This is a genomic window from Streptomyces clavuligerus, assembly GCF_005519465.1.
GTDB classification, from domain to species: domain Bacteria; phylum Actinomycetota; class Actinomycetes; order Streptomycetales; family Streptomycetaceae; genus Streptomyces; species Streptomyces clavuligerus.
The window spans coordinates 1,148,585-1,379,270 of sequence record NZ_CP027859.1; the positions used below are offsets into that span (position 1 = coordinate 1,148,585).

Sequence of the window (230,686 nt, forward strand, 5' to 3'; positions counted from 1 at the left end):
CGAGCATCGCGTCCGCCGCGGCGGTGACCGCGGCGCGCGGCGGCTGGCCCGGCGGGGTGCCGATGGCGATGTCCAGCGCGCCGGACGCGCGCGCCCGCGCGGCGAGCCCGGCGAGCGCCAGCGGGCCCAGCAGGCCCGCCCTCGTGCCGACCGTGTTCCGTGCCGTGCCCAATGTCATCAACTCCGTCGTCCGCCGTGGATTGCGGCACCGCGGTCCCCCGCGGCCTGCCGTCCGTCAGCGTCGTGCCGTCTTCTTGCACCCGGCTTGGCGCCGGGCCGTACGCCTTGGCGCCGGGCCGCGTTCCGCCTGAACGCTCCGTCCAACGCGCTCCAAGCGCGACGGCGCACCATCGGATCGCCGAACGGCAGCCGCCGCGCACCTCCCGGCACCACGCGACCTCCGGGCGCGCCACGCCCCCGGGTGCCACGCGGGCCGTTTCCCCGGAGCCGCCGGTCCCTGGAGCCGCCGGTTCCTGAAGGGGCCGGTCCCTGAAGCGGCCGGTCCACAAGAAGAGATACAGAGAAAGAGAACGAGGAAGGAACCTCATGACGACGACGGTGTACGAGACCAAGTCGGCCCCCCAGCCGGTCGGACCCTATTCCCAGGCGGTCCGGCGCGGGAACATTCTGTCGCTGTCCGGTCAGGTGGCGCTCGACCCGGCCACGGGAAAGGTGGTCGAGGGAGGTATCGCCGAGCAGACCCGGCAGGTGATGAACAACCTGCGGAACGTTCTGGAGAGTGCCGGTGCTTCGTTCTCCGACGTCGTCACCGTGCGGATCTATCTGACCGAGGCCGCGGATTTCCCCGGGATGAACTCCGTGTACGCGGAATTCCTGGCGGAGCCCTTCCCCTGCCGTACGACGGTCTTCGTGGGGCTGCCCCCGGGAATGCTGATCGAGATCGATGTCCTGGCGGTCGTCGAATAAGCCGAACAGACGGCTGAGCCGAACAGATCGCTGAGCCGAACGGGCCGCGAGGAACGGGCCCGTTGTCAACGGCCCGTCCCATGAGAAAACGAGCGAGGGAATCCCGTCCGGTACGGGATTCCCTCGCTCGTCATGTCCGGGCGTCATGTCCGGGCGTCATGTCCGGGCGTCATGTCCGGGCGTCATGTCCGGGCGTGTGCCCGGGCCGCCGCGTCAGACGAACGCCACGCCCGGGAAGGCCCGGGCGAGTTCCACGACCTCCTTCGCCACGGTCTCCGCGTCGTCGCCCCGCAGCAGCAGCCGTTCCAGCAGATCGGCCACCGGCGCCATGTCCGTCTCCGTCATCCCCCAGCGCGTCAGCTCCTGCGTCCCGAGCCGCAGCCCGGGCGCCGCGCTGCTCGGCAGGACGACGCTGGTCGAGCGGATGTTCGCGCGGGTGAGCAGCCGCCCCCACTCGTGCGGCGTGTTCCCCTCGGGGAAGTGCACCCAGACCTGGTGGGTGTCCGTATGGCCGAACGCCCCGCCCGCGACGTCGAAACCGCGCTCGGCGAGCAGCCCGGCCAGCGCCCGGGCGTTCGCGATGACCTGGTGCGCGTACGCCGTCCGGTGCGGCAGCAGCTCCTCCAGCGAGATCGCCAGCGAACCCACGCTCGCCGAGTGCGAACTCGACGCCGTGAACGGCATCCGTGCCGCGACCTTCTCCGCGACGACATCGCTGTCGGTGACGAGCAGCCCCTTCTGCGGGCCGGGGAACGTCTTGTGCGTACTGCCGGAGATGCTGTCGAAGCCGCCGTCGAGCACCAGGGTCTGCGGCGCCACCGGCAGCAGACCGAGGATGTGCGACGCGTCCAGGCAGATCAGCGCGTCAGGAGCGGCCAGCCGCAGCGCCCGCGCGTCGATGAAGCGCAGGATGCTGGACGCGTCCAGATAGATCACGTCGGCCGGCCGCCGGGAGAGGCGCGCAGCCAGGACCGCGTAGTCGATCTCCAGTGTCCGGCGGTCGAAGGGTAAGAACTCGACCTCGTAGCCGAAGCCCCGGCAGATCGTCACCGTGGCGTAGTGGCCGCCGTCCTCCGGCGCGAGGACCAGGACGCGCCCGCCGGGCGGGGTCAGGGCGGTCAGCACGGTGTGCATGGTGTGCAGACCGGACAGGAACTGCACACCGGCGTGGCGCGCCCCGAAGAAGCGCTTGGCCAGGTCCTCGCAGTACGCGTACACCTCGGCCAGCCCCGTGACATCGCCGTAGACGGCCACCGGGGTCTCGGAGTACGGATAGCGGTTGACGGCGTCGGTGGCCAGCGCGGCACTGGCGCGCGGCGACAGCCGGTTCTCGATGGGGAAAAGATTCAGGCTGGGCTTGCGCTCCAACGCGGCCAGGACATCCATGGATTCTCCTCGGATCGGTGGACGGAAGGGGACGGAATCGGATGGAGACCGTCGGCGCCGGACGGATTTCACGAAAAGCGCCACGAGGACGATGGACGCCATGCCTTGAACGCGCCTTGCCCATTCTGTCCAAGCCGGGCGTCCGACCGCCGCCAAGAGGCGATCCGCACAGTGGCAACGCCACCACCCACGGTGTGCGCCACCCGGTGCGCACCGCCCGGTGCCGCGTTTTCCGGGGCGCCATCCCGGCGCCCGTCCGATGCGAAGGAGATCTCCATGGCCACCACGACCGCGAAAGCCATGCTGGAACGTCTTCACCAGTACGGTGTCGACCATGTATTCGGCGTCGTCGGCCGGGAGGCGTCCGCCATTCTCTTCGACGAGGTCGAAGGACTCGACTTCGTCCTGACCCGGCACGAGTTCACCGCCGGGGTGATGGCGGACGTCCTCGCCCGGATCACCAACCGCCCCCAGGCGTGCTTCGCGACCCTGGGCCCCGGCATGACCAACCTGGCCACCGGCGTCGCCACCTCCGCCCTGGACCGCAGCTCGGTCATCGCGCTGGCCGCGCAGTCCGAGTCGTACGACTGCTACCCCAACGTCACCCACCAGTGCCTGGACAGCACCGCCGTGATGGGCCCGCTGACCAAGTTCAGCGTCCAGCTCGAACGCGGCGAGGACATCGTCAACCTCGTCGACAGCGCCGTCCTCAACAGCCGGATCGAGCCCGTGGGTCCCAGCTTCATCAGCCTGCCGGTCGACCTCCTCGGCGCCGAGCTGAACGGCACCCCCACCGACGCCCCCCTGGTCCGGGCCACCGCCACCCACGCCCTGGACGCCGACTGGCGCGCCCGCCTCGACGAGGCCGCTGAGCTGGTGCGCGAGGCCGAGAACCCCCTCCTCGTCGTCGGTAGCGCCGTCATCCGCGCCGGGGCCGTCGACGCCCTGCGCGCCCTCGCCGAGCGGCTGAACATCCCCGTCGTCACCACCTACACCGCCAAGGGCGTCCTGCCGCACGACCACCCGCTCAACTACGGCGCCATCAGCGGCTACATGGACGGCATTCTCGGCCACCCGGCCCTCGACGAGATCTTCGGCCCCGCCGACCTCCTCCTGGCGATCGGCTACGACTACGCCGAGGACCTGCGCCCCTCCATGTGGACGCGGGGCCGGGCCAAGACCACGGTCCGGGTCGCCCCCGAGGTCAACCCGATCCCGGAGCTGTTCCGCGCCGACATCGACATCGTCACCAACGTCGCCGAATTCGTCACCGCGCTCGACGACGCGACCTCGGGCCTCGCCCCCAAGACCCGGCACGACCTCAGCGCCCTGCGCGCCCGCGTCGCCGAATTCCTCGCCGACCCCACCGAGTACGAGGACGGCATGCGGGTCCACCAGGTGATCGACTGCATGAACTCCGTCCTCGACAACGGCACCTTCGTCAGCGACATCGGCTTCTTCCGCCACTACGGCGTGCTCTTCGCCAAGTCCGACCAGCCGTACGGATTCCTCACCTCCGCGGGCTGCTCCAGCTTCGGCTACGGACTGCCCGCCGCCATGGCCGCCCAGATCGCCCGGCCCGGCGAGCCCGTCTTCCTCATCGCGGGCGACGGCGGCTTCCACTCCAACAGCGCCGACATCGAGACGGCCGTGCGCCTGGGCCTGCCGATCGTCATGGTCGTCGTCAACAACGACCGCAACGGCCTGATCGAGCTGTACCAGAACCTCGGACACCAGCGCTCCCACGCCCCCGCCGTCGGCTTCGGAAGCGTCGACTTCGTCCAGCTCGCCGAGGCCAACGGCTGCGAGGCCGTCCGCGCCACCGACCGCACCTCGCTGCTCGCCGCCCTCACCAAGGGCGCCGGACTCGGCCGCCCGTTCCTGATCGAGGTACCGGTGGCCTACGACTTCCAGTCCGGCGGTTTCGCCGCCCTGGCCATCTGACCACCGTGGAGGACGAGTTCACCATGCCCGGCCCCGACCTCGTGTACGGATTCCGGGTGCGCATCGGCACCGAGGGCCGCCCCGGCGGCGGCCCCGGCGGTCACTCCGAACCCGGCAGCGCACCCCGCTTCGCCGTCCGCGGGACCCATGTCCCCGTGCACGACGGCACCGCGTACCCGCTCTGGAGCGGAACGGCCGTGACCCTGGGCCGTCCGCCCGTCCTGGTCGCCGACGGCCAGGTCCGGCTGCTCCTGGCGGGCGAGCTGTACAACCGCGCCGAGCTGACCGGAGCGCTCGGCGGCTCCTCTGCCGCCCTCGGCGACGCCGAACTGCTGCTGGCCGCCTGGCGGCGCTGGGGCCCCGGGGCCTTCCGGCTCCTGAACGGACGGTTCGCCGCACTGCTCACCGACGCCTCCACCGGCGCGACCGTCGCGGCCACCGACCACGCCGGTTCGGTACCGCTGTGGCTGCGCGCCGACGTGACGGGGCTGAGCGCCGCCACCGAGGCGAAGACCCTGGCGCACGAGCCGGGCCGGCCGCTGGGCCTGTCCGGCACCCACACCGCGCCGGGGGCGGCGGGCGTCTGCCGGGTCCCCGCCGGGACCGCCCTCCTGCTGCACGGAGTCGGCGGCTCCGACATCACCGCCAGGGCGGTCCGCACCTGGACACCCCCGCTCTCCCGGGCGCTGCCCGGCGAACGGGAGGCGGTGGACCTGGTCGGCGAACGCCTCGCCACGGCGGTCCGCACCCGGCTGCGCGGCGGGGAGGCGGCCCCCACCGTCGTCCTGTCCGGCGGCATCGACTCCGGGGGAGTCGCCGCCCACACGGCGGCCCTGGCACCCGGGACACGGTCCGTGTCGATGGGCACCGAGGTGTCCGACGAGTTCGACGCGGCCCGCTCGGTCGCCGTCCACCTGGGCACCGCGCACAGCGAGATCCGGCTCCACTCGGCCGAACTCGTCAGGGAACTGCCCTGGGCGGTCGCCGCCGCGGAGATCACCGACCCCACGGTCCTGGAGTACCTGCTGCCGCTCGTCGCCCTCTACCGGCGGCTCGACACCGGGCCGCTCCGCATCCTCACCGGGTACGGCGCCGACATCCCGCTCGGCGGTATGCACCGGCGCACGGCCTCGCTCTGGTCCCTCGACGACGAGATCGCGGGCGACATGGCGGGCTTCGACGGCCTCAACGAGATGTCCCCCGTCCTCGCGGGCATCGCCGGGAAGTGGACCACCCACCCGTACTGGGACCGCGCGGTCCTGGACGCGCTGGTCTCCCTCGAACCCGGGCTCAAACGCCGGCGGGGCACCGACAAGTGGGTGTTGCGGCAGGCCCTCTCCGGCCTGCTGCCCGCCGAGACCGTGGCCCGCCCCAAGCTGGGCATCCACGAGGGGTCCGGCACCACCAGCGCGTGGACCGGACTGCTCCTCGCCGAAGGGATCCGGCGCGACGAGGTGACGGCCGTCAAGGGCGCCATGGCACGGCGCCTGTACGACGCGGTGGTCATCGACACGGTGCCGCCGGAGGACGTGGACTTCGGCGAGACGGTGCGGCGCTCCGTCGACGCGGTGCGCAGGCTCAGGCTCCAGGGCCGGGTGGTCGTATGAGCGGCCAGAACGGCACCGGTGGCCAGAACGGCACCGGCGGCGGCAACGGCACCGGCGGCGGCGCGGACGGTGCAGCGGGCGTGGGCGCGGGCACCGGCCCGCAGAGCGGCAACGGCCGCAGGAACGGCAGGAGCGGTCTCGGAGGGAGGGGCAGCCGCGGCCCGGACGGCGCCGCGGGCGCGGGAACGGGATTCCACGCGGGAACGGGAGCCCGTTCGGGAACGGGGGTCGGCACGGGAACGGGAGCCCGCACGGGGTGGCCGGGCGTCGGTACGGGAACGGGAGCAGGGCCGGGTGCGCGGGGAACGGCCAGGGTGTCCACCGCCGTCTCCCCGCGCTACGCCCAACCGGCGACCTTCATGCGGCTGCGCCACCGGCCCGACCCGATCGGCCATGACGTGGTGGTCGTCGGCGCCCCGTACGACGGAGGCACCAGCTACCGGCCCGGCGCGCGGTTCGCGCCGCGCGCCATCCGGCACGAGTCCAGCCTGATCCACGGCGTCGGCATCGACCGGGGCCCAGGGGTCTTCGACCGGATCGACGTGGTCGACGGGGGCGACATCGACCTCAGCCCCTTCTCGATGGACCTGGCGATGGACACCGCGACGGTCGCCCTGACCCGGCTCCTGGAACGCAACGACGCGTTCCTGATGCTGGGCGGGGACCACTCGCTCTCCCTGGCCGCCCTGCGCGCCGTGCACGCCCGCCACGGCCGGGTCGCCGTCCTGCACCTGGACGCGCACAGCGACACCAACCCACCCGTCTACGGCGGCACCTACCACCACGGCACCCCCTTCCGCTGGGCCATCGAAGAGGGCCTGGTGGACCCGGAGCGCCTGGTCCAGGTCGGCATCCGCGGCCACAATCCGCGGCCCGACTCCCTGGACTACGCGCGCGGGCACGGCGTCAGCATCGTCACCGCCGCCGACTTCACCCGGCGCTCACCGCGCGGCATCGCCGAGCAGATCCGGCGCACCGTCGGCGGCCTGCCGCTGTACGTCTCCGTCGACATCGACGTCGTCGACCCGGCGTACGCCCCGGGCACCGGCACACCGGCCCCCGGCGGGCTGTCCTCGCGCGAGGTGCTGACCCTGCTCGACGTGGTCGGGCAGCTCAGGCCCGTCGGCTTCGACGTGGTCGAGGTGTCCCCGGCGTACGACCCGTCGGGGATCACCTCCCTGCTGGCGGCGGAGATCGGGGCCGAACTGCTCTACCAGTACGCCCGCGCCACCACGTCGCCCGCGTCGGCACCGGTGGACTCTCCCCTGCCACCGGGGGCGGCGGCGGACGACGCCGAGAACGCCGAGAACGCGGTGGACGCGGTGGACGCCGAGAGCGCCGTGGACTTCGCCGGGCAGCGGTGGGGGTAGGGCGGCCGGGGACAGCGGACGGAACGACGGGAGCGGGCCCGGTGGCCGATCGACCACCGGGCCCGCTCCCGTGTTCCCTGCGCTCCCGCGCCCTCGCGGTCGCCGTCCGCCCGGGAGCGCCCGTTCAGACGGCCCGGCCGGCGCCGAGGCGCGGGTACCCCGCCAGGAGGTCGCAGCCGTGGACCGTGAACGCGCCGGGCGCCCGGCCCGGGACACCGAGGTCGATATGGACGGTCACCTCGCCGCCGTGCGGATACGCGGTGACGGCGTCCGGGCGGGCCCGGTCGCGGGGGGCGGGGAAGACCTCCCGGCCGCCGACCCGGATCGTGATCCGCCCGGGAGACCGGCCGGGGCCTTCGTCCCCGTGTCCACCCGCCACGGCGGCGACCGGCGCCCAGTCGGGTGCCGGGCCGTGCACCGCGGCCCTCAGCGACGGCGCGTCGACCACCGCCCGGCCCACGCGCCCGGCCTGCTCGGTGTCGTGGGCCCCGGTGACCCGCACCGTGACCAGGGCGCCGCCGCAGCCGCTGTCCCGGACGACGTCCCTGACCAGGTCCAGCGCCAGCGCGCCCAGGACCTGTTCGAACGCGACGAGGTCCACCCGGCCCGCGAGCCCGTTGGCGAGAACGGCCGCCGTGTCGCCGGTGGAGGCGTCGGCGCCGAAGCCCAGCCCGTGGAAGGCGCGGTCCGCGACCCGGCGGAAGATGTCGTCGAGGACGACGGGGCTCACCTGGGCGTCCGTGCAGAAGAACGCCAGCGTCGACCGGTCGTCCTGCTCCGCCGGGCCCGTACCCGGGCCCTTGGCGACACCGATCAGCGTCGCGTCGCCGCACCGCGCCCGCCGGATCGTGGGACGGGCGCCCGCGGTGCCCAGCACGGCCGCCGCCGCGCCGTCGAAGTCGGCACCCGGTAAGGGCCCGCGCACCGCCCGCAGATGGGCCCGGACACGGGACATCGGATACCGCTCGCCGACGGGTCCCGTGGAGGCGATCAGCACATCCCTCTCGTCGCAGTCGACGATCCCGGCCACCAGATGGCGCACCTCCGCGGCGTCCTCGTACCCCCGCGGGCCCGTCCCGGCGTTGGCGTTGCCGGACAGCACCACCACGCCCCGGGCGATCCCGTCGGCGACCGCGTCCCGGCTGAGCAGCACACTCGGCGCGGCGAACCGCGAACGGGTGAACACCGCGCCGACCGCCGCGGGAACGTCGGAGGCGATGACGGCGAGGTCCGCGTGGGACCCCCTGATCCCGGCGTGACCGTGGTGCACGCGGAACCCTCTGGGCGAAGAGGCACGCATCGGACGGGACTTCCCTTCGGCTTGCCGGGCTCCGCGCGCCCCGTCGGGCGGCGGTCTCCCACCGTGGCACGGGGCGCTTGGCGGCGGCTCGACAGCGCGCTGGAACGGGAACGGCGCCACAGCGGAGGGAGGAGCGCCCGAGCAGGGGCAGGGGCAGGGGCCACGGGAACGGCGCCGGGGCACGGAAAAGGCGCCGGGAAACGGGGAAGGCGCCGGGTCGGCCGCTGTGCCGACCCGGCGCCCCCCGCGGGTGGCGGCCCGCGGTCTCGTCACCCCCGCCGGGGGGCCGCGCCGATCCGCCCGTCGGGTGCCAGCCGCCGCAGCACCGAGTCCAGCCCGTCCGCCACCTCGTCCGCCGTGGCCCGGTCCATCACGAGCGCCGGATTGAGGACCAGGGAGCGCGGCGTGGCCCGGACGATGACGCCCGCGTCCTCGCGCAGCGCGTCCACGACCCCGAGGGTGCCGCCCGGCAGCGGGGTGCGGGCCGTCTTGTCCGACACCAGCTCGACGGCGAGCATCATGCCCAGTTGCCGGACGTCCCCCACGGCGGGCAGCCCGCGCAGGGCCGCCAGCCGCCCGGCGAGGTGGTCGCCCACCTTCACCGCGTTCTCCAGCAGCCCTTCCCGTTCGATGATGTCGAGATTGGCGAGCGCGACGGCGCACGCCGTGGGGTGACCGGTATAGGTGAAGCCGATCGGGAACCCCGTCTCCCCGTTCACGGCGTCCGCGACCTCCTCGGTCAGGAGCACCGCCCCGTGCGGGACATACCCGGAGGTGATGCCCTTCGCGGTCACCAGCAGATCGGGGGTCACCCCGAAGTGCTCGGCCGCGAACCAGGTCCCCGTGCGGCCGAACGCGGTGACGACCTCGTCCAGGATCAGCAGGATGCCGTGGGAGCGCAGCAGCGCGGCGACGCGCGGCCAGTAGTCCGGCGGCGGGACGACGGCGCCGCCCGCGCCCATGACCGGCTCCCCGATCATCGCGGCGATCCGCCCGGGGCCGATCTCGTCGATGGTGCGGGCGAGTTCGCGCAGGCAGTACTCCGTGACGTCCTCGCCGTCGTACAGCTCGGCGTGGTACGGGTCGGGCGGCGTGAGGTGGTGCACATGGGGCAGCACCGGGCCGAACCCGTCCTGGTAGGCGGGCGAGCCCGACACCGTACCGCTGCCGTAGCCGATGCCGTGGTAGGCGGTGCGGCGCGACAAGATCCAGGTGCGCTCCGGGCTGCCGGTGCGGTGGTGGAAGTAACGGGCCATGCGCAGGGCGATCTCGACGCCCTCGCCGCCGCCGCTGGTGAAGTAGACGCGCTGGAGACCCTGGGGCGCCAGGTCGGTGAGGCGCGCGGCCAGTCGGATGGCCTTGTCGTTGCTGATGGTGCCCCAGGTGTGGAAGTGACCGAGTGTCCGCATCTGCTCGGCGGCGGCCTGCGCGATCTCCTCACGTCCATGGCCGATCTGGGTCAGTCCGAGCACCGACGAGGCGTCGAGATAGGTGCGCCCTTCGGTGTCCCGTACGGTGCAGCCGCGGCCGGAGACCAGAACGGTGCGGTCCTCGCGGCCCCGGGGCAGGACCGGGTGGAACATATGGGCGCGGTCCGCCGCGAGCAGCCACGCGGCCTCGGCGCCCGGGTCCGGGCGCGGCTCGGAACGGGTGCCGGGACGGGTCCCGGGACGCGCGTGGGGAGGTGCGTCGGGACGCGGCTCGGGGTGGGTGCCGGACCGCGGGTACGTATCCGCTGCGTACGTGTCCAATGGGGGCTCCTCGGTGGGCCGTGGGGGGCGGCGACCGGCCACGGCCGCCGCCCGCCCAGTGTCGGCACCGCCCCTTGCACCCGGCTGCGCGTCCGGCTGCCCCGGGGGATCAAGCCCGGCGTCGGGGAGCGCGCAAGCGCCGCCCGCCGCCGAGGACCCCGGGGCCCGGGACTCAGACCGTGGCCAGCGCCCCGAGCGCGGAGGAACGGGACACGGGCCGACGGGTGTTCTCCAGGTCGTCCCAGACGGCCTCCCGGACCAGCGGATGCACGAACCTCAGCCGCCCGGGGTCGTCGGGGTCTTCCTCCAGCAGACCGCCGCGGACCGCCGTACGGACGTTCTCCAGCGGGATTCCCTCATGGCGCAGCACGGTCTCGATCACACGCCGTTCGCAACTGCGCTCCACGACCGCGCAGATGTCGAGCACCCGGCGCACGGCGGGCGGCACGCTCGACAGCCGTTGCAGCACGACCCCGGCCAGCTCGTCCGGGATCTCCGTCTCCCAGGCGGCGGCGAGCCCCTGCCGGAGCGAGCGGAGGAGCTGGACGAGGAAGTACGGGTTCCCGGCGGAGCGCTCGTGCAGGGCCCGTACGAGGAGGGTGTCCGGGGCCTTGCCCAGCATCCCTCCGGCGAGTTCCCCGGTGGCCCGTGCGTCCAGGGCGTTCAGCAGGACCCGGCGCGCGCCGGTCGACTGGAGGATCACGGCGGCGGCCCGTCGCAGCTCGGCGTCGTGCGCGAGCCGGAAGGTGCGCGTGGTGACCACGAGCAGCAGGGGGACGGTGCGCAGTTGCTCCACCAGGAGGCGCAGCAGGGCGAGCGAGGGGGCGTCGGCCCGCTCCATGTCCTCCAGCATGATCACCACGGGTTCGCGGACCGTGCGCAGAAGCGCCTGGCACACGGCGTCGTGCAGGGTGAAACGAGCCTCTCTGGAGCGCGGGGGCGCGAGAGCGGGCGCGAGCGTGAGGGTGTGCGCCGGGGTGCTGTCCCCGTCGCCCGCACCGTCCCCGTTGCCGCTGTTCTCCTCGCCCCCGTCGGGGGAGTGCGGCCCCTGTGGCTCCGGGCCCACCTCGGGAAGCAGTTCCGCGAGTGCGCGCCGCAGCCAACCGGGGAATCCGTGCATACGTTCCGGCCACATCGCGTACAGATGCCGCAGCACGGTCGTCCACGGCCAGTAGTCGGGCCGGTCCTCACTCTCCGAACAGGACGCCCAGACGGTGCGCACACTGTCCGGAACCGAGCGCTCCAACTCGGAGAGGAGCCGGGTCTTGCCGCTGCCCGCCTCGCCGACGACGAACGCCACCCGCCCCGAGGTGTGGAACGCGGACGTCGCGGACTCCAGCAGACCGCGCAGCTCGTCGCCGCGCCCGACGAACGGCGGCAGCGTGGGGAACACCTGCCCGGTGCGCATCCCCTGCGCGCCCCCGTGGACCGGCTCGCCCCGGAGGGTCTGCGGCCGGTGGAGCGCCACGGACCCGAAAGCGGACCCGGGCCCGGAGACATGGCCGGAAACGGGCGCGGCTACGGACGCGGCAACGGACGCCGAGCCAGAAACGGAGCCGGGAAAGAAGGTGGGAACCGACGCAGGAGCGGAGCCGGAGCCGGAGCCGGAGCCGGAAACGGACGCGGAAACGGAGCCGGAGGCGGACGCGGGGGCCGCCCCCGCGCCCGCCGCCACCGTCATCGCCCCCGGGACCCGCGCCCGCCCCGCCACCGGCCGCGTCAACGGCCTCGACCGCTGTGCCGGGACCGACACCGTCACGGCCCCCCGCCCGACCCCCGCCGACGGCGGCGCGGACGCCGGGACGACGCGGTCCAGACCGTTGTCCTGACGCAGGATCGCCGCGTGCAGCGCCGCCAGCTCCTTGCCCGGATCGGTCCCCAGCTCCTCGGCCAGGGCCCGCCGCGTCGCCTCGTACGTCCTGAGCGCGTCCGCCTGGCACCCCAGCCGGTACTGCGCCTGCATGAGCTGCCCGATCAGCCGCTCCCGCAGCGGATTGCGCTGCACCTCCGGCTTGAGCTGGTCCATCACCTCCTCGTCCCGCCCCAGCCGCAGACAGCAGTGCGCCCATGTCTCCACGGCGCCCAGCCGGAGCTGCTCCAGCCGATTGGCCTCCTGGACGGCGAAGTCGTACGCGCTCAGCTCCTCGTACGGTGTCCCGCCCCAGCTCAGCAGGGCCTGGCAGAGCACGGCCCGCGCCTCCTGGTGCTGCTCCTCGCGCGAGAGCCGGCGCCCTGTCCTGATGGCCTGCTCAAAACGGTTCGCGTCGATGTGCTCGGTGCCGAGCGCGAGGGTGTAGCCCGGCGGCTGGTGCAGCAGTTCGGGTGTCGAACCGTCCGGGAGCACACACTCGGCCAGGAGTTTCCGCAGCCGGGACACATAGGACTGGAGCGTCGCGGTGACCGCGCCCGGTGGTGAGTTGCCCCAGATACGGAAGACGATCGAGTCGACCGGCACCACACTGCCCGCGTTGATGAGCAGCAGGGCGAAAACGGCCCGCTGACGCGGAGGGCCCAGCTCCAGTTTCCGGCCGTCGGCGCGTACGCCCAGACAGCCCAGGACGGTGATGGACGGTGACGGACCCGGCAGGCCGGGGACGTCGTGACGAACCTCATCGCTGCACTCGTACACTGCGTATCCGATCTTCTCTGCGTGGCTGACGGCGCCGACGGCGCTGATGACAGAGCGCGGTGGGGACGTTGCCGCGCGGGTCCGGACACCGGGCGAACTCTTCTCGGATGCGAAGACGTCCGACACGGCAGCTCCTTCGCCGGTTCGCGGATCTCTCCCCCGTGGAGAACCCGCAGCGTCGTCGCGGCCCACTCGGGGAAGCGGACCGACTCTCCGCGACGCACTTCCCAGAAGTACTGGGAACGATCGGCTTCCGCATCGCCGCCAGCGGCCAACATCCCTTCCCACCAACCCGAACCGCTGATTCCAGCTAGCTGCAAACTCCCGAGGTCAGGGCGGATTCCGCCGCGGCGCAGTGCCCCGCGCCGGACGGAGGAAGACGGTCCCGCCGTTCCGGGGGCTGATTCCGGACGCGTGTTCCCGACTCCGGCGGGCCACGTTGACGGGCGTTCACGGCGGACGTCATGCTGATGTGCCGTGATACCCGGTATGCGGGCGTCATCGGGCGGGTAGGGGGGCCTGGCAGCGGTCGTGTCGTGCGAACAGATCGTCGAGGAGCGGGCGGCACTCCGACGGGTGGCGACCCTGGTGGCCAGGGCCACCCCACCGGAACAGATGTTCGCGACGGTCGCCGCCGAAGTCGGAGAACTGCTCGGCAACGATGTGACCGGAATCATCAGGCTCGATCCGGACGGCATGGCGAGCGCCGTCGGCGGCTGGTCCAGAAGTCTGCACGGCCCGCTCTTCCCCATCGGCACCCGGGTGGACCCCGACGGCCGGAACGTGGTGACGCTGGTGTCCGAGACGGGGCGGCCGGCCCGGATCGACGACGCCGCCGAGTCGTCCGGGGCACCCGCCGACTTCGCCAGGGCGCGCGGCTTCGGTTCGGTCGTCGGCGTGCCGATCAACGTCGAGGGACGGCTGTGGGGCGTGATGATGGCGATCTCGCTGACCGCGGAACCGCTGCCGCCCGACACCGAGGACCGGCTGGCCGGTTTCACCGACCTCGTGGCCACCGCCATCGCGAACACCCAGGCACGTGTGGAGCTGCGGGGGGCCGCCGAGGAGCAGGCGGCGCTGCGGCGCGTGGCGACCCTGGTCGCGCGGGCGGCACCGCCGAAGGAGGTGTTCGCCGCGGTCGCCGCCGAGGCCGGACAGCTCCTCTCGGCCGACTTCGCGGTCCTCGGCCGTTACGAGCCCAACGGAACCGCCCTGTATGTCGCCGCCTGGACCAGGACCGGCCGTGATTTTCCCGCCGGTATCCAGGTACCGCCCGGCGGCCGGAATGTGCACACCCTGGTGTTCGAGTCGGGCTGCCCGGCGCGGATCGACGACTACGCGGCCGTGTCCTCGGGCCCGGCCTCCGTCGTCGGCAAGGAGTGGGGATTCCGCGCCACGGTGTGCATGCCGATCAACGTCGACGGACAACTGTGGGGCGCGCTCAGCGTGGCGTCGATGAACGACAAGCCGATGCCGTCGGACACCGAGGACCGGCTGGCCGGCTTCACCGAACTGGTGGCCACCGCCATCGCCAACGCGGAGACGCAGGCGGCCCTCACCGCGTCACGGGCCCGGATCGTCGCCGCCGCCGACACCGCCCGCCGCCGTATCGAACGCGACCTGCACGACGGCCCCCAACAGCGCCTGGTCTCCCTGGCGCTGCGGGTGCGCACCGTGCAACTGTCGGTGCCGCTCGACGCCGACGAGCTGATCCGGCAGCTCGACGAGGTGACCGACGGGCTGGCCGCCGCCGTCGACGAACTCCGGGAGGTCGCCCGGGGCATCCACCCGGCGGTACTCGCCGAGGGCGGACTCCGCCCGGCGCTCAAGGCCCTGGCCCGGCGCTCCGCCATCCCGGTCCGGCTCGACATCCAGACCGGGGAACGCCACCCCGAACCGGTCGAGACCGCCGCGTACTACGCCGTCTCCGAGGCCCTGACCAACGCCGCCAAGCACTCCGGTGCCACCGTCGTCGACGTCCATGTGGCCACCCGGGACGGACGGCTCCACGTCGGCATCCGCGACGACGGCCGCGGTGGCGCCGCCCCCTGCCGGGGCTCGGGCCTCGTCGGCCTCACCGACCGGGTGGAGGCACTCGGCGGCCAACTGCGGCTGCACAGCCCGCCCGGCGCGGGAACCACCATCCGCCTGACACTGCCCCTCACCCAGCAGGCACCGTCGGAGCACACCGACTAGATCCGGCCGCCGCACCCGGGACCGCCCCGGCGGTCGGCACCCGGCAGGGGGACTACCAGCTAGCGGCATGGCGGCCGGGGAGGCGCACTGCGATGCTGCTCCCATGGTGCGTTGCCTGATCGTCGACGACAGTCCGGTCTTCCTGGCCGCCGCCAGCGGGTTACTGCGGCATCAGGGCATCGTCGTCGTCTGTGTCGCGGCCAATGGCGCGGAGGCGCTGCGGGGGGCCGAGCGGGAGCGGCCGGACGTGGCGCTGGTGGACCTCGACCTCGGGGGCGAGAGCGGGCTGGATCTGGCCGAGCGGCTGTACCGCCGATCCGTCCCGACGATTCTGATGTCCACCCATGCCGAGCAGGACTACCGGGACCTGATCACCGCCAGTCCTGCCATCGGTTTCCTGCCCAAGATGTCGCTGTCGGGGTGTGTCATCGTCCGCCTGCTCGACGGCGCCGCTACTGGGCCTCCAGAAAGGTGATCACGGCGAGTACCCGCCGGTGGTCGTCCGCCGCCTCCGGCAGACCCAGCTTGGCCAGGAGGCTGCGGACGTGTTTCTCCACGGTGCCCTCGGTGATCCGCAGTCTGCGGGCGATCCCGGCGTTGGAACGGCCCTCGGCCATCAGTGCCAGCACCTCCCGCTCCCGTACGCTCAGCGCCTCCAGCGGGTCCTGACGGCGCCGCACCGACACCAGTTCCTGCACTAACGCCGGGTCGACCACCGAGCCGCCCCGGGCCACCCGCTCCAGGGTGTCGAGGAACTCCGCCACGTCGGCCACCCGGCTCTTCAGCAGGTATCCGATGCCCTGCCCGCTGGCCAGCAGTTCCATCGCGTGCTCCACCTCGGCGTGGGCCGAGAGCACCAGGATGCCGATCCCGGGCAGCTCCTGCCGGATCACCCGGGCCGCCGCCAGCCCCTCCGTGGTGTGCGTCGGCGGCATCCGGATGTCCACGATCACCAGGTCGGGCCGGTGCCGCCGCACCAGGGGCAGCAGCCCCGTCGCGTCCCCGGCCTGTCCCACCACCCTATGTCCGCACCGTTCAAGCAGGCTGGCCAACCCCTCGCGCAGCAGAACGTCGTCCTCGGCCAGTACTACCCTCACTCCTGCCATGACGACATTATCGACTACGCAACGGACTTGTTCGGCTACGGTTTGCGCGTCTCCTTGTCCTGGACACACATCTCCGTACGAAGACCTCATCCCGGTGCGGCGTCCGCCCCGTGGCTGCGTGATGACCATCTGTTCGAACCGTGATCGGTAGCATGCGGACTTGATCACTTCGGTCAACTCGCGTGTCACAGCGCGTACTTGGCGCACCATCGACGACAGGGGTGCAGTATGGAACGTTTCCGCGGCAGGACCGTCCTCATCACCGGCGGCACCAGCGGCATCGGTCTGGCGACCGGGCACCGCCTGGTCGCCGAGGGTGCTCAGGTCATCGTCACGGGCCGTACCGGTGAACGCGTCGACGCCGCCGTCGGGGAACTCGGCCCCCAGGCCGGAGGTGTTGTCGCGGACACCGGTGACCTCGGTGCCGTCGAGGCGCTGATGGAGACCGTCCGTGAGCGGCACGGCCGTCTGGACAGCCTCTTCGTGAACGCGGGCACGGGCACGATCGTCCCGTTCGAGGACATCACGGAGGTGGATTTCGACCATGCCGTGAACGTCAACCTCAAGGGCGTCTTCTTCACCGTCCAAAGAGCCCTGCCGCTGCTGACGAACGGCGGCTCGATCGTCATCAACGCGTCCTGGACGATCCACCGGGGCAACAGCGCCCTGACGCTCTACTCGGCGACCAAGGCCGCCGCGCACAATCTGGCCCGTACCCTGGCGGCGTCCCTGGCCCCCCGGGGCATCCGGGTGAACTCCGTCAGCCCCGGGTACATCGACACCCCGATGTACCCGGAGGCCGCTCTGACCCCGGCGGAGGCCGAGACCCTCACCGGCCGTGTCGTCGCGGGCCGCTTCGGCCGTCCGGAGGAGATCGCGGCGGCCGTCGCCTTCCTCGCCTCGTCCGACGCGTCCTACGTCAACGGCCAGGACCTGGTGGTCGACGGCGGTCTGATCGGCGCGATCCCCGGCTGACCCGGCCCCGGGCGAACGGCCGTGTGCCGGCTCCGGCTCCGCGTGCGGTAGAGTGATCATGTGCTCGCGACCGGGACAGCCGGTACGGGAGGCGCGCGTTGGTGGTCCAAGGAAAGACACCCCACTTCCCGTGGGGGGATGCAGGTGCAAGGCCTGCCCAGCGCTCCAGACGAAGGCCCTGATCTCCGGACGACGGAGATCAGGGCCTTCCTCGTGCCGCTCACACCCGCGGGGCCGGTCCGCCGGAGCGACCGGAGCCGCTGGCTGTCAGGCGAGGTCGCTGGCGTACCAGTTCCAGCTCAGGGCCCCGGCGCTGTCCCAGGACCTGACCGGCGCGTTGAAGCCCGTCCCGGTCCCGGCGAACTTCCACAGGCCGGTGCGGTTGCTGCCGTCGTCCTGGCGGCCGTAGTTGTAGAGGACGCCGATGTCGGCCTTGCCGTCGCCGTCGAAGTCCCCGGCGGTCAGCTTGCTCGCGTCGGCGTTCCAGCTTCCGTCGCCGGAGTCCCACTTCCTGGACGGGTTGGTGAAGTCCGTGCCCGTGCTGGTGAAGGTCCACAGCGCGGACTTGTTGCGTCCGTCGGCGGTCTGGCCGTTGTCGTAGAGGACACCGACGTCCGTCTTGCCGTCCCCGGAGAAGTCGGCGGCGACGACCTTGGAGCGGTCCCAGTTCCAGGAGCCGGTGCCGGTCGAGACGTTGTCCCACTTCTTGACCGGGTTGCCGAAGTCGGTGCCGGTGCTGGTGCTGGTGAGCGTCCACAGGGCGGTGACGTTGACGTTGTCGGCGTTCTGGCCGTTGTTGTAGAGGATGCCGACATCGGCGTTGCCGTCGCCGTTGAAGTCACCGGATACCGGCTTGGAGCGGTCCCAGTTCCAGGAGCCGGAGTTGGTGGAGACGTTGTCCCACTTCCTGACCGGCTGGGCGAAGGCGGTGCCGTTGCTGGTGAACGTCCACAGCGCGGTCTTGTTGGTGCCGTCGGAGGCTTGGCCGTTGTTGTACAGGACGCCGACGTCGTCCCGGCCGTCGCCGTTGTAGTCGCCCGTGGTGACCTTGGAGCGGTCCCAGGTCCAGGAGTCGGCCGAGGTGGTGCTGTACCACTTCTTGGACGGTTCGGCGAAGTCCGAGCCCGTGCTGAGGAAGGTCCACAGCGCCGCCGCCGGGGTGCCCATCTGCGAGGTGCCCTCGTCGTAGAGGACGCCGATGTCGTCCTTGCCGTCGCCGTTGAAGTCGCCCGTGGCGACCTTCGAACGATCCCAGCTCCAGGAGTTGACGGGCGCCGAGACGCTGTCCCACTTCTTGACCGGCGGGCCGAAGCCCGAGGCGGTGGAGGTGAACGTCCACAGCGCGGTCCGGTGGGTGCCGTCGGCGTTTCTGCCGTTGTCGTACAGGACGGCGACATCGTCCCGGTTGTCGCCGTTGAAGTCACCCGTGGTGCGGGAGGTGTTGGCGCGGTTGGCGGTGAGGAAAGAGACCGCGTCGGACATCGGTCCCGTCTGCCCGGAGTCGTTCACGGCCCGGACGGTGACCGTGTGCGCGCCGTCGCTGAGCGTCGTCGTGTCGAGCGATATGGAGTAGTGGGGGCCCGCGCCGGTGTCCGTGCCGACGGCGGCACCGTCGACATAGAAGGTCGCCTTGGTGGGCTTGCCGACGGGGTTGGTCACCTGCGCGCCGAGGGTGATGGTGCCCGTCGCGACGGTGCCCGATGCCAGGCCGGTGACCTTCGAGACCGGCGGTACGGGGTCGGGGTACGGGTCGGCGTTGTCCGCGCCCAGGTTCGCGGCGGGGCCGCAGTGCGGCCAGGCGCCCTGGCCCTGGACCGCCAGGACCTTCTCGGCGGTGAGGATCTGCTCCCTCTTGGTGGCGAGGTCGGCGCGGGGCGCGTAGTCCAGACCGCCGAAGCCCGCCCAGGTCGGCTGGGAGAACTGGAGGCCGCCGTAGTAGCCGTTGCCGGTGTTGATGGACCAGTTGCCGCCGGACTCGCACTGGGCGACCTTGTCCCAGGTCGCGACGGAGGCGGCTGCGGCGGGCGGGGCGGTGAGCAGACCGGTGGCCAGGCCGGCCGAGACGGCGAGGGCGGTGGCGACGGTGAGCGCGCGGGGGCTGCGGGAGGGTGCGGTGACTCTCATCGTGGTGACTCCAGGGGACAGCGGGGCGGGGGCGGGGCGGGACGCCCGGCCGGTGGACCGGAGCGGGTCCGGTCGGCCGGCCGGGCGTCTGCGCGGGGGCGCGTGGTGCGTGCGTGCGGGGGCTGTGCCGCGTGCGTGCCGGGGCGGTGTCAGCCGAGCTTGCTGGCGTACCAGTTCCAGCTCAGGGCCCCGGCGCTGTCCCAGGACTTGACCGGCGCGTTGAAGCCCGTCCCGTTGCTGGAGAACTTCCACACGGCGGTGCGGTTGGTGCCGTCGTCCTGGCGGCCGTAGCCGTAGAGGACGCCGATGTCGGTCCTGCCGTCGCCGTTGAAGTCCCCGGCGGTCAGCTTGCTGGTGTCCGAGTTCCAGCTGTCGTCGCCGGAGTCCCACTTCTTGGAGGGGTTGGTGAAGTCGGTGCCGGTGCTGGTGAGCGTCCACAGCGCGGACTTGTTCCGGCTGTCCTCGGTCTGGCCGTTGTTGTAGAGGATGCCGACGTCCGTCTTGCCGTCGCCGTTGAAGTCACCGGCGGTGAGCTTGGAGCGGTCCCAGGTCCACGAGCCGAAGTTCGTCGACGCGTTGTCCCACTTCTTGGACGGGTTGGTGAAGTCGCTGCCGGTGCTGGCGAAGGTCCACAGCGCGGTCGTGGAGGTGCCGTCGGCGGACCGGCCGTTGTCGTACAGGACACCCACGTCCGTCTTGCCGTCGCCGGTGAAGTCGCCGGAGGCCATCTTGGAGCGGTCCCAGTTCCAGGAGCCGGAGTTGGTCGAGACGTTGTCCCACTTCTTGGAGGGGTTGGTGAAGTCGCTGCCGGTGCTGGTGAGCGTCCACAGCGCGGTGACGTTGACGTTGTCGGCGTTCTGGCCGTTGTTGTAGAGGACGCCGACGTCGTCCTTGCCGTCGGCGTTGAAGTCGCCGGAGGTGAGCTTCGACCGGTTCCAGTTCCAGGAGCCGGAGTTGGTGGAGACGTTGTCCCACTTCTTGACCGGCGCGTTGAAGCCGGTCCCGTTGCTGGTGAAGGTCCACAGGGCGGTGACGTTGACGTTGTCGGCGTTCTGGCCGTTGTTGTAGAGGACGCCGACGTCGTCCTTCTCGTCCCCGTTGAAGTCACCTGTGGTGATCTTGGAGCGGTCCCAGTTCCAGGAGCCGAAGCCGGACGAGACGTTGTCCCAGACCTTCACGGGCTGGTTGAAACCGGTGCCGTTGCTCAGATACGTCCACAGACCGGTGCGGTAGCTGCTGTCGGCCTCCTGCCCGTAGTCGTACAGGACACCGATGTCGGCCTTGCCGTCCCCGTTGAAGTCCGCGTGGAAGGTAGAGGTGGCCTCGCCGTTGGAGGTGATGATCTGGGCCCGGGAGGCGCCCGTGTTCCCGTGGATGTCCGTCACCTCCGCCGAGACGGTGTGCTTGCCGTCGGGGAAGCGGCTGGTGTCGAGGGCGAAGGTGTACGGGGACCGGGTCAGCTTGCCGCTGACCGGCTCGCCGTCGACGTAGTACTGCACGGACGCCACGTCGTAGGTACCGGCCGTGACGGACGCGGTCAGGTTCGCGACACCGGAGACCGTCCCGGAGGCACCGCCGACCGAGACGCGCGGCGGTGTGGCCCGCTGGAGCTTGGGCGCGATGTAGCCGCTGATGCGCTGGCCCCAGGGGGAGTCGCCCACCCGGTAGGAGGTCGTCGAGTGGGTGGAGACCATGCCCTCGCGGTTGACCGAGTGGCTCTGGTTGCCGCCGGTGATGGTGACGACCCCGTTGCTGACGCCGGTCACGATGGCGACGTGCTGGGCCCAGCCGTTGGCGTAGCCGTACACGACGGCGTCACCGACGTCCGGGGTGCTGTCGAGGGTGCCGTACCGCTGTCCGTAGTGGTAGAAGCTGGACGCGGCGTCGGTCAGCATGCTCTGGCCCTGCACATTGAAGCGCGACCAGACCCAGCCCACGAAGTCGGCGCACCAGGCGTGGGCCTGGCCGCCGTGGCCGTCGCAGCTGTTGTTCTGGTTGAGGCCGTTGTCGTACCCGCCGCCCGCGCAGGGGCCGTTGCCGTTCTGGCTCTTGGCGAGGGCCGCCATGTCCGTGAACTCGTCCGCGTGGGCCGGGGCGGTGGTGAGGCCGGTGAGCGCGGCGGCGACGACGAGAGAGGCGAGGCCGGTTCTGAGGGAGCGGTGCAGGGCGGGACGGGACATGGAGGTACTCCTGGTGAGAGACATGGAGGTGCCCTGAGGAGAGGACGCCGAGGAGGTGCGGCAGGGCGTGGAGCCCAAGGCTGGTGCGCGGCGGCGGTCGCGGTGTTGTCCGCCGCCGCCCTCGTGCCATCAGCTTGCGTCCGCTCGATGGCCTGCGGGAAGGAGTACCGGGTGTCTCGAAGGTGCCTGACAGCTTCGTGCCAGGGAGCCGGCGGGCACAACGCGCCGCACCCCGGCGGCGCCCTGCGATGTCGTCCCGGGGAGGGACGGCAGGGCACCGCCGGGGTGCGGGCGGCGGAGCGGTGGTGGGTCGGTGGCGGACCGGGCGGGGCCGGTCCGTCCCGGGTCAGGACTGGAGGGGCGAGCCATTCAGCTCCCAGGTGACGGGGCCCTGGGTGTCGCCTTCGAGGTCGTAGACGACCGTCGCGTCGGTGGACCACCACAGGATGGTGTCCACCGGGTTGTCCACCGGGATGGCGTGGCAGTTCAGGGTGGTGGCGTGACCCCAGTGCGCGTTGAGGTTGGCGGTGAAGTCGCAGGTCCTGGAGGACCGCACGGTGTCCGCGCCGGTCTGGCCGGGACGGCTCTCCAGCCGGGTGGTGACCTTGAAGGAGGTGAAGCGCTTGCTCCGGTCGATGACCTGGTCCACCAGGATCATCCAGTTGATCCCGGTCCGGCCGGAGACCCAGGCCGGTCCCGTCGCCGGGGCGTGCAGCTGCCCGCAGTTCTCGATGTACACGTGCGTGTCGGGCTTGTCCCCGGGCAGGTCCAGATCGCGGCCGTTGGCGCCACTCGACGTGCTGCACTTCTCCGGGCCCGCCGCGGCCACGGCGGGCGTACCGGTGGTGGTCGCGGAGGCCGGGGCGGCGAACGCGGTCCCACTGGTCAGAAGGGCCAGCGTGGCGGCGGCCGTGGAGAGCTTGAGGGACGTGGTGCGGGAACGGCGCATGGAATCTCCTGAGAAATGTGGTGCGTTTGTCGGATGTTTTCCGGTGAGCGACCGGTATTCCGGAAGGACCCCACCGGCGGTGAGCCGGGCGGCCGGGGAGGTACGGGCGCTGTCGTGGGGTGTGCCGCGGTTTCCGTGGGGTGCGCCGCGCTTTCCGCGGCGTTCGGTCCGCCCCGGGTCAGACCTGCTGCGGCGAGCCTTCCAGCTCCCAGGTGATGGGCCCCTGGGTGTCGCCTTCGAGGTCGTAGACGATCGTCGCGTCGGTGGACCACCAGAGGATGGTGTCCACCGGGTTGTCCACCGGCAGGGCGTAGCAGTACAGGTTCATGCCGCTGAAGTCGGCGTTGAGGTTGGCGGTGAAGTCGCAGGTCCTGGAGGACTGCACGGTGTCCGTGCCGGTCTGGCTGGGGCGGCTCTCCAGCCGGGTGGTGACCTTGAAGGAGGTGAAGCGCTTGCTCCGGTCGGTGATCGGCTCCTCCATCGTGTCCCAGTCGATGGCAGTCCGGCCCGAGACCCAGGCCGGGGCCTGCGGCTGGTGCAACTGCACGCAGTTCTTGCCGGTTATCCATGTGGTGGGTCTGGTCCCGGGCAGGTCCACCTGCCGGCTGTTGACGCCGTCCGACTTGCACTGCTCCGGCCATGCCCTGGCAGGGGCGGGCGTAGCGGTGGCGGTGGTCGCGGAGGCCGGGGCCGCGAATGCGATTCCACTGGTCAGAAGGGCCAGCGTGGCGGCGGCCGTGGAGAGCTTGAGGGACGTGGTGCGGGAACGGCGCATGGAATCTCCTGAGAAATGTGGTGCGGTGTCCGATGTTTCTCTTCCGGTGAGCGACCGGATTCCCGGGACAGTCCCGTCCGCTCCTTCAGCGATCATGAGTAGACACTCAGGGCTGCCCCCGTATCAAGCGCGCGACCAGGGGATATACGTGATTGCCGGGTCTGTCGGGGCGGCCGTCCGATGGAGCGATCACTACGCGATAACGTGCCCGTAATCCGCATGAGTGGTCATTCGAGGGGATCGTTGCCACCCATTTGGGGTGCGTTCTCCCTTTCCCTCCTGGCCCATCCGGTCAAGGTTCAGAAAAGTACGCGGTATTTCTCGCCGGAAAGGTTTGGAAATCCTGGGCGCGCCGCGCCTGACCGCCGTGCCCGAGGATGGGGCCGGTGGTGCGGACGGGAAGGAGTGGCACCGCCGCTTTCCGGCCGGTTGAGGGCGGAGGTCCGATGTCTGTGCCCTGTGCCGCTTCCGATGCGAGCGGATCGGCTGCACCATGCGGGGTGGCACAGCAGGAACGTTCCTCACCGACCGTAAGGAGCGACCGATGCACAGCCGTACCGCACTCTCCCTGCTCCTGGGGGCCGCGCTGCTCATCGTCGGCTGCCCCTCGGCGCAGGCCGACCCCGCGCCCCCGCCTCCGCCGCCCCCGGTGTCCGCGTCCGCGCCGGGGTCGGGGCAGGGCACCAACTACGCGGTGGACGACCCGTTCACCTCCGCGCGCACCGCCTGGTGGCGGCAGGACCGCTTCGGGATGTTCATCCACTTCGGCGCGTACTCGCAGCTTGAGGGCGAGTACACCCGGCCCGACGGCACCGTCTGCCGGGACGCCGAGTGGATCAAGCGCAGTTGCGCCGTCCCGATGCCCGAGTACGAGAGGATCGCCCGGGACTTCAATCCGTCCGCCTTCGATGCCGAGGCCGTCGTCAAAGCCGCCAAGGACGCCGGGCAGCGCTATATCGTCATCACCTCCAAGCACCACGACGGCTACGCGATGTGGCCCACCCGGCAGAACACGTGGAACCTGCGCGACCACTCCTCCTTCGACTCCCGCCGCGACATCCTCGCCGAGCTGAAGCGGGCCGCCGACGCCGCGGGCGTCAAACTCGGCTTCTACTACTCGATCTGGGACTGGCACGACCCCGACTTCCCCGACCCCGCCACCTTCCCCCGCTATAAGCAGCGGATGTACGCGCAGCTCAAGGAGTTGATCGACAACTACGACCCGGCGCTCCTGTGGTTCGACGGCCAGTGGGACGCCGTCAACCCGGTCAACCGCTGGTCCCCGCAGGACGGCGCCGAACTCCAGAAGTATCTGCGCGGACTCGACCCCGGCCTGATCATCAACAACAGGGTCGGCAAGAAGCGCGTGGTCGACGGCGACTACGGCACCCCGGAGCAGACGATTCCCGCCGCGCCCGTCGAGGGCCAGCCGTGGGAGAGCTGTATGACCCTCAACGGCCACTGGGGATACGCCAAGTACGACACCGCCTGGAAGCCGACCGGCACCCTGGTGCGCAACCTCCTCGACATCGCCGGTCGCGGCGGCGACTATCTGCTGAACGTGGGACCGGACCGGCTCGGCCGGATACCCGGGCCGTCCGTGGACCGGCTGCGCGAGATGGGCGACTGGCTCTCGGGCCACGGCCGGGGCCGGGCCGTGCACGGAGCCGGTCACACCGGGCTCGTCGCCGACCCGGACTGGGGCGCGGTCTCGCGGCGCGGGAACAGCCTGTACGCCTCCGTCACCTCCTGGCCGTCCACCGGCACCCCGCTGCACCTGCGGGTCCTGGCCCCCTTCCAGGTGAAATCGGCGACAGTGCTGGGCAGTACGCAGTCCGTCGCGGTGCGCCGGGCGGGCGACGGCCTGGATCTGACGCCCTCCGGCGGACCCGTCGGCACGGTGGCGACCGTCATCAAGCTGGACATCGCACCGCCCGCGCCCGCGCCCGTGGTCGGCACCGGCCGCGGGCTGAAGGCCGAGATCTGGGCGAACGAGAACTTCGCGGGGCCGCCCGTGCTGGCGCGCGTCGACCCCACCGTCAACGAGTCCTACCGCTTCGACGGCTCACCCGCGCCGCAGATCCCCGCCGACAACTTCGCCACCCGCTGGACCGGCTATCTCCAGCCCCGGCACAGCGGGCCCCACACCCTCACCACGGTCTCCGACGACTCCGTACGGGTGTGGATCGACGGACAGCTCCTGATCGACGACTCTGTCCCACACGATCCGAGGACCGGCCGGGCGACCGTCACCCTGACGGCGGGGCACCGGCACGCCATCACCGTCGAGCACACCGAACGCACCGGTGAGGCCCATATGAAGCTCCTGTGGTCGAGCCCCTACGAGTCCCAGCGGGTCATTCCCGCCACTCAGCTCCACACGCCGTGAACCGTCGGCGGCCGGTCTGAACGGGGCGGTGCCCGCCCTGCGCGCCACCCGGTGCGCGGGGTGGGCAACCGCCCCGTGCCCGTACCGGTGCCCCGGTCCTGTCCGAGGCCGGTGCTATGGATGGAGGCACACGGCAGAAGTGATCGGAACTGATCGGAACAAGTCATGAGTGAGCTGGTTGAGCGGGTGGACGAACAGGATCGGGTCCTGGGCGTCGTGGACCGGGCCGAGGCCATCCGCAGGAAGTGGCCGCACCGTGTGGCCACTGTGCTGTGCCGCGACCCCCGGGGCCGGGTCCTGGTGCACCGGCGGCCGGAGAACGCCGCGCGCTTTCCCGGCCAGTACCACTGGCTGCTCGGCGGGGCCGTCGGCGTCGGCGAGTCCTACGCGGCCGCCGCCGGGCGGGAACTGGAGGAGGAACTCGGCGTCCGCGCGCCCGTGCGGTTCCTCCTCACGTTCCTCTGCGACGGAGTGATCAGCCCCTACTGGCTCGGGCTGTACGAGACCGTGATCGACCCGGACGTGACACCGGACCCGGCGGAGGTCGCCTGGCACGCGTGGATACCCGAATCCGGGCTGGGGGAGGCCCTGGAGCGCTGGTGCGCCGTCCCCGACGGCCTGGAGGTCTACCGCCGGTACAGCGCCCTGCCCGCGCGGTGACATACCGCCGCCCCCGGGGCCGGAGCCCACAGGGTGAGCCAACCGTAAACGGGCCGCCGGGCCGCCGGGCCGCACGGCGGCCTCGGCCGGGTGCCCGGCTGCCCCGTGGGCCGAACTCGCCGCCACCACGGCCGCGTTCCTCCGCGTGAGACCGCCGCCTTCCGCCGTGCATGCCGTCCGCTTTCCGGAACGCGCCAACAGCCTCCCGTCCGCCCTGGTCACACCGCCGCTCATGCCGTTGGCGGAACCGTTGGCGGAACGTTGGGGCCCCGTTGGCGGTGTGCCGCACTGTCGTTCCACGGGGTCGCACGAACACACCGGAACACCGGGCCCCACCGGACCGACGGGAGCGGAACCATGGCGTACGCCACGGACGAGACCATCAGGGAGCTGTACCGTCTGCACAGCGGTTATCTGCTGCGCACACTGCTCAAGGTCACCAAGGGGGACCGGGGCCGCGCCGAGGACATCCTCCAGGAGACGATGACCCGCGCCTGGCGGCACCCGGAGAGTTTCGCGGCGAGCGGCGTGGCGAGATGCCGCCCCTGGCTCTGCACGGTGGCCCGGCGCATCGCCATCGACAAGCACCGTTGGACCACCGCCCGCCCGCGCGAGGTCCCCCAGGAGGAGCGGTCCCGCGAACCGGCCGCACCGGGGAACGCCTTCGACGACACCGTCTGCTTCATCGACACCGAACGCCTCCTCACCCGGCTCGCGCCGCACCACCGTGAGGTGCTGGTCCAGCTCCATCTGTACGGCCGCTCCATGGCGCAGACCGCCGAAGCCCTCGGCATCCCCGTCGGCACGGTCAAGTCCCGCAGCTTCACCGCCGTACGGGCCCTGCGCCCCATCCTGGCGGCCGAGCGTCGTCAGCCGACCGTCACATCGAACTGAGCGCACAGCCGCCGGTATGTCTCCCGCGGCGCGCCGATCGCGTCCAGACCCAGCAGCGCCGAGCCCAGCACCGGCGGCGCCGCCACCACGACGGGCCGCGCCAGCGGGGCCCGTTCCGCGAGCAGTTCGGTCACCCGGTCGTTCAGCAGGAGCTGCCGGGCGGCCAGCACCCCGCCGCCGAGGATCACCGGCACCGGCTCCTGGAGCAGCCCCAGCCGGGAGAGTGCCACCACGGCCAGCGAGACGATCTTTTCCGCCTGCCGGTGCACCAGACCCCGTGCGATCCGGTCACCACTCCCGGCCACCGCGAACAGCACCGGCACCAGCTCATGGCGGCGCGTGTCCGGGATGCCGCCCCGGTGCAACTCGGTGATCAGCTCGTACATCGTGTCCAGGGCGAAGTGGCGCGGCAGCGCCCGCGCGAGCGCCGTCGGGTCGCCCCGGCCGTCCGCCGCCCGGGCCGCGTACCAGATCGCCTCGTCCGCGAGCTGGCCGCCACCGCCCCAGTCGCCCGACAGGGTGCCGACGGCGGGCAGCCGGGCCGTGCGGCCGTCCCCCGAGATGCCGACGCAGTTGATGCCCGCCCCGCACACCACGGCCACGCCCCGGGGACTGTCCGCGGGCAGCCCGGCCCGCAGCAGCGCGAACGTGTCGTTGTGGACCTCGACAGTACGGCCCCAGCCGCGCTCCGCGACGGCGAGGGTCAGCTCCTCCTCCTCGACGGGGAGATCCACGTTCGAGAGACAGGCCGACACATGGCGTACGGGCGGCGCACCGGGGCGCCGCCCGTACATGGTGGCGGCGGTTCTGGCCGCTGCCTCCAGGACCTCGTCCACGAGCCGCCCGAGCATGTCGACGGCGGCGGTGACCCCGCTCGCCGGGGCGTTGAAGCCGCCACCGCGGCTGGTGGACAGAATCCGGCCGGAGGTGTCGACGAGTGCGACATCGGTCTTGCTGTTCCCCGCGTCCACGGCGATCAAGAGCATCAGGTTCGGCTCGCCTTCGCGTTGTCGGTGCCGTCGGTCAGGGGCAGCCGCCGCCCGGGAGCTTGTACGTGTGCCCGCGGTCACGGGGGTTCACCCGAGTGACCGGGCCGCGCACCGGTGTGCGGCGCGCCGTGCCTGCTGACGGGCCGGGGAGGGGCGGCGGACAGCCCACCATGGACAGGGGAACGGCCCCCGTCACCGATGCGGTTCAGGCCGATGAACGACGGACACCGGCCGCCGAACGACCCCGGGGACACCCCCTGAACGACCTCTGAACGTCCGCTGACGGGCCACTGGGTGTCGGCTGAACGACTACTGAACGACTGTGACTGCTGAACGACTGTGGACGGGCCGTCGGCGGACCGCCGCCCGTCCGCTGACCGCCCACCGATCGGCCGCCGACGGATACCGGGCCTTTGCCGACCGGCCGACGGCGGATACCGTGCCGGCGGTGCGCGCGGGGGCGGATGTCACCGGTCCGGCGCGCCGCCCGTCCGCCCGGACGCGGCCATCCGTTCGCGCAGCGCCGTCGCGAGACAGCGGTACTCCTCCGCGGCACCGCGACCGTCCCCTGCCCCGTTCGCAACAGCCGCTCCGCCAGCAGTTCCAGCGCGCACAGCCGGGTCTGCTCCAACCGGGCCCCCGCGCCCGTGCGCAGCGCCTCCGAGCGGCAGTCCTCCAGCGCCGGGCCGCGCCACAGCGCCAGCGCGGATTCGAGGAGTCGGATGCTCCTGTGGTCGGTCGCGTCGCGCGAGGCGGCCACGAGGCCGCGCATCCGGTGCACGTCGACCGCGTGCTGATCCGCGAGCAGCGCGTACCCGGGCGGCCGGGTCACAAGCTGCAACGAGCCGTCGAACCGGTTCCGCAGACTGGCCACATGGCCTTGGAGCGCCGCTTTCGCGCTCGGCGGCGGGGCCTCGTCCCACACCAGGTCGAGCAGTCGCTCCACCGGCACCACACGGTTGAGGCTGAGCGCCAGCGCCGCGAGCACGGCCTTGCGCCGTGCCCCGCCGAGGGAGACGGCGGCGCCGTCGTCGCCACGCAGCTCGGAGGGGCCCAGGAGCAGCAGTCTCATGCCCGGCCCCCGGCCGGACGCCGGGGGTGTGCCGGGGCCGGGCGGGCGCCGCCCGAGGGGCACGGGGAGCCCGTGCGCGGAGGGTGTGCCCGTTCGGGTATCCGCTCGTGCGTCCGTTCGCGGGGTCGGGGGCAGGACCCCGGCGCCGCTGTCGGCCGGTGGTCCGGTGCGGATCGGCGCGAGGTGCCGCCGCACAGACGGGACGCGCGAGACATGGGCACACTCTCCCTCACGCGGGGAGCGCCTCACCCGTTCGAAGGCTTTCGGTCAACCACCGGCGGACGATGAGTCCTTGCGGTCGTCGTCGGTGGTCTCCGCCGCTCCGTCCTCCCCGCCCCGGCGGTCTGCCGACGCTGGGGCGACCAGGGCTGACGCTCTGTCATATCACCATGCGATACGGCAAATAGCGCGACAGACAACTTTTCTCTTTGTATTGTTGTTCCTTGCAAGTAAGTTGTCCTTGACGCAAGGTGGTCCTTTGAAGCTCATCCGTGTCTCCACCGCCGTCGCCTCGGCCGTCATCGCGCCGACGCTGGCCCTCACCGCGCTCTCCGCCCCGGCCTCGGCCGCGCCTGCGGCGACCCCCGTTTCCACCTCGGCGGTCAGCTCCGCCCCGGACCCCGTCGACGAGGAGAACCGGATCGCCATTCTGCGTATCCTGGCCGACCCGGCGTCCGGCCCCGGGGTGCGGCGGGAGGCGAACAAGGCCCTCGACGGCACCCCCGAGGACCGCCGTCACTTCCTCGACGTCGGCCACCAGAAGGCGCAGTTCGAGGACGACCGGGTGCGGGTCTTCCGTATCCTCGGCGACCCGGCGTCCGGGCCCGGCGTCAAGCGGGAGGCGACGAAGGCCCTCGACGCCGGGACCCACGCGGCCCTCGTCGAGTTCCTCAAGGTCGGGCACCAGAAGGCCCAGTTCGAGGACGACCGGGTCCGGGTCTTCCGGATCATGCACCTCGGAGGTCCGCAGGTGAAGGCGGCAGCCGCCGCCGCCCTTGACGCCGGGACCCATGCCGCGCTGATCCACTTCCTTGAGGTCGGCCAGCACGAGGCCCGCGCCAAGGACGAGGCCGCCAAGCCGAAGCCGCAGGCCAAGCCCCCGATCAAGGTTCAGTCCAAGGCCCCTGCCAAGCCGCAGGCCAAGCCTCCGGTCAAGGCCCCGGCCAAGCGCGGCTGACCGTCCCCGCGCCGCCCCGCTCCGCGAACGCGCCACCGCGACCGCTGTCACCGCCGCCCGCGCCGAAGACCAGCGCGGCGAAGCGTTCCCCGATGAGCCGGTGGGTGGCCGCGTCCGGGTGCAGCCCGTCGGGCAGGGGCAGCGCGGCGGTGTCGGCCTCGCCGTACAGCTCGCGGCCGTCGAGGTGGTGCAGATACGGGTCGTCGGCCGCGCGCTGCGCCACGATCCGGGAGAGGGTGTCCCGGACCGTGCGGAGGGTCAGCTTCCCGCTCGCGACCTCGTCCGGGCTGCCCGCCGCCCGGAAGTTCAGCCGCCCCTCGGCCAGGGCGCCGGGATCGAAGGCGCTCGGGCCGGGGGTGTCCTCGTGCATCGGGCACAGGACGGGCGAGACCACCAGCAGGGGAGTGGTGGGATGGCCTTCGCGGACGGTGTCCAGGAAGCCGTGCACGGCGGGCCCGAAGGCACGCAGCCGCATCAGATCGGTGCCGACCACATTGATCCCGATCTTCACGCTGATGAGATCGGCGGGGGTGTCCCGCAGGGCCCGGGCGGTGAACGGGTCGAGCAGCGCGCCCCCGCCGAACCCCAGATTGACGAGTTCGACCCCGCCGTGCGCGGCGGCGAGGGCGGGCCAGGTGGTGGTGGGGCTCGCGGCGTCCGACCCCTGGCTGATCGAACTGCCGTGGTGCAGCCACACCCTGCGCCCCGACGCGGCGGCGGGCTCGACGGGCGCGTCGGTGCGCAGGGCCACGAGTTCGGTGATCTCGTTGTGGGGGAGCCAGATCTCCACGTCCTTGACGCCGTCGCGCAGACCCTCGAAACGGAGGGTGCCCACGGGGCCCTCCCGGTGCTCGGCCGCCCAGGTGGCCAGGTCGATGGTGACGGTGTTGCCGCCGGACACACTGCCCTGCCCGGCCGGGCGGCCGTCGACCCGCAGATCGTAGACCCCGTCGGGGCGCGGCGGAGCCCCCGTGTAGACGCGCTTGGTGGGCACCGTGTCCAGCTCGATCGCGGTGGCCCGGGTACGGAACACCAGCCGCACCCCGGAGGGCTGGGCCTCCGACATCGTCAGCGTGCCGTCGTCGCACTGGGCCCGCGCCCGGGCGGGCAGCCGGTGCGGCAGCACCCCGCGGGCGGTCCGCTCCAGATCGAGGGCGCCCCGCAACAAACCGGCCGTGATGGGCGTGGTGATCCACTCGTACACGCTGTGCATGGTTCGCAAACCTGTCGCTCGAAGGGGCCTCGGGCCCGGGACCGGCACGGTACCGGATCGGCTGGTCAGGAGGTCAGGATTATCAGCCGCTGGGTCGCCCGGGTCATCGCGACATAGCGGTCCACCGCCCCCGTGATCCCCTCGCCGAACCGCTCCGGGTCGACGAGGACCACCAGGTCGAACTCCAGCCCCTTCGTCAGCTCCGGGGCCAGCGACCTGACCCGGGGGCGCTCCCGGAACGCGGGCGCGCCGATGACGCACGCGATCCCCTCGTCGTGCGCGGCGAGCCAGGTGTCGAGGACCGTCTCCAACTCGGCGACGGACGCCCGGGTGACGGGCACACCGCCGGCGCGGACGGACACGGGCACCCCGGCGTCGGGGAGCGCGGCCCGGATGGCCGGTGCGGCTTCCGCCATGACCTCGCTCGGTGTCCGGTAGTTGATGCTCAGGGACGCCACCTCGATCCGGTCGAGCCCGATCCGTTCGAGCCGTTCCTCCCATGATTCCGTGAACCCGTCCCGGGCCTGGGCGCGGTCCCCGACGACGGTGAAACTCCGCGACGGGCAGCGCGGCAGCAGCATCTGCCACTCGGCGTCGGTCAGCTCCTGGGCCTCGTCCACGACGATGTGCGCGAACGGACCCGCGAACGGACCCGCGAACGGGCCCGCGAGCGGTGCCGACTCCGTGCCGGGCAGCGCCGCCTCGTCGACCAGGCTGTCCCGGAGGTCCCGTCCGAGCAGCATCGTCACCGCGCCCTCACCGTCGGCGTCGGCGGCGACCAGGTTGTCGATGACACCGGCCATGCGCTCGCGTTCGGCGGCGACGGCGGCCTCCTGCCGACGCCTGCGCCGTGACGCCTCCGGGTCGCCGAGCCGCTGCCGGGCCGCGTCCAGGAAGGGCAGATCGGACACCGTCCACGCCTGCGCGTCCGCCCGCCGGAGGGCGCGGACCTCCGCCGGGCTCAGCCAGGGGGCGCACATCCGCAGATACGCGGGGACCGACCACAGATCCCCGACGAGGTCGGCCGCTTCCAGCAGCGGCCATGCCCGGTCCAGAGCGGTGACCAGCTCCCCGTCCCGCAGCAGCGCCCTCCGGAACAGCTCCTCCGGCACCTCCTCGTCGCCTGCGTCCCGGCACTTGTCCAGCAGGATCGCGACCAGTTCCGCCCAGATCGGATCGCGTGCCTCGTTGTGCGGAGTGCCCGGCCCCGGCGCCGCGAACGCCTCCGCCCAGTCCTCGGCGCTCAGCCGGAGGTCGGCCCAGTCGGTCGAGACCGTCATCTCCCCGGTGGGCGGCTCCTCGTAGAACCGGACGGCCTTCTCGACCGCCCGGACCAGCTCCGCGGACGACTTCAGCCGGGCCACGTCCGGGTCCTGCTCGGCCACCGCCGCGGCCCCCTCCGGTACGAGGTCCCGCAGGGTGCAGCTCCGTACGCCCTCCTCGCCGAGGCTGGGCAGCACATCGGCCACATAGGACAGATAGGGCTGGTGCGGACCCACGAACAGCACCCCGCCCCGGCGGTGCCCGAGCCGGGGGTCGGAGTGGAGGAGGTAGGCGGACCGGTGCAGGGCGACGACGGTCTTTCCCGTGCCCGGGCCGCCGTCGACGACGAGGGTGCCCCGCGACCCCGCGCGGATGACGGCGTCCTGATCGGCCTGGATGGTGGCGAGCACATCCCGCATCCGGGGCGAGCGAGTGCTGCCCAGGCTCGCGATGAAGGCGGACTGCTCGTCGAGCGCGGCGTGCCGCTCCAGCCCGTCGGCGGTGAACACCTCGTCCCAGTAGTCGCTGATCCGGCCGCCGCTCCAGCGGTAGCGGCGGCGGCTCGCGAGCCCCATCGGGTTGGCGTGGGTCGCCGCGAAGAACGGCTCGGCGGCGGGGGAGCGCCAGTCGACCAGCAGCCGCCGCCCCTCGCTGTCGGTGAGGCCCAGCCGTCCGATGTGGACGGGTTCGGAGTTGTCCGCGACGACGACACGGCCGAGGCACAGATCGAGGCCGAAGCGGCGCAGCGTCCGCAGCCTGCTGCTCAGCCGGTGGATCCTCGTGTCCCGGTCCATCGCCTCCCGGCCGACGCCGCCGGGCGCCCTCCGTTCGGCGTCGAGCCGTTCCGACAGCTCGGCGATCGTCTGCTGAAGGCTCCGCCCGATGGCCGCGAAGTGCCGCTCGTCGGCGGCGATCAGCGCCGGGTCGGCCTTGGCCGAGAGCCGCCCGGACAGGGCGAACACGCCGACGGCACGGGGACCCGCCACCGACTCGACGGACCCGTCGGACCCATGTGACGCATGTGACGCGGGTGAGGACATCGGCAGACTCATGTCGTGGAGCTCCTGTTGACGCGGCTTCCTGGCTTCGGCCGGCGATTCTGCGCCACCCCGGGGGCCTTGCCGCAAGCCCCCCGGTGCGCTATACGTTGAGAGTGGCGAGAGGTGAGTGTGTTCCCTCGCCGTCGCCTCTCTCTCCCGCCGAGCCTCGCCGGTACCCCCTCGGAAGCCCTCTTCGAGCTCTGTGGGTCCGCTGCGGACTCACATGTTCCGGGAGATGCCGTTGTACTTCTCGCAGAGGTAGTACAGGCCCATACGCTGCCGGGCGTGCGTCTCGGCCTCCTCCCCCCACCCCTGGTAGCGGCGCAGCACCTGGAAGATCTCCTGATCGTTGTAGTCCAGGGCCATGGGGCGCATGACCGTCTCCCCGCCGGGCGGGTTGTTCCCGCCGGGCTTGCCCTCCGCGTCCCACAGATGGATCAGCGCCACGGTCCGCAGCGCGAAGGAGGGATCGCGCACCTGGTTCCACACGGCGTAGAGATCCGGGTCGTGGTCGGGGTCGCGGACCGTCCCGGACACATACCCCTTGCCGATGCAGTGGTTCCAGGCGCGCAGCCCCGCGTTGCCCGTGATCTGCGCGATACCGGTGGAGGAGTCCCGGATGCCGCCGGGCAGTCCGCTGTGGTACAGCACCACGCGGTCGTCCTGGAGCCGGTCCTCGATCCCGATGTGCCGCATCTCCCAGTAGGTGCTGGTCTGCACCAGTGCCTTGCGCATGTCGTAGCGGTTCGACACCTCCGTGATCACGGCGTCGCCGTCGACCATGACCTGCTGGAAGCACTCGGCATGACTGAAGAAACGGACGGGGCTGCTCTCGGAGAACCCGATCGACTGCATGTACTTGTTGACGTCGACCAGCATCGACGCGTGCAACGAGGCGTGCAGCGCCGTGTCGGGCCGTTGCGCGCGCGGCGGGTTGAAGGTGTTCTCCCCGAGGTCGCGGCCCGAGACGATGTTGTTGTCGATCTCGATCCGGCCGTCGCCGGAGCCGACCCAGCGGGTGACGAACTGGTCGTACGCCCAGTCCGGCGGCAGCGGATAGCCGTAGTTGCCGGAGAACCCGGAGGACATGTCCGACACGAAGCTCGCCGACGAGTGCCCTGCCGCGCCGACCCGGGTACAGACATTGCGCGGGCCGTACACACCGACCCGGTACGGGTTCCCGGCGTCCGCCATCGAGTCCTCGACGCCCTTGAAGTGGGGCAGGACGTTCGAGGTGACCTCGTGGTCGAGGGCGTCGAAGTCGACGGCGAAGAAGATCCGCGCCCCGTTCTGGAAGCCGTGGTCCATGGCCGCGTTCATCGCCGCGTACCCGGCGGCCCGGCCCAGCGCGTAGGAGTACTGAGCGGCGTTCCTGCCGACGGTCTGGTAGATCGGGAAGCAGCGCATCCCGCTGTCGGCGATCGTCCGCAGCTCCCCGGGCTGGATCACCTTCTCCGGGAGGGAGTTGCCCACGGCGGTGAGATAGCGGCCGACGATGGTGATGCCGTCCGCCTTCAGCGCGGCGGCGCGCGCCGGGGTGATCCGGGTGACGCCGTCGCACGCCTCGCCCTTGCGGGACTGGTCGCCGTAGGAGACCAGCAGGGAGGCCCAGGTCGAGAAGGAGCCGCCGCCGGTGACCGGCAGTTTCACAAACGACTGGAAGGCGCGCGCCTCGTCCGCGAGGGCGCCGTCGAAACTGCTGGTGAACGCCGCCTGGCGGTGGTTGAGGACCATGGCGCCGGAGAACAGGGAGACCCAGATGCCCTGGGAGCCCGGTCCGACGGGGTGCGAGCGCAGACCGGCCTGGGTGCCCGGGCCGAAGACCCCGTTCGCGGTGCCGTCGGCCATGCCCAGCTCGTACTGGATCGCGAACAGGAAGGACTTCGCCACATCCCGGGAGTTGTGCCCGTCGCACGGGATGACGAAGAAGTCCCGGCGGTGGAGGTAGCGGGAGTTGAGCCACTGCTGCACCCCGCGGATCGCGTCCGACCCGTTGTTCACGGTGACGTACGCGTCCATGGTGAGCAGGCCCTTGAAGACCTTCGGCGGCAGATCGCCGCCGGGGAGGACACCGTCCACGCCCATGTCCCGCTTGAGCCGGGACACCGCCGCCGCCACACGGGGGTTGTAGACGCCGTCGATCTCGCCCCCGTCGTAGCCCTTGCAGTACAGGGCGGACTGGATCAGCCGCGCGAAGTTGGCGTTGGGCACGGTGGTGGCGTTCAGCAGCGGGAACCGTGACTGGAGGGTGGACAGCGTCGTCGGTCCGAAGCTGTTCGACAGGGGCGTGATGCCCAGTTCGTACTGGAGGGCGCGGGTCAGGGCGTGCATCACCTCCCAGCGGGTCCGGCCGTCCTCCTCGACCTTCATTCCGATGAGGCGTTCACCATAGGCGGAGTTCACGAACCTCTGTGCGCGCAAAACCATTTCGTCTGCCACGGCAGTCCCCCGTATTGGTTCTGTTCTGTTCCGCTCTGTTCGCTTCAGGCGGCCGCGGACCCCTGAAGGTCCCGCGGACCCCTGGAGGCCCGGAGATCCTGAGGGCCGCCTATGACACGTCCTGGCGCCTACCCCGCGGGCTCACGGTCATGCGGATGTCGTCGGCGGCCCACAGCACGAACCGTTCGACGGGGACGACCTCGTGCCCGGGGACGAGCCGGAACCGGAAGCGTTTGAGCAGTACGGCCAGTATCAGTTCGGCCTCGACCACGGCCAGCCGGGCGCCCTCGCAGGAACGTGGACCGATTCCGAAGGGGACATGGGCCAGCCGGGGCCGCTTCGCCGTCTCCCGCGGAGTGAACCGCTCGGGGCGGAACCTCTCGGGCTCGGGCCAGTGGTCCGGGTTCATATGGATGGCCCAGAACGGGTAGAAGACCGTCGTCCCGGCCGGGATTCCGTAGCCGCCGACGACAAGCTCCGCGTCCGTCCTCCGCGCCCCGTAGGGTCCGGGCGGGCAGAGCCGCATCGCCTCCTTGAGCACCATCTCCAGATAGGTGAGCCGCCGCAGATCGGTGTACGCGGGTGCCGCGCGCTCGCCGAGCACGCGGTCCAGCTCCGCCGTGGCGCGTCCGGCGGCCCCGGGGTGCAGGGCCAGCAGATACAGGGCCCAGGAGACCGCGACCCCGGTGGTGTGGTGGGCCGCCAGCATCGTCATCATCACGGTGTCCCGGATGCGCGCGGGCGTCTCACCGGCCTCGACGAGCGCCCCGATGAGATCGCTCCGCTCCGCCCGGCCACCGCGGTGCGCCGCGATCACCTCGTCGACCGCCCCGCGCAGAAAGGCGAGCGCGGCATCGGCCCGTTCCGTCCGCTCGGCCTCCTCATCGGGCGGGCCCGGCCGGGGCGGCCGGTACAGCTTCCCGAGATGCGCGGTGAGGACCCTCTCGAACGCGGTGACGACGCCCTCCGGGTCCGTGACACCGCTGCCCAGGGCGTAGGCGCAGATCATCCGCAGCGACAGCGCGGTGAGGTCCTTCTGCAACTCGACGGGGCGGCCACCGCCGTCCCCGCCGTCCCCGTCGTCCCTGTCGTGCCCGGGGTGTTCGGCGTGTTCGGCCCAGCGGTCCGCGAGCGCCGTCGTGAGGGCGGTGAAGCGCGGAAGGTGCCGCTCGTGGGACGGGCGACCGGCCAGCACCGTCAGCAGCAGACGCCGCCAGGGGGTGTGCTCGGCGGCGGGCAGCACCTGGAGATTGCCCGCCTCGCACAGCGGGTCCAGGAACGAGAACAGCCCCTCGGGCCGCTCGTCGAGATGTGCCGTGGCCTCCAGCAGCACGGGGTCGGCGATCGACACCGCCGTGTCCGCCCCGGGGAGCTGGAAGCGGACGACGGGCCCGTACGCGGCGTGCAGCTCCAACTGATAGCGATGCAGCCCGCCCGCGTCGGCGACGGCTTTGACCCCGCCGTCGGCCCGGGGCTCGGGACCGGGAATGTCCATGACCACGCCTCCTCACCGAGGGCGGAACGCGCGGAACCACCACCGTCTCCCGCGCGCCCGAGGTGTCCGGCCACGGCCACCCTAGGCCCTCCCTCTGACAACGGCGGCTCCGACGCCACCGCCGTCCGGCGCGGCGCCCTGACGTCCGCGTGTTCGGGCGTTCACGCCGGGGGATGCATTGCGGGCCGCGCCGGGGTGAGCGGTTCGGGCAGTGGGCACAGCAACTGCGGACACGATCTCCGTGTCCTTGTCCCCACCGGTGTCTCTCCCGGCCGGTTCATGAGAAGGAGCAGTGGATGAGTCTGAGGAATTCGCGCCTGCGGCCCGTTCCCCGGATGGCCGCGGCCGTGGGCGCGATGGTCTGCGCCGCGTTCGTCGGCCTCCCCGGGTCCGCCCAGGCCGCACCGGCCGCCGCACCGGCGGTCGCGGCGGGACCCGTCTGGTACTGCGGCGAGTCGGGATGGCACTACCCGGATGCCGACACCGAGGTGCGCACCCTGCTGTGTCTGGGCGAGTCGGTCGGACAGCTCACGCCGTCGCTCACCAGCGAGTGCAAGTACAACGGCAACTTCGGCTGGGCTTCGACCAAGTGCGACGCCAAGGATCTGCGGTACCGGCTCACCGACCCGAACGGCACCGTCCACAACGGGAGCATGCCGGACGGCACGGGCTACTACTGGGACATCTACGGCACCCCTGACGTGCCCTGTGTCGTCGGCGAGTGGAAGTTCGAGCAGTCCTCCACGCACCGCAAGTGGGGTGACAGCTGGAGCGCGCCCGGCCCCTGGGGCAACACCTCCACCACCCGGACCGTCAAGGTCGACGCCTGTAGCTGACCGGCCCACCGGCCCCTCCCCGGCGCTCCCTCCGGGGTGACGCGGTGGGGCTGGGACCGGCCCCGTCCGGTCCCAGCCCCACCGGAAAAGAGCGGGCCGGGCCGGACCGGTGTGGGGCAGGATGACCCGATGGACGAGCACGACGAGCACGACGAGCACGACGAGCACGACGAGCACGACGAGCACGACGAGCACGACGAGCACGACGAGCACGACGAGCAGGACGGGCACGCCGGGTACGACGAGCGCACGGACGGCGTGGCCGAGGCGGTCGCGGGCGAGTTGCGGTTGCTGGACCCCCGGGTCAGAGCGTCGCGGGAACACGCCGGGAGGCTGCTGGACCCGGAGTTCACCGAGGTGGGCGCCTCCGGCCGCCGCTGGGACCGGCGGACGATGCTCGCCGAGCTGCCGGACCACCCGGGCGGCGGCGAGGACGGCCCCCGGTACGAGCCCTCCGGAATGCGGGGGACCGCCCTGGCGCCGGGCCTGGTGCATGTGACGTACGAGGCCACCCTGGGCGAGCGGCGCTCCCGGCACAGCTCGATCTGGCGGAAGCTCGACGACGGCACCGGCTGGCGGATGTACTACCACCAGGGCACGCTCGTCCCCGGCGGACGTCCCGAGGAGTCCTGACGGACGGAGCGGGGACGTCCGTTCCGGTCGGCGCGGTGCTTCCCACCCCGCTCGGTGCTTCCCACCCCGCTCGGCGTCGCCGCCCCGGTCGTCGCCCGCGCAGCCCGTCGGCGGGCCCACCCGCCGCTCACGCCCGGCACGTTCCGCGCGGGCGTCCCCGAGGGCGGCGAGGAGTCCGTCAGGGGGACTCGGGCGGACCCGCGGGCAGCACCGCGGCAGTGCTCGTCGGCATCGTCCCGCGGGGCCCCGCCCACGGCCGGGCGGGCCACCCCGGTGTCTGCGCCGTTGTCGCCCCGTTCCGCTCATGGGTCTTCGGCCGCACCGGAATCCCGTTCCGGCCCGCCCATGGTGCCGCCGCCCGTGGACGGCAGATGGATCAGCCCCGCCTCCGTCGGACGGAAGCCGCAGGCGCCGAAGTAGAAGTCCCGCAGCTCGGGCCGGAAATCGACGTGCAGCCAGGTGCAGCCCGCCGCCCGGGCCCGTGCCGCCGCCAGGACGACGACCGCCGTTCCGATGCCGCGCCGCTGGTGGGAGCCCCGGGTCTTGGGGTCGAGCAGAAAGGCGTGGTCCCCGCCGTCCCAGGCCACGTTCACAAAACCGAGCAGCAGCCCACTCGCGTCCCGGGCTCCCACCCAGCCGAGACTCTGCCCCTTGACCCTGTCCCACCAGCCCGCCACCGGGTCGCCGCCGTGGGACCGGACGAGGTCGCCCATCTCCTCGTCACCGATCGGATCGCGCCAGACGCAGCGGATCGACCCACCCGTCACCTCAGTGGTCCACGGGTCGGCGGGCACGAGTGCGGCCGACCGCTCCACAGCGGCGGCCACCTGGCGGGCGTAGGCCCGTACGGCGGGCAGCAGCCCGTCCCAGCGCTCCTCCGCGATACCGAGGTGGGCGTCCCGGGCGTGGCTGAGCGGCGGGCGGTGCTCCCGCGGCAGCCGGGGGAGCGCCCACTCCGCGGCGGCCTCCTTGGACCTGATCTCCCCGGTCTCCAGGGTGTTCCAGATCCGGGCCAGCGTCAGCACCGCGTTACGGGTGTCGGCGGCCGGCTCCGCCAGCAGCTCCGGCACCCCGGCGGCCAGCGCGCGCGCCAGGTCGGCGGCGGGTACCGGATCGAGCAGCGCACCGGGCGGCGGCCCCACCAGGGGCACGCCGTCGCGCAGCACCATGGTGATCAGCGGGGCGAGATCGGGGTCCGGCTCGGCCGCGGGCACCGCGCCGCGTTCGTACGCGTCCCGCAGCCACTCGCCGTACTGGAACGCGCGCACCGCCGGGAAGCGCCAGGGGCTGACCTCGGACCGTACGACCACGGTGAGTTCGACCGGCCGCGCGGTTCCCCGGCGCGGATACCGCCCGGAGACGTCCAGCAGCCCGGCGACCAGCGCCCGCCGCTGCTCCGCCGTGGGCGGGCTCCGGACCACGGCGAACAGGTCGAGATCGCTGGACGGCCGCAGACCGCCGAGCACCGCGGAGCCGTAGAGGTACACCCCGGCGACCTCGTCGCCGAGCACCTCCCGGAGCAGCCGGACGACGGCGCCGGTCTGGGACGCGGAGACGGACATGGATGCCCCCTGGGAACGAGTTCGCCGCCCGGGCGCGGGCCCCGGGCCTGTGCACGGCCCGCATGGTAGGGACCCGGGGTGCCCGGGGGCCAGCGGGTTTTCCCCGGCCCGGCCCGTGGTGCGACCGGCGGTGTGGCCCGTGGTGCGGCCCGCGGTGCGACCGGCGGTGCGGCCCGCGGTGTGGACGGGCGGGTGACCGGTGGTGTGGCCGGGTGGGTGACCTGCGCCGACGCGGGCCCGCTCCGGTCCGTCCCGGTCCGCCCCGGTGCCCTGTGCCGGGGGAGAATGGCTCTCGGTCATCGGTGTGAGCGAAGCGGTGTGGGTGAGGAGGTCGGGTGCCGGAGAGTGAGCCGGTTGTGTCCCGGGCGTTCAGGGTCGGGGTGTGGCGGTCGTACATGGAGATCCATCAGCGGGTGCTGGGGGAGATCGCGCGGGCCCTGGACGAGCGGCACCGGCTGTCGGTGAGCGAGTTCGACACGCTCGTGAACATTCCCCTGGACGGGGTCCGGCTGAAGGACCTCGGCAGCCGGACGGTGCTGACGCAGAGCGCGGTCAGCCGGATGTGCGACCGGCTGGCGCGGCGCGGTCTGGTGACCCGTACCCCCGTCCCGGAGGATCAGCGGGGTGCGCTGGTGCGCCTCACCGACGAGGGGCGGGAGCTGCTGCGGGCGGCGGTGCGGACCAACGCGGAGGTGGTCGAGAGGACCTTCGCCGCCCGGCTGGGCGACGCGGACCTGGTGGCGCTGCACACGATCCTCGGCCGGGTGGCCCCGGAGGGCGGCACCGGGGAGGAGTGCGACACCCCCCGCTGAGGAGGGGTGCGCCGAGGGGCGCGTGGACGGTGTGCTGTACATCACCCGCGATGTCTGATTCCGGCGGAATGGGAACCGCCCTTTCGGAGTTTGGATGAATGCGCACGCAACAAAAGGCGTCGCAAGGGGCCACCCGCCCCGGCCGCCCCGGCGGTCCATCCTTCTCACGGAACACAGGAACATGAGCGACAACAGCTACCTCACCGACCGGCTCACCCCCGAGAACACCGGAATCCTGCTGGTCGACCACCAGACCGGTCTGATCCTCGGCGTCCAGGACCACGACCAGAACCAGGTCCGCCGCAACGCCCGGGCGCTCGCCCGGACCGCCAAGGTCTTCGGCCTCCCCGTCGTGGCCACCACCTCCGCCCCGCAGGGCCCCAACGGCCCCCTGCTGCCAGAGCTGGTCGCCGAGCTGCCCGCCGGAGCACCGGTCATCCACCGCAGCGGCGAGGTCGACGCCTTCGACGACCCGGCCTTCGAGGCCGCCGTCCGCGCCATGGACCGCCCCAACCTGGTCATCGCGGGCGTCATCACCGACGTCTGCCTCATGTTCGCCTCGCTCTCCGCCCTCGGCCGCGGCTACAAGGTCCACTCCGTCCTCGACGCATCGGGCACCACCAACCAGCTCGCCCGTGAGACCTCCCTGCTGCGGCTCCAGAACGCGGGCGCCACCCTCAACAGCACCGTCGGGGTCATCTCCGAGCTGCTGCGCGACTGGAAGAACCCCGGCGGCCCCGGCACCGCCGACATCTTCAGCAACCTGGCGATGCCGTTCTACGGCGCCGTCAGCGCCAGCCACGCCGCCGCCGGTGGCAACAACGGCTGATCCCACCGGTAGGCCCCGTGCGGGGGCGGGCGGTCCGCCCGCCCCCGCACGGCGTCCGGCACTCACCCTCGTCCGGTGCGACCGTGTCCGGAGACCGGTACGACAGCGTCGGCCACCGAGGGCGACAGCCAGATCCTCGACACCGGCACCCCGCGGGGGCCATGGCCCCGGCGAAGGCGTGGGGGCGGGCTCCCGTCAGCACGGCGGACGGTAGGGGAGCCCCGGAAAGTACGCCTTCCACTCCCCGCGGGTGATCGTGGGATGGGCGAGGGCGCAGATCCGCGCGGCGACGGTGCGCACATCGGTCTCCCAGAGGAGCGCGGTGCCGTCCCTGCTGCTGGTCGCGACGGTGTGGCCGTCCGCCGCGAACGCCACCCGGTGCAGCCGGTCCGTGTGGCCCGTCAGCACGGCCCGCTCCCGGGCCCGTTCCGGACGGGTGACGTCCCACAGCCGCAGCGTCCGGTCGTCACCCGCCGTCGCCAGCGTCCGCCCGTCCGGAGCGAACGCGACGCCGTACACCGAACTGGTGTGACCGGAGAGCACCCCCAGCTCACGGGGGCGCCCCGGGCCGCCGACCGCCCACAGCCGGACCGTCTGGTCGCCGCTGCCGGTCGCCAGCACAGCACCGTCGGAACGGAACGCGACCGCGCTCACCCCGCCGCTGTGCCGGGTCAGCACGGCCCGCTCCCGGGGCCGCTCCGGAGCGGCCAGGTCCCACAGCCGTACGGTGTGGTCGTCGCCCGCCGTCACCATGGTCCGCCCGTCCGGGCTGAACACGACCGAACGGACATGGTCCCGGTGCGCGGTGAAGTACGCGAGGGCACGCGGTGCGCGGCGGTCGTCGACACGCCACAGCCGTACGGTGCGGTCGACGCTGGTGGTGGCCAGAATTCGTCCGTCCGGGCTGAAGGCCACTCCCTCGGGGTTGCGCCGGTGCCCGGTGAGCGTGGCGAGCCGCCCCGGCCGACGCGGGTCGGTGACGTCCCACAGCCGGACCGTTTGGTCCTCGCTGGTGGTGGCCAGCGTGCGCCCGTCCGGCGCGAACGCCGCCCCGTAGACGTTGTCCGTGTGCCCGGTGAGGACGGCCAGCGGGCCGCGGCGCCGGGGAGCGGTCGCGTCCCACAGCCGTACGGTCCGGTCCTGACTGACGGTGGCGAGGAGGCGGCCGTCGGGGGAGAACACGGTGCCGAAGACGAAATCGGTGTGCGCGGCGAGCGCGGGCAGCGGCAGGTCCCACAGCCGTACGGAGTGATCCTGGCTGGCGGCGGCCAGGGCCCGGCCGTCGGCACGGAACGACAGCGAGATCACCATCGTCGGATGGCCGGTGAGGCTGGCCTGTTCTCGGGGGTGTGGGGTGGTGAGGTCCCATAAACGTACGGTCTGGTCCTCGCCCGCCGTCGCGAGACTCCGCCCGTCGGGCGCGAACGCCACCGCGTACACGGTCCGCAGATGGCCGGTGAGGCCGGCTTGTTCTCGGGGGTGTGGGGTGGTGAGGTCCCACAAACGTACGGTCTGGTCCTCGCCCGCCGTCGCCAGGCTCCGCCCGTCGGGCGCGAACGCCACCGACCACACCGAACCGGTGTGGCCGCCGGGCCGTTCCCGTTCACCCGGACGCCCGCCGGACGGCCGTTCCCGTTCACGCAGCCGCCCGGCGGGGGTGATGTCCCACAGCCGTACGCTGCCGTCCCGGCCCACCGCGGCCAGCAGCCGCCCGCGCGGGCCGAACGCCACCGCGTGCACCCCCGGGGCACGGTCCGCGGACGCCAGCTCCCGGGGACGGCGCGGATCGGCCACGTCCCACAGCCGCACCGCACCCTCCTCGTCGGCTGTCGCCAGCAGCCGCCCACCCGGATCGAGGTCCGCCGCACAGGTCTCGCCCGAGTGCCGGGGGAGCACCGCGAGCGCCTGCGGACGGCGGGTATCGGCCACGTCCCACAGCCGCACCGTGCGGTCCCGGCCCGCCGTGGCCAGCAGCCGCCCACCGGGGCCGAACGCGATCCCGCACACCAGGGCCGTATGACCGGGGAGCGCCGCCCGCTCCCGGGGCCGGTACGGATCGCCCGTGTCCCACAGCCGCACCGTGCGGTCGCCCTCCGCCGTGGCGAGAACCCTTCCGTCCGGCGCGAACACGGCCGTCCGCCCGTACGGGTTCTTGGCGTCCAGGGCAGCGCGGACCGTCCGCCGGGTCAGCCGGGTGGCGTACGGGGTCGCGAAGGTGCTCAGCAGGGCGCTGTGCGCCCGCACCGTCGGGACCAGCCGGTACGCCGCGAGCGCGAGCTGCGCCGACAGCGCGGGATTCTGCACCCGCACCGCGTCCGCCTGCGCCGCCACCTCACGGGACAGCGAGGCGTTGCGTTGCTCGACGGCGGTGCGCCCGGTGCGGACCGCGTACACCGTGGCGCTGGTGGCGACCACCACCAGGACGGCGAGCAGGGTGACGAGCTGTCGCAGCCGCCGGGTGCGCCGCCGCGCCGCCGCCTGTTCCCTCTCCTCGGCGCCGACGGCGGCGTCGAGGAACGCGCGCTCCCGCACGGACAGCGCGCCGGGGCTGGAGCGTGCCCAGTCCCGGGCGAGGGAGAGCCGGGTGCCCCGGTAGAGCGCGCCGGGGTCGCGGCCCAGGGCCTCCCACGCGGCGGTGGCCTCGGTGAGCTGCCGGTGCACCCGCAGCCCGTCGCGGTGGGTACCGAGCCAGCCGTGCAGCCGGGGCCAGCTCCGGATGAGGGCCTCGTGCGCGATCTCGGCGCTGTCGTCCCCAAGGGTCAGCAGCCGGGTCCGTACCAGCAGTTCCAGCACGTCGGCGGTGTCGGGGTCGGCGTCGAGTTCGGTGCGCCGGACGCGGCGTTTGGTGTCCTCGGTCCCCTCGCCGGGGGCGACCATCCGCAGCAGAAGATTCCGGGTCAGCTCCTGCCGGGCCGGGGGCAGCGCGCTCCAGAAGGACTCCGCTGTCTGCGCGAGCGCGCCGTCGATGCCCCCGGCGGCGCGGAAGCCCTCCAGGGACAGGGTGGTGCCGTCCCGCCGCAGCCAGGTCTCGCGCAGCGCGTGCGACAGCAGCGGCAGCACGCCCGACTGGCCCGCGGTGTCGGCGACCAGGGCGGCCAGCAGGGCTTCGTCCACGGTGCAGCCCGTGCGGAGGGCCGGTTCGGTGATGGCCCGGCGCAACTCGTCGGCGGTCATCGGGCCCAGCATCACCTGGGATTCGCGCAGGGCCTCGACCAGCTCCGGGTGGCGGGTGCAGTGGGTGTAGAAGTCGGCGCGGACGCCGAGGACGACCCGGCAGCCCCCGTTCCCGCCCCCGCCCCCCTGGTCCGTCCCGTCCGCGCCGTCGTCGGCTGCCGCGGTCAGCAGGGCGGACAGGAACAGCTCGCGCTCGACCGGGTCGTGGCAGAGGGTGAAGACCTCCTCGAACTGGTCGACGATCAGCGTGGTCGGGCCGTTCGTCCGGCTGTTCGCCGGGCCCTCCGTCGGGCCGTCCCTCGCGCCGTCCGTTGGGCCGTTCATCCGCCGCAGGGCGCGGCGCAGTCCGTGCGGCCCGGCCGAGAGGTCGGTACGGAGCTGCTCCGGTGCGGCGCCGACGGCCGGGGCGAGCGCGGCGGCGGTCTCCTCCAGCGGGCGGGCCCCGGGCGTGAAGACGACCGTGTGCCCCAGGGCGGGGGCCAGACCGGCCCGCAGAACGGAGGACTTGCCCGCCCCCGAGGCGCCGAACAGGGCGACGAAGCGGTGCCGTTCCAGCCGGGACAGCACCTCCCGCACGGACCGGTCCCGGCCGAAGAAGCGGTCCGCGTCCGCCGCCTGGAACGCCGCGAGCCCCGGGTACGGGCACTCCGTCCCGTCCGTGCGCCCACCCAGGGGCCCCCGGACCAGGGCGGCGACCTCGTACCAGTACCGCTCCCACTCCTCGGTGTCCCCGCCGCAGGCCCCGGCGTACGCCAGCGTCACCGACAGACTCGGCAGCCGTTGTCCTGACGCGGCGGCGGCCAGTGTCGCGACCGAGTAGTGCGCCCTGCGGGCCAGGACCCGATAGGTGGGACTGCCCGCTTCCGACCGCAGCCGCCGCAGGTCGGCGGCGAACAGGAGGAGCGGGTCGTCGCCCGGCTCCAGGGGTTTCTCGGGGCGGGGCACGGGCCCACCTCCTCTTCGGCGGACCATTGTCCGGAGCCCGTCACCCCGCTGTACAGGGTGACACCGGACAATGGTCCGCCGGCGTCGGCGGCGCCGACCCGGTCTATCAGGCCGCTGTCCCGGTCCCGGTCCCGGTGCCGCTCTCGGCTCCGTTCCGGGTGCCGGTGCCGCTGTGGGCGTCGGAGGAACGCAGCCAGTCGGGGCCGACGTCGTCGACCCGGTGGCCCCGGGGGTAGGTGGCGATGCCGAGCCGGTGCGAACCGTCGGGGTCGTACCGGTGGGGGAGGCCCGACGGCTCCCCCTCCGCCGACCGGACGGACACCATCGCCATCACGGCGTCGGCGGCGGCGCCCGGATGCTCGTGGTTCTCGCCCGCGTCGAAGAAGGTGTCGTCGTAGAAGAAGGAGAAGAAGTAGAAGAAGCCGAACGTGAGCCGGCGGGAGAACAGGAGCAGCTCCTCCCGTTCCGCGTCCGGGCAGACCCGGGCGGCGAACGAGCCGAAACCGGAATGGATGTAACGTTTCGGCTGGGCCGGGCGCTCGGAGAGACGCGAGGTCTCCATCCAGCGGGCGACATCGGCCTCCAGCTCCGCGCGCAGGGGGCTGATTCTGGGCTGTATCGGGCAGAAGAGTTCGGGTAGGGCGTTGCGCTTTCCACTCGGCACGGATGTCCCCTCTCGTGGTCCGGAGGACCGGCCGTGTCCCGCCCGTGCCGAGCGGTCACCCGGCCCCCACCTCGCGGTGGTGCGGTCAGGGGAGGCCGGACACGGGGTGCGGCCGGCCGGTGGGCCCGGAGCGCGCCACGGTGATGACGTGCTCGACAGGGCCCATCGGGGTCCCGCCGGACAAGGGCGTAAACCGGGCGGGCGTGGCCGGAGCGTATCCAGGCGGCAGAGCGTGCCAGGGGTGGCGTCAGCGTCGATATGGCGCCCCTGATTCCGCTTCAAGGGTGGGTTTCTGGCCACTTCCCTGAGGTTTGCGGGGGGAGCGGCCGGAGGCGGGGCTACGGTGAGCGCTTCATCGAGTGGAGAAGGGATCGGCGACGTGGGGGACAGCCGACTGGGACTCGTGATGATCCACGGGTTCATGTCCGGGCCGAGGACCTGGGAGCCGTTGCGCGAGCTGATCGCCACGGACCGGAGCCTCGGGTTCGTGCAACCGCTGGCGTTCGAATACTCGACCGGGCTGCTGGCGGTCAATCCGCTGCGGGTCTTCCCGTCGATCGAGACGGCCGCCGACAGCCTCAAGGAATACCTGGTCACGGAAGCCGGAGCGTTCGACCAACTGCTCCTGGTCACCCACAGCCAGGGCGGGCTGGTCGCCCAGCGCTATCTGGCCGGCATGCTCCAGGACGGCAGAGGCCGCGAACTCGCCCGGATCAACCGGCTGGTCATGATCGCCTGCCCGAACAACGGCTCCGAACTGCTGCTCTCCTTGCGGCGGCGGGCGTTGGGCCTGCGCAATCCGCAGGAGAAGGATCTCCGCCCGCTGAACGACCGCGTCAGCGAGACCCTGCGCACGGTGATACGCGATGTCGTGAACGCCACCGAGGTCACCGACCGGACCTGTCCCATCCCGGTGTCGGTCTACGCGGGCGAGAGCGACGGCGTGGTGTCCCGCGCCTCGGCGCGGTCCGTCTTCCCGGACAGTTCCGCCCTGCCGGGCGACCACTCCAGCATCCTCAAGGCCGATTCGCACCAGCACCGGACGTTCACCGCGCTCCGCCGTCTCATGCTCGCCACACGCAGCGAGCCGTATGTGCCCGGGCCGGAACCGGAGACGGGGCCCGGGCCGGTGGCGGGGCCCTTCACCCGTGTCCCGGCCAAAGAAGAGCCCTCCGGGAAATGGTGGCGCCGGAAGGTCGCGATCGCCTCGGGTGTCGCTCTGGCGGCCGTCGCGTCGATCCTGCATTTCGCCCCGATGCCATGGAAGTCGACCGAAGAGAAGGCCGGCGGCGTCACCTCGCCCGAGAAGTCTCCGGCCCAGGAACAGAAAGGCGGCGACGCCACCCCGCCCGAGAGGGGTCCGGCCCAGGAACAGAAGGTCGGCAACGCGACACCGCCCGAGACGTTTCCGGCCCAGAACTCGTTCTGGTTGGTCGACATCAATCCGGATCAGGACAGGAAAGCCGATTACCTCACGGTCGGCAAGAACCAGAAATTCGATTTCTGGTGGAACGGCGGTGTCAAGGACGGGCGTCTGCATTACGGAGCGAAAGGGGAGAACGCGTACGTCCCCGCGGACGGCGCGGACGGCGCCGCGTTGCGCTTCGGCGACATCGACGGTGACGACTGGCCCGACTGCATGGTGGTGGACGCGACCGGCGGGGTGACCGTCCACACCTGGATCGCGGCGAATCCGCCAGGTGCCCGTATGTGTCAGGACACATACGAGGGCGACGCCGATGTTCCCCTGTCGGATACCGCCGACCGGGTACCGGACCTCAAGGAGATCCAGTTCGCCGATGTCGACGGAGACGGTCGCGTCGACTATCTGTGGATCGAGCCGAGCAGCAAGGTGACCATCTGGTTCAACCGGGGCTTCACGGATGAGGCCGGCCGGAAGCATCTGAAGTGGTCCACTCCCCTGAGGGCCGGGAAACACGCCTACAACCGTGACATCAGGTATGCCGACCTCGACGGAAACGAGCGGGCCGACCAGATCCTCATCACCCCCGAAGGCGGCGCGAACGCCTGGCTCAACCACAGCGGCGCGGAAGAGGGCATTGATTCCGACGACATCTGCCGGATCGTGCCGGACACCGGGGCCCCGCCGGAGGAGATTCACTTCGCCGACGTCGACGGAGACAAGAAGGCCGAGTTCCTGCATATCGACAGGACGGGCGCGGTCCGCCAGGTCCAGGACCCCGATCTGGACACGCGCTGCTGAGAGCCGGGACCGCGGCTCACCCCGGGGTCGCTTCCCGGCCACCCCATCCGCGTCGTCTGCGACGGCACCCCAGATTTCTGGTATAGGCCCGATCGGGCCGCTCTGGAAGTCTCCTCGGTGTCCCGGTCGGCACAAGCCGCAGAGGCCGACCGCAACGGAGGAGACACGTATGTCGACGACAGTGACACCGAAGAGGATAGGGACGGCCGCGGCCGTGGCGGCGATGGTGGTGGCGTCGCTCCTGGGCGCCACCTCGACCGCCCAGGCGACGCCCTCGGCCACCGCCGCGACCACGGCGGCAGCGCCGGAAACGACCATGGCCGCCTGGGAGAGATGGGGCACTTTCAGCCAGTCCACCTGTGTCTCCTGGGGGCAGACCCTCCTGAGAAACGGGCAGATCTACAGCTACCTCTGCTCCCCGATCGGCCTCGGCATGTACGAGCTGTGGGTCGTACGCCGCTGACCCGACCCGGGCACCGCTGACACACAGGGGTCCCGGCCCGTTCCTCGGGGGAGGGCCGGGGCCCCGTGATCAGAGAAGACCCGTACGACCTGTGACTCCGTCCGCCGTCGCCGTCTTCAGCAGGGCCGGTTCCGTGTGGCGGGTGAAGAGCGCCGCCACCAGGTCGCGGCGGCTGCGGACGCCGGTCTTGTCGAAGACCGACTTCAGATGTTCCTGGACGGTGTACGGGGAGAGATCCGCCAACCGGGAGATCTCGGCCGTGGAGTGGCCGCGCAGGACCAGACCGGTGATCTCGCCCTCGCGGGGGGTGAGCCCATGGGCGGCGGTGATCAGGGCGATGTGTTCGCCCGGGCCGGCCGGTTCCACCGCTATCGCGACCCGGGCGGGGCCGGGGAGCGCGAGGTGCCAGGCGTGGAGGCGGACCCGGCCGCGGGTGCGGGTCTGGGCCCAGGAGACCAGGAAACCCGGGGAGCCGGGGGCGCGGACGGCCGCCGCGACTCCGTACAGCGCGGGGGAGAGACCGCCGCGCGCGGGGCCGGTGTCCGGTGCGAAGGGGGTTCCGGGAGCGGGCAGTTCGTCCAGCCAGAGCGGGGCCGTGGGGCTGAACTGCACCGGCGTGTACTCCTCGTCCAGGAGCACCAGCGCCGGGGCCGGGGCGGCGCCGGGGGGCGGGGGCGTGGCCGGGTGCTCGCCCCAGGCGCGCCGGGACAGATGGAGCCGGCGCAGGATTCCCCCCAGCGGTTCGGTGAGCGACCGCGCCACCGCTCGCGCCTCCGGGCTGAACGGCGGTGTGTCGCGTCCGATGCCGAGGGTGAGGCCGCCCCAGGTGCCGTACCGGTCGCGCAGCACGAAACGGGCCTCGTCGGAGAGGCCCAGCGGAGCGATGATGTCCCGGTACCGGGGGCTGCGCTCCCGGGCCCCGCCGACCGCCTCGCTGAGCAGACGCACCGGCACGGGTTCCCGGGACAGTTCGGGCACCCCGTTGACGTCGCCCTCGCGGTACTCGATGTCCAGCATGCGGGGCATGTAGTGGAGCGGGACGGCGTAACGGTAGTAGCCGCCGGTGTTCAGCAGGGTGTCCGGGTCGACGGTGAACCCGGCCCAGACATCGGACCTGAGCACCGGGCGCACGGCCCGCATCACCGCCTCGAAGAACTCGTCCACCCCGGTCGCCGCGCCCGCCGCGCGCACTGCCGCGCCCCGGATCGCGTCAGCACGTTCCGTTCTCCCGTGGCCCACCATGGCCGAAAGGCTAGACCTGGGGGCATGCCACCACGGCATGGTTCGACGGCGCGTCGAACACCCGCTCGCAGCCGTCGGTTCTCAGCCGCCCGCCCTCAGCCCCGTCGCCGCCGGCCCTCAGCCTTGTCGCCCGCCGCCGGCCGTCGGTTCTCAGCCGTCGGCCCCGTCGCCCCGTACCGTGTCGGCGAGCCTCCCCGGGTCCCCCGGAAGCGCGTCGCCGCGCCACGCCACATGGCCGTCCGGCCGCACCAGCACGAAGGCCCGTTCGTAGCACGCGGCCACCTCCCCGGCGCCGCCACGGCACACCGTCAGCGGAACGCGCCGTTCGGCGAAGGCGCGCTCGACCCCCGCCACCCCCTCGTGCCCGGCGAAGCACAGCAGCACGAACCCGCGCCCGTACAGATCGAGCGTGGACGTGGCCCCGTCCCACCACGCGTGCGCGGCGCGGCTGCCGGGCTCGCTGCCGGGGCGCCAGTCGGCGTCCGGCTTTCCGCGGCGCACGGGGACGGTGGGGTCCTCGATGATCGCGGGGGAGCGGTAGCGCAGCCCGAAGTGGATCTCCGGGGCGTCGAACTCCCGCTGGACGCCGCTGTTCCGGAGCTGTTCCGCCATCTCCGCGCGCGCCCGCCCGCCCTCGGGCCCCTCGCGGTGGATGCCGGGCGGCACCGGCCGCCGCAGGGTGCGCTGCAAGTGGACATGCGCCTCCTCCAGACTCTCCACGGCGATCGGTCTGCGTTCGGTCTGATAGGTGTCGAGCAACTGCCTCCCGGCCCAGCCGTCCAGTGCGGCGGCGAGCTTCCAGCCCAGGTCGGCGGCGTCGCCGATACCGGTGTTGAGCCCGAAACCGCCGGACGGCGACAGCGTGTGCGCGGCGTCCCCGGCGAGGAAGACCCGTCCGGCCCGGTACCGGTCGGCGACCCGGTGGGTGAGCCGCCACAGGCCGTCGCCCAGCAACTCCACCGGTGTGTCGACGGCGAGCGCGTCGCCGATCAGCGCCAGCGCGTCACCCCGCCCCGCGGCGGTGCCGCCGCCCCGCCCGGCCGGAGTGTCCTCGTCCGCGCCCACGACCATGGTGTACAGATCGCCGCCGTCCAGCGAACGCAACGGGAAGCGCAGGGTCTGCGACCGTACGAGGAAGTGGACGAGGGCGGCGCGGTCGCCGAGCTGTTCCCTGAGGCCGGGGGCGCGGAAGAGGATGTTACGGAAGACCCGGGTGCGGTGCCGGGGCGGCGCGTCGATGCCGCAGCTCCGGCGGATCGGGGAGGCGGCGCCGTCGCAGGCGACCAGGAAGCGCGCGCGTATGCTGCCGCTCGTCCCGGTGGCCTGATCTATAAGGGTCGCCTCCACGTAATCGTCTCTCCGCAGCACACGGTCGACGGTCGTACGCAGTCGCAGCGGCCCGTCCGGATGGACCCCCACCGCCCGGGCCAGCACCGGATTCAGCCAGTGCGCCGGGCAGACCTGGTCGGGCTCCGGCGTATGGGCGAAGACCGGGCGGTTCCCGGCCGTCCCCCGGTGGTAGCGGTGCAGCTCATGGCCGCCCACCTGGGTCACCCACGCGATGTCCAGGGGGTGGTCCGGGGGCCATCCGGCGTCCCGTACGGCGTCCGCGACACCCCAGCGGCGGAACAGCTCCATCGAACGCGGGCCGATCGTGCTCACCTTGGGGTGCCGGACCGTTCCGTCACCGGCGTCCGCGACCACGCAGTCCACCCCCCGGTACGCCAGATCCAGCGCCAGCGCCATCCCGACCGGGCCACCGCCCACGATCAGGACATCGGTCCACTCGGCGGAGCCCATCGTCCCGTCCCCTCTCCCGTCCCTTCGTCCGTCCTCTCGTCCGGCCCTTCCCCCGGTACGTCCGCTTCCGGCCCCTCTCCCGGCACGTCCACCGCCGCCGCTCACGGGCGTTCCGCGGTCACCAGCAGACAGCCGAAGTCCTCGACACCCGCCAGGTCGGACGGGTGGAAACCGTCCTCGGGGAAGCGGAAATTGCCCTCGTCGAGCGCCGCGGGCCGCCCCTTCGGCTCCGATGCCGCGGCCGGGGCCGGAGCTGCTGCCATCCGCCGCGCCAGTTCGAGACCGGTGCGCAGCGTCGTCCCCTCGGTGACGTCGACGAGGGCGCGCAGCCGCAGCCCGCTGCGGTGGATCAGCCCGGCGTAGTCGTCGAGGTCCGCCATCGTCACCATGAGGCTGCGGCAGAAGCGGTCGATGCCCGGGTGCCGCACCGCCTTGCGCGGGGCGCGTTCGAACACATCGGTCAGCACCAGCCGTCCGCCGGGGATCAGCACCCGGCACACCTCGGTGAGCACCTGGTGCCGGTCCGGCATGTGGCACATCGACTCCAGGGCCAGCACGGCGTCGAACGACGCGTCCGCGAACGGCAGCCGCATCGCGTCGCCGTGCCGGAAGGCGGCCCGGTCGGCGAGCCCGGCCTCGGCCGCCAGTCGGCCCGCCGTCCTGATCTGCTCCTCGCTGACACTGACGCCGGTGACCCGGGCACCCGTACGGGACACGATCCGCAGCGCGGGGCCGCCCACCCCGCAGCCCAGGTCGAGCACATGGGACAGCGTGTCCACCCGCATCCGCTCGGCGCACACATCCGTGAACCGGTCCATCGCCTCCTCGATGGAGGCGTCGGAGTCCGGTGTGTCCCAGTAGCCGATATGGACATTGGGGTTGAAGGTGCCGTCCCGCATCGCGCTCAGCGTCAGCCGGTCGTACAGCTCGCCGACGGCTTCCGGTACGGGTGGGCTCGGGGCGGTCGTGTCGGTCATGGCAGCGGCCTTTCGGTTCGACGGCGGGCGGCATGAGATGCGTGAGAGGGCTGAGAGGGCTGGGAAGGGTGAGGGGGCGGTGGCGGCGCGGTGCGGGCGGACGCGGCGTCCCGTTCGATCTCCCGGCACCGCGCGTACTCCGGCAGCAGCCCTTGGCGCCGTGCCTCGGCGAGCGTGACCGCCGTGCGGTCCCGTTCGGAGAGGACCGGTTCGATGCCCCGCGGAACGGGCAGCCCGAGGGCGGGATCGAGGACGGACAGGGCGAGTTCGTTCTCCGGCACATAGCTCTCGGAGAGCAGATACGACATGACGGTGTCGTCCTCCAGCGCCACGAACGCGTGGCCCACCCCGACGGGGAGGTAGGCGGCCCGGTGGTCCCGCTGGTCCATCAGGACCGCGTCCCACCGGCCGAACGTGGGCGACCCGACCCTGATGTCGACGACGATGTCCAGGGCCGCCCCCCGCGCGCAGTGGACGTACTTCGCGGTGCCGGGCGGCGTCACGGTGAAGTGGAGGCCTCGCACCACACCGCGCCGGGACAGACTGTGGTTGCTCTGCGCGACGGGGAACAGCGGGCCGCCGTGGGCCTCGGTGAACGCCGCCTCCTGGAACGGCGAGAGGAACAGCCCCCGGTCGTCGGGGAAGACCCGGGGCGTGAAGACGAGGGCCCCCTCGACAGCGAGCGCGCGTGCGCGCATGTTCGTTCTCCTCCCATGGCCCGTTCGGCTCGTTCTGCGGATGACGGATGACGGATGACGGACGGCGGATGTCACAGCGTCGACAGCACCTCGCGCACGGCGTGGACGACCCGGTCCTGTCGTTCGGGGGAGAGCGAGGGATACATCGGCAACGAGAAGATCTCGGCGGCCAGCGCCTCGGTCACCGGGAGCGAGCCGGGGCGGTAACCGAGATGGGCGAACCCGCTCATGGTGTGCACGGGCCACGGATAGCTGATGTTCAGATGGATGTCGTGGGCCCGCAGCCGCTCGATGATCGTGTCCCGCCGGGGGTGGCGCACCACATACACGTAGTACACGTGCTCATTGCCCTCGGCGGTGCGCGGCAGCACCAGACCGGTGTCGGCGAGCCCGTCGGCGTAGCGGCGCGCGACGGCCCGCCGCCCATCGATGTACCGGTCGAGCCGCCGCAGCCTGCGCCGCAGGATCTCGGCCTGGACCTCGTCCAGACGGCTGTTGTGCGCGGGCGTCTCAAGCGTGTAGTAGCGGTCCTCCATGCCGTAGTACCGCAGCCGCCGCAGCCGCCGTGCCACGGACGCGTCCGAGGTGATCGTCGCGCCGCCGTCGCCGTACGCCCCGAGGACCTTCGTCGGGTAGAAGGAGAACGCGGCGGCGTCGCCGGTCGAGCCCGCGACCGTGCCGTGCCGCCGGGCCCCGTGCGCCTGGGCGCAGTCCTCCAGGATCGCCAGCCCGTGCCGCTCCGCGAGCCGCCGCAGCGGGGCCATGTCCACGCACTGCCCGTACAGATGCACCGGGAGGAGACAGCGGGTGCGGTCGGTGATCGCCGCCGCCACCTGCGCGGTGTCCATGAGGAAGTCGTCCGCGCGGACGTCGGTGAAGACGGGTGTGGCCCCCGTGGAGTCGATGGCGACCACCGTCGGCGCCGCCGTGTTCGACACCGTGATCACCTCGTCGCCCGGCCCGATGCCCAGCGCCTGGAGCCCCAGCCTGATGGCGTTGGTCCCGTTGTCGACCCCTACGCAGTGGTCGACCCCGTGATACGCGGCGAACTCGGTCTCAAACCCGCGCACACTCGCGCCGAGTACGAGCTGCCCCGAGGCGAAGACCGTCTCCACGGCGTCCAGGAGGTCCGGACGCTCGGCCGCGTACTCCGCCAGGTAGTCCCATACACGTATCGACACCGTCGGCCTTTCCGAAGGGTTCCAGAAGATTCCGGAGGGTTCCGGGACCTATGAGGGTGCTGGTCATCCGTCCTCGTCCCACCGCTGCCGCGGCAGGGCGGCGACCGTACGGCGCACCCCTTCGGCGAGCGGGACCCGGGGGCACCAGCCGGTGGCCGCCCGGAACGCGGACGCGTCGATCGTCACGCTCCCGAAGTCCGTGGCGGGCGCGTGCGCGGGCGGGGGCATCGGCACCACGGCGACCGGGGGCCGCCCCGTACGGACGGAGACGGCGGCGGCGACGAGCCGGAAGACGTCGCCGAGCGCCTCGCCCCGCCCGGAGCCGATCAGCCAGTGGCGGCCGATCAGGCGGTCCGGGCGGTCGAGCGCCGCCGTGAACGCCGCCGCGGCATCGTCGACATGGAGCAGATCGCGCCGCACCGTCCCGTCGTTCCACAGGGTGAGCGTCCGGCCCGCGAGCGCCTGCCGCGCCATCGCGGAGACCACCCCCCGGTCGACGGCGCCCGGCGCCGCGCCCTCGCCGAACACCGTGGGCAGCCGCAGACTGACGCCGCGCACCCGGCCCTCGGCCGTGGCCTGTTTGAGGATCTGCTCGGCGCTCAGCTTCTGCCGGTCGTAGGGGGTCTCGGGGCGGTCGGTCTCGCTGCCGTCGAGAGGTTCCCGCGGCACCAGGCCGACCTGCGAGGCGGCGCCCCCGTACAGCACGAGCGCAGGAGCGCCGTCCGCGGGGCGCGGACGCAGGACCTCGACAAGGTCCCGCATCACACCCACGTTCACGCGCTCGGCGCCCGGTTCGCTCCCCGCCGCCCGCCAGCCGCCGTCCCCCAGCAGCAGATGCACCACCGCGTCCGAGCCCGCGACCGCGTCGGCGAGCGCCGCCCGGTCGGTGAGATCGCAGCGGACGACGGTCGTCCGGGCCGGTCCGGGCGGGGGTGTGCACGGGCGGCGCGCCACGGCCCGCAGCCGGACCGGGCGGCGCGCCAGCGCGCGGACGACGGCCGAGCCGACGAACCCCGAGGCGCCGAGCACGGTGATCAGCGGTCCGGGTGCCCCCGGTGTGTCGCGCCGCATGTCACACACCCTCCCGGAGAACGGGGCGGGGTCCCGCCCCGACGGCGTTGAGGCAGGCCAGCAGGGTGCGGGCCTCCACGGTGAGGTAGTGCCCGTGCCGGGTGAGGGACCTGAGCTGGGCGGGTGTGACCCAGGCGAAGCCGGGCGGCGGGTCGAACGGGGCCGCCTCCGACTCCGCCCCCGCGCCTGCCCCGGCCTCCGACTCCGCCCCCGCGCCTGCCCCGGCCGCTGTGCCCGTGCCTGCCCCGGCCTCCGCCCCCGCGCCCGCGCCTGTGCCCGTGCCCGCTTCCGCTTCGACGAGGAGATAGCGGCAGCGGGCGTTCAGGAGCCGGCCGCCCTCCTCGGAGTGGACGGCCTGATAGCGGACGCGCGACGGCGGATCGCCCAGGAGCGCGCTGAGGACGGTCCCCAGGAACGGCGGACGTTCCGCTTCCGGTACCCGTTCGCACTCCTCGGGAACACACTGGACGGTCGGCCCCAGCTCGACCGTGTCCAGAAAACCGCCCTCCGCCCGCGCGTGCACCAGGACATGCGGCACCCCGTCGAACTCGTGGACGAGGAAGGCCGCGAGTCCGAGGCCGACGGGCTCGATCAGCGGCTGGTCCCAGCGGACCACCTCCCGGCTCCCGGCCCGCACGGAGACGGCGACGACCCGGAACCAGCGGCCGTCCTCGCGCTCGATCGCCTCCGGGCCGTGCCGCCAGCCGCGCACGGAGGCGAGCGGCACGCGCTGGGCACGCACGCCCAGGCGCGAGCGCTCCCCGGTGAACCACGACAGGAGCTGGGTGTCGGAGAGCAGCGCGCCGGGCGCCGGGTCCGGGTGGGGCACACAGGACAGCACGCTCCGGGCGTTCATGTTGACCAGGTCGTCCTCGTGCAGCAGCACGGCGATCTGACCGAGGGTCAGCCAGCGGAAGTCGTCCGCCGCCGGGATCTCGTCGGCGGTCTCGACGATCATGTTGCGGTTGGACTTCCGGTAGAACCACGTCCCCTGCTCGGAGTGGAGGACATCGACAAGGACCCGGTCGCGGCCGTGTCCGTGTCCGTGGTCGGGGAGGCGGGCGTGGGCGCGGCCGGGCCGCAGAAAGCGGTCGATCAGCCGGACGTCCCGGCCCCGGTGGGCCCCGGTGTAGTTGCTCCGGGTGGCCTGCACGGTCGGGGAGAGCTGGAGCAGACCCGCGTTCCCCGGCTCCATCTTCGCCTGCATCAGGAAGTGCAGCACGCCGTCGAACTCCTTGGCCAGAATGCCCAGGATGCCGACCTCGGGCTGGTGGATGACGGGCTGCTGCCACTCCCGGCGGGGGCCGCGGCGGGGCCCGTACCCCTGGGGGGCGCCGTGCTCCGCCGCCACCCGCAGACCCTCGACGGTGAAGAACCGCCCACTGCGGTGCACGAGGTTCCCGGTGCCGCGCTCGGACCGCCACTCGCCCAGCGCGGCGAACGGGACGCGCTCCACCTGGAACACCCCCGCCCGGCGGCGCTCGTCCAGCCAGGCGCGGACGTCCCGCGTCGCGAGCCGCGCCCCACGGCCGGTCGCCGCCGACAGGGCCATCCGGTCGGCCAGTGCGCGGTCCTCGCGCGGGCGCAGCACGGTGACGGGGGCGGTGGGGGCGTGCGCGCGCGGGGGAACGGCGGCGGGCGGGCCGGACCGGGACGGCATCGGGAACTCCCTGTCTGCGGAGAGAGAAAGGAAGGAACGGGAGAACGGAGGAGCCGGGGAGCGGAGGGAACGGGGGCGGCGGGGGGAGCGGGGGCGGCGGGCGCCCGGTCGTCAGGGCCGCTGCGCGGTGATCAGGACATAGCCGGTGTCCGGGTGCCTCCCGAACGCCTCCATCACCTCGGCCGCCCTGGACATCCCCTCCGCCGCGACACCCTCCAGCGAGCGGGCCAGCTCCCGGAAGGCCGCCGCGCCGTGCCCGTAACTGGCCCGGACCCGCTCCCCGATGTCCGTCAGCTCCAGCACCTCCCAGCCCGCCCCGGCCAGGAACGCGCGGTGCTCCCCGGGCGAGCCGATCCCGGCGAACTCGTACATGCTCAGCATCTCGTCCAGCACGGCCCGGCCCTCGCCGGTGAACGGCTGCCGCTGGCACAGGTCGGAGACGACCAGCCGGCCGCCGGGGCGGACGACCCGGCGGATCTCCGCGAGCGCGGCGGCGGGGTCGGCCAGATGCGCCAGGACCTCGATCGCGCAGGCGTCGTCGAAGGAACCGTCCGCGAAGGGGAGGGACATGGCGTCCGCGAACCGGAACGAGACCTGATCGCGGACCCCGGAGCGGTCCGCCCGCCGTGTCGCCTCCGCGACCTGCTGGGTGCTGACGGTGACGCCGGTCACCCGGACCCCGTGCGCCCCCGCGATCCGCAGCGCCGGGACGCCGATGCCGCAGCCCACGTCCAGCAGATGCCGCCCCGGCCGGAGGGCGAGACGTTCGGCGACGAGGTCGGTGAGGCGGTCGGTGGCCTCGGCGACCGGGACATCGGGGTGGTCCTCGTCCCAGTGGCCCACATGGAGGTTGCCGCCCAGGACGGTCGCGGCGCCCGCGTCGGCGAACCGGTCGTACGCCTGGCCGACGGACTCGGGGGTGATCTCGTTCTGCTGTGCCGTCATCGTCTTCCCTCTCCTGCTCTTCGTGCTCTTCCCGGGTGCCGGGCGGTCGTCCGGGGGTACCGCCATGGGGTGGTGCTGTCACGCGGTGCTGTCACGCGGCGCTGTCAGGGGGCACGGAGGCGGACGGGCGGAGCAGCAGTCGGCTCGGCCCGTGAAAAACCATGTCGTCGGCGTAATCCACCCGGTGGCCGCCGCGCCCGAGACCGGGAACGCCGTCCAGCAGCGCCCGCAGACCGATCTCGGCCTCGGCGCGGGCCAGGGTCGCGCCGAGGCAGTAGTGGATACCCAGACCGAAGCCGAGCTGCCGGTCGGGCGCACGGCGCACATCCAGGACATCGGGGTCGGCGAAGCGCGCGGGGTCCCGGTTCGCCGAGCCCAGCAGGGCGACGACACGGCTGCCGCGCGGTACCTCGTGGTCACCGAGGCGGATGTCCTCGTACGCCCAGCGCGTCACCGCCTGCACCGGCGGGTCGTGGCGCAGGAACTCCTCCACGGCCCCCGGTGTCAGCGCGGGAGCCGCACGCAGCTCGTCGAGGAGGTCCGGGTGCCTCCGCAGCGCCAGCACCGCCTTGGCCAGGAGCCCGGTGGTGGTCTCGTGCCCGGCGGTGAGCAGATGGACGCACGTGCCCACGATCGCGTCCGTGTCCAGCGGTGCGCCGCGGTCCCCGGCCCGGACCAGGAGGGTGAGCAGATCACGGCGCCCGGCCCAGGAGCCGCTGCCGGGGCCGCCGGTACCGGGCCGCCGTACCGTCTCCCCGCGCCGCCGCCGTATCTCCCGCCGGAAGTAGCGGGCGAACTCCCCGGCGGCTGCCTCGGCCCGCGCGGACCAGCCGCTCTCCCGGCCCCGGGACCGGGTGGTGCCCGCCTCCTGGAGCGCCAGCGCGTGGGCGCGGAGCCAGCGGTGGTGCTCCTGCGGAAGCCCCAGCAGTTCACAGACGACGAGGAGGGGGAAGGGGGCCGCGAAGCCCGCGACGAGGTCCGCGCCGCCGGGCGCCCCGATGTCCTGGACGAATCGTTCCAGCAGGCGGTCGGCGATCCGTGTGATACGGGGCCGGAGCGCCGCGACGACCGAGGGCGAGAACTCCGTACCGAGCAGGGAGCGCAGCTCGGTGTGGCGCGGCGGGTCGAGGAAGACCAGCCAGTTCCCGACGAGCGTCCGCAGGGCCCGGCACCCGGCGGGAAACGGAACGGGCGCCGCGGCGGTGCCCGTGTCCCTGCCCGTCTCCCCCACCTCCACCTCCGCCTCCGCCTCCGCGTCCGCCTTGACCTTCACCGGCTCCGTCTCCGTCTCCGTCTCCGGCTCCGGCTCAGCGGACGCGGTGCGCCGCGCGTCCCGGCCGAGGCTCCGGCTCGACAGCACCCGGACGACCTCGTCGTACGAGAAGACATAGAAGGTGTCCGGCTCGCCCGCCCCCGACACCCCCCGGTGGACCGGCGCGGCCTCCCGGTAGCGCCGGTACACGGGGTACGGGTGGGCGATGTCCTCGCTGTCCCAGCCTCTGAGGTCGAACCTCGGCAGCGTCGCGGGTGATGGCATGCGGTCTCCGTCGGTCGTCGGTCGGGTGCGGTCGTGGGCCGTGGGTCGGGTGCGGTCGTCGGTCGGGGTGTGCTCGTCGGTCGAGGCGCGGTTGCTCGGTCGGGTGCGGTCGGTTCGTCGTCGGGCGTCAGCCGTGGGCGGGCGGTCGGAAGTGGTCCGCCCAGAACGCGCTCATCCCGCCCACCCGGCCCGGCACCAGCGGGTGCTCGCGGCAGTCCGCGGCGAGGTCGTCGAGGCGGCGGGCGATGTCGGCCCTCGCCACGTCCGGCCGGGACACGGGCGCGGGCCGCCCGTCCAGCTCGAACGACGGCCCGGCGGTCGTGCCCGGCCACCCCGAGGGCAGTGTCACCAGCAGTTCGGCCAGCGGGCGCATCAGCCCCGTCATCATGTCGATCGCCGCGTTCATCAGATCGGAGCGGCGCAGACTCCCGTCCGGGCGCTCCCCGAAGTGCTGCGCCATGAGCTGGAGCGCCATGAAGTAGGCACGGTTGAACAGCCCCATGACCGACCGGGCGTCGGGGTCGGTGACCGTCACCATGGCCCCGTTCCCCCGGCGCAGGGTCGGGTTCCGTACGACGGGATGGGCCGGGTTCCACGGGCCGCCCCGCGCGCCGCCCGGGTGCGCCCCCGCCCCGCCGGGCGCGCCGCGCAGCAGCTCGCCGATCCGCAGGAACGAGGCGTAGTGCGAGGTGTCGGCCCCGCGCGGGGCGAGCACCCCGCCCTCCCCCTGCTCGGTGATGACGTCGATCGCGAACAGCGCGCTGGAGAGGTCGTCGACCTCCATCTGGTAGTCGGGGTGGCGCCGGTCGACGGACTCCCGCAGAAAGAGATGGTGCTCCCCGCCTCCCCTGCCCCGGTCCACGGGGAACAGGTCCGGGACGGATCGCAGCCCCTCCCGGATGTCCGCGTACAGCTCGCTCAGCGAGGCGTAGGGCCGCGCGCCGCCCCCGTTCGCGTACGTTCGCGTGCCGCCCCCGCCCCCGTACGTTCGCGTGCCGCCCCCGCCCGTCCGAGGCCCGCTCCCGCCCGTCGGCAGGCCGTCGCCCCCCTTCACCCCTTCCATCCCCTCCGTGCCGGTCATCCCGCTCGTCCGCACCTCGCCGACGAGGTCGTCGGGCCGTTCGATCAGCGCGAACCGCTCGACGCTGCCGGGCCCCAGCCGTTCCAGGGCGAGATCCAGCGGCAGGGGCAGCTCGTGGTTGACGGTGCCGAAGTCGACCAGGGGGACGGCGAAGGGCTCGCCGACGGCCGTGAGGATGTTGCCGACGAGCAGGAAGTGGACCATCTCCTCGCGGGCGACGGTCAGCAGCATGCCGCGGATGCCCTCGTCCAGGGTCTCGCCGCCGTCCCCGCAGGCGAGCCGGAGCTGCCCGGGTGTCCACAGACCCCGGCGTACGTACTCCCGCCCGGCGCCGTATACGGGGACCGAGTAGGCCGCGTACAGATACTGGAGCATGACGGCCAGCTCCAGCGTGGCGGCGTCGCGCAGCAGCCGGACGAGGCGGCCCCGTGAGTCGGCACCCCCGCCCCTGGCCCTGGCCCCGGCGCGCCCGCCGCCTTCCGCCGGGGCCGTCAGAACCAACCGTTCCGGCGACTGCCGGGCCCGTAGATAGGTCAGCAGCAGACGCGCCTTCGGCTCGGACAGATCCCGGGTCGGCGGCATGTAGAAGGTCTTCGCCTTGTTGCGCGGGTCGCACATCTGCCAGATCAGCTTCGCGTACGTCTCCACCTTGCACCGGTCCGCGAGGCTGAAGACCTCCTCCTTCATGAACGAGTACAGCTGCTCGTAGCACGCGAGGACCTCCCGGTGGACGAGGTCGAAGGTCGCCTCGTCGGGGGTGGTCCCGGACAGCCGCCAGTCGTCGGGGAGCACCCGCAGCGACAGATGACCTGCGCCGGGCCAGAAGCCGAGCGCGTCGTCGTGGTCGTAGCCGAGGGCCGCCGAGCCGGGCTGGTCCGGGTCGCAGGGCAGATCACCGGCGTCGGCGGAGAGCAGGACGCGGGCGGTACCGGCCGCCGCGCCCCGCAGGGTGAACCAGCCCTGGCCGGTGCGGTCCGTGTCCAGGACACAGGCGCTCGACCAGGCCCCGTCCCCGTTCCCGCTCCCGTCCCCGCTCCCGGTTCCGGTGCCGTCCCGCCGTCCCGCGCGCAGCCGGACGATGTCGAGGTCCGCGCACCGCGCCTTGGGGTTCCGCGCGGCCGGATGGCGCGGCAGGGCCCTGGGGTTGAAGAACTGCCGTACGCCGATCCCGCCGACGGCCGCCGGACGGCCCCGGACGAAGGACCGCACCAGCACCTCGACATCGTGGTCCGCGTCGTCCGGGCCCCGGGGATGCTCCAGGATCAGCGACGCGTCGTCGACCTGGACGTTGATCTCCTTCTCGCGCAGCAGTGTCCCGGGGGCGTATGGGCCGCTCCCGGTGCCCGTCAGACACAGCGCCTCCTCGGCCACGGCGCTCGCCGGGAGTTCGGCGGGGACCGTCACCACCCCGCTGGCCAGGGCGTACGCCGCCCCGGTATACGCCTGCCGGGGGACGCGGGCCACCAGCCGTCCGCTGTCCGCCGTCCGCAGTTCGAGATCGCCGAGGTCGACCGGCACCGGGAGGGCGGCCTCTGCCGCCGGTCCCGGGAGGGCGGCCTCTGCCGTGGTGCCGTCCGCCGCCCGGACGGTGGCGGGCACCGCGGTGATCATGTTGAGGGTGACGTGGTCGTCCGTGAGCCCGACGGTGAGAGGGCGCAGACCGGCCGTCCGGCCCGCCGCCGTCGCGTGTGCCGTGTGCGCTGTGTGCGGACGTTCCGGTACGAGCAGCCGCCCCGCCGGGTAGGTGCGCGGCTCGTCCGGGCGCCAGGGGGCGATCGTCCCGCGCAGCAGCCACCGTCCCGGTCGGCCGGGCGCCCGCGGGGCGGACGGATGGCCGAGCGCGAACTGCACCACCAGACCGCCGAACTCCCCGGCCGCCGCCGTGTCCCGCAGCCGCCGCGCGGCGGGGGACAGCGCCGTCTCGTCGAGCCAGGTCAGCCCCTCGTCCCCGCCGCCCACGACGAACTGGTGCAGCGCCGACCGCCGCCGCCCGTGCGCGGACGGGTGGTGCCACCGCGGCGGGTGGAAGCCGTGGACGTCCCCGGTGGCCATGTAGCCGACGTCGTGGGAGCGTCCCGCGCGGCCGAAGCAGAACCGGCCGACCATGAGCGTCGTGGTCCAGTCGGACGCCGGGTCGACGTCGAAGACCCGGGCCCGGTTGACCGTGGTGGCCAGGTACTCGTTGTAGTGCCCCCACAGGTCGACCCGCCGTCCCACCACCGGGTCGGCGGTGTCGAAGTCGCCCGCGGCGCTCTCGGCGCTGACGATCCGGGCGTCGACCGAGAAGTGGCCGTTGCCGGAGAAGTCCTCCCCCTTGCCGGAGAAGTCCTCGCCCTTGGCGGACAGGTCCTCGCCCCTGGTGGTGGAGCGGGTGGCGGCGGAACGGGTGGCGGGGGAGCGGGTGTCGGCGGAGTGGGGCCCGGCCGCCGCCGGACGGACCGCGCCGCCGGGCCCCGGGCCCAGCCGGTCGCGCGGGTCCAGCCGGTCCAGTCGGTCGAGGCTGTCGTGGTACTCGGCGGCCGGCCGATGCGCCGGGAAGGCCCGCCCGTCGCCGGTGAGCGCGGTGTTCGTGGCCAGGTCGACAAGGCCGCTGCGGGGCCCGGTGGGCAGCCGGACCACCGCCGTGCCGCGGAAGTGCAGCCGGGGCAGATCGAAAACGCTCATGCGGTGTCCTCCGAGCCGGGGGAGCCTGCCGGGCCGTCCGAGCCGATGGGGCCCCTGCGGGACGACCGTCCCGGGGCGACCCCGCAGGCGTTCACACCGGACCGTTCGAGCGGGCCGGACGGGTGGTCGCCAGAACGCGGCGCGCCGTGCGGGGCTCGTACCACTCGATGCCGTGCGCGACGTCGATCGCCGACTCGATCGCGCCCTCGATCCACGCGGGCTTCGACGAGCAGTGCTCACCGGCGAAGTGGAGCCCCCGCTGCGGCCGGGCCGCCTCCCGCCGCTCCGCCTCGCGGAGGACGGCCTCCTGGCCCCAGCGGACCGTGGCCGCGCCCCGGGACCACCGGTGGGTGCCCCAGTCCCGGCCCGCCACGCCCAGGACCATGCCCGGACGGCGCAGCTCGGGGTGGATCACGCTCAGCTCCCTGGTGACGACCGCGACCCGCTCCGCCTCGCTCAGCCGGCTCAGCGCGTCGGCGTCCGGGCCGATCGAATAGCTGGCGAGCAGCACCGCGCCGAGCGCCGGATCGCCCTCGGCGGGCGGGTAGTAGGTCTGCCGCACATGGCCCCCGGTGAAGGAGGCACCCCCGCTGATCCCGTCCTTCTCCCAGAACGGTTCCCGGCAGTGGAAGGCCAGCTTCGTCGCCCCCCAGTAGGCCGTCTGCCGGACGATGTCCAGCTTCTCCTGGTCGAACCCGGTCAGCCGCATTCTCCGCAGCACCGGGAACGGGATGGTGCACACCACGTAGTCGCAGTCCAACGAGGTGACCTTGGTGCCCTGACGGAGTCGCAGCAGGACCGATTCGTCCCGCACATGGATGCCCACGACCTCCTGACCGGTGGTGATCCTGCCCCGGATACGGGCGGCGAGCCGCCGGGGAAGCGCCTCCATCCCGCCGCGCAGCCGCACGATGGTGGAGCTGGTCTCGTCCAGCACATCATCGAGGAAACGTTCCAGCCTGGGCGGGCAGATGGACCGGGCCCGGGGGTGGTCGGCGAAGAAGGCGTGCAGGTCGATCCGGTTCTCGGCGCCGCCGCACCGGTAGGGCGTCACATCGACGCGGTCGACGAAGTCCAGCAGTTCCACACCGGTGTCGCCGGAGAGTCCCGCACAGAAGTGACGGGGGGCGATGGCCCTGATGCTGGCGTCCAGCCAGGCGCCGAACAGGAGGGTGTCGTCCCGGTAGTTCCGGTGCGGCAGCCGGGCGGCGAATTCGGCGACCAAGGTCCTGTGCGCCTCGCGTACCCGGAGATAACCGCCAGACGTGGCGAGATAGGCGGCGTCGTCCGAGAACAGCGTCCGGAATTCATGTACCTGGTTCTGGAGGCCGAGTTCGGCGATGTAATGCAGGGTGAGCCGGTGTGCCGAGGGAATCCGCATCGCGCCGAGTTCGGCGAAGGGACCGTTCCGGCCGCGCCCGGCGAAATGGTGGGTGTGAATCCGGCCGCCGACCTCCTGGCTTCCTTCGATGATCTGGACCTGGTGTCCCAGGCGTTCCAATTCATAGGCCGCCACCAGACCGGCGATACCGGCGCCGATGACCGTGACCTTCTTGGGTGCGGCGACCGCGCCGTCCGGCCCGTCGATCTCCCGCGGGGATACCGTCACAGGACTCCTCCGATGCCACGCCTTTCCCGGACCCGGAAAGAGCGATGCCGGGGATTGCTTGTCCGCCATTGTTCGGGCGGCGGCGCCCCGCCCGTATCCCCCGTCGAACGCCGGTACGGACGGGTTGAGCGTCGGCCCGTGACCGCGAACGGGGTGGCCCGGCGCCGTGACCCTGCGCGAACGCGCGGGGTTTTCGCCGCACCGCGACCGAGGGGCCGGGACGGGGCGATGCTGCGTACGCGGCTCGACGGGCCGGACCTGACCCGACGGGCCGGACACGGGCTCAGCCGACCGCGGCGGCTCCACAGCTGTAAACGGCTCCACGGCTCCACGGCTGTACACGGCTTCACGGCTGTACGCGGCCAGCGAGCAGTACGGGGCGGTGTGCGCGCGTTCGTCCCGTACCGGCAGCAGCGCCGCGGCACCGGCATGCACGGCCGCGGACCGAGAGCAACCAGGACCCCCAGCGCGAGATCCGGGCACGAGAACCCCGCACGAGAACCCCGACGGAGGCGACGTTGACACGCGTGCTGATCGCTACCACACCGGCTCCCGGACACGTCGTCGGCGTGTTCGCGGTCGCGCGGGAGCTGGTCCGGCGCGGACATGAGGTCCGCTGGTACACGGGCGAGGTCTTCCGCGCCCGGGTGGAACGGACCGGGGCACGCTTCGAACCCATGCGCGCCGGGCTCGACTTCGGCGGCAGGAGCCGCGAGGAGGCGTTCCCGGAACACGCCGGCCTCACCGGCCTCACCAGCTTCACCACCGGCATCCGGGACATCTTCTACCGGACCGCACCGGGCCAGTCGCACGACCTCCTCGCGGTGCTCGACCGGTTCCCGGCCGACTGCCTTCTCGCCGACGACATGTGCTACGGCGCCTGCTTCGCCGCCGAGCGCACCGGCACCCCGCTGGCCTGGGTGAACAACTCCGTCTACATCCTCGGCAGCAGGGACACCCCGCCGCTCGGCTGGGGACTGCTGCCGAACGCCTCACCGCTCGGCCGGGTACGTGACGCGCTGCTCCGCCGCCTCACCGACCGGATCGTGATGCGGGGCCTGCGCCGCGAGGCCGACCGCGCCCGCGCCCTCGTGGGACTGGACCGGCTGCGCACCGCCGCCCTGGAGAACATCGCCCGCCCGCCGGACCTCTATCTGATGGGCACCGTGCCGTCCTTCGAGTTCCCCCGCGCGGATCTGCTTCCGGGCACCCACTTCGTCGGCGGACTCCTCGGACCGCCCCCGGACGACCCGTTCGACCCGCCCGGCTGGTGGGAGGAGCTGCGTGGCGGCGACCGCCCCGTGGTGCTGATCACCCAGGGCACCACGGCGAACGACGTCGGCCGGCTGCTCGTCCCCGCCGTCCGCGCGCTGGCGGACCTGGACGCCCTCGTCGTGGTCACCACCGGAAGCACCCTCGACGTCGACCGGCTGCGGCCGTTGCCGGGAAACGTCCGGCTGGAACGGTTCGTCCCCTACCACCATCTGCTGCCGCACGTGGCGGTGATGGTGACCAACGGGGGCTACAACGGCGTCAACGCGGCCCTGGCGCAGGGGGTGCCCCTGGTCGTCGCGCCGGGCTCGGAGGAGAACCCCGACGTCGCCGCGCGGGTCGCCTGGACCGGCGCCGGTGCCGTCCTCGGCCGGCGGGCCGTGTCCGAGGCCCGGCTGCGCGCCGCGGTCACCGCCGTACTGCACGACGGGCGCTACCGACGGCGCGCCCGTGCCCTGGCCCGGGAGCACCGGGGCCGCGACGCCCCGCGCCGGGCCGCCGAGCTGATCGAGTCCCTGGCCGGAGCCCCGGGCCAGATCCCCATCGGAGGTGTCACACGATGAACGTCACCGGACGCGCCGCTGCCGAACGCTTCACCACCGGACCGGTCACCACCGGACCGGCCGTCACCGAACCGGCGGTCACTGAACCGGCCGTCGCGGGGCGGGCCGTCGCCGGGCGGACCCGTCTGGCACAGGCTCCCGCGACGAGCATGCCGACGGACCCGGGGCCGTTCGACTGCATGCCGGAGCTGCTGGCCGCCGCGCGGGTCGCGCCGGTCGTCCGCATCCCCTATCTGGACCGGCACGCCTGGGTCGTGTGCGATCCGGAGCTGGTCCGGGTCGCGCTCACCCACCCCGCGCTCGCCAAGGACGTGACCCTGGTCCCCGCCTGGATGCGCAAGCCGGGGCTGATGCTGGGCTCGCAGCCCGACCCCGAGTACGCCCGCACCATGATCATGAGCGATGGAGCCCACCACGCCCGGATCCGGCGGCTGCACGCGTCGGTGCTGAGCCCGCGCAACACCGAGACCTGGGGCGCGCGGGTCGGCGTCCAGGTGGACGGTTTCCTGGACGAGCTGGAACGTTCCCGCTCCTCCGGGCCCGGCGAGCCCGGCGGAACGGGCGGAACCAGCACGACGGGCGATTCCGGTGAGCCCGGTGAGGTCAACGTGGTCACGGCCTACACCCACCGCGTCCCGCTCGCGTTCATCTCCGAGATGCTGGGCCTGCCCCCCGGGGCGCGGGAACAGCTCCGTTCCATCACCGACGTCATCCTCTACTCCTCCGACTACCCGGACCGTGCCCGCGCGGTCGGGGCGCTGTACGGGGCGGTCGAGGGCTGGGTCCGCGACCCGGCCCCGCTGCGGGACGGGGTGATCACGGGCCTGCTGTCCGCCGCCACCGGTCCGGACGCGGCGGACGGTCCGGACGCGGCGGTCACCGAGGGCGAGGCCGTCGTCTGGACCCTGGCGATGATCATCACGGGGTACGAGACGACCGGGAGCCTGATCTCCACCGCGCTGTACGAGGCGCTGCGACGGCCCTGCGACGAGCGCCCGCGCACCGACGACGAGATCAGGGCCTGGGTCGAGGAGACGCTGCGGGTGCACCCCCCGTTTCCCCATCCGACCTGGCGTTTCGCCACCGAGGACATCGACATCGGCGGGTTTCTGATCCCCCGTGGAGCCCCGGTGCAGGTCAATATCGCGGCGGCGAACCGGCGACCGGACGAGGGAGCCGACAGCTTCACGCCGGAGCGCGCCGGGCAGGGCCACCTCTCCTTCGGCCTCGGCCCGCACTACTGCATCGGCGCCTCGCTGGCCCGGCTGGAGGCACAGATCGCGGTCCGCGGATTCCTGCGCCGGTTCCCGAGGGCGCGGCTGAGCACCCGTACCGCCGTCGCCTGGGAGTCGGAGTGGATGATCCGCAGGATGAGCGCCCTGCCCGCCGTGCTGCTCTGACGGCGCCGGACCTGCTCACGTTCACATGGATATGCGGATATATAGATATGGGGGAACGATGGCTCCGCGCTCCGAAGCTCCGCGCTCCGACGCTTCTCGCTGCGACGCTCCGCGAACCGACGCTCCGGACACCGACGCTCCGCGCACCGATCTGAAGGCGCTCGTGCTCGCGGGCGGCTCCGGCTCCCGGCTGTGGCCGATCACCCACACATCGGCCAAGCAACTCGTCCCGGTCGCGGGCAAACCCGTCCTGTTCTACACCCTGGAGGCCATCGCCGCCGCGGGCATCCGGGAGACCGGCGTCGTCGTCGGTGACACGGCCGCCGAGATAGAGTCCGCGGTCGGCGACGGCTCGCGGTTCGGTCTGGACGTGACCTACCTGCCGCAGCGGGCGCCCCTGGGCCTGGCCCACGCCGTGCGGATCGCCCGCGACTACCTCGGTGACGCCGACTTCCTGATGTACCTCGGCGACAACTTCCTCGTCGACGGTGTCAGCGCCGCCGTGCGGCGGTTCCGGACCCACCGTCCGGACGCCCAGATCATGCTGACCCGGGTGGCGGACCCGCGCGCGTTCGGCGTCGCCGAACTGGACCCCCTCGGCCGTGTCACCGGCCTGGAGGAGAAACCCGAGCGGCCGAGGAGCGATCTCGCACTGGTCGGCGTCTATCTCTTCACCCCCCGGGTGCACGACGCCGTGTGGGGGCTCAAGCCCTCGTGGCGCGGCGAACTGGAGATCACCGACGCGATCCAGCAGATGATCGACGAGGGCCGCCGGGTGGACGCCACCATCGTCTCCGGCTACTGGAAGGACACCGGCAATGTCGCCGATCTGCTGGAGGTCAACCGCCTGGTCCTGGACGGAATCGAGTCCGACCGCCCGGGCGAGGTCCACTCCAGCGAACTGATCGGCCGGGTGGTGGTCGAGAAGGGCGCGACCGTCACCGGCTCCCGGATCGTCGGCCCGGTGGTCGTCGCGGCGGGCTCCCTGGTCCGCGACTCCCGGATCGGCCCCTTCACCTCCATCGACCGGGACTGCGCGGTGGTCGACAGTGAGATCGAGGACTCCATCGTGCTGCGCGGGGCGACCATCACCGGGGTGCGGCGCGTCGAGTGCTCGCTGATCGGACGGGAGGCCGAGGTGCTGTCGCGACCCCGCGCCGACGGCGGACAGGGGGCCCACCGCCTCGTCCTCGGCGACCACAGCACGGTGCGGATCGCATCATGAGGATCCTGGTGACCGGCGGCGTCGGCTTCATCGGCTCGCACTTCGTCCGCGGCCGGGTCCACGAGGACACGGTGACCGTGCTCGACAGACTGACCTACGCCGGGAACCCCGCCAACCTGGAACCCGTCGCCGGGCGCTTCACCTTCGTCCACGGCGACATCTGTGACGCGGCCCTGCTCAAGGAGGTCGTCCCCGGCCATGACCTCGTCGTCAACTTCGCCGCCGAGTCCCACGTCGACCGGTCGATCGCCGGCGCGGGCGAGTTCGTCCGCACCAACGTCCTCGGGGTGCAGACCCTGCTCCAGGCATGCCTCGACGCGGGCATCCCGAGGGTCGTCCAGGTCTCCACCGACGAGGTGTACGGAAGCATCGACACCGGCTCCTGGGACGAGACCGCCCCGCTCAGCCCGAACTCGCCCTACGCCGCCTCCAAGGCGGCCGGCGACCTGATCGCGCTCGCCTACGCCCGGACCCACCGGCTGCCGGTCAGCATCACCCGCTGCGGCAACAACTACGGTCCGTACCAGTACCCGGAGAAGCTCGTCCCGCTCTTCGTCACCCATCTGCTCGACGGCCGGAACGTGCCGCTGTACGGAGACGGCGGCCATGTCCGCGACTGGATCCACGTCGACGACCACTGCCGCGCCATCCGGCTGGTCGCCGAACGCGGCGCGCCGGGCGAGGTCTACCACGTCGCCGGAACCGCCGAACTGACCAACATCGAACTGACCCTGCGGCTGCTCGACGCGCTCCACGCCCCCGGGCAGCGCGTCGAGCCGGTGCCCGACCGCAAGGCCCACGACCGCCGCTACTCCCTCACCGACGCCAAGCTGCGCGCACTCGGCTACGCCCCGCGGATCGCGTTCGAACGGGGCCTCGCCGAGACCGTCGCGTGGTACGCCGCCCACCGCCCCTGGTGGGAGCCGCTGAAGGAACACGTTCCCCTGGCGCGAACAGGGCTCACGCCGTGAAACGGATCAGCGCCGTACGGGACTGGATGCCCAGCTTCCGGTAGATCTGCCGCAGATGGAACCCCACCGTGTGCGGGGAGATGTACAGATGGCGCGCGGCCTGCCGGTTGGTGAGTCCCCCGGCCACCAGCTCCGCCACCTTCCGCTCCGTCGTGGTCAGACTCTCCCAGCCGGAGACCGGGCGTTTCGTGTGCGTCCAGTGCCGCCGCCGCACACCGAGTTCGCGCAGCCGGGCCCGTACCCGCGCGGCGTCCCACTCGCCGCCGAGCGCGCCGTAGGCGTTCATCGCCCGGTCCAGCTCGCCGATCGCGCGCTCGTGCTCGCCGCGGTCGAGCAGCAGACCGGCGTGGTCCTCGGCCACCGAGGCGCGGGCCCACGGATTGCGGTGCAGCAGGCCCGCGCGGTCCACACCCTCCGCGTCCTTCCCGGCGAGGGCGCGGGCGTGCGCCGCCGAGGCGAGCACCGCGGGGACGCAGGGGTTGTGCGCCTGGAGCTGGTCCACCGTGTCGACGACCGTCTTCACGAGGCCCGGCAGATCCGCCGCGAGCGCGCAGCGGACGCACCAGGCGGCGGCGGCCGGGTCCACGAGGACGAGTTCCCGGAGCCCGCCGGGGCGTTCACCGATCTCCGCGAGGACGTCCGCCGCCGCGCGGGCGTCCGTCCGGGCCTCGGCCAGTTGCGCGCTCAGCAGATCGCGCGCGGCCGACCAGGGGCTGGACGCGTGCTGCGGAAAGCCCTGGTCCAGGGTTCTGAGATGGTCCTCGGCCCGGGCGAGCGCCCCCCGGCGCAGCGCGGCGTGGGCCAGTACCAGCCACGCCTGCGGCGCGAGCAGCGGCACATGCGGGCCGCCGTCCGCGCCGACCCCGGTCCGCGCCGCCTCCTCGGCGTCGTCCAGGCGTCCCAGGGCGAGGTGCAGCGGCGCCCGGAGCAGGGCCGCGACGGCGGCGGCCGGTGTTCTGGCCCCGGTGGCCGCCGAGGACCCGGCGGCGCCGCCGCTCCGGGTCGAGCGCCGGACCACCGCCGCGGCCTCCTCGTACTCGTCGGTCCTGGTCAGCGCGAAGGCGAGAAACCAGCGCGGGTCGAGGAGCCGTGCGTCGTCGCCCCCGGGGTCGAGCGCGACGGCTTCCCGCAGGGTCTCCACGGCGGAGCCCACCTTCCCGTCGCGCCACTGGCCGAACGCATGGAAGATCATCGCGACCTGTACGGCCTGGGCATGGGGGTCGGGCGCACTGATGATCTTCTGCGCGCGTTCCGGAGCGGTGCTGTCGCCGGTCAGATAGGAGGCGGCGAGATGGGTGATCACAGCCTCGCGGCGCGGGCGGCCGCCCTGCTGCGCCGCCAGCGCGTCATCCGCCGCCCGGCGCGCCATCGGAGCGTTCCCGAGGAGCAGCAGCGCGGTCGACATGGACGCCTGGAGCGCGGCGATGTCCTCGGCGGCCCCGGTGGTCTCAGCGGTCCCGACGACCCGGGCGCCCCCGACGGCCCTGGTGCCCCCCGCGCTCCGGGCGTTCTCGGTGCCCCGGACGGTCCCGGTGGTCCCGGTGCCCCGGGTGGTCCGGGCGTCCTCGGCGGAGACCGGGGCGGCGAGCCCGGTGGCCTCGTCGATCGTCTCCCGGGCCAGGGTGATCGCCCGGTCCAGCTCGCCCGCCCGGGTGTACGCCTCGACCGCCGTCCGCGCCAGCCGCACCCGTTCGGGCTGCCCGGGGGAGAGCAGCTCCATACAGCGGATCGCCAGCCGTGCCGCGGTCGGCGGATCGGTGGCGAGCAGCTTCCGGGCCCCCTCGGCGATGACGCGCAGCTCCTCCGCGTTGCCGTGGTGGGCGACATGGACGAGCTGGAGCGCGGCGCGCTCCACACCGCCGGGGCGCGACAGCAGCATCTCGGCCGCCTGCCGCCGCAGCAGTACACAGACCGGGGGCGGCACCGAGTCGAGCAGAACCCGCCAGATCGGCTCGCTGCGGAACGCGAGGTCGTGCTCACCGCAGACCAGGAGCCCTTGGACGACGGCCTCGTCCACCGCCGTCAGCAGACCGGCCGGCGCCTGGCCGAGCAGCGTCGACAGATCCTCCGGCGCGAACGGGGAGCCGAGTACCGCCGCCAGCCGCAGGGCCCTCAGGGTGGATTCGGAGAGTGACCGCAGATCTCTCCGGACCCATGCGGAGAACCGTTTCGGCACCGGCGCCGGGAGACGGACACCGCCCCCGGCGGGAATACGGCCGGGGGCGGTGCCGTGCACGATCCGCGAGAGGCCGTCGACGACGTGGACATCACCGTCCTCCACCAGTCCGCGCATCAGCTCGATCACCGCACGGGGCGTGCCGCCGACGCACTCCGCCAGCGCGAGGAGCGCCGGGTCGGGGACGGCTCCGGTGCAGTCGGTGACCAGCCGCGTCAGCGCGTCGCCCGAGAGCGGGCCCAGCTCCCGCACGGCCTCCACCAGGATGCGGTCCCGGAGCCCGCCGACGCAGGCCCGCACCGGATCGTACGGAGCGGTGTCGCGCATCGCGCCCCCGTCCGGATCTCCGGCCGGGTCCCAGGCCGGGCCCCGGGCAGGGGGCCGGTCGGAGGTGAAGGCGAGCAGCCACACCACCGGGCGGGTCCGGAAGGTCACGATCAGATCGGACAGCGCCGTCAGCGCGGACGGACCGGCCCGGTGCAGATCGTCGAACACCACGAGGGTGCGGGTGGGCTCGGCGTCCCTGGCCAGCCGGGCCCGCGCCGCCTCGATCACGGCACGGGCACCGGCGGGCGCCCGGACGGCCCCGGGGGCGGCGCCGGACCCGGAGCCGTCCGGAGCACCGCCGTCACCGGTGTCGGCACCGGCACCACCGCCGGGACCGCTTCCGGCACCACGGCCGGGACCGCTTCCGGCGTCACCGCCAGCGCCGCCGCCGCGGCTCCCGACGACGGCGAAACTGTTCCGCTCGGCGGCACCGACGGCCTCCCCGAGCAGACGGGTCTTGCCCGCCCCGGGCGCGGCCTCCACCAGAAGAACCACCCCCCGGCGGGAATTTGCCACGGCGCGCAGATGCGCACAGATCTGCGCGAGCTGTCGTTCCCGGCCATGCATCTGCGGCAGTGTTCGTGCGTTGGGCATCCACGCGCTCCCTATCACGATGACGACGACGGGAAGGAACGAGTACATCGCCCTCGTCTCGGTGCACGCGTGGCGCACGGTGCGGGTTCGCGTCCTTTGGCCGGACGGTGCCGAAGCCGCCACCGGTACGACAGGGAAAGACCGGGTGGAACGGGTGCGGGAACCGGCCATGGGGGCGGACCGCACGGGTGGCCCGTCCGCCCGGACCGGCCACCGCCGGGCGGACAGGCCGGGAGAGACGGCCGGGGAGACCGGGAGAAACGACCGGAGAGGGTCAGACGGCCCGGGAGAACCGCCATACGTTGTCCACCCGCGTACCGGGAACGCCCTCGGGCGACGAGCACGGCCGCTCCACCGCCTCCAGGGTCTCCACCCGCCACCCCTCGGGCAGCGCCAGCCGCTCCAGCAGCCCGTCGAGGGTCGGGAACTCCGCGTGGAAGGGGTGTTCGTGCTGCCACGACGGCCAGGCGCCGTGCATCACCACGAGCAGCGTCCCGCCCGGCGCGACCGCCTCGGCCGCCAGGCTCAGCACCCGGTCCTGGTCCAACGCCACGGGCGACTGAAGGAACTGCGCGTTGACCAGGTCGTACCGACCCTCGGGGAAGGTCTTCCCCAGCTCGTGCCGCTCCCAGGAGAGACGCTCGGCGACCCCGGCCTCCCCGGCCTCCTCGGCATGGAGCGCCGCCCTCCGCAGCGCGGTCGCCGAGATGTCCACCCCGGTGACCCGCCAGCCCCGGGCGGCCAGCCAGACGGCGTCGGCGCCTTCCCCGCACCCGAGGTCGAGAGCCGTCCCCGGCTCCAGCCCCTCGACCTCGCGCACCAGCAGCGGATTGGGGCGACCACTCCATATCCGGTCGCTGACCTGGTAGCGCTCCTCCCAGAACACCGTCGGATCGGCGGAGTGGGCTGCGGCATCGTGATCGGCGGACGTGGCGGGTGTGGTGGACATGAGCACTCCTCGTCGCAACAGCGGAGACGGCGATGGCCCGGCCGGTCGGACGACCGGCGCGGCCACGGCCAGCATCACCCCGCCCCCGTGGAACACCAAGAATTGTTGCCGGAACGGCAACCCGTGGTCCCATCCGCGCGCGCTCCGCCCGGTTCCTGCCCCCGGATTCCCCGTCGGCGGTTCTCCTTGACGCTCCGAAGCGCACCGCCGCATCATCGGAACGAGGCGGCACCACCGCGACGAGGGCCGCACCATCAGAACGGGAACGGGAACGGGAACGGGAACGGGAACGGGAACGGGAACGGGAACGGGAACGAGTCGGGACGAGCGGGGAACGCACGGAGACACGCGGAAACGCGTCGACGCCCCGACCCGCCGACGGAGACGGACACGGCCGCGATCCGAGGAGTCCGCATGGCGCTGCACCGCCTGATCTCCGTCACCATGGGCGTCCCCGACGTGGCCAAAACCGCCGCCTACTACACCGACTTCGGCCTCGCGCCCGACGGGGACGGCTGGTTCGCCACCCGGGACGCCGGGCGGCAGCTCCGGATCGTCCGCGCGGCCACCCGCCGCCTGCTGGAGCTGCGGGTGGCCGCGGACACCCCCGACGACCTCGCCGCCGCCGCGTCCCGGCTCGACCGGCTCGGCGTCCGCAGCACACTCACCGGAACCGCCCTGACCGCCGTGGACCGCGCCGCGGAAGTCCGGGTGGTGATCGAGACCGCCCCCCGTACCGTCCAGGACACCGTCCCCGCGCCCGCCGTCAACGGCCCCGGCCGCGCCGAGCGCACCGGGGCCCGTGCCCCGGCGGTGCTGCGCGAAGGGCCCGTCCGCCCCCGCAGGCTCGGCCACGCCGTCCTCGGGACCACCGACCTCACCGGGTCGACCGCCTTCTTCCGCGACGGGCTCGGCTTCCGCGCCAGCGACTACCTCAAGGACCACGGCGCGTTCCTGCGCTGCTCGACCGACCATCACAACCTGCTGCTGCTCGCCGCCCCGCTCGCCTATCTCCACCACACCTCCTGGCAGGTGGACGACGTGGACGAGATCGGCCGGGGCGCGACGGCCATGCTGGAGGGCCACCCCGAGCGGCATGTCTGGGGACTCGGCCGCCACTACGCGGGCTCGAACTTCTTCTGGTATCTGAAGGACCCGGCGGGCAACTTCTCGGAGTACTACGCCGACATGGACTGCGTCGTCGACGACGCGCTGTGGACCCCGGAGGTCCTGGAGGGCGCGAAGAGCCTGTTCAGCTGGGGGCCGCCGCCCCCGCCGTCCTTCCTCGACCCGGAGGATCTGGCGGCGCTGATGACGTCGTCGCACACCCCCGGGAACGGCGCGCGCTGAAGCCCTGACGGGAACGACCGACCGGCCGCGCCGACACCGCCTCCCGGGCCTCTTCCCCCAAGAGCTGGGCAACACCCCTCCACCGGCCGGGAAATTCCGGCCTACCCTTCGGTAAACCGGGGCCGTCCGCCGTTGCCTCCGGTCCCGGTGGCCCGGAGCATCGGTGGCTGTCATGTACATGCATGGTCGCCCTGCCCCGCTCCTCGCCGACCGGGGCCGGGCGGACCATCCACGCGCCACCGACCGGACAGAGGCTCCGATCCGTATGAGACCACTCCGCCCGACCGCCCTCGCGACGGCCCTCGCCGCCGCCCTCACCACCGGCCTGCTCGGCGCCCCCACCGCCAGGGCCGACATGGGGCAGTGTCCCCCGTCCCACTTCTGCCTGTGGGAACACCTCGACTACACGGGCCGCCTCTACAGCTCCCCCGCGAGCGTCTCGTACATCGGCGCCGAGATGAACGACCACCCGTCGGCGTACTGGAACCGCACCCGGTGGTGGGTGACCCCGTTCTACGACGCCGACTACCAGGGCGGCTGCGTCATGAAGTCCCTGGGACCCGGCGCGTCCTTCCCGCGGCTCCCCGAGGACATGAACGACGTGATCTCGTCCTTCCTGGTGACCTCCAGCCGGATCTGCTGACCGGGGTCCATCGACGGCGTCGAGCGGCGGGCCCCGGGCCCGCCGCGCGGCTTCCGGGGCCCTCTATGCTGGGCCCGTGACAGGGACATCCGGGCCGGAACCGGCGCTGCGGGCGGACGCCGCGCGCAATCGTGCCCGGGTGCTGCGGGCCGCCCGTGAGCAGGTGGCCGCCGGGGCGGAAGCGCTCCAGCTCAACGCCGTCGCCCGGCTCGCGGGCGTCGGCGTCGGCACCGTCTACCGGCACTTCCCCACCCCGCACGCCCTGTGGGAGGCGCTGTCGGCGGAGCGCTTCCAGGAACTCGTCGACGAGGCACGGGCCGCCGCCGACGACGAGGACGCGCTCGCGGGTCTGCACCGCCTGCTGCGGTTCACCCTCGCCCGCGCGCTGGAGGACACCGGTTTCGCCGCCGTCCTCGCGTCCGCGGGTGACGCCGAGGCGCGGACCTCGGAGCTGAAGAACGAACTGGACGCCTCCGTCGCCCGGCTGCTCGACCGGGCCCGCCGGACCGGTGCCGTCCGGCGCGATGTCGGGGCGGACGATGTACGCCGACTGCTCTGCGGCATCGAGCACGCCGTGCGCTCCGGCGGCGGCGGCAGCGGCAGCGGTGGCGGCAGCGGTGTCGGTGGCGGTGGCGGCAGCGGTGGCCCGGCCCGTGCCGAGCTGTACCTCGGCGTTCTCCTTGAGGGCCTGCGCCCGCCGCGCTGACCCGGCCCGACTCCCGCGCCCGCCAGGGCGGTTGCTCCTCCCTCAAGTCAACCGGATGGCTATCCGGTTGTGTTAGCGTGCCTCCAGCGAAGTGGATAGCTATCCGTTTCGCTGGGAACGAAGTGGCGACGGCGACAGCGGTGGCGACGACGGAGGGCAGAGCCATGGATCGACGACGGGCAGTGGTGACAGCGGGAACCGGCGGAATCGGCCTGGAGACGGCGAAGGGGCTGGCGGCGCAGGGGTTCACCGTCACCGTGGTCGGCCGGGACGCCCAGCGGGGCGCCCGCGCGCTGGAGCGGATCGCGGCGGTCGCGACCGGCGGCGGCCCCGCGTTCCTGGCGGCCGACCTCTCCTCGCTCCGCGAGGTACGGGCCCTCGCCGCCCGGCTCGCCGCCGAGGGCCCGCTGCACATCCTCGTCAACAACGTCGGCGCGATGTTCCCCCAGCGGCAGCGGACCGTCGACGGCATCGAGGCGGGCTTCGCCGTCAACCACCTCTCGCCCTACCTGCTGACGGAACTGCTGCTCGACAGCCTCCGCGCGGGCGGGCCCAGCCGGATCGTGAACGTCAGCTCCGCCGCGATCCGGGTCGCGCGGCGCACCTTCGCCGCCGTCGAACCCCCGGGCGGCTACTACGGCTTCCACTGGTACGGCCGGGCCAAGCTCGCCAACCTCGTCTACACCCTGGACCTGGCGGAACGGCTGCGCGGCAGTGGCGTCACGGTCTTCGCGGCCGACCCCGGCGGCGCCGCGACCGACATGACCGACGGTACCCTGACCTCCCCGAAGGTGGTCTCCCCGCCGCTGAGGCTGCTGTGGCCGCTGGTCCGGCGCGCCTTCGAACGCTCCACCGCGGGCCCCGCCTCCCTGGCCGCCCGCTCCTCCGTCGCCGCCGCCACCGCGCCCGAGTTCGCGGGGCGGACCGGCCTGCTCATCGGCCCCCTGGCGGTCCCCGTCCCCGCCTTCCGGGGCAGCACCGACCCCCGCGCGGTCGCGGACGTCCTCCGGCTGAGCCGTGAGCTGGCACCCCTGCGCGCGGAGTGATCCACAGGGCTCTGTCCGGCCCGGCTCCGCACGGCTTCGGACCGATCCGCGCCCTGAGGGAGAAGCCGGGGCGCACGGGCGGCGGACGTGTGCTCCTCTGCGCCCGGAGGCGCCACCCCCAGCGCGGTACGGGGTCTCTCCCGGTGCGACCGCGCGCCCTAGCCTGGGTCCGCTCTTCCCGTCCGGCCGGTGTCCGTCGGCGCGTGGCCGCCCGGCCCGTCCGTCAGCCGTCCGTCAGCCGTTCTTCTCCAGGAGGGGTCCCATGTTCTCCTCGCGTGTCTCCGTCGCCGCCGCCGCGGCTGCCGCCCTGCTCGCCGTCGTGGGCGCCGGCACCGCCGCGACGGCGGCCCCGGCGCCGCTCGCGAGCCGTATCCACGACGGCAGCTTCGAAACCCCGAGAGCACCCGTCAACTTCTTCACCTCGTACTTCCCCGGGCAGTTCATGGGCTCGTGGTACGTGTCCGGCGGCGCCGTCGACCTGATCGGCGCGGGCACCTGGCAGGCGGCCGAGGGCGACCAGTCCATCGACCTCAACGCCCGGGGCGCCGTGAGCCAGACTTTCACGACGAACGTCGGCACCACCTACACGGTGACCTACTCGCTCGCGGGCAACCCCTACGACCTGCCCGCGCTGAAGACCGGCGAAGCCCTCATCGACGGCCAGAGGTTCCAGGAGTTCTCCTTCGACGTCACCGGCAAGACCTACGGCAACATGGGCTATGTGAGACGCCAGTTCACCTTTGTGGCCACCGGGACCACCACGACGCTCACCTTCGCCGGGACCATGAGCGCGACCGCCGCCAACGGCGCCGTCATCGACGATGTCTGCGTCGAAGCCCGGGGAACCTGGCCGAGCTGCGCCGGCGGATAAGCACACAGACCCCGTACCGCGCGAACGAGCCCGGCGGACCGTCCCCGACAGGGGCGGGCCGCCGGGCTCCCGCGCGTTCCGGGCCCCAAGGCTCGCTCCACCACCGTCCGGCGTGCGCGACGCCCCGGTGACTGCGCCGCGACGGTTGCGCCACACCCGCCCTGGCACGCTGCGACGGCGACAGCCCTCGGGCACCCCGGCTCGTCCCCGGCGCCGCTCCGGTGCCGGTACGGCGCCGACGCGGTGCCGATCGGCAAGGGGAAGTCCAGGGAGGCTCAGCCGATGACGCCGCCGAAGATCCGTCTGCCACGGCCCGAGGCCCTGGCGACGGCCACCGTCCCCAAGACCCGGCCGGGCGGGAGCGGAGCCACGCCGGACCGGGGGCGGACCGCGCCCCCGTCCAACGCGGCCGTCGCCGCCGCCCTCTCCGGCGGGCCCGGGCCCGTGGCGCACGGCCCGGGGCCCCGGGGAGCGCCCCCGGCGGGGCCGACCGGCGCAGGCAACGGCGCGGTCGCGGCGGCCCTCCAGACGCTTCCCGCGCCGGGCCCGGCCCCACAGGCCGCTCCGGCGACGGCCCCCGCCGCGCCCCGTTCGGCCGTATCGCCGGTGTCTTCCACGACAGCCCCGCCGCCCGGAGCCGGACCCGCGGCGCCGCAGCGGCCGGCACCCGCCGAACAGCCCGGCGGAGGGGAACGCTCCGGCGGCGGCGGAGGCCAGGCGGGAGGAGCCGGACGCCGCCCCGGGCCGCACGCGGACCCCAAGTTCGCCGCGCTCAAGGCCGATGTGAGCCGCAAGAAGCGGTCCGTGGCGACCTCGCACCCACCGGCCCGCACCGAGGCCGGGGCCGCGCAGGACGCCGCCCTGCCGCCCAAGGACGACGCCGTGGCCCAGGGCAAGGCCGCGAACGCCGAGAAGATGAACGCGGCGGAGCCCAAGTCCTTCGACAAGGAGGCGTTCATCCAGGCGGTCGAGAAGGCGATCGCCGCCAAGGCCCCCAAGAACCTCGACGAGGCGGACAAGTTCGCGGACTCCGGCAAGGCGGACGAGGTCCGCGCCGAGGTCAAGGGCTCCGTCGACGAGGGCAGGACCGAGTCCGCCGAGCAGATCGCCACCACCACGGCCGCCGCGCCGGACACCTCGGCCGCGCAGCAGAAGAAGGTCGTCCCCCTCACCGGCGACCGCCCCCCGGGCACCCCCGCACCCCCCGACGCGAGCAAGGCCGCGCCGGACCGGCTCCCCCCGTCGGCGACCGACATGTCCGAGGGCCCCGCCCGGGTGAACCGGGAGATGTCCGGCGCACAGGTCACCGAACGCCAGTTGAAACGGGCCAACGAACCGACGTTCACCAGGGCACTGGGCGACAAGAAGGCCGCCGAACGCCACTCCGCCACCGCCCCGCGCCAACTGCGCCGCCACGAGGCGGACGAACTGCGCACCACCACGGCCGACGCCCAGCGGAGCGGAGCCACCGCCATGGGCGCGATGGCCGCCCAGCGGGTGACCACCGGCCAGGGCGTCGGCTCCGGCAAGGGCAGGGCGAAGAGCCGGGACGAGGAGAAGCGGGCCCAGGTCACCGCGCTTCTCCAGGGCGTCTTCGACACGATGAAGAAAGACGTCGAATCCATTCTGGAGGGGCTGGAAAAACGCGTCGACGACCAGTTCACCCGGGGCGAGAAGGAGGCCAGGGACGCCTTCACCGCCGAACACCGGCGGAAGATGGAGGAGTACAAGGACCGCCGCTACTCCGGCGTCATCGGCAAGTTCCGCTGGATCAGGGACCTGTTCGTCGGACTCCCGGCGGAGGCGGACCGGATCTTCGACGACGCGCGCGCGGGCTATCTCCGCCGGATGCGCCAGGTGATCTCCGACGTCGCCACCACCATCGGCTCCGAACTCGACCGGGCCAAGCGGCGCATCGCCCAGGGCCGCACCGAACTCCAGGCCGCCGTCCGTAGGCTCCCCACCGATCTGCGGGCCATCGGCGCGGAGGCGGCCACCGAGTTCCAGGGCCGGTTCGACGACCTCGCCCAGTCCGTCGACGACAAGGCCACCCAACTCGTCGACACCCTCGCCGACAAGTACACCGAAGCCCTCAAGTCCGTCGACGCCGAGATCGCCAAGGAACGGGAGAAGAACCAGGGCCTCGTCCAGAAGGCCGTCAAGGCGATCATCTCCGTCATCGACACCATCCGGGAGCTGGGCCGACTGCTGGGAGCGGTCCTCGCCAAGGCGGCCGGCGCGGTCATGATGATCCTCCGGGACCCCATCGGCTTCCTGGGGAACCTGGTGCGGGGCGTGGGCGCGGGGCTGCGCCAGTTCCAGCAGAACATCGGCCGCCACCTCCAACAGGGCATCATGTCCTGGCTGCTGGGCCGCGCCACCGAGGCGGGGCTCCAGCTCCCCGAGAAGTTCGACGCCCGCGGCGTGTTCACCCTGCTGGCCGGGTTGCTCGGCCTGACCTGGGCGTCGATCCGGGCCAGGATCACCCGCCGGGTGCCGGAGGCGGCGGTCGCGGCGGCCGAGTCCGCCGTACCGCTGGTCGCCGCCGTCCGCAGACAGGGCATCGCCGGGCTGTGGGACGACATCCGGGCCCGCGTCGGCGATCTGCGCAAGACCCTCGTCGACAAGGTCATCGACTATGTGGTCCCCACCCTCGTGGTCGCGGGCATCGCCTGGATCCTCTCCCTCCTCAACCCCGCCTCCGCGTTCGTCCGGGCCGTCAAGCTGATCATCGATGTCATCACCTTCATCGTGACCCAGGCCCGCCAGGTCATCGCCTTCATGAACGCGGTCCTGGACGCGGTGATCGCCATCGCCAAGGGCGGAGCGGGCGGTGTCCCGGGCCTGGTGGAGCGGGCGCTCGCCGGTTCCATCCCGCTGCTGCTCGGCTTCCTCGCCGCGCTGCTGGGTATCGGCGGCATCGCCGCCCGGGTCCGGCAGATCGTCCAGGCCATGGCCCGGCCGGTCCAGATGGCCGTCGACTGGGTCGTGGACAGGATCGTCGGCCTGGTGCAACGGCTCTGGCGGAGCCTCAAGGCCAAGGGCACGTCCCTGGGCAGGGGCAAGGCAGCGGGCCAGGGACCGGGCGGGGGCTCCGGCAGGGGCAGGGGCAAGGACTCCGGAAGGGACTCCAGCAGCGGCAGGGACAAGGACAGGGGCAAGGGCAAGGACAAGGACAAGGGCAAGGACGCCGACGCTCAGCGGAAGCGCCTGACCAAGGCGATGGCGGCGGCCGTCTCGGCGGTCAACCGGTTCCGGGGCCGCGTGGTCGGCAAATTCGCGCTCAACGCCCTCTTCCCCCTGATCCGGCGGCGGTACGGGCTGACCTCGCTCACCGCCGTCGAGAAGGGCGGCTTCTGGGCGGTGCGCGGGGTGATCAACCCCGTGGCCACCGAGATGACCCAGGCCCAGGTGCTCGGTGAGATGAAGGCATATCAGAAACAGCACCAGGACAGCACCTTCACCGCCGCGGAGAAGGCGGAGCTGACCCAGTTGATGAAGGACCTGGAGGGAGGGAAGTTCACCAAGGAGGCGGCGCACAAGAAGTTCAAGGAACTGATCGAGAGGTCGCGGGCGCGCCGGGAGAAGTACGTCGCGGCGGAGATGTCGGAGGAGAAGCGGCACACGGTGCCGGAGAAGTCCGGCAAGGAGATGGACAAGATCGAGGCCGAACGGCAGCGGCTCAAGGGGCTGCGGGAGCCGGAGAACAAGGAGCGCACGCAACTCGCCAAGAAGATGGGGCACAACAACCCCGACAAGGTCGACCGCGCGGCTCTGGCCGAGCAGCGCAGGCTGGGGAACGCGAAAGACGTGGACGCGTTCGAGAAGGCGGACAAGAAGTACAAGGAGCTGGGCACGGAGCTGACCGGCGAGTCCGAGAAACTGGGTATGCACGCCGCCGAGGACTTCGCGCGCTCGAAGGGCGGAGTCGACTTCTACAAGGGGGCCCCGGGCAAAGCCGGTACGCTCGACCTCGTCAAACTGAAGCCCGGCAATCCACCGACCCTCATCATCTGCGAGGCCAAGGGGGGCAGCAGCACCCTGGGGACAAGGGCCATCGGGGGCCAGGACTATCAGCAGGGGCGACCCGAGTATCTCGAATGGATGCTGAAGAACGACAAGGACTTCCACAAGGCGGCGGAGGAGCATGGGCTGCTCCAGCGGATCAAGAACAGGGAGCTGCCGGTCGAATACTATTTGGTGACGGCCTCCGGCGGGCGGAACGTCACGGTGCGAGAGTTCAAGAAGTAGCCCGCGTTCCCGCGGCTGACAGGAGGAAGTATGCGGCGTCTCACCCCGGAACAGGGCGTCGAAGCGGCCCGGCGCCTGGACTCCCACGACTGGTCCTGGACCATCCAGGAGCTGGGCCCGGCGCTGGAGGCGTTCGGACTCGTCCCGCTCGACCCGCTGGACGGACCGTCGTTGCGTACGGACAATCCCGAACTCCCCGGCGTCCACGGCTTTGTGGTGAATCTCCAGGACGAGGGCCTGGTGCTGGAAGTGGCGGTGAACCTCACCGATGTCGACCCCGCCAAGAGCGAGGAGTCCCTGGCGTCCTTCGAGTCGGCTTTCATGGACTATCTGGTCGCTCTCACCGGGGCATTCGGGCCGCCGGACGGAGCCGAGTCCAGCAAGGTCGTGTTCTGGGACCGCGGCGATGAAGTGCTGATGCTGCGGAATCTGAACATCTGTGTCGACCTGGCACGGCTGAGCAAGAACAGCGTCAGAATCCGCGAAGGCGGCTGACCCGGCCGCGCGGCCCGGCCGGGTCAGCCCGCCCCGTCGGCTCAGATCGTCATCGACTCCTGGAGCCAGCGGCTGATCCGGTACGGAATCCACCAGGCCAGCGGCCCGACATCGAGGACGAGCTGTTCGTTCCGGAAGTCGTCGAGGACCGCGGCCGGTACCGAGTCCGCGGGCGCCCCGTACGCCAGCCGCTCGATCGTGGTCTCGTACAGCGGCTCGTCGGCGGTGAAGCGGCGCAGCTCACCCCAGCGGCGGTCCCGGATCTGGATGAATCCCGGACCCTTGCGCCATAGGCATTTGCACAGGTAGTGCCCCTGCCGCCAGGTGCGCAGGGTGTCCTCGCAGCCCTCGGGTCCGCTGAGCCGCCAGGGCGGCTGGAGGTGGTTGAGGACCGCCCACGCGTCCGGCGCCGCCGCCGGGTCGAGGCGCAGCTCCCACTCGACGAGGACGGCCCGCGCGGTCAGATCCCGTACGAGGCTCAGCCCGGCCACCGCGTCGGCGGCCCGTGCGGGGTCCATGACATCCGTGAGATCGACGGGCGCGGGCAGCCGGACCCGCCGGACGCCGAGCTGCCACAGCCGTTCGCCCTCGTCCTTCAGCGGTCCGGGGAGGGTGAGTTCCCCCAGGAACATGCCGGGCAGCTCGCAGGCGGCGGGGTCGTAGTCGCGCCACGCGAGGACGGCGGACGGACTCAGGGCGGTGCTCATGGGGCGTGCTCCTCCTGCCGGGACACGACGACGGGGGCGGGACCTGCGGGATGTACAGGGCGTGCGGGGCGTGCGAGACGCAGGGGACGCAGGGGATATGCGGGGTGCGCGGGACCGGCTCCGGGCGGCGGCGCGGTCATACGTGAACGGGTTCGGCCGGTGCCGGTGCCGGTGCCGGTGCGGGTGCCGGTACGGGTGCGGCGGGCACGGGCCCGTCCGCCGTCCTGGGCCCGTCCTGACCGGTCCTCGCCGCGTACACATGGCGCATGAAGTCCAGCCGCAGCAGATCCTCGTTCACGGCGGCAGGCGCGAGGTGGACGTACTGCCCGCCGTCGGTGAAGACGATCCCCAGCTCCACCCAGGAGTCGAGGAGCCGCTGCACACCGGCCTCGTCCCGGGCGGCCCCCGGCGCCTTGCGCCCGGCCTTGCGGGTGAGGGCGGCGACCGCGTGCGGCTGGTCGAGGAGGCGGAAGACGGCCAGTTCGAAGGGGTCGGCCAGCTCCGCCGTCTGCCAGTCGAACGCCCGCCGCCGGGACACCAGGACAATCCGTTCCCCCAGGTCGGTATGGGTCAGCCGGGCGTCGGTGTGATGCTTCTTCCAGGCGGTCAGCGCGTTGTTCAGCTCGGTCACCGTCGGCTCGGTGATCCCCCGTTCCGGCGCCTCGAAGACATACGCGAGGTCGTACAGCTCCTCTTCCGGCAGATCGTAGGTGAAGCGGTAGTGCTCCTCGGGCCGCAGCCCGGTGAAGCCCAGCTCGGGACGTTCGAAGTAGGGGCTGAAACGTTCGATCGCGATCCGGGCCGACATGTCGACCGGCGGATCGAGGTGCTCCAGCGCCGGTATCTGGGCGATCACCGGCTCGTAGTCCCGGGCGGTCTCACCGGGGAAGCCATGCAGATAGTTCCAGGCCACGGAGAGTCCGGTCTCCGCCCCGTCGCGCAGCATCCGTACGTTCTGGCAGCCGCTGACGCCCTTGTCCATCAGATCCAGGACCCGGTGGTTGAGCGATTCGATCCCCGGCTGGACGTAGATCATCCCCGCCTCGGCGAGCGTACGGAGCTGGGGGCGGCGCATATTGGCCTTGATCTCGATATGCAGCCGCAGATCGTACTCGCTCTCGATGATCCGGGGCAGGACGGTCGACAGATAGCCCATGTCGAGGATGTTGTCGACGACATACATGTCCAGGACCCGGTGGCGCCGGGCCAGATCCATGATCTCGTCGTAGAACGTGTCCGGGCTCTTCGAACGGAACTGCATGAACGAGCCGTTGAGCCCGCAGAACGTGCAGTGGTGCTTCTCGCCCCACCAGCAGCCCCGGGCGCCCTCGACGACCAGTTTGGGCTCGACCCAGTTACGGGCCACGGAGACCGCCAGCCGCTCGAAATACCCGCTGTAGTCCGGCGGCAGGATCGTGGCGGGCGGCAGCGGACGGGTCGCCATGGGGTTGGCGACGCTCTGCCCGTCCGGGCCCCGGTGGCACAGCCCGGGCACCTCGGCGAGATCGGAACCGTCGGTGGTGAGCGCGGTCAGGAGCTGTGGGAAGGCCGCCTCCCCCTCGCCCCGGACGACATGGTCGACAAAGGGGAAGTTGCGGTGCACGGCGGCACCCTGCTCCCCGTCGCAGTTGGCCCCGCCCATGACGGTGACGATGTCCGGCGCGAGCTGTTTGACCCGCCGGGCGGCGGCGAGCGCCGCGGCGTTCTGCTGGAAGGTGGAGGTGAATCCGACGACGTCGGGCCCGTACGCGACGATCTTCCGCGCGATCTCGTCGACGAACTCCGGCACCGTCTTGTGCAGCGCGAGCGTCATCTCCAGCCGGGACTTCTTGAGTTTCCCGCGCATCGCCTCGGTGAATTCCTTCTCGCGCCACTGCGGATCGTCGTACAGCGCGGAGGAGAACACCCAGTCGCCGCAGCCCATGAAGTACGAGGACAGGGCGTAGTACTCGTAGTCCTCCCCGGTGAACTCCCGCCGCGCGGTGATCCAGTCGGTGAATTCGAGATTGGCGTGCAGGACTTCGGCCGTGGCGCCGGGCACACGCTCGTCCACGCTCCGTTTGAGGATTCCCAGGGCGAGGGACGGAAGGTCGATGGGCGACCAGGGCATATTGACCAGCAGAACACGCATGTCGGCTCCTCGGGAATGGGGGACCGGGCCGGTCCGGCGGTGCACCACAGGACCGGCCCGGTCAGGGACTCAGTCCTCGTCCGCGTCCTCGGCGTTCCGGAACGGAACGGTGATGGTGATGCCGACGCTCGGCTTGCGGTTCTCCTCGTCACCCGCGAGCGGGTCGTTGTGAATGACGTCCTTCTGCATGAGACCTTCTCCTCTCCATGGATGGTTCGGTGGTGCGGTGCTCCCCGCTCCGGGCGGAACGGGGCGTCTGAGGGGCCGGGCGGGCCGGGGCGGGCGGCTTTCGGCCGGCGCGGCGCAGCTCCCGGTCGAGGAAGACCACGGCCCGGCGCAACACGGTGACGTGGTCGCCGCCGTCGTAGCCGTCGTGGCCGGAGTCGAGCCACAGGGATTCGTGCCGGACCCCGGCGGCGCGCAGCGCGTCGAGATAGCCGCGGACCTGGCCGGGCGGGCACTTGGCGTCATGGGTGGCGGCGGCCACCAGCAGCGGGGCGCGGACGGCGGCGGCGTAGTGGATCGGCGAGTTGCGCGCGTACCGCTCGGGCATCGCGTCGGGGGTGCCGCCGAAGAGCCGTTCGTCCAGGGCGCGCAGCGCGGGGGTGGTGGTGCGGTGGGCCGCCGCGCAGTCGGCGACCGGTTTGACCGCGACCCCCGCCTGCCACAGCCCGGGGCAGGTGCCGAGGGCGAGCAGCACGAGATAGCCGCCCCAGGAGGTGCCCCAGAGCCCCACGGCGTCGGCGCGGATCAGACCGCGGGCGGCCAGGTCGGCCCGGACCGACGCCAGGTCGTCGACCTGGGCGAGGCCGACGTCCCTGCCGAAGGCGCGCCGCCAGCGCGGCCCGTATCCGGTGGAGCCCCGGTAGTTGACGCGGGCGACGGCGAAACCGGAGGCGACCAGGGAGTGGACGATGCCGTCGTAGGCGTCGCGGTCGTGGTCGGCGGGGCCGCCGTGCACCAGGAACACCGCCGGGACGGGGCCGCGCGGTGCGTCGGGCAGGCTGAGCAGGGTGTGCACGGGGCCCTCCGGGCCGGGTGTCCAGATGTCCCGGTGGGTGCCGGGGACGCGTCCGGTGACGGTGGGCAGTCCGGGCAGCGCGGTCTGCCCGGTGGAGCACAGCCGGGGCGGATGGCCGGTCGCCGTCCAGAGGTAGTGGAGATCGCCCCCGGGCCTGGTCGCGGCGTCGAGGAGGGTGCCCGGCGGGGTGGGGACGGGGGTGAGCGTCCGCGCGTCGAGGTCGGCGCGGTGCAGCGTGGAGCGGCCGTGCCGGTCCTGGCGTACGAGGACACCGCGGCCGGGTGCGCCGCCGCTCCCGCCGCCGTCCCAGCGGGCGGTGATCTCGGTGTCGAAGGAGCACCAGTCGTGGGTGGTCAGCTCCCCGGTGGTCGGTTCTCCGGCGGTCGGTTCTCCGGTGGTGGGCTTCCCGGTGGTCGGCTCCCCGGAACCGGCGGGTCCGGCGGTGGGCCGCCAGGTCGCCAGGGTGTAGCGGTCGTCGCACTCGCGGATGAGGAGCAGCTCCTCGCGCTCCGGCGCGGGGGAGAAGCCCAGCGCCCACAGCCGTCCGGTGGCGCCGCCGGACAGCACGGCCCGTACGGCGCCCTCGGCGGTGAGGACGGTGACGGCGTCGGTCCGGGCGAGGGCGAGCAGCCCGCCGCCGGGCGTGATGCCGGTGAGCGTGGCATGGCCGTCGACCCGGGCCACCGTGCGGGCGGTGCCGCCGCGCGGGCCGACATGGACGGTGGTGGCACGGCCGTCGCCGAGTCCGACGGCGACGGTCGCGCGGTCGCTCATCGCCAGGCCGCGCGGGAACCCGGAAGGCACGTCCAGCAGTCCGGGCAGGTCGGGGCCCCCGGCGAAGGGCTGGAAGCGCCAGCGCCCCGAGCCCCGCGCGTCCTCGTCGAACCACCACACGTACGCGTCCCGGTCGATGGCGCCGTGCAGGGTGCCCCGGGGGCGGCGCGTGACCTGCCGGGCGGTGCGGGTGGCGGCGTCCCAGGTGAAGACCTCGCACCGGCCCTCGGCGTCGGCGGTGAAGACCATCTTCGCCGGGTCGGCGGCGCACACCTCCGGAAGGGCCGCGCGATAGACCTGATAGCTCATCCGGCGGCCCCCGCCGTCAGACAGCCGCGCACGGTGCGGCGGGAGGTGTGGAGCGCGAGCAGGGCCAGCGTCACCCCGCAGCCGACCGCGGGCGCGGCGGTGGAGACCCGGTCGGCGAGGAGCCCGGCGAGGACGGGGGCGAGGGCGGCGCCGCCCGTCGTCGCCGTGGCCAGCACCGCACCCGTACGGGCTTGCACCGCGGGGGCCGTCACCTGGACGGCCCGGGTCTGGAGCACCACGGCGGCGAGCGGCATCAGCAGACACACCAGGCTGAACAGCAGCCCGTACGCCCAGGCCCCGGTGACGGTGGCGAGCGCGGCGGCGAGCGGGACGAGCAGCCAGGTCACCCCGGTCACGACCCGGGGGGCGCCGAACCGCCGCGCCACCCGCGGCGCCGCGAGCGCCCCCACCAGACCGGCGGCACCCGAGCAGGCCAGCACCAGGCCGAGGACGGCACCGCCGTGCCCGCCGCGCTGGAGGGTGAAGACGGCGCTGTAGTAGAGCGCCACGACGACGACGTTGACGGCGGTGCACCATACGAGGACGAGTCGCAGCAGCGGGGACCGGCGCACCAGCCGCAGCCCGGCGGCGCTCTCCCGCAGCAGCCCCTCGTCCCTCGGCCGCCTGCTCCGCCGCTCGCGGCTCTGCCGCTGCTCGCCGGTGCGGCGCTTCTTGTCCGTCCGCCGCTCCTCGCAGGTCCGGTGCCTCTCGCCGGTCGGCTGCTCCTCGCCGGTCGGCTGCTCGGCCGGTGCGGCGAGATCCGCGCGCAGGGCGCGCAGACACAGGGCCGTGACGACGTAGGAGAGGGCGTCGGCGAGGAACGGCAGGGCGCGGCCCGCCTGGTAGAGCAGACCGCCGAGCGCCGGGCCGACGATCAGGGCGCCCTGGTCGGCGGCGGTGAGCCGGGCGATCGCCCGGGGCTGCTCGGGTGCCGGGCACACCAGCGCGACCGTTCCGCGCTGCGCCGCCTCGAAGCAGGAGGTCGCGACCCGTTCGACGAGGACCGCCGCGAGGATCAGCCCCAGCGGCGGGCCGCCGGTGACCAGGGCCAGGCTCACCCCGCCCATGGCGAGCGCGGAGACGGTGGCGGACCAGAACATCACGCGTTTGCGCGCCCCGCGGTCGGCGGGGACGGCGACGACGGGTCCGAGGACGAGTCCGACGGCGGTCGAGACCCCGGCGATCAGGCCGACGACCTGGGGCGAGGTGCCCAGCCCCAGCAGAAGCAGCGGAAGGACGGCGCCCGACGCCTGACTGCCGACGCCGTCGGCCGCGTTGGCCCACCACAGCAACCGGAAGTCATGCCGGAAGTCGTCGGTTCCGGTATCGGTTCCCGTATCGGGTTCCGTGGTGGGTTCCGTGTCGGGTCCCGCCCGGTCGCGGAACGGTCGTGCGGGTGACTCTGACCGTTCCACGGGAACACCTCGTCGATTTGGAGAAACCGTGCAGAAAGTGTGGTGGGGACGAAACGAGCGGGAGCCTAATGTGGCTTGAAGTGACGTCACAAGGGTGCGTCACGAATGGCTGGATTCCTCTGCCAGGAGGGCGCGTTGGAGTCGGGCGGTCGATGCGGGGGAATCGGTGGCGATCCTTCCGCTGTCCGGAGCGAGTGAAGGACCGTTTCTCCAGGGAGGCGTCGGTGACGGGCGCCGTCGGCCCCGGCGGGGGCACCCGGGGGAGGGGCCGGGCGAGCGGCGGCCCACCGGGGTGCGGGGCGGTGCTCCGACGGTTCTTTCGGCCGAGAACGTTCGCCGCGGAGATGACCGGAGACCGCCTCCGGTGCCGATACGGAAGGTGCCGGTGGTGTCGGGCCGACGTGGACGGTGTCCGCCCGGACGGGGGCGGTACGGAGGGTGTCCACCCGGATGGGGAGCGGTACGGACGGGAGCGATAGGGACGGTGGCGGTGGGAACGGTGGTGGTGAGGGTACGGACGGGAGAGGTACGGACGGGAGCGGTACGACGGGGCGAAGGCGGCCCGGCCCTGACGGTCGCCGTGGCGACGGCGCTGGTCAGGGCCCGTTGTCAGTGCCCCTGCCTAGAGTCCTTGTCCAGGAGAAGACCTCAGGCATCAGGGACATCCGAGGGGAGTTCTGCCATGGGCGGTACCAAGAGCGGCGGGAACGGCACGGGCAAGGGTTTCACGGCCGAGGAGCGGGCCGCGATGAAGGAACGCGCCGGCGAGCTGAGGGCGGCGGCGCGGCGCGCCTCGCGGGAGGAGAAGGAGGCGGAGGCGGCACGGGAGGTGCTCGCGAAGATCGCCGACATGCCGGAGCCGGACCGGAGCAGGGCCGAGCGCGTCCATGCCGTCGTCACGGCGAGCGCTCCGCAGCTCGCGCCGAGACTCTGGTACGGGATGCCCGCCTACGCGCTGAACGGCAAGGTCCTCTGCTTCTACCAGGGCGCGGAGAAGTTCTCCACGCGCTACGCGACCCTCGGCTTCAGCGACGAGGCGAAGCTGGACGACGGCCCGACGTGGGCGGTGGCCTTCGCGCTGACCGAGGTGAACGCCGAGGTGGAGGCGCGGATCGCCGCACTGGTGGAGCGGGCGGTGGCCCGGTGACCACCCCGTCCGGGTGGCTGCCGGTGTTCCGGCGGCGGTCCCGGCCGCCGCCGGAGGGCGGCCCTGCCGCCAGGGCCGCCCCGGGGGAGCGCGGGGCGGTGCCGGGACTCCCGGGCTCAGGGGGCCGTGGCATCCGGGGCCGGGGCGCCGGGCGGTGCCGTTTTCAGGGTCACGGCGGCGGTGGCTGTGGTGTTGGTGGCGTCATCCGGAACGGTCCAGGACGCATGGCCGTTGACCTGCTCCGCCGTCGCCTGGGCCAGGCTCTTGTACGCCTCGGAGATCTTCTCGGCCTGTCCGGCGGGCAGCGCCCCGCCGTGCTCCGCCGCACGCGCGATGATCGCCTCGGGGCCCAGCTCCCGGTTGGCCAGGACCACCGCGTTCACCGTCGGCCTCCGCAGCTCGTCGTAGCGGCGCAGCGCGGCCACGGGGTCGCTCTCCCCGGCAAGACACCAGGCCAGCACCCGGGCGTCGACGACCGACTGCGAACCGCCGTTCATGCCCATGGGGAACATCGGATGCGCCGCGTCCCCGAGCAGGGTGACCCGCCCGAAGCTCCAGCGGGGCAGGGGGTCGCGGTCGAGCATGGGGTACTCGAAGATCGCGGAGGAGCGCTCGGCCAGTGTCGCCAGGTCGATCCACGGCAGGCTCCACCCGGCGAGACCGGCGTGGGCCTCCGCCGCCGGGACCGGCCGGTTCGAACGGTCCAGGGGCGTGTCCGACCGTGGATGCCGCACCTCCAGCACCCAGTTCAGCAGGGCGTCACCGCCCTCGGCCACCGGGTCCTCGATCGGGTAGGCGACGAACTTCGCCCCGGGGGTGCCGCCCGCGACCACGATCGAACGGCCGTCGAGTATCCGCGGACCCCGCGCGACCCCGCGCCACATATGGACGCCGTTCCAGCGGGAAGGACCCTCGTCCGGGTGGAGCCGGGACCGGACCACGGAGTGGATGCCGTCGGCGCCGACCAGCACATCGGTGTCCTCGGCGACGGGCGCGCCGCTCGCCCGGTCCAGGAAGTGGGCCCGGACACCGTCCTGCGTCTGCTCGAACCGCTGGAACAGCAGACCGGTGCGGACGGCGTCCGGCCCCAGGCGCTCCCGCACCGCCGCCAGCAGCATCAGATGCAGCGTGCCCCGGTGCACGGAGTACTGCGGCCAGCGATAGCCCGCCGCGCGCCCGAGCGGTTCCTCCCACACCGGCCCGCCCGCCCGGTCGTAGTAGCACAGCCGCCGCGGGGGCAGCGCGATGGTGTCCAGCTCATCGGCCAGCCCCAGTTCGGCCAGCTCCCGCACCGCGTGCGGCAGCAGATTGATCCCCACCCCGACCGCTTCGATGCTCCGTGCCGCCTCGCGCACCCGTGGCTCGAAACCGGCGGAGTGCAGGCTCAATGCACAGGTCAGCCCGGCTATGCCCCCACCCACGACTGTGACTCTCATCGATCAGTTCCTGTCTCTCGCCCGCTGTGCGCCGGGCCCGCTCCGACGGCGTGCCCTCCCATACCCGGCAGGGCAGCCGATACGGGGCGTCCGGCGGCCCGCTGCCCCGACGCCGCCCGGCGCGACGACGAAGGTATCGGACGGCACCCCGTCGTCCGCCGTCGATATTCGGTCGCTCGTGTGTGCGCCACCGGTCCGGGACGACAGGTTCCGCTAATGTGCCCCCGCCACCGGCCGGGCTGCTGTGCCGGTGCGCCGAACAGCCGAAACACCGAAACACCGGAACAAGGGGCACATCATGACGTTCACACCCTGGGAAGGCCGGTCCGTCGTCGTGACCGGCGGGACCCGTGGCATCGGACGCGGCATCGCCGAGTTGTTCGCCCGCCAGGGCGCGGCCGTGCTGCTCACCGGCCGGGACGGGGAGACCGCGCGCGGGGTCGCGGGCGATCTCGCGCGCGCGACCGGCGGCACGGTCGCGGGGATGGGCGTGGACCTCCGGGAGCCCGAGGCGATCGAGGAGATGGCGGCCGAGGCCGTACGCCTCCACGGAGGCATCGATGTCCTGTGCGCCAACGCCGGTGTGTTCACGGGCAAGCCGCTGCGGGAGATGACCGCCGCCGACGTGGACGAGATGCTGGACGTCAACCTCCGGGGCAGTATCCTCGCCGCCCGCGCCTGCCTGCCCGCGATGGAGCGCGCCGGGCGCGGCCGGATCGTCCTCACCTCCTCGATCACGGGGCCCCGCACCGGGTTCGCGGGCTGGTCCCACTATGGAGCGAGCAAGGCGGGCCAGTTGGGCTTCGTCCGCAGCGCCGCCCTGGAGACGGCGCCGTACGGCATCACCGTCAACGCCGTCCTGCCCGGCAATGTACGGACCGAGGGCCTGGTCGAACTGGGGGAGGAGTACATGCGGGGCATGACAGCGTCGATCCCGCTCGGGCGGCTGGGCGAGACCTCCGACATCGCGCACGCGGTGCTCTTCCTCGCCTCCGACGAGGCCGCTTTCATCACCGGCCAGACCCTTGTCGTCGACGGGGGCCAGACCCTGCCGGAGTCCCTGGAGGCCCTTGCCCTGCCCCGGTCCTGACCTCGGATCAGGAGCGGGCGGAGGGTGACGCGTTCTCGGTCGCTTCCGTCGCTGTGGTCTCCGTCCCGGCGGCCCGGGCCTGATCGTCCCCGCGGTCGCGGTCGCCGCTCCCGTTGCGGGAACGCGAGACCGCGACCCCGGCCAGACAGAGCACGCCGCCGAGCAGCGTGAGCGGGCCCGGGACCTCGTCCAGGACCGCCCAGGACATCAGGACCACCAGCGCGGGGACGGCGTAGGTGGTCGCGCCCATCCGGCCCGCGGTCGTCCGGGCGAGGGCGTACGCCCAGGTCGTGTATGCGAGGGCGGTGGGGAACACCCCCAGGTAGACCATGTTGAGGGTGGCGGACAGCGGCGCCTGCCCCGCCTCGGCGACCAACTGCCCGGTGAACGGGAGGCAGAGCACCGCCCCGGTCAGACAGCCGAAGGCGGTCACCTGGAGCGCGCTGGCGTGCTTCAGCGCGGGTTTCTGCGCGACCGCGCCGCCCGCGTACCCCACCGCGGCGATCAGACAGAGGAACACCCCCAGCACGGAGGCGCTTCCGTCACCGGACATGGACAGCCCCACGGTGACGGCCCCCACGAAGGAGACGACCATTCCGGCGATGAGTCTGGGCGGCAGCGCCTCGCCCAGCAGCCGCGCACCGAGCAGGGCGATCAGGAGCGGCCCGATGTTCACGATCATCGCGGCGGTGCCCGCGTCGACCTCCTGCTCACCCCAGTTGAGCACCACCATGTAGACGCCGAACCAGAGCAGTCCGGAGACCCCGATCCCGGGCCAGGCGGCGCGCGGCGGCAGGCCCTCGCGCCGTATCAGCAGTACGCAGCCGAGGGCGAGCGCCCCGGCGAGGAGTCGGCCGAGGGCGAGCGCGCCGGGTGAGTACGACTCCCCGGCGCTGCGGATCGAGACGAAGGCGGAGGCCCAGAGAACGACGGTGACGCCCGCGGCGGCCAGGGCCGTCCAGCGTGCTCGATCGGCGGATATACGCAAGTGTGCCATGGTCATGACCGTATGCGCCGTACATTTCGGCGCCTGCCGCAGGGGTGTGGGACGCCCTGCGCGGTTGCGCTGCTGGTACGGCGGTCATGGGGCGGTGATGCCGAGGCCCAGCGGGCTCCGCCGGGGCGCATCCCCTGTGACGGCCCCGCCCAACACCGGCTCACCCGGCACGGGCGGCACAGGACCGTCCGGCCGTCGGCTCCTCGCCCCGGGACGGATATCGGCCTCTCCTACAGGTATGAGCCATTCCGTATATGACGGACAGACGGATATCTGGTGGAGGGGTTCCCCCGCGCTTAGCATGCCGTCCGTCCGTGTCCCCCGCGCCGCACCGCTGGTCCCGCGGTCCCTGCCGGAAGACGGCCCGGGGCCGGGCCGATACGGGCCCAGAGTGCCCGACATACACCGACACTCGCTGATATGCACTGATACATACCGACACGCACCGGTAGGTGTCCGGCTCTCCCCTGGAGCCGGAGAACCACGGGAGAGGGAGGGCGACGATGCAACATCCCCGAACGGCCTCGGTGGCGACGGCGCCGGGGGCCCTGCCGCTACTGGGCCATCTGCCGCGTTTCGTCCGGGCGCCGCTGGCGTTCGTCCGGACGCTGCCCGCCCACGGCGAACTGGTCGAGATCCGGCTCGGCACCCGGCGCATGGTGGTGGTCTGCGACCTGGAGCTGACCCGGACACTGCTGCGGCACGACCGGGTCTTCGACAAGGGCGGGCCGCTCTACCGGCGGCTGGAGGAGGTCGGCGGCGTCGGCCTCGCCACCTGCCCCGCGAGCGAGCACCGACGGCAGCGGCGGCTCGTTCAACCCGCCTTTCACCAGCGGTGCTTCCCCGGCTATGCGCAGATCATGACCGACCGGACGGACGCCGCGCTCACCTGCTGGCAGGAGGGCGGGACCGTCGACCTCACCCGGGAGACCCGGCGCATCACGGCCGATGTGCTGGTCGCGACCGTCTTCGGCGCCGATCTCGACCCGGCGGTCCACGCCCTCCTCGCGGCGGACCTCCATGAACTGCTGGCGGGCGTCTTCCGGCGCAGCCTGCTGCCGGAGCCGCTGTGCCGGCTCCCCACCCCCGGCAACCGGCGCCACGCACGGGCCTCGGCCCGGGCCCGGCGGCTGATGGGCGAACTGATCGCCGGACACCGCGCGGCGGGAGCCGCCTCCCACCGCACACCGGACGGACCCGCGGACCCCCGGTCAGGGCTGCTGTCACTGCTGCTGGCCGCGCGGGACCCGGAAGGCGGCCCCGCGTTCAGCGACGAGGAACTCATCGACCACGCCGTCACCCTCTATGTCTCGGGCACCGAGACAACGGCGGGGGCGGTGTGCTGGGCCCTCCACTTCAGCGCGCTGCACCCGCCGGTCCACCGGCGGCTGACGGAGGAGATCGCCACCGTACTCGGGGGCCGCACCGCCACCTGGGCGGATCTGCCCCGGCTCCGCTACACCCGGCAGACCCTGACCGAAGCGCTCCGGCTCTGCCCGCCCGGCTGGCTCCTCACCCGCCGGACCGAGGAGGACACGACCCTCGGCCCGTACGCCCTGCCCCGGGGCACCGTCCTCGCCTACAGCCCCTATCTGCTCCACCATCTGCCCGAGGAACACCCCGACCCGGACACCTTCGACCCAAACCGCTGGCAGCCGGGCCCGGACGGCTCCCCGCCGCCACCGCTCTTCCTGGCCTTCGGCGCCGGACCCCGCCGCTGCATCGGCGACGAGTTCGCCTACCTCCAAGGCACCCTGCTCCTCGCGAGCCTGCTCTCCCACTGGGACCTCCACCCCCACCCCAGCACCCGCCCCCTGCCCCGCCTCCCCCAACTCACCCTGAACCCGGGCCCACTCCCCACCCACCTGACCCGCCCGAAACACCACCACCCGAGCCCTGCCCGCCCCCGCCCCTGACCGTCCGCTGCTCCGCCCTGCCCGAACGGGAGCGGTGCCTCCAGACCGCAACCTCTTGACAACGCTCTGCAACCACCCTTTAACTCTGCGGAGGCTGTGTGAAAGCAGTGAACTTTTGAGACTGAAGTGGTGGATGAGAAACAAGTGAAACGTGTTCTCCGGCCAAGGCGCCGGAGCAGAAATCGGCTGACGGCCCGTGGGGTGGTGGGCGGCCTCGTCCTCGCGCTGACCGCCGGAATCGCCCCGGCCGTCGCTCAGCCCGCCGCCGGAGCCCCGGCGGCGGTGCCGCTTCAGATGTCGCCCCAGTCGCCGTCCGGTCCGCCCGCGGTCGGGCGGACGGCGGAGGGGGAGCCCTCCGTCGTCACCACTGATGCCGCGCTGGCCGAGGCGAAACGTTCCGGCAGATCTGTCGAGATCGCCTCGATGCGCAGCGAGACCAGCGAGGTTCTCGCCACGCCCGGCGGCGGACTGGAGTCCCGTATCCATCTGCGCCCGGTACGGGTGCGGACCGAGAACGGCTGGTCGCCGGTCGACACCGGGCTGACGCGCTCCCCGGAGGGCAAGGTCGTCCCCAAGGCCACGGTCGTCGGCCTGGAGTTCTCCAAGGGCGGCAGTGAGCCGCTGGTCCGGATGGAGAAGGCAGGGCGTGAAATGTCCCTGTCCTGGCCCGGCACACTGCCCGCGCCCGAACTGAACGGTCCTACCGCCACCTACCGCGAGGTGCTGCCTGGAGTCGATCTGCGGATGGAGGCACAGCAGGACGGCTTCACTCAGCTCCTGGTGGTCAAGTCCGCGGCGGCAGCCGCCGACAAGAGGTTGGCGGAGCTGCGTCTGGCGCTCGCCGCGGAAGGGCTGGAGGTCCGGCAGACGGCCGGCGGCGGTCTGGCGGCCGTGGACGCGAGTTCCGGGGGCACGGTGTTCGAGGCGCCCCGGCCGGTGATGTGGGACTCCAGCGCTCCTCCCTCCGGCGCCGGTCCGCCCGCGGCCCGGAAGCAGACCGCCCGCACCTCGGGCGGTGCCCCGGGGGCGCAGCCGGGCACGGAACCCGGAGCCGGTGAGTCCGGCAAGCTGGCACCTGTGGGGGTGGAACTCCCCGCCACCGGTGACGCGCTGATCCTGAAGCCCGACACCGGGGTGCTCTCCGGTCCTGACACGGTCTATCCGGTCTTCATCGACCCGCAGTGGAACTCGCCTCGGGCCTCGGCGTGGACAATGGTCTCGAAGTACTGGAACGGCCAGCCCCAGTGGAAGTTCAACGGGAAGTCCACCGAGGGGCTGGGCCTGTGCAACTGGCACTACTGCAACCCTCACGACACCAAGCGGCTGTTCTACCAGATCGACACCTCGGGTCTGGCCGGCAAGCGGATCGAGAGCGCGGAGTTCGTCGTCCGCAACACCTGGTCGGCCTCGTGCTCGGCACGTGGGGTCGAGCTGTGGCGGACCAAGTCCATCAACGACCGGACGACCTGGGACTCCCAGCAGGAGTCAGGCTTCTGGATCAAGGAACTCTCGTCCCGGTCCTTCGCCCACGGTTTTGAGGGCTGTGTGGCGAAGGACGCCGAGTTCGATGTGCGGACCGAGGTACAGGCGGCGGTCAACAGCAGAACATCTGCCATGACCTTCGGCCTGAGGGCGGCCAGCGAGACCGACGCGTACGCCTGGAAGCGTTTCTCGGACCAGGCCCATCTGCGGGTGAAGTACAACCGGCCCCCGCCGCAGATCAAGACATCGCAATTGGCGATGGAGTACGGCGGCACCTGCCCGGGCCCTGACTCACCCGCCCGGGTACGCACCCGGGGCAAGCTCTACGCCAGGGACATCACGGACCCGGATGGTGATCCGGTCGCCGTCAAGTTCCAGGCCACCTGGGACAGCGGTGACGGCAAGGGGGCGATCCCCCGCTGGCAACCGGGCTGGACGACCGCGAAGAACTCCGGCAGCGGTTTCGCGATCGAGTTGCCGACGTCCATACCGGTGGACCGGGAGGTCTCGTGGTACGTGAAGTCACGGGACGGCGAGGGCGCCGGAAGCGCGGAGTCGCCCTGGTCCAACGCAGGAGACCCGACCGGCTGCTACTTCCTCTACGACGGCGATGCTCCGAAGGCTCCGAAGGTCACCTCTCGTGAGTACCCCGCCTCCGACAGCGCGAATCCGCTGGACCCCTGGCGGGACGGTGTCGGCAACTACGGCACGTTCGAGATCAAGGCGGTCAACGGCGATGTCACCCGCTATCGCTATGGCATCAACAGCAATCCCTCGGCCGCGAACACCCTGACGACATCGGGCGGCGCAGCGCGAAGTATCCCGGTGCTGCCGTCCAGGACGGGCCTGAACTTCATCACCGCGCAGGCATTCGACGAGGTCGGCAACGACAGCGAGATCTACACCTACGAGTACCGGGTCAGGGCGGGCCAGCCCGAGCGCGCGACCTGGACGATGAACGAACCGGACCGGAAGACGGAGATCACGGGAACCGCTGGTGACCGGGTCGCCGAGCTGCGCGGCGGTGCCACGACCGGGGTGCCGGGGGCCGTCGGGACGGCTCTGTCTCTCGACGGCGTGGACGACCACGCGTTCACCGAACTCTCCTCGGTCGCCACCGAGGCCGCGTTCTCGGTATCCGCCTGGGTGAAGCTGTCGAAACTGCCGGACGGGGCGGCGGTCATCGCGGCCCAGCCCGGTAACCACCGTCCGGGGTTCGAGCTCTACTACTCCAAGAGCTATGACCGCTGGGTGTTCAACCAGTACACGTCCGACACGGCGGACGCGACTCCGGTACGGGCCATGGCCCCCGCCGCCGGCGGTGTCCGGGCGGGCGAGTGGACCCATCTGGTCGGCACCCACAGCCAGGGCTCGGGCGAGCTCAAGCTCTATGTCCAGGGCAAGCTGGTGGGCACGACGGCACACACCGGCTCCTGGGACGCGCGCCGCGGTCTCCAGATCGGCGCTGGGTCCTACAGCGGTCGGCTCGACTCCTTCTTCCCCGGCGCCATCGACGAACTGCGGATCTACGACAAGCCGCTCTCGCCGGACGACGTCACCCGGCTCCATGCCAAGCAGCCCATCGGAACCGGCCGCCCCGCGCGCGCTGTCCTCCCGCTCGACGAGCCGGCCGGAGCGACCGAGGTCATCGGCCGCGCCGATGTCGACGCCGCCGCTCTGAAGGGCGGGGCCTCCATGCCCGGTGAGCCCGGCATGGACGGCAACGCGCTCAGACTGGACGGAAAGGACGACTACGCGGTCACCACCGCACCGCACCTCAACAACGAGCGCAGCTTCGCCGTATCGGCGTGGGTGAGACTGGACGCCATCCCCGGGCAGGCTGCGATCGTGGCCACCCAGGCAGGTACCCATAAGTCGGGCTTCGAGCTGTACTACTCCAGCTCCCTGAACAAGTGGGTGTTCAACCAGTACGCCACGGACACTCCGGAATCGGGCGCCATCAGGGCCATCGCCGAGGGCAAAGAGGTCCACGCCGAGTCATGGACCCATCTGGTCGGCGTCCACGACACTGTCGCCAACCGGCTGACGCTCTATGTCAACGGAGCCGAGGCAGGCCGCGCGGAGGTCACCGACACCTGGTACGCGGGCGGTCCGGTACAGATCGGAGCGGGCTCCTACGACCGTCGGCCCGGCTCCTTCTTCCCCGGGCTCATCGACGACGTCAGGCTCTTCGACCGGCCGGTCTCCGGTCCCGAGGTGCAGATGCTGTTCAAACAGCGGGCCCTGGTCAAGGGCCGCTGGAACTTCGAGGAGACCACCGCCGGGACGCCCGCCACCACGCCCGACGGGCTCAAGACAGGTGGCACGGCCCTGACGCTGCAAGGGGCGGCTCAGCTCACCGACGCGTTCCAGGTCGATCAGCGGGCACTGAAGCTCAACGGCTCCGACGCCTACGCCATGACGTCCACGGTCCCCGTGGACACCAGTGGCAGTTTCACCGTCACCGCATGGGCACAGGCGACGGCGAAGCCCAAGCACAGCGTGGCCGTCGTCAGTGCCTCGGGCCTCCTCCGCAACGCCTTCGAGATCCGCTATCAGCCGGGCAACGCGGCGGACGCGCACGACCCCGGCTACTGGGAGGTGACCGTCACGGGCAAGGACAGCCTGGGCTCGGAGACCGATCTCCTGGTGAAGAGGGTCAGGCACACCGGGGCCTCCCGGGTCGACGAGTGGACCCATCTGGCCCTCGTCCACGACGGCTTCGACAAGGAACTCCGTCTCTATGTGAACGGGGTGCTCCAGGAAGAGGAGTGCCCCGACCTCGACGGGAACAACAAGCCCGATGAGCCCGGCTGCGCCGACCGCATCTCCTGGACGGAGAACGCCCCGGTCTTCAAGGCGATCCGGAATCTGTTCGTCGGGCGGGCGAGACTCGACAACGCCGGCACGTACTTCTCCGGACTGATCGACGACGTCTGGGTCTTCCAGGGAGCGCTGAGCGACACCCAGGTCGAGATGGTCAAGGCCAGGCTGTTCGACGCCCCCACCGAGGTCCCGACGGACCTCTGACACCGAGGACGGACGCGGTGTCCGGGCACCCGGCCCGGACACCGCCCCCGGCACACCCGCGTGCCGTTCACCGCTCAAGGTCCATGACCGCTCAAGGTCCACGCCGCTCCGCCGCAGGGCGCGCGGCGTCCGACAACGAGGAACACCACCCATGAAACCCCCTTCGATACGTCTGCGCAGAGCGCTGTTCAGACGTACGACACTGGCCCTCTCCACGGTGATGATCGCCACCGTGATCCAGGGCGTCACCCTTCCGGCGGAGGCGGAGAGCCGTACCCCGCCTCCATTGCCGGGAGTACCGTCGGCCGAGAAGCCGGTCGCCGGCAGCTTCGGCACCGCGTCCGTTCCCCGGGCCTCCTGGCGCGGACCTCAGGGACCGCAGCAGCAGCCGCGGGCCTCCTGGCCCGCCCCGGGCCGTACCACGGTCGCCGTGTCCGACCCCGGGGTCCCCGGCGCCGCACGGTCCGCCACTGCCCGGAGCGGTCCGATCCGGATCACCCCCGCAGCTCTCGATCCCGCACAGAAGCAGCGGAGCACGCGGACCGCGGGGCAGGCCGCACCCAGGACCGTCGAGACCCGGATACTCGACCGGAAGCAGACCGAACGCGCCGGAGTCAAGGGCGTCCTCTTCACCGTGGCCCCCGGCCCCGGCACCACAGCGGCGCGGACCGCTCCGGTCGGGGTCACCCTGGACTACGCGGACTTCGCCGGAGCGTTCGGCGGCTCCTACGCCTCCCGTCTGCGCCTGGTGCAACTCCCCGCCTGCGCGCTGACCACCCCCGCCAAGGACGCCTGCCGCACGGAGACCCCGCTGGCGGGCAAGAACGACACGGTCCGTCAGACCCTGACGGCGAAGTCCGTCGGCATGCGCCTCGGGGCGGCGACCGTCCTGGCCGCCGTGGCGGCACCCGAGGGCGACAAGGGCACCTACAAGGCCACCTCACTGGCCTCTTCCGCATCCTGGAGCACCAACCTCAACACCGGTGACTTCACCTGGTCCTACGGCATGCCCGTGCCCGGTGTGCCGGGTGAACTGGCACCGAAGGTCGGGCTCCACTACTCCTCGGGTTCCATCGACGGGCGCACCGGCAACTCGAACAATCAGGCGTCCTGGGTCGGTGACGGCTTCGAACTGTCACCGGGCTCCATCGAGCGCCGGTACAAGCCGTGCTCAGAGGACGGGGCCGAGAACGCCGACGGCAGCAAGCCCGGGGATCTGTGCTGGGCCTACGACAACGCGTTCCTCTCCTTCAACGGCAAGGGCGGCGAGCTCGTCCCGGTCGACCTGAAGGCCGGCACCTTCAAGATCAAGAACGACGACGGCACCAAGGTCCAGCGTCTCTACGACACCAACCGGGCCAACGGTGACAAGGACGGCGAGTACTGGCTCCTCACCACGCCGGACGGCACCGAGTACCACTTCGGGTACAACCGGCTCCCCGGCTGGACCACGGGCAAGGACACCACCAACTCGACCTGGACCGTTCCCGTCTTCGGCAACGACACGGGCGAGATGTGCAAGGGCACCGACTTCGCCTCCTCCTGGTGCCAGCAGGGCTGGCGGTGGAACCTCGACTATGTCCGTGACCCCCACGGCAATGTCATCACCTACCACTACGGCAAGGAGGAGAACTCCTACGGCCGTAATCTGAAAGAGGCGGACGACACCCCCTACACCCGGGGCGGCTACCTCAAGCGGATCGACTACGGTCTGAAGTCCGACCGGGTCTACACCGACAAGCCCCTCGCGCAGGTCGTCTTCGACAGCGACGAGCGGTGTCTGCCGGAGACAGGGGTCACCTGTCTCCCGGACACCATCAAGGACAAGTCGTTCTACTGGTACGACACGCCCTGGGACCTGAACTGCGCCGCGGGCACCACGTGCGACAAGGGGCGGCTCTCCCCGTCCTTCTGGACCCGGAAGAGGCTGACGCAGGTCACCACCCAGACTCTCAACGCGGGCGGCACCTACGACAAGCACGACAGCTGGAAGCTGGGACACCGCTGGGGCAAGCCGGACGTCGACTACCAGCTCATCCTCACCGACATCCAGCGCACAGGGCACACCGCGACCCCCGCCGTGACCCTGCCGAGGACCACCCTCGCCTACACCCAGCTGGAGAACCGTCTCGACAAGACCGGTGACGGCTACGCTCCGTTCGTCAAGGAGCGGCTGTCCACCGTCGACGACGAGACGGGTGGCAAGGTCAGCGCCAACTACTCGGCCGCCGCGTGCGACTGGAACGCCCTGCCGACCCCGCAGTCCAACACCACCCGCTGCTTCCCCCAGTATCTGGGCGGTGACAACGTCGCCGCGGCGGAGCTCCACTGGTTCAACAAATATGTCGTCACCTCCGCCACCACCACGGACAGGAGCGGCGGCGCGCCCGACGCGGTGACGCGCTACCAGTATCTGGGTGACGCGGCCTGGGCCTTCGACAAGGGCGACGGCCTGAGCAAGGAGAAGGAACGGACCTGGTCCCAGTGGCGCGGATACGGACACGTCCGCGTACAGACCGGAGGCCAGGGCGGCACCGCCGCCATGAAGTCGCAGCGCGACACTCACTATCTGAGGGGTATGGACGGTGACCGCGCGGGAGTGAAGGAGGAGGACGGCAAGAAGACGGTGACCGTCCAACTGGGCGAGGGCGAAGGAACCCCGATCACCGACCATGAGTCGCTCTCCGGGTTCAGCTACAAGACGGTCACCTTCGACAAGCCCGGGGGCAAGATCCTGGCGAAGACCGTCAGCAGGCCCTGGCACCACGAAACCGGCAAGAAGGACCGGACCTGGGGCACGGTGACCGCGAACCTCACCGGAAACGCGCAGGTCAAGGGCTGGGAGTCGATCGACGACGGGGCAGGTGCCAAGTGGCGCACCTACACCACCGACAACACCTACGACACGGTCGCGGGCCGACTGGTCAAGGTCGACGACTTCGGTGACGACACGACCGCCGAGGACGACCAGTGCGTCCGTACCACCTACCCCGCGGGCACACCCGCCATCCTGAGCCTGCCCTCCCGCGTGGAGACGGTCGCCAAGGCGTGCGCCGCGTCGACCGACCGCACCAAGGACGTCATCACCGATGTCCGCACCGCCTACGACGGCAAGGCGTATGACGCCGCCCCGGTGAAGGGCGATGTCACGGCCACAGCCGTTCTGAAGAAGCGGGACGCCGCCCAGGCGGTCTACCTGGAGACGGGTTCCACCTACGACGGGTACGGGCGTGTGCTCACCAGCACGGACCTGACCGCCGATGTCACCGTTCCCACCGGCAAGGCGCCCACGCGCACGGCACGCACCGACGGTCGCACCAGCACCACCGTCTACACCCCGGCGACCGGGCTGCCCACACAGGTCAAGACGACCACCCCGCCGGCGGACACCAAGGTCCCGGGCAGTGCGCAGACGTCGACCCAGGACTTCGGCGCACGTGGTCTGCCGGTGCGGAGCACCGACACCAACGGCAATGTGACCGAGCAGCACTATGACGCACTCGGCCGCAATTCCAAGGTCTGGCTCGCCGACCGGCGCACCACCGACCTGCCGAGCCATGAGTTCGCCTATCACATCCAGGACGGCAAGCCCTCGGTCGTCATCAGCAAGACCATCGACAACAACCAGGGACAGATCTCGTCACGGGTCCTGTACGACGGTTTTCTGCGGGAGCGCCAGTCCCAGTCGCCCGGTCCGGACGGCGGGACCATTCTGACCGACGTCTTCTACGACGAACGTGGCAACGCGGTGAAGTCCTTCGCGCCGTACTACACGACGCAGAAGGCGAAGCTCGAACTCTTCACCCCGGATGAGGCGCTGTCGGTCGAGACCCAGACCCACACGACCTACGACGGCCTCGGCCGCCAGACCCAGGTGCGCCAGATCGCCGGAAACGGTGATGGCGGCGCCGTTCTGTCCACCAGTACCACCACCTATGGGGGCGACCGCACCACCGTCGTTCCGCCGGACGGTGGAACCACCATCACCAACATCCTCGACGGACGAGGCCGTATCGCCGAGGTACGCCAGCACCACGAGCGCTCCGCGGACTCCGCGTACGACTCGACCCGCTACAAGTACACCCCGAGCGGCCAGCTCGCCACACTGACCAGCCCCTCCGGTGCCGTCTGGCGGTACGTCCACGACCAGCTCGGCCGCACCATCGAGTCCAGCGACCCGGACAAGGGCATCGTCAAGAGCAGCTACGACGACCGTGGGCAACTGCTCTCGACGACCGACGCACGACAGCAGTCCCTCCACCACATCTACGACAACCTCGGACGGAAGACCGAGGTGCGGGAGGGCAGCGCCACCGGGAAGGCCCGTGCCAAGTGGGTGTACGACACCGTCGCCCAGGCCAAGGGACAGCTCGCCGAGTCCATCCGCTACCACAAGGACCAGGCATACAGCTCCAAGGTCATCGCCTATGACCGGCTGTACCGTCCGGTCCGGAGCGCCGTCGTCATCCCCGAGGCCGAGGGGGTCCTCAAGGGCACCTACCAGAACGCCACGGCCTTCAAACCGTCCGGACTGCCGGCGTCCATCAGCTACTCCGCCGCCGGCGCACTGCCCGGCGGGGCGGTCGTCACCACGTACGACGACATTCTGCGGCCGGTGGGTGTCACGGGCGACGGGATGTCCGCGAGTGTCATCCACAGCCTGACCGGCAAGCCCCTCCAGTACACGATGAACCGGAGCGGCGGAAAGAAAGTCCAGGTCACCAATACCTTCGAGTGGGGAACCCAGCGGCTCGCCACCTCACGTGTCGACCGTGAGGAGCAGAACGGCGTCGACCGCCATGTCACCTATCGGTACGACGACGCGGGCAACGTCCGGTCGATGGCCGACGTCTCCCGCACCGGCACCGACAACCAGTGCTTCGCCTACGACCACCTCACCCGTCTGACGGAGGCGTGGACCCAGTCCGCCACCACCTGTGCCGCCGCTCCGGCGTCGGACAAGATCGGTGGTCCGGCCCCGTACTGGCACAGCTACCGCTACAACAAGGCCAGCAACCGCACCACGGAGACACTGCACGACACCACGGGTCAGCCGGCCAAGGACATCACCCGCAGCTACACCTACCCCGAGGCGGGGCAGCCCCGGCCGCACAGTGTCCTCTCGGTCACCAGCAGCGGTCCGGCTCCGACGACCCTGAACTACGGCTATGACGACGTCGGCAACACCCAGACCCGTCCCGGCCAGAAACTCGAATGGGACGTGGAGGGCCGACTCACCAAGGTCACCGAAGGCACCAAGACCACGGAGTACGTGTACGACGCCGACGGCAACCGGCTCATCGGGCGCACCCCGACCGAGACGACCCTCTACCTCGGCCACACCGAAATCACACTGCCCAAGGGCGCCACGGCGGCCAAGGCCACGCGCTACGTCCCCATCGGCGGTGGCCACACCGCGGTGCAGGACAACGACCGCAGCCACACATTCACCATCGCCGACCACCATGGCACCGGCCAACTGGCCGTCAAGGCCGCCGACCTGAGCGTGAGCCAGCGCCGCAGCCTTCCCTTCGGCGGTCCCCGGGGGGACGCCCCGGCGTCCTGGCCCGGCAGCAAGGGGTTCGTGGGCGGCACCGACGACACCAAGTCGACCGGCCTCACCCATCTCGGCGCCCGCGAGTACGACCCGTCCATCGGCCGGTTCATCAGCGCCGACCCACTGCTCCAGACCAGCATCCCGCACACCCTCAACGGCTACAGCTACGCCGCGCAGAACCCCATGACCAGCTCCGACCCCAGCGGCATGGGCGTACCCGAATGCCACAGCGGAGCCCTCTCCAAGTGCCAGAACGGCGCGCCCACCAAGGAATCGAAGTACCACCCGGAACGAGAGCCGAAGACCTGCACGTCCAACTGCTACAGCGGGCCGGAAGCGGGCAGCGGTGGCGGTGGCGGCGGACACAGAGCCGCGGCCAGCATGGGTGGCGGCGGCGGTGGCGGTGGCGGTGGCGGTTGGAGCATCTCCTCCGCGGCGAAGAGCGTCTGGAACAAGGGCGCGGCTCTTGTCGAGCAAGCCGTCGAGATCCCCGGGGAGGCCACCTACGGACTCGTCTCCAGCGCGGCCTACACCTCCGAACTCTTCGGCTGGACCTTCGACGGCGACTGCTGGAACGGTGGCGCCGGCGCGGCGGGCTGTGATTACGGGACCCAGTGGGACAACTGGATCGGGGAGCAGGGGGTCGACACCTCCAGCGTCACCTATCAGATAGCCGGGCTCGTGGGCTCGCTGGTGTCCCGCAGGCCGACGGGGGCCAAGCCCGGTCCCAAGCGCAACCCTGACTGCAAGGGGAGCTCCTTCGTCGCTGGCACCGAAGTGCTCATGGCCGATGGCACGGCCAAGAACATTGAAGACGTGCAGGTCGGCGACATGGTCATGGCCCTGGACCCGGAAACGGGCGAGTGGGCCGCGCGCCAGGTCACCCATCTCATCCGCAGCCAGGGCGACAAGCAGCTCGCTGAGCTGTCCATCGCGACGGATGACGGCATCGAGCCACTCACCGCGACGGACAACCACCCCTTCTGGTCCCCGTCCGAACGCCGCTGGATCGACGCCGCGGATCTGACCGCGGGCATGACGCTCCTCACGGACAGCGGTACGACCGTCCTGGTGACGGCCAACCGTGCCCGTACGGAGCGGATCAGGGTCTACAACCTGACGGTGGATGGCCTTCACACGTACTATGTGCTGGCGGGTGGCACTCCGGTTCTGGTCCACAACTGCGGTGGAGCTGTTCAAAGCCACCCTTCGAGATGTAATTGCGCCAATGGTGACGTACCGAAGGTGCGGAACGGTAAACTTGCTGGAAGCGTCCATCCAAATACGGGTGTTCCGTTCGACGCGCAGGGATTTCCCGACTTTTCGGCGTGGCGTCATCCACAGGTTCCAGATGTTCGAATCCAGCTCACCGGTAGTCGATCTAGAGACTTCAGGCTTGCCAACCAAGCGGCAGGGTTGCCTTCAACGCCAACAGGCTACACATGGCACCATCATCAGGATCGTGGTCTCATGCAGCTCATTGATAGGCAAGTGCATGCCGACACCGGACATACTGGGGGTTTCTGATGATGGATGTATTCGAAGAGGATGATTACTATACTGGACCTCCACTCGACATCGATATGGTTTATCGAGTCGAGGGGGATCTGGGGGTACGTCTGCCTTGCAGCTATATCGAGACGCTGCTTGTGCGAAACGGAGGAACTCCGCGGAATCGCTGCTACCCAACGGATTTTCCCACATCTTGGGCCGATGATCATTTTGAGATCAGCGGCATTCGAGGAATCGGTGGATCTTGGGGAATTGATTCTTCTTCGGGGAGGGGCAGTTCGTACTTGATTTCCGAATGGGGTTATCCGGAAATCGGCGTAGTGATTTGCGAGACTCCTTCGGCTGGGCATGATACCGTGATGCTCGACTATTCTGAGTGTGGCCTGCAAGGGGAGCCGGCTGTCGTGTATGTCGATGAGGATCGCGTCCCGCGGCGGATTGCTCAGTCCTTTGGTGAATTTCTTGCGCGGCTAGTGCCTTGCGGTTCCCTTGAGTGATTGAGGTGGCCTGACCGCAAGTTCCTGGTGGGCCGGTTTCCACCACTCATAGCTGGAGGGCTCCTCCGTAACACTGTTGCGGAGGAGTCCTCTATTTTTGGTTGGTCAAGGAAAATTCCGGCCATTCCTCTGCGGTGACTGCGAAGATTTCGTGTCCTGTTCGAGCGTGTCCAGTGAAGGTTTTGGCCTGAGAAGATCACGCATGGCGTTTACGTGATCATTCCATCTTTCTCAAGGAGAATCCGGATGCCCGACCGCCGAACCGCCCGTTCCTTCCGTTGGACGACCGCTCTCGCTGCTGTCGCCGCCCTCGCCGCGCCGGCCGTTGTCGTCGCCGGGCCCGCGCAGGCCGCCGCGCCCGCCGCCGCCGCGCCCGCCGCCGCCGCGCCCGCCGCCGTCGAGGCGGCGGCGCAGCAGGCAGCCAATGTCTGGCCGGTGTTGCGGGCCGGGCAGAAGGGGGCCAATGTCAGTGCGCTTCAGCATCTGCTCAACTTCCGGGGGCAGACCCTCACCGTGGACGGGGACTTCGGGCCGACCACCACGGCCAAGGTGAAGGCGTTCCAGCAGTCGCAGGCGCTCACCGATGACGGTGTGGTCGGGGCGGACACCTGGTCCGCGCTGGTCACCACGGTGCAGTCCGGGTCGAGCGGGTCCGCCGTCCGGGCCGCTCAGACGCTGTTGGCCGCGCGGGGGCAGGCGGTCAGCGTCGACGGGATCTTCGGGGCGGACACCGCCGCCAAGGTGCGGGCGTTCCAGCAGGGGGCCGGGCAGGCCGTGACCGGGGTGGTGGACACCACTACCTGGCTGGCCCTGTTGCAGGAGACGGCTCTCGACCGGGTCACGCTCGCCCGGCAGATCCGCGACTCCGCGGCCATCACCCTCGCCACCGCCCACGTCGGCGGCGTCCACGCGGCCTCCACGGCGCGGCAGAACATCGTCGACACCGCCAACGGCCTGGGCGCGGCCACCAGCCCCTGGAGCGATGTGCCCAACCAGCGGGTGTTCCTCAGCACCGCGATGCTGAACGGGCTGCTCAGGCTGACCACCACCTACGGCTACACCGTCTCCGTCTCCGAGCTGGTGGGCGGCGACCACTCCGCCAACTCCCGGCACTACGTCGGAGTCGCCCTCGACATCAACGTCATCAACGGCAGCCATGTCGGCAGCGGCGCCCCGCACGCGGCGGCCATGGCGGCCTGCCGGGCGCTGGGCGCCACCGAGGTGCTCGGCCCCGGTGACGCCGGGCACAGCACCCACATCCACTGCGCCTGGCCCCGCCCCTGACGGACACCGGTCCAGAAGGACACAGCAAGGACACGTAAGGACACAGCGGAGACGGCACCATCGCGCACAGCGGTGGTGCCGCTTCCACGAGCGCGCGGCGCCGGTGCGACGCCGAGGAGTTCGCCGTCGCGGCGTCTCCCGGCCACCCGTGACCGTGCCCACCGTGGCACAGTCGTTCCCATGGCTGACCACTTCCCCCACACACAGCTCGCACGCCCCGCCCGACGCGGGCACACCAGCGCCACCCCATCGGCCGTACTCCTCCTCGGCGCGGCCCTCCTCCTGACCGCCTGCGGTGAGGAACGCGCCGGGGACGACGCCCGCAGCGCCCCCGCGGCCTCCATAGACGACGCCCGCGGCGCCCCCGCCCCCGCCGCCTCCGCCTCCATCTCCCCGTCGAAGGCGCCCTCGGCCACCGCGTCGAGCCCCGCCCCCGGGGCCTCCCCTTATGTGGAACCCGGAGTTGTCGACGGCGCTCCCCACCACGGCGAGAACAACGCCTACCGCCGCGCCGGTGAGATGTCCGCCGTCAGCGAGAAGGACGCCCGGAAGGAGGCGGACCGTATCAGGCCCGTCCTCAAGCGGTTGTCCGCGGAGAAGAAGTGGAACCCCGAGGCCGTGCGCGCGGCACTGCTTCGCCTCGGATACGAGGAGGAGCGGACGGGGTCGGGCGGCGAGCGGCTGGGCGGGACGCTCACGGTGCGGGAGCAGGACACGGTCTACGAGAACAGCCGGTATGTCACCCCCGAGGGCTCCCTCATCGGGCTCCGGGTCCACGACGACGCCTGTGTCAGCGCGTTCATCGACAAGACCGACCACGGGGTTTCGGTCACCGGCCCCTACCCGGAGACCGGCTGTTTCCAGCCCCCGTACGGCCACTGAACCGGCTGGACGGACCCCCCGAACGACCCCCGAACGCCCCTCGCCCCGGCCGCCGTCGCCGTCCGCGTGCCGGGGCGGCGACGGCGTTGATCCGTCGTTCACCTTTTGTCGACACCCCGTGAGGACCCTGACGGGTCGGGGCCTCGGACCGAGTGCGCCCGTTCCGTCAGTGAATCCGTCAGCGAAGGAGACGACCCCACGGTGATCGACAGAGCGACAGGGAGACGACGGCGGCATCGCCTGCGGGGGACGCTGCTCGCCGGCGTCCTGGTGGCCGAGGTGGGCATCGTCGTCACCGGCGGCGCGGCCACCCCCGCGGCGGCGACCGCCCCGACAGCCACAGCCACAGCCACAGCCGACGGCGACCGGGCGCCCCGCAGGGCGGCGAGCGCGGCGGGCATCGCGGCCTCCGTACCCGTCAGCACCCCCCTGTACATCCAGAACGTCAACAACGGCGGCCATATCGGCGTCATGAGCGGCAACATCGACCCGGGCCTCCCGGACGTGGCGGTCCAGGCGCCGCAGGGGGACGACAAGCACCAGTCCTGGACGCTGGAGCCCGATGGCTCGGGCCATCGGCTGCGCAACACGGAGCTGCCGACGCAGTGCCTCGTCCACTACGGGGAGGCACCGGCGATCCTCGGTGACTGCACCGGCCTGGGAACCGTGTGGGACGTCCAGTCCCTGGGCGGCGACCGGTTCCGGATCAAGCAGCCCGGCACCGACCGCCATCTCTCCACCGCGGGCGAGATCAGCAAGAGCAGTAAGGAGACTCCCCTCGCGTACGCGAGCACCGACGGCAACAAGGAGTGGATCTTCACCGCGGTCTCCTGGCCCCGGCTGCCGATGCCGCCCGAGGACCGGCGGACGCTGGAGCACATGACGTTCCTCACCGCTCACAACTCGATGATCAACACTGAGGACGGCTACGACACCCTCGCGCCCAATCAGCCCCACTCGATGCGGCGCCAGCTCGCCGACGGGGTCCGGGCCCTGATGCCGGACGTGAACGCGGGGGTCGTCAACGGCACCATTCCGCTCTGCCACGGCGGCAAGTGCGGCGGCCAGATCGTGCCGTCCAACAACTTCGGCTCCATGCTCACGACCGTCAAGGAGTTCCTGGACACCAACAGGAAGGAGATCGTCACCCTCTTCATCGAGGACGTGTCCATGACCGACCTCACCAACGACGACTATCTCCGCCACGGCTTCGACCAGGCGCCCGGCGCCCGGGACCTGCTCTTCGTCCCGGACGACACCGTGGTCCCGGCGGAGCTGAAGCAGGGCTGGAACGTCCAGGACAACGGCTGGCCGCTGCTCAAGGACATGATCGCCAAGAACAAGCGGCTGCTGATCTTCTCCGGCCAGGAGAAGCGGCAGGAGATCGGCTTCATGGCGGACCAGCGCTGGCGGGTCGAGAACCACTGGCAGATGGGTCTCGGCCTCGGCGACGCCGACTGGTCCTGCTTCTCCCGGTGGGGAGGCCGGCCGCTCAGCACGGGAACCTCCGGCCAGACCGGCAGGTTCAAGCCGCTGTTCGTGATGAACCACTTCCGTCAGGTCCCCATGGCGCCGACCTACACCAACGACAACCGGAAGCTGAGGCAGCGCGCGGAGAGCGTGTGCACCACTGCGGCCCGCCGCAAACCGAACTTCGTCGCCGTCGACCAGTACCGGGACGGCGATCTGTTCCCGCAGATCCAGGCCATGAACGAGTACTGGTACCGGGGCGGCGAGGGCGCGGGGCAGGAGCCGGGCCCGGGGCCGGGGCCGCAGCCCGGACCCGGCTCGGCCGGTGACCCCGTCGACACCGGCACCGACCACCGCGGCCCCAAACCGGCGGTCTCCGGGCCGCACTCCGCCTGCCGCCCCGACGGCATGGCGGCCACCCCCGGCGTCACGGCCCGCTACTGCGATGTGTACGGCACCGACGGGCGCGAGTGGCTCGGCGGCAACGGGCAGGACAGAAGGGTCGTCGGCTACTTCCACTCCGGACGCCACGGCAAGGACGGAAAACCCCGCTACCTGGTCAAGAACATCCCCTGGACCAAGGTCACCCACATCAACTACGCCTTCGCCCGGATCGAGGGCGACAGGATCTCCGTCGGTGACGAGCAGAGCCCGGACAACCCCGCCACCGGCATGACCTGGCCGGGTGTGCGCGGCGCCGAGATGGACGAGTCGCTGCCCTACCGCGGCCACTTCAACCAGCTCGCCGTCTACAAGAGGAAGCACCCGCAGGTGAAGCCCCTGATCGCGGTCGGCGGCTGGAGCGACAGCAAGGGCTTCTACGCGATGACCACGAACGCCGACGGCACCGTCAACCAGGCGGGCATCAACACCTTCGCCGACTCGGTCACCGCCTTCCTCGGCCGTTACGGGGCCGCGTTCGACGGCGTCGACATCGACCACGAGTACCCGACGGCCCTGCCCGACAGCGGCAACCCGGACGACTGGGCGCTCGCCAACCCGCGCCGCAAGGGCCTCCAGGCCGGGTACAACGCGCTGATGAAGACCCTGCGGGAGAAGCTGGACCGGGCGGGCGCCGAGCGCGGCCGGTACTACCTGCTCACCTCCGCCGCCTCCGCGTCCGGGCATCTGGTGCGCGGCTACGACGGCGGACAGGCCCTCGCCCACCAGGACTTCGTCAATGTCATGGCGTATGACCTGCACGGCTCCTGGAACCAGTTCGTCGGCCCGCAGGCGCCGCTGTACGACGACGGCAAGGACGGCGAACTCGCCGCGGCCGGGGTCTACGACAGCGCCAAGAACCCCGAGTACGACCGCACCGGCTACTTCAACGTCGACTGGGCCTACCACTACTACCGGGGCGCGCTCCAGCCCGGCCGCATCAATCTCGGCCTCCCCCTCTACACCCGCGGCTGGCGCGATGTGCGGGGCGGGACCAACGGCCTGTGGGGCACCGCGCCCCTCACCGACCAGGGGCAGTGCCAGCCCGGCACCGGTACGAGGACGCCCTGCGGCAACGGTGCCGTCGGCATCGACAACGTCTGGCACGACACCAGCCGGGGCCGGGAGGTCGCGGCCGGAGTCAACCCGCTGTGGCACGCCCGGAACCTCCAGGACGGCATCACCCCCGGGTATCTGACGTCCTACGGACTCGATCCGGCCCGCCCCGAGAACCGGCTGACCGGCACCTATCAGCGCCACTACAGCGGTGAGCTGGAAGCCGCCTGGCTGTGGAACCCGGAGAAGAAGGTCTTCCTCACCACCGAGGACGAGCGGTCCGTCAACGCCAAGGTCCAGTACGTCAAGGACCGCGGCATCGGCGGCGTCATGATGTGGGAGCTGTCCGGCGACTACACGCGCGGCGCCGACGGCCAGTACGTCATGGGGTACGACACGACGACCCGCATCGCCGACGGGCTGCGCGGCGCGGGCGCGTACCGGGGCGAACGCGCCGGGGCGACCCCGCTGCCCGGCCAGGTGCTGGACGTCAGCGCCGAGTTCACCGGGTACCCGACCGCCGAGGCGGACCTGTGGCCGCAGCAGCCCAAGCTGCGGATCACCAACAACAGCACCCGTCCGCTGCCGTCCGGGACCGAGCTGTCCTTCGACATCCCGACCAGCGCGCCGCCGCTGCTCAAGGACGACGCGTGGCAGGACATGAAGGACGCCGTCCAGCCGGGCCGCAGCGGACCCAACACGGGCGGTCTGAAGGCCGACTTCCACCGGGTGACGATCAAACTGGGCCACTGCGAGTCCATCGCGCCCGGAAAGTCCCGGGAGATCGGCGTCAAGTACTTCCTGCCGCTCACCGGGCCCGCCAACTTCACGCTGAAAACCGGGGGCACGACCTACGGTCTGACGCAGGACCGCCGCAGGGGGACGACGACCGTCGAACCCCCGGCGACCGGCGGCGGGCCCGCCTGCCAGGCGGAGGCGTGGGACGCGGCGCGGACCTACAACCCCGCGTGGGCCCCGTTCGCGCTGTGGCGGACCCAGGGCGGCTGGAAGATCCAGGACCCCGGCAGCTCCCTGGTCGTCGACCACCCCGGCACCTGGGCCACCACCCATCTGATCGGCTCGCAGGACGGCAACGCGAACCAGGTGTGGAACATCGTCCCGGACGGGTCCACCGGCCGGTTCCGTATCATCACGGCCAGCGGCGGACGGCAGCAGTGCCTCGGTGCGGACGGGCGGCTCGCCGAGGCGTCGGTGCGGTCGTGCGACGGCGGTGCCGCGCAGTCCTGGAGCTTCACCGACGAGCGGGGCGCACCGGTCGCCGGAATCCCCGCCGACGGCAGGCCGCATGGGCTGCTCGCGGCGTCCGGGCATGTCCTGGAGCCGAGGAACAGCGGCGGAACGGTCCGTACCAAGCTGGTGGCGGGTGACCCCGAGGGGGCCACGCGCACCGTCGTCTCGTACGGCGGCTTCTACTGGAAGGCGAAGTTCTGGACGAAGGGGAACCGGCCCGACGCGGCCGACCCGAAGAACGCCTGGAGTCGGCTCGGACCGGTCGCCTGACCGGATCCGACCGTGCTCGGGTGAGCTGCTGAGCCGACGGGGCAGCCGGGTCCGGGTCCTCCCACCGGGGAGGGCCCGGACCCGTCGCCGTGCGGGGCGGCGCCCGTCACCGTGCCGGGCGCGGGCCGCGTCGTGCCGGGGCGCGGCCCTCGTCACCGTGCCCGGCCCTCGTCACCGCACCAGGCAGGGCCGTTTCGGGTCGAACGTCCAGCCGGGGACGAGGCAGCGCATCCCGGCGGCGTCGTCGCGCGCGCCCAGGGCCTTCGCGTGGTACAGCTCCTCGGCCGCCCGCAGCCGGTCCCGGTCGAGGGTGACGCCGAGGCCGGGCGCGGTGGGCAGGGCGATCTCGCCGTCGACGATGCGCGGTGGCCGGGTGGTGAGCCGTTCCAGGCCCTCCTGCCAGATCCAGTGCGTGTCCAGGGCGTTGTACGGGCCGGGTGCCGCCGCCCCGCAGTGCGTGATCATCGCCAGCGAGATGTCGAAGTGGTTGTTCGAGTGGCATCCCCAGGTCAGCCCCATCGCCTGGCAGAGCTGGGCCACCCGGACCGACCCCCGCATGGTCCAGAAGTGCGGATCGGCCAGCGGGATCGAGACGGACTGGAGCGCGAGGGCGTGGGTGAGTTGACGCCAGTCCGTGGCGATCATATTGGTGGCGGTGGGGAGCCCGGTCGCCCGCCGGAACTCGGCCAGGATCTCCCGTCCGGAGTAGCCGTCCTCGGCGCCGCACGGATCTTCGGCGTAGGCGAGCGTGCCGACGAGCGGGGCGCACAGTTCGACGGCCTCGCGCAGCGACCACGCCCCGTTCGGGTCCAGCGTGATCCGCGCCCCGGGGAAGCGCGCCTTGAGCGCCAGGACCGCCTCGACCTCCTCGGCGCCGCGCAGGACCCCGCCCTTGAGTTTGAAGTCGCGGAAGCCGTACAGCTCGTACGCTGCCTCGGCCTGGCGGACGATCGCCTCGGGCGTGAGCGCCTCCTCGTGCCGAATCCGGTACCAGCGCTCGGTGGCACCGGGCTCGCGCACATACTCCAGACCGGTGCGGTCGGGGTCGCCGACATAGAAGAGATACCCGAGGACGCGGACGGAGTCCCGCTGCACGCCGTCGCCGAGCAGCGCCGCGACGGGCAGGTCCAGGTGCTGTCCGAGGAGGTCGAGCAGGGCCGACTCGACGGCGGTGACGGCGTGCACGGTGGTCCGCAGATCGTAGGTCTGGGCGCCGCGCCCGCCGGTGTCGCGCGTGGCGAAACGCTCCTCGATCCGCCGCAGCACCCGTCCGTGGTCGCCCACGCGGGCACCGACGACGAAAGGTTCGGCGTCCCGGAGCGTTTGGGTGATCCGCTCGCCACCGGGGACCTCGCCCACCCCCGTGCGTCCCTCGGAGTCGGTGAGGACGACGACGTTCCGGGTGAAGTAGGGGCCGTGGGCGCCGGAGAGGTTCAGCTCCATGGAGTCGCGCCCGGCGACGGGGTGGACGGTGAGGGCGGTGACGGTGGGCTGCCTGCTCATGTGTCCCGGCTTCCTGTGGGTCGGCGGGGACCGAAGGAGCCGAGGCCGGTCAGCTTCGCCTTGGTCATCAGCGGAAAGCGGAAAGCGGAAAGCAGAAGCAGCACACTGATGCCGACCACGAGCAGGGGCATGGCACTTCCCTCGGTGCTGTGCCGTGGATCATTTGTGTATGTGAATGGAGTTCGTGTACAGGAATGGAGGCTAGGGGGATGAACGGAGTGGGTCAATGGGGCGTGCCAGAAGGAACGGGGCAGGGCGCAGGGCACAGGGCAACGCGGGTCGGGGGAGCCGGCGGGTCGGGGGCGGGTCGGGAGGAGGTCGTGGCGAGCCATCGCCGCATCACGCAGTGAAAGCGGCGGAGTCCGTCCGCGTGGACGGGGTCCGTCCGCCGGGGTGGCCGGACCGCCGATCCTCACATGTGTCCCGCCCGCCCCGGGGGCATCGCCCTGACGGTACTGTTTTCAGCCGATCGAGTCGTACACCGGACGCTCGCTCCGCACCGGTTCGGCCGGTGCGGGGTGTCCGGAGATCCTTGACACCGGCTGCGGGGGACTCTCGAACAGGGTGACACGCGGAACGCGTCGTTCCGGCACCGGTGGTGCCATGCGGGCCGACGGGGTCATCGACTCCCCGTGGCTCAGGCAGTGCGGACAGCCCAGGCAGCACAGCCCGCACGGGCCGCACTCCCCGGCCCGGGTGGCGGGGCAGCCGCACCCCGCCGATGCCGATGCCGACGGGCACGGGGGCGGGGACGGGGGAGGCGACCCCGCCCGCGACCCCGCCGGACCGGCCGCCTCCGCGCCGACCAGACCGTTGCGGACGAGCGCCCGGTGCACCGTCGACCGCGACGGGACGGGCTCCACCCCCAGCCGGGCGAGCGTGGCGCGCAACCGCTGCGCCCCCCACCCCGGGTGCTCCCGGCGCAGCGAACAGATCAGCGCCACCGTCGAATCGTCGAGCCGTCGCGGACTCCGATGGGGCCGCCGCGACCGGTCCTCCAGGCCCGCCTCCCCCTGCTCCAGATAGCGTTTGCGCCAGGTGTGCACGGTCTGCCGGGAGACCCCGTGCGACCGCGCCACCTCCACGACCGGGCGGCCTCCCAGTACCTCCAGGACCGCCCGTTGACGTCTGTGCCGACGCTCCCGTTCCCTCGTCAGCCGTCTCTCCTCCTGCGCGGCCCGTCGTTCCTCCTGGTGGAGCACGTGACCCTGCCTCCCTCCGTGCAGTCCCTCTGCGGTCCCTGTGCCGTCCGTCTGCCGTCTGTCTGCGGTCCCTGTGCAGTCCCTGTGCGGTCCCTGTGCTTCTCCCTCGACAGGTGTATGTCACAGCGGATGTTGCACCGCTGTCGCCATCACCCCTCCCGTCGGATGTCAGCCATGTCCGGAGCGCGATATGTCAACGGTGTCCTGAGACTCCGTCCCCACCGACCGCCGCCGACAGCCTTGCCGGTGCGAGAGAACCAGCCAGCCGACCGGTCACCCGGCATTTGCCAGGTCGTTGACACGGGCGGTTTATGTGAAGCAGCATTCTCGGCCCCGGGAGAAAACGTCAGTGACGAAACAAAGGTAAGGCAAAGCTGAGCAGGACAAGTGACAGGAGAAAGAGTTATGGACGACAAGAAGACCTCGCTCGAACCGGATGAGATCGAGGTGATTCCGCCGGTCTCGACCCCGGACTTCGTGATCGCCGACAACGACCCGTCGGACCCGCCGATCGCCATCGCGGACCCCGACCCGTTCGACCCGGTGATCTGATTCAATGGCCGTGACTCACGGCGGGCAGAAGGCCGTATCCCAGATACGGCCTTCGCTCCGCCTTCCCCGTCTCCTGCACCCTGTCGACCCTGTGGAATTCAAGCGCGACTACTGGGAGAAAAAGCCCCTGATAGTCCACCGCGAGGACCCCCACTACTACACGGACCCGCTGACCTTCCACGATGTCGACCAGATTCTCTCGACATCGAGTGTGCGCTCCTCCGAACTCAAGGTGGTCGTGAACGGGCGGGAGATACCGCTCCAGGAAATGACCGCATCGGGCCCCGGCGGCCCGGCCAATGGGCTGGAAGTCCTCTACGACCTCTACCGCAAGGGCTCGACGGTCGTCTTTAAATTCCTGCACGAGCGCTGGGAGCCGCTGGGCCGGCTCTGCCGCACGCTCGCCGCCGAGTTCAGCGCCGCGTTCCAGGCCAACGCCTATTTGACGCCCGCCGCCGCCCAGGGGCTGACCAGCCACTACGACACCCATGATGTGTTCGTCCTCCAGATCTGGGGCTCGAAACACTGGCGGCTGTACGATTCGCCCGCCGAACTCCCCCTCCAGTCGCAGCCCTTCCGGCGGACGAAGGAGGGACCGGGAAATCCGGTACGGGAATTCACCCTCAACGCGGGCGACATGATGTATCTGCCGCGCGGCACCGTGCACGACGCCACCGCCCAGGACCAGGCGTCCCTGCATGTCACCCTCGGGGTCCAGCCCGTGCTGTGGGCCACCGTCCTCAAGGACGCGCTGGATCGCGCCATCGAGAGCGACCCCCGGTACCGCTCCTCGCTGCCGCCCGGCTTCGCCCTCGACCCGGAGCTGCGCGCGGGCACCGTGGACCGGCTCGGCGAACTGCTGGCCTCGGTCGGCTCGGCCGTGCGCCCCGGGGATCTGATCGACCGGGCCGTGAGCCGCGCCAACGCACGGCGGCCCCCGGTGCTCGGCGGACACCTCCTCGATCTGGAGGGGCTGCGGACACTGGCCGCCGACACCCGGGTGCGCCGCCGGACCGAACTGCTGTGGGAGCTGTCCACCGACGCCCACGACACGGCGAAACCGCTGCTCACCCTGGAGTTCCACGGCAAGGTGCTCCGGCTGCCCGCACGGATCGCGCAGGAGCTGCGGTTCGTCCTCGACGCCGACGCCCCGTTCGCGGCCCGGGACATCCCCGGAGAACTGGGCATCGAGGGGAAGTTGGTGCTGGTGCGGCGGCTGATGCAGGAAGGGCTGCTGACGCTCGCCTGACCCGGTGCCTTGTCCGATCCGGTACCTTGTCCGATCCGGTGCCTTGTCCGATCCGGTGACCCGGTCGCCGCCACGGCCGGGCCGCCACTCCACGGTTCGTACCGGCCACCGTCCTACGGTTCGTACCGGCCACCGAGATGCGTGGCGAGAAATCGCTCGGCCGCCGCGTAGAAGGCCATCCGGTTCGCCGGACGGACGAAGCCATGCCCCTCGTCGGAAAAGAGCAGATACTCATGGGGGACCCCGGCCCTTCGCAGCGCGGCGACGATCTGTTCCGACTCCTCCCGCCGCACCCGGGGGTCGTTGGCACCCTGCCCGATCAGCAGCGGCACCCGGATGTCCCGGTACGCCGACAGCGGCGAGCGCGACCACAGGAACTCCCCGTCGACCGCCGGGTCACCGATCCGCCGCCGGAGCTGCGCCCCCAGCGTGGACCAGGTCGCGGGCACCGAGCCGATGAAGGTCCGCAGATCCGAGGGACCGGCGACGGCGACCGCGCACCGGAAGGCCCCCGGCGTGAACGCCGCTCCGGCCAGCGCCGCGTAGCCGCCGTACGAACCGCCGTACACCGCCACCCGGCCCGGATCGCTGTACCCGGCGGCGACCGTATGGGCCACGGCGTCATGCAGATCGTCCTGCATCCTGCCGCCCCACTCCCGGTCCCCGGCGGCCGAGAACCGCTTGCCGTACCCCGTCGAACCCCGGAAGTTGACCTGGACACAGAGATAGCCCCGGTCGGCGAGCCACTGCGGCTCCGCCCGGAACCCCCACACATCGCGGGTCCACGGACCGCCGTGCACACACAGCACGGTGGGCAGCCCGCGCCGCGCCGCGCCCCGAGGGAAGGTGAGATAGCCGTGCACCCGCAGCCCGTCCCGGGCGGTGAACGAGAACGGCTCCATCCGGGCGAGCCGGTGCCCCGCCAGCGCCGGGAGATGGCTGAAGAGGAAACGGGTGCCGCCGCCGTCCCGCTCCAGGATGCGATAGCCGGCCGGGCCGTCGTCGACCAGGTGCTGGACCAGCCAGCGCCGGTCCGACCGGTCCCGCCCCAGCACCCGCACATCGCCGCGCGCCGCCTCGCGCAGCGCCGCGAAGTCGGCGGCCACCGCCGCCGGGGCGAGGATCTCGGTCTCCGCGTGGGCCCGCTGGACGACGACGAACTCGGCGGCCCCGGTGACCGGGTGCAGCCCGACGCCGTCCACGTCGTACTCCCCGTCCTCGTACCGCACCTCGTACCGGCCGTTCGTGGTGTCCACGCTCAGCAGCCGGGCGGTGTCCGCGCCCCGCGAGGAGAGGAGGTGGAGCCGGGTGCCGTCCGAGGTGAACGCGACGGGGCGGAGCGCCACCGCGTCCTCGGGGCCGGTCTCGTGGAGCGGTCGCCACGGGGCGGACTCGTCCGCGCGGACCAGCAGGGTGCTGCCGCCGTCGGGGCGCGGCCGGACGGCGCCGCGCACCCGCAGCCCGCCGTCCGCCACCCAGCGGGAGAACCCCTCGTTCCGGGCGGCGAGTTCGAGCCGTCCGCTCGCGATGTCGAGCCGGTAGGCGTCATGCACGGAGCGCTCACGGAGGTTGAGACCGATCAGCAGCCCGCCGGGGGTGCGCGGATCGAGGGCGATGATCCGCGCCTGGACACCGGGGTACGGGGTCAGATCGCGCGCCGGAGCCGGAGCCGGTGTCGCGGCCGGAGGGGCGCCGGAACCGGCCGGGACCGCGTACAGCCGGGTGTTCTCGTCCCCGTCCCGGTCCTGGACGAAGAGCAGATGACGGCCGTCCCCGGCCCAGGCGAAGGCCCGGATGCCCCGCCCCCGGTCCGCGGTCACCGGCCGGTACTCGCCCGACCGCCACGGCCCGGCGTACACATTGAGCACCCCGTCGTACGGGGCGAGGAACGCCAGGTGCTCGCCGTCGGGGGAGAGCGCCGGGCTCATCCGGTCCGGGTTGCCGAAGAGCAACGCCCGCGGAATGAGCGCCGACGCGTCGCTCCCGCCCGGCGCCTCGCTTCCGCCCGGCGCCTCGTTTCTGCCTGGTGTCCCTTTCCCGTCCAGCGTCCCGTTCCCGCCCGGCGCTCCGCTTCCGCCCGACTCGCCCGTCCCACCGATTTCGCCCGCCACCCCAGTCTCTTCCGTCCTGTCACTTCTGTCCGCCCCGCCGGTTCCGTCTGCGCGGCCCGGCCCGTCCATCCCGCCGCTCCTGCCTGTCCTGCCGCTCCTGCCTGTCCCGACGGTCGCGCTTACCCTGCCCGTCCGGCCGGTGCTCCCGTTTGCCCCGGCGGTCTCGTCCGTCAGGCCCGCCCCATCCGCTCTGCCGGTCTCGCCCGCCCTGCTCGCCCCGCCGGTCCCATCTGCGTGGCCCGGCCCGTCCGTCCGGCCGGTCCCATCCGTGTTGCCCACCGTGTCCGTTCTGCCGGTCCGGCCCGCCCCGCCGGTCTCGTCGGTCCCATCTGCACGCCCCGCCCTGTCCATCCCGACTGCCCCGTCCGTCCCGATGGCCGCCCCACCCACCCCGTCCGCCCGACCGGTCCCACTCGCCGTGCCGGTCCCACCCACCCCGTTCGCCCCGCCGGTGCCGCTCGTCCCGGTCTTGTCGTCCGTCCCGTCTCTCACGGGACCGGCCCTGATCCGGCCTCCGGCCCCGCCCCTGGTTCCGGCCCCGACCCTCGTCCTCGTCCTGTGGAATTCCTCCCCGTACGACAGCGCGTACGGCAGACAGCGGAGCTGGAACACTGATGCAGCCGGTGCAGCAGGTCGTGTTCACCTCGCGGACCACCGCGTCCTCGGGCGGCAGCGGGCTGAGCGGCCCCCCGGACTTCCCGGAACCCGCGCCGCCGCGCCGCCCGCGGGGCGCCGGCGGCCGACTGCGGCAGACGGGCCGTTCGGCGGCGGCCACCGCGGTCGGCGCCGTCCGGGTCTTCCGGCTGGTGTGGGCGGCGAGCCCCTGGCTGACCACCGCGCTGGGGCTCGCGACCGTCCTCATCGGCCTGGTGCCCGCCGCGACGGCGATGACGGCGCGGCTGCTTGTCGACACGGTCGTCCAGGGCGCCGCCCTGCGCGCCGAGGACGGCCCCGACCGGATCGGGCTGACCCTGCCCCTGCCCGGCGGCTCGCTGGAACTCCCCGTCCTCACCGTCGTCGGAGCCCTGGTGGCGCTCGCGACGGCCCAGTTCGTGGTCTACGCGCTCGGCGCCCTCGCCACCGCCGTGCGCTCCATCGCCCAGCAGCTCCTCCAGGAACGGACCTCGCAGGACGTCCAGCTCCGGGTGATGGAGCACGCGGGGCGGCTGCCGCTGTCCTTCTTCGAGGACTCCCGCTCCTACGATCTGCTGCGCCAGGCCCAGCAGGAGGCGTCCACCCGCCCGGTGACGATGATCAGCGGGGTGTTCGGACTGCTCCAGACCGCGGTGACATTCGTCAGCATGGTGGGGCTGCTGATCGGCCTCGGCCCGCTGATCGCGCTGGCCGCGCTGATCGCGCCGGTACCCGCGTTCGTCGCGGACGCCCGGTACGGCATGCGCACCTTCGTCGTCGCCCTCTGGTCCTCGCCGATCCGCCGCCGGATGGAGTACCTCTCCCGGCTGGTGGCCACCGACTCCTACGCCAAGGAGGTCAAGGTCTTCGGCCTCGCCCCCTTCCTGACGGAACGGTTCCGGCTGCTCGGCGCCACCGCCTATCGGGGGCTGCGGAAGGTCGTCACCGCCCGCTATCTGGTGGGCGGCGCCTGGTCGGCACTGGCGACCCTGGTCGGCTCGCTGACCTACCTCTATGTGGCGCTCCAGGCGGTGAACGGCCGTCTCAGCCTGGGTGACCTGGTGCTCTACACCTCGGCCGCGACCACCGTGCAGACCTCCGTCCAGGGCATCTTCAGCGGACTCGCCGGGATGTACGAGAATAATCTCTACCTCGGGAAGCTGTACGAACTGCTCGCGGTGCCCGCCGAAAACGCCAAGGACGCCAAGGACGCCGAAAACGTCGAGGGCGCCGAAAACGCCAAGAGCGCCGAGGACGGCGGGCCCACACGCCCCGGCGGCGGCGCCTTCCGCCCGCTGCCGTCCCCCCTGCGCGGCCATGTCGTCCTGGAGAACGTGACCTTCCGCTACCCGGGCACGGAGCGGCCCGCGCTCCTCGGCGTCAGCCTGGAGATCCGGCCGGGCCAGTCGGTCGCCGTCGTCGGCCCCAACGGGGCGGGCAAGTCCACCCTGATCAAACTCCTCTGCCGACTGTACGAGCCCGACGAGGGCCGCATCCTGCTCGACGGAGTCGACATCCGCGAGCTGGACCCCGAGCTGCTGCGCCGCCGGATCGGCGCCATGTTCCAGGACCATGTCTCGTACCAGGCGACCATGGCCGAGAACATCGGTCTCGGCGACGTGGACCGGATCGAGGACCGCGCCCGTGTGGCGGAGGCGGCCCGCCGCGCCGGAGCCGACGGGCTGGCCGAGGGGCTGCCGCAGGGCTACGACACCGCGCTCGGGAAGTGGTTCGCCACGGGCGCCGAACTCTCCGGCGGCCAGTGGCAGAAAGTCGCCCTGGCCCGTGCCTTCATGCGGGACGCCACCCTCCTCGTCCTCGACGAGCCGACGTCCGCGCTCGACGCGGAGGCGGAGGCCGATCTCTTCGGCCGCCTCCGCGAGCTGGCGCACGGCCGGACCACGGTCTATATCTCGCACCGCTTCTCGACCGTCCGCCGCGCCGATCTCATTCTGCTGATCGAGGACGGCCGGGTCGCGGAGCAGGGCACGCATCGGGAGCTGATCGCCCTCGGCGGGCGCTACGCACGGCTGTTCGCGCTCCAGGCGTCGGCCTACACCGACACGTACACCGACACCGACACACACACCGAAACCCCCCGCCCGAACGCCCCGCACGCCCCGCACGGCTTCAACGGAGCCAGGACCGCCAAGGAGGCGGCGGCGATCGAGGCGGCCCTCGCGGCGAAGCGCGCCGGGCGTGCCGGGCGCGCCGGACGCACTGCGCGCGCCGGAGAGGCGTCCGGCGACGGGGGCACGGACGGCGGTGGCCCCTGACGACGGGGCCCGGGTCGCGCCCAGCGGTAGGTCGGCGCCGCTGCGGGGCGCGTCACCGCCGGGGTGGTCCGGGCACGGCGGAACCCCCGCCGTGCCCGGCCTCCCCCCACCGGGGGCGGCCACGCCCCTCACCCGGCCACCCCCGCCCCGGTCCGGGCCCGGTCGGCGGCCGAGGCCGGTGCCACCCGCACCTCAAGCCCGCCTTCGGCATTGGCCCGGACCGTGACCGTCCCCCCATGCGCCTGCGCGATCGACTGGACGATGGACAGCCCGAGACCGGCCCCGTCCTTCGGCCCGCCGCGCCGCACCAGCCTGCGGAACGGCTCCAGCAGCCCTTCCGCCTCGCCCTCCGGGACCAGCGGGCCGGTGTTCCGCACCGTCAGCCCGTACACCGACCGGGCCGGGGACGTGACGACGGAGATCGCCCCGCCCGGCACGTTGTACCGGACCGCGTTCTGCACCAGGTTCTCCACGAGCTGTCCCAGCAGCACCCGGTCGCCCGAGACCGGCACCGGCGCGAGCGAAAGATCCAGCCGCAGCCCCGCCTCCTCGATCCGGGGCCGCCACAGCTCCACCGTCTCCGCCGCGACCTCCGCGAGGTCGACCGGCTCGTACCGGTCGAGGCCGCGATCGCTGGTCGCCAGCAGCAGCAGGCCCTCGATCAGCCGCTCACTGCGCCGGTTGGTCTCCAGCAACTCCTCCTGGATACGCGGCAGATCCGCCTCGCGCGCCCCGCCCAGCCGGATCTGGATCGCGGCCCGCTGGATCGCCAGCGGGGTGCGCAGCTCGTGCGAGGCGTTGGCGACGAACCGCCGCTGGCTGCCGAAGGCCCGGTGCAGCCGGTCCAGCATGTCGTCGAAGGTGTCCGCGAGATGCTTCAGCTCGTCGTCCGGACCGTCCAGGGCGATCCGTTCATGGAGATTGACGCTCGACAGCCGCCGCGCGGTGGCGGTGATGGTGTGCAACGGGCTCAACACCCGTCCCGCCATCCACCAGCCGAGAACCACCGACACCACCACCATCACCAGCAACGCGAGCGCGGACATCGTCAGCAACTGCCGCTGCGCGTCGTCCCGCAGCCGTTCGGCGATCTCGGCGAGCTGCCCGGCCGAGAGTGAGGCCACCCCGCCGCTGGGCAGCTCACTCTTGGGGACCGTGGTGATGGTGGGGTTCTCCCGCACGGTGGTGGTCTGGTGGACGAGCAGATTGGTGAGGGCGAGCAGCACCAGACCGGTGACGAAGAACAACCCGCTGTACAGGGCGGTGAGCCGCAGCCGGATCGACGTCCTCAGGGGACGCGTTGTTCCCATCAGAGCCGGTAGCCGACGCCGGGCAGGGTAGCGATCGCGGGCGGTTCGCCCAGCTTCGCCCGTAACTTGCTCATGGTGGTGCGCACGGCGCTGGTGAACGGGTCGGCGTTCTCGTCCCAGGCCCGTTCCAGCAGTTCCTCGGCGCTCACCACGGCCCCGTCGGCGGCCATGAGCACTTCGAGGACGGCGAATTCCTTCGGGGAGAGCCGCAGATAGCGCCCGTCCCGGAACGCCTGGCGGCGGGGCGCGTCCAGCACGATCCCGGCCCGTTCCAGTACGGGCGGCAGGGCGCGGTTGGCCCGTCGGCCCAGGGCCTGCACCCGGGCCACCAGCTCCGGGTACTCGAAGGGCTTGGCGAGATAGTCGTCCGCGCCGAGCGCCAGTCCCTCCACCAGATCGCCGACCTGCCCCGCCGCCGTGAGCATCAGAATGCGCACCCGCGCGCCGGACGAGGCCAGCTCCCGGCAGACGTCGTCGCCGTGGGTGCCCGGCAGCCCCCGGTCCAGGACAAGGACGTCGTAGTCGTTGACGGCCAGCCGCTCCAGCGCCGTGTCGCCGTCGAGGGCGATGTCCACGGCCAGCCCATGCCGCCGCAGACCCTCGCCGACCAGCTCGGCGAGCATCTCCTCGTCCTCCGCCACCAGTACCCGCATCGTCTTCCCTCCCGCGCCGGCGCGGTCGCGGACACCGTCGTCCGCGCGCCGACCACTGATCAGTAGATATCCCGCCCGATGTTGCCGTGGTGTGGGCATGCGCGGTAACAGCCCGGCAACCCCGCTCCCGATAGACGTGTGACGACGGGCCGGGAACAGCTTGGCCTGTGGTGATCGACCCGGGAAAGGGGCCGGCGGATGGTGCGGACGACCGTACGGAACGACAGGAACGACAGGAACGGCAGCGGGACCGACAGGGGGAACGGCAGCGGGAGCGGACAGGGCTTGACCGGATGCGGGAACGGGGGCGGGTGCGGGAACGGGAGAGCGCTGCCCGGTCGCGGTCGGGCCGTACGGGGAGCGGCGGCGGCGCTGTTCCTCGCGCTGGCCGTGGCGGGCTGCGGGGGCGACGGTGAAGGTGACGGGAAGAAGGTCGCCCGTGTGCAGCAGGGGAACGGCTCCTCCGCCTCGGCCTCGCCGTCCGCCCCCGCCGACCGGGCCGATCAGCTCGTGGCGTTCACCCGTTGCATGCGGGAGAACGGTATCGACATGCCCGACCCCGCGCCGGGCGAGGAGAACATCCAGCTCCCGGCCGGTACGAAGGGAGACGCCGGGACGCAGAAGGCGCTCGCCACCTGTCAGCGCCACCTCGGATCGGGGACGGGCGCGAAGGACGTCACCGACGGGGCGGTGCACGACCGGGCGGTGGAGCTGGCGAAGTGCCTGCGGGAGAAGGGGGTGAACGTGGCCGACCCCAAGCCGGGGGAGCCGCTTCAGCTCACCGGCGGGGGCAACGATCCCAAGGTCCGTGCGGCGATCACGGAGTGCCGCGCCGCCAGGGGCGCGAACACGTCCCCGTCCGGGGAGTGAGCCCGATGCGCGAGCAGACGGCCGAACCGGCGCCGCGCGGCCCGGACAGCCCCGTCGACGCCGCTGACCCCGTCGCCGCTCCGGGTGACTCGGGAAGCGGCATCGGCGGACACCACTCCCTGGGACGCCGCCGGGTGCTGATCGCCGCCACGGCCGTCGTCGTCTGCGGCGGCGCGGCGGCGGGTTTCCTCCTCCTCGACCGCGACGACTCCCGCGCCACCCCGGACGGCGGAACGTCCCGGGTGTCCACCGCGCCTGTCGTCCGGACCGACCTGGTGACGACGCAGCGGGTCGACGGGACCCTCCGCTACGACGGCGCCTACACCGTCAAGGCCCGCCCGGGGTCCGGCGTACTGACCTGGCTCCCCGACGTCGGCGACACCCTCGCACGCGGGGAACGGGTCTACGCCGTCAACGGCCGCCCCGTGCCCCTGCTGTACGGGGACACCCCGCTCTACCGCACGCTCGAACCGGGCGTCGACGACGGCCCGGACGTCGAGATGCTGGAACGCAACCTCAAGGCCCTCGGCCACGGGCCCGCCCTCACGGTCGACGACCATTTCACCGAGGGCACGGCCGACGCCGTCCGCGCCTGGCAGGACAGCCTCGGCCGCACGGAGACGGGCACCGCAGCCCCCGGTGACGCGGTCGTCGAACCCGGCGCCGTCCGGGTCACCGAAACCCTCGGCATCATCGGCGCGGACGCCGCCGACACCCTGCTGACGCTCTCCGGCACCCGGCGGATCGTCACCGTCGACATGCCCGTGGCCCAGCAGCAACTGGCGCGCCTCGGCGCCACCGTCCGGATCGGGCTGCCCGGCGGCCGGACGACCACCGGCAAGGTCATGGACGTGGGCACGGTCGCGCGCGGGGAGGAGGGGACCGCCTCCCGGGGCGGCGGCGGGAGCACGAGCGGCGACAGCGGCGGCGGGGGCCGCACGGCGACCGAGAACGCGACCGTGGAGGTCCGGGTGCAGCTCACCCGCCCCGGGGAGGCGGGTGCCCTCGACGGCGCCCCGGTCTCCGTCGACTTCACCAGCGGCAGCAGACGGGACGTCCTCGCCGTGCCCGTCTCCGCGCTGCTCGCGCTCGCGGAGGGCGGATACGCCGTGGAGGCCGCCGAGGGCGGTGGCTCCGCCGCACCGGGCGGGGACGGCGCGAACCGGCTGATCCCCGTCCGGCTCGGAGTGTTCGCCCAGGGCAAGGTGGAGGTCGAGGGCGAGGGGCTGCGTGAGGGGCTGAGGGTGGAGGTGCCGTCGTCATGAACAACGTCAGCGGCATCGGCGACGTCAGCGGCATCGACGGCATCGACGACGTCAGCGGGACCGGCGACATCGGCGGGATCGGTGGGACTGGTGGGACCGGCAGGATCGGTGGGACCGGCGGGATCGGCGACGGTGGGGGAGCGGCCGGGAGGACGTCCGGGGGAACGGCGTCCACCGCACAGCCCCCGCCGGTCATCGAACTGCGTGGAGTGTCCAAGACCTACCCCGGCGGCGTCCGGGCCCTGCACGAGGTCTCCCTCACGGTCCGCGCCGGGGAACTCGTCGCCGTCATGGGCCGCTCGGGCTCCGGCAAATCCACGTTGCTGCACCTCATGGGCACCCTGGACCGGCCGACAACCGGCAGTGTGCTGCTCCGCGGCCATGACGTCGCCCGGCTCGGCGACCGACGGATCTCCGCCGTCCGCGCCCACTGGATCGGCTTCGTGTTCCAGCAGTTCTTCCTCACTCCGGGCCGCAGCGCCGTGGACAACGTCGCCGAGGGCCTGCTCTACCACGGCATCCCCGCCCGCCGACGGCGCGCGCTCGCGGTCGACGCGCTGCGCAGGGTGGGCCTGGGGCACCGGCTCGACCACCGTCCGCACGAGATGTCCGGCGGCGAACGGCAGCGGACGGCGATCGCCCGGGCCATCGCCGTCCGCCCCGCCGTCGTCCTGGCCGACGAGCCGACCGGCAACCTCGACTCGGCGGCGGGCGCGGGCATCCTGCGGCTGCTCCATGAACTCCACGACCAGGGAACGACCATTGTGGTGATCACGCACGACACGGCGCTCGGGGCGCGGCTGCCGCGCCGGGTGGAGATCCTGGACGGCCGCGTCCGCAGCGACGAACGGGACACCGACGGCGCCGGGGCCCGGCGGGACGCGGGGGCGGCCCGGTGACGCGATCCCGGACCGGCCCCGACCGGCGCCCCGCCCCGCAGGGCCATCCGCTGCCGCCCGCGCCCCGGCTCCGCCCGTCCGACATCGCCCGCGTCGGCCTCGTCGGCATGCGCAGCCGCCCCACCCGCGCCGTGCTCTCCGCGCTGGGCATCGCGATCGGTATCGCCGCGATGGTCGCGGTGCTCGGCATCAGCAACGCGGGCCAGGCCGACCTGCTCCACCGGATCGGCCGTCTCGGCACCAATCTGCTGACGGTGTCCCCCGGCCGGAACCTCTTCGGCGAGAACGCGAAACTGCCGCTGAACTCCGTCGAGATGGTGGGGCGGATCGGCCCCGTCGATTCGGTGACCGCGACCGCCGCGCTTCCCGAGGTCACGGTACGCCGCACCGACCGCATCGACCCGCTCGCGGGCGGCGGCATCGGGGTGAGCGCGGCCCGCACGGACCTGCTGCCGACGGTCGGCGGCTCCGTCCACCGGGGCGTCTATCTGAACGCGGCGACCTCCCGCTATCCGTCGGTGGTCCTCGGCTCCCTGGCCGCGGCCCGGCTGGGCGTCGACGAACCGGGCCGCCAGGTCTATCTGGGGGACCGCTGGTTCACGGTGATCGGGGTGCTGCGCCCGGTGGAACTCGCCCCGGAGCTCGACCGTTCGGCGCTCGTCGGCTGGGAGGCCGCGCGTTCGCTGCTCGGGTTCGACGGCCATCCGACGACGGTCTACGAACGCTCGGCGGAGGAGGCCGTCGAGGACGTACGCGGGGTCCTCGCGGCGACCGTCGACCCGGAGAACCCGCACAACGTCCGGGTGAGCCGCCCGTCGGACGCCCTGGAGGCCCAACTCGCCGCGAAGTCCGCGTTCACCTCGCTCTTTCTGGGCCTGGGGGCGGTCGCCCTGCTGGTGGGCGGGGTCGGCGTGGCCAACACCATGGTCATCTCGGTCCTGGAACGCCGCCCGGAGATCGGCCTCCGCCGCTCCCTGGGCGCGGGCCGGGGCCATATCCGCCTCCAGTTCCTGGCGGAGTCGGTGGCCCTCTCCGGCCTCGGCGGCACAGTCGGCGTCCTCCTGGGCGCGCTGATCACCGTCGGCTGGTCGACCTGGCAGGGCTGGCCCCCGGTCCTCCCACCCGAGGTCCTCCTCGGCGGCCTGGCGGCAGCGGCCTTCATCGGCACGGCGGCGGGGCTCTACCCCGCGTCCCAGGCGGCGAGACTGGCGCCGACGCGGGCGTTGAGCGCGGTCTGACCCGTGGGGCCCCGGTGCCGGGGCCCCACGGGGTTCGGTCAGAGCTGTTCGGCTGCGCCGGTGTCGAGGAGTCCGAGGGCGGACAGGCAGGTGAGGGTGATGAGGCAGGGCCAGGGCAGCCAGAGGAGGATGCGGAACGCTTTGCGCTTCACCGGTCCGCCCCGTCGTGGGGGACGTGGAGTTCGCACCACACCCGGGTCTGGTCGGTGGTGAGTCCCCATGCGTCGGCGCACGCGGCGACCAGGTCGAGCCCGCGCCCGCCCTCCGCGTACGTGCTTCTCGGACGCTCGCCGGGAAGCGTGACCACGGTCCCGTCGCCGACCTCGACCCGCACCACCGCCCCGGCCCGGGACAGCCGTAACCCCACACGTACCCCCCGCCCGTGCGCGAACGCGTTGGTCACCAGCTCCGACACCACCAGCTCCGCCCGCTCAACCACCCCCTCGGCCCGCCAGTGCCGCAACCGCGCCCGCACAATCCGCCGCGCCCGCCCCACCCACTGCCGATCGGCATCGGGCAACGGCTCACCCGGACGGCCGTGGCGGCTTATGGCCAGCTCGATGGGGGAGAAGATCGGTGTGGCCGAACGCGTGGGTTCGACAGGTACTCGGTTGTGAAGTGGTGTCTGGACCATCTGGGCCTTCCCCGGAACGGGTTTCCGACGATCTTCAGTGAACTCCTCTCCAATGGCGCCCAACAGGTCAGAAAGCAGAACACCCACATCGACTGCCGGACGTTTTTGCCAACCCTTGGGACGCTGATGTCTATCGTTCCGCGTGCAGTGGGCAGAACCGGATCGGGGGCACCTGTGACCAGAGCGCAGAACAGCCAACTCATCGCTGTGATCAGCGAGTTCGGCTTCACCCATGCGGATTTGGCGCAGAAGATCAGCGACGTCATCACTCGCTACTACGGTCCGCAGACTCCCCATACATGCGACGAGCGGACCATCAGACGGTGGGTTCGAGGGGATGTACGGTGGCCCACTCAACGCTACCTTTTCGCCTTGGAACAGATTTTCAGACGCCCGGTGCGAGACATGGGATTCATCCCCAGAGGGAAAAGTAGTTCGGTTCCGGTCCCACCTGCGGCAGCCACCCCTAAGGAGGTCCCCGTGCACCGCCGATCATTCATCTCCGGTTCAGCAGCCGTGACCGTCGCCACGACACTCGGCATGAGCGAAGTGCCCCAGCGCGGTCATATCTCCATGAACGACGTCGCCCGGGTGACGAGCCGGATCGACACACTCAACGCACGGTTCCTCGCCACCGGTGGCGGCTCCGTGGTCGACGTCGCGACCCACCACATCAACGGCCTCCGCCGCATGCTCAACGGCTGCACCTACAGCGACCGGGTCGGAAAGGCCCTGCACGGAGCCGTCAGCAGCCTCTACTCCCAAGCCGGCTGGGGAGCGATGGACAACAACGACAGCCGACGGGCCGGATCGCTGTACCGGTCCGCCCTGAACAGCGCTCTGCTCGCCGACGACCCCAACGCCATAGCGCGTTCCTGGGACTCCCTCGCGATGCACGCACGAAAAGAAGGCCGCCAGCGCGAGGCCCTTCAGATCGCACAGGCATCCCTCGACAATCGCCGCGCCCGGAACGATCCGTACGTCGACACCCTGCTGAACTCCCGGCTGGCCATCGCCCATGCCCTGACGGGCAACGAGAGGAAAGCCGTCACTTCGCTGACCGCTGCCGAGAGCGCCTATGAACGGGTGCACCGGACTTCTCCCCCGGCGTGGCTCGCGTTCCTCAACGAAGCCGAGATGTCAGGCATCGGCGCCCTGGTCCACCGCGCCCTCGGGGATTACCACCGGGCCGCGGACTCCGCAGCGCAGGCAATCACCCTGGCCCCGTCGTCCATGCCCCGCAGCAAGGCGTACTACACCGTGCTGCTCGCCGAAATCCAGGTGGCCCAGCAGGAGCACGAGAAAGCAGCCGCCACGATCACCACGATCGATTCCGGTCCGACCATCCACCGCATCGGCGCACGACTGTCCCGTGTGAAGCGCGCCCTGTCCGCGTGAACAGGCATAGAGTCCTGCGACATGTATCCGATCAGACGCGACGGCCTTCTCTTGGGCCTCCGTGAGTTGACCATGGACGACGCGGACGCCGTCCACGCGATCTACGGGAGCCCGGTGGCGACCGAGCACCTGTCGTTCGAGCCGCGTACGCGTGCCGATGTGCGGGAGATCGTCGAGCGGGCCGTCGCCGCCGCGGCGGTGACACCACGTCATGAGTACGCGATGGCGGTGGTCGAGCGTACGGGGGGCCGGATGGTCGGGTACGGGCGCATCGCGCTCGATCCGCACCAGCCGAGAGGGGCGACCTTCGGTTTCGCGCTCCGCCCGGAGAGCTGGGGGCGCGGGTACGGCACGGAGATGGTGCGGCTGCTGCTGGGTCTGGGCTTCGAGGAGTTGGGTCTGCACCGTCTCTGGGGTGCCCGTTCCCCTCTCAACACGGCTTCTGCCAGGACCATGGAGGCGGCCGGAATGACGGAGGAGGGCGTGATACGCCGCCATATCCAGAAAGGCGGCGTATGGCGGGACTCCGTGGTGCATGCCATGGTCGATGACGAATGGCACCTTGAACCGGGTAGCCGCAGCGACTGATCACAAAACGTCGAGGATCTTCTGCTCCGCGTCCGGGCGAGACCGTGCTCCGCCCCCACCTGCCCATCTCGGCCGCGAGCGTCCTTTTCCGGCCACCCGAACGACCCCCGCCGGGCCGTTCGGGTGGCCGACGGGGTTCGGTCAGAGCTGTTCGGCTGCGCCGGTGTCGAGGAGTCCGAGGGCGGACAGGCAGGTGACGGTCATGAGGCAGGACCAGGGCAGCCAGAGGAGGATGCGGAACGCTTTGCGCTTCACCGGTCCGCCCCGTCGTGGGGGACGTGGAGTTCGCACCACACCCGGGTCTGGTCGGTGGTGAGTCCCCATGCGTCGGCGCACGCGGCCACCAGGTCCAGCCCGCGCCCGCTCTCCGCGTAAGCGCTTCTCGGACGCTCGCCGGGAAGCGTGACCACGGTGCCGTCGCCGACCTCGATCCGCACGACGGCCCCGGCCCGGGAAAGCCGTAACCCCACACGAGCCCCCCGCCCGTGCGCGAACGCGTTGGTCACCAGCTCCGACACCACCAGCTCCCCCCGCTCGATCACCCCCTCGGCCCGCCAGTGCCGCAACCGCGCCCGCACAATCCGCCGCGCCCGCCCCACCCACTGCCGATCGGCATCGGGCAACGGCTCACCCGGACGGCCGTACCGCGTCATCGACACCTGACACGGACCGAAGATGTCCCCGTGGTGTCGACGAACGTGTACCTGTGGCCCTCGTGGAGGCGGTTCAGCGGGAGAAAGGGCAGGGGCGGGCCCTGAGAGGGCGGGTTGAAGCCTCATGACGGGCACCTCCTTCGACCGGATATCGCGTGCTCAGCGTCGGTGCCGAATACCTTGGCCGCACTGTGGGTAGCTCCGCCATGGCCCGGCGGGTGGCTTCTCCAGCTCTTCCGGGGGAATGGCAAAGCTCTTTTATGGCTTCGACATGGCTTCTCGCCGAAGGGTGTTGCCGTGTCACAGACGCTGCTCTTCACTTCCCTGAAGAAGACGTGAGCGGACAACGCATGGCAGAGATGCAGGGAGCGCAGCATGGAGCATCTGCCGAAGACGCTGCTGAAAGTTCTGGTGGGGCAGCGAAACTGGCGATACAGCGACTTTGAGCGAGCGTTCGATTCTGCGGCACGAAGGGTGCTTGAGAGCGGTAGCCCTCCGACGGTGGGGGAATCACAGTTCCGACGTTGGACGGGTGGAAAGCTCAAGGGACTGCCTGGCCCGGACACCTGCCACGTACTCGAAGTCCTGTTTGAGACCGACGCGGCGGCGCTCTTTGCTCCTCCCTCGGCTGCTGCCGCCACGACTGACGTATCCGTGCTCAATCTGGAAGATGAGATCATCATGACCGCACGTGAAGTACAGGACGAGGCCAGCGCGACCGCCGCAGCTTCGATCTCCGACATCGCGATCGACCAGCTACGTGATGAGACGACAGCACTCGCACGTACGTACCATGAGAAGCCTGCTTTTGATGTGTGGCGGCAAGCCATCGCCTTGCGTCGAAACGCAGAGGATCTGCGTGAGCGTACGCAGATTCCCGGACAGGAACAGGAACTCCTCATCCTTACGGGGCAGTCCGCAGCACTTCTGTCCGCTGCGGCGTTCGACCTGGGATCGCTCTCAGGTGCAAAGAGCCTTGCACGCACCGCTGCCCTCTACGGGGAGACGGCCCGCTTTGGGCCTCTGCGAGCATTCGCCGAAGGAAGCCTCGCTTACATCTCCTACTTCTCGTCCGAGCCTTCCCGCGCTCTCGCGTACGCGCAACACGCGCTCACCCGTCGTGGGCTCGGTGACGTGGCGACGTGTCGGCTCCGCTCCATCGAAGGACGCGCGCACGGACATCTGGGCAACACCGTCGCGGCACGCCGGGCGATCCTCCTCTCGGAGGAAGACGGATCAGGTCGGCGTGACGACCTGCATGACGGTGTGGGAGGCGAGTTCGGATTCACACCCGAGCGGCTGGCCATGTCGAACAGCTCGACAGCTCTGCTCATCGGTGACACGGCACAAGCCGAGGTCGCGGCGGAGCGCGCCCTCGCGCTGATCGACACGCGAGCGGAGGGAAGTCTGTCGGCGGCCGTACGAGGGGGCGCCTCGGCGGACCTCGCGCTTGCCCGGCTGCTGGGCAACGACGTGGACGGCGCCGCCGAAGCGCTCAAAAATGTCTGGACCGTGCGACCGGAGCAGCGTGGAACGGGGCTCCTCGCCCGCACGGCTCAGGTTCGCCGGCTGCTGGCCGTGCCGCATATGTACGGCACACCTCTCGCGATGGAGCTCTGCGATCGGATCGAAAACTTCATCCATACGTCCGCGTCACGACAGATAGGTGTCGGTGCGTCGGACGTCCTTGCTCTGGAGAGCTGATCATAGGGCGGTGAGGATTTTCTCCTCCTTGTCGGGGGAGATTCCGTGCTCTGCCCACCGGGGGTGTTCCACGGGCTTCCCCTGGTGGGCGAGCCAGGCCCAGGTGTCCCGGATCGTGTCGGTGACAGGGCGGCACCGCAGCCCGGCGGAGACCGCGCGGGCGGGGCTCACGGACCATACGCCCGCGTGCGTGCGCCACAGGGGCAGCTCGGTCCACTGCGTCACCCTGTGCTCCGCCAGAGTCTCGGGGTCCGTCCATACCGGCCTGCCGGAACCGCCCGTGACCTCCACGCAGGCGCGGACGAACTCCTCGAAACTGATCCCGTCGGGGTGGGTGACGTTGTAACCCCCGCCGTCGCCGTCACGGGACGCGGCCCGGTCGAGGGCGAAGGCGGCGACATCGCGGACATCGACCGGCTGGATATGGCGGGCCGCCGGACCCGGTGCGATGAAACGGCCGCCCCGCTCCGCCCGGCGCAGCCACCACGGCAGCCGGCCGACGTATTCGCCGGGCCCCAGAATCACCCCGGGGCGCAGGAACACGGCCGCGTCCCCGAACCACTGTGCCACGGCCCGTTCACCGCCCGCCTTCTGGAATCCGTACACCGTCGGACTGCCGTCCGCGCCGGTCCAGCCGTAGGAGGAGTCCGCGCCGGCCGGGCACTCCAGCAGCCCGGACTCCTCGGTCAGGGCATGGTGGGGCCAGTCCGCGTAGACCGAGACCGTCGAGACATGCACCCACCGCGCGACCCGCCCCCGCAGCGCGGTGGCCGCGAGCAGCACCTCACGGGGCGCCAGATCCGTACTCGACGTGTCGATCACCGCATCCCAGGGACCGTGCTCCGCGAGCCGCGCCAGATCCGCCGCGACGGTACGGTCCCCCCGCACCGCCCGGACGCCCAGGACATCCGCCCCCGACCGCCCCCGATTGAACGTCGTCACCCGCCACCCTTGCGCGAGCGCGCCTTCGACGACCGCCCTGCCCAGAAACCACGTACCACCCAGCACCAGCAGCCTCATGCACCAGATGGTGCCATGGAGCAGACGCCCGCCCGGAGCACCTGCGGCCGGGTAGTGCAGCCGCACCGCAATCCCGAACGAGTGTTCGTAGGACTAGGGGCGCGAGTGAAATCGCGCCGGAAAATGCAATTTCACTTCGCCGGACCGAGGCATTCGTTTAGCGTCACAACCCCGACACCGGACCCGCGGGGAGGCGACCTGCCCTGATGCCCACGACGACCGACCCCACCAGTACCCGCAACACCGGCGCGCACACCGTTCTCCACGACCCCAGTGGTCGCACCGCCGCCGGATACCCGCTCGACCGGGACGCCCACCAGGCCCTGCTCCATATGGTCCTCGCCTGGCCCGGCGACCCCGCACTGCCCGAGAACGGACTCCAACTGATCGCACACCGCCTCACCGGCGCCGCCCACGCCGTCGTCGACGATCTGCGGTACGCCGCGGGCCGTCTCCCCGACACCCACCCCGCCCGGGCCCTCACCGACGCCGTCCTCCACGACACCCGCCGCATCCTCCACCTCCCGGTCGAAGGAACGGTTCACTGCGCGCGGCACCGCGCCCATATGGTCCGCGCCCTCTACGGGTACCTCGACCGCCTCGACCCGACGGAGCGGCCCTGAGCCGCCCGCTCCGCCCGGTCGCTCAGACGACCAGATTCCACTTCTGGTTGGGGTTGCCCGAACAGGTCCAGAGCTGGGTGGGAGTGGCGTCCGCCGGATTCTGCCCCAGGACATCCAGGCACTTGTTCGCCGGAACGTTGACGAGATCACGGGCCGCCGAGTTGTACGCCCACCGCTGCGCCCCGGTCCCGTTGCAGGTGTAGAGCTGGACCCGGGTGCCGTCAGCGGTCTGGCCGCCCTGGGCGTCGAGGCACTTGCCCAGCGCCCGGACGGTGCCGTCGTCGCCGAGGGTCCAGCGCTGGGCCACCGTCCCGTTGCACGTGTAGAGCTGGACGGGGGTCCGGTCGGCCGGGTTGGCACCGGCGATATCCAGACACTTGCCCGCGAGGCCGGTCAGCACACCAGTACGGCCGGGGCCCGGGGTGCCCGGCGACGCGGTGACCCGGACATGGTCGATCACCAGCCGCTGCGGGAAGACGGTGGAACCGTCGGGGTCACCCGGCCAGTTCCCCCCGATCGCCAGATTGAGGAGCAGGAAGAACGGCTTGTTGAAGACCCAGGCGCGCCCGCCCAGATCGGCGGGGGTGCGCCGCTGGTAGACCTGTCCGTCCACGGACCAGGTGATCACATCGGGCGCCCAGTCGATGGCGAAGGTGTGGAAGGCGTCCGCGAACACCTGACCGGGCGGCAGATTGTAGGACCCGGTGATGCCCTCGCCGCCGGAGTAGCCGGGGCCGTGGAGGGTGCCGTGCACCCGGCCCAGCTCATGGCCGACGTTCTCCATGATGTCGATCTCACCGCTCGCGGGCCATCCGACCTGGCCGAAGTCCTGGCCGAGCATCCAGAACGCGGGCCACACGCCCTGGCCGCGCGACATCTTGACACGGGCTTCCACCCGCCCGTAGGCCGCGTTGAACTTCCCCGCCGTGTTCAGCCGGGCCGAGGTGTACTCGCACCGGCCGTACCAGCAGGAGTAGTTCCCCGGGTTCTCCCGGCGGGCCGTGATCACCAGATGGCCCTGCCCGTCGAGAGCGGCGTTCGCGTTGCCCGGCGTGTAGTACTGGCGTTCCCGGTTGTTGACGTTGTCCCCGACCTCCGTGTTCCACCTCCGCGCGTCCGGCGCCGCACCGGCCGGACCGTCGAAGGTCTCCTCGAAGACGGGCACGGCCGCCGCCGCGCCCGCGCCGGGTGGCGGTGGGGCCGTGGCGGTGGCCAACGGCTGGGGCGCGCAGAGGGAGAAGCCGAGGGCCAGGGCGGCGAGGAGCACGCCACGCCGGGCACGGCGGGAAGAGGAGAAGGAGCAGGAAGAGGGCGCGGGCATCGACATCGCCTCGTTCTCTGGGGCGGCGCGAGAGCGGGCCCGCCGCTTCGCGCGGGACGGGTGCGGGGAGATGGAACCTCTGGGACGGAGTGAACCGACCCTCTGACGAGGTGTCAATGCCGCGGGCGGGGAGCGCTCGGCGCCCCGGCAGGGGGTGGACGGCGCAGGGCGACCATGGGGCGGCCCGGACCCCGGCCCCCCGTGCCCGGGTCCGCCCGAGGTTCCGCCCGGTCCGCCCGGCGGTCCTGCCCGGATGGGGCGCGACAGGGCGCCCCGCCCGCCCGTTCAGGCACCCCGTTCAGGCACCCCGTTCAGGTCCCTCCGCTCCAGCACTCCCGTTCAAGCGTTCCCGTTCAGGAATCCACGCTCCGGCGCTCCCGCTCCGGTACCCCCGCCGACAGGCGAAGGACCCGGACGCACCGTCCGTACCGGGGGCACCGTCCGCACCGGCATCGGGGGCATCGGGGCGCTCGGCGACCACCCCCGGGCCGGGGCCCTGCGGGTGAGCGAGCCGGCGGCCTCCCACGCGTCGTGGGCGCAGCGGATGTAGGGGCCCGCCAGGTCCGGCGCCAGGATGGCGTGCAGCGCGAGCATGATGTGCCAGGCTTCCTGCCTGCCGTCGGTGGTGTCGAGCGGGCCGAGGTCCCTGCGCAGCTCCCGCGCGAAGTGCTCGGTGAACGAGCGGGGCACCGGGGGCGGCGGGGCCGGTCTTCGTCTGCTGTCGCGGTCGGCGCGCAGCGCCGCCTGGAGGAAGAGCGCGAAGTCGTCCTCGGAGAGGAGATCGGCCATCGCGTGGGTCAGGGAGACGGCTGCCGTGTACCGGGAGGCCCGGACGCGGTCCTTCTTCAGACCGAAGCGCTCGCGCAGGACGTCGGCCAGCTCGTCCCGGTACTCCATGAGGTTGCTGGAATGCACGGGGCCAGCAAAGCGGCTGCCGCTCCGGCCGGGGCCGCGACTCGCCGCCCGGCGTGCGCGGAGCCGCGAAAACGAGTGGAACGGCGCCGACGCCCGGCCTACTGTCGCCCCCATGGCTGACGAAATGTTCCGGGACCCGCGGCTCGCCCCGCTCTACGATCCGCTCGACCCCGACCGGAGCGACCTCGACGCGTACCTCCGGATCACGGAGGAGACCGGAGCGCGCCAGGTGCTGGACATCGGCTGCGGAACGGGGGTGTTCGCCCTGCTGCTCGCCGGACGCGGTATCGACGTCGTCGGCGTCGACCCCGCGCGGGCCTCCCTCGACGTGGCCCGGGGCAAGCCCGGCGCCGACCGGGTGCGCTGGATCGAGGGGGACGCGACGGCCCTGCCGCCGCTCCGCGCCGACCTCGCGACGATGACGGGGAACGTCGCCCAGGCGATCGACGACCCGGACCTCTGGCGGGGCACCCTGCGCGGGGCGTACGAGGCGCTGCGCCCCGGCGGACTGCTCGTCTTCGAGACCCGCGACCCGGCCCGGCGCGCCTGGGAGGAGTGGACCCGTGCCTCCACCTACGAGGTGACGGAGCTTCCGGGCGTCGGCACCGTCGAGTCCTGGGACGACCTGGTCGAGGTGAGACTGCCGCTGGTGACCTTCCGCGCGACCTACGTCCTCGGCCCGGACGGCCGGACGCTGACCTCGGAATCCACCCTCCGCTTCCGGGAACGGCGGGAGGTCGAGACCGACCTGACGGCGGCGGGCTTCATCGTCGAGGACGTCCGCGACGCCCCCGACCGCCCGGGCCTGGAGTTCGTCTTCCTCGCCCGCCGCCCGGCGCCGTAGCGAACGGCCCGTCCCGCGGCGAACGGCCCCGGGGAACGGTGGGGACCGCACCCCGGGGAGGCGTGGCCGAGGGCCGCTGCCGCGCGCTTCCTACAGCTCGGCGCAGCCCCGCTTCGGGCCCCGGCCGAGGCCGTCCGGGAGGTCGCTGCATCCGCCGCCGCCCCCGTGGTACTCGCTGCCCGGGGTGAAGTACCAGTTCTGCGCGGCCGTGCCGTTGCGCTCGTGCAGATAGGGGCGGCCACCGGTGTGCCAGATCCTGCCGGGGGCGTCGACGACGAGACCGGAGGTGTCGTTGACGAGCGTCGTCCAGCCGCCCGAGGGGTTGAACCGTTCGAAGCGGAATCGCTGGGCGTCGCTCTGGTTGCAGGTCCACACCTGGAGCTGGGCGCCGTTGTGGGCCCGGTTGTTCGGGATGTCCAGGCAGCGTCCGGACGCCTTGTTGACGAGCTGGACCTTGGTGTTCATGCCGCTGGTGTAGACACGCTCGTACCAGTACTGCGCGCCGGTGCCGTTGCAGGGGTAGAGCTGGACCGCGGCGCCGTCGTACGGGCCGCTGTTCTGGGCGTCGAGGCAGTAGCCGCCGATCTTGATCTCGCCGGGGGCTCCGGAGGCGTACGCGGGGGTGCCGGACAGGCCGAGCGTGATGCTCGCGGTCGCGATGACGGCGGCGGTCAGACGCGCGGGAGTGACACGGAATTTCACGGTGATCTGGTCTTTCCTCAAGAGCTGAACGATGAGCGGTCGAGCGGTGGGCGAGGGCTCGCGCCCCTGCCGAGAAGAAACCTAGGAAGACCGTGTTGACGTCAGCACAACGTTCGATAAACGGACGGACGATCGTTTCCGGCCCCGGGAGTGGCCCCGGGAGTGGCCCCGGGACGGACCCCGCACCCACGGATGCGGCCCGCCGGTCAGGGGCGGCGGTGCACCGACACGGCGTACTCCCCGCCGGTGAAGGGCTCGCGGGACCAGGTGGCGTACCGGGCTTCGAGGACGAGTCCCGCCGCACGGCAGTGGGCGTCGTAGTCGTCCACCGTGTATCCGCGGTCCAGCGAGAACCCGGCGACGAGGCGACCGCCCGGCCGGACATGCCCGGCCACCCCCGCCACCAGGGCCGCTTCCGTCCCCGGCGGAGTGAACAGGGGAACGTTGCCCGCCATCACCACGACGTCGAAGGAGCGTCCCAGATCGAGACCGGCCAGATCCTGCCGGTGCCAGGGGAGGTCCGGCGCCAGCCGCCGGGCAGTGGCGAGCATCGACGCGTCGATGTCCACGCCCGTCACATCGACGCCCCGGCGGGCCAGCTCGACGGCCACCCGCCCGGTGCCGCACCCCGCGTCGAGGACGGTGGCGGGCCCGAAGGAACACACCAGCTCCGCCTCGCCGTGGACATCCCCTCCCGCGGCGGCGATATCGTCGAACCGGGCCTGGTAGGCGTCACCGTTCCATGTCATGCCACCACCCTGGCACAGCCGCCCCGGCTCACCGCCGCTCGGGCGGCCCTGGCCGGGAACGCCGTGCGGGCCGGGCCGGGGTCGCTACCAGGGGGTGAACACGGTCCTGTCGGGGTGGAGGGCCATCGCCGTCCGGGCGGTCCCGGTCCAGGGGCAGCCGGTCCCGTGGTAGCGCCGTGAGGTCCGGGACCAGACGATGTTCCCGGGCAGTACCAGTTCGAGGGCGTCGAGATACTCCCGGACGCCGGGACGGGCGCCGAGGGGAGCGCCGAGGACGTCCGCGCGCAGTTCCAGGAACCGGGCCTCCGCCGCGTCGACGTGCTCGACCAGCAGGTCCACCGCCTCCTGGAGGGAACACGCGTACTCGTCGGCGAGGACACGAAGGGTGTTCGCACGGCCGTCCGGAGCGCGGCCGTCCGGAGCACGGCCCGCCTCCCCGAAGTGCTCCTTACGGTACGAGAACAGATCGTTGACCAGCACGCCGTGCACCCAGGCCGCCCGCTCCACCTCGCCCAGCTCAGGACCGGCGGCGATGGCGTCCGTGAGGTCGATGCCGAGGCCGTACTCGATGCTGGTGGCGATGAAGAACCCGCCCGCGGTGTCGATACGGCTGTCCAGCGTCTCCTCGAAGCCGGTCAGCCGCCCCGTCGCCATCATCGAACTCTCCTTGACGGCCCCGTGGAACCAGGACAGGACGGCCTCGCCGAACCGCCGGTACCAGGGGGCGGGCCCCGTCTCGCGCAGCGTCCGGAAGCAGCCGTCGGCCGCCCGCAGATAGGACGGCACCGGGCCGGTGGGCGGCAGCCCAGCGAGCGCCCTCTCCAGCGCGCGGGCCAGCGGCTCGACCCGCTCCCGGCGGGCCGCGCGACCGAAACCGGAACCGAAACCGGAACCGGAACCGGAACCGGGATTGGAAGCGGAACCGGAAGCGGGATCGAGATCGGAAGCGGTGTGGACGTCGGCGTCGGCGTCGGTGTCGTGCACGGATTCGAGCATGTCGTCCATGGCGAAGGCCAGTTCATGGATATTGCTCAGATCGGCGATGCGGTCGGCCCGCGCGGTGGGCAGACAGTAGACGCTCCAGTGGTGGACGTCCTGCCGGAGGAAGTCCTCCGGCGTCCCCCCGGGGAACTCGATGTCCGCGAGCGCGTCCCGCAGCCACGGAACCCGCTGCCCGACCACGGCGGGTGTGGCGGGGTGCAGCCGGGGCGGCCGTAACCGCCGTCCGAGTTCCGGGACCCGGAGGACCATGACGTCCTCCGGTCCACTGTCCTCGCTGTGCACGGCGGTCCCCCCGTACCGCGCCGCCACCGACGGCACCCGCTGTTCATGACTCACTCTCTGCCTCCTGTGTCGAACGTCAAAAGCCGAAGATTCCCGAAGAGCACTGAAGAACGCCGAAGAACGCTGAAGACCGCTGAAGAGCGACGAAAATCGGACGCTCCCGGGACCGGCTCCGCGCATGAGTCTCCTGCTCGTACCGGGACGGGGAGACGGTTCAGGCCAGAAAGAAGCGCGGCGGCGCTCCGGGCGCTGTGGGTGATCGTGCCGTGCGGCGCCGGTCGCCCCGGCCGACGGGCTCGTCTCCCGGCCTCGGCGGCGGCACCGTCTCCAGCGCCGGTCCGCACGCCGACGGCCGATCGGACGGCCTGGTCGGCCGGCTGGTCGGACGGTCGGGCGGTCGGGTGGGGGGACGTCGGGGGCCGGCTGTCGGTGGCCGACCGCCGACGTCCCTTTTCACCTCCGCCGGGGGGTGCACCCAACCACACGGGCCGGGGTGCGGGGCGGTTCACCCGTCGGCACCGCGCCGCTTGATAGGCAAGTCGATGCTTGCCTATAGTGGGGGTCGTGGTGGACGACGACCTTTTCAAGGCCCTGGCGGACCCGACCCGCCGCCGCATCCTCGACGAGCTGGCGGAACGGGACGGCCAGTCCCTGTTCGAGATCTGCGCACGGCTGACCACCCGGCACGGCCTGGGGCTCTCCCGGCAGGCGATCAGCCAGCACCTCGCCGCGCTGGAAGCCGCGGACCTGGTCCGGATACGCCGTGAGGGCCGCTACAAATTCCACGACCTGAACACCGAACCGCTTGAGCGCATCGTGACCCGGTGGCTCAGGCCCGACGCGCCGGAGAACACCCCATGAAGATCAACCTGGCCAGTGTCTTTGTCGACGACCAGGACAAGGCCCTGCGCTTCTACACCGAAGTGCTGGGCTTTGTGAAGAAGCACGAGGTTCCGCTCGGCGAACATCGCTGGCTGACCGTCGTCTCACCCGAGGAGCCCGAGGGCACCGAGCTGGTACTGGAGCCCGACGCGCACCCCGCCGTCAGGCCCTACAAGGAAGCGCTGGTCGGCGACGGCATCCCGGCGACCTCCTTCGCCGTCGACGATGTGCGCGCCGAGTTCCGGCGGCTGCGCGGGCTCGGGGTCCGCTTCACCCAGGACCCGGTGGATATGGGCCCGGTCACCACCGCGGTCCTGGACGACACCTGCGGCAACCTCATCCAGATCGCGCAGCAGCGATAGGGCCCGGCGCGGCCGGAGGCGTATGGGGCCGCCCCGCCGCGCCCCGGGTCCGCCCGAGAGGCGCACCGGGGTGCAGGGCGGCGCTCACCTCCGCGCACGCGCCGGAGTGGACGGCGCACACGGACGAGCAAGGCGGCTCCGGCTTATGACCCGTCCGTCCGCGCGGCGGGCCGTGCAACTCCGCGCGGGTTCCCTCACCCACCCGCCGGAAAAGATGTTCATGGCTGAGACATATGTTTCACCGTGCGGTCGCCCCGGCGACCGTCCCCGCGCAGACTCCGCCCGCGCCCCACACCGCCAGCGAGGGGATGACCTCGATGCAGCATGCCAGGACAGCCGGTGCGACGGGCCGGGAGCCGCCCCCGCCCCTGCTTCCGCCCCCACCCCTGCTTCCGCCCCCGCTTCCGGCGGGCACGACGCCCGCCCCCGACCGGGCCCCCGGTGGAGCACACCCGGGAAACCCCCGGCATGTCGGCGTCATCCTCGACGGCAACCGGCGCTGGGCCGAGGGCCACGGGACCACCCTGGAGGCCGCCTACGCACGCGGGGCGGCACGGGTGGCGGACCTGGTGTCCTGGTGCGAGACGGAAGGAATCGCCGTCGTCACCGTCTGGGCCCTGTCCCGGGACAACCTCCGGCGCGACGCCGCGGCCGTCGGCAGGATTCTCGACGCCACGGCCGTCGGACTCGCCGGTATCGCCGCGTCCGGCCGCTGGCACATCCGCCTCATCGGCGAGACGGACCTCCTTCCCGCGGCCCCGGCCCGGCGGCTGCGCTCCGTCGCGGACCGCACCGCCACCGGCTCCCCGGGGACGCTCAACGTCGCCGTCGCCTACGACGGACGCGCCGACATCGCCGGAGCCGTCCGCGGACTCCTGCGGTCAGGAGTCACGGGCGGTACGGCGGCGGCCGTCCGCGAGTCCGACGTCGAACGGTATCTGTCCACCGCCGGTCTCCCCGATGTCGACCTCGTCATCCGCACCTCGGGCGAACGGCGGCTGTCCGGCTTCCTGCCCTGGCAGACCGCCTACGCCGAACTGCACTTCACCGCCGCGCTCTGGCCCGCCTTCTCCTTCGACGACTTCACCGTGGCCCTGCGCTCCTACCGGGCGCGCCGCCGCCGCTTCGGCTTCTAGCCCCTCGACCGCCGACCAGGGGAGAACCCTGTGCACCCACTGGACCTGCCACCGCCCTTCCCGTATCGGATCAGCCCCGGCCTGGACCGCGCCCGGCGGCACCACACCGCGTGGCTGTGCGGAACGGGACTGCTCACACCCGGCCCCGGAACGGACGCCTATCTCCGGCACATGGTCCCCGAGGCGGTGGCCCTGGCCTACCCCCGGCTGGAGGGTCCGGGCCTGGACCTGGTGATGGACTCCGTCGGCCTGCTGGCCTTCTTCGACGACCTCATCGGTTCCCACCCGGGTCCGCGGGACTCGCTCGACGCACTGCACGCCCGGTACGCGGCGGTCATGGCCGCCGACGACGACGTACCGGGGCGGCGACAGGCACCGGAACAGGAGATACCGGAAGAGGAGATATCGGAACGGCGGACACCGGAACGGCGGACACCGGCGGAGCGGGCGCCGGAGCGGGACGACGGGCCGCTCGCCCGCGCCTGGCGGGACATCTGGGCACGCCAGACCCGGGGAAAAGCACCGTGGTGGGTGCGGCGCACCCGGGCCCGGTGGCTCGACTACCTGGCCGCCGCCGTGGCGGAGACCACCGCCCAGTGGGAAGGCCGCCCGCCCGATCCGGCCGCCTGCGCCGCGCTGCGCCGCCGCTCGGTCGCCATCCCCCTCTTCCTCGACCTGGCCGAAGCGGGCGGAGGCTTCGAGGTGGTACGCCCCGCCGTCGACAGCCCGCTGATCCGCCGGATGACGGAGCTGTGCACCGACATCGTCAGCCATGTCAACGACGTCGCCTCCCTGCACAAGGAGGAGGCGGCGGGCGAACTCCACAACATCGTCCTTCTCCTCGAACACGGGCAGGGGCTCACCCGAGATCAGGCGGTCGACGAGGTCGGCGCCCGCGTCCACGCCTTCCACGACGCCTTCCGCGCCGCGCGGGCCGAGGTCCCCGCGCTCTGTTCCGCCCTCCGTCTCGACGAGCGGCAGCGCACCGATCTGCTCCGCTACGCCGATGCGATGACCTCGCTGATCCGTGGCAATCACGACTGGTCGCGGATCACCCGTCGCTACAGCGCCGGGGCGGACGCCGCACGGCCCCTGGACACCGTTCCGGCGCGGGTCAGCGGGGAAGCGTGACCATCGGGGTGTCCTCCGGGGTGAGCGTGGCGCGGAAGCGGGGACGCCCGGCGGCCCGGCGGCCACCGGGGGCCGGACAGAGCCGCCAGCGGGGAACGATCGCGGACAGGGCGATGGTGACCTCGGCGAGTGCGAAGGTGTCGCCGATGCACCTGCGGCGGCCGGTGCCGAAGGGGATGAACGCCTGGCGTACGGCGGGGGTGGGCGGGGCGGCCCACCGGCCGGGGTCGAAGACGCCGGGCCGGGGGAAGACGGCCGGGTCGTGGTGGAGCTGGTAGGGGCTGAAGAGGAAGTCCTCCCCGGCGGCGAAGCGATGGCCGCCCAGTTCCACATCGGCGGTGGTCACCCGGGTCAGCATCCAGGCCACCGGGTACATCCGCAGGGTCTCCAGGACCACCGTGCGGGTCAGGGGCAGTCTCCGGAAGTCGTCCGGCGTCGCGAGCCGTCCCCCGAGCACGGTGTCCAACTCCTCGTACAGCCGCGCCTCGATCTCCGGGTGCCGGGCGAGCAGGAGGAAGGCCCAGACGAGGGTGGCGGCGGTGGTCTCGATCCCGGCGCCGAGCAGGGTGACGACCTGACCGCGGAGATCCTCGTCGGTGAAGGCGTCGCCGTCGAGGTCCGGGGCGAGCAGCGCGGCCATCAGCCGACTCTGCTCCGGCCGGGACCGGGAGGCGTCGACGGCGCGGTCGGCCGCGCCGTGGATCTCCCGCAGGGCGCGCTGGAACCGGCGGTTGCCGGGCAGCGGGAGCCGCTCGGCCCAGGGGAGCACGGTACGGGTGGTGATCCCGCTCACCAGGGTCTTGACCTGGGCGGCGAGCCAGGCGCCGTCCGGCAGGTCGTCCGCGTGCAGCAGGACCCGGACGAGGACACCGGCGAGGAGCGAGTGCATTTCGCTGAGGGCCCGAATCCGCTGTCGCGGTCCCCAGCGCGCGGTCAGGGCGGCGCACTCCTCCCGCATGGCCGCGGTGTACGCGGAGACATGGGCGGGGGAGAACGCGGGCTGCATCAGCGGGCGCTGGCGCCGGTGGTCGCGGTGCCGGGCCGTGATCAGGCCGTCGCCGGTGACCACCCGGACGCGGTCGAAGAGCGGGCCGCCCTTGTCGAAGCGGTCGACCTGGCCGACGAGGAGTTCGTGGACGAGTTCGGACGAGCACACCAGATGGGCCCGGCGCGTGCCCAGCCGGACCGTGACGATGCCGCCGGTGTCCCGGCAGGCCGCCAGCCAGCGCGCCGGATCGCGGACGAGGGCCGGGACATGGCCGACGAGGGGCAGGGCCCCGGGCGCCATCGGGGTCCCGGTGTGTGCGGAACGAGCTGCCACGGGCGTCACCACCAGAAGTCCGGAGTCCTCAGCCTGATGTGATCATGCCACCGTGGACAGGGGCCGCGCACCGGCGCGCGGAGCGCGGACGGGGCGGCCCGAGCGCTGTTCACCACCCCGGTACGGGGCGCTCCGCGGTGTCGGTCCGTCAGGGGCGTGGGTCAGTTCCGTTCGGCGGCGGCCGCGCGGTGCTCCAAGACGCGCAGGGCCCGTTCCCCCCAGCGCAGATTCTCCTCCTCGAAGGCGATGCCGCGCAGCAGGGTGAGGTAGGGGCCCACCCGGTCGCCGTCCCGCAGGAACTCCTCCTCGCCGAGGTCGCCGAGGAGATGGCGCCGTACGCGTTCATAGCGGGCCAGCTTGGAGCGTGACCACTCCATCCGCTCCGCGATGTGCGCCCGGACGGCGTCCGGGTCGCCCATGTCCACGGCCTGCACCTTGACCATGAGTTCGTCCCGGGCCGCGGTGGGCCGGGGCTGCCGCCCGGTGAACGCGGCCAGCTCCCGCCGCCCGGTGTCGGAGAGCGTGAACATCCGCTTGTTCGGCCGGCGTTCCTGGGGGACGACCCGTGTGTCCACCAGGCCCTCCGCCGCCAGGCGCTCCAGCTCGCGGTAGAGCTGCTGCGGGGTGGCCGCCCAGAAGTTCGACACCGACACGTCGAAGATCTTGGCCAGGTCGTAGCCGGAGGACTCGCCCTCCAGGAGGGCCGCCAGGACCGCGTACTTCAGCGACATATGGACAGCATATACAGAAGCGACTATTGTTGTCCGCGACTATTCAACAAGTTGAATAAGAGGTGTGAGGATGCATCCCTTCCGCAGGGCCGTGGAAGCGGGCGACCACCGGGCCGCCGAAGCACTCCTGGCCGACGACGTCGTGTTCACCACCCCGGTCCGCTTCCAGCCCTACACCGGCAAGCCCATGGCGGCGGCGATCCTGCGCGGTGTCCTCCGCGTCTTCGAGGACTTCCGCTACATCCGCGAGATCAGCGACGCCGACGGCCGCGACCACGCCCTCGTCTTCACCGCCCGTGTCGGCGACCGGCAGCTCACCGGCTGCGACTTCCTCCACCACGACGAGAACGGCCTCATCGACGACTTCATGGTGATGGTCCGCCCCCTCTCCGCCGCGCAGGCCCTCGCCGCCGCGATGGGCGAGCAGTTCGAGCAGATCGCCGAGGAGGCGCGGGCGGCGGCGACGGAGGGCTGAGCCCCGTTCCCCGGAGTACGTGAACGACAGCTCGCACCGGGCCCGTCGGCATGGAGCGGACAGGGCTTGTGTCCGGAGGAGATCCGCGTTCTCCTCCGGACTCCCGGTCCCGACGGGGCCGACGGCCCGCCCGCCGGCGGATACCGCGTTCATCCGGGGTGACCGCCGGTGATGAGTCCGCCGAGCGCGCCGCCGAGGCGGGTGAGGGCGGAGGCGATCCAGGGCAGGGTCTCCGGTGCGTCCGCGGCGAGTGCGGCATGGCGCTGTTCCGGGGTGGTGCCGTAGAGGAGGCTGGTGGCGATCCGGAGGGTCAGGGCGGTGTCGGGCTCGCCGAACGCGCTGCCGGGCAGGGTGGCGATGTCGTACCGGTCGAGCAGGGCGGTGGCCAGATCGGTGCCGGTGGCGATGGACCGGGTGCGCAGGGCCTCCCGGGCGGGGGTGAAGTCGGGGTAGAGGTAGAACCCCGCCCGGGGCGGTCGGCAGTGCGCGCCCGCCGCGAGCAGTCGGCCGTGGACCGCCGTGGCGACCCGGGCGTGCAGCCGGCGGGAGGCGGCGATACGGGCGGTGATCTCCGGCGGGTCGTTCAGCGCGTGGGCCGCCACGGCCTGCATGGGGGCGGCCAGGCTGGACCAGATCTCGCTGGCGATCCCGGTCAGTTCCCGGTGCAGCCGTCGCCCCCAGGGGCCCGCCGGGGTGCGGGCGAAGCCGATCCGCCAGCCGCCCAGGGCCAGGGACTTGCTCAGCCCGGTGGTCACGACGGTCCGTTCGGCGAGCTGTCGCACGGGGCTGGGGGCGCTGCCGCCGTGGGTCAGTTCGGCGTAGATCTCGTCGCTGACGACCGCGAGACCGTGGTGCTCGGCGATGGCGCACACCGCCTCGACCTGCTCGGCGGGCGCGACCGTACCCGTTGGATTGTCCGGAACGGTCAGGATCAGCACGCCCGGCCCGGCCCCTTCCGCGGACGCGCGCCGCAGGGCCCGTTCCAGGAGCCCGGGGTCGGGGATGCCCCCGGCCTCGGCCGGGACGGGCACGGGGACGACCCGGCGGCCGAGCAGGGCGGCCTGCGCCGCGTAGGACACCCACGAGGGGCAGGGCAGCACCACGGCGCCGCCGATCGCGGCCAGCAGGGCGAACAGCAGCGGTTTGCTGCCCGGGGCGAAGAGGATCTGCTCCGGGCCGGTGGGCAGACCGCGCCGGACGAACCAGCCCGCCGCGGCCTCCCGGGCCTCGGCCGAGCCCGCGACCGGCCCGTATCCGTTGCGTCGATGGGCGGCGGCGAGCACATCGGCCAGCCCCGGCGGTACCGGCAGCCCGGCCTCGCCGAACCCCAGGTGGAGTACGTCGTGCCCGGCCGCGCGGCGGGCCTGGACCCGCTCGTCGATGGCGAGCGTGGCGGAATGGGTCGTCATGGGGGACCGTCCTGTTCACAGCCGGGGGCGGGGGCGAAGCCGGATACGGAGACGAAGGCGGATACGGAGGCGGGTACGGATACGGAGGCGGGTGCCGGGGCCCTTCCAGAGTGCCCGGGGCCGCCGCGCCGGGACAGCGCGAGAATCCGCCGGGGCGGCACGGCCACCCTCCCCGCTCGCCCGTCGGGGTGAAGGTGAGTCAGGGGCGCGTTCCGCGGTATAGTGATCTTGTTGCTCGCGCCGGTGGAAGCCGGTCGGGACACAGGCGTTGGTGGTCCAAGGAAAGACACCCCACTTCCCGTGGGGGGATGCAGGTGCAAGGCCTGCCCAGCGCTCCGCTCACCGGGCCCCGGCCTCCCCCTCAGGGAGACCGGGGCCCGGTGCTTTCCCCCTACTCCCAGGTCGCCGTGGAGGGGTCGATGCCATGGGCGCGGGCGTCCGCGTCGACGACGCGGCGGAACCACGCGGCGAGGCCGGGACGGATGGCGTCGTAGTGGGCGGCGAACCCCGGGTCGGTCTCATAGGTGCGGCCGAGACAGACCTGCATCCGCCGGGTGAGCGGAAAGTACGCGCCGAAGACCTCACGGTGCCGCTCGGCGAGGAGGCCCGCCTCCGGGCCGCCGGGTGCGACACCGGCGTCCATCGCCTCCCCGAGGGCGCGTTCGAAATCAGCCACCGAGTCGGCCACGGCCTGCCACTCCCCGGGACCGCGCCCGGCCGAGCGCTCGGCGTACTGCTGCCACTGCGCCGTGTCCCCGTAGCGCTGACGGGCCTGGACGGGCCAGTCGGGGTTCCACGCGGGGCCGAAGATCTCGGTCTGCTGCTCGACGGTCAGCAGCACGCCGTGCTCGTGGGCGTCGATCATCCGGTCCAGTCCGGCGCCGAGCCGCTGGAGGCGGTCGATCCGTTCGGCGACCTGGGCGCGCTGCGCGCGCAGCGCCCCCGGCACATCCGCGGCCGGGCCGTCCAGGACGGCGCGAATCCTGTCCAGGCCGAGACCGGTCTCGCGGTAGACGGCGATGCGGTGGAGGCGTTCCAGATCACCGGCGGTGTAGAGCCGGTACCCGGCGGCCGTGCGCAGCGACGGCCGCGCCAGACCGATCTCGTCCCAGTGGTGCAGCGCGCGGACGGTCACGTCCAGACGCGCCGAGACCTGGCCGACGGTCAGACCATCGGGCAGGCCGTCGGTGGTGGCGGTGGCGTCAGACACGCTTTCCCTTGTCGTCGTGCCCCGGGCCCGGTGGGGTGATCCCGATCGCCGCGAGGTTGCGGGCCTCCTGACTCGCCGGGTCGAAGGGTTTCGCGGCGGTGAGGACGACACGTGTGTTCTCGGGGGTGGTCACCGTGATGTCGCGGGTGTTCCAGGGGGTGTCCGAAGGGCCGTCGACCGAGTCCGGGCGCACCGCGCGACAGGCGTCGACCAGGGAGTCGACCTGGCTGAGCACGCACGCGAAATTGAGGCTCAGGGCCGGTATCCGACCCGGTGTCCGTTCCGGAGCATCCACCGCGGGGACGAGGAGGACGTCCTGGAACGCCCAGCGGCGCAGATGCACCAGCCTGCCGGGGACGGTGAACAGTTCGAAGAACCCGAGCCCCCGGACCCAGAAGTCCACCGAAGCCGCCAGATCGTGGGTGGGGATCGTCGCGAACGCGGGCATTCCATAGATGCCGCGGAACGGCTCCGGCGGGACCGCGTCGGGGCCGGGGGCGGGTACGGGACTCACGTCGAACGCGTTGTGGTAGTCGTTCATGCGCCCCACTCTCCGGCCTCACGCGGCGTGAGGGTCAAGCCGGGCCCGCACGGCGTGAGGGCCAAAGCCGGGTCCGCGCCCCCGCCCCGCCGACGCGACCGGCGCGGTTCGCGGCGGCCGGTCATATCTCCTGGAAGGCGCCGGACTGCGGCTCCCAGACCGAGCAGTCGTGGGCGAAGAACACCCGCTGCGGATCGAACGCGGCTATCCGCTCCAGCCAGTCGGGACAGGCCGGCAGGGGCTGCTCCACCCCGTCCCGCGCGGCCCGGTGGGCGAGGTGGTCCGCGGCGAAATCGGACGCGACGTCGTGTGACTGACCGGCGAGGACCACCGTGCCGTCCGGCCGTCGCAGGACCAGCGACTGGTGCCCGGGGGTGTGCCCCGGCGTCGGAACGACCAGGACGCCCGGCCACACCTCGGCCTCACCGGTGAGTTCCTCGTACACCACGCCGGGGAAGTCGACGAGTCCGTCGAAGGTGTAGCCGCCCCGGCGGGCGGTGGCCAGCTCCGTCTTCTGCACGACGACGGGCCTGCCCGGCAGGAGGCGGTTGCCGCCGCAGTGGTCGAAGTGCAGATGGCAGTTGACGACGAGGGAGATGTCACGCGGCTCGGCCCCGGCGGCCGACAGGGCGTCCGGCAGCGACCGCCGCCGGGGACGGTAGTGGGCCTCCGTCTCCGGGTCGCCCCTGCCGATGCCGGTGTCGAAGAGGATCAGCCCCCGGGGGTGCCGCACCAGATACGCGAGGACGGGCTCGACCCGGGGGTGCAGGCCGCCCGTCTCCGCGACAGGGCGGACGAAATATCCCAGATCCAGTCGGCGCACGGCCATGTTCTCTCCCATACGGCCATCCTGCCGGACCGCGCGGAGCCCCGCGGGCTTACCTCGGAGGTCATCGCGGCCGGGGCGCGGCCCGCGCAGACTGTGATCACTGACGGGCGAACGGCCCCCGGACACCGGGTCCTTGGGGGTCCCTTCGCCCTTCACCCCCTCGACCAGGAGTTGGACATGTCTCGCCGCCGCATCCGTTCCGCGTTCGTCGTCGCCACCGCAGCCGCGCTGCTTCCGCTCGGGCCGCTGGACCCGTTCGAACCGCTCGGTTCCGGGGCCGCGGTCGCCGCCGGACCCGTCGCCGCCGCCTGCGCACCGGCCCCGGCGGTCGCCCCGGCGGCGCGCCCGCTCCCGGCGAACGTGGCCGCGTTCATGGAGGCGTACTGCGCCTGGGGCGCCCGGCCGGAGGTCGGGACGTATATGGCGCTGTTCACCGGGACGGGGACGCTCATGGACTCCGGGCTCCCCGCCCCGATCGGCAAGGACGCCATCCGGGCCCAGATGGAGAGCCTTCTCCTGCACATCCCGGACTACCGCTTCCGCCCGCGGACCGTGCACGCCTCGCCCGATGGCCGGGTCGCGTTCGTGACGGCGCTCAACACCGGGACGGTGAAGGTGGCAAAGGACCCGGAGGGGGAGCCGGTCGGCCGGGAGTTCTCGTACATCACCACGCACCGGCTCGTCCTCGACGGGGCGCGGGTCCGGGAGGGGCGCCGGTTCTGGGACCAGACGCAGTTGTTCCGCCCGCTGGCGCCGCACCTGCCCGACCTCTTCGCCGAGATCCCGGCCGTCCCACCGGCCGGGCCCCGCACCCATGACCGCCTCACCGCGTGGAACACCCGGGACTCCGCCGCGCTGGTCGCCGGGGTGACCGGCTTCACCCGGCTGACCGGCCCCGGGCTCACGGCACCCCGCACCGGCCGTGCGCAGGCACGGGCCTATCTGGAGAGGTTCTTCAGCGGGGCGCACGGGCTGAGCCTCCGGCCCGGGAGGACGGTGACGGACGGACGGGTCACCTACCGCGAGTGGGTCGGCGGGGCCAGGGTCGGACCGCCGGGGCACGAACGGCGCATGACCTACGGCATCTCGGAGCGCTTCACCCACGCCGACCGGGGCGGTGTCACCTGGGAGCTGTCCTTCGACACCCTCGACATGGTCGCCACCCCCGCCGAGATCGCCGAGCTGCGGAAGATTCTCTTCCCGCCCCGGACGGCCCCCTGACAGCTCTCCCGGACCGACACCTCACGGGGCGGCCGTCCGGAGCGTCCGCCTCCGATCGGGCACGGTACGGACTTCTCGTGGTGCTTGACGGGCATGTGGGGCTGGCCGGGAGGAACACCTCGGGTGTGGCGGGTGTGCGACGGTGGGTTCGCCCTGTCCCGCTGACGAGAGGGAGTTGACGAGCAATGACCAAGCCGTCCATCCGCAGGTGCTTCGGCGTCGCCGCCGCGACCATGGCCGCGCTGGCCGCCACGGTCGTTCCGGCGTCGGCCGCGTCCAGCGATGTGTCCATACTCATCAACCGCACGAACTGCAATCAGAACGACTACTTCGAGATACACAACAACAATGGCCGTGACACGCTCTGCTTCGCCAACGCCGGTTCGATGCCCGTCGCCATCTATGGCGTCAACTGGATCGAGTCGGGGAACAACGTGGTGACCTTCGAGTTCCAGCGGAACCTGAGCGAGCCCCGGCTGGAGACCGTCACCCTCGACAAGTGGCGTTCGTGGCAGCCCGGTCAGCCGTCCATTCACCGGGTCACTTGGATCAGAATCCACTGACGCGCGATCGATGTACGGGGGCGCCCTTCGGGGCGCCCCCCTTTTTTTCTGTTCTCCGCGGGCTCCTGCCCCTGCGCCGCCGGCCCGCAGGGGCACCGGCGTACACCGGGCCCGGGGCCGGGCACGGTCTTCGGCCACCCCACCCCACCCCGGGCCCCGATTCCCGGCCTCCGGACCTCCGACTCCGGACCTCCGTGTGTGAACCGGACAACCCTGGCGGGGCACCGGTGACTGATTAAAGGTGTCAGTCGGTCAGCCGGTGTGTGTTGTGCGCCACGGTCGCACCGTCCCGGCCACGGGCGATGGAAGCCGACAGTGCCCTCGCCCCGGCCGGCCGCGTCCCGCGCCCCCCGTCGACACCCGGCGGCGCTTGGATAACATGATCGGATTAACGGCGATCGCCCTGATCACTCGCCCCTCGCGGGGAACGTGCCACGTGGTACGAAAAATGACATTTCTCTACATATCAAACACATAGGCTAAATCAAATTGATACGTAAAAAATCGCAGCTTTCTTCGCGAATAGAAAGCGGAACTGCGGTCGCTGCGTGGCGCCAACCGCGGGTGATGATGTGGATCGCGGCGGGCGCGGTGGCCCTCGGGTTCCTTCTCGCGCTGGAGATCGCCGCACGCCGCTACGGGCTGCCGGGACCCATCGTCCACCAGGCGCGGGAGGCGATATTCGTCCCCGCGTCCGGGCCCCTCCTCTACGCCAGCATGGCGCTGATGATGGTGGTGCTCACCTGGCGGCAGCGGTTCATCGCCGCCGCCGCAGCGGTCGGCATCGACCTCGCCTTCGCCCTCGTACGGTGGGCCCTCGACGCCGAGCAGGGATACGGCAACGGCGCGCTGCTCGTCGTCCTGGGCTGCGCGGTCCTCGCCGTCACCCACCGCACCGGCCAGGAGCGGATGCTGCTGCTGAAGGGCGTCGGGCTGGGCCTGCTGCTGGTGGCGGGCCGCAAGACCGGTGACACCTGGCTGCTGATCACCTCGAAGACCCGCCCCGAGGTGCTCGACCAGTACGTACTCACCGCCGACCAGGCGCTGGGCAACCCGGCCTGGCTGGTCGGCCGGATGGTCGAGGCCACCGGGCCGGTCGGCGCCCACGTCCTCGACTGGGTCTATGTCAAGCTCGCCGTCGCCGCGGTCGTCTTCGCGGTGTACCAGCTCCGCCATGTGGCCACCGAGCGCCGCTTCCCGCGCCACCACCTGGTGCGCACCTTCCTCGTCATCGGTCTGCTCGGCCCCGGCATCTACATGATCTTCCCCGTCGTCGGTCCGGTCTTCGCCTTCGGACCCGACGGCGGACCGTGGGCGCTGGCCGATCTGTGGCCCGACACGGCCCCGCAGATCACCACCCCGCAGCACATGCCGTTCGACGGGATCACCCCCCGCAACTGCATGCCCAGCCTGCACACGGCCTGGGCCGTCGCGATCTTCATCCACTCCCGGAAGGCCCCGCGCCTGCTGCGCCTCGGCGGCACCTTCTGGCTGATCGCCACGCTCGCCGCGACGCTCGGATTCGGCTACCACTACGGGGTCGACCTCGTCGCCGGTGTGGTGTTCACGCTCACCATCGAGGCCGGGCTGCGCGCGTTCGACCGCGGCTGGGACCCCTCGGGCATCCGGATCGTCGCTTACGGTCTGACCGTCTTCACCGCGTTCCTGGTGTCGTACCGCTATCTGTCGATGGAGATGGCCGACCACCCGTGGGTGTTCGGGCCGCTGCTCATCCTCGCGATGCTCTCGGTGATCGTCCTCTATGTCCGGACCACCCGGCAGTGGGACGCGGAGGCCGAGTCGGCCCCGCAGCCGAAGTCGCAGCTCGAACCGGCGTGAGACGGGTCACACCCTCCCCGTTCGTCCGGTGACCGACTCACCGGACGAACGGGCCCGGGCCGCCGTCGGCCGCGCCCGGTTCAGCCCGACGACCGGGCGACGAGATTCTCCAGTCCGAGATCGCCGGGGTGATCGCGGGTGGTGTACCGCGAGGCGCCGCGACCCCAGTCGTGGTACCCGCGGCAGAACGCGGACAGCGCGTCGGCGTACCGGTCGAGCACGGCCCCCTCGACACCGAGGGCCCGGCCCAGCTCCGGCAGCCCGGACCGCAGTCGCAGGAAGGACTCGATCGAGCCCTGGACCAGGTCGCACACCCGGGTGACGGCCTCCGGCCCGGTGAGTCCGCCGTGGTGCACGAGGCTCAGGACGAGGTTGGCGTGGCCCTGCGCCCGGTCCTTCTCGAACGAGTGGAGCTCGTTCATGCCGATCACCGCATCGGACGTGGTGAACCGCATCCCGTCGAGCCGGCTGGAGTGCCAGGCCCGCCGCGGGACCTCGTACCCCCCGACCCGTTCCGCCAGGGCGAAGAGCGGGCGGCAGCAGATCGTCCGGTGCCGCGCGCGCAGATGCGCGGCCGGGTCCAGGACGGCGCCGTGCGCGCGGTCGGCGAGCTTGGTGGGCCAGCCCGCCAGATAGTCCACCCACTCATGGACCGTCCGCCGCCGCCACGCGTCCGACATGCCCGCCCGCATCCGCTCCCAGCAGTCGCTGAACGCCACCACGATCGGCGGCGAGGCCGCCGTGGCCGCCGTCCCCTTCCACAACAGGTCCGTCAGCTCCGCGCAGACCGCCAAAGCGTCCCGCTCCCGCCCGTCCCCGGCGTCGAATTGATCGTCGAAGAGGAAGGTCCACCCGAGGACGTCGACGCAGAGATCCAGGTCCGCACCGGTCGCGTGCGGATATCCATAGGCGCCGATGTCGGCCACACAGGAGAACTCGTAACGCCGCCTGGCCTCCTCGCCGCGCACCAGGTCCATGGCGTGGACCCAGTCGAGATGACGGGCCCTCGCGCGGGCGAGATCCGGACTGACACGGCTCGGCGCGGGCACCGCGAATTCGAATTCCTGCATCAATGACCCCAACTCTCGTGAACGCTGCGCACATTATGGGGACGCCGGTGGCGCGGTACGGCGGAAACCCGTCACCGTGATCGGCGCGGTGGCCGGGAGGGGCGTCGCGGTGCGATAGAGTGATCTTGTTGCTCGCGCCGGTGGAAGCCGGTCGGGGCACATGCGTTGGTGGTCCAAGGAAAGACACCCCACTTCCCGTGGGGGGATGCAGGTGCAAGGCCTGCCCAGCGCTCCGCACCACAGGCCCCGGCCTCCTCGATGGAGGCCGGGGCCTGTGTCATGTGCCCTGATGTGCGGCGCGGCGGCGGGTGAGCAGGGCGCCGCCCCCGGGCCCGGCGGGTGGTCAGGCGGGGCGGCGGTGCCAGTTGTCCAGGGCGGTCAGGGCGGTGTCCGCCAGTGTCGCGCACTGCTTGTAGCCGAGCGCCAGCGCCTCGGTGGCGACGGCCGTCAACTCGGCGCGGGCCTCGATCGGACGGCCCAGGCCGGTCAGGGCCTCGCCGCGGGCCAGACGGAGCAGCAGCCGCCGGGCCGGGGTCTTGGGCGAGGAACCCAGGGCGAGGCCCTCGTGCGCGTGGTGCAGGGCGGGAGCGTACTCGGCGCGGTCCAGCAGATGGCGGGCCAGATGCATATGGGCGAGGGCGGCGGTGGCCGGGTCCGGGACACCGCGGGCCAGGGCGATCGCCACGGTCAGCATCTCCCGGGCCTCGGCGGCCCCGCCCGCCTCGTCCAGGGCGAGGGCGAGATTGACCCGGGCGACGGCCTCGCTCGTCCCGCCCCCGGATCTCCGGGCCAGCTCGGAGGCGACCCGCAGATGGGTCAGGGCCTCCGTCAGCCGCCCCCCGATCTGGAGTATCCAGCCCAGCAGCGACCGGGTCCGGGACTGCGCGTCGACGTTCCCGTCCAGCTCCGCGGCGGCCAGGCCCTGTTCCAACAGGGCGGTCCAGCCCTCCCCGGCCCGCCAGACGATCAACGGCCACTGGACGAGCACCAGCCGCCACACCCGGTCGTGCATCCCGGCCGCCGCCCCCGCCGCGACCGCTCCGTACAGGCCCGCCCGTTCGGCCTCGAACCAGGCCAGCGCCGCCTGCCGGTCCTCGAAGGTACGGATCGCCACCGGCCGCCGATGGGCCGTCGGCAGGGTGAAGCAGGGGCCGCTGGACGGCTCGGCGGTCGCGCAGGCGACCAGCCCGGTGTGGACATAGTGGTCGAGGAGTCGGCCCAGCGCCTCGGGATCGGCGGGCCGGCACAGGCTGCGCGCGTAGAGCAGGACGAGGTCGTGCGCGGTGTAGGCGTCGTCGGACGGGCCGCTCCCGTCGAGCAGATGGGCGTCGGCGAGCCGTTCCAGCGCGGCACCCGCCTCACCCATCCCGCAGTCGGCCAGAGCGGCGGCGGCGTACACGTCGAACCGGGGCCCGGGGTGCGTCCCGAGGGCCCGGAACATCCGCCGCGCGTGCTCGGGCAGTTGGGCCAGGGTGAGCCCGAGGGCGGCGGCGATCCCGGTGTCCTCGATGTCCAGCAGCGAAAGACGCCGCTGCTCGTCCCCGAGCTGCCCGGCCAGCGCGGCCAGGCTGCGGTGTCTGCCGGTGAGGAAGCGGGCCGCCGTGATCCGCACGGCGAGCGGCAGCCCGTCGCAGAGCACGGCCAGCCGCTCGGTCGCCTCCGGTTCCGCCCGGACCGTCTCCGGGCCGAGCAGCGCCTCCAGCAGGTTCGCGCAGTCGGAACGGGGCAGCTCGTCGACCCGCACCGGCCGGGCGGCGTCGCTGGCGACCAGCCCGCCCAGCCGGTCCCGGCTGGTGACCAGGGTGGTGCAGGTCCCGCCGCCCGGCAGCAGGGGGCGGACCCGCTCCGAGGCCGCCGCGTTGTCCAGGACCACGAGGAACCGTCTGCCGGAGGTGAGGGCGCGGTAGAGCGTCCCCATCCCCGCGCCGGTGTCCGGCAGCCGCTGGGCCGGCACCCCCAGCGCCGACAGGAACTCCCGCAGCACCGCCGTCGTCTGCCGCGCCGGTGTGCCGCTGTAGCCGCACAGATCGGCGAAGAGGACCCCGTCGGGGAAGTCCGCCGCGTGCTCGTGCGCCCAGTGCACGGCCAGCGCCGTCTTGCCGACCCCGGCGCCCCCCGCGATCAGGGCGATCGGCCCCGGATCGCCCTCGACGAGCCGGGTGGCCCCGGTCAGGGCGGCCAGTTCCGGCTGCCGTCCGGTGAAGCCCCTGGGGCGGCGCGGCAGCATGTCCGGCACGGCGAGCGGGGCCGTGACCGGCGTCCGGGGCGCGGGCGGTACCGGGACGGCGGCGGTGTCGGGGGCGGCGCACGCGCGGAGCACCCGCGCGTGCGCGTCCAGCAGTTCGGGGCCGGGCGCGACACCCGCCTCGTCCATGAGCAGCCGCCGGGTCCGGTTGAACCAGTCGGCGGCGTCGCGCGGCCGTCCGGAGCGGGCCAGCGCCAGCATCAGGGCCGCCGAGAGCGACTGCCGCAGCGGATGGGCGACCGCCTCGGCGCGGAGGGTCGCGGCGGCCCTGGCGTGTTCCCCCAGCTCCCCGAGGGCCGAGGCCAGGGCCTCCACGGCCGCGAGCCGCCGCTGCCCCAGCTCCTCCCGGGCGGCCTCCAGCAGCGGCCCGGCGACCGTTCCCGCCAGGGCGGGCCCCTGCCACAGCGCCAGAGCGGCGCGGAGCAGCCGCACCCGGTCCTCCGGAGTCCGCCGGTCGTCGGCGAGGAGGAGCAGTTCGGTGAACCGGTGCGCGTCCACCAGCGGTTCGGGCACCCGTAACGCGTAGCCGGAGGGGACGGTGTCCAGGTCCACCCCGAACCGGTGGGCGTCGTGCGCGGCCAGCAGGGAGCGCAGTTGCGACACATGGCCCTGGAGCACGGTCCGCGCGTGGGTCGGCGGCTCGGCGTCCCACAGCGTTTCGGCCAGCAGGTCCCAGGTGACGGGACGGTTGGGCCGCAGCAGGAGCATCGAGAGCAGGGCCCGGCGCTTGGCCGGGCCTGGCGGCAGGTGCTCGCCGTCCGCGGTGATCACGCCGACGGTCCCGAGCACGCGGAACTCCATGAACGGCCTCCCTGTCGCTCGGGTGTGCGGCCCGGAAGCCTAGGGGCGGCGGAGCGGATTCCGCCGCCCCGCGCCGCCCCGCGGGACCGAAACCCATCGATCACCCGGTGGCCCGGGGAGGCCACCGGCGGGCCCTGCGGGCCACGGCCGTGCGCCGCGGTGCCGGGGACCCTCTCCCGTCCCCCGCGCCTCCCCTTCCCCCGACCCCGTCAGGGACGGGAAGCGGAACGCCCGAAGAACTCCATCTCCGCGATGGCGACCTGCCGGTCCGCCGCCGCTCCATAGGCCGACCGGATGACCAGGCGGACGGTCACCGCGTCCCGGACCCGGACGCGCACCTTCTGCGCGCCGCCGTCGTTGATGTGGTGCCGCGAGGTGCGCGTCCTGCCGCTGGAATCGGTGACGAGGAGGTCGAATTCCTGCGGACGGGCCTGTTCCGACCGTTGACCGGAACGTTTCGACGTACCGGGGGTGATGATCAGCGCCAGCAGATCGGTCGGCTGTCCGAACGACGCCTCCAGGTACTGGCCCGCCGAGTCGCCCGCGTAGCCGGTGCCGAACCAGGTGTTGGAGTAGCCGTCGAACGCGAGATGGACATCGTGCTCCCGGTCCGCGTGGGAGGCGTTCCAGGTGTCGGGCCGTACCGCGACCCGCTTGGCGAAGTGGTCCTGGACCGCGCGGACCGCCGGTGGCCCGGCGGCCACCGCGCCCACGACGGCGGCCGTCACCCCGAGGGCGATCAGCGTGCGCGTCACCCACCGCCTGCGGGCCCGGGGCAGCGGCGGACGCTGGCCCGCGTACGGCCCGGTGGGCCGCTCGGCCGTGCGCGGGTCGAGGGGGGCGGCGCAGCCCCGGCAGAAGTGCCGGTGCGGTCCGTTGGCGGTCCCGCAGTCGAAGCAGGCCCTGCCCTCCTCCGGCGCCGCCTCCACCTGGACGCTGCGGCGCGGGCGCGGGGCCTGCGGCCGGGCGGGCAGGACCTCGCCCGGCGCCCCGGGCGGGCGGACCGGGGCCGTCGCCTCCGGGACGGGCACCAGCAGGGCGCGGGCGGCGTCCGCGCCCCCGCGCGGCGGAACGCTCGGCGGAACGGGGGGCGGGGGCGGCGTGCGTCGGGCGGGGTCCGCGCCGGTGGCCGGTGCGGCTGCGGCCCGCCCTCCGTCGGCCGGGCCTTCGTCCGCCCGCTGCCTTTCGTCCACTCGCCTTCCGTCGGCCCGTTCCTCGTCGGCCCGTTCTCCGTCGGCCCGTTCTCCGTCGGTCTGTGCCGTGCCACGGGCCCGTTCCGTCGTGTGCTGCCGTGCCGCCCCGGGGCGCGGCCCGTCGTCCGTCGTCCCGGTCCACGAGGGGTCGGTGGGTGTGCCGGTGCCGGTGCCGCTGCCGGGCCGTTCCGTCCCGGCCGGTGCTCCGCCGTCCGCCTCCCAGGGCGCGCCGACCGGCGTCCCGGCCCGTTCCGTTCCACGGCCCCGCGGCTCTTCGGCCGCTGACCCGCTGTCGGGCTGCGGCCCCGCCGGCCGCGCTCCGCCGCCGTCCGCCGCCCCGGGCGCGCGGACCGGGTCCCCGGCCCGTGGCCCGGTGTCCGCCGTGCCGGGGGCGCCGCCCGTGGTCCCGCGCTCCGCCGTCCCGGCCCGGGGCCCGTCGCCGGTCCGCGCCGTCCCGGCCCCGGACCCGCCGCCCGTCGCCCCGGACGCGGTGTCCGCCGTCCCGGCCGAGGGGGTGCGCGCCCCCTCCCGTTCCGCCGGAACGGATCGCTCCCCGGCCCCACCGTCCCCCGGTCCGGCAGCGGGCTCCCGGCCCCCGGGCTCCTCGGCGGCCCCCGGGGCCCCGGCGGAGCCCCCGTCCGGGGCCCGGCCGCCGCCGTCGGCGGTGCCGTCCGGGCCCCACTTCAGGAACGCCCCGCACACATCGCAGAACGACTGGCCCGTCGGGCGGACCTGACTGCCGCAGTCATGGCAGGAAAGGGTGGCGGACATCGCTCAATGGCCTTCCGGGAGCGGGGACGGTGGGAGAGACGGTGGCGAAGAGTCAGTGGGGCGAGCAGGGCCAGCGGGGCCAGCAGGATCGGAAGGGAGGACCTCGACCGTGAACGGCAGATGCGCGGGGCGGGCGGCGGCCACCACGGCGTGGAGCCGGTACCGGTCGACGCGCTCCGGCTCCGGCACCGTCAGCCGCACCAGCAGCGAGGCCACCGGATGCCCGGGAAACGGGCCCAGCGGCCGGGCGGACCAGACCGCGCCCCCGCTCTCCACGATCTCCGGACGCGCCCCGAACGCCTGCCGGACGGTGCGCGCCAGCCCCTCGACCGTGCCCCGCAGCCGGTGCAGGGCCACCGCCGACGCGACCGCCCGGCGGCGCGCCTCCAGCGGTTCGGAGCCGTCCAGCTCCGGCCCCACCCAGTCGGCGAGCCAGTCGACGAAGTCCTCCGGCGCCAACGACGGCGTGAAATACGCCTCCAGACAGTCCAGGACGTTGAACAGCGGGGCCAGGACGACATCCAGACCGCTGACGAACCGCTGCGCCAGCTCGTCCTCCGCGTAGACGGCGGGCAGCCGCTCCCCGAGCGGATGCGCGGAGGCCAGCCCCGGCAGGGTGCCGCGCGCCGTACCCGCCGTATCTGTCGTGCCCGCCGTGCGCGCTGTCTCCACCCCCCTCACCGTGCCTCGACGACGCGGACCCGGTGGTCGAACGGGAAGAGCAGGGCCGACGGCACCAGGTCGATGCGGTCGGTCGCGTCCCCCCGCCGCCCCGTCAGCGGATCGGCCGGATGCAACTGCACCTCGTCCACCAGCTCCACCCCCGGCACGCGCTGGAGCGCGGCGAAGATCTCACCCGCCCGCAGCGGGCGCCCGAACGGCCAGCCCTCGCCGTGCGCGCCGCCCGTCAGCGGATCGAGATACGCGTACAGGGCGTCCAGGGCCGCGTCCCGCACCCAGTCGATCCGTACCGCGCGGAACGCGTGCAGGGTCGCCACCACCGTGACGCCCTGGTAGAACGGCGGACCCACGGCCAGCCGGGTGCCGATCGGCCGCCGCTCGTCGAGGAAGGACGTGACCCGCTCCAGCAGCTCGTCCCCGGGCACCAGTTGCTCGAACCGCAGCCGCCGCCCGACGTCGGGCACCGCCTGCGGCACCACCAGGACCCGGACCGCGTTGTCGCCCGCCTCGGCCCGGTCGGCCGCCAGACAGGCGATCCGCGCGGCCTCCGGCGCGGCCCGCCGCGCCAGCTCCTCGTAGTCGCGGGCGGTCACGGCCCGCTCCTGCGCGCGCAGCGCGATCGGCGCCCTGGTCTTGGCCTCCTCGACGGTCTCCCCGTCCACCCCGCCGCGCGCGCCCTCCCGGTTCTCCACCCGGGCGATGTACGGGATGGAGCTGCGCAGCACCCGCAGACTGCCGCGCGCCACGTTCCCGGCCCGGCCGCCGCCGGTGCGGTAGCGGGCCGCCCGGACCGTCGCCCCCTTGCGGGGCACCGCCCCGTACTGCCGCAGCGAGCCGTCCGCCGTCCGCACCCCGGGGCCGAAGCGGATCTCCCCGGTGGCCGCGTCGAGGACGGCGTGCCGGTCGGCGGGTCCGGAGGCCGCGAACTCGTCGACGACCTCCCAGCGGCGCCAGCCCTCGCCCTCCGACACCTCCAGGGTCAGCCCGCCCACGACCGGGGCGTGCGCGAGCCGCAGCCGCTGCCCGGGGACCCCCTCCGACTCCCCGAGGATCTCGTCCCTGACCCGTTCGGAGTGCGCGGCGTCGGTGGTGCCGCCGATGGTGAAGGCGCTCGCGGCCCGCACGGTGGGGGACTCGCTGTAGAACGGCTGCCCGGCCGCCGCCTCGACCACCCGGCAGCGCACCCAGCCCGCGTCCACCCGGGTCTGGCGGGACACCGCGTGCCCGGCGGGCAGATGGAGGATCACCTCGCCGGGCCGGTTGAGCCCGCCGGTGGAGTCCGTGTCGACCTCGCAGCCGCGCCAGCCGTCGGCCGTCCACGCCTCCCACACCAGCGGGGGCTGCCGCGGGTCGACGCCGACACCGTCGACCCGGCTGTCCAGCCGCAGCACCAGCACACACCGGGGCGCCGCTGCCGAGAGCCCGAACAGGACCTGGTCGCCGGGGCGCGGGGGGTCCCCGAACACGGCCGTGTCGGTGCCGCCGAGGACATCCTGCGAGCGGTCCTCGGCGGGGGCGCCCTCGGGCTGCCGCAGGATGTGCGTCAGCGCGCACGGCACGACCGTCAGATCCTCCGTGGTGGAGAAGACCACCGCCTCCTCGGCCTCGGTCCGCAGGGTCGCGACCTCGGTGCCCGTGGGCAGCACCACCGGCTCGGGCTGCGGCGCGGACAGCCAGAACGTGACCGGCGCGCGGGCCGCCGACGGCGGGAAGAGGGTGACGCCCAGCAGATCCAGGAAGGCGAGCCGGTTCTTCTCCGGCACCCGGTTGAGCCGGTAGACGATCTGGTCGGCCATGTGCGCGACCGCCTCGATCAGGGTGACCCCCGGGTCCGAGACGTTGTGGTCGCTCCACTCGGGGCACCGCTGCTGGATATAGCGCTTGGCGTCGTCGACGAACTGCTGGAAGCGGCGGTCGTCGAGATGGGGAGCGGGCAGGGCCATCAGAGTCGTTCGCTTTCGCCGCCGGCCGGATGTCCGCCCGGACCCTCGTACGGGGCCTCGGACGGGATGACATAGAAGGGGAAGACGAGACTGCGGGGGTTGTTGGTGCCCCGGACCGAGTACCGGACGTCGATATGGAGCACGGTCGGATCGTCGGGCGCGGGCGTCACCGTCACATCCCGGACCTCGATCCGCGGCTCCCAGCGGTCCAGCGAGGTCCGCACCTCGTGCTGGATGCGTCCCGCGGTGGCGTCGTTGACCGGCGCGAACACCAGATCGTGCACGGCGCAGCCGAACTCGGGCCGCATGGGCCGCTCCCCCGGCGCGGTCGCCAGGACCAGCCGCATCGACTCCTCGATCTCACGGTCCCGGCGCACCAGCGCGATACCGCCGCCCGGGTCGATCCGCAGCGGGAACGACCATCCCGCGCCGATGAACTGCTCGCTCATCCCCGGTCCCCTCGCACGCGCTCCTCCACCCCTCGATATCGCCGGTGCCGCACCAACGGACCCGGTCTCAGAACGGCACCCCGTTGCGGAGCGTCGCCCCGGTCAGGGTCACGGTCGTGGCCGTGACCGACGCGTTGACGGCGGCCTTCAGCGACACCGAGCCGATCGCGTCGAGCTGCACACTCGCCCCGGCCTTGACGGCGACCTGCCCGACCGCTTCGAGCGAGAGCGAACGCCCCGCCTTCAGCGTGAGATCACCGGCCGACTCCACCCGCACCGCGCGGGTGCCGCTGATGGTCACCGAGCCGTCGCTGCCGATGGTCAGGGCGGTGCTCGCCTCGTCCAGCTCGATCCGCAGCCCGTTCCCCCCGGTCTGGAGGAGAATGCCGCCGCCGCTCCCGGCCGCCGCTCCCGGCCCGCCCGACTCGATCAGCTCGACCGTGTGTCCGCTGCGGGCCGTCAGCGCACGCCAGTTGACCCGGCCGCTGGTCGGATCGACCGGGGGCCGTCCCTTGGGCTCCTCCGGCGGCCGGTCCACCCCGTTGTACAGACCGGCGAGGACATACGGATGGGCCAGCGAGCCCCGGTCGAACGCGCACAGCACCTCGTCGTCGACCTCGGGCAGCAGCAGCCCCCCGCCCCCGACCCCGCCGAACTGCGCCACCCGGGACCAGTCGCTCTCATAGGTGTCCGACAGCCACGGGAACCGCAGCCGCACCCGCCCCAGACCCAGCGGGTCCTTGGTGTTGGTGACGACCGCGAGCGCCACCCCCGGCATCGGCGGCGCGCTCGCCGTCGCGCCCGACGCCAGCCCGTACAGGGAACGGAACTGCCGCCCCGACACCGTCAGCCAGGTGGTGAACGGCTGCCCCGACGCGAACACGTGCCGCACCCCGGTCGCCGTGTACTTGCCCTCGAACGGGGTGCCCGCGCCGTTCACCGACACCGGGACCCCGGGCCGCAGCTCCGGATTGCCCGTGACGGCCACCTCCAACTCGGCGAACGAGCCGGTGATGTCGTCGGCGAGCGCCCGCGCGGCCTGGGTGACCTGCGCCTGGGTCGTGAACGGCGGCCGGGTCGCGGTGGCCTCCGCCTGCCCGAACAACGGGGTGACCTGGCCCGGCGTCAGCCCGGCCGTGATCCCCGGGTTCGCGGTCGCGGGCGCGGGCGCGACCAGGGTCCGCCGCGTCAGCATGTCCCAGCCGCGCACCGACACCCGGTCCACCTGGTCGGCGGCGGTCATCGCGACCCGGCTGTGCAGCGTGTTGGCGCCGAAGTCCAGGACATAGGGGCTCTGCGCGGCCGGGGTGGCGTCCGAGGGCGCGCCCGCCGCCGACGGCAGCGCCGTGAACTCCAGCCGCCCGTCCCCGTCGCACGCCAGCCGGACATCGTTCTCGGCCGCCAGCCCCGACAGGAAGTCCCAGTCGGTGGTCCCCGGCTGGGTGGCCAGCTCGTACACGGTCGTCGTCGCGTCCACCCGCCCCAGCGCGACCCCGCAGCGGGCCGCGACCCGCCGCACGATGTCGGACGCGGTCATCTGCGCGTACCCCACCACGGGACGGTTGCGCAGCAGCCGGTGCGCCGGGTCGTACCCGCGCACCACCAGATGCCGCCCGCTCGCCGGGTCGGCGTCCACCTCCAGGGCGGTCACCTCCCCCGTCAGCATCGGCGGCCCGGCCCGGCCGTCCGTGAACGGGTGGAGCACCACCGGCGCCCCGATCGTCAGCCGGGGGAACTCCGTCGTCAGCAGGCCGTCCTTGTCGCTGAACGTGAGCTGGAACGCGGAGGGCACATTCAGGCTCGCGTCCACCCAGCCCTCGATCAGCAGCAGCGCCAGCGGTTCGGGCAGCTCCGCGCCGCCCACCGACACCTGCAACAGGGTGGTGAAGGTCGTCTCGCTCACGCCCGCCCCCTCCGCTCCGTCGCCCGCCCTTGTGCCTGCCCCTCGTGCCCCTTCACCGTGCTCGCCCCTTCGCCTCGTCCGGGCCGTGCGCCGCCCGTCCGCCCATGCCTGCCGCCCGTCCGCCCGAGGTGGTCTCCCGTTCGCTCGCGGCGGGCAGCAGCAGCTCGGTCCCCGGCCGCAGCCGCATCGGGTCGTCGACGGAGTTCGCCTCGGCGATCAGCCGCCACCGCCCCGCGTCCCCGTACTCCCGCCACGCCAGCGAGGGCAGGGTGTCCCCGGCCACGGTGCGGTGGATCCGGTGTGCCGAGAGCGCCCCCGAGGTCGGGTTCTGCCTCTTGGTCGCGGTGGCGATCTCCGTCAGCGCCAGCGAACAGGTCGCCCGCAGCGGCATCCCGTTCGGACTGAACAGCGTGTACGTGGCGTCCACGCTCGTCACATACGCGGTGAACTGCACCGTCGAGAACGCGCCCCAGGAGAACCGCACCCACGGCGGCGACGGCGCCTTGGCCGCGATGGACTGCGGTGTCACCTCGCAGCACGAGAGCAGCAGGGCCACCTGGTCCTGAACGGTCGCCGCGCCCGGGGTCCCCGACGCGTCGAGGAACACCTCCAGCCGCAGATTGGCCGGGTGGGCGCCGGTGAACTTCGCCGGGGCGCCCCGGGTGTACGCGACGGCCGGCGGTGTGGTCCAGCTCGCCGAGCGGCCCAGCCGGAGCTGCGAGGGGTTGAACCGGAACCGCACCTCGCCGAGCGGGCCACCGGGGTCGCCCGCCAGATCCGTCGGCGGGCTGAGGATGGCGAGGACGGCGCGCGAGAGTCCGGCGGATGGATTGCCGACGGGGGTGGACACGGGTCACGCACCCCCCGCGTCGGTGAAGCCGTGATGGGCGATCTCCAGGGTCTCGGTCGCCACCGCCGGACTCTCCGGATTCAGCGTCGGCCCCGTCCAGCTCACCGGCAGCACCTCCATCAGGCCCCACTGGGCCACGATCGAGCCGTCGGCGCGCAGGGCGGCGATCTGCGCGGTGGGGCGGGTGATTCCGGTGGTGACCGAGGAGATCCAGGTGGCGACCCGTGCCGTGTCGGCGGTCAGCGGACGGGTCAGCCGGATGGTGGAGAAGTTCACCCGGGTGGGCAACTGCCAGACGAACCCGTTGTTCCCGCCCTCCTGGTGCCGCTCGATCTCCACGGTGGAGGACAGCCCCTCACAGCCGTTGAACAGGCCGAGGTTCTGCCCGTCGACGGTGAGGGTGAAGAAGACGGTGGAGCCGGGGTCAGGGGTGGCGGGCATGGTATCCGGGTTCTCCGCGGGTGGGTGGGGACGGATCGGGATCGGGAACGGGGCAGGGGGCGCGGGTCAGCCGTCCCGCAGCCGGCCCACCCGTTCCCGGTCCCCGCGCAACTCGGCCCTGAGCAGCCGGGACAGCGGGGCGACGAGTCGGCGCGCGAGCCGGTCGAGATCCTGGGGGGTGGGGTCGGCGGCGGTGTCGTCGGCGGGGGGCGGTGGTTGCGGCGGCTGGGGTTGCGGTGGCTGCGGTGGCTGCGGTGGGGGAGTGGCGCGTGGCTGGACCACGGGGACGGGTGGTGCGGGCGCCGGTGCCGATGCGGGCGCCGGTACCGCGGATCTCGCGATCGTGATCGGTGCCGGGGGAACGGGAAGGGCGGGGGCGGGTGCGGAGAGGGCGGCGGGCCGTGGCGCGGGGCCGGGGCCGAGAGGGACCGGTGCCGCGGTGGTGCTCCTCCGGTCACCCGGCTCGATCCGCCGCAGCGGTGCCGGACCGCCACCGCCAGGGGGAGGGGGCGCCGGTGCCGTCGGTGGTGTCGGACCGCTTCCGTGGGAGACCGTCAACGGGCGGGACGAGGCCAGCGGCCCGCCGGAGGGGGCGCGTTGAAGGGCGGGGAGGGGGACCTGCACACGGGGGAGGGGCACCGGGTCCGGTGCGGGGGGTGGGGCTGCCGGTGCCGGTGATGATGGCGGCGGCGGTGGTGGTGATGGTGGAGCGGTGGTCCGTTGCACGGGCGCGCCGGGCGACGGCGCCGGACCTGCGGAGAGGGGCGCGCCGATGGAGGACCGTCGCCGCGAACCGCCGGGCCCGGGGCCCTCGGGCGCCCGGTCCCGGGTGGTCCGCCTCACCACGGGCCGCCGCTGGACGAACGGTCCGCGTTCCTCGGGGGCAGGGCTCCCCGCGCCGGTGGGGGAGACCGGCGCGGGGAGGGCGGGCGATGCCTCCGGCGCCGGAGGCATCGCCAGGGGCTTCCCCACGGCGGCGATCCGCCGCGAGGGCACCACAGGCCGCGGAGACACCGTCAACGGCGCACCCCCCACCACCGCCCGCACCACCGGCGCCGGAGCGCCGCTTCCACCCCTGACGGCCGGACCGGACACCCCGGTGCCCTCGACGGCGGGTGCTCGCTGAACGGCCGGGGCCGGGGTCGGGGCCGAGGCCGGGGTCGGGGCTGCGGTGCGTCGGTTGTCGGCGGGGCGGGGCGCGGCTGTTGTGCCGTTCGCGGTCCGCTGCACGCCGGGGGAGCGTGGAGCGGGCTGCTGGTGCGGTGGTTCAGGTTCGGGGGTGTGCCTCGGGGAGGTGTCTCCGCCTCCGGCGGGGGCTCGTTGAACGGTGCGTTCGGCAGCGGTGGGCGGGGCCGTGGTGTCGTTGGCGGGCGTGGTCCGTGGGGCGGGTGGTGCGTGCTCGTCCCCGGCGGGGGCTCGTTGGATGCTGGGTGTGGGTGTGGGTGGGGGTGTGGTCCGGAGTGCGGGCTGCTGTTGTGGTCCGGCGCCGGGCGCGGGCGAGGCGTCCTCGCTCCTGGCGGGGGCTCCGGTGGTGGGCGCGGGTGGGGTGTGCCCGGCCGGAGCGGCGGCTCGTTGAACGGTGGTGTCGACGGCGGGCGTGCGTGGGGTGTCCTCGCCTCTGGCGGGGCGTTGGGCTGTGGTGGCGGGCTGCTGTTGCCGTGTTTCGGTGATGTGCGCGGGGGCGGCGCGTTCGTTCGGGGCGATGGCTCGTCGGACGGTGGTGTCGGCGGTGGGCCGGTCGTCGGCCGGGGCGTCGTTCGTGGCTGTGGCCTCGGTGGCGCGCTGCTGTCGTGGTCCGGCGCCGGGTGCCCGTGGGGTGTCTTCGCTCCTGGCGGGGGCCCGTTGAACGGTGCTGTCGGCCGTGGGCCGGTCGCCGGTCGGGGCGGGGCCGGGGGTGCTGGTGATGTCCCCCGGTGCCGGGCGCGGACCGGGAGCCGGGGTCCGGGCCCGTTGGACGGCGGGGGCATCGGCGGACGACGACTCGGTTCGCGGGGATGCGTTGACGGGCGCGGAAGCGGCAACGGGGTTCCGGGGCACAGGCTCCGCGCCCCGGACGCCCCGGACGCCCCGGCCTTGCCCGGTCGACGTACGGGCCCCCTCGGCCGGACGCCCTCCGGGGCCGTCGATCCGGCCGGGTCCGGGCACGGGGCCGCTACCGCCGGGCACGGAGCGCTGTACGTCCTGCCTCCTGCCGTCGCGCGGGTCCGGCACGGAACCGCCGTCCATGGGCGCGCCGGTGGCCGCCCGGCCTTCGGTACGGACCGCCCGGGTCCGCTGTGCGGGGGCCACGGGGCTACTGATGCCGGGGTCGGCGCCGATGCCTGTCGCCCCACCGCCTTCTGAGAGGGCACGGGGGAGGGCGGGGGCTGGGGCGCTGCTGGCAGGGGTTCGTTGTACGGCGGGTCGGGGTGCCTGTGGGGTGGTCGGGGTGGCCGACGGTGTGCTGGCACTGGGTGCGCGGCCGGGGGCGGAGTCGGTGACGGGGCTGTCGACGGTCGGTTCGCTGCCTGCACGGGTGAGGGTGGGGGCGTCGTCGTTCACGGCGGGGGCTCGCTGCACGGCGGGCCCGAGACTCTCCGGAGTGGTCGCGGGGACCGGAGCGGGTGACGGCGCGCCGATATGGGGTGTGCGGCTGGAGGCGGAGTCGGTGACGGGGCTGTCGACGGTCTGTGCCCCGCCGGTGTTGGCGGTGGCGGCTGTGTCGTTCATGGCGGGGGTTCGTTGTACGGCGGGCTGGGGTGTCTGTGGGGTGGCCGACGGTGTGCCGGCACTGGGTGTGCGGCTGGAGGCGGGATTGGTTCCGGGGCTGTCGACGGTCTGTTCCCGGCCGGTGGTGGTGGGGGCTGTGTCGTTCACGGTGGGGGTTCGTTGTACGGCGGGCTGGGGTGTTTCCGGGGTGGTTGGGGTGCCTGGAGCGGTTGACGGTGTGCTGGCACTGGGTGTGCGGCTGGAAGCGGAATCGGTACCCCGGTTGACGACGGTCTGTTCCCGGCCGGTGTTGGTGAGGGTGGCGGGGGTTCGTTGTACGGCGGGTCGGGGTGCCTGTGGGGTGGCCGGGGGGCCCGAGGCGGGTGACGGCGCGCCGCCACCGGGCGTATGGCCGGATGCGGAGTCGGTACCCGGGCCGACGACGGTCCGCCCTCCGCCCGAGGCGTCGGCGGCGTCGGCGGCGTTCACCGCTGTCGGCCGTGCACCCGCGTCCGCGTCCGTACCCGCGCCCGTACCCGTCCGATCCGATCCCGCTGGGGAGCCGGACCGGCCGGGACCGGCGGTCCGCCCGCCGCCGTCCGGGGTGGAACGCTGCACCGGCGTGGTGGCCTCGGCCCCCGGGGTGGGCACGGACGGGCGCGGGGCCGCCGGGACGCGTCCCCCGCCCTCTCGGCCTCCGCCGCCCCGCGCTTCCCGCGCTTCCCGTGGTGGTGCTGAGCCTCCGGAACGGGTCGACCGGCCCGGGTCGCCGACCGTGGCCCGCCGCCCCGTTGTGACGTCTTCCCCACCCGGCCCGGACGGCCTGTCCGCGGTGGACGCGGCGGACCGCCGCTGCACAGCGTCGACCGGCCCCGGCCCCGGCCCCGTTCCCGTCCCCACCGCCTCCGCCGCCCTCGTTCCCCGCACCGTTCCGGACTGCGGAGTCCCGGATTCCGGCGCCTCCGGCAGATCCGGGACGACACGCGGCAGATCCGGGCCACCAGCGGCCGGGCCACCAGGAACGGCACGCGGCGAATCCGGAGCACGCGGCGCATCCGGAGTGCGCGGCCCCTCCAGGCCCCCCGGCGCATCGGACCCGCCGCCTCCGCGCCGCGCCACGGGCAGCCGCTGAACGGGCAGGGACCCCCCGGGGGAGCCCCCCACCGGGGGCCCGGCGACCGGGGTGAGGACATCGCGGACGACACCGTGGGGCGCGTCGCCGTCGACGGCGTGGCCGACGCCCCCGCCGACGAAGGAGTGGTGCCGATGGGTGGCCAGCCGATCGGCGAAACCGAGGTCCGCGGTCAGCCGGGGTGCGCCCAGCGCGCGCTGGATGGGGGCGGTGACCGTCCAGCCCGCCTCAGGACCGCCCCCGACCGGAGCAGCGGGCTCCGGAGCGGCGGAGGCCACGTCGGAGGGCATGGCGGAGGTCACGGCGGAGGACTCCGGGGCGGCGGAAGCGTCCGGGGCGCCCCCGTCACCCGTCCCCTGCCCGCCGCCCCGCAGCCGAGCCAACCAGCCCATCCCTCGTCACCCCTGCCCTTCGTCCTGCCCCACCAGGGCGGCCACCCGCCGTACGTACGCCCGCCGGTCGGCGTGCTCCAGATCGAGGATCGAGTCCATCCCCCAGTGCAGGTGGAAGGCCAGGTACGCGGTTTCCTCCTCGATCCGGTCGGCCGCGTACGTCACGATTCCCCCAGGCGGCTCCCGGCCAGCTCCACCTCGAACGACTCCTCGCAGTGCGGGCACGCCACGGCCGCCCGGGTGTGGCCCTCGGCGTTGATCTGCCGATAGAAGTCCTGGAGGAAGGCGAGGTCGGAGGCGAACATCTGCTCCACCGTGCCGTCGTGGACGGCGGGCAGCGTGCCGAGCCGGGTGATGACCCGGCCGAGCAGGACCACCGACAGATACGCGGGGTTCTCGCGCACCCGTATGTCCCGCAGCGGCACCAGCTCGTCGCGGGCCGTGGCCAGACGCATGGCCCCGTGCCGGTGGACCGTGCCGCTCTCGTCGAGGTAGCCGCGCGGCAGCTCGAACGCGAACTCGGTCCGCAGGGGCGCGGACCGCCCGCCCGCCCCACCGCCACCGGTGGCCTCGTGGACACCGGTGACCCCACCGGTCCCGGGAAACCCCGGTGCCCCGGCGGACCCCGGTGCCCCGGGCGCTTCCCGTCGCATCAGCCGAGCGTCAGTTCTTCGAAGGTGATGGTGATCGTCTCGGTCAGGGCCGAGGTGTCACCCGCCTTCGCCGAGCTGACCTCCACCTTGCTGCACCACGCGTTGCTGAGGTTGTAGCGCTTGACCGGCCGCCGCTCGTAGTCCATGAAGATGATGCTGGCGTTCTTGCGGGCCGAGCCCATGTTCCCCTCGATGGACTCCCTGATCCACTGGGTGAACACCGCCGACTGGGTCGCGCCGCGGACCACCGTGCACTCCCCGGCCTTGCGGGCTCCGGGCAGCTTCTTCACCATCGGCTGCCCGTTCGCGGACACCTGCTTGTACTCGATGACGTCCTGATCCATCGTGAGGCTGCTGACCTCCTGGAGGAACTCGACCATGACACCGTCGATCTGGATGCCGAAATTATGTGCGACGAGGGCATCGCCGGGCTGAAGAGACATAGCGGATCACTCCTGTGCTGAACGGGACGAGGGGGACGGGAAGCGGACCGGCTGCGCGGACGGAAGCGCGGAGCGCGGAGGGGGGGGTCACTCCTCCAGTTCGGCGCCGCCCCCGGAGATCTGCGCCATCCGGAAGACCACGAACTCGGCGGGCTTGACCGGCGCGATACCGATCTCGCAGACCACCCGGCCCAGGTCCACGGACTCCGGGGGGTTGGTCTCCTCGTCGCACTTCACATAGAACGCGTCCTCGGGCCGCTGCCCGAACAGCGCGCCCGAACGCCACTCCGTGACCAGGAAGGCCGAGATATTGCGCCGGATGCGCGCCCACAGCGCCTGGTCGTTGGGCTCGAAGACCACCCACTGGGTGCCGACGAGGATCGACTCCTCCAGATAGTTGAAGTACCGGCGCACATTGAGGTACCGCCAGGCCGCGTCGGAGCTGAGGGTCCGCGCCCCCCACACCCGGACGCCCCGCCCCGGGAAGGCCCGGATGCAGTTGATCCCCGTCGGGTTGAGGAGGTCCTGCTCCCCCCGGGTGATCTGGAGGTCCAGGTCGACCGCGCCGCGCACCACCTCGTTGGCAGGTGCCTTGTGCACACCGCGCTCGAAGTCGTTCCGGGCCCACACACCGGCCATATGGCCCGACGGCGGCACACTGCGGGTCTGCCCGGTCGACGGATCGAAGATCTTGACCCAGGGGTAGTAGACGGCCGCGTACCGCGAGTCGTACCCCGCCGTCTCCATCCGCCAGGCGCGGACCTGCTGGGCGTTCAGACCCGGCGGCGTGTCCAGGACGGCCATCCGGTCGCCCATCAGCTCACAGTGCGCGATCAGACCGAGCTGGACGGCTTTGACCTGCTCCAGATCGATCAGGCCCCGCTGATGGGCGGACATCAGATCCGGCACGGCGACCATGCTCACCGCGTCGATCGCCTCCAGACCGCCGAAGCCGGTGCGGTCGGCGGAGTCCCCGATGAACCGGGTCGGCCCGAGCCCGCCTCCCGCCGCGTCCGGAACCACCGGAGCGGCCCCACCGGCGGTCCCCGGCGCGGGGGCCGGCGGCTCCAGGGCGACGGTCTGCGGCTCCGGCTTGGCGAGCTGGCCGCCCGTCCGCGCCTCCTCGATCACGATCGTCCGGGAACGCTGCCGGACCTGCGTGACCACGTAGTTCTTCGCGGACTTGCGATGGCTGACGTCGAAGGACTCCACGACGGTGTCGCCGTCCTTGACGACGAGGGTGAACCGGTCGGCGTTCCCCTCACCCTCCGGGTGCGCCACCTCGACGGTGAGACCGCCGCCGTCCGCACCGGCCGCGACGGCCGACACGGTGAACGGCCCCAGCGCCGCCGGCCGCCCCGGCGGCAACTGCGCGGGCGCGTCCGCCACGGCCCCCGCTCCCGGGGCGGCGGCCGGGTAGGTGCCGTCGGACGTGCCGCCGATCCGGATCACGTACGCGGCGCTGCCACCGTTGTTGAAGAAGCCGTAGACGGCCTGCGCCAGGTAGTACCCGTCCGTGAACTCGCCGAACTCGGCCACGTACTGGGACCAGTTGGTCACCAGCGTCGGCTCGTTCAGCACACCGGTGGGTGCCAGGCCGACGAAGGCAGCCACCGACGTCCCGATGCCCTCGATGGGCCGGGAGCCGCTGGCGACCTCTTCGACATAGACACCGGGGGACAGGTAGTTGGGCATGAGGCGCTCTCCCGGAACGAATGAGGGGGATGCATGACGGAACGCATGCATGAACGAGAGGAATGCGGGGGATGGCGAGAGGACGAGCAGACGACAAGCGGAGTGACAACGGGCCGCGCCGGACGCCTGGGTGCACAGGACGGACCGGCGACACGGGGTCCGGCCCCGACCCTGACCCATCGAGGGCGCCCGGGGCAGGGATGCGCGTACCTCCGTCGGGGCAACCACGGATGCCCGAAAGGACCTGCGGGGCCCGGCCGGACCCGTTCCGCCCCATCCCCGCCCGGGATCTCCCGGGCCGGGTCGGACCCGGCCGGACGCCCACCGATACCGTTTCCCCGCACACGCCGACGACCGACCGAAAGGGCAAGGTGACGGCCATGCCGGGCAGCGGCGAGGCCCCTGGCGGACTGCGGTTCCGCCTGCTCGGACCCCTCCAGGGCGAACAGAACGGCCGGCACCTGCCGCTCGGCCCGCCCCAGCAGCGCGCCTTCCTCGCCGTCCTGCTGCTGCGCGTGGACCGGCCCGTCTCCACCGCCGAACTCATCGACGCCCTCTGGGGCGAACGCCTCCCCGACCGCGCCGTCGGCACCCTCCGCACCTATGTCTCCCGGCTCCGCCGCCTCCTCGAACCGGAGCGGCCCGCCCGCTCGGCCGCCACCGTGCTCGTCTCCACCGACGACGGCTATCTGCTCCGCGTGCCCCCCGGGGCCGTCGACACCGTCGAGTTCGAACGCCGCACCTCCGCCGCCGGGCGGCTCCGGGCGGCCGGGGACACCGAAAGCGCCCACGGGGAACTCGACGCCGCCCTCGAGCTGTGGTCCGGCACACCCCTCACCGGGCTCCCCGGACCGCACGCCGCCCGCCAGCGCGACCGGCTCACCGAACTCTGGCTCACCGCTCGCGAGGACCACTTCCACTGCTCCCTCGCGCTGGAACGGCACACCGCGACCATCCCCCCGCTGCGGGCCTTCGCCGCCGAACACCCCCTGCGCGAACGGACGCAGGCCCTCCTGATGCAGGCCCTGCACCGGGACGGCCGACAGGCCGAGGCCCTCGGCGTGTACGAGGAGACCTGCCGCGCCCTCGCCGGGGAACTCGGGGTCGGACCCGGCCGCGAACTCTCCGCCCTGCACACCCGGCTGCGCACCGCCGCCCCCGGCGAACTCCCCGAGGCCCGCGCCACCGTGGTCCGCGTCCGGGTCCCCCGCTCCCCGGCGGCCCCGGGCGACACCCTCGAACGGGTCCTCGCCGAGACCCGGGCCGCGCTCGTCCGCTTCCGCCCCGACCTCGTCCTCACCGCGCCGCGCCCCGGCCCGCCCCCTCCGTCGGCCGCGCCCCCGCCCCTTCCCGAACTGTCCCTGCCAGGGCTGACCGAGGACTTCCAGCAGCGGATCGCCGACGCCGTCGCCGCGGCGCTCTCCGCCCTCACCGACACCGACGCCGACATCGGAACCGAGAACGGCACGGGCACCGGCACAGGGACCGGCACGGGCACCGGGACCGACAACGGCACGGGACGGACGGCGAACGGGCGGGTCCCGGCCGCCCTCGACGCCACCGGGGAGCTGCTGACGACCTGGTCCCGTCTCGTCCAGGGAACCGCCGACTGCCACCGGCCCATCGCCCCGGCCCACCGGCTCCTCGCCGCCGCCCGCCGCCACGGCGACCCCTCCGCCGCGGGCCGGGCCCTGCACATCCTCGCCACCGCGCCCCCCGTGGGCATCGACGACCTCGGCCGGAACATCGACCGGCTGCGCCGCGCCCTGCGGCACTCGACGAGCCCCGGCGACACCCCGGCCTCGGCCGAGGGCGCCCTCGACCTCGCCCTTCTCCTCGTCCTCGTCGGCCGCCCCCGGGAGGCCCTGCCCTGGAGCGAGCGCGCCCGGGACCGGTACGCCGACCTCGACGCCCCCCACCACCGGGCGCGCGCCCTCGCCCTGACCGCCCGCGCGCACGCCCTGCGCGGCGACGCCGAGGCCGCAGGGCGGGCGGGCGACCAGGCCCTCGACGAGGCCCGCGCCCTCGCCGACCCGCACACCCTGGGCTCCGTCCTGCACCATGTCGGCTGCGCCCGGCTCGCCCTCGGCGACCACGGCCGGGCCGTCGCCCATCTGCGCGAGGCCCGGTACCACCACCGGCGCACCGGCCAGCCGCGCTGGGAGGCCCACGCCTGGTCCCGGCTCGCGGAGGGCGCCCTCGCCCAGCGGCGCCCCGAGGAGGCGGCGGCCTGCGCCACCCAGGCGCTCGCCCTCGAACGGACCGTCAGGGACCCGATCTGCCGGGGCCTGGCCCTCGCCGCCCGCAGACAGGCCCTCCACATCCTCGACACCCACCCCCCGGGAACCCCCCTGGACCTCCCCGCCCCACCCCTGTGACCACGCCCCCGAAGGCCCCCGCCACCACCGTGCCCGCGCGCCCCGCCGCGCCTGCCCGCCGCGCGGACGGCACCCGGCGACGACATCCCGGCTGCTACCGTGCCATCCGGCCGAAAACCGTCCCCGAGCGGTCGTAGCCGGTGCGCGAAGCCGGTGCCGGCGGCCGAAGCGGCCGAACGCTCCGGCGCCGACCCGCTCCACTCCGTCCCGCCCCGGCACGGTCCGGTCCGGTCCGGTCCGGGACGACGCCCGCCGCCGTCGCCCGGGAGTGCCCCCGGGGACGCGGCCCCGGCCCCGAGGGCAGCCGGGGCGGGCCGAAAGGGCAGCCGGGCAGGGGGAAACGCGCGGTCGGGCAGAGGGGCCGACCGGACGGGCAAGGGCAACCGGCCCCGGAGGCAGTCGGCGCTGCCCCCGGCGCGGCCCTTCCGGGCTGGGGCCGGGCGCGCCCGCTTCCTACCGTTCCCGCATGACCCTCTGGACGTCTCTGGACCCCCCTGCCCGCACCGTCGAACCGGGCGGGCACGCCACCGCGCGGCTGCGGCTGCGCAACACCGGAGACACGGTCGAGGAGTACCGGATCTCCCTCGTCGGCGCCCCCGCCGGATGGGCCCGCGCGGAGCCCGACGTGCTCCGGCTGTACCCGGGGACGGAGGGCACGGCCGAGATCTCGTTCGCCCCGCCCCGTACCTCCGACGCACCCGCGGGGCCCGCCCCGTACGGCATCCGTGTCGAACCACGTGACCAGCCCGAACTGCGGACGGTGGTCGAAGGACAGGTCACCGTCACCCCGTTCGCGCAGATCAAGGCCGAACTGCTGCCGCCGAACCTGATCGGCCGGTTCCGGGGCCGGGCCCGGATCGCCGTCGACAACCTCGGCAACACCCCGCTGACGGCCTCGCTCACGGTCCGCGACGAGAGCAACGGCCTCACCTTCGACCTCCAGCCGGGCGCGGTCCAGATCGGGCCCGGCCGCGCCGCCTTCGCCGACCTCGTGGTCCGGCCCCAGGAGATCCGCTGGACCGGCACCGCGCAGGAACACCGGCTGACCCTCTCGGTCCGCCGCTCCGGCGACGAGCACGGCCAGGATCTGAACGGGGTCTTCGACCAGCGCCCCGTCCTGCCCCCGTGGCTGGTCGTCGTCGGCGGGCTGCTGGTCGCCGCCTGTGTGGCCTTCGTCGCCATCTGGCTGGCCTTCACCCCCACCTTCGGCAGCTCCGCGGGCGAGACCCGGGCCGCCGGCCGTCAGCCCCTCCCCCAGGGGGAGAAGAACGCTCTTCCGCCCGCGCCGGACGCCCCACCGGGGGAGCCGCTCAAGGAACGGCCCTCCGGCTCGGACGGCGGTTCCGACCCAGGCCCCGGTCCCGGCTCCGGCCCCGACCGCGGGGCCCCCGCCGGGGGAGGAGACCCCGGCGCCGGGTCGCCGGACCGGGGCGGCGCCCCCGCGGGACCGGACCGCCGTCCCGCCGCCGGAGGGGACAAGGGCCCCTCCACACCGGATCGGCGGCCCGCCCCGAGAACCACGAAGCCCCAACCCGCGAAGCCCAGACCCACACCGCCCAGGCCCGCGCCCGTCGGGCCGCCGTGGCGGAAGGGCTACCAGTCGGACGACATCGTGCTCTTCGCGCAGCACCGGCTGTCCACGCTCGGCAGCAGGAACCCCTGCAACCTCGCGAAGAACTTCACCCCCGGGGTGATCGACGACCGCACCGACCGCTCCCTGCGCTGCTATCAGCGGGCGGTGATGGAGCATCCCAAGCTCACCCGGCAGCTCACCCGCACGGACCCCTACGGAACCCTGGGCCGGGCCACGCTCGCGTCGATGTGGACCCAGTCCATCAAGCCGTCCGACGTCACCCTCGGGTCGGAGAACATCGAGGTGACGAAGCTCAACGCCGCCCTGTGGTGGGCCACCCAGGCCGAGATCTCCGACGGCGACCTCCACCGCGACCGCGCCTACGCCCGGCTGGGCATCGCCTACTTCTCCGGCAAGGGGAGAGCGGTCACCCCGTTCAACAAGAGCGTGGAACACATGGTCCGCGTCTATCAGCAGCGGGTCGGCCTGAAGGCCACCGGCCAGGTGAACTGGGACACCCTCTTCGCCCTCCTCGGGGGCTCGGTCCACCGCCCCGGCGTCCCGGGCCGCTGACCGGCCCACCGGCCCCGTGCCACCGGCCCCGGTCGCGGTCACCCGCGCCCGGGGCCGACACGTCCCCCGGCACCGGCACCGGTACCGCTACGGGCCCCACCCCGTCCCCGGCACCAGCCGCCCCGACTTCAGATACTCCCGCCGCGCCCCGGCCCGTACATCGTCCGAGGTCACCGCCCCGCCCCGGGCAGCCGCCAGATACGCGGCGGTGGCCGCGCCCGCCCGGATGGACCCGCCCGCCAGCTCGAACTCCTTGGCGAACGCCGCGAGGCCGTCGTCGAGCCCCGGCTCCCGGGGCGCCCCCGCCAGCGAGGACCGCCACAGCCGCAGCCGCGCCTCGGGGTCCGGGAAGGGGAAGTCGACCACCATGTCGAGCCGCCGGGTGAACGCCTCGTCGATGTTCGCCCGCAGATTGGTGGTGAGGATCGCGATCCCGTCGAAGGACTCCAGCCGCTGGAGCAGGAACGCGCTCTCCAGATTGGCGTACCGGTCGTGCGAACTCCGCACCTCGGACCGTTTGCCGAACACCGCGTCGGCCTCGTCGAAGAGCAGCACCACATCCGTCCGGTCGATCTCGGCGAAGATCCGCTCCAGGTTCTTCTCGGTCTCGCCCACATACTTGTCGACCACCGAGGACAGGTCGATCACATAGAGATCCAGGCCGAGTTCCCCGGCCACCACCTCGGCGGCGAGGGTCTTGCCGGTGCCCGAGTCCCCGGCGAACAGGGCCACCACACCCCGCCCCCGGCCCCCGCCGGTCCGCAGCCGCCACTCGCCGAGCACCCGGTCGCGGTGGCGGGCCCGCCCCACCAGCTCGCCCAGCATCCCCAGGGGCTCCCCGGGCAGCACGAGATCGGTGAAGCCGACGGCGGGCCGGACGCACCGCGCGAACCGGCCCAGCAGCGGGGCCGACAGCAGCCGGGCACTGCGCCGGACATGCCCGGGACCCACCGGCACCCCCTCGAAATCGGCCAGCGTCACCGCCGCCCGCGCCGCGCGCCGCACCCGCTCCCCGCCCGCCCGGTAGGCGCCGACCGCCGTCGCCAGGTCCCCCGCGTAGTCGGGCAGCTCCGCACGCCAGACGCTCAACGGGTCGGCCCCCGCCGACACGTCCTCCACCGGAATGACGACGGAACGGGGCGCCCAGCCCGGGTCGTACGCCACCGGCCCGGCCAGCACGACCGTCACGTCCTGCTGCTCGGTCAACGTCCGTACCAGGGGGCCGGGCTCCTTCGGCAGCGGCTCGACGACCAGGGCCGTCCCCGCGCCCCGCAGCCGTGCTTCGCGCACCAGCGCCCGGGCCACCCCCGCGTCCTTGTCGTCGCCGCGGGGCCGGAACCGCAGCACGGACCGGCCCGCCGCGCGCAGCGCCCCCGTCACCGCGTCGGCTCCGTCGCCGTCGCCCTTGTCCCGCAGATGGACGCGGACCGGACGCCTGTACGCGGCGATCCTGGCCGCGGTCTCGTGCCCCGTGTCCCGTTCCGTGTCCTGTCCCGTGTCCTGTCCTGTGTCCTGTTTCGCGTTCTGCCCATCGGTACCGGACGGGCTGCTCCCGGCCGTGGCGGGCAGCCACTCGACTCCGGCGTCCGACAGCAGCGCGTCCAGCCGCTCGTCCCCGAGCAGATGGGCGATCACCCGCTCCGGTACCCGTACGGCCCGCCCCGGAAGGGGGCGTTCCTCGTCCTCCAGGGTCAGCAGCCCCCCGGCGATCAGGGGCGCGTCCGGGTGGAACCGGGCCCGTGCCACCGGCTCCCAGGGGCCCGTGCCCAGCAGCTCCAGGGCGAGCGAGACGGTGGCCCGGCGGCGGCCCACATCGTCGTTGAGATACCCGTACAGAGCCTCGAACCGGCCGTCCACGTCCGGGGCGAGCCCGGCGAGCAGAATCCATCCGTCGAAGCCGGACAGGCCGAACCGGTCCACCAGCGATCCGAGCCGCGCCCCGAGCGGGGGGAGCCCGGGCACCGGCCCGGCACCCGAGCCGACGGGGACGGCGGCCAGTTCGACCGCGCTCTCGTGCGTCATGTACATCCCGCGCAGGGGGTCGTGCGCCGTCGGGTCCGCCGCCGAACGGGCCGCGACCCGCTCGGCCACCGCCCGGCGCAGCTCTTCCAGTACGGTCAGCAGCTCACCGGCGGCGCCGGTGGCCGGTCCGCCGGCCGCCGACGGCCCCCGCGGGGCGGCTGCGACGGTGTCCCTGTCCGGCCCGGTCATGACTCCGTCCCCCGCTCCGGCTTCCGCTTCGCCCCCGGGCCCGGCTCCGCGGCCCCTGTCTCCTCGGCTGTTCCGGCGGTTGCCGCCGCCCCCGCGCGTTCCGTTCCATTCCCCGGCCGGGTCCGTGCCTCGGCCCGGATCACGCGCGGACGGCCCCGGGCGGCGTCGGGGCCCTGCCGGTCCCGCACCGTGACCTCGATCTCCGTCACCGGCGGGCCGACCTCCCAGACGGGCGTGACCGGGAACGGAGTGGTGATCACCACGTCGAGCGAGGGCTTCAGCTCCCCGCCCAGCGCCGACCAGATATCCGCAAGGGAGCGCGACTCGGCAGGCGGCACGGCCACCGTCAACGGGATCGGAATCCGGTACTCCGACAGCGCCGCCGGGACCGATCCCGCGGGCAGGGTCTCGTGCGGCAGCAGCGTGGCGAGGACCCCCGACAGCAGCCGGTGCTCGTCCTCCGGCCGGGTGGTCCACGCCGTCACCAGGTACGACAGCCGGTACCACCGCATCGGCTGCCGCTGGCGCACCACCACGCCCCGCTCGTCCCGCTCGGCGCGGGCTCCCCGTTCGCGCCGGGCCACGTCCTCGCGGATGTCGTACAGATAGGCGTTGACCGTCGGGGCGTTCCGGCGCGCGGCCCAGTCCCGGGTCGGCGCGTCGAAGGCGACCTCCCCGGTCCCCTCGGGCAGGGCCCCGCCCCGCAACAGGCGCCGCAGCGCCTCGTCCATCTCGTGGATCATCGTCAGGAATACGTCCTTCACTCGGTGAGGGGACCGCCGGGGCGGCCGTCGGGCGCGGTGGCGCGGGCACGGAGGCGGCAAAGACAGCAAAGACGGGAGCGGCGGGAGCGGCGGGAGAGGCGGCGGGGATGGCGGAGGGCCGGTCAGATATAGCCCTCGCGCAGGGCGAAGGCCACGGCGTGCGCCCGGTTGGAGAGCTGGAGCCGGGTCATCACCCCGTGCAGGATGTTCTTGATGGTCCGCTCGGAGTAGGCGAGCTTCTGCGAGATCTGCCGGGTGTCGAGCCCGTCGGCGATCAGCCGCAGGACGTCGACCTCCCGCGGGGCCATCCCGAGCAGCGGTACCGAACCCGTGCCGCTCTCCTCACTGCCGCACCGCCTCAGCCGTCCCACCTGTGTCAGCAGTTGGTTGAGCAGATCGATGGGGAGATCGCTCTCGCCCCGGGCCGCGCGGTGCACGGCCTTCAACAGCCGGGCCTCGGTGGCCTCATGACGCCACAGGATCGCCCGTACCCCGCATTCGACGACGGTCAGCAGATCGTCCTCACGCAGCTCGCGGGCGACCAGGACGACCGGTCGCTCCAGACCGCGCGAGATCCGCCGCAGCTCGGCGGCGACCACCTCGTCGAGCCGGTCGACCACCATCACGACCACCCCCGCGCAGCCCTCGGCCCCGCTCTCCTCGACCACCTCGACGGAGCCCTGGTGGCGCAGCAGGCTTCTGACCCCGGCCCGCCCGATCGGATCGGCCGCCTGGACACCCACCCGTATCCGCTCCGAAGGCAACTGGCCCACGTATCCGTCCTCTCTCGCTCGGCAGGTTGTTCATCCGGCCGCCACCCGACCGGCGTCAGAGCTTCACCTGGGCGAATCAACAGCCAGTCAACACGCCTTAACACTGGCCGAATCCCATCGCCGCGTCCGTCGCTTCCGCCCCGTCCCCTGTCTCCCGAAGGCCCCGGGAGTACCCCGCGTACCGGGCACTCGGCGCGGCCGTGCGCTGCCCTTCCGGTCGGGGTGCTCTGCCCTCCGGTACCTCGCGGCGGGAAGCGCCCGTCCGTTACACAGGACGTGCCGGACGCACAGGGCGGTTCGGAGCACAGGACGTGCCGGAATCCCGTGTCGGAAGAGGTCCCGCGTGTACAGCCACGAGAACGCCAGGACCAGTGGTCCCACGGCGGCCGAAAGGCCCGAGCGGAAGGCGCAGCGAGGGCTTCTCGCCTGGCAGGGAACCGCGGGGAACGCCGCCGTCGTCCAGATGCTCCGCCGGGCGGGCCACCCCTGGGCGCAGGGCGGCGGGGACGGCGGCCACGCCCAGGGCGACCGGGCCCCGGACCAGGAACAGCACCGGCACGGCCCCGGCTGCGACCACCGGCGGACCGGCCCGGCGGCACCGCCCGTACAGCGCTCGACGGCGGAGCCCGTACAGCGTTCCGCCGTCCACGATGTGCTCCGCACCCCCGGACAGCCGCTGGACACCACCACCCGCACCGAGATGGAGGCCCGCCTCGGCGCGGACTTCTCCGATGTCCGCGTCCACCGGGACACCGCAGCGCAGGCGTCCGCGGCCGAGGTCAACGCCCGTGCCTACACCTCCGGCAGCCATGTGGTCCTGGGCGGCGGCGGTACCGACAAACACACCCTCGCCCATGAGCTGACCCATGTGATCCAGCAGCGGCAGGGCCCCGTCGCCGGAACGGAGAACGGGTCCGGGCTACGGGTGTCGGACCCCTCGGACCGCTTCGAGCGCGAGGCGGAGGCGAACGCGGCCCGGGTGATGCGCGGGCCCGTTCCCGAACGGGACGGCCAAGGGGCCGCACAGCCATGAGAAGATCCCCGTTCACCTCCCTGAACAGGGCGGGGAACGTGAGGGGGGAACCGGAACGTGGTCATGTTGGCCGAGAGTTGGTCGGACCCTTCCGTGGTGGTGTCCATCGCGGCACTGCTGGCGACGGTGGCGGTCGGCGTCGTGGCGGCGGTGGTGGCGCGGCGGGCCTCGTTCGCCAAGCGGCGGCTGACCCACGATCTGGCACCCCCGGCGAGACTTCTGCCCCCGGGGTCCGGCGACCGGCTCGTGGTGACCTGTGACGGCAGCGCCCTCCGCGATCCCCACATCGCGGAGGTGCACCTCGCCAACACGGGACGCCGGGACATCGCCAGTGGTCTCTTCGACGGTGCCCGGCCGATCAGGTTCGAGCTGAACGCCCCGGTCGTCGAGATCCTCGACACCCACTGGGAGGGCGCCACCCACGCCCGGCCGACCGTCACCGCCGACGGGTCGGCGCTCCTCCTCCAGCCGACGCTGCTGCCCCGGGGACTGGAGATGACCGTCCGGGCCCTGGTGGACGGGCGGCCGAGCCTGACCATCCACGCCGAGTTGCTCGATGTGGACGTGCGCCGCCGCCCGCGCGCGGCCACGTGGGAGAAGTCCACCCGGCGCGCGGTCCTCGCCTCCGCCGTGGCCCTCCTCTCCACCGTGGTCCAGGCGGTCCTCCTAGCCCTCCAGCCCTGAACGGTCCCTGCTGAACGGTCTGTTCGGGGCGGATCCCTGCCCTCGGGAACCCTTGCCGGGGATGATTTTTGGCCCTAGGGTCGGGCCGGTCATGTTGTCGATCATGCAGGGGGTTTTGATGATCAAGGCAAGGCTCAAGGCGTCCGTCGCGGCACTCGCGGCCACGGTGCTCTTCACCGGTCTGTCCGCCGGCGAGGCGATGGCGGTGCCCAACTCGACGAAGACGTTCTCCCTTTCGGGAACGTACCAGGGCCACACCGGATACACAGAGGGCTACCTCTACTTCTACAACCGGTCCGTGGGGATCACCGGCACGGTCAAGTCGAACACCACCGGCTGTGTCCAGGTCGTCATCGCGGTGCACGCGGGCGGCAGGGAGACGGACCACCAGACCCGGACGGCATGCGGCCGGGGCACCGGCACGTCCACGGGCTTCAACTACACCGCGTCGGCCGACATCCCGGGCGGTGCCGACGAAGTGGAGATCAATCTTGCCGGGCTGGACGGCAGGGGACAGATCGACGCCGTGATCACCGGTGGCCGCTATCGTCCGTAGCCGGCCGGCTCGGTAGAGTCCCGCCGGTGAAACGGCGCAGACAGAAGAGACTCACCCGCGGACTGATCGACGCGGCCCTGACCGGGGACCTCCACCGCACCCGCGCGCTGCTGCGGGCCGGGGCCGACCCGGCGGTGCCCGACCGGGACGGCGCCACCGCCCTGTACATCGCCGCCGTCCAGGGCGAAGCACCCGTCGCCCGGCTGCTGTTGGCGGCCGGTGCACCGCCGGACGCGGAGAGCGGCCCCGGGGGAGAGGGGCACGGAGGAGGCTGGGACGGGACGCCGCTGTGCGCCGCCGCGTGCTGGGGGCACGAGGACGCGGTGCGCGTTCTCCTGGAGCACGGGGCGGACCCCGGGCTCCGGGAGGACCGGGGGAGCGGGCGGACCCCGCTGGAGTGGGTCCGGGACACCCCGGGCGGGCCCCACCCCGTGGTCGAACGGCTGCTCCTGGAGGCCCTGGCCCGCCGCCCCGGCGCATAGGACCCGGGCCTGGCCCGGTCAGGCGGCGGTGTCGATGATGGCCCAGGTCTCCCGGCCGTCGGCCGTGGCGCGGCTGCCGCAGCCCCGGGGGCCGAGCCGGTGCAGCCGGGTGAGGACGGCGGGGTCCAGCGGCGCGGGATGCGGCCGGTGGCTGAGCGCGAGGACGAGCACCAGCCGGTTCTGCTCGGAGACATGGACGCTGATCCGCCGCCCGCCGTCGGCCACCGCCGTCCGTACGAGGAACTTGACCACGTCACCGGTGCCCTCGGGCGCCGGGAGCCGCCAGGCGGTGATCTGCTCCGTCACCGCGCGGGCGGCCCGGGACGCGACCCAGGGCGCGGACTCGAACGCCCAGGCGGCGCCGGGGCGGTTGGCCATGAGGGGACGCCGCCGGGGCTCCGCCGCGACGACCGGGGGGTTCGGCGGCGGATCGGGCGGCGGCGGTGGGTTCTTCGGCGGTTTCGGGGTGTTCGGGGGCCAGTCAGGGGGGCGCGGCTTGGTCGCTGACGGGCTGCTCGGGGGTTCCACGCTCACCTCCGCGGAGTGGACGCCGGGCGCTGTGGACGGAGTCTTCCCCCACGGTGACACGCCGACGCCCGAAAGCCCCATGCCTTGTCCAGCAGATGGGACGGGCGGTATCGCATCGAGGACGGGCGGCCCTCGGGGCGCCGGGAGGGGACGGCCGCCGCGCCGCGCCCCGCCACGCCCGCCACGCCCCGCCCGGTTCGGGGGAGCTCCGCGCCACCCGCGGCACGGTGGCCGCGCGGACGACACCCGCTGTACCGACACCGGCTGTACCGAAACCCGCCGTACCGAAACCCGCTGCGCCGACCCCGGCTGCGCCACCTCGGGCGGTCATCCTCAACAGGGCCACCCGCGGATGCCCGTCGTCCGCACCGGCGCGGAGCCCACCCGGTACTCCGTCACCACCCCGCGCACCGGCCTCGACCTCCTCGTCGTCGGTCGCGGCCACAGCGACGCCGGCGGCGACGGAACGGCCGGCGGGGTCCGGGGCACCCCGGCCACCGCCGACGCGGTGATCACCGCCCACCGGGTGTCGGCCCGTTCGCCGTACGGGGCGGCGCGGCGCCGCGTCTTCCGGTAAAGACGGATATCAGCGGATAAGGCGTAGCGACTATTTCCAGCCATGTTCATATCGTGGCTCCCGGTGCCCGACGGCCCGGCGTGTCCTAAAAGATCTTCACATCGGTGGCACATCCGCGGCGGAATCTGTGCCGCGATGATCCGCAAACCGTCACCCTCCGTGCTGCCGCCTTCTGCCGCACAACCTTCTGGCCTGCGAAGACATGTCCGTATGGCAGCCAACCAAAGGAACCCCCCTACTGCGTCTGCCACCCCCCGTGTAGTCATGTCGCGGCGGCTCGCAAACACTTCGGGGGGCCGCCTCAGCCATGTCTTTGGGAGTTCATTCCGCCATGTCCAGACTCACCCGCCGCCAGGTCATCGGAGTCGTCACCGGCGCCGCCGCGGGCTCGGCGCTCGCCGGTCTCGCCACCGCGACCGCCGACAGCCCGCCCCCGGCGAAGGCCACCGCCGCGCCCGCCGGTACCACCGGACCCGACTCCTTCGACGAGGTCTTCCAGGGCCGCCGCATCCAGGGCCTGCCCGCCGAGGGCGGGGCCGCCCACGCCCGCGGCGCCCACGCCCGCGGCGCCCACGGCCACGCCGGGCACGGCCCCGCCTACCGCGTCCTCATCGACGGCCGCGAACTCCATGTCATGCGCCACGGAAAGATGGGCTGGAGCAGCGCGATCAACCACTACGAGAGGTTCGCGACCCCGCTCGACGCCGCGCGCACCGCGGTCGTCTCCCTCAAGGGCGCCGCCGTCGTCCCCTTCGACCCCACCGTCTGAGCCGGGAGCCACCGCCATGACCGTACGCAAGAACCAGGCGAACCTCACGGCCGCCGAGAAGAAGGCGTTCGTCAACGCCGTCCTGGAGCTGAAGCGCAGGGGCGTCTACGACGAGTTCGTCGCCGCCCACCGCCTCCGCTTCAACGTCGACATGAACACCGGGATATACGTGGGCCACTTCGGCCCCTCGTTCCTCCCCTGGCACCGCAAGTACCTCATCGACTTCGAGCGGGAACTGAAGAAGATCGACGCGTCGGTGTCGATCCCGTACTGGGACTGGACCGCCGACAACACCGCCGCGTCCTCCCTCTGGGCCCCGGACTTCCTCGGCGGCACCGGACGCCCCCTGGACGACCAGGTCATGGACGGGCCCTTCGCCTACTCCGGCGGCAAGTGGACGATCACCGTCCAGGCCGACAGCCGGCCCTTCCTCGCCCGTAACCTCGGCTACCGGGTCCCCACCCTGCCCACCCGCGCCCAGGTCGACGCCGCCCTCGCCATGCCGACCTACGACTCCGCCCCCTTCCGGGACGGATCGGCGGGCTTCCGCTCCGAACTCGAAGGCTCCTCGGGGTATATGAGCATGCACAACCGGGTGCACACCTGGGTCTGGGGGCAGATGGAGTCCAGCGTCTCCCCGAACGACCCGGTGTTCTGGCTGCACCACGCGTTCGTCGACAAGCTCTGGGCCGAGTGGCACGCCCTCCACCCGGGCAGCGCCGAGTACCTCCCCGCCGCCGCCACCCCCGATGTGATCGACCTGAACGAGCCCATGCCTCCGTGGACCGCGACTCCGCAGAGCGTGCTGGACCACACCCAGTTCTACATCTACGTCTGACCGACCCCGGCCGGACGCCCCCACCCGCGGTACGGGGGCGTCCGGAACCCGGGCGGGCCGTGTCTCCCCACGCGGTCCGGACCTGCCGTTCCAGCGGTGTACGATGATCTTGTTGCTCGCGCCGGTGGAAGCCGGTCGGGACACAGGCGTTGGTGGTCCAAGGAAAGACACCCCACTTCCCGTGGGGGGATGCAGGTGCAAGGCCTGCCCAGCGCTCCGCTCACCGGGCCCCGGCCTCCCCCTCAGGGAGACCGGGGCCCTCGTGTGTGCCCGGGACCCGCCGCTGAGGTGTTCAGCGGGACGCGCCCCGGGTGTTCACGGTGCTGACGGGCCCGTGGCGGCGTGTGCCGGAAACCGGACTCGATCGCCGTACGGCCGTCGAACGTGTGTCCTGGTGTCGGACCGGAAGCGTTTACTTTCCGAAGAAAGTAATATGGGGCCATGGCCGCCGAGCAGTCGAAGATCCAGCCGCTGAACGCGGGCGAAGAGGCGCTGGTCCGCTCGATCCACCGCATCGTCCACGTCCTGCCCAAGGTCATGGACGCGACCATGCAGCGCGAGCAGCGGATCTCGTTGACCGAGTACCTGACGCTGTTCCGGCTCTCCGAGGCGCCGGAGCGGAAGATGCGGATGAGCGAGCTGGCCGAGGTCTCGTTCCTGTCGCTGAGCGGTATGACCCATGTGGTCACCCGGCTCCAGGCGGAGGACCTGGTGGAGCGGGCGCGTGACGCGGAGGACCGCCGCGGCTGGCACGCGGTGCTCACCGACCGGGGCATGGCCCGGCTGCACGAGGCGGGGCCAAGCAACCTGAGCGGGGTGCGCCGCTATCTCCTCGACCATCTCCAGGGCTTCGACCTGCACGCCCTCGCCCAGGCGTTCGACGCCGTCGGGGACTCTCCGGGGGAGCCCACCGGCGGCCGTTGAGGCAGCCCGCAGCCGCGGCGGTCCGCGGCCGGAATCAGGGAGTCGCGCTCGTATGACGACACACACCAGCAACCTGGCCGCGTTCCTCCGCTCGCACCGGGAGCGGCTCAAGCCCGAACAGGTCGGACTGGCCTCCCACGGCCGACGGCGCACACCGGGCCTGCGCCGCGGGGAACTCGCCACGCTCGCCGGACTGAGCGTCGAGTATCTGGAACGTCTCGAACAGGGCCGGGACACCAACCCCTCCGGCGCGGTGCTCACCGCGCTCGCCGACGCGCTGCGCCTGTCCCAGGACGAGAAACAGCACCTCGCGCTGCTGGCCATGCGACAGCACAGCGCCACGCTCCTGCCCGTTCCGCGTCCGGTCGGCGACGATCCACGCCCCGGTGTGCGCGAACTCCTGGGCCGCCTCGACCCCACCCCGGCCTGTCTGCTCGGACCGGTCTACAACGTGGTGACCTGGAACGCGGCCTGGGAGACGGCCGCCCGCCCACTGGGCGTCCTGGATCTGGACCCGCCCGACCTCGTCCGCTACCACTTCCTGAACCCCAAGGCCCGCCGGACCTTCGACGACCAGTCATGGGCGGAGACCGCGGACGAGGTGGTCGGCTGGCTGCGGGCCGCCGAACCGGACTGGGGCGACGACGACGCCTTCCGGGCGCTGATGAGCGATGTGCACACGGTCCCCGAGTTCGCCTCCCGGTGGGCCGCCCACACGATCGCCTCCCGGCGGCCCGCCAGCAAACGCGTCTGGCACCCCGGGGCCGGGCATCTGAACATCCGTCTCGAAGTCCTCTTCGTCGGAGAGGCGAACCACTGGCTCCAGCTCTGGCTGCCGAGCGACGAGGACACCGCGACGGCCCTCGCCTCCCTCACCCGCACCCGGACGGACCCCGTGCCCCACCCCCGCGAACCCCGTGAACCGGCGCGGGAGGCATAGCCCGCGCGCCTCCCGGCCCGGCCGCAGCGTCTCCCTCCCCCTACGGGTACGGCCGCGGCGTTCCTGCGCGGCCCCCCGGCGCGCACTGTGGGACCAGGGGCGTACGACAGAGCGAAAGGAACGGTCCGATGCAGCTCAGGCCGATGCGATCGTGGATTCACCACAGCCGGGGAAAGGTGCTGCGCCAGGCGGTGACCGGACGGAGGGAACTGGGTGGCCTGTACGAGGACATGCTCACCAGGCAGGGCTTCGAGGGACGCGACGCCTATCTGTACCGGCGCGCCGAGCCGACCGCCTGGAAGCACGCGGAGGAGGGCGCGGCCAACCGCACCTACGACGGGCAACTCGTGGAGCCCACCGACCGGACCCGCCCCGACGGCGGCCCGCTGCGCCTGTTCCACCACCCCGCGCTGGCCGTCTCCGTCAGCAGGCGCGGCGCGAACATGCCCTTCTCGGTCCGCAACGTCGACGGGGACGAGCTGTACTTCGTCCACGAGGGCACCGGCACCTTCTACACCGAGTTCGGTCCGATCCCGTACGAGCCCGGCGACTACATCCTGCTGCCGAAGGGCGTCACCTACCGGATTCGTCCGTCCGGACCGGTGAACTACTTCCTCGTCGTCGAGTCGGCCGAAGAGCTGGGCTTCGCCGACACCGGCGTCCTCGGCCGCCGGGCCCCTTTCGACCCCGGTCTGCTGTACATCCCCTCCCCGGAGCTGGACGAGCTGGGCGACGGCCGGGACGAGCGCGGCACCTGGCCGGTACGGCTCAAGATCCGCGACGGGTACGCCAGCCTCGTCTACGACGCCGACCCGATCGACGTCGAGGGCTGGTCGGGCGACCTCTTCCCGTTCAAGCTGAACATCCGCGACTACCGGCCGGTCATGAGCGACCGCATCCATGTCATGCCGTCCGCGTACGCGGTCTTCGCCACCTCGACCTTCATGGTGGGCAACTTTCTGCCCCGCCCCTTCGAGACGGCCCCGGACGCGGCGGTCTTCCCGCCCTACCACCGCAATGTGGACTACGACGAGTTCACCTTTTTCCACGGCGGAACGGTGCTCGGCATGCCCATCGCCCCCGCCACCATGGCCCTCGTCCCGCAGGGGCTGCACCACGGCCTGCCCGCCGAGGTCCAGGCGCAGGTGACCGGGCGGCTGAAGCCGGGCGACCGCATCGACACCGAGGTCGTCTTCGTGGACACGACGGTGCCGCTGACCCCCACCCCGGAGGCCGAGGCCGCGCAGCGCCACGCCGAGCAGGAGTCCGGGGCCCCGACGGCACCGGTGGGGGACTGGATGTGAGGACCGGCCGCTGACGGGCGGGCCGCCACGCGCCCGCGCGGCGGGAGGGGGCGCGCCGGGCCGGGCCGGGCCGGCCGCCCGACGGGGAGACCGGTGGACCGGTCTCCCCGGCCTCGGTGTAGACATGACCTGAAGCACCCTCGCCGATCAGGAGAGAACATGTCCACCGACGCAACGATCAGGACCCGCCTCACCCCCGTCCCCCGCCCGGCTCAGGAGGCCGCGCGGGCGCTCCTCCGCGACGGCCACCGGACCCAGGCGGTGGTACGGCTGCGCAAGGGCACGGACCTCGGACTGCGGCAGGCCGCTGCCGCCGCCGACCTCCTGGCCGAGGACGTCCGGCTGCCCGCCTCGCACCAGGAGGCCATCGACGTCCTCGAAGAACTCCTGCCCGACGTCCACCGCGAGGTCGCCGCCATGGCACGCGGCGGTGACGAGGTCCGGGCCACCCGGCTGCTGCGCCAGGAGACCGGAGTCGGTCTGGTCATCGGGTACCAGCTCGTCAGCGCGCTCAACGAGCGGGACCGGAGCGCGTAGGCCGGGCCGGTCGCGTTCCCGTCCCTCGCCATCGGGGTAGGTCGACCACGGCACGAACCATCCGTGAGCCGTCTGTGTCCACGGGCGCCGTGACGACCAAGGAGGACGCCATGTCCCGACCGGACTTACCCGGTGGTTCACCCGCCACGGGCGCCGACGCCCAGCCCGCACTGAAACGGGTGATGGGCCCGGGTCTGCTGTTGCTGTTCATCGTCGGCGACATCCTCGGCACCGGGATCTACGCGCTGACCGGGCAGGTGGCCGGGGAGGTCGGGGGAGCGGCCTGGCTGCCGTTCGTCATCGCCTTCTCCGTCGCGCTGGTCACCGCCTGCTCCTATCTGGAGCTGGTCACCAAGTACCCGCAGGCCGCGGGCGCCGCCCTCTATGTGCACAAGGCGTTCCGCACCCACTTCCTGACCTTCCTCGTGTGCTTCACCGTGATGTGTTCCGGCATCACCTCGGCGTCGGCGGCCTCCCGGGCCTTCGCGGCCAATATGGTCACCGGCTTCAAGACCGACGCGGGTGACGGTGTCGTCCTGCTGATCGCGCTGGGTTTCATGGGCCTGGTGCTGTTCGTCAATCTGCGGGGTGTCACCGAGAGCCTCAAGGTCAATGTCGTGCTGACGGCCGTGGAACTGGCGGGTCTGCTGCTGGTCGTCCTGATCAGCGCCTACTTCATCGCGGGCGGGAACGCGGACTTCTCCCGGGTCGTCGCCTTCGACACCGACTCCGACAAGAGCGCCTTCCTGGCGGTGAGTACGGCGACCTCGCTGGCCTTCTTCGCCATGGTCGGCTTCGAGGACTCCGTCAACATGGCGGAGGAGACCAGGGAACCCGCGCGGATCTTCCCCCGCATGATGTTCACCGGACTGGGCATCGCCGGGCTGATCTATGTGGTGGTGTCGATCTGCGCCGTCGCTGTCGTCCCGGTGGGGCGACTCGCCGCCAGTGAGACCCCGCTGGCCACGGTCGTCCAGACGGCAGCCCCCGACTTCCCCATCTCCGATCTGCTGCCGTTCATCTCCCTGTTCGCCGTGGCCAACTCCGCGCTGATCAACATGTTGATGGCCAGCCGGCTGCTGTACGGCATGAGCAGACAGGGCGTGCTTCCCCCCTTCCTCGCCAAGGTCCACCCCGTACGGCGCACCCCGCGGGCGGCGATCCTGTTCACCACGGCCGTCGCCGTCGGCCTCATCACCTTCGTCTCACTGAACCCGGACAGCTCGGTCGTCGCCCTGCTCGGCGGTACGACCACCCTGCTGCTGCTCACGGTCTTCGCGGGCGTCCATCTCTCGGTCCTCGTCCTGCGCCGGGACAAGGTCGCGGCCCCGCACTTCCGGGCGGGCCGTGCACTGCCCGTACTGGGCGCGCTGAGCTGCCTCTATCTGGTCCTGCCCTGGTCCTCCGGCCGCCCTGCCGAGCAGTACCGCATCGCGGGGGTGCTGCTGCTGATCGGCCTGGCCCTCTGGTCGGTCACCTGGCTCACCCGCCGCACCGCCCCTGGCTCGGCCCCCGCCGCCCCTGACACCGGCCGACCGGACGGGGCCCCGCGCTGACGGGCCGGGATCGCCCAACGGCAGGAGCACGCCCGTTTCCGGACGCCCGCCCGATGTCATGGTTGAACTGACTCAGGGCCTTGCATGAGGGTGGCCGCATGGATGACACCGGTGTCGATCGCTGCCCCGTCTGCTGGTCGCCGGTAGCGGACAGCGCGCAGTGGGTCCTGCTGTCCCGGCATCAGACCTCCGAAGGCGTGCTTGAGTACTGCCTGTCGGGTTGTGGATGCGTGGCCGTCCTGCTGGGCGGGGACCTGGTGAAGGCCGTTCCCCATGGATGCGCGCGGCTCATCGGCGTACGGCCGTGGGGTCCGGGGTCCCGGATCGCGTCGAGCCGATAGCCCGACGGCCGGGAGCCCGCTGCCCGCACCCCGCTCGGCGCCGAGTGCGCCCGGTCCGGTCCTCAGCGGAACCGGGCCGGCTTCTTCAGGCGGACCTCGTCCACGCCCAGCAGACCGAGCAGCGGCACCTTGGCGGTCCGCTGGTCCGGGTCGACCACCAGGCCGGATTCGCGGATCCGGGTCAGCAGGAGTTCGGCCAGGGGGAGGACCATATGGCGGCCCCAGCACCGCTCCGACGCGTGGCCGAACGGGAGATAGCCCGGGGTCCTGTCGGGGTCGAGCCCGTCCCAGCGGTCGGGGCGGAAGGCTTCCGGGTCGTCCCACAGCGCCGGGTCCCGATGGGACAGCAGCGGGAGCAGGAGGACATCGTCCTTCGAGCCGATCCTGCCGTCGACGGCCGGGTACTCGGGGGAGGCGTTGCGCAGGAGGTTCCAGGAGGGCGGCAGCAGCCGCAGGGTCTCGTGGACGATGTTCCGGTTCGGCGTGTCGTCGGCGAAGGGGAAGCCGAGCCAGAGCGCGTTGGCCACCAGCGTGGACACGGTGAAACAGACCGGGGCGGCGGACCTGCGGTACATGCCCATGGCGTACCGGCGCTCCTGGTAGCCCATGGCTCCGGCGGTCCGGTCGGCGAGGGCGGTGCGGCCGTCGCCCTGCCGGGGCAGGCGGGGCAGGGCCGCGCCGAGCGTGACCACGGACCAGGTGAGCACCGGGGTGAGTTCGAGTCTGCGGCTCATCAGCAGGCGCAGCCGGTAGGGGTCCCGGCCGAGAATGAGGTCGCGCAGGACGTAGTGCCCGGTCCAGGGCCAGGGCCCGGACAGGTCGACGTCCTTCGGCAGGGGGTGCCTGAGCGCCTCGCGGACATCGGCGCCGACGGTCCGCGTCACCGCCGACGCCTCGGCGCGCGGTATCGAGCGCCCGAGCAGCGGCTTGAAGGTGGGCCGTTCGGTCTCCGTGGCACGGCGCGCGGCAAGCACACGGTCCATGACCTCGGGTCCCGCGACGCCGATGGTGTCGGGTTCCAGCCGGAAGACGTCCTGCCCCGTGTGGTCGTCCATGAGGGCGGCCAGCCGTGGGCTGAACACGGTGGTGCGGAGGCGCTGCGGCGATGACGTGGGCATGATTCTCCGGAAGGCGTCGGGGCGCCGCCGTCCAGCCGGACCGTGGAGCCGTGGGGGAGCGGTCCGGCCGGACGGCGGGGTCACATCGGTGATGCGGCCGAGAACGGGGACATCACCACCAGATGTACCAGGCGTACCCCTTCAGGCTCTTTCCTTCCGAGACCTTGTGGCGTATGGCGAAGAGCAGCTTGGTCACGGCACTTCCTCTCAGCGTGGATCGGACGGCACGCGGCGGTCCCGGTCCGGGGCGGCGCCGGTGCGCACCGCGTGCCGATGGCGCAGTGAGGCTTCCCTGCCCCGGCCAATGGCTAATCCAAGGAAGCGCCTCTCCCTCGTGTGTGCGAGCGGTTCTGGACCGTGCGGAAGTGTGATTGGCCCGTTAAATGCGGCTGGTTTTGGGGGTTTGGCAGTGTTCAGCCGTGGTGTGCGCACCGGCAGGTTGGCCGGATATCGGTGCCGTGAACGCTCTTTCCCGGCGTGCCGTCCCCGATGTGCACGGCGGAGGCGGGTGTCAGTCGTCCCGTACGGTGAGGCCGATGTGCCGGGCGAGCACGGGCGCCAGGTCGAAGAGCTGCGTGGTGCTGACCGTGGCGCCCTTGAGCGCCTCCACCCCGGAGCCGATGCCCAGCGCGGTGGCCTCGCGCAGGTCCACCCGGGAGAGGACGGCCCGGTCGAGGCCGACGCGGTCCAGGGCCGTCCCCGGGAAGGTGACACCGGTCAGGGACGCACCGGCGAAGTCCACGTCCCGCAGCAGGCAGTCGACGAACGAGACCTCCCGCAGCACGGCCGCGCGCAGATTGACCGAGTCGAACTTGCACTGCTGGAAGACGACCCGCTGGAGCCGGGCCCCGTGGAGCTGGGTGCCCGCCAGCAGACTGGAGAGACACGCGGTGTCCAGCCAGCCGGTCTCCGCGAGATCGGTGCCGACGGTGCGGACGTTGTGCATCCAGACGGTGTCGAGACGGGCGCGCCGGAGCCGTCCGCCCGTGAACGTCACGGAGGTGAGGGCCGACTCGCTGAAACGGGCCATCCCGGCGTCGATGTCGTCGAGGGCGAGGCCGTCGAGATGGGCCCACTCGTAGTCGCCGTCCCGTTCCGGTTCCCCCGTGAAGGGTTCCAGGCGGTGTGCGTAGGGGAGTTCGCTCAGGTCCTGCGGGGTGCGCGTGGGCATGGTGTCCTTCCGGGGCGGTCGGGGAAGATCCGGCGGGGCCGAAGATAGCCCTCCGCGCTGACACCGGCCCGCTACCGCATCCACGCCACCGCGGCGACCGCCTGGCGCTGACCCGCCGGTGGTCCACCGCCGGGCGGCCGGGACGGCCGCAGGAGGCCGGCCTCCAGGAATTACCTCTCAAAATTGTCAAAAACAGGCACGTTGCGCTCCCAAACGAGCATCTGTGTACGGGACATGGAACGTTTCGAACGCTATTCCCGTCCTGCTGGGCGAAGCGTGTGGTCGGCCGACCGCACGTCAGGTCCCACAGGGGGAAACATGCCCACGTTCACCGAACGAGCCGCCGCCGTCCTCATGACCTCCGCGCTCGCCGTGACCGGCCTCGCCGCGACCGCCACCCCGGCCGCCGCCATCCACGGCGGGCAGAACACGACCGTCACGGACCACCCGTACGCGATGCTGCTGGTCACCCCCGACGGCCAGCAGGTCTGCGGCGGCACACTGGTGGAGCCCACCAAGGTGCTCACGGCCGCGCACTGCGTCGACGGCCTGGCCACGACCGATCTCCAGGTCATCGGCGGCCGTACGGAGGTGGCGGGCACCAAGGGAACCGTGCGGGCCATCCGCTCCATCGCCCTGCACCCCCGGTACAACGAGGGCGGCTTCCTGGCCAACGACGCCGCCGTGATCACGCTCACCGCGTCGATGCCGTACCGGACGCTGCCCGTCGCGGGCCCGAAGGACACCGCCCTCTACGCCGTCGGCAGCACCGCGAAGGCCGTGGGCTGGGGCCGGATCGCCCGTGACACCCCGGCCACCCGGCTGAAGTCGGCGCAGCTCACCCTCTCGCCGATCGCCGCGTGCGACCCGTTCACCGACACCGGCGACTCGCTCGCCCGCAAGGTCTGCGGCACCCCGCCCGCGGGCACCCAGAACAGCATCTGCCGGGGCGACTCGGGCGGCCCGCTCATCGCGGGCGGCAAGGTGATCGGCGTGGTCACCACCGGCAACAAGTACTGCGACACCGAGCACCTGAAGTCGGTCTTCACCCGCACCAGCGCCGTCGCGGCCGACCTCGGGCTGCGCACCGGCTGACACAGCGGCCCGGCGTCCGGCCCGGAGGGCCACCGGACCGGACGCCGGGGGCGGGCGGAGCGCCGCCGTCACCCGTCTGCCCGCCCGGGGAGGACGGCGGACGGCGGGCCGAAGAGGCTGAGACCCGACACCCGTACGGCGCTCCGCCGCCGAAGGACGAAGGTACCCGTATGCCGCACCGCACCGCCGCGGGCCCGGAGTACAGCCCGCCGGCCAGATGGGCGGGCGCGCTGCTGTGCCTCGCCGTGGCCGTCGTCCACGTCGTGGACCAGGGCGGCATCACGGTGACACGGGACCCCTACTACATCGGCGTCGCCTACCACGTCCTGGAGATCGCGGCCGTGCTCGCCGCCGTCCTCCTGCTGGCCCGCTTCGTCCGGCCGGGCTGGCCGCTGGCGGCGGGGGTCGCCGCCGGGCCGCTGCTCGGCTATGTCCTCTCCAGAGGACCGGGACTGCCGGGCTACCGGGACGACATCGGCAACTGGACGGAGCCGCTGGGCCTGGTCAGCCTGGCCGTCGAGGGCGTCCTGCTGCTGCTCTCGCTGTCACTCCTCGTCCGCGGCGGGCGCCGCCGGGTCCGCTGAGCCGGTGCCGGTGCCGGTGCCGGTGCCGGTGCCCGTGCCCGTGCTGGTGTCTGCGGCGTCGTCAGGGCCGGGCGGCGCGGCGGCGGTGTCGCCGGGCGCCGGTGCCGTTCCGGCCGGTTCGAGGAGCACCTCGCGGGCCTGTTCCGCGGAGCGGGTGATGCTCTCGCCGACGAAGTCGACGAAACGGGCGACGCCTTCGAGGCGGGCGGCGGCCGGAGTGCCGCGACCGAGGACGGTGACGCCCTGCCGCGCGGTCTCGGCGAGCAGGGCGTTGGCCCGGGCGCTGGCGAGCATCGCCTGGTACCACAGCTCGTTGTCGACGATGTAGCGCTCGCGGCGGCCCTCGCCGCGCTCCCGGCGGATGAGGTTCCGGCCTTCGAGGAAGGCGATCGCCTTGGAGACGGACGCCGGGCTGACCTGGAGCCGCCGGGCGAGTTCGGACGCGGTGAGGCTGCCCGCGTCGGTGGTGTAGAGGCAGGTCAGCACCCGGGACATCATCTTGGGCAGGCCCTGGCCCATGAGGATGGTGGTGAACGTCTCCTCGTACCCGCGTACCGCTTCGGCGTCCCGGCCATAGCTCTGCGCGGCCGTCCGGGCCTCCCGGGGCGCGGACGGCCGACGCCTGCGGGCGCGGTGTTCGGTGGCGCGGTGGGCCAGGTCGGAACGGTAGTCGGTGGGGCCGCCGTTGCGCATCACCTCACGGGTGACGGTCGAGGTGGGGCGGTCCAGCCCGCGGGCGATCTCCGCGTAGGCGAGGCCGTCGGCCAGGCCCAGCGCGATCCGCTGACGTTCCTGCTGGGTGAGTCTGCCTCCCGGCATCGTGGTCTCCTTCGTCTCCGCCATGGTCGCCGATACGTCCGACCTTAGCGTTCACCATCAGTCCATTGCAATGCTTCATCGATGGGATGTTGCGTTGAATTTAAGGACGTTGCAACGATTGCACTGCTCTGAGCTGGGAAAATGATGGTTGTTTGCAACGTGGATGTTGCTCAAGGCGTGAACGCGACGTAGCGTTTTCGATGTCAGAAACAACGAGCCAAGGAGTGCATGATGCAGAAGTTCGCCACCCCCGCCCCCGTGTCCGCCGTTCTCGACATCCCCGCGGGGCACATCCGTCTCATCGCCGCCGACCGGGCCGACACCACGGTCGACATTCTGCCCGCGGACGCCTCGAAGAGCCGCGATGTGAAGGCGGCGGAGCGGGCCGTGGTCCACTGCGCCGACGGCGTTCTGCGGATCGAGGTCCCGCAGCGGTCGAACCCGGTGCTCGGCGGCTCCGGCTCCATCGAGGTGACCGTGCAACTGCCCGCCGGTTCCCGGGTCGAGGCCAAGACGGCCAGCGCCGAATTCCGCGGTGTCGGACGCCTCGGCGACGTCACCTTCGAGGGCGCGCACGGCTCGGTCAAGCTGGACGAGACCGCGAGCGCCCGCCTCTCCCTCCTGGACGGCACCATCGAGGTGGGCCGGCTGGGCGACTCCGCGGAGATCAGCACCGCCAAGGGCGACATCCGGATCACCGAGGCCGTGCGCGGCACGGTCGCGCTGCGCACCGAGGCCGGAGAGGTGTCGGTCGGCGCCGCCCGCGGGGTCTCCGCCACCCTGGACGCCGGGACCGCCCACGGCCGCATCCACAACGCGCTCCGCAACAGCGAGGGTTCCGCCGCCGGTCTGACCATCCGTGTGACGACCTCCTACGGCGACATCACCGCCCGCAGCCTCTGAGGGGTGAGGGATTCGGGCAGGTGTACGTATCCCGCCGGAACCATCCCCGTTCGAACAAAGCGTGCTCGTTCGCCATTTCACCAGAAAGAGTTCAGAAAAAATAAACACAGAAATAGCGGTAACGAGGTGGAATTATCACTCATATTCTGAGGCCGCGCGCTGATCGCGCACGCTGACAACGGCGGACGGCCGTCCGGGCGTTCGCCCCCCAATCCGGCGTTCAGAACGGGACAGAACACCATGACCGACGTACACGCCGGCGCCCCTGCCGGCGTCCTCGGTGGCACAGCCGCCGAAGCACCGTCCGACACGGCCGCCGACGCGCCGCACACCCCGTTGACCACGACGCCGTCCGACGAGGACTACCGGCTGGGCACCGAGAGCTTCACCGACGAGCGGCGGACGGCGGTCCTCGCCCGGCTGGAGGAACATCTCGACCAGCACCGCGCCCGTATGCTCGGCTACCAGGTCAACCTCTCGCTCGACGGCCACACCTCCCTCGGCCGCTTCCTCCGCTACCACATCAACAACGTCGGGGACCCGTTCGTCGACAGCCACTTCAGCATGCACTCGCGGTGGCTGGAGCGCGCGGTGCTCGAACACTACGCCCGGCTCTGGCACGCCCCCCTGCCCGAGGACCCCACCCGCCCCCGGAACGAGGACGCCTGGGGCTATGTCCTCTCCATGGGCAGCACCGAGGGCAACCTCTACGCCCTGTGGAACGCCCGCGACTACCTCGACGGCAACGCCCTCGTCCGCGACGAGATCTCCGGGGACGCGAGCTGCCGCACCACCTACATCCGGGCCCAGCACCCCGAGGACAACCCCAACGCCTACGCCCCCGTGGCCTTCTTCTCCCAGGAGACCCACTACTCCCACATCAAGGCCATGCGGGTCCTGGACATCCCCACCTTCTACGACCTCGGCGGCAGCCTCTACCCGGACCAGTGCCCGATCGACGTGTCCGGCACCGGCACACGGACCTACAACGGCTGGCCCCTGGGCGGAGTTCCCACCACCGGCGGGGACGAGGGACCCGGCACGGTCGACATCGACGCCCTCGTCCCGCTCGTGGAGTTCTTCGCCGCGAAGGGCCACCCCGTCCTCGTCAACTTCAACGTCGGCAGCGTCTTCAAGGGCGCCTACGACGATGTCGCCACCGCCTGCGAGCGGCTCCGGCCCGTCTTCGAGCGGTACGGGCTCGTCGACCGCGCCGTACGGTTCGACCCCGACGACCCGGACCGGGTCAGCGTACGGAACGGGTACTGGGTGCATGTCGACGGCGCCCTCGGCGGCGCCTACGCCCCCTATCTGGAGAAGGCCCGCGACGCCGGACTGACCGGGAGCGCGCCGCCGGTCTTCGACTTCCGGATTCCCGAGGTCTCCTCGATCGTCACCAGCGGGCACAAATACCCCGGGGCGCCGGTGCCCACCGGCATCTTCCTGTCCCGCGCGGGGTCCAAGCTGCGCCCGCCGTCGGACCCGGCGGTCGTGTCCTCGCCGGACAGCACCTTCGCCGGGTCCCGCAGCGGGTTCGCCTCGCTGGCGATGTGGAACCACCTCGCGCAGCTCGGCGAGGAGGAGCAGATGCGGCAGGCCGTCGAGGCGCTGCGGGTCGCCGAGTACACGGCCGGGCGGCTCAGGGAGCTGAGCGCCGCCCTCGCGGAGCGCGGCGAGCCCTGGGCGGAGGACGGGATCGAGGTCGGGCACGGCGACCACGCGCTGAGCGTGTGGTTCCAGCAGCCCCGGGCCGAGATCACCGCCAAGTACACGCTGGCCTGTGTCCCGCTCGACCTCGGGGGAGTGCGCCATGACTACAGCCATGTCTATGTCATGCCGCATGTGACCCGGGAGCTCGTCGACGAACTCGTGGACGAGCTCTACCGGCCCGGGGCCTTCGACCGCTCCGCCGAGGAAGGGGCCGTCCGGCCGCCGCTCCCCGGACAGAGCTGACCCGGACAGAGCCGACCCGGCCCGCGCGCGCCGGGTCGCTCTGCTTCCCGCCCCCTGCCTCCTGGCCCCCGTCCTTCGCCCCTGGGCGAGCGGCGGGGGCCCGCGCCGTCCCGGACTACTCGAAGTCGCAGCCCGGGTTGGGGGCGTCCTGGGAGAAGGGCGCGCCGTGCGGCAGGGCATAGACGGCCCGCAGGACGAGGTCCGTGGCGCCGGGGTTGCGGCCCAGGTGCACATAGCCGGGTCCGGCCGCCTCCCGCAGCGGATCGCCCTCGGTGTAGACGCCGTCGGAGGCGCAGGTCGCGTCGTAGTGGTGCAGGGTGCCCCGGGCGACGTACCCGCGCACGGGGCCGTTGTGGTAGTGCCAGCCCGTGGTCTGACCCGGTGGGATGGTGACCTCCCGCAGGATGTAGTCGGTGTCGCCGAGGGTGGTCCGGGCGAGGACCTTTCCCGTGACGCCCGGACCCGCCGGGGTGGCGTGCGCCGCCCCGGCGGGCAGGGACAGGCCGACGAGAACCGCGCCGACGGCCGCGAGGGAGGGAAGACTGCGCATGACGGCACCTCTGAGGGAGGGGGACGGTGGACGGAGCGGGGAGCACTGTATCCCGCACCGTGCGCATGGCTGAAGGGAGTTGGGCGGCCTATGTGCCCTGCCGGGCGGGGCGGGAGTGTGACATCGTCTGGGCACAGCGTGGTATCCGCCCTCCGCGCGCGCCGCCGCGCGTTCGACCACTACGGCGAAGGACTGCTCATGCCCGCGATCCTGATCCACGGCGTCCCCGACACCCACCATGTGTGGGACGGCGTCCGCCGCCGGCTGACCCGTACCGATGTGGAGGCATGGGACCTGCCGGGGTTCGGCACCCCGCGCCCGGACGGCTTCGGCTCCACCAAGGAGGAGTACGTCGACTGGCTCGTCGAGCGACTTGAGCGGGTCGGGGAGCCGGTCGACCTGGTCGGTCACGACTGGGGCTGCATCCTCACCCTGCGCGTAGCCTGCCTCCGTCCCGACCTGGTCCGCACCTGGGCCGGGGGCGACGGGCCGCTCGACGCCGGGTACGAGTGGCATCCGCTGGCGAAGATCTGGCAGGACCCGGTGGAGGGCGACCGCTATATGGCGGAACTGGAGCCGGAGTCCTTCACCCACGGCCTGGTGGGGGGCTTCGACGTGCCCGCCGACCGCGCCGCCGAGATGATCGGCCGGGTGGACGGGACGATGAAGGACAGCATCCTCAGGCTCTACCGCTCCGCCCTGACCGTGGGCGCCGAGTGGGCGCCGGAGCTGTCCCGGGTGGCGGCGCCCTGTCTGGTGTTCTGGGGTGTGCGCGACCCCGCCTGCCCGGTCGGTTTCGCCGACGGGCTCGCCGCCGCCCTGCGCGCGCCCGACCCCGTGCGCATCGACTCCAACCACTGGCCCCTCCTGGAGCGGCCCGCCGAGGTCGCGGCGGCCCTCGAAGCGCACTGGGACACGGCCGCTGACCTGGGCGGCTGAGCCCGCGGCCCCAGCGGTCGGCGCCCGCGGGGGCGCGGGTACGCGGGCGCCCGCGGCCGGTCCGGCCGCGGGCGCTTCGCGCTGTCGGTGCCCGGAGGGTCAGGGGCGCCAGAGGATCAGGTCCCACCGGTCGGGTGCGACCTGCGGACAGAGGTAGTAGGACGCGCCGGCGTTCATGACCGCCCACTGGCCCGCGTGTGCGCAGGCGCCCAGGGACGAGTACCAACCCCAGGGAATCCAGGCCGTGGGCCCGACGGCCGGGGCCGGGGCCGCGGTCACGGTAGGCGCTGCCGCTGCCTGGGCCGCCGGGGCGGCCATCAGTCCGGCGCTTGCGACAGCGGCGGCCACGGCCGCTCCGGCGAACATCCTGCGTAGGGACATGACGTTGAGCCCTCCCGTTCCATCAGGTCCATCGAGGTCCGCGCCCCGATGGCTGAAGAAAGACTGATCCCTATCGATGGATCAATGCAATGGGAAGCCAATATTCCGTCATAGGTTGGCTAATACCGGACTGATCGGCTGATTTTATGTAGTTTCTGTGAAGAGGCAGTGGGTAGATCGTGGCGTTCAGGGCTTGCGATACGCCCTGCTGAAGATGAAGGTTGGTCAGATCTGGTCAGGTCTGGACCACTTGAGAGGCGAGCGGTGTCCCGCAGCGGTCCGCACCGCGCGGGCGGGCCGGGCTCATCGGCGCGCGGCGGGCTCGCGCGCGGGTGCGGGGGCCGGTGGCGCGGCCGCGGTGCCCGTCGTCTCCTTGCCGTAACGGGCGATCGCCGCCGTGGCGAGGGCCATGGGGACCGCGATGACGGCCGCCACCTGGCCGGTGGTGAACGAGGCCGTCAGCCAGCCCACCGCCGGGGGCCCGATGATGCCGCCGGACTTGCTGCACGCCGCGGAGAGTCCGCTGCCGAGGCCGCGGAAGGCCGTCGGGTACACCTGCGCGGTGTAGGGGCCGAGCACGGCGACCACCCCGCTGGTCCCGGTGAGCAGGCCGATCAGGACCGGGACGGCGATCTGGGGGTCGTCCAGCGGCAGCACGGTCAGCAGGGCCAGGGAGGCCGCCGTGACCGCGCCGTACAGGGTCATCGTCTTCCGTGAGGACCAGCGGCTGTAGAGCCAGGCGGCCAGCGCCGTCCCCGGGATGGACATCAGCGAGGCACCGAACAGGATCTGCGAGGGCGGCGTGCTGAGGCCCGCGTCGCCGAGCACGGTCGGCAGGAAGGTGACGAACCCCCAGTAGACCAGGCCCCAGGAGAGGGCGAAGCCGGAGATGACCAGGGTCTGACGGCGGTGGTCGGGGCCGAGGAGGGCCCGCATCCCGCGTCCGGTCCTGGGCTCGGCGGGGGTCTGCCCCAGGCCGAACAGCACGGTCATCCGGCGTGCCTCGGCATGCTTGCCCTGCGCCGCCAGGAAGCTCGGGGACTCCGGTATCCAGCGGTTGAACGCCAACAGGAGCAGGGCGAGGGGCAGTTGCAGGAACCACAGGACGCGCCAGCCGTACAGCGGCTCGAAGAGCGAGGACAGACCACTGGCGGCGAGATAGCCGGCGACCGTCGTCAGCCCGGCGGTCAGGACCACCACCCCGCTGCGGCCGGGCAGCACCTCGGACATCAGGGCGTACACGATGGGCAGCATGCCGCCCGCGGACATGCCCATCAGCACGCACATCAGCACACTGGCCTCGAAGCTCGGCATGGCCCCGCACACTGTGGTCGCGACGAAGAGCAGCGCCGCGAGCAGGACCGAGGCGCGCCGCCCGATGCGGTCGGCCAGATGCCCCCACAGCAGTGAGCCCAGGACCGTGCCCGTCAGCCCGCCCATCGGGATCAGGGCCACCTCGGCCGGGGTGAGACCGTACTCGGCCCGCGCGCCGGGCATGATGAAGGCGAGTGTCGCCGGTTTCATCTGGTCGACGATCAGGGCGAAGGACAGGACGGCGATCAGACGTCTGCGGAGCAGGGTCTGCCGCGCGGGGGAGACCGGCTCCGGGGCCGTGTCGGGCGGTGGCGGTGTCTCCTCCGGGCGGCGGTGGGGCGCGAGTCCGAAGCCCGCGAGGACCAGTCCTGCCACGACCGCCACCATCGCCGCCCACATGGCCGTGTCCATGGGCATATGGGACATGTGGAAGTCCATCTCGGCGGCGTGGACGAACATCCGGATGTGCTCGGCCACCCCCGCCGAGCAGATCGCCACACCTGACCAGAACAGCAGCGGACGCGGGATCAGGCCCCGGCTCCGGAATCGGTCCATGGAGAAGTTCCCTTCGACTGAGGTGCGGGCAGAGGGGACGGGCGCCCGACGGGAGCGGGAAGGGGCGGGCGCCTGGAAGGAGGAGCAGCCACGCGGAAGGCCGGGAAGGCCGGTGAAGGAAGGGGGAGGAGGGGGGAGGAGGGGAGAGGTCCCGCGGTCGCGCGGGACGGCTGCCGACGGACACACGCATGACTTGATCGTGTCGGGGCCGAGGTACATCTCAGCAGCCGTTCCGGTACGCGTCTTCTCCGCGTTTGCGCAGTACCGGTGCGCCACCGGGACGCTTCTCCGCTGGTAGCGGATTCGGTACTACCGGTTCCGGTCCGGCTGGGGAGGCGCCCGCGCTCCCGCTTCGCATACGCCGCTGAACTGGGCACACGCGGAGATGACGGTGTTGCGTGGCCGGTTCACGATGGTCCCTCGTGCCACATGTCGCGTGGCGCCCATCCGTGAGGAGGCCGCTCATGCCGACCGCTTCCGGTCCGCCGCGCAGACTCTTGACACCATCGGCTCCGGTGCCTGACCGTCTCCACACCACCAGCACGACGGCACCCGCCACCGCACATGCCGGTCACTGTACGGCGGGTCCTGTCGCTCACCGGAGCGTGGCGGGCCGGACGCGTTGACGCCCTCCCGGCACGCCACCGGCCGCCGACCCGGCGGGCCGGCACCGGGCAGCAGGGCACGGCGGTGGCTTCGGCCCCACGGCACAGCGGTGGCCTCGGCCCCACGGCACCAGGGATCAGCGGCGGCTTCGGTTCCACGGTGCAGCCGCGCACCACATCACCCCGGACGGACCGGGAATCGCGACGAGGGGCGGTAGAGCGCGATGTCGGCCAATCTACGTGCGTTGAGGCGTCGTATCCTCACACCGAAGGTCTCGGAGGTACGCCTCGGGAAACGGGGCTTCCACACCAAGGACCCGGCGGCCCGGCGGCTGCTGGAGTCCGTCGGCCTGAGCTTCCTCGACGGCTACGGCCATGCCGTCGAGGTACGCACCCCGGCGGAGCTGGAACACCGGCTGGACGGTGTGCCGAGGGAGCTGCGCGGGTTCGCCTACGAGGGCGCTGCCATGGGATGTTCCGTGCTGGACGCGCTCCCGGGCACCTCCGGGCGGCGGTTGGCAGGACTTCTCGCCGGTGAGGGCCGCCACCATGTCTACATGGCCTATGTCGGGATCGGCTGGGCCATGGCCAGGCTGCCGAGGGCCCTGTGGCCGGACCTGACGGGGACGGTCCCGCTGCTGCGCTGGCTCGTCCTCGACGGCTACGGCTTCCACCAGGCGTACTTCCATACCGCGAAGTATGTGCACGGGCAGTTCCAGGACGCCTCCCTGCCCTGGCGGGACGGCCCCGCGTCCTATGTGCCCCGCGCCGTCGACCAGGGCATCGGCAGGGCGCTGTGGTTCGTCGGCGGCAGCGACCCCGATGTGGTCGCGGACCTGGTCGAGAGGTTCCCCGAGGAGCGGCGGGCCGACCTCTACGGCGGCGCCGGGCTGGCCGCGACCTACGCGGGCGGCTCCGACGAGACGGAGCTGCGCAGGCTGGCGGAGCGGGCCGGGCGGTACCGGCCCTGCCTCCAGCAGGGCTCGGTCTTCGCGGCCGAGGCCCGGGAGAGGGCCGGTCTGACCGTGGCCCACACCCGTCTCGCCACCCGGGTGTTCTGCGGGATGGAGCCCGAAACGGCGGCCGGGCTCTGTCAGGAGCTGCGCCCCGCCCTGGACAGCGGGGGGTCCGCCTACGAGGAATGGCGCCGGGCCATAGCCGATGCGTGTGTCTCAGCAGGGGGTGCAGGAACGTCATGACCATACGTGAAACCGTTCGCAGCCAGCTTCCCGGGATACTGGCCCTCACCCTCATGGTGGGACTCTTCTTCATGGTCCGGCCGCCGGTCACCTCGGCGCAGGACAGGGACCGGATGGCGGACTCCTTCGCCTTCACCCCCCTGTCCATAGCCCTGCCGTCCGGGTTCCCGCAGCAGACCATCCGCAAGGTGAACCAGGACTACCGGAACATCGAGGCGTGGATCTCCTCCGTCGGCGCGGCCGTCGCCATGAACGACGTCGACGGCGACGGCCTCCCCAACGACCTGTGTGTCACGGACCCCCGGATCGACCAGGTCGTCCTGACGCCGACGCCGGGCAAGGGCGCGGACCGCTACCGGCCCTTCGCGCTGGACCCCGCCCCGCTGCCCATGAACGCGACCATGGCACCGATGGGCTGCGCCGCCGGGGACTTCAACGAGGACGGCGCCATGGATCTGCTCGTCTACTACTGGGGCCGCACCCCGGTCATCTTCCAGGCGGAGCCCGGCGCGGGCGCCCCGGCCGCCGACGCGTTCCGGCCCGTCGAGCTGGTGCCCGGCGTGGGCAGCAGCACGTACACCGGACCGCTGTGGAACAGCAACGCGACCACGGTCGCGGACTTCGACGGGGACGGCCACGAGGACATCCTCATCGGCAACTACTTCCCCGACAGCCCCGTCCTCGACCCGTCGAAGGACGGCGGTGTGGAGATGAACGACTCCCTCTCCCAGGCCCGCAACGGCGGTGAGGACTTCATCTTCCGCTGGACCCCCGACGGCTTCGAGAAGGTCGACGACGCCCTGCCGAAGGACACCAGGACCGGCTGGACCCTCGCCGCCGCCGCCACCGACCTCGACGGGGACCTGCTGCCCGAGCTGTATCTCGCCCATGACTTCGGCACCTCCCGGCTGCTGCACAACACCTCCCGTCCCGGGAAGATCACGTTCCGGGCGGTGGACGGTCCGCGGGACGGCATGACCCCCAAGTCCAAGCAGCTCGGCCGCAGCTCCTTCAAGGGGATGGGCATCGACTTCGGGGATCTGGACGGCGACGGCCTCCACGACATGTTCGTCAGCAACATCACCACCTCCTTCGGTATCCAGGAGTCCAACTTCACCTTCATGAACACGGCGAAGGACCAGGCCGCCCTGCGGGCCGCGTTCAAGGACGGCGTCGCCCCCTACGAGGACCGCAGTGCCCCGCTGGGCACGGCCTGGTCGGGCTGGGGCTGGGACGCGAAGACGGGGGACTTCGACAACGACGGCCGCCTGGAGATCACCCAGACCACCGGCTTCGTCAAGGGCAAGACCAACCGCTGGCCCCAGCTCCAGGAGCTGGCCACCGCCAACGACGGACTGGTCCGGCACCCCGAGTGGTGGCCGAACGTGCGGCGGGGCGACGACCTCAGCGGCAACCAGACCCTGCGCTTCTTCGCCCGGGGCGAGAAGGACCGCTACACCAATCTCGCGCCCGAACTCGGTATGGCCGTCCCCATCCCCACCCGGGGGATCGCCACCGGTGACGCGGACGGCGACGGCCGGCTCGATCTGGCGGTGGCCCGGCAGTGGGGCGAGCCCGTCTTCTACCACAACCAGAGCCCCGGGGCAGGTGGCCACCTCGGTCTGAAGCTCACCCATCCCTCCGGTTCGCCCGTCGTCGACGCCCAGGCGACCGTCACCCTGCCCGACGGCTCCGTCCGGGTCGGCCGGGTCGACGGCGGCGGCGGCCACTCGGGCAAGCGCAGCCATGACATCCACATCGGCCTCGGCGAGCACACCGGAGAACCGCTCCAGGTGCGTCTGCGCTGGCGGGACCGCGACGGTGTGGCACAGGACCAGGAACTCCGACTGAGCAGCGGCTGGCACACCCTCCAGCTCGACTCCGTGGCGAAGGAGAAGTGACGGACATGGCCGAGCGGACAGCACCCACCCCACCGCGCCACGACCCCAAGGTCGTCACCGCCCTGCGCCGGTTCGCGATCTCGATCACCATCCTCAATATCGCGGGCTACGCCTTCCTCGGCTTCGAACAGTCCTGGGTCTGGCCCCTGATCGCGATCACCACCGCCTATACCGTCGAGATCGCGCTGGAGGCCGTCGCGGCCCGGCTGGAGCACCGGACCCCACGCTTCCGGGGCAACGGGGTACGCGGGGTCGTCGAGTTCCTCCTCCCCGCCCACATCACCGCCCTCGCGCTCAACATGCTCATCTACGTCAACGACCTGGTCTGGGTGATGATCTTCGGCGTCGTCGTCGCCGTCGGCGCCAAATGGGTGCTGCGCGCGCCGGTGCGCGGCAGGCTGCGGCACTTCATGAACCCGTCGAACTTCGGCATCACCATCGTCCTGCTGCTCTTCCCCTGGGCGAGCATCGCGCCCCCGTACCAGTTCACGGAGCATGTCGGCGGGGCCGTCGACTGGCTGATCCCGCTGGTCATCATCGTCGCCGGGACGATGATCAACGCCAAGCTGATCCACCGGATGTGGCTGATCGGCGCCTGGGTGACCGGCTTCGCGCTCCAGGCGGTCCTGCGCGGGCTGCTCTTCGACACCTCGATCCTCGCGGCGCTGGGGATGATGACGGGGGTCGCCTTCGTCCTCTTCACCAACTACATGATCACGGACCCCGGCACCACGCCCTCCAAGCCCGTCGCCCAGATGGCCTTCGGCGCCGGTGCCGCCGCGCTCTACGGGGTCCTCACGGCGCTGGGCATCGCCTACGGCATCTTCTTCGCCACCGCGGCCGTCTGCCTCGTCCGCGGCGGCTATCTCTGGTGGCTCGACATCACCGACAGACGCCGCCAGAACCTCGTCGTAGCCACTCCCGGCCGGACCGGAGCCGAGGCAGGCACCGGGGCGGGGGCCGAGGCCGGGGCGGGGGCCCGCGCCACGCCACCGGTCGCCCACCCCGGGGCGGAAGAGAAAGCCGTGGCCGCGTGATGACCAGAATCGCCATCGTGGGCATGGCCTGCCGCTACCCGGACGCGACCACCCCCCGCGAACTGTGGGAGAACGCCCTCGCGGGCCGCCGGGCCTTCCGCCGACTCCCCGACGAGCGGATGCGTTTGGCGGACTACTGGGACCCTGACCCCGCCCGTCCCGACCGTTTCTATGCCCGTAACGCGGCGGTGATCGAGGGGTACTCCTTCGACCGGGTTGGTCACAAGATCGCGGGGAGTACGTATCGTTCGACGGATCTGACGCACTGGCTGGCGTTGGATGTGGCGGGGCGGGCGTTGGCGGATGCGGGTTTCCCGGGTGGGGCGGGGCTGCCGGGGCGGCGTACGGGTGTGGTGGTCGGCAATACGCTGACGGGTGAGTTCACCCGTGCGAATACGCTGCGGTTGCGGTGGCCGTATGTGCGGCGGGTCGTGGGGGCGGCGTTGCGGGAGGAGGGCTGGGACGACGGGAAGCTCGCCGGCTTCCTGGATGCCGTGGAGTCCTCGTACAAGGGCCCGTTCCCGCCGGTGGACGAGGACACGCTGGCCGGGGGGCTGTCGAACACGATCGCGGGGCGGATCTGCAACCACTTCGATCTGGGTGGCGGCGGTTACACGGTGGACGGGGCGTGTTCGTCGTCCCTGCTGTCGGTGACGCAGGGGGCGAAGTCCCTGATCGACGGTGATACGGATGTGGTGGTGGCGGGGGGTGTGGATCTGTCGATCGATCCGTTCGAGATCATCGGTTTCGCGAAGACGGGTGCGCTGGCGCGGGGGGAGATGCGGGTCTATGACCGGCGTGCCGGTGGTTTCTGGCCGGGTGAGGGCTGCGGCATGGTGGTCCTGATGCGTGAGGGTGACGCGCTGGCGGCCGGGCACCGGGTGTATGCGACGGTGGCGGGGTGGGGGATCTCCTCCGACGGGCAGGGGGGTATGACGCGGCCGGAGGAGCGCGGTTACCGGCTCGCTTTGGAGCGTGCTTATGAGCGGGCCGGGTTCGGTATCGGGTCGGTGGCGCTGTTCGAGGGGCACGGGACGGGGACGGAGGTGGGTGACGCCACGGAGCTGGGGGCTCTGGGCGGGGCGCGTGCCGCCGGTGGGCCTGTCGGTCCGGCGGCGGTGGTGAGTTCGGTGAAGGCGCAGATCGGGCACACGAAGGCTGCGGCCGGGGTCGCGGGACTGATCAAGGCCGCGATGGCCGTCGACGAGGAGATCCTGCCACCGGCCGTCGGGTGTGGGGAGCCCCATCCCCTGCTCACGGGGGAAGAAGCCCCGCTGAGGGTGCTGCGCCGGGCGGAGGTGTGGCCGCAGGGGGCCCCGGTCCGTGCCGGGATCACCGCGATGGGCTTCGGCGGCATCAACGTCCACGTCGTCCTCGACAAGGCCCGGGGAGCCGCCCCGCGCCGCCGCCGCACGCTCACCGGCCGCGGCCTGGCACTCGCGTCCTCCGCCCAGGACGCGGAACTGCTCCTCGTCGACGCCGACTCCCCCCGGGAACTGCGCGAACGCCTCAACGAACTGGCGGGCCTCGCCGCCCGGGTCTCCTACGCCGAACTGGGCGACCTCGCCGCCACCCTCCAGCGGGAACTGCGCGACGCGCCCTGCCGAGCGGCTGTCGTCGCCTCCTCACCCGACGAGGCCGAACAGCGGCTCGCCCTGCTCGCGGACACCCTCGGCCAGGGCCGGGAGGAGTATGCCGCCCCGGACGGCGGTGCCTTCCTCGGCCGGGTCCGGGGCCCCGCCCGCATCGGCTACCTCTTCCCCGGACAGGGATCGGGCAAGGGCAGCGGCGGCGGAGCCCTGCGCCGCAGGATGGCCGAGGCCGACGAGGTGCACACCGCCGCGGCCCTGCCCGCCGACAGCCACGGCGTGGCCACCGAGTCCGCCCAGCCCCGCATCGTCACCGGCTCCACCGCCGGGCTGCGCGCCCTCGACGCCCTCGGACTGGACGCGACCGTCGCGGTCGGCCACAGCCTCGGCGAACTCTCCGCCCTGCACTGGGCCGGAGCGCTCGACCAGGAGCCGCTGTTCGATCTTGCGCGGACCCGGGGCGCCGTCATGGCGGAACACAGCGCCCCCGGCACCATGACCTCGCTCGCCGCCTCCGCCGAGAAGGCCGCCGAACTGGCCGCCGGGCTCCCGGTCGTCCTCGCCGGGCACAACGGCCCCGAGCAGACCGTCCTCGCCGGACCCGCCGACGCGATCGCCGATGTCGAGGCCAGGGCCCGCGCCGCCGGGACGAACTGCACCCGTCTCGCCGTCTCCCACGCCTTCCACTCCCCCCTGATGACGGCCGCCGCCGAGACCTTCGGCACCTGGCTCGCGGAACGGGAGTTCCGCCCCGTCGGACGGCGGGTCGTCTCCACGGTCACCGGCGACGTCCTCGCCCCCGGCACCGACCTGCGCGCGCTGCTGCGACGGCAGATCACCGCCCCCGTGCTCTTCACCCGGGCCGTCGCCCGCGCGGCGGCGGACGCCGACCTCTTCATCGAGGTCGGCCCCGGCCGGGTGCTCAGCCCCCTCGCCACCGCCGTCACCGGACTGCCCGCCCTCTCCCTGGACACCGACAGCGAATCGCTGCGCGGACTGCTCGGCGTGGCGGGCGCCGCCCATGTCCTCGGCGCGCCGCTCGACCACGCGCGCCTCTTCCACGACCGGCTGATCCGGCCCCTCGACACCGACGGCGGATTCCGGTTCTTCACCAGCCCGGCGGAAGCGGCTCCCGTGGTCGACCTGAACGGCCACCGCGCCATCGCCGCGGGCCACGAGCCCGACGCCGAGCCCCACGCCGTCACCGCCACCGTCACCGGAGAGCGTGGCGGAGAGGGCACCGGCAGCGGTGACGCGCCGACCGGGAACACCGTCGACCTGCTGCGCCGGATCGTTGCCGAACGGGCCGAACTCCCGCCCGAACTGGTCACCTCCGAGACCCGTTTGCTCGACGGCCTCCACCTCAGCTCCATCACCGTCGGCCAGATCGTCAACGAGGCCGCCCGGCTGCTCGGCGTCCCCCCGGCCGCGACCCCGCTCAACTTCGCGACCGCGACCGTCGGCGAACTCGCCGAGGCCCTGACGGAACTGGCGGGCACCGCACGGGACGGCGACAGCGCCCGGCCCCCCGCCGTCGCCGGGGCCGCCGCCTGGGCCCGTGCCTTCGCCGTCGAACCCGAGGAGCTGCCCCTCCCCACAGCCGCCCCGCCCGAGGACAACGCCCCCTGGCAGCTCTTCGCGGACCGCGGCCACCCCTTCGCCGAACCCCTGCGCCGCAGGCTGGAGAAGGCCCGTGTCGGCGCGGGAGTCCTGGTCTGCCTGCCGCCCTCCGCCACCGAGGCCGACCTGGAGACGGCCCTGCGGGGAGCCAGGGCCGCGCTCGCCGACGGGCACACCCGGCGCTTCGTCCTCGTCCAGCATGGCCCCGTCGCCACCGCGCTCGCCAAGACCCTCCACCTCGAAGCTCCCCGGCTGCGCACCACCGTCGTCCGGCTCCCGGCGAACGCCCATGTGCATATGGATGCGGATGCGAATTCCGATACGGGAGGGGAAGGGGAGGCGACCGGGTCCCGGGCCGGGGCCATCGCGGTGATCGTCGCGGAGACCGCCGCGACCACCCACTTCACCGAAGCCCACTACGGCCCCGAAGGCAGCCGTACGGTGCCCGTTCTGCGCCCGCTTCCGGTGCGCCCGGCCCGCGCCCGGCAGCCCCTGGGCTCCTCCGACGTCCTCCTCGTCACCGGCGGCGGCAAGGGCATCACCGCCGAATGCGCCCTGGCCCTCGCCGTCGACACCGGCGCGAGCCTGGCCGTGCTGGGCCGCTCCGACCCGGCGCGGGACACCGAACTCGCCGCCAATCTGCGCCGGATGACCGACAACGGCGTCACCGTCCGCTACGCCCCCGCCGATGTCACCGACCCCGGCCAGGTCGGCGCCGCCGTCGCCCGGCTGACCGCCGCACTCGGCCCCGTCACCGCCGTTCTGCACGGCGCCGGACGCAATGAGCCCGCCGCCCTGACCGACCTCGACCCGGATGCCTTCCGGCGCGCCCTCGCCCCCAAGGTCGACGGGCTGCGGGCGGTCCTGGACGCGCTCGAACCGGACCGGCTGCGGCTCCTGATCGCGTTCGGCAGCATCATCGGCCGTGCCGGGCTGCGGGGTGAGGCCCACTACGCCACCGCCAACGAGTGGCTGACCGATCTCACCGAGGAGTTCGCGCGATCCCATCCGCACTGCCGGACCCTGTGCCTGGAGTGGTCCGTGTGGTCGGGGGTCGGCATGGGCGAACGGCTCTCCGTCGTCGAGTCGCTCACCCGCGACGGCGTCACCCCCGTCACCCCCGACCAGGGGATCGCCCTCCTGCGCCGGCTCGTCACCGACCCCGACGCCCCCACCGTCACCGTGGTCAGCGGCCGTACGGAAGGCATCGCCACCGTACGGCGGGCCACCCGCCCGCTGCCCCTGCTGCGGTTCGTCGAGAAGCCCCTGATCCGCTACGACGGGGTCGAACTGGTCACCGAGGCCGAGCTGAGCGTGGGCACCGACCCCTATCTCGCCGACCACGAACTGGACGGCAGCCTGCTGTTCCCCGCCGTCCTCGGCATGGAGGCGATGGCGCAGGTCGCCGCCGCCGTCACCGGGCACACCACCGTCCCCGTGATCGAAGGGGCCGAGTTCCTGCGCCCCATCACCGTCCCCGCCACGGGCCGTACGACGATCCGCGTCGCCGCCGTCGTCACCGCCGAGGACACCGTGGAGGCGGCCATCCACAGCGAGGAGACCGGATTCGCCGCGGAACACTTCCGGGCCCGGCTGGTCTTCGCCGCAGCGCCCCCGCCCGCGACACCGCTCCCCGCGCCGACCGGGGACGGTCTGCCACCGGTCCCCCTGGACCCCGTCCGCGAACTCTACGGCGACCTGCTCTTCCAGAGCGGACGCTTCACCCGGCTGCGCCGCTACCACCGGGCCGCCGCCCGGGAGGTCGACGCCGAGGTGGCGACCTCGGCACGGGAGAACTGGTTCGCCGGTTTCCTCCCCGGTGAACTGCTGCTCGGCGACCCGGGGGCACGGGACGCCCTGATGCACGGCAACCAGGTCTGCGTACCGTACGCCACCCTGCTGCCCCAGGCCGTCGGACGGATCCGCCCGTACGGCGGGAAACCCGCTGTCACCGGGGATCTGCGGTACTGCGCCGTGGAACGGCACCGCGACGGCGACACCCATGTCTACGACATCGCGGTCCGCACCGCCGACGGCGAGGTCGTCGAATGGTGGGAGGGGCTGCGGCTGCGCGCGGTCCGCCACCGCGACAGCGGCGGCCCCTGGGTGGCACCGCTGCTCGGGCCGTATCTGGAACGGACGGTGGAGGACCTGACCGGGGCCCGGGTCGCGGTCGCCGTCGAACCGGACGGCGACCGCGAGGGAGCGGGGAACGGCGACGGGGGCGGCGACGGCGACAGGGCCGGGGCCGGGGGAGGAGACCGCGGGGACCGTACGGCACGGGCCGCCGGACGTGCCACCGGCCGCCCGGTCGGGCTGCGCCGCCGCCCCGACGGACGGCCGGAGCTGAGCGGTAGCGGAACCGGGCGGCTCTCGTCCGCCCACGGCGCGGACCTGACCCTCTGCGCGGTGTCGGACCGGACCGTCGGCTGCGACATCGAGGAGGTCGCCGCCCGGCCAGCCCCGGAGTGGGCGGCGCTGCTCGGCGGACACGCGGCACTGGCCCACCTGGTCGCCCGGGAGACGGGGGAGGACCCGGACACCGCCGCGACCCGGGTGTGGACCGCCGTCGAATGCCTTCAGAAGGCCGGGTACACCGGGTCGGCGCCCCTGACCCTGACCCCGGCGCGGAGGCCGGGCTGGACGGTCTTCTCCTCGGCGGAACTACGGGTCACCACGCTCGCCACCACCGTACGAGGGGCGGCGGCACCGCTCGTCCTCGCGATCCTCACAGGAGGGCACTAGCCATGGCGGACTACTTCGAGCACCGGCACATCGTCGGCTTCGAGGAGACCAACCTCGTCGGCAACGTCTACTACGTCAACTATCTGCGCTGGCAGGGCCGGTGCCGGGAGATGTTCCTCAAGCAGCGTGCCCCGGAGGTCCTGGCCGATCTCCAGGCCGACCTCAAACTCTTCACGCTGAAGGTCGACTGCGAGTTCTTCGCCGAGATCACCGCCTTCGACGAACTGTCGATCAGAATGCGGCTGGCGCACCTCGCCCAGACCCAGTTGGAGTTCACCTTCGACTACGTCAAACTCGGCCCCGGCGGGGCGGAGACCCTGGTCGCCCGGGGCAGCCAGCGGGTGGCCTGCATGCGCGGGCCGAACAGCGCCACCGTCCCGTCCCTGGTGCCCGAGGCGCTGGTGCGGGCGCTGTCGCCGTACTCCGGCCCGGCCCTGCTCCCGCTGGGCAGAACGGCCTGACCACGGTTCCTCCGGGGGGCGGTACCCCCCGGAGGGCCGGATCAGCCGGACGCGGTGCGGAGCGCCGTGGTCCGGACGTCCAGCAGCGCCAGCAGCTCCGGCGGGTCGAGCGCGTTCACCGGGCGGAGCTGGACGTCCACCGGGCTCGGCAGCGCGTGCAGGGCCACGGTGACCGGCTCGGAGGCCCCGACGCAGGGTACGGCGGGCACGCCGCCCCCGTCCCCGCCCTCGGCGCCGTCCCTGCCGTCCCTGCCGTCCCTGCTGTACGGGACGGACTGCGCCAGCACATACCAGGTGCCCTCGGGCACGTTCTCCAGCGCGTACGCGCCCGGGTGGTCCAGCAGGGCGCAGCGCACCGGCCGCCCCCGCGGCACGGGGTCGGGGAACAGCCCGACGAGGACACATCCGGCCGGTCCGCTCGCTGGGGGGAGGACACTGCCCCGGACCGACAGCGGCAGGGCGCCCGGCTCGTCCCCGCCGTCGGAGACGTTGATCTCCTCGGCGAATCCGCCGAGGCGGCGATAGGCGACCGGGGCCAGACCGACCGAGCTCTTGAAACGGGTGCTGAAGCTCCCGATGCTCCGGTAGCCGACGACATTGCTGATGTCGGCGATGTTCAGCTCCGTGCCGACGAGGAGCTTCTTCGCCTCCTGGAGCCGCAGCGCGGAGAGGAAGTGCACCGGGGACAGCCCGGTCATGTTCTTGAACACCCGGGTGAAGTGGAATCTGCTGAACATCGCCGTCTCGGCCAGGGCGTCGATGGTGAGTTCCTCGCCGAGGTTCTCCCGCATGCTGCGGATGGCGCTGGTGACGGCCCGTTCGACGGCGGACTCCTTGGGCCGGGCCACGTCGTCGGCGATCCGCTGCCAGGTCTGCGCGCACTGCCGGGCCAGTTCCACCACGGCGTCCACGCAGTGCGCCGGGACCGTCGCGGTCAGGGCCTGCCAGTCGTCGTCGGTGACGGCCTGGGTGTGCAGCCAGCGCAGCAGCTCCCGTCCTGTGCGGGTGTTCTGCAAGGAGGGGTCCTGGGAGAGGCTTCGCAGCAGGGCGAGCCGGTCCGCAGCGCTCTTCGGCCCCTCGGGGGTGTCCGGGCCCGGGGCGCCGGACGTCCGGCCGGGGCCCGGCTCCTCGCCGCCGAAGAGCTGTCGGCGTACGTCATGAGCGGTTCCGACGGAGACCCCGGCATCGCGGGCGATCGCCCGCAGCGGGGTGTCGGGCCGGGCCGAGATGAGCTGGGAGGCGCGCAGCCGCCCCGCGGAGCCGTCCAGCGGATACCGCCGTCCGTCGGCGCCGATCCGGCTGTTCAGGTGCGGAGATTCCTCAGCTGAACGCAGCCGCGGGGCTTCCTCGGCGGAGCGTCTGCGGATGGCGGAGACCGTCTTTCCGGACAGACCGGCGTGTGCCGCGACCGCGCGGTCCGACCACTGCGGCCGGACGGCGAGGATGCGCCGCGCCGCCGCCTTGCGGTCGGACAGCGACAGCGGCAGCCCATGGGCGATGTTCTCCCCGACCGCGCGGAGGAAGGCCTCGTCCCGACTGCCGTCGAAATAGGTCACCTCGATCTCCTGACGGCCCCTCAGGGCCGCCGCGCGCAAGCGGTGCATCCCGTCGACGACCCGCAGGGTGGCCCGGTCCACCAGCAGCGGAGGTAATTCCCGGCCGGATTCGGCAAGACATTGAATATGGTGTTCATCGACGCCGTCGAGGCGTGGCGAGTCGGCGGGCAGCAGTCGTGATAAGGGAATAAGGTGAACGGTGTCCGCCCCGGTATGCGCCCCGGTATCCGGCCGGGCTGTTCCGTCCGGCTCGGTGCGGGAGGGGGCCGACGGGACTCTGTCTGTCGCGCACGGTCGCGGGTCGTCGGTGGACAACAGCGGAACCCCCTGTGGGCCTATGGAAGGTCAATACAGGAAACGGCTGCCCGATGTAGGATGAAATTATGCATGGCCGGTGTGTTTTTGACCACTTTTCAGCGCCGTTCTCCGGGCGCTTTCCGGAACGAGGAAAGAACCCCGCGCGGTCGGCGCCGACCGGCCCGGAGAAACGTTTCATTTGAGAAGGTGGGGGCTCAGCGGGGCCCGGGCTCCCACGGGCCGGACTGCGCCTGGTACCGCCGTCCGTTGACCTCGTCGGCGGAACGCTCCGTCAGCCACTCCCAGAACGGCAGGGTGACCTCGGGACCGGGCACCCCGGACAGATCGAAGCCGGGTTCGGCCTGCTCATAGCCCCGGGTGCGCATATCGCCCGGGTCGACGGAGACGGCGCCCGCGCCCGAGTCCGCGATCTCGACCGCGAGGACCCGGGTGGCCTGGTCCAGGGCCGCCTTGCTGGCCGCGTAGATCCCCGCACAGGGGAAGACCTCGACCGCCGCCACGCTGGACAGGTTCACCACCAGACCGCCGCTCTTCCGCAGCGCGGGCAGCGCCGGTTGGGCCAGCGCGAGGGGCGCGGCCACATTGGTCCGCAGCACCTCGTCGAACACCTCCGCCGGGTGGTCGAGCAGCGGCCGGATGGGGCTGACACCGATCCTGGACGCGTTGTTCACCAGCCAGTCGAGCCTGCCGAGGGAGTCCGCCGCGGCGATCAGCCGCTCGCGGTGCGCGGCGTCCCCGACATCGCCCGCGACCGCGATCACGGTCCCGCCCCGCCCGGACAGTCGGTCGGCGACGGCCGTCAGATCGGCCGCGGTGCGCGCGGTGAGGACCAGGCTCCAGCCGAGTCCATGGAGATGGGAGGCGAGTGTCTCGCCGAGGCCGGTGCTCGCACCGGTGATCAGCGCGACACGGGACACGGGGCCGGGTTCCGTCATGGGACGTCAACTCCTCGGTCTGCGGGGACGGGGACGGGGGTGTCCGGCCGCCCGTGGCGGCGGCGGACCGGACACCCGGGCCGTCCCGGCGCGTCCCGTCGGCGTGTCCCGGCGGGGCGCTACTGCTGGGCCGGCAGCGCCGCCGGGGCGGGGGCCGCCGCCACGCGGTCGGCCTCGGCCACCGGCGGGGCGAGCGACAGCAGCCCGATGCCGACACCCGCGGCCACGACCAGCACCATGGCGGTGTTGAGCGAGGTGAGGTCGGAGAGCCAGCCGTACACGGTCGGTGTCGCGATGAAGGCGGAGTACGCGGGGAGCATCATGGCCGCCGCCACGACGTTCACCCGGCTGGGCGCCACCCGGGTCGCCGCGCTGAGACAGGTCGGCTGCACACCGGCGATGGCCATGCCCATGAGCAGGAAGGCGAGGACGGAGAGCCACAGGTCGACGGCGGCCATCAGCAGCGCTCCGGAGAGCGCGGTTCCGACCGCGGAGATGAGGAACGAGGTCCGGATGCCCAGCGAGGCCACCAGCCAGGCGTTGATCAGCCGGCCGATCATCATGGTCAGACTGAAGAGAGCGAACGCCGCGCCGCCGTAGACGATGGGGGCGTTCAGCAGTTGGTCGACGTAGATCACCGACCAGACCTGCACAATGCTCTCCACCGCGATGCCCAGCACGGTCATCACGAACACGATGCGGAACAGCGGGTTGCGCATCAGCTTCCGGACGCCGATGTCGCCCTGGGGCCCGGCGCCCTCCTCGGCGGCGGCTTCCTCGTCACGGTTGATCGGGGGGAAGGGGATCAGGAACGAGGCGACCAGGACGGGCACCATGGTCACCGTGAACAGCGCGATCATCCAGCGGTAGTCCATACCCAGGCTGATCAGGGCGCCCGCGCCGAGTGCGCTGACCACTGTGCCGAGGCTGTTGATCGCGTACATCACATTCATCACATCGCGTCCGCCGCGGGTCTCGATCTCCATGAACACGCTGTTCGCGGCGGTGTCGATCAGCGCGGACGAGACACCGGCGAGGGCGAACGCGATCAGCAGCCCGATGAGATGGGTGCTGATGGACAGCATCACCAGCAGCCCGATCTGCGCGAGCTGGCCGTAGATCCCGATCTGGCGGTGGTCGAAGCGGTGGTACAGACGCTTGGTCGAGAGCAGCGTCAGCAGTCCGACGGCGGGCAGCAGCAGATGCGCCGTACCGAAGAAGCCGTCACTCAGGTCTAATTCCCTGATCACCTCCGCCCAGGCCACGGTCATCACACCGATGGCGATGCCGAACATGAAGAACTGGGTACCGGACAGCCAGGTAACCGCCCGCAGATTCCACTCCGGTCCGGATGCTGCGGCGTTTCCGTCCTGCTGTTCCGTCGTCACACTTACTCCTGATGGGCAGGTTCCCACTGAGCGTGCGGGGTCTGCTGATATCGCTCGCGCTCGGCGGGGTTGAACAGTTCGAACACAGTGCTGAACTCGCCGCGCAGAATGCGGCTGGTGTCCAGCGTCTCCACAAAGGTCTTGTAGAGCTCTTCGAGTTCCGGGTCGATATCGACCTTCGGCATCACCTCTTCGAAGTGCGCGCGGTCGTGGAAATGGTTGAGTTCGACGTACAGCACCTCGTCCGGCGTCAGATCGACACCGTCCAGGAGTCCTGAGCATCCGTACTTCGCCCTCGGGTCGCTCATCTCCAGCAGGGTGGCGCCGATGGCGCCATGGCGCCGGAATACCTCGTTGGCCCTGTGGACGACGGCGCGGAAGACTTCCTCGCGCGATCGGGGTACCCGGTGCAGGTACACGACGAGATACACGGGAATCCACCACCCAAGGTCGATACCGCGAAAGCAGGGCCACCAGCTATGAGCTGTTCTGCGGAAGGCTATACGACTGCATAGTGACTCGGCAAGGATTGCGTCAGCGCCTCAACGCGTCCGCAGCGGGGATTCATTGCCGTGGGCAGGTCGGGTCCAACGGGGTGTCATCCGGCCCCGAGCCCGTGATGACCGGGGAATGAAGAGGACGATGGGGCCCAGGTGGTGCAGCGGCCCGGCAGGGCCGTGTCCGGTTTCCCCCGGCTGTCGGCGGATCGGCCTGGGAAGTCCCTGATGGATGTTTTACTATTGACATCAGGAGTGAGGTGGCCGGAATGAAGCGTGAGTACGGACAGTTCTGCGGGTTGGCCGCAGGTCTGGACATCGTGGGCGAGCGGTGGACCCTGCTGATCGTGCGGGAGCTGCTGATCGGCCCGGCCCGCTTCAACGCCCTGCTGGAGAACCTGCCCGGCATCGGGCCGAATCTGCTCACCGACCGGCTGCGGATGCTCACCGAGCACGGCCTCGCCGAGCAGGCGGCGGTGGTCGGCGACGGCAGGGCCCGGCTCTACCGGCTCACCGAGGCCGGGGAGGAGCTGCGCGGCCCGGTGCTCGCCCTCGCCCGCTGGGGCCTGCGCTTCCTCGACGAGTCCGACAGCACCGGGGCGACCCGCGCCGAGTGGGGTTTCCTCGCCGTGCAGGCGATGATCGTCGAGAACGAGGTCCCCGACCTCGACGAGGTCTATGAGTTCAAGGTCGGCGAGCAGATCTTCCAGATCCTGGTCCGCGGCGGCGTGGTGACCTTCGAGCGCGGCCCGGTCGCGGAGCCCGCGCTGACCATCGAGTGCGAGGCGGGCACCTTCATCCGGGTGGGGGCGAAGACGCTGTCCCCCTTCGAGGCGATCGCCACGGGCGATGTACGGATCAAGGGCGAGCCGGAGGCCGTACTGCGGTGCTCCCGGATGCTGGGCCTGACCTGACCTGACCTGACCTGACCTGACCTGACCTGACCTTCGAGCTGAGACCTGGCCTGGCCTTCGGGGTGAGACCTGGCCTGGCTTGGGCTTGGCCTTCGGCCTGAGAGCCGGCCCGGCCCGGTCTGCGCGGGCGACCGGACGCGACGCGCCCCCCTCGGAAGCCGAGAGGGGCGCGCCGTTCGGTCAGGGAGGACCGGGCGTCACTCGGAGGCGAGTTCCGCACCGCCCTGGACGACGTCGATCAGACCGTCGGGACGGCCGTGGCACTTGATCGAGTTGAGCGTGTAGCGGCCCGCGGTGCCGTGGTAGTCACCGGACTTGCCGCGGAAGGTGCCGTACAGCTTGGCGTTGGTCATCGGGCCCGCGATCGGGTCCGTGGGGTTCGAGAGCTGCACATCGCCGGCCCCGACGATGCCGCGGTCGAACGTGCGGTCGAGGTTGACGGCGGCCCAGCCGTAGTACCGGCCGCGCACGCTCTGCACGAACGGCATGTCGGCCTCGCGCAGCCGGTCGGCCCGCGGCCCGGAGCCGTGGATGGTCACCTCGCCCTTGCTCGCCAGCGAGGTGAGCGCGATACGGCCGAGCGACACCGGGACCTCGACCATCTCGCCCTTGCCGACGAAGCCGCTCGGGTAGAACGGACGCAGCGTCTCGGAGAGGTAGTTGTGCTCCAGGTTCTTGGCGTCGTACTCCACGCTCAGCCCGCGGAACGGGAAGATCTCGTAGTGGCACGAGCCGTCCGCGTTGAGGCCCTTCAGCTCCTTCTCGACCGTCAGGTCGGTCCGGATCGTCCGGACGTTGGTGCTGGCCAGCACCCGGCCGAGGATCGAGTCGAACCAGAGCGGTGAGAGCACCGCACGGACCGCGCCGACGCCGGGGGTGATGATGACGACCCGGCCGCCGATGATGAGCGGGACGGTCTGGTCGAAGTAGCCGGTCTCCTCCACCTCGGCCTCGTTGTACAGCCGGGCGGGCTTGTCGCCGGTGATGTCCCCGGTCAGGACCCGGGCCCAGTCGGCGACCTCGCGGTCGGCGTCCGACGCGTACCGCTCCAGCAGACCGAGGCTGCCCGCGCCCGCCGACCGCAGCGCCAGCCACAGCGCGCCCGAACGGACGGACTGGTCGGTCTCGGTGCCGATGATGTGGTCGATGAAGGACAGGCTCTCCGCCGGGTGACGGTCGGCCAGCTCCCACAGCGCGCGCTCGCGCTCCAAGGCGCTGTCGTGCCCTTCGGAGACCTCCCGCAGCTCACCGTCGCTGCGGGAGTCGTACGGCAGGAACTTCTCGGTGATGGGCCGGGCGAAGTCCAGGTACTCCGCGGGGTCGTTGTACCGGCTCGCGGGCGGGGGCGTCAGCGATACCAGACCCTGCTTCAACCGGGCTTCGGTCGATTGGCTCATGCTTCCTCCGCAGCTTCAAGGTGTGCCACCTCGTCCGAGGTAGTTATATGAAAACTAAGTGATACTTTCCCTGTCAAGGCGTAGAGTCACGTCGGCAGCAGCCGACTTGTTCGCGCGACCCGCTGGACGGCACGGTGAGGGAAGCGCTCCGGCAGTAACCGGAATCGGTGGAGGTTCACTGTGAATAGATCAAGTGATCTGCTGGATGGCCCGGTCAGGAGCCGGGTATGACGCTCTCCGCGGCCGGCCCCCGCACCCGCCCGGCACCCCCACCGGAGGTCCCGCGCGGGGCACTGCTGCGGCGGCTCGGCCGGATCGCGGCGACGGTCGCCGAAGGGACCGCGCACCAACTGGCGCGACGGCTGCGGCGGGAGCCCGCGGGCCCGCCCGGCACCCGGCCGAGCTGGCCGGAGGAGTGCGCGCGGATCGTGGAACGCCTCGGCCCGGCGTTCATCAAGTTCGCCCAGATCGCCAGCACCCGCGAGGACGTCCTGCCGCCCCGGGTCTGCGGCGCGCTCAAACGCCTGCACGACACCGTCGAACCGATGCGGACCGACGAGGTGCACCACGCCCTCCGGGAGCACTTCGGCCCTGACTGGCCCGAGCTGCTGCACGACTTCTCCACCGAACCCCTCGGCTCGGGCAGCATCGCCTGCGTCTACCCGGCCCGCCTCGCGGACGGCACCCCCGTCGCCGTCAAACTCCGCCGACCCGGTCTGACGGAGGTCATGCGCCACGACGTCGCCCTGCTGTGCACCGCCTTCGACCTGATCGGCAGGGTCCCCGGGCTGCGGGGAGTGCCCCTGCCGGAGATGGCCCGCGCGGTCGGGGCGAGCGTGCTGCGCCAGCTCGACCTCCAGGAGGAGGCCACGAACCTGGCCCTGCTGCATGAGGACCTGTCCACCCTGGAGTTCATCGCCGTACCTGAACCCGTGGCGGCGCTGTCCGGCGAGACCTGCGTCGTCATGACCTTCGTCCCCGGGGTGCGCGACCGCACCGAGGTCACCGGGTTGAGCCCCGAGCGGCGCCGGGCCCTGGCCGACCAGACCCTGCGGGCCGTGTTCGAGATGCTCTTCTGCACCGGACTGGTCCACTGCGATCTCCACCCCGGCAATCTGCGGCTCACCCCCACCGGCTCCGTCGTCGTCCTCGACGCCGGATTCGTCTGGCGGGTCCCGGAGATCGTCCGGGAGAACCTGGCCGTGTTCTTCCTCAACCTCGGCTTCCGCAACGGCCCCCGCTGCGCCGAAGCGGTGCTGGCCAGCGCGGGCCACGTCGGTGAGGACAGCGCCATCGACGCGTTCGTGGCGGACATCACCCGCCTGGTGGACCGCTTCGGCGGCACCACCGCACGGGACTTCGACCTGATCGAGTTCTCCACGGAGCTGTTCGCCAGTCAGCGGCGCAACGACATCTACGCCTCGTCGGAATTCGTGTTCCCGCTGCTCGCGCTGTTGATGGTGGAGGAGACCGTACGACGGCTCGACCCCGATGTGGACTTCCAGGGCATCGCCCGCCCCATCGTCTTCCGCGCGGCCTCGGGCCGTCCCGCCGGAGAACGCCGCCGCAGGCTGGAAGCGGTCGACGAGCCACCGGCAGCCGCCTAGGGCCTGTTGTGAAAGTGCTGGTCACAGCCATTCGTTGATGGCCTAGGCCCGCTGCCGACGCCTGCTGTTTCTCCCATCCGATAGCTGTCTGTCGAGAGGAAACCCACCGTGCCGCACATCGAACTGGGCAATGACATGCCGGGCATCCTGGCTCTCTTCGCCTACCGCCAGGACACCGGCGCCGTGCTCTCCGAACTCTCCGAGGTCCTGCTGCGCGGTCCCTCGCCGCTCAGCCGCGGGGAGCGCGAACTGATCGGCGCGTATGTCTCCGGACTCAACGGCACCCGCTTCTGCGCGAACGCCCATGGCGCGTTCGCCGCGGCCCAGCTCGAAGGGGGCGAGAGCGTGGTGAGGTCGGTGCTCGACCAGCCGACCGGCGCTCCGGTCACCGCCCGGCTGCGGGCGCTGCTGCGGATCGCGGCCGAGGTGCGGGAGGAGGCGGGCCCGGTGTCGGCACAGGCGCTGGCCGCCGCCCGCGCGGAGGGCGCCGACGACCGCGAGATCCATGACACGGTCCTGATAGCCGCCGCGTTCTGCATGTTCAACCGCTATGTCGACGGCCTTGCGACCGACCTGCCGCAGGACCCCGGCTACTACACCGAAGCGGCCAAGGTGATCGTCGCCCATGGCTATGCGATGCCGCAGAAGCCCGCCGAGGAGGCGCTCCACGCCTGAGCCGCCGCCCGGCCGGAACCCGTGCGGCCGGGAACGCGCGCTGATGACCGGCCCCGGATCTCCCGCCCGTCAGGGGCAGGACATCCGGGGCCGTCCGGCGTCGCCCGTCTTCCCCTTCCCGCCGCCCGCCCTACGGTGCCCCGCGGTCCCGGTAGGAGCGGTGCAGATGGCGCAGATACCGCCCGGGGCCGGGGTGGGAGCCGTCCTGGGCGCCGTGGCGGTGGAGTTCGGCGCGCCCGTCGGGGTGCAGCCGGACCGTGGTGGTGGCCCGGCGGCCGGGTGCGGCCGGCCCGGAGGGAGGCGCCGGGCCGGTGGGATCGGCGAGGACGGGGGCGTCGGGGGCGAAGACGGCCGCGGCGTCGGCGGGTGTGGCCGCGGGCTGTCCGCCGGTGCGGTTGGCGCTGCTGACGTAGAGCACGGGGAACGGGTCCAGGAGCGGGGCGAGGGGCTGCCAGCGGGCGCCGAACAGCAGGGTCCAGCCGCTCAGAGTGGCAGGGGCCAGCCAGGCCGGGACGGACAGGTGGTCGTGGACGGGGACGAGAAGGGTGACGAGTTCCTCGCCGAGCAGCCGACGGGCGAACCGGCGGGTGTCCCGGTCGAGGTCGAGAAGCCCGTCCAACCGGTCGAGGGTGTCCGGGTGGTGGGCCCACAGGGCGACGGCCTGACCGGCGGGCCGGCGCTTGGCGGTGTTGACGGCGGCGGGCCCGGTGGCGGCGACCACACAGGTGAGCGGGGCCGGGTTGGGCAGGACCACGGCCCTGCCCCGGTCGAGCGCACGGCGGACGGCGGCGGTGTCGCTGAGGGCCGCGACGGCGGCGGGGGAGGAACGGTGCGCGATACGGCTCGCGGCGTCGTTCATGACCCGGCCCCGGAGGTGAGGCCGTCCAGGTAGGCGGCCAGGGCCTCCTCGTCCACGGTCGCGCGTCCGGCGCGGTACGCCCGGCGCTTGACCCAGGCCGTGGCGGCCCTGGCCCGGTCGGCGTCGAGGTGGTGGCCGAGGCGGGCGGCGACCGCGGTCACGACGCGGGTGCTGGCCAGATGGGTCAGCACGATGTCCGGTTCGATGCCCAGGAGAGCCCTGGGGTCGTAGGGCTGGAACAGACCGGGGTCGACGAACGGGGTGCCGGTGGAGATCGTGGCGACTCCGGTGCCGACCACCGGGGTCGTCACCGTCAACGGCACCCCGGTCTGCTCGGAGACCATCGCGGCGATGACCGGCAGACGGGTCAGATCGGGCGCCCGCCACCACAGGCGGTCCGCGTCGCCGGAGGACCCGAGCAGCGTCGCCGCGCGCTCCGGATCGTGGGCCAGCAGGAACAGCAACTGCTCGGTGGCGGCCATGCCGGAGCGCT

General features: G+C 72.4%; 175 protein-coding genes (2 of these 175 cut by a window edge). 85 read left to right on the forward strand and 90 right to left on the reverse strand.

All coding sequences use genetic code 11. The features are described from left to right. Nucleotides 1-178, reverse strand: the 5' end (the start) of a protein-coding gene (locus CRV15_RS33245; RefSeq protein ID WP_003963435.1) for a pyridoxal phosphate-dependent aminotransferase. The gene continues 1,004 nt to the left of window position 1, outside the view; 178 of the gene's 1,182 nt are visible here — the first part of the coding sequence; its start codon is at nucleotides 176-178; its stop codon lies beyond the left edge, outside the window. A gap of 368 nt (nucleotides 179-546) precedes the next feature. On the opposite strand from CRV15_RS33245, the gene CRV15_RS33250 reads away from it, so the two are divergent. Further along, nucleotides 547-927 (forward strand): RidA family protein, encoded by a 381-nt coding sequence (locus tag CRV15_RS33250; RefSeq protein WP_003953012.1) that lies wholly within the window; start codon nucleotides 547-549, stop codon nucleotides 925-927. 213 nt (nucleotides 928-1,140) lie between these two features. Here CRV15_RS33250 and CRV15_RS33255 read toward each other — a convergent pair whose 3' ends face one another. After that, entirely contained in the window at nucleotides 1,141-2,313 is a 1,173-nt protein-coding gene (locus CRV15_RS33255) for a PLP-dependent aminotransferase family protein (RefSeq protein WP_003953013.1), read from the reverse strand. Nucleotides 2,314-2,589: 276 nt separating this feature from the next. Between CRV15_RS33255 and CRV15_RS33265 the strand changes: the two genes are divergently transcribed. The 3 genes from CRV15_RS33265 (at nucleotide 2,590) to speB (ending at nucleotide 7,234) form a co-directional block, all read left to right on the forward strand. Beyond that, on the forward strand, nucleotides 2,590-4,257 hold the full coding sequence (locus tag CRV15_RS33265) for a thiamine pyrophosphate-binding protein (RefSeq protein ID WP_003953014.1): 1,668 nt from the start codon (nucleotides 2,590-2,592) through the stop codon (nucleotides 4,255-4,257). Nucleotides 4,258-4,280: 23 nt separating this feature from the next. Further along, nucleotides 4,281-5,864, forward strand: a complete 1,584-nt coding sequence (locus CRV15_RS33270) for an asparagine synthase-related protein (RefSeq protein ID WP_003963438.1) — start codon at nucleotides 4,281-4,283, stop codon at nucleotides 5,862-5,864. Nucleotides 5,865-6,223: 359 nt separating this feature from the next. After that, on the forward strand, nucleotides 6,224-7,234 hold the full coding sequence (gene speB, locus CRV15_RS33275) for an agmatinase (RefSeq protein ID WP_230864362.1): 1,011 nt from the start codon (nucleotides 6,224-6,226) through the stop codon (nucleotides 7,232-7,234). 124 nt (nucleotides 7,235-7,358) lie between these two features. Here speB and CRV15_RS33280 read toward each other — a convergent pair whose 3' ends face one another. The 3 genes from CRV15_RS33280 to CRV15_RS33290 all read right to left on the reverse strand — a co-directional run bounded on the left by CRV15_RS33280 (nucleotide 7,359) and on the right by CRV15_RS33290 (nucleotide 13,040). After that, nucleotides 7,359-8,504 carry a bifunctional ornithine acetyltransferase/N-acetylglutamate synthase gene (locus CRV15_RS33280; RefSeq protein ID WP_009999444.1) on the reverse strand — a complete coding sequence of 382 codons (1,146 nt, stop codon included), beginning with the start codon at nucleotides 8,502-8,504 and terminating at the stop codon, nucleotides 7,359-7,361. 299 nt (nucleotides 8,505-8,803) lie between these two features. After that, the gene (locus CRV15_RS33285; protein ID WP_078564623.1) at nucleotides 8,804-10,117 is read right to left on the reverse strand and encodes an aminotransferase family protein; all 1,314 of its coding nucleotides are present in this window, start codon (nucleotides 10,115-10,117) and stop codon (nucleotides 8,804-8,806) included. Nucleotides 10,118-10,457: 340 nt separating this feature from the next. After that, nucleotides 10,458-13,040, reverse strand: a complete 2,583-nt coding sequence (locus tag CRV15_RS33290) for an ATP-binding protein (RefSeq protein ID WP_009999446.1) — start codon at nucleotides 13,038-13,040, stop codon at nucleotides 10,458-10,460. 405 nt (nucleotides 13,041-13,445) lie between these two features. On the opposite strand from CRV15_RS33290, the gene CRV15_RS33295 reads away from it, so the two are divergent. Further along, complete coding sequence (locus CRV15_RS33295) at nucleotides 13,446-15,110, forward strand: GAF domain-containing sensor histidine kinase (protein WP_106428597.1); 1,665 nt, start codon at nucleotides 13,446-13,448, stop codon at nucleotides 15,108-15,110. Nucleotides 15,111-15,213: 103 nt separating this feature from the next. After that, a complete protein-coding gene (locus CRV15_RS33300) occupies nucleotides 15,214-15,585 on the forward strand; it encodes a response regulator (RefSeq protein WP_009999448.1) in 372 nt (123 codons plus the stop codon). Here CRV15_RS33300 and CRV15_RS33305 read toward each other — a convergent pair. Next, nucleotides 15,563-16,216 carry a response regulator gene (locus CRV15_RS33305; protein ID WP_003953022.1) on the reverse strand — a complete coding sequence of 218 codons (654 nt, stop codon included), beginning with the start codon at nucleotides 16,214-16,216 and terminating at the stop codon, nucleotides 15,563-15,565. The two genes, CRV15_RS33300 and CRV15_RS33305, sit on opposite strands and share 23 nt — an antisense overlap. Nucleotides 16,217-16,444: 228 nt before the next feature. Between CRV15_RS33305 and CRV15_RS33310 the strand changes: the two genes are divergently transcribed. Beyond that, the gene (locus CRV15_RS33310) at nucleotides 16,445-17,191 is read left to right on the forward strand and encodes an SDR family NAD(P)-dependent oxidoreductase (protein ID WP_003953023.1); all 747 of its coding nucleotides are present in this window, start codon (nucleotides 16,445-16,447) and stop codon (nucleotides 17,189-17,191) included. 267 nt (nucleotides 17,192-17,458) lie between these two features. On the opposite strand, the gene CRV15_RS33315 is transcribed toward CRV15_RS33310, so the two are convergent. The 4 genes from CRV15_RS33315 to CRV15_RS33330 all read right to left on the reverse strand — a co-directional run bounded on the left by CRV15_RS33315 (nucleotide 17,459) and on the right by CRV15_RS33330 (nucleotide 23,219). Beyond that, a complete protein-coding gene (locus tag CRV15_RS33315; RefSeq protein WP_003963445.1) occupies nucleotides 17,459-19,315 on the reverse strand; it encodes a transglycosylase family protein in 1,857 nt (618 codons plus the stop codon). Nucleotides 19,316-19,464: 149 nt separating this feature from the next. Continuing rightward, nucleotides 19,465-21,495, reverse strand: a complete 2,031-nt coding sequence (locus tag CRV15_RS33320; RefSeq protein ID WP_009999452.1) for an FG-GAP-like repeat-containing protein — start codon at nucleotides 21,493-21,495, stop codon at nucleotides 19,465-19,467. A 346-nt stretch (nucleotides 21,496-21,841) separates the two neighbouring features. After that, nucleotides 21,842-22,444 (reverse strand): hypothetical protein, encoded by a 603-nt coding sequence (locus CRV15_RS33325; protein WP_003953028.1) that lies wholly within the window; start codon nucleotides 22,442-22,444, stop codon nucleotides 21,842-21,844. A gap of 178 nt (nucleotides 22,445-22,622) precedes the next feature. Then, entirely contained in the window at nucleotides 22,623-23,219 is a 597-nt protein-coding gene (locus CRV15_RS33330; protein WP_009999453.1) for a hypothetical protein, read from the reverse strand. 544 nt (nucleotides 23,220-23,763) lie between these two features. On the opposite strand from CRV15_RS33330, the gene CRV15_RS33335 reads away from it, so the two are divergent. The 3 genes from CRV15_RS33335 (at nucleotide 23,764) to CRV15_RS33345 (ending at nucleotide 27,162) form a co-directional block, all read left to right on the forward strand. After that, a complete protein-coding gene (locus tag CRV15_RS33335) occupies nucleotides 23,764-25,608 on the forward strand; it encodes an alpha-L-fucosidase (RefSeq protein ID WP_009999455.1) in 1,845 nt (614 codons plus the stop codon). A gap of 165 nt (nucleotides 25,609-25,773) precedes the next feature. Continuing rightward, nucleotides 25,774-26,268, forward strand: a complete 495-nt coding sequence (locus tag CRV15_RS33340; RefSeq protein ID WP_003953032.1) for an NUDIX hydrolase — start codon at nucleotides 25,774-25,776, stop codon at nucleotides 26,266-26,268. Nucleotides 26,269-26,625: 357 nt separating this feature from the next. Next, complete coding sequence (locus CRV15_RS33345) at nucleotides 26,626-27,162, forward strand: sigma-70 family RNA polymerase sigma factor (RefSeq protein ID WP_003963448.1); 537 nt, start codon at nucleotides 26,626-26,628, stop codon at nucleotides 27,160-27,162. Here CRV15_RS33345 and CRV15_RS33350 read toward each other — a convergent pair. Further along, complete coding sequence (locus tag CRV15_RS33350) at nucleotides 27,138-28,148, reverse strand: N-acetylglucosamine kinase (RefSeq protein WP_003963449.1); 1,011 nt, start codon at nucleotides 28,146-28,148, stop codon at nucleotides 27,138-27,140. The genes CRV15_RS33345 and CRV15_RS33350 overlap by 25 nt on opposite strands. A 208-nt stretch (nucleotides 28,149-28,356) precedes the next feature. After that, nucleotides 28,357-29,223 carry an AfsR/SARP family transcriptional regulator gene (locus CRV15_RS33355; protein ID WP_003953036.1) on the reverse strand — a complete coding sequence of 289 codons (867 nt, stop codon included), beginning with the start codon at nucleotides 29,221-29,223 and terminating at the stop codon, nucleotides 28,357-28,359. Nucleotides 29,224-29,701: 478 nt separating this feature from the next. On the opposite strand from CRV15_RS33355, the gene CRV15_RS33360 reads away from it, so the two are divergent. Continuing rightward, complete coding sequence (locus tag CRV15_RS33360; protein ID WP_003963450.1) at nucleotides 29,702-30,400, forward strand: ALF repeat-containing protein; 699 nt, start codon at nucleotides 29,702-29,704, stop codon at nucleotides 30,398-30,400. Here the strand turns inward: CRV15_RS33360 and CRV15_RS33365 are convergent. From CRV15_RS33365 to CRV15_RS33380, 4 genes are all read right to left on the reverse strand, one after another. Next, on the reverse strand, nucleotides 30,375-31,613 hold the full coding sequence (locus CRV15_RS33365) for a GDSL-type esterase/lipase family protein (RefSeq protein ID WP_003963451.1): 1,239 nt from the start codon (nucleotides 31,611-31,613) through the stop codon (nucleotides 30,375-30,377). The two genes, CRV15_RS33360 and CRV15_RS33365, sit on opposite strands and share 26 nt — an antisense overlap. Before the next feature lie 65 nt (nucleotides 31,614-31,678). Further along, the gene (gene helR, locus CRV15_RS33370; RefSeq protein WP_003953039.1) at nucleotides 31,679-33,928 is read right to left on the reverse strand and encodes an RNA polymerase recycling motor ATPase HelR; all 2,250 of its coding nucleotides are present in this window, start codon (nucleotides 33,926-33,928) and stop codon (nucleotides 31,679-31,681) included. Between the two features lie 207 nt (nucleotides 33,929-34,135). After that, entirely contained in the window at nucleotides 34,136-36,343 is a 2,208-nt protein-coding gene (locus CRV15_RS33375) for a glycoside hydrolase domain-containing protein (RefSeq protein ID WP_003963452.1), read from the reverse strand. 121 nt (nucleotides 36,344-36,464) lie between these two features. After that, nucleotides 36,465-37,850, reverse strand: coding sequence for a cytochrome P450 (locus CRV15_RS33380; RefSeq protein WP_003963453.1), 1,386 nt, complete (start codon nucleotides 37,848-37,850; stop codon nucleotides 36,465-36,467). A gap of 296 nt (nucleotides 37,851-38,146) precedes the next feature. Between CRV15_RS33380 and CRV15_RS33385 the strand changes: the two genes are divergently transcribed. Continuing rightward, on the forward strand, nucleotides 38,147-38,686 hold the full coding sequence (locus tag CRV15_RS33385) for a hypothetical protein (protein WP_009999458.1): 540 nt from the start codon (nucleotides 38,147-38,149) through the stop codon (nucleotides 38,684-38,686). Between the two features lie 129 nt (nucleotides 38,687-38,815). Beyond that, nucleotides 38,816-39,319, forward strand: coding sequence for a nuclear transport factor 2 family protein (locus tag CRV15_RS33395; RefSeq protein ID WP_003963455.1), 504 nt, complete (start codon nucleotides 38,816-38,818; stop codon nucleotides 39,317-39,319). A gap of 302 nt (nucleotides 39,320-39,621) precedes the next feature. Here CRV15_RS33395 and CRV15_RS37800 read toward each other — a convergent pair whose 3' ends face one another. Next, nucleotides 39,622-40,881 carry an aminoglycoside adenylyltransferase family protein gene (locus CRV15_RS37800; RefSeq protein ID WP_009999459.1) on the reverse strand — a complete coding sequence of 420 codons (1,260 nt, stop codon included), beginning with the start codon at nucleotides 40,879-40,881 and terminating at the stop codon, nucleotides 39,622-39,624. Nucleotides 40,882-41,276: 395 nt separating this feature from the next. Between CRV15_RS37800 and CRV15_RS33415 the strand changes: the two genes are divergently transcribed. Together CRV15_RS33415 and CRV15_RS33420 are read left to right on the forward strand one after the other, a co-directional pair. Continuing rightward, the gene (locus CRV15_RS33415; RefSeq protein ID WP_003963457.1) at nucleotides 41,277-41,693 is read left to right on the forward strand and encodes a MarR family winged helix-turn-helix transcriptional regulator; all 417 of its coding nucleotides are present in this window, start codon (nucleotides 41,277-41,279) and stop codon (nucleotides 41,691-41,693) included. 181 nt (nucleotides 41,694-41,874) lie between these two features. Then, nucleotides 41,875-42,522, forward strand: a complete 648-nt coding sequence (locus CRV15_RS33420; RefSeq protein ID WP_009999463.1) for an isochorismatase family protein — start codon at nucleotides 41,875-41,877, stop codon at nucleotides 42,520-42,522. A 195-nt stretch (nucleotides 42,523-42,717) separates the two neighbouring features. Here CRV15_RS33420 and CRV15_RS33425 read toward each other — a convergent pair whose 3' ends face one another. Next, on the reverse strand, nucleotides 42,718-46,641 hold the full coding sequence (locus CRV15_RS33425) for an nSTAND1 domain-containing NTPase (protein ID WP_009999464.1): 3,924 nt from the start codon (nucleotides 46,639-46,641) through the stop codon (nucleotides 42,718-42,720). A 106-nt stretch (nucleotides 46,642-46,747) separates the two neighbouring features. After that, nucleotides 46,748-47,305 (reverse strand): hypothetical protein, encoded by a 558-nt coding sequence (locus tag CRV15_RS33430; RefSeq protein WP_003963460.1) that lies wholly within the window; start codon nucleotides 47,303-47,305, stop codon nucleotides 46,748-46,750. Nucleotides 47,306-47,684: 379 nt separating this feature from the next. Between CRV15_RS33430 and CRV15_RS33435 the strand changes: the two genes are divergently transcribed. Beyond that, nucleotides 47,685-49,529, forward strand: coding sequence for an alpha/beta fold hydrolase (locus tag CRV15_RS33435; protein WP_009999465.1), 1,845 nt, complete (start codon nucleotides 47,685-47,687; stop codon nucleotides 49,527-49,529). Between the two features lie 169 nt (nucleotides 49,530-49,698). Continuing rightward, complete coding sequence (locus CRV15_RS33440) at nucleotides 49,699-49,992, forward strand: hypothetical protein (protein ID WP_009999466.1); 294 nt, start codon at nucleotides 49,699-49,701, stop codon at nucleotides 49,990-49,992. Between the two features lie 69 nt (nucleotides 49,993-50,061). Here the strand turns inward: CRV15_RS33440 and CRV15_RS33445 are convergent, their stop codons facing one another. The 11 genes from CRV15_RS33445 to CRV15_RS33500 form a co-directional block, all read right to left on the reverse strand. Continuing rightward, a complete protein-coding gene (locus CRV15_RS33445) occupies nucleotides 50,062-51,234 on the reverse strand; it encodes a helix-turn-helix transcriptional regulator (protein ID WP_003963463.1) in 1,173 nt (390 codons plus the stop codon). Between the two features lie 150 nt (nucleotides 51,235-51,384). Beyond that, nucleotides 51,385-53,034, reverse strand: coding sequence for an FAD-dependent monooxygenase (locus CRV15_RS33450; protein ID WP_003963464.1), 1,650 nt, complete (start codon nucleotides 53,032-53,034; stop codon nucleotides 51,385-51,387). Nucleotides 53,035-53,135: 101 nt separating this feature from the next. After that, nucleotides 53,136-54,011, reverse strand: a complete 876-nt coding sequence (locus CRV15_RS33455; protein ID WP_003963465.1) for an SAM-dependent methyltransferase — start codon at nucleotides 54,009-54,011, stop codon at nucleotides 53,136-53,138. After that, nucleotides 54,008-54,709 (reverse strand): dTDP-4-dehydrorhamnose 3,5-epimerase family protein, encoded by a 702-nt coding sequence (locus CRV15_RS33460; protein ID WP_003963466.1) that lies wholly within the window; start codon nucleotides 54,707-54,709, stop codon nucleotides 54,008-54,010. Before CRV15_RS33460 ends, CRV15_RS33455 begins: the two co-directional genes overlap by 4 nt. A 71-nt stretch (nucleotides 54,710-54,780) precedes the next feature. Next, complete coding sequence (locus tag CRV15_RS33465; RefSeq protein ID WP_003963467.1) at nucleotides 54,781-55,890, reverse strand: DegT/DnrJ/EryC1/StrS family aminotransferase; 1,110 nt, start codon at nucleotides 55,888-55,890, stop codon at nucleotides 54,781-54,783. A 63-nt stretch (nucleotides 55,891-55,953) separates the two neighbouring features. Further along, complete coding sequence (locus CRV15_RS33470; RefSeq protein WP_003963468.1) at nucleotides 55,954-56,961, reverse strand: SDR family oxidoreductase; 1,008 nt, start codon at nucleotides 56,959-56,961, stop codon at nucleotides 55,954-55,956. Nucleotide 56,962: 1 nt separating this feature from the next. Beyond that, nucleotides 56,963-58,621 carry an NDP-hexose 2,3-dehydratase family protein gene (locus CRV15_RS33475; protein ID WP_003963469.1) on the reverse strand — a complete coding sequence of 553 codons (1,659 nt, stop codon included), beginning with the start codon at nucleotides 58,619-58,621 and terminating at the stop codon, nucleotides 56,963-56,965. Nucleotides 58,622-58,732: 111 nt separating this feature from the next. Then, entirely contained in the window at nucleotides 58,733-59,566 is an 834-nt protein-coding gene (locus tag CRV15_RS33485) for a class I SAM-dependent methyltransferase (protein WP_003958515.1), read from the reverse strand. Nucleotides 59,567-59,657: 91 nt separating this feature from the next. Beyond that, the gene (locus tag CRV15_RS33490; protein ID WP_003958516.1) at nucleotides 59,658-61,103 is read right to left on the reverse strand and encodes a cytochrome P450; all 1,446 of its coding nucleotides are present in this window, start codon (nucleotides 61,101-61,103) and stop codon (nucleotides 59,658-59,660) included. Nucleotides 61,104-61,230: 127 nt separating this feature from the next. Beyond that, nucleotides 61,231-64,848, reverse strand: a complete 3,618-nt coding sequence (locus tag CRV15_RS33495; protein WP_003963471.1) for a ferritin-like domain-containing protein — start codon at nucleotides 64,846-64,848, stop codon at nucleotides 61,231-61,233. Nucleotides 64,849-64,939: 91 nt separating this feature from the next. Then, nucleotides 64,940-66,457, reverse strand: a complete 1,518-nt coding sequence (locus CRV15_RS33500; protein ID WP_003958518.1) for a flavin monoamine oxidase family protein — start codon at nucleotides 66,455-66,457, stop codon at nucleotides 64,940-64,942. A gap of 527 nt (nucleotides 66,458-66,984) precedes the next feature. Here CRV15_RS33500 and CRV15_RS33505 point away from each other — a divergent pair. The 4 genes from CRV15_RS33505 to rfbB all read left to right on the forward strand — a co-directional run bounded on the left by CRV15_RS33505 (nucleotide 66,985) and on the right by rfbB (nucleotide 71,888). Beyond that, complete coding sequence (locus CRV15_RS33505; protein WP_003963473.1) at nucleotides 66,985-68,292, forward strand: glycosyltransferase; 1,308 nt, start codon at nucleotides 66,985-66,987, stop codon at nucleotides 68,290-68,292. A gap of 149 nt (nucleotides 68,293-68,441) precedes the next feature. Beyond that, on the forward strand, nucleotides 68,442-69,692 hold the full coding sequence (locus CRV15_RS33510) for a cytochrome P450 (protein ID WP_044955962.1): 1,251 nt from the start codon (nucleotides 68,442-68,444) through the stop codon (nucleotides 69,690-69,692). 151 nt (nucleotides 69,693-69,843) lie between these two features. Continuing rightward, entirely contained in the window at nucleotides 69,844-70,917 is a 1,074-nt protein-coding gene (locus tag CRV15_RS33515; protein ID WP_029183271.1) for a glucose-1-phosphate thymidylyltransferase, read from the forward strand. After that, nucleotides 70,914-71,888 (forward strand): dTDP-glucose 4,6-dehydratase, encoded by a 975-nt coding sequence (gene rfbB / locus CRV15_RS33520; protein WP_003958522.1) that lies wholly within the window; start codon nucleotides 70,914-70,916, stop codon nucleotides 71,886-71,888. The genes CRV15_RS33515 and rfbB overlap by 4 nt, the downstream gene beginning before the upstream one ends. On the opposite strand, the gene CRV15_RS33525 is transcribed toward rfbB, so the two are convergent. Continuing rightward, nucleotides 71,878-74,985 (reverse strand): helix-turn-helix transcriptional regulator, encoded by a 3,108-nt coding sequence (locus CRV15_RS33525; protein WP_029183272.1) that lies wholly within the window; start codon nucleotides 74,983-74,985, stop codon nucleotides 71,878-71,880. The genes rfbB and CRV15_RS33525 overlap by 11 nt on opposite strands. Before the next feature lie 274 nt (nucleotides 74,986-75,259). Next, nucleotides 75,260-75,934, reverse strand: coding sequence for a class I SAM-dependent methyltransferase (locus CRV15_RS33530; RefSeq protein WP_009999475.1), 675 nt, complete (start codon nucleotides 75,932-75,934; stop codon nucleotides 75,260-75,262). 414 nt (nucleotides 75,935-76,348) lie between these two features. On the opposite strand from CRV15_RS33530, the gene CRV15_RS33535 reads away from it, so the two are divergent. The 7 genes from CRV15_RS33535 (at nucleotide 76,349) to CRV15_RS33565 (ending at nucleotide 85,296) form a co-directional block, all read left to right on the forward strand. Next, entirely contained in the window at nucleotides 76,349-77,284 is a 936-nt protein-coding gene (locus CRV15_RS33535) for a VOC family protein (protein WP_003963478.1), read from the forward strand. A gap of 265 nt (nucleotides 77,285-77,549) precedes the next feature. Continuing rightward, on the forward strand, nucleotides 77,550-77,927 hold the full coding sequence (locus CRV15_RS33540; RefSeq protein ID WP_009999476.1) for a peptidase inhibitor family I36 protein: 378 nt from the start codon (nucleotides 77,550-77,552) through the stop codon (nucleotides 77,925-77,927). A gap of 76 nt (nucleotides 77,928-78,003) precedes the next feature. Continuing rightward, nucleotides 78,004-78,633 (forward strand): TetR/AcrR family transcriptional regulator, encoded by a 630-nt coding sequence (locus CRV15_RS33545; RefSeq protein ID WP_003963480.1) that lies wholly within the window; start codon nucleotides 78,004-78,006, stop codon nucleotides 78,631-78,633. A gap of 164 nt (nucleotides 78,634-78,797) precedes the next feature. After that, nucleotides 78,798-79,679, forward strand: a complete 882-nt coding sequence (locus CRV15_RS33550; RefSeq protein WP_003963481.1) for an SDR family NAD(P)-dependent oxidoreductase — start codon at nucleotides 78,798-78,800, stop codon at nucleotides 79,677-79,679. A 262-nt stretch (nucleotides 79,680-79,941) separates the two neighbouring features. Then, the gene (locus CRV15_RS33555; RefSeq protein WP_003963482.1) at nucleotides 79,942-80,550 is read left to right on the forward strand and encodes a choice-of-anchor C family protein; all 609 of its coding nucleotides are present in this window, start codon (nucleotides 79,942-79,944) and stop codon (nucleotides 80,548-80,550) included. 282 nt (nucleotides 80,551-80,832) lie between these two features. Then, nucleotides 80,833-84,801 (forward strand): hypothetical protein, encoded by a 3,969-nt coding sequence (locus CRV15_RS36410; protein ID WP_009999482.1) that lies wholly within the window; start codon nucleotides 80,833-80,835, stop codon nucleotides 84,799-84,801. Nucleotides 84,802-84,831: 30 nt separating this feature from the next. Further along, the gene (locus CRV15_RS33565) at nucleotides 84,832-85,296 is read left to right on the forward strand and encodes a DUF6301 family protein (RefSeq protein WP_003958121.1); all 465 of its coding nucleotides are present in this window, start codon (nucleotides 84,832-84,834) and stop codon (nucleotides 85,294-85,296) included. Nucleotides 85,297-85,337: 41 nt separating this feature from the next. Here CRV15_RS33565 and CRV15_RS33570 read toward each other — a convergent pair whose 3' ends face one another. The 4 genes from CRV15_RS33570 to CRV15_RS33585 form a co-directional block, all read right to left on the reverse strand. Then, nucleotides 85,338-86,003, reverse strand: coding sequence for a DUF5825 family protein (locus CRV15_RS33570; RefSeq protein ID WP_003958122.1), 666 nt, complete (start codon nucleotides 86,001-86,003; stop codon nucleotides 85,338-85,340). A gap of 136 nt (nucleotides 86,004-86,139) precedes the next feature. Continuing rightward, on the reverse strand, nucleotides 86,140-88,134 hold the full coding sequence (locus CRV15_RS33575; RefSeq protein WP_003958123.1) for a RiPP maturation radical SAM C-methyltransferase: 1,995 nt from the start codon (nucleotides 88,132-88,134) through the stop codon (nucleotides 86,140-86,142). A gap of 148 nt (nucleotides 88,135-88,282) precedes the next feature. Further along, nucleotides 88,283-90,238, reverse strand: a complete 1,956-nt coding sequence (locus tag CRV15_RS33580; protein ID WP_003958125.1) for a S9 family peptidase — start codon at nucleotides 90,236-90,238, stop codon at nucleotides 88,283-88,285. Further along, nucleotides 90,235-91,653: an MFS transporter gene (locus CRV15_RS33585; protein ID WP_009999484.1), complete on the reverse strand. Its 1,419-nt coding sequence runs from the start codon at nucleotides 91,651-91,653 to the stop codon at nucleotides 90,235-90,237. The genes CRV15_RS33580 and CRV15_RS33585 overlap by 4 nt, the downstream gene beginning before the upstream one ends. 682 nt (nucleotides 91,654-92,335) lie before the next feature. Here CRV15_RS33585 and CRV15_RS33590 point away from each other — a divergent pair. Further along, nucleotides 92,336-92,800: an iron chaperone gene (locus tag CRV15_RS33590; RefSeq protein WP_003958127.1), complete on the forward strand. Its 465-nt coding sequence runs from the start codon at nucleotides 92,336-92,338 to the stop codon at nucleotides 92,798-92,800. Nucleotides 92,801-92,916: 116 nt separating this feature from the next. On the opposite strand, the gene CRV15_RS33595 is transcribed toward CRV15_RS33590, so the two are convergent. After that, nucleotides 92,917-94,236, reverse strand: coding sequence for a flavin-dependent oxidoreductase (locus CRV15_RS33595; protein ID WP_003963484.1), 1,320 nt, complete (start codon nucleotides 94,234-94,236; stop codon nucleotides 92,917-92,919). A gap of 298 nt (nucleotides 94,237-94,534) precedes the next feature. Between CRV15_RS33595 and fabG the strand changes: the two genes are divergently transcribed. Then, nucleotides 94,535-95,326 (forward strand): 3-oxoacyl-ACP reductase FabG, encoded by a 792-nt coding sequence (fabG, locus tag CRV15_RS33600; RefSeq protein WP_003963485.1) that lies wholly within the window; start codon nucleotides 94,535-94,537, stop codon nucleotides 95,324-95,326. A gap of 7 nt (nucleotides 95,327-95,333) precedes the next feature. Here fabG and CRV15_RS33605 read toward each other — a convergent pair whose 3' ends face one another. Further along, nucleotides 95,334-96,329, reverse strand: a complete 996-nt coding sequence (locus tag CRV15_RS33605) for a DMT family transporter (RefSeq protein WP_003963486.1) — start codon at nucleotides 96,327-96,329, stop codon at nucleotides 95,334-95,336. A gap of 497 nt (nucleotides 96,330-96,826) precedes the next feature. On the opposite strand from CRV15_RS33605, the gene CRV15_RS33610 reads away from it, so the two are divergent. The 7 genes from CRV15_RS33610 to CRV15_RS33640 all read left to right on the forward strand — a co-directional run bounded on the left by CRV15_RS33610 (nucleotide 96,827) and on the right by CRV15_RS33640 (nucleotide 116,971). Continuing rightward, complete coding sequence (locus tag CRV15_RS33610; protein WP_003963487.1) at nucleotides 96,827-98,239, forward strand: cytochrome P450; 1,413 nt, start codon at nucleotides 96,827-96,829, stop codon at nucleotides 98,237-98,239. Between the two features lie 126 nt (nucleotides 98,240-98,365). Then, on the forward strand, nucleotides 98,366-102,751 hold the full coding sequence (locus CRV15_RS33615; protein WP_003958132.1) for a LamG-like jellyroll fold domain-containing protein: 4,386 nt from the start codon (nucleotides 98,366-98,368) through the stop codon (nucleotides 102,749-102,751). Between the two features lie 151 nt (nucleotides 102,752-102,902). After that, complete coding sequence (locus CRV15_RS33620) at nucleotides 102,903-109,835, forward strand: polymorphic toxin-type HINT domain-containing protein (RefSeq protein ID WP_003963488.1); 6,933 nt, start codon at nucleotides 102,903-102,905, stop codon at nucleotides 109,833-109,835. Beyond that, nucleotides 109,835-110,317: an SMI1/KNR4 family protein gene (locus CRV15_RS33625; protein WP_003963489.1), complete on the forward strand. Its 483-nt coding sequence runs from the start codon at nucleotides 109,835-109,837 to the stop codon at nucleotides 110,315-110,317. Before CRV15_RS33620 ends, CRV15_RS33625 begins: the two co-directional genes overlap by 1 nt. Nucleotides 110,318-110,563: 246 nt before the next feature. Further along, a complete protein-coding gene (locus CRV15_RS33630) occupies nucleotides 110,564-111,601 on the forward strand; it encodes a peptidoglycan-binding domain-containing protein (RefSeq protein WP_003963490.1) in 1,038 nt (345 codons plus the stop codon). A 180-nt stretch (nucleotides 111,602-111,781) separates the two neighbouring features. After that, nucleotides 111,782-112,483 (forward strand): hypothetical protein, encoded by a 702-nt coding sequence (locus CRV15_RS33635; RefSeq protein WP_003963491.1) that lies wholly within the window; start codon nucleotides 111,782-111,784, stop codon nucleotides 112,481-112,483. A gap of 201 nt (nucleotides 112,484-112,684) precedes the next feature. Continuing rightward, nucleotides 112,685-116,971, forward strand: a complete 4,287-nt coding sequence (locus CRV15_RS33640) for a chitinase C-terminal domain-containing protein (protein WP_003963492.1) — start codon at nucleotides 112,685-112,687, stop codon at nucleotides 116,969-116,971. 171 nt (nucleotides 116,972-117,142) lie between these two features. Here the strand turns inward: CRV15_RS33640 and CRV15_RS33645 are convergent, their stop codons facing one another. The 3 genes from CRV15_RS33645 to CRV15_RS33650 form a co-directional block, all read right to left on the reverse strand. Continuing rightward, a complete protein-coding gene (locus CRV15_RS33645) occupies nucleotides 117,143-118,474 on the reverse strand; it encodes an enolase C-terminal domain-like protein (RefSeq protein ID WP_003963493.1) in 1,332 nt (443 codons plus the stop codon). After that, a complete protein-coding gene (locus CRV15_RS37615) occupies nucleotides 118,471-118,605 on the reverse strand; it encodes a hypothetical protein (protein ID WP_009999491.1) in 135 nt (44 codons plus the stop codon). Before CRV15_RS37615 ends, CRV15_RS33645 begins: the two co-directional genes overlap by 4 nt. Nucleotides 118,606-118,935: 330 nt before the next feature. Continuing rightward, entirely contained in the window at nucleotides 118,936-119,676 is a 741-nt protein-coding gene (locus tag CRV15_RS33650) for a helix-turn-helix domain-containing protein (RefSeq protein WP_003963494.1), read from the reverse strand. 405 nt (nucleotides 119,677-120,081) lie between these two features. Here CRV15_RS33650 and CRV15_RS36175 point away from each other — a divergent pair, with 405 nt between their 5' ends. Further along, a complete protein-coding gene (locus CRV15_RS36175; RefSeq protein WP_009999493.1) occupies nucleotides 120,082-120,228 on the forward strand; it encodes a hypothetical protein in 147 nt (48 codons plus the stop codon). A 91-nt stretch (nucleotides 120,229-120,319) separates the two neighbouring features. Beyond that, nucleotides 120,320-121,477, forward strand: coding sequence for a cupin domain-containing protein (locus CRV15_RS33655; RefSeq protein ID WP_009999494.1), 1,158 nt, complete (start codon nucleotides 120,320-120,322; stop codon nucleotides 121,475-121,477). 113 nt (nucleotides 121,478-121,590) lie between these two features. On the opposite strand, the gene CRV15_RS33660 is transcribed toward CRV15_RS33655, so the two are convergent. Beyond that, the gene (locus CRV15_RS33660; protein WP_009999495.1) at nucleotides 121,591-123,429 is read right to left on the reverse strand and encodes a S9 family peptidase; all 1,839 of its coding nucleotides are present in this window, start codon (nucleotides 123,427-123,429) and stop codon (nucleotides 121,591-121,593) included. A 773-nt stretch (nucleotides 123,430-124,202) separates the two neighbouring features. Between CRV15_RS33660 and CRV15_RS33665 the strand changes: the two genes are divergently transcribed. Further along, nucleotides 124,203-126,497 carry an ABC transporter ATP-binding protein gene (locus CRV15_RS33665; RefSeq protein WP_003963497.1) on the forward strand — a complete coding sequence of 765 codons (2,295 nt, stop codon included), beginning with the start codon at nucleotides 124,203-124,205 and terminating at the stop codon, nucleotides 126,495-126,497. Nucleotides 126,498-126,625: 128 nt separating this feature from the next. Here CRV15_RS33665 and CRV15_RS33670 read toward each other — a convergent pair whose 3' ends face one another. Then, the gene (locus CRV15_RS33670) at nucleotides 126,626-127,807 is read right to left on the reverse strand and encodes a sensor histidine kinase (protein ID WP_009999496.1); all 1,182 of its coding nucleotides are present in this window, start codon (nucleotides 127,805-127,807) and stop codon (nucleotides 126,626-126,628) included. Continuing rightward, entirely contained in the window at nucleotides 127,807-128,460 is a 654-nt protein-coding gene (locus CRV15_RS33675) for a response regulator transcription factor (protein WP_003957987.1), read from the reverse strand. The genes CRV15_RS33670 and CRV15_RS33675 overlap by 1 nt, the downstream gene beginning before the upstream one ends. Nucleotides 128,461-128,901: 441 nt before the next feature. Between CRV15_RS33675 and CRV15_RS37215 the strand changes: the two genes are divergently transcribed. Genes CRV15_RS37215 through CRV15_RS33695 form a run of 4 tightly spaced genes read left to right on the forward strand, consistent with a single transcriptional unit; the run spans nucleotide 128,902 to nucleotide 132,732 of the window. After that, on the forward strand, nucleotides 128,902-129,330 hold the full coding sequence (locus CRV15_RS37215) for a vWA domain-containing protein (protein WP_230864297.1): 429 nt from the start codon (nucleotides 128,902-128,904) through the stop codon (nucleotides 129,328-129,330). A 5-nt stretch (nucleotides 129,331-129,335) separates the two neighbouring features. Further along, nucleotides 129,336-130,595: a peptidoglycan-binding domain-containing protein gene (locus tag CRV15_RS33685; RefSeq protein ID WP_003957986.1), complete on the forward strand. Its 1,260-nt coding sequence runs from the start codon at nucleotides 129,336-129,338 to the stop codon at nucleotides 130,593-130,595. Continuing rightward, nucleotides 130,592-131,494 carry an ABC transporter ATP-binding protein gene (locus CRV15_RS33690; protein WP_003957985.1) on the forward strand — a complete coding sequence of 301 codons (903 nt, stop codon included), beginning with the start codon at nucleotides 130,592-130,594 and terminating at the stop codon, nucleotides 131,492-131,494. The genes CRV15_RS33685 and CRV15_RS33690 overlap by 4 nt, the downstream gene beginning before the upstream one ends. Beyond that, a complete protein-coding gene (locus tag CRV15_RS33695; protein ID WP_003957984.1) occupies nucleotides 131,491-132,732 on the forward strand; it encodes an ABC transporter permease in 1,242 nt (413 codons plus the stop codon). The genes CRV15_RS33690 and CRV15_RS33695 overlap by 4 nt, the downstream gene beginning before the upstream one ends. Before the next feature lie 148 nt (nucleotides 132,733-132,880). Here the strand turns inward: CRV15_RS33695 and CRV15_RS33700 are convergent, their stop codons facing one another. Beyond that, a complete protein-coding gene (locus CRV15_RS33700) occupies nucleotides 132,881-133,252 on the reverse strand; it encodes an ATP-binding protein (protein WP_230864296.1) in 372 nt (123 codons plus the stop codon). A gap of 240 nt (nucleotides 133,253-133,492) precedes the next feature. Here CRV15_RS33700 and CRV15_RS33705 point away from each other — a divergent pair, with 240 nt between their 5' ends. Together CRV15_RS33705 and CRV15_RS33710 are read left to right on the forward strand one after the other, a co-directional pair. Beyond that, entirely contained in the window at nucleotides 133,493-134,764 is a 1,272-nt protein-coding gene (locus CRV15_RS33705; RefSeq protein ID WP_487248049.1) for a tetratricopeptide repeat protein, read from the forward strand. Nucleotides 134,765-134,785: 21 nt separating this feature from the next. Next, complete coding sequence (locus CRV15_RS33710; protein ID WP_003957981.1) at nucleotides 134,786-135,352, forward strand: GNAT family N-acetyltransferase; 567 nt, start codon at nucleotides 134,786-134,788, stop codon at nucleotides 135,350-135,352. Nucleotides 135,353-135,603: 251 nt separating this feature from the next. Here CRV15_RS33710 and CRV15_RS33715 read toward each other — a convergent pair whose 3' ends face one another. Further along, nucleotides 135,604-135,975: an ATP-binding protein gene (locus CRV15_RS33715; protein ID WP_230864295.1), complete on the reverse strand. Its 372-nt coding sequence runs from the start codon at nucleotides 135,973-135,975 to the stop codon at nucleotides 135,604-135,606. 405 nt (nucleotides 135,976-136,380) lie between these two features. Here CRV15_RS33715 and CRV15_RS37220 point away from each other — a divergent pair, with 405 nt between their 5' ends. Further along, the gene (locus CRV15_RS37220; RefSeq protein ID WP_003963503.1) at nucleotides 136,381-137,709 is read left to right on the forward strand and encodes a hypothetical protein; all 1,329 of its coding nucleotides are present in this window, start codon (nucleotides 136,381-136,383) and stop codon (nucleotides 137,707-137,709) included. Here CRV15_RS37220 and CRV15_RS33725 read toward each other — a convergent pair whose 3' ends face one another. Beyond that, on the reverse strand, nucleotides 137,710-138,729 hold the full coding sequence (locus tag CRV15_RS33725) for an NAD-dependent epimerase/dehydratase family protein (protein ID WP_003963504.1): 1,020 nt from the start codon (nucleotides 138,727-138,729) through the stop codon (nucleotides 137,710-137,712). It abuts the gene before it with no gap. 206 nt (nucleotides 138,730-138,935) lie between these two features. On the opposite strand from CRV15_RS33725, the gene CRV15_RS33730 reads away from it, so the two are divergent. Then, on the forward strand, nucleotides 138,936-139,352 hold the full coding sequence (locus CRV15_RS33730; protein WP_003957977.1) for a hypothetical protein: 417 nt from the start codon (nucleotides 138,936-138,938) through the stop codon (nucleotides 139,350-139,352). A gap of 22 nt (nucleotides 139,353-139,374) precedes the next feature. On the opposite strand, the gene CRV15_RS33735 is transcribed toward CRV15_RS33730, so the two are convergent. Both CRV15_RS33735 and CRV15_RS36180 read right to left on the reverse strand, forming a co-directional pair. Next, complete coding sequence (locus CRV15_RS33735; protein ID WP_044955870.1) at nucleotides 139,375-140,673, reverse strand: glycoside hydrolase family 16 protein; 1,299 nt, start codon at nucleotides 140,671-140,673, stop codon at nucleotides 139,375-139,377. A gap of 339 nt (nucleotides 140,674-141,012) precedes the next feature. After that, nucleotides 141,013-141,588: a hypothetical protein gene (locus tag CRV15_RS36180; RefSeq protein ID WP_029183280.1), complete on the reverse strand. Its 576-nt coding sequence runs from the start codon at nucleotides 141,586-141,588 to the stop codon at nucleotides 141,013-141,015. A 112-nt stretch (nucleotides 141,589-141,700) separates the two neighbouring features. Between CRV15_RS36180 and CRV15_RS33745 the strand changes: the two genes are divergently transcribed. Beyond that, the gene (locus tag CRV15_RS33745) at nucleotides 141,701-142,432 is read left to right on the forward strand and encodes a class I SAM-dependent methyltransferase (protein ID WP_003957975.1); all 732 of its coding nucleotides are present in this window, start codon (nucleotides 141,701-141,703) and stop codon (nucleotides 142,430-142,432) included. 90 nt (nucleotides 142,433-142,522) lie between these two features. On the opposite strand, the gene CRV15_RS33750 is transcribed toward CRV15_RS33745, so the two are convergent. The 3 genes from CRV15_RS33750 to CRV15_RS33760 all read right to left on the reverse strand — a co-directional run bounded on the left by CRV15_RS33750 (nucleotide 142,523) and on the right by CRV15_RS33760 (nucleotide 145,221). Then, on the reverse strand, nucleotides 142,523-143,155 hold the full coding sequence (locus CRV15_RS33750) for an RICIN domain-containing protein (RefSeq protein ID WP_003957974.1): 633 nt from the start codon (nucleotides 143,153-143,155) through the stop codon (nucleotides 142,523-142,525). A gap of 185 nt (nucleotides 143,156-143,340) precedes the next feature. After that, nucleotides 143,341-143,883 carry a class I SAM-dependent DNA methyltransferase gene (locus CRV15_RS33755; protein ID WP_003963508.1) on the reverse strand — a complete coding sequence of 181 codons (543 nt, stop codon included), beginning with the start codon at nucleotides 143,881-143,883 and terminating at the stop codon, nucleotides 143,341-143,343. An 84-nt stretch (nucleotides 143,884-143,967) separates the two neighbouring features. Then, the gene (locus CRV15_RS33760; RefSeq protein WP_009999512.1) at nucleotides 143,968-145,221 is read right to left on the reverse strand and encodes a terpene synthase family protein; all 1,254 of its coding nucleotides are present in this window, start codon (nucleotides 145,219-145,221) and stop codon (nucleotides 143,968-143,970) included. Nucleotides 145,222-145,734: 513 nt separating this feature from the next. Between CRV15_RS33760 and CRV15_RS33765 the strand changes: the two genes are divergently transcribed. The 4 genes from CRV15_RS33765 (at nucleotide 145,735) to CRV15_RS33780 (ending at nucleotide 148,678) form a co-directional block, all read left to right on the forward strand. Next, on the forward strand, nucleotides 145,735-146,028 hold the full coding sequence (locus tag CRV15_RS33765; protein ID WP_029183281.1) for an ArsR/SmtB family transcription factor: 294 nt from the start codon (nucleotides 145,735-145,737) through the stop codon (nucleotides 146,026-146,028). Beyond that, nucleotides 146,025-146,411, forward strand: a complete 387-nt coding sequence (locus tag CRV15_RS33770) for a VOC family protein (protein ID WP_003957969.1) — start codon at nucleotides 146,025-146,027, stop codon at nucleotides 146,409-146,411. Before CRV15_RS33765 ends, CRV15_RS33770 begins: the two co-directional genes overlap by 4 nt. Before the next feature lie 233 nt (nucleotides 146,412-146,644). After that, nucleotides 146,645-147,547, forward strand: coding sequence for a polyprenyl diphosphate synthase (uppS, locus tag CRV15_RS33775; protein WP_003963510.1), 903 nt, complete (start codon nucleotides 146,645-146,647; stop codon nucleotides 147,545-147,547). A 30-nt stretch (nucleotides 147,548-147,577) separates the two neighbouring features. Continuing rightward, nucleotides 147,578-148,678, forward strand: coding sequence for a terpene synthase family protein (locus tag CRV15_RS33780; RefSeq protein WP_003963511.1), 1,101 nt, complete (start codon nucleotides 147,578-147,580; stop codon nucleotides 148,676-148,678). On the opposite strand, the gene CRV15_RS33785 is transcribed toward CRV15_RS33780, so the two are convergent. Together CRV15_RS33785 and CRV15_RS33790 are read right to left on the reverse strand one after the other, a co-directional pair. Continuing rightward, on the reverse strand, nucleotides 148,662-149,999 hold the full coding sequence (locus CRV15_RS33785) for a cytochrome P450 (protein ID WP_230864294.1): 1,338 nt from the start codon (nucleotides 149,997-149,999) through the stop codon (nucleotides 148,662-148,664). The genes CRV15_RS33780 and CRV15_RS33785 overlap by 17 nt on opposite strands. A gap of 161 nt (nucleotides 150,000-150,160) precedes the next feature. Further along, entirely contained in the window at nucleotides 150,161-150,730 is a 570-nt protein-coding gene (locus CRV15_RS33790; protein WP_003957964.1) for a PadR family transcriptional regulator, read from the reverse strand. Between the two features lie 70 nt (nucleotides 150,731-150,800). Here CRV15_RS33790 and CRV15_RS33795 point away from each other — a divergent pair, with 70 nt between their 5' ends. After that, complete coding sequence (locus tag CRV15_RS33795) at nucleotides 150,801-151,205, forward strand: nuclear transport factor 2 family protein (protein ID WP_003957963.1); 405 nt, start codon at nucleotides 150,801-150,803, stop codon at nucleotides 151,203-151,205. A 149-nt stretch (nucleotides 151,206-151,354) separates the two neighbouring features. On the opposite strand, the gene CRV15_RS33800 is transcribed toward CRV15_RS33795, so the two are convergent. From CRV15_RS33800 to CRV15_RS33815, 4 genes are all read right to left on the reverse strand, one after another. Then, a complete protein-coding gene (locus tag CRV15_RS33800; protein ID WP_003957962.1) occupies nucleotides 151,355-152,614 on the reverse strand; it encodes a pyridoxal phosphate-dependent aminotransferase in 1,260 nt (419 codons plus the stop codon). 391 nt (nucleotides 152,615-153,005) lie between these two features. Further along, nucleotides 153,006-153,824 (reverse strand): MerR family transcriptional regulator, encoded by an 819-nt coding sequence (locus CRV15_RS33805; RefSeq protein ID WP_003963513.1) that lies wholly within the window; start codon nucleotides 153,822-153,824, stop codon nucleotides 153,006-153,008. Beyond that, nucleotides 153,817-154,365, reverse strand: coding sequence for a VOC family protein (locus CRV15_RS33810; protein ID WP_003957959.1), 549 nt, complete (start codon nucleotides 154,363-154,365; stop codon nucleotides 153,817-153,819). Before CRV15_RS33810 ends, CRV15_RS33805 begins: the two co-directional genes overlap by 8 nt. A gap of 121 nt (nucleotides 154,366-154,486) precedes the next feature. Beyond that, on the reverse strand, nucleotides 154,487-155,206 hold the full coding sequence (locus CRV15_RS33815; protein ID WP_003963514.1) for an N-acyl homoserine lactonase family protein: 720 nt from the start codon (nucleotides 155,204-155,206) through the stop codon (nucleotides 154,487-154,489). A 165-nt stretch (nucleotides 155,207-155,371) separates the two neighbouring features. Between CRV15_RS33815 and CRV15_RS33820 the strand changes: the two genes are divergently transcribed. The 3 genes from CRV15_RS33820 to CRV15_RS33830 all read left to right on the forward strand — a co-directional run bounded on the left by CRV15_RS33820 (nucleotide 155,372) and on the right by CRV15_RS33830 (nucleotide 158,817). Continuing rightward, nucleotides 155,372-156,415, forward strand: coding sequence for a nuclear transport factor 2 family protein (locus CRV15_RS33820; protein ID WP_003963515.1), 1,044 nt, complete (start codon nucleotides 155,372-155,374; stop codon nucleotides 156,413-156,415). Between the two features lie 185 nt (nucleotides 156,416-156,600). After that, nucleotides 156,601-156,978, forward strand: coding sequence for a beta/gamma crystallin domain-containing protein (locus CRV15_RS33825; RefSeq protein WP_003963516.1), 378 nt, complete (start codon nucleotides 156,601-156,603; stop codon nucleotides 156,976-156,978). 567 nt (nucleotides 156,979-157,545) lie between these two features. Further along, nucleotides 157,546-158,817: a phosphatase PAP2 family protein gene (locus CRV15_RS33830; protein WP_003963518.1), complete on the forward strand. Its 1,272-nt coding sequence runs from the start codon at nucleotides 157,546-157,548 to the stop codon at nucleotides 158,815-158,817. An 80-nt stretch (nucleotides 158,818-158,897) separates the two neighbouring features. Here CRV15_RS33830 and CRV15_RS33835 read toward each other — a convergent pair whose 3' ends face one another. From CRV15_RS33835 to CRV15_RS36185, 10 genes are all read right to left on the reverse strand, one after another. Beyond that, the gene (locus CRV15_RS33835) at nucleotides 158,898-159,887 is read right to left on the reverse strand and encodes an R-linalool synthase (protein ID WP_003963519.1); all 990 of its coding nucleotides are present in this window, start codon (nucleotides 159,885-159,887) and stop codon (nucleotides 158,898-158,900) included. A gap of 343 nt (nucleotides 159,888-160,230) precedes the next feature. Then, nucleotides 160,231-162,933, reverse strand: a complete 2,703-nt coding sequence (locus CRV15_RS33840; protein WP_003963520.1) for an AfsR/SARP family transcriptional regulator — start codon at nucleotides 162,931-162,933, stop codon at nucleotides 160,231-160,233. Nucleotides 162,934-163,142: 209 nt separating this feature from the next. Further along, nucleotides 163,143-164,897, reverse strand: a complete 1,755-nt coding sequence (locus CRV15_RS33845) for an NADase-type glycan-binding domain-containing protein (protein ID WP_003963521.1) — start codon at nucleotides 164,895-164,897, stop codon at nucleotides 163,143-163,145. A 3-nt stretch (nucleotides 164,898-164,900) separates the two neighbouring features. Continuing rightward, nucleotides 164,901-165,569, reverse strand: a complete 669-nt coding sequence (locus CRV15_RS33850) for a phage tail protein (RefSeq protein ID WP_009999519.1) — start codon at nucleotides 165,567-165,569, stop codon at nucleotides 164,901-164,903. A gap of 5 nt (nucleotides 165,570-165,574) precedes the next feature. Continuing rightward, nucleotides 165,575-167,521, reverse strand: coding sequence for a putative baseplate assembly protein (locus tag CRV15_RS33855; RefSeq protein WP_003963523.1), 1,947 nt, complete (start codon nucleotides 167,519-167,521; stop codon nucleotides 165,575-165,577). Next, a complete protein-coding gene (locus tag CRV15_RS33860) occupies nucleotides 167,521-167,970 on the reverse strand; it encodes a GPW/gp25 family protein (protein WP_003963524.1) in 450 nt (149 codons plus the stop codon). Before CRV15_RS33860 ends, CRV15_RS33855 begins: the two co-directional genes overlap by 1 nt. A 67-nt stretch (nucleotides 167,971-168,037) precedes the next feature. Further along, a complete protein-coding gene (locus CRV15_RS33865) occupies nucleotides 168,038-169,873 on the reverse strand; it encodes a VgrG-related protein (RefSeq protein ID WP_003963526.1) in 1,836 nt (611 codons plus the stop codon). 52 nt (nucleotides 169,874-169,925) lie between these two features. Beyond that, a complete protein-coding gene (locus tag CRV15_RS33870; RefSeq protein WP_003963527.1) occupies nucleotides 169,926-170,723 on the reverse strand; it encodes a CIS tube protein in 798 nt (265 codons plus the stop codon). Nucleotides 170,724-170,726: 3 nt separating this feature from the next. Next, nucleotides 170,727-171,164 (reverse strand): phage tail protein, encoded by a 438-nt coding sequence (locus CRV15_RS33875; protein ID WP_003963528.1) that lies wholly within the window; start codon nucleotides 171,162-171,164, stop codon nucleotides 170,727-170,729. A 66-nt stretch (nucleotides 171,165-171,230) separates the two neighbouring features. Beyond that, nucleotides 171,231-171,446 carry a hypothetical protein gene (locus CRV15_RS36185; RefSeq protein ID WP_157849255.1) on the reverse strand — a complete coding sequence of 72 codons (216 nt, stop codon included), beginning with the start codon at nucleotides 171,444-171,446 and terminating at the stop codon, nucleotides 171,231-171,233. A 490-nt stretch (nucleotides 171,447-171,936) separates the two neighbouring features. Here CRV15_RS36185 and CRV15_RS33885 point away from each other — a divergent pair, with 490 nt between their 5' ends. Further along, entirely contained in the window at nucleotides 171,937-172,290 is a 354-nt protein-coding gene (locus CRV15_RS33885) for a hypothetical protein (protein WP_009999520.1), read from the forward strand. Nucleotides 172,291-175,382: 3,092 nt separating this feature from the next. Here CRV15_RS33885 and CRV15_RS33890 read toward each other — a convergent pair. From CRV15_RS33890 to CRV15_RS33905, 4 genes are all read right to left on the reverse strand, one after another. Further along, on the reverse strand, nucleotides 175,383-175,541 hold the full coding sequence (locus CRV15_RS33890; RefSeq protein ID WP_009999521.1) for a hypothetical protein: 159 nt from the start codon (nucleotides 175,539-175,541) through the stop codon (nucleotides 175,383-175,385). Next, the gene (locus tag CRV15_RS33895) at nucleotides 175,538-176,029 is read right to left on the reverse strand and encodes a hypothetical protein (protein WP_003963531.1); all 492 of its coding nucleotides are present in this window, start codon (nucleotides 176,027-176,029) and stop codon (nucleotides 175,538-175,540) included. The genes CRV15_RS33890 and CRV15_RS33895 overlap by 4 nt, the downstream gene beginning before the upstream one ends. Continuing rightward, on the reverse strand, nucleotides 176,029-176,472 hold the full coding sequence (locus tag CRV15_RS33900) for a phage tail protein (RefSeq protein ID WP_003963532.1): 444 nt from the start codon (nucleotides 176,470-176,472) through the stop codon (nucleotides 176,029-176,031). The genes CRV15_RS33895 and CRV15_RS33900 overlap by 1 nt, the downstream gene beginning before the upstream one ends. A gap of 87 nt (nucleotides 176,473-176,559) precedes the next feature. Continuing rightward, on the reverse strand, nucleotides 176,560-178,167 hold the full coding sequence (locus CRV15_RS33905; protein WP_009999522.1) for a phage tail sheath family protein: 1,608 nt from the start codon (nucleotides 178,165-178,167) through the stop codon (nucleotides 176,560-176,562). A 380-nt stretch (nucleotides 178,168-178,547) separates the two neighbouring features. On the opposite strand from CRV15_RS33905, the gene CRV15_RS33910 reads away from it, so the two are divergent. After that, nucleotides 178,548-180,545, forward strand: coding sequence for an AfsR/SARP family transcriptional regulator (locus tag CRV15_RS33910; RefSeq protein ID WP_009999523.1), 1,998 nt, complete (start codon nucleotides 178,548-178,550; stop codon nucleotides 180,543-180,545). A 466-nt stretch (nucleotides 180,546-181,011) separates the two neighbouring features. Next, nucleotides 181,012-182,691: a COG1470 family protein gene (locus CRV15_RS33915; protein ID WP_003963535.1), complete on the forward strand. Its 1,680-nt coding sequence runs from the start codon at nucleotides 181,012-181,014 to the stop codon at nucleotides 182,689-182,691. Nucleotides 182,692-182,778: 87 nt separating this feature from the next. On the opposite strand, the gene CRV15_RS33920 is transcribed toward CRV15_RS33915, so the two are convergent. The 3 genes from CRV15_RS33920 to CRV15_RS33930 form a co-directional block, all read right to left on the reverse strand. Continuing rightward, the gene (locus tag CRV15_RS33920) at nucleotides 182,779-184,902 is read right to left on the reverse strand and encodes an ATP-binding protein (protein ID WP_003963536.1); all 2,124 of its coding nucleotides are present in this window, start codon (nucleotides 184,900-184,902) and stop codon (nucleotides 182,779-182,781) included. Then, a complete protein-coding gene (locus tag CRV15_RS33925; protein WP_003963537.1) occupies nucleotides 184,899-185,645 on the reverse strand; it encodes a Pvc16 family protein in 747 nt (248 codons plus the stop codon). Before CRV15_RS33925 ends, CRV15_RS33920 begins: the two co-directional genes overlap by 4 nt. A 143-nt stretch (nucleotides 185,646-185,788) precedes the next feature. Next, the gene (locus tag CRV15_RS33930) at nucleotides 185,789-186,439 is read right to left on the reverse strand and encodes a response regulator transcription factor (protein WP_003957057.1); all 651 of its coding nucleotides are present in this window, start codon (nucleotides 186,437-186,439) and stop codon (nucleotides 185,789-185,791) included. A gap of 343 nt (nucleotides 186,440-186,782) precedes the next feature. Here CRV15_RS33930 and CRV15_RS33935 point away from each other — a divergent pair, with 343 nt between their 5' ends. From CRV15_RS33935 to CRV15_RS33950, 4 genes are all read left to right on the forward strand, one after another. Beyond that, nucleotides 186,783-187,472 carry an eCIS core domain-containing protein gene (locus tag CRV15_RS33935; protein ID WP_003957058.1) on the forward strand — a complete coding sequence of 230 codons (690 nt, stop codon included), beginning with the start codon at nucleotides 186,783-186,785 and terminating at the stop codon, nucleotides 187,470-187,472. Between the two features lie 63 nt (nucleotides 187,473-187,535). After that, the gene (locus CRV15_RS33940) at nucleotides 187,536-188,156 is read left to right on the forward strand and encodes a hypothetical protein (protein ID WP_003963539.1); all 621 of its coding nucleotides are present in this window, start codon (nucleotides 187,536-187,538) and stop codon (nucleotides 188,154-188,156) included. 118 nt (nucleotides 188,157-188,274) lie between these two features. Beyond that, a complete protein-coding gene (locus tag CRV15_RS33945; protein WP_009999527.1) occupies nucleotides 188,275-188,712 on the forward strand; it encodes a hypothetical protein in 438 nt (145 codons plus the stop codon). 26 nt (nucleotides 188,713-188,738) lie between these two features. Beyond that, nucleotides 188,739-189,194, forward strand: a complete 456-nt coding sequence (locus tag CRV15_RS33950) for an ankyrin repeat domain-containing protein (RefSeq protein WP_003957061.1) — start codon at nucleotides 188,739-188,741, stop codon at nucleotides 189,192-189,194. A gap of 18 nt (nucleotides 189,195-189,212) precedes the next feature. Here CRV15_RS33950 and CRV15_RS33955 read toward each other — a convergent pair whose 3' ends face one another. Further along, nucleotides 189,213-189,572, reverse strand: coding sequence for a hypothetical protein (locus CRV15_RS33955; RefSeq protein ID WP_009999529.1), 360 nt, complete (start codon nucleotides 189,570-189,572; stop codon nucleotides 189,213-189,215). Nucleotides 189,573-190,074: 502 nt separating this feature from the next. Between CRV15_RS33955 and CRV15_RS33965 the strand changes: the two genes are divergently transcribed. The 8 genes from CRV15_RS33965 to CRV15_RS34000 all read left to right on the forward strand — a co-directional run bounded on the left by CRV15_RS33965 (nucleotide 190,075) and on the right by CRV15_RS34000 (nucleotide 197,167). Beyond that, entirely contained in the window at nucleotides 190,075-190,299 is a 225-nt protein-coding gene (locus tag CRV15_RS33965) for a hypothetical protein (protein WP_003957064.1), read from the forward strand. A 331-nt stretch (nucleotides 190,300-190,630) separates the two neighbouring features. Beyond that, on the forward strand, nucleotides 190,631-191,068 hold the full coding sequence (gene melC1, locus CRV15_RS33970; RefSeq protein WP_009999530.1) for an apotyrosinase chaperone MelC1: 438 nt from the start codon (nucleotides 190,631-190,633) through the stop codon (nucleotides 191,066-191,068). 16 nt (nucleotides 191,069-191,084) lie between these two features. Beyond that, nucleotides 191,085-191,906, forward strand: coding sequence for a tyrosinase family protein (locus CRV15_RS33975; protein WP_003957066.1), 822 nt, complete (start codon nucleotides 191,085-191,087; stop codon nucleotides 191,904-191,906). A 441-nt stretch (nucleotides 191,907-192,347) separates the two neighbouring features. Beyond that, complete coding sequence (locus tag CRV15_RS33980) at nucleotides 192,348-192,830, forward strand: MarR family winged helix-turn-helix transcriptional regulator (protein WP_003957067.1); 483 nt, start codon at nucleotides 192,348-192,350, stop codon at nucleotides 192,828-192,830. A 52-nt stretch (nucleotides 192,831-192,882) separates the two neighbouring features. Continuing rightward, the gene (locus tag CRV15_RS33985; protein ID WP_003957069.1) at nucleotides 192,883-193,770 is read left to right on the forward strand and encodes a helix-turn-helix transcriptional regulator; all 888 of its coding nucleotides are present in this window, start codon (nucleotides 192,883-192,885) and stop codon (nucleotides 193,768-193,770) included. Nucleotides 193,771-193,898: 128 nt separating this feature from the next. Continuing rightward, nucleotides 193,899-195,074, forward strand: coding sequence for a homogentisate 1,2-dioxygenase (locus tag CRV15_RS33990; protein WP_003963541.1), 1,176 nt, complete (start codon nucleotides 193,899-193,901; stop codon nucleotides 195,072-195,074). Nucleotides 195,075-195,233: 159 nt separating this feature from the next. Next, nucleotides 195,234-195,611: a hypothetical protein gene (locus CRV15_RS33995; protein WP_003963542.1), complete on the forward strand. Its 378-nt coding sequence runs from the start codon at nucleotides 195,234-195,236 to the stop codon at nucleotides 195,609-195,611. Between the two features lie 110 nt (nucleotides 195,612-195,721). Further along, complete coding sequence (locus CRV15_RS34000) at nucleotides 195,722-197,167, forward strand: APC family permease (protein ID WP_003963543.1); 1,446 nt, start codon at nucleotides 195,722-195,724, stop codon at nucleotides 197,165-197,167. Nucleotides 197,168-197,570: 403 nt separating this feature from the next. Here CRV15_RS34000 and CRV15_RS34010 read toward each other — a convergent pair whose 3' ends face one another. From CRV15_RS34010 to CRV15_RS34015, 3 genes are all read right to left on the reverse strand, one after another. Next, nucleotides 197,571-198,626 (reverse strand): cytochrome P450, encoded by a 1,056-nt coding sequence (locus CRV15_RS34010; protein WP_003963544.1) that lies wholly within the window; start codon nucleotides 198,624-198,626, stop codon nucleotides 197,571-197,573. Between the two features lie 112 nt (nucleotides 198,627-198,738). Beyond that, nucleotides 198,739-198,822, reverse strand: a complete 84-nt coding sequence (locus CRV15_RS38005) for a tryptorubin family RiPP precursor (protein WP_368860405.1) — start codon at nucleotides 198,820-198,822, stop codon at nucleotides 198,739-198,741. 315 nt (nucleotides 198,823-199,137) lie between these two features. Continuing rightward, complete coding sequence (locus tag CRV15_RS34015; RefSeq protein ID WP_003963545.1) at nucleotides 199,138-199,797, reverse strand: pentapeptide repeat-containing protein; 660 nt, start codon at nucleotides 199,795-199,797, stop codon at nucleotides 199,138-199,140. 318 nt (nucleotides 199,798-200,115) lie between these two features. Between CRV15_RS34015 and CRV15_RS34020 the strand changes: the two genes are divergently transcribed. Both CRV15_RS34020 and CRV15_RS34025 read left to right on the forward strand, forming a co-directional pair. Continuing rightward, nucleotides 200,116-200,892: a S1 family peptidase gene (locus tag CRV15_RS34020; RefSeq protein ID WP_003963547.1), complete on the forward strand. Its 777-nt coding sequence runs from the start codon at nucleotides 200,116-200,118 to the stop codon at nucleotides 200,890-200,892. Nucleotides 200,893-201,062: 170 nt separating this feature from the next. Continuing rightward, nucleotides 201,063-201,476 (forward strand): hypothetical protein, encoded by a 414-nt coding sequence (locus CRV15_RS34025; RefSeq protein ID WP_003957078.1) that lies wholly within the window; start codon nucleotides 201,063-201,065, stop codon nucleotides 201,474-201,476. On the opposite strand, the gene CRV15_RS34030 is transcribed toward CRV15_RS34025, so the two are convergent. Beyond that, the gene (locus tag CRV15_RS34030) at nucleotides 201,438-202,295 is read right to left on the reverse strand and encodes a helix-turn-helix domain-containing protein (protein WP_003957079.1); all 858 of its coding nucleotides are present in this window, start codon (nucleotides 202,293-202,295) and stop codon (nucleotides 201,438-201,440) included. The two genes, CRV15_RS34025 and CRV15_RS34030, sit on opposite strands and share 39 nt — an antisense overlap. A 231-nt stretch (nucleotides 202,296-202,526) precedes the next feature. Here CRV15_RS34030 and CRV15_RS34035 point away from each other — a divergent pair, with 231 nt between their 5' ends. Both CRV15_RS34035 and CRV15_RS34040 read left to right on the forward strand, forming a co-directional pair. Next, nucleotides 202,527-203,198 carry a DUF4097 family beta strand repeat-containing protein gene (locus tag CRV15_RS34035; protein ID WP_003957080.1) on the forward strand — a complete coding sequence of 224 codons (672 nt, stop codon included), beginning with the start codon at nucleotides 202,527-202,529 and terminating at the stop codon, nucleotides 203,196-203,198. Nucleotides 203,199-203,438: 240 nt separating this feature from the next. Next, a complete protein-coding gene (locus tag CRV15_RS34040) occupies nucleotides 203,439-205,151 on the forward strand; it encodes a PLP-dependent aminotransferase family protein (protein WP_003963550.1) in 1,713 nt (570 codons plus the stop codon). 115 nt (nucleotides 205,152-205,266) lie between these two features. On the opposite strand, the gene CRV15_RS34045 is transcribed toward CRV15_RS34040, so the two are convergent. Next, nucleotides 205,267-205,701 carry a cupin domain-containing protein gene (locus CRV15_RS34045; protein WP_003957084.1) on the reverse strand — a complete coding sequence of 145 codons (435 nt, stop codon included), beginning with the start codon at nucleotides 205,699-205,701 and terminating at the stop codon, nucleotides 205,267-205,269. Between the two features lie 198 nt (nucleotides 205,702-205,899). On the opposite strand from CRV15_RS34045, the gene CRV15_RS34050 reads away from it, so the two are divergent. Next, nucleotides 205,900-206,640, forward strand: a complete 741-nt coding sequence (locus tag CRV15_RS34050; RefSeq protein ID WP_029183283.1) for an alpha/beta fold hydrolase — start codon at nucleotides 205,900-205,902, stop codon at nucleotides 206,638-206,640. Nucleotides 206,641-206,739: 99 nt separating this feature from the next. Here the strand turns inward: CRV15_RS34050 and CRV15_RS34055 are convergent, their stop codons facing one another. Then, complete coding sequence (locus CRV15_RS34055) at nucleotides 206,740-207,021, reverse strand: hypothetical protein (protein WP_003957086.1); 282 nt, start codon at nucleotides 207,019-207,021, stop codon at nucleotides 206,740-206,742. Between the two features lie 303 nt (nucleotides 207,022-207,324). After that, nucleotides 207,325-208,890 (reverse strand): MFS transporter, encoded by a 1,566-nt coding sequence (locus tag CRV15_RS34060; protein WP_009999535.1) that lies wholly within the window; start codon nucleotides 208,888-208,890, stop codon nucleotides 207,325-207,327. An 829-nt stretch (nucleotides 208,891-209,719) separates the two neighbouring features. Here CRV15_RS34060 and CRV15_RS34065 point away from each other — a divergent pair. From CRV15_RS34065 to CRV15_RS34085, 5 genes are read left to right on the forward strand one after another with little or no spacing between them, the layout of a single operon-like run. After that, on the forward strand, nucleotides 209,720-210,694 hold the full coding sequence (locus CRV15_RS34065) for a DUF1702 family protein (protein WP_003957090.1): 975 nt from the start codon (nucleotides 209,720-209,722) through the stop codon (nucleotides 210,692-210,694). Next, on the forward strand, nucleotides 210,691-212,595 hold the full coding sequence (locus tag CRV15_RS34070; RefSeq protein ID WP_003957091.1) for an FG-GAP repeat domain-containing protein: 1,905 nt from the start codon (nucleotides 210,691-210,693) through the stop codon (nucleotides 212,593-212,595). Before CRV15_RS34065 ends, CRV15_RS34070 begins: the two co-directional genes overlap by 4 nt. A 5-nt stretch (nucleotides 212,596-212,600) precedes the next feature. Continuing rightward, entirely contained in the window at nucleotides 212,601-213,632 is a 1,032-nt protein-coding gene (locus tag CRV15_RS34075) for an RnfABCDGE type electron transport complex subunit D (RefSeq protein WP_003963553.1), read from the forward strand. Continuing rightward, a complete protein-coding gene (locus CRV15_RS34080) occupies nucleotides 213,632-219,586 on the forward strand; it encodes a type I polyketide synthase (protein WP_003963555.1) in 5,955 nt (1,984 codons plus the stop codon). Before CRV15_RS34075 ends, CRV15_RS34080 begins: the two co-directional genes overlap by 1 nt. 2 nt (nucleotides 219,587-219,588) lie before the next feature. Then, nucleotides 219,589-220,047 carry an acyl-CoA thioesterase gene (locus CRV15_RS34085; RefSeq protein WP_003957094.1) on the forward strand — a complete coding sequence of 153 codons (459 nt, stop codon included), beginning with the start codon at nucleotides 219,589-219,591 and terminating at the stop codon, nucleotides 220,045-220,047. A 41-nt stretch (nucleotides 220,048-220,088) separates the two neighbouring features. Here the strand turns inward: CRV15_RS34085 and CRV15_RS34090 are convergent, their stop codons facing one another. The 4 genes from CRV15_RS34090 to CRV15_RS34105 all read right to left on the reverse strand — a co-directional run bounded on the left by CRV15_RS34090 (nucleotide 220,089) and on the right by CRV15_RS34105 (nucleotide 224,675). Continuing rightward, nucleotides 220,089-221,684 carry a helix-turn-helix domain-containing protein gene (locus CRV15_RS34090; protein WP_003957095.1) on the reverse strand — a complete coding sequence of 532 codons (1,596 nt, stop codon included), beginning with the start codon at nucleotides 221,682-221,684 and terminating at the stop codon, nucleotides 220,089-220,091. Between the two features lie 431 nt (nucleotides 221,685-222,115). After that, entirely contained in the window at nucleotides 222,116-222,856 is a 741-nt protein-coding gene (locus CRV15_RS34095; RefSeq protein ID WP_003957096.1) for an SDR family NAD(P)-dependent oxidoreductase, read from the reverse strand. Nucleotides 222,857-222,975: 119 nt separating this feature from the next. Next, entirely contained in the window at nucleotides 222,976-224,244 is a 1,269-nt protein-coding gene (locus CRV15_RS34100) for an MFS transporter (RefSeq protein WP_009999539.1), read from the reverse strand. 2 nt (nucleotides 224,245-224,246) lie between these two features. Next, nucleotides 224,247-224,675, reverse strand: coding sequence for a DUF1428 family protein (locus CRV15_RS34105; protein WP_003957098.1), 429 nt, complete (start codon nucleotides 224,673-224,675; stop codon nucleotides 224,247-224,249). Between the two features lie 335 nt (nucleotides 224,676-225,010). Between CRV15_RS34105 and CRV15_RS34110 the strand changes: the two genes are divergently transcribed. Beyond that, a complete protein-coding gene (locus tag CRV15_RS34110; RefSeq protein WP_003963557.1) occupies nucleotides 225,011-225,655 on the forward strand; it encodes a crotonobetainyl-CoA--carnitine CoA-transferase in 645 nt (214 codons plus the stop codon). Between the two features lie 197 nt (nucleotides 225,656-225,852). On the opposite strand, the gene CRV15_RS34115 is transcribed toward CRV15_RS34110, so the two are convergent. After that, the gene (locus CRV15_RS34115) at nucleotides 225,853-227,052 is read right to left on the reverse strand and encodes a hypothetical protein (RefSeq protein ID WP_003957100.1); all 1,200 of its coding nucleotides are present in this window, start codon (nucleotides 227,050-227,052) and stop codon (nucleotides 225,853-225,855) included. A gap of 227 nt (nucleotides 227,053-227,279) precedes the next feature. Here CRV15_RS34115 and CRV15_RS34120 point away from each other — a divergent pair, with 227 nt between their 5' ends. Together CRV15_RS34120 and CRV15_RS34125 are read left to right on the forward strand one after the other, a co-directional pair. Continuing rightward, nucleotides 227,280-228,659, forward strand: coding sequence for an ABC1 kinase family protein (locus CRV15_RS34120; protein ID WP_003963558.1), 1,380 nt, complete (start codon nucleotides 227,280-227,282; stop codon nucleotides 228,657-228,659). A 108-nt stretch (nucleotides 228,660-228,767) separates the two neighbouring features. After that, a complete protein-coding gene (locus tag CRV15_RS34125; protein ID WP_009999542.1) occupies nucleotides 228,768-229,334 on the forward strand; it encodes a carboxymuconolactone decarboxylase family protein in 567 nt (188 codons plus the stop codon). Between the two features lie 130 nt (nucleotides 229,335-229,464). On the opposite strand, the gene CRV15_RS37620 is transcribed toward CRV15_RS34125, so the two are convergent. Together CRV15_RS37620 and CRV15_RS34135 are read right to left on the reverse strand one after the other, a co-directional pair. Further along, nucleotides 229,465-230,193 (reverse strand): hypothetical protein, encoded by a 729-nt coding sequence (locus tag CRV15_RS37620; protein ID WP_003963560.1) that lies wholly within the window; start codon nucleotides 230,191-230,193, stop codon nucleotides 229,465-229,467. Then, on the reverse strand, nucleotides 230,190-230,686 hold the end of the coding sequence (locus CRV15_RS34135; RefSeq protein ID WP_003963561.1) for a 2-isopropylmalate synthase. The gene runs 745 nt beyond the window's last position; the window shows 497 of its 1,242 coding nt (coding positions 746-1,242); its start codon lies off the right edge, out of view; the stop codon is at nucleotides 230,190-230,192. Before CRV15_RS34135 ends, CRV15_RS37620 begins: the two co-directional genes overlap by 4 nt.

What these genes read in the sequence shown, in the direction of transcription:
- CRV15_RS33250 (WP_003953012.1), top strand. Translation starts at nt 547, where the DNA reads ATGACGACGACGGTGTACGAGACCAAGTCGGCCCCCCAGCCGGTCGGA.
- CRV15_RS33255 (WP_003953013.1), bottom strand. Translation starts at nt 2,313, where the DNA reads ATGGATGTCCTGGCCGCGTTGGAGCGCAAGCCCAGCCTGAATCTTTTC.
- CRV15_RS33265 (WP_003953014.1), top strand. Translation starts at nt 2,590, where the DNA reads ATGGCCACCACGACCGCGAAAGCCATGCTGGAACGTCTTCACCAGTAC.
- CRV15_RS33270 (WP_003963438.1), top strand. Translation starts at nt 4,281, where the DNA reads ATGCCCGGCCCCGACCTCGTGTACGGATTCCGGGTGCGCATCGGCACC.
- speB (WP_230864362.1), top strand. Translation starts at nt 6,224, where the DNA reads ATGCGGCTGCGCCACCGGCCCGACCCGATCGGCCATGACGTGGTGGTC.
- CRV15_RS33285 (WP_078564623.1), bottom strand. Translation starts at nt 10,117, where the DNA reads ATGTTCCACCCGGTCCTGCCCCGGGGCCGCGAGGACCGCACCGTTCTG.
- CRV15_RS33300 (WP_009999448.1), top strand. Translation starts at nt 15,214, where the DNA reads ATGGTGCGTTGCCTGATCGTCGACGACAGTCCGGTCTTCCTGGCCGCC.
- CRV15_RS33305 (WP_003953022.1), bottom strand. Translation starts at nt 16,216, where the DNA reads ATGGCAGGAGTGAGGGTAGTACTGGCCGAGGACGACGTTCTGCTGCGC.
- CRV15_RS33310 (WP_003953023.1), top strand. Translation starts at nt 16,445, where the DNA reads ATGGAACGTTTCCGCGGCAGGACCGTCCTCATCACCGGCGGCACCAGC.
- CRV15_RS33315 (WP_003963445.1), bottom strand. Translation starts at nt 19,315, where the DNA reads ATGAGAGTCACCGCACCCTCCCGCAGCCCCCGCGCGCTCACCGTCGCC.
- CRV15_RS33320 (WP_009999452.1), bottom strand. Translation starts at nt 21,495, where the DNA reads ATGTCCCGTCCCGCCCTGCACCGCTCCCTCAGAACCGGCCTCGCCTCT.
- CRV15_RS33325 (WP_003953028.1), bottom strand. Translation starts at nt 22,444, where the DNA reads ATGCGCCGTTCCCGCACCACGTCCCTCAAGCTCTCCACGGCCGCCGCC.
- CRV15_RS33330 (WP_009999453.1), bottom strand. Translation starts at nt 23,219, where the DNA reads ATGCGCCGTTCCCGCACCACGTCCCTCAAGCTCTCCACGGCCGCCGCC.
- CRV15_RS33335 (WP_009999455.1), top strand. Translation starts at nt 23,764, where the DNA reads ATGCACAGCCGTACCGCACTCTCCCTGCTCCTGGGGGCCGCGCTGCTC.
- CRV15_RS33340 (WP_003953032.1), top strand. Translation starts at nt 25,774, where the DNA reads ATGAGTGAGCTGGTTGAGCGGGTGGACGAACAGGATCGGGTCCTGGGC.
- CRV15_RS33345 (WP_003963448.1), top strand. Translation starts at nt 26,626, where the DNA reads ATGGCGTACGCCACGGACGAGACCATCAGGGAGCTGTACCGTCTGCAC.
- CRV15_RS33350 (WP_003963449.1), bottom strand. Translation starts at nt 28,148, where the DNA reads ATGCTCTTGATCGCCGTGGACGCGGGGAACAGCAAGACCGATGTCGCA.
- CRV15_RS33355 (WP_003953036.1), bottom strand. Translation starts at nt 29,223, where the DNA reads ATGAGACTGCTGCTCCTGGGCCCCTCCGAGCTGCGTGGCGACGACGGC.
- CRV15_RS33365 (WP_003963451.1), bottom strand. Translation starts at nt 31,613, where the DNA reads ATGCACAGCGTGTACGAGTGGATCACCACGCCCATCACGGCCGGTTTG.
- helR (WP_003953039.1), bottom strand. Translation starts at nt 33,928, where the DNA reads ATGAGTCTGCCGATGTCCTCACCCGCGTCACATGCGTCACATGGGTCC.
- CRV15_RS33375 (WP_003963452.1), bottom strand. Translation starts at nt 36,343, where the DNA reads ATGGTTTTGCGCGCACAGAGGTTCGTGAACTCCGCCTATGGTGAACGC.
- CRV15_RS33380 (WP_003963453.1), bottom strand. Translation starts at nt 37,850, where the DNA reads ATGGACATTCCCGGTCCCGAGCCCCGGGCCGACGGCGGGGTCAAAGCC.
- CRV15_RS33385 (WP_009999458.1), top strand. Translation starts at nt 38,147, where the DNA reads ATGAGTCTGAGGAATTCGCGCCTGCGGCCCGTTCCCCGGATGGCCGCG.
- CRV15_RS33395 (WP_003963455.1), top strand. Translation starts at nt 38,816, where the DNA reads ATGGACGAGCACGACGAGCACGACGAGCACGACGAGCACGACGAGCAC.
- CRV15_RS37800 (WP_009999459.1), bottom strand. Translation starts at nt 40,881, where the DNA reads ATGTCCGTCTCCGCGTCCCAGACCGGCGCCGTCGTCCGGCTGCTCCGG.
- CRV15_RS33415 (WP_003963457.1), top strand. Translation starts at nt 41,277, where the DNA reads ATGGAGATCCATCAGCGGGTGCTGGGGGAGATCGCGCGGGCCCTGGAC.
- CRV15_RS33420 (WP_009999463.1), top strand. Translation starts at nt 41,875, where the DNA reads ATGAGCGACAACAGCTACCTCACCGACCGGCTCACCCCCGAGAACACC.
- CRV15_RS33440 (WP_009999466.1), top strand. Translation starts at nt 49,699, where the DNA reads ATGTCGACGACAGTGACACCGAAGAGGATAGGGACGGCCGCGGCCGTG.
- CRV15_RS33445 (WP_003963463.1), bottom strand. Translation starts at nt 51,234, where the DNA reads ATGGTGGGCCACGGGAGAACGGAACGTGCTGACGCGATCCGGGGCGCG.
- CRV15_RS33450 (WP_003963464.1), bottom strand. Translation starts at nt 53,034, where the DNA reads ATGGGCTCCGCCGAGTGGACCGATGTCCTGATCGTGGGCGGTGGCCCG.
- CRV15_RS33455 (WP_003963465.1), bottom strand. Translation starts at nt 54,011, where the DNA reads ATGACCGACACGACCGCCCCGAGCCCACCCGTACCGGAAGCCGTCGGC.
- CRV15_RS33460 (WP_003963466.1), bottom strand. Translation starts at nt 54,709, where the DNA reads ATGCGCGCACGCGCGCTCGCTGTCGAGGGGGCCCTCGTCTTCACGCCC.
- CRV15_RS33470 (WP_003963468.1), bottom strand. Translation starts at nt 56,961, where the DNA reads ATGCGGCGCGACACACCGGGGGCACCCGGACCGCTGATCACCGTGCTC.
- CRV15_RS33475 (WP_003963469.1), bottom strand. Translation starts at nt 58,621, where the DNA reads ATGCCGTCCCGGTCCGGCCCGCCCGCCGCCGTTCCCCCGCGCGCGCAC.
- CRV15_RS33485 (WP_003958515.1), bottom strand. Translation starts at nt 59,566, where the DNA reads ATGACGGCACAGCAGAACGAGATCACCCCCGAGTCCGTCGGCCAGGCG.
- CRV15_RS33490 (WP_003958516.1), bottom strand. Translation starts at nt 61,103, where the DNA reads ATGCCATCACCCGCGACGCTGCCGAGGTTCGACCTCAGAGGCTGGGAC.
- CRV15_RS33495 (WP_003963471.1), bottom strand. Translation starts at nt 64,848, where the DNA reads ATGAGCGTTTTCGATCTGCCCCGGCTGCACTTCCGCGGCACGGCGGTG.
- CRV15_RS33510 (WP_044955962.1), top strand. Translation starts at nt 68,442, where the DNA reads ATGCCGACGGACCCGGGGCCGTTCGACTGCATGCCGGAGCTGCTGGCC.
- rfbB (WP_003958522.1), top strand. Translation starts at nt 70,914, where the DNA reads ATGAGGATCCTGGTGACCGGCGGCGTCGGCTTCATCGGCTCGCACTTC.
- CRV15_RS33525 (WP_029183272.1), bottom strand. Translation starts at nt 74,985, where the DNA reads ATGCCCAACGCACGAACACTGCCGCAGATGCATGGCCGGGAACGACAG.
- CRV15_RS33530 (WP_009999475.1), bottom strand. Translation starts at nt 75,934, where the DNA reads ATGTCCACCACACCCGCCACGTCCGCCGATCACGATGCCGCAGCCCAC.
- CRV15_RS33535 (WP_003963478.1), top strand. Translation starts at nt 76,349, where the DNA reads ATGGCGCTGCACCGCCTGATCTCCGTCACCATGGGCGTCCCCGACGTG.
- CRV15_RS33540 (WP_009999476.1), top strand. Translation starts at nt 77,550, where the DNA reads ATGAGACCACTCCGCCCGACCGCCCTCGCGACGGCCCTCGCCGCCGCC.
- CRV15_RS33550 (WP_003963481.1), top strand. Translation starts at nt 78,798, where the DNA reads ATGGATCGACGACGGGCAGTGGTGACAGCGGGAACCGGCGGAATCGGC.
- CRV15_RS33555 (WP_003963482.1), top strand. Translation starts at nt 79,942, where the DNA reads ATGTTCTCCTCGCGTGTCTCCGTCGCCGCCGCCGCGGCTGCCGCCCTG.
- CRV15_RS36410 (WP_009999482.1), top strand. Translation starts at nt 80,833, where the DNA reads ATGACGCCGCCGAAGATCCGTCTGCCACGGCCCGAGGCCCTGGCGACG.
- CRV15_RS33565 (WP_003958121.1), top strand. Translation starts at nt 84,832, where the DNA reads ATGCGGCGTCTCACCCCGGAACAGGGCGTCGAAGCGGCCCGGCGCCTG.
- CRV15_RS33570 (WP_003958122.1), bottom strand. Translation starts at nt 86,003, where the DNA reads ATGAGCACCGCCCTGAGTCCGTCCGCCGTCCTCGCGTGGCGCGACTAC.
- CRV15_RS33575 (WP_003958123.1), bottom strand. Translation starts at nt 88,134, where the DNA reads ATGCGTGTTCTGCTGGTCAATATGCCCTGGTCGCCCATCGACCTTCCG.
- CRV15_RS33580 (WP_003958125.1), bottom strand. Translation starts at nt 90,238, where the DNA reads ATGAGCTATCAGGTCTATCGCGCGGCCCTTCCGGAGGTGTGCGCCGCC.
- CRV15_RS33590 (WP_003958127.1), top strand. Translation starts at nt 92,336, where the DNA reads ATGGGCGGTACCAAGAGCGGCGGGAACGGCACGGGCAAGGGTTTCACG.
- CRV15_RS33595 (WP_003963484.1), bottom strand. Translation starts at nt 94,236, where the DNA reads ATGAGAGTCACAGTCGTGGGTGGGGGCATAGCCGGGCTGACCTGTGCA.
- fabG (WP_003963485.1), top strand. Translation starts at nt 94,535, where the DNA reads ATGACGTTCACACCCTGGGAAGGCCGGTCCGTCGTCGTGACCGGCGGG.
- CRV15_RS33605 (WP_003963486.1), bottom strand. Translation starts at nt 96,329, where the DNA reads ATGACCATGGCACACTTGCGTATATCCGCCGATCGAGCACGCTGGACG.
- CRV15_RS33610 (WP_003963487.1), top strand. Translation starts at nt 96,827, where the DNA reads ATGCAACATCCCCGAACGGCCTCGGTGGCGACGGCGCCGGGGGCCCTG.
- CRV15_RS33620 (WP_003963488.1), top strand. Translation starts at nt 102,903, where the DNA reads ATGAAACCCCCTTCGATACGTCTGCGCAGAGCGCTGTTCAGACGTACG.
- CRV15_RS33625 (WP_003963489.1), top strand. Translation starts at nt 109,835, where the DNA reads ATGATGGATGTATTCGAAGAGGATGATTACTATACTGGACCTCCACTC.
- CRV15_RS33630 (WP_003963490.1), top strand. Translation starts at nt 110,564, where the DNA reads ATGCCCGACCGCCGAACCGCCCGTTCCTTCCGTTGGACGACCGCTCTC.
- CRV15_RS33635 (WP_003963491.1), top strand. Translation starts at nt 111,782, where the DNA reads ATGGCTGACCACTTCCCCCACACACAGCTCGCACGCCCCGCCCGACGC.
- CRV15_RS33645 (WP_003963493.1), bottom strand. Translation starts at nt 118,474, where the DNA reads ATGAGCAGGCAGCCCACCGTCACCGCCCTCACCGTCCACCCCGTCGCC.
- CRV15_RS37615 (WP_009999491.1), bottom strand. Translation starts at nt 118,605, where the DNA reads ATGCCCCTGCTCGTGGTCGGCATCAGTGTGCTGCTTCTGCTTTCCGCT.
- CRV15_RS36175 (WP_009999493.1), top strand. Translation starts at nt 120,082, where the DNA reads ATGGACGACAAGAAGACCTCGCTCGAACCGGATGAGATCGAGGTGATT.
- CRV15_RS33665 (WP_003963497.1), top strand. Translation starts at nt 124,203, where the DNA reads ATGCAGCCGGTGCAGCAGGTCGTGTTCACCTCGCGGACCACCGCGTCC.
- CRV15_RS33670 (WP_009999496.1), bottom strand. Translation starts at nt 127,807, where the DNA reads ATGGGAACAACGCGTCCCCTGAGGACGTCGATCCGGCTGCGGCTCACC.
- CRV15_RS33675 (WP_003957987.1), bottom strand. Translation starts at nt 128,460, where the DNA reads ATGCGGGTACTGGTGGCGGAGGACGAGGAGATGCTCGCCGAGCTGGTC.
- CRV15_RS33685 (WP_003957986.1), top strand. Translation starts at nt 129,336, where the DNA reads ATGCGCGAGCAGACGGCCGAACCGGCGCCGCGCGGCCCGGACAGCCCC.
- CRV15_RS33690 (WP_003957985.1), top strand. Translation starts at nt 130,592, where the DNA reads ATGAACAACGTCAGCGGCATCGGCGACGTCAGCGGCATCGACGGCATC.
- CRV15_RS33705 (WP_487248049.1), top strand. Translation starts at nt 133,493, where the DNA reads ATGTCTATCGTTCCGCGTGCAGTGGGCAGAACCGGATCGGGGGCACCT.
- CRV15_RS33710 (WP_003957981.1), top strand. Translation starts at nt 134,786, where the DNA reads ATGTATCCGATCAGACGCGACGGCCTTCTCTTGGGCCTCCGTGAGTTG.
- CRV15_RS37220 (WP_003963503.1), top strand. Translation starts at nt 136,381, where the DNA reads ATGGAGCATCTGCCGAAGACGCTGCTGAAAGTTCTGGTGGGGCAGCGA.
- CRV15_RS33725 (WP_003963504.1), bottom strand. Translation starts at nt 138,729, where the DNA reads ATGAGGCTGCTGGTGCTGGGTGGTACGTGGTTTCTGGGCAGGGCGGTC.
- CRV15_RS33730 (WP_003957977.1), top strand. Translation starts at nt 138,936, where the DNA reads ATGCCCACGACGACCGACCCCACCAGTACCCGCAACACCGGCGCGCAC.
- CRV15_RS33735 (WP_044955870.1), bottom strand. Translation starts at nt 140,673, where the DNA reads ATGCCCGCGCCCTCTTCCTGCTCCTTCTCCTCTTCCCGCCGTGCCCGG.
- CRV15_RS33745 (WP_003957975.1), top strand. Translation starts at nt 141,701, where the DNA reads ATGGCTGACGAAATGTTCCGGGACCCGCGGCTCGCCCCGCTCTACGAT.
- CRV15_RS33755 (WP_003963508.1), bottom strand. Translation starts at nt 143,883, where the DNA reads ATGACATGGAACGGTGACGCCTACCAGGCCCGGTTCGACGATATCGCC.
- CRV15_RS33770 (WP_003957969.1), top strand. Translation starts at nt 146,025, where the DNA reads ATGAAGATCAACCTGGCCAGTGTCTTTGTCGACGACCAGGACAAGGCC.
- uppS (WP_003963510.1), top strand. Translation starts at nt 146,645, where the DNA reads ATGTTTCACCGTGCGGTCGCCCCGGCGACCGTCCCCGCGCAGACTCCG.
- CRV15_RS33790 (WP_003957964.1), bottom strand. Translation starts at nt 150,730, where the DNA reads ATGTCGCTGAAGTACGCGGTCCTGGCGGCCCTCCTGGAGGGCGAGTCC.
- CRV15_RS33795 (WP_003957963.1), top strand. Translation starts at nt 150,801, where the DNA reads ATGCATCCCTTCCGCAGGGCCGTGGAAGCGGGCGACCACCGGGCCGCC.
- CRV15_RS33800 (WP_003957962.1), bottom strand. Translation starts at nt 152,614, where the DNA reads ATGACGACCCATTCCGCCACGCTCGCCATCGACGAGCGGGTCCAGGCC.
- CRV15_RS33810 (WP_003957959.1), bottom strand. Translation starts at nt 154,365, where the DNA reads ATGAACGACTACCACAACGCGTTCGACGTGAGTCCCGTACCCGCCCCC.
- CRV15_RS33815 (WP_003963514.1), bottom strand. Translation starts at nt 155,206, where the DNA reads ATGGGAGAGAACATGGCCGTGCGCCGACTGGATCTGGGATATTTCGTC.
- CRV15_RS33820 (WP_003963515.1), top strand. Translation starts at nt 155,372, where the DNA reads ATGTCTCGCCGCCGCATCCGTTCCGCGTTCGTCGTCGCCACCGCAGCC.
- CRV15_RS33825 (WP_003963516.1), top strand. Translation starts at nt 156,601, where the DNA reads ATGACCAAGCCGTCCATCCGCAGGTGCTTCGGCGTCGCCGCCGCGACC.
- CRV15_RS33830 (WP_003963518.1), top strand. Translation starts at nt 157,546, where the DNA reads ATGATGTGGATCGCGGCGGGCGCGGTGGCCCTCGGGTTCCTTCTCGCG.
- CRV15_RS33835 (WP_003963519.1), bottom strand. Translation starts at nt 159,887, where the DNA reads ATGCAGGAATTCGAATTCGCGGTGCCCGCGCCGAGCCGTGTCAGTCCG.
- CRV15_RS33840 (WP_003963520.1), bottom strand. Translation starts at nt 162,933, where the DNA reads ATGGAGTTCCGCGTGCTCGGGACCGTCGGCGTGATCACCGCGGACGGC.
- CRV15_RS33845 (WP_003963521.1), bottom strand. Translation starts at nt 164,897, where the DNA reads ATGTCCGCCACCCTTTCCTGCCATGACTGCGGCAGTCAGGTCCGCCCG.
- CRV15_RS33855 (WP_003963523.1), bottom strand. Translation starts at nt 167,521, where the DNA reads ATGGCCCTGCCCGCTCCCCATCTCGACGACCGCCGCTTCCAGCAGTTC.
- CRV15_RS33860 (WP_003963524.1), bottom strand. Translation starts at nt 167,970, where the DNA reads ATGAGCGAGCAGTTCATCGGCGCGGGATGGTCGTTCCCGCTGCGGATC.
- CRV15_RS33875 (WP_003963528.1), bottom strand. Translation starts at nt 171,164, where the DNA reads ATGCCCGCCACCCCTGACCCCGGCTCCACCGTCTTCTTCACCCTCACC.
- CRV15_RS33885 (WP_009999520.1), top strand. Translation starts at nt 171,937, where the DNA reads ATGGAGGACCGTCGCCGCGAACCGCCGGGCCCGGGGCCCTCGGGCGCC.
- CRV15_RS33895 (WP_003963531.1), bottom strand. Translation starts at nt 176,029, where the DNA reads ATGCGACGGGAAGCGCCCGGGGCACCGGGGTCCGCCGGGGCACCGGGG.
- CRV15_RS33900 (WP_003963532.1), bottom strand. Translation starts at nt 176,472, where the DNA reads ATGTCTCTTCAGCCCGGCGATGCCCTCGTCGCACATAATTTCGGCATC.
- CRV15_RS33905 (WP_009999522.1), bottom strand. Translation starts at nt 178,167, where the DNA reads ATGCCCAACTACCTGTCCCCCGGTGTCTATGTCGAAGAGGTCGCCAGC.
- CRV15_RS33910 (WP_009999523.1), top strand. Translation starts at nt 178,548, where the DNA reads ATGCCGGGCAGCGGCGAGGCCCCTGGCGGACTGCGGTTCCGCCTGCTC.
- CRV15_RS33915 (WP_003963535.1), top strand. Translation starts at nt 181,012, where the DNA reads ATGACCCTCTGGACGTCTCTGGACCCCCCTGCCCGCACCGTCGAACCG.
- CRV15_RS33920 (WP_003963536.1), bottom strand. Translation starts at nt 184,902, where the DNA reads ATGACCGGGCCGGACAGGGACACCGTCGCAGCCGCCCCGCGGGGGCCG.
- CRV15_RS33925 (WP_003963537.1), bottom strand. Translation starts at nt 185,645, where the DNA reads ATGATCCACGAGATGGACGAGGCGCTGCGGCGCCTGTTGCGGGGCGGG.
- CRV15_RS33940 (WP_003963539.1), top strand. Translation starts at nt 187,536, where the DNA reads ATGTTGGCCGAGAGTTGGTCGGACCCTTCCGTGGTGGTGTCCATCGCG.
- CRV15_RS33945 (WP_009999527.1), top strand. Translation starts at nt 188,275, where the DNA reads ATGATCAAGGCAAGGCTCAAGGCGTCCGTCGCGGCACTCGCGGCCACG.
- CRV15_RS33955 (WP_009999529.1), bottom strand. Translation starts at nt 189,572, where the DNA reads ATGGCCAACCGCCCCGGCGCCGCCTGGGCGTTCGAGTCCGCGCCCTGG.
- CRV15_RS33965 (WP_003957064.1), top strand. Translation starts at nt 190,075, where the DNA reads ATGCCCGTCGTCCGCACCGGCGCGGAGCCCACCCGGTACTCCGTCACC.
- melC1 (WP_009999530.1), top strand. Translation starts at nt 190,631, where the DNA reads ATGTCCAGACTCACCCGCCGCCAGGTCATCGGAGTCGTCACCGGCGCC.
- CRV15_RS33975 (WP_003957066.1), top strand. Translation starts at nt 191,085, where the DNA reads ATGACCGTACGCAAGAACCAGGCGAACCTCACGGCCGCCGAGAAGAAG.
- CRV15_RS33980 (WP_003957067.1), top strand. Translation starts at nt 192,348, where the DNA reads ATGGCCGCCGAGCAGTCGAAGATCCAGCCGCTGAACGCGGGCGAAGAG.
- CRV15_RS33985 (WP_003957069.1), top strand. Translation starts at nt 192,883, where the DNA reads ATGACGACACACACCAGCAACCTGGCCGCGTTCCTCCGCTCGCACCGG.
- CRV15_RS33990 (WP_003963541.1), top strand. Translation starts at nt 193,899, where the DNA reads ATGCAGCTCAGGCCGATGCGATCGTGGATTCACCACAGCCGGGGAAAG.
- CRV15_RS33995 (WP_003963542.1), top strand. Translation starts at nt 195,234, where the DNA reads ATGTCCACCGACGCAACGATCAGGACCCGCCTCACCCCCGTCCCCCGC.
- CRV15_RS34000 (WP_003963543.1), top strand. Translation starts at nt 195,722, where the DNA reads ATGTCCCGACCGGACTTACCCGGTGGTTCACCCGCCACGGGCGCCGAC.
- CRV15_RS34010 (WP_003963544.1), bottom strand. Translation starts at nt 198,626, where the DNA reads ATGCCCACGTCATCGCCGCAGCGCCTCCGCACCACCGTGTTCAGCCCA.
- CRV15_RS34015 (WP_003963545.1), bottom strand. Translation starts at nt 199,797, where the DNA reads ATGCCCACGCGCACCCCGCAGGACCTGAGCGAACTCCCCTACGCACAC.
- CRV15_RS34020 (WP_003963547.1), top strand. Translation starts at nt 200,116, where the DNA reads ATGCCCACGTTCACCGAACGAGCCGCCGCCGTCCTCATGACCTCCGCG.
- CRV15_RS34025 (WP_003957078.1), top strand. Translation starts at nt 201,063, where the DNA reads ATGCCGCACCGCACCGCCGCGGGCCCGGAGTACAGCCCGCCGGCCAGA.
- CRV15_RS34030 (WP_003957079.1), bottom strand. Translation starts at nt 202,295, where the DNA reads ATGCCGGGAGGCAGACTCACCCAGCAGGAACGTCAGCGGATCGCGCTG.
- CRV15_RS34035 (WP_003957080.1), top strand. Translation starts at nt 202,527, where the DNA reads ATGCAGAAGTTCGCCACCCCCGCCCCCGTGTCCGCCGTTCTCGACATC.
- CRV15_RS34040 (WP_003963550.1), top strand. Translation starts at nt 203,439, where the DNA reads ATGACCGACGTACACGCCGGCGCCCCTGCCGGCGTCCTCGGTGGCACA.
- CRV15_RS34045 (WP_003957084.1), bottom strand. Translation starts at nt 205,701, where the DNA reads ATGCGCAGTCTTCCCTCCCTCGCGGCCGTCGGCGCGGTTCTCGTCGGC.
- CRV15_RS34050 (WP_029183283.1), top strand. Translation starts at nt 205,900, where the DNA reads ATGCCCGCGATCCTGATCCACGGCGTCCCCGACACCCACCATGTGTGG.
- CRV15_RS34055 (WP_003957086.1), bottom strand. Translation starts at nt 207,021, where the DNA reads ATGTCCCTACGCAGGATGTTCGCCGGAGCGGCCGTGGCCGCCGCTGTC.
- CRV15_RS34060 (WP_009999535.1), bottom strand. Translation starts at nt 208,890, where the DNA reads ATGGACCGATTCCGGAGCCGGGGCCTGATCCCGCGTCCGCTGCTGTTC.
- CRV15_RS34065 (WP_003957090.1), top strand. Translation starts at nt 209,720, where the DNA reads ATGTCGGCCAATCTACGTGCGTTGAGGCGTCGTATCCTCACACCGAAG.
- CRV15_RS34070 (WP_003957091.1), top strand. Translation starts at nt 210,691, where the DNA reads ATGACCATACGTGAAACCGTTCGCAGCCAGCTTCCCGGGATACTGGCC.
- CRV15_RS34075 (WP_003963553.1), top strand. Translation starts at nt 212,601, where the DNA reads ATGGCCGAGCGGACAGCACCCACCCCACCGCGCCACGACCCCAAGGTC.
- CRV15_RS34080 (WP_003963555.1), top strand. Translation starts at nt 213,632, where the DNA reads ATGACCAGAATCGCCATCGTGGGCATGGCCTGCCGCTACCCGGACGCG.
- CRV15_RS34085 (WP_003957094.1), top strand. Translation starts at nt 219,589, where the DNA reads ATGGCGGACTACTTCGAGCACCGGCACATCGTCGGCTTCGAGGAGACC.
- CRV15_RS34095 (WP_003957096.1), bottom strand. Translation starts at nt 222,856, where the DNA reads ATGACGGAACCCGGCCCCGTGTCCCGTGTCGCGCTGATCACCGGTGCG.
- CRV15_RS34110 (WP_003963557.1), top strand. Translation starts at nt 225,011, where the DNA reads ATGAAGCGTGAGTACGGACAGTTCTGCGGGTTGGCCGCAGGTCTGGAC.
- CRV15_RS34115 (WP_003957100.1), bottom strand. Translation starts at nt 227,052, where the DNA reads ATGAGCCAATCGACCGAAGCCCGGTTGAAGCAGGGTCTGGTATCGCTG.
- CRV15_RS34120 (WP_003963558.1), top strand. Translation starts at nt 227,280, where the DNA reads ATGACGCTCTCCGCGGCCGGCCCCCGCACCCGCCCGGCACCCCCACCG.
- CRV15_RS37620 (WP_003963560.1), bottom strand. Translation starts at nt 230,193, where the DNA reads ATGAACGACGCCGCGAGCCGTATCGCGCACCGTTCCTCCCCCGCCGCC.